General features: G+C 37.3%; 208 protein-coding genes and 2 riboswitches (1 of these 210 only partly in view). Of the genes, 161 read left to right on the top strand and 47 right to left on the bottom strand.

The window, feature by feature from the left end:
* The 31 genes from dcm to CKJ95_RS09230 all read left to right on the top strand — a co-directional run.
* Nucleotides 1–849: the 3' portion of a DNA (cytosine-5-)-methyltransferase gene (dcm, locus tag CKJ95_RS09380; RefSeq protein WP_099353147.1), read on the top strand. Its footprint begins 357 nt before the window's first position; the window shows 849 of its 1,206 coding nt (coding positions 358–1,206); its start codon lies off the left edge, out of view; it ends in the stop codon at nucleotides 847–849.
* Between the two features lie 245 nt (nucleotides 850–1,094).
* Nucleotides 1,095–2,765 (top strand): AAA family ATPase, encoded by a 1,671-nt coding sequence (locus CKJ95_RS09375; protein WP_180271459.1) that lies wholly within the window; start codon nucleotides 1,095–1,097, stop codon nucleotides 2,763–2,765.
* A complete protein-coding gene (locus CKJ95_RS09370; protein WP_099353145.1) occupies nucleotides 2,740–4,065 on the top strand; it encodes an LlaJI family restriction endonuclease in 1,326 nt (441 codons plus the stop codon). Before CKJ95_RS09375 ends, CKJ95_RS09370 begins: the two co-directional genes overlap by 26 nt.
* Nucleotides 4,066–4,630: 565 nt before the next feature.
* On the top strand, nucleotides 4,631–4,912 hold the full coding sequence (locus CKJ95_RS09365; RefSeq protein ID WP_142353934.1) for a hypothetical protein: 282 nt from the start codon (nucleotides 4,631–4,633) through the stop codon (nucleotides 4,910–4,912).
* Complete coding sequence (locus CKJ95_RS09360; protein WP_099353143.1) at nucleotides 4,909–6,192, top strand: pre-toxin TG domain-containing protein; 1,284 nt, start codon at nucleotides 4,909–4,911, stop codon at nucleotides 6,190–6,192. The genes CKJ95_RS09365 and CKJ95_RS09360 overlap by 4 nt, the downstream gene beginning before the upstream one ends.
* A 16-nt stretch (nucleotides 6,193–6,208) precedes the next feature.
* The gene (locus tag CKJ95_RS09355; protein WP_099353142.1) at nucleotides 6,209–6,667 is read left to right on the top strand and encodes a YrhA family protein; all 459 of its coding nucleotides are present in this window, start codon (nucleotides 6,209–6,211) and stop codon (nucleotides 6,665–6,667) included.
* A gap of 309 nt (nucleotides 6,668–6,976) precedes the next feature.
* The gene (locus CKJ95_RS09350) at nucleotides 6,977–8,212 is read left to right on the top strand and encodes an NAD(P)/FAD-dependent oxidoreductase (protein WP_099353141.1); all 1,236 of its coding nucleotides are present in this window, start codon (nucleotides 6,977–6,979) and stop codon (nucleotides 8,210–8,212) included.
* 733 nt (nucleotides 8,213–8,945) lie between these two features.
* Nucleotides 8,946–9,968 (top strand): TAXI family TRAP transporter solute-binding subunit, encoded by a 1,023-nt coding sequence (locus CKJ95_RS09345; RefSeq protein ID WP_099353140.1) that lies wholly within the window; start codon nucleotides 8,946–8,948, stop codon nucleotides 9,966–9,968.
* 82 nt (nucleotides 9,969–10,050) lie between these two features.
* Nucleotides 10,051–12,030, top strand: a complete 1,980-nt coding sequence (locus CKJ95_RS09340) for a TRAP transporter permease (RefSeq protein ID WP_257215752.1) — start codon at nucleotides 10,051–10,053, stop codon at nucleotides 12,028–12,030.
* Between the two features lie 224 nt (nucleotides 12,031–12,254).
* The gene (locus tag CKJ95_RS09335) at nucleotides 12,255–13,589 is read left to right on the top strand and encodes an acyclic terpene utilization AtuA family protein (protein ID WP_099353138.1); all 1,335 of its coding nucleotides are present in this window, start codon (nucleotides 12,255–12,257) and stop codon (nucleotides 13,587–13,589) included.
* An 11-nt stretch (nucleotides 13,590–13,600) separates the two neighbouring features.
* Nucleotides 13,601–13,912, top strand: a complete 312-nt coding sequence (locus CKJ95_RS09330; RefSeq protein WP_099353137.1) for a DUF4387 domain-containing protein — start codon at nucleotides 13,601–13,603, stop codon at nucleotides 13,910–13,912.
* Nucleotides 13,913–13,925: 13 nt separating this feature from the next.
* On the top strand, nucleotides 13,926–15,029 hold the full coding sequence (locus CKJ95_RS09325; protein WP_099353136.1) for an isocitrate/isopropylmalate dehydrogenase family protein: 1,104 nt from the start codon (nucleotides 13,926–13,928) through the stop codon (nucleotides 15,027–15,029).
* The gene (locus CKJ95_RS09320) at nucleotides 15,017–15,571 is read left to right on the top strand and encodes an HD domain-containing protein (RefSeq protein WP_099353135.1); all 555 of its coding nucleotides are present in this window, start codon (nucleotides 15,017–15,019) and stop codon (nucleotides 15,569–15,571) included. The genes CKJ95_RS09325 and CKJ95_RS09320 overlap by 13 nt, the downstream gene beginning before the upstream one ends.
* A gap of 75 nt (nucleotides 15,572–15,646) precedes the next feature.
* A complete protein-coding gene (gene larA, locus CKJ95_RS09315; protein WP_099353134.1) occupies nucleotides 15,647–16,906 on the top strand; it encodes a nickel-dependent lactate racemase in 1,260 nt (419 codons plus the stop codon).
* 72 nt (nucleotides 16,907–16,978) lie between these two features.
* Nucleotides 16,979–17,626: a GntR family transcriptional regulator gene (locus CKJ95_RS09310; protein ID WP_257215751.1), complete on the top strand. Its 648-nt coding sequence runs from the start codon at nucleotides 16,979–16,981 to the stop codon at nucleotides 17,624–17,626.
* A 186-nt stretch (nucleotides 17,627–17,812) separates the two neighbouring features.
* Nucleotides 17,813–18,814, top strand: a complete 1,002-nt coding sequence (locus tag CKJ95_RS09305; protein WP_257215743.1) for a bile acid:sodium symporter family protein — start codon at nucleotides 17,813–17,815, stop codon at nucleotides 18,812–18,814.
* 171 nt (nucleotides 18,815–18,985) lie between these two features.
* Nucleotides 18,986–19,381 (top strand): hypothetical protein, encoded by a 396-nt coding sequence (locus CKJ95_RS09300; RefSeq protein ID WP_099353132.1) that lies wholly within the window; start codon nucleotides 18,986–18,988, stop codon nucleotides 19,379–19,381.
* A gap of 119 nt (nucleotides 19,382–19,500) precedes the next feature.
* Nucleotides 19,501–20,007, top strand: a complete 507-nt coding sequence (locus CKJ95_RS09295) for a type 1 glutamine amidotransferase domain-containing protein (RefSeq protein ID WP_099353131.1) — start codon at nucleotides 19,501–19,503, stop codon at nucleotides 20,005–20,007.
* 131 nt (nucleotides 20,008–20,138) lie between these two features.
* Nucleotides 20,139–21,461 carry a short-chain fatty acid transporter gene (locus CKJ95_RS09290; RefSeq protein WP_099353130.1) on the top strand — a complete coding sequence of 441 codons (1,323 nt, stop codon included), beginning with the start codon at nucleotides 20,139–20,141 and terminating at the stop codon, nucleotides 21,459–21,461.
* A gap of 54 nt (nucleotides 21,462–21,515) precedes the next feature.
* Complete coding sequence (locus CKJ95_RS09285; protein WP_099353129.1) at nucleotides 21,516–21,926, top strand: hypothetical protein; 411 nt, start codon at nucleotides 21,516–21,518, stop codon at nucleotides 21,924–21,926.
* A 169-nt stretch (nucleotides 21,927–22,095) separates the two neighbouring features.
* Nucleotides 22,096–22,986, top strand: coding sequence for a hypothetical protein (locus CKJ95_RS09280; protein WP_099353128.1), 891 nt, complete (start codon nucleotides 22,096–22,098; stop codon nucleotides 22,984–22,986).
* A 170-nt stretch (nucleotides 22,987–23,156) separates the two neighbouring features.
* Nucleotides 23,157–23,642, top strand: a complete 486-nt coding sequence (locus CKJ95_RS09275) for a DinB family protein (RefSeq protein WP_099353127.1) — start codon at nucleotides 23,157–23,159, stop codon at nucleotides 23,640–23,642.
* 155 nt (nucleotides 23,643–23,797) lie between these two features.
* Complete coding sequence (locus CKJ95_RS09270; protein ID WP_099353126.1) at nucleotides 23,798–23,986, top strand: hypothetical protein; 189 nt, start codon at nucleotides 23,798–23,800, stop codon at nucleotides 23,984–23,986.
* Between the two features lie 267 nt (nucleotides 23,987–24,253).
* Nucleotides 24,254–25,264, top strand: coding sequence for a LacI family DNA-binding transcriptional regulator (locus tag CKJ95_RS09265; RefSeq protein ID WP_099353125.1), 1,011 nt, complete (start codon nucleotides 24,254–24,256; stop codon nucleotides 25,262–25,264).
* Nucleotides 25,265–25,283: 19 nt separating this feature from the next.
* Complete coding sequence (locus tag CKJ95_RS09260) at nucleotides 25,284–26,318, top strand: zinc-binding dehydrogenase (RefSeq protein ID WP_099353124.1); 1,035 nt, start codon at nucleotides 25,284–25,286, stop codon at nucleotides 26,316–26,318.
* Between the two features lie 21 nt (nucleotides 26,319–26,339).
* Complete coding sequence (locus CKJ95_RS09255) at nucleotides 26,340–27,248, top strand: sugar phosphate isomerase/epimerase family protein (protein WP_099353123.1); 909 nt, start codon at nucleotides 26,340–26,342, stop codon at nucleotides 27,246–27,248.
* 66 nt (nucleotides 27,249–27,314) lie between these two features.
* Nucleotides 27,315–28,625: an ABC transporter substrate-binding protein gene (locus CKJ95_RS09250; protein WP_099353122.1), complete on the top strand. Its 1,311-nt coding sequence runs from the start codon at nucleotides 27,315–27,317 to the stop codon at nucleotides 28,623–28,625.
* 78 nt (nucleotides 28,626–28,703) lie between these two features.
* Nucleotides 28,704–29,594: a carbohydrate ABC transporter permease gene (locus CKJ95_RS09245; RefSeq protein WP_180271458.1), complete on the top strand. Its 891-nt coding sequence runs from the start codon at nucleotides 28,704–28,706 to the stop codon at nucleotides 29,592–29,594.
* On the top strand, nucleotides 29,591–30,406 hold the full coding sequence (locus CKJ95_RS09240; protein WP_099353121.1) for a carbohydrate ABC transporter permease: 816 nt from the start codon (nucleotides 29,591–29,593) through the stop codon (nucleotides 30,404–30,406). Before CKJ95_RS09245 ends, CKJ95_RS09240 begins: the two co-directional genes overlap by 4 nt.
* Nucleotides 30,407–30,431: 25 nt before the next feature.
* Nucleotides 30,432–31,211, top strand: a complete 780-nt coding sequence (locus tag CKJ95_RS09235; RefSeq protein WP_099353120.1) for an SDR family NAD(P)-dependent oxidoreductase — start codon at nucleotides 30,432–30,434, stop codon at nucleotides 31,209–31,211.
* Nucleotides 31,212–31,265: 54 nt separating this feature from the next.
* Nucleotides 31,266–31,940 (top strand): orotidine 5'-phosphate decarboxylase / HUMPS family protein, encoded by a 675-nt coding sequence (locus tag CKJ95_RS09230; RefSeq protein WP_099353119.1) that lies wholly within the window; start codon nucleotides 31,266–31,268, stop codon nucleotides 31,938–31,940.
* 73 nt (nucleotides 31,941–32,013) lie between these two features.
* Here the strand turns inward: CKJ95_RS09230 and CKJ95_RS09225 are convergent, their stop codons facing one another.
* Nucleotides 32,014–32,247 carry a hypothetical protein gene (locus CKJ95_RS09225; RefSeq protein WP_099353221.1) on the bottom strand — a complete coding sequence of 78 codons (234 nt, stop codon included), beginning with the start codon at nucleotides 32,245–32,247 and terminating at the stop codon, nucleotides 32,014–32,016.
* 118 nt (nucleotides 32,248–32,365) lie between these two features.
* Here CKJ95_RS09225 and CKJ95_RS09220 point away from each other — a divergent pair, with 118 nt between their 5' ends.
* The 3 genes from CKJ95_RS09220 to CKJ95_RS09210 are packed head-to-tail and all read left to right on the top strand — an operon-like array spanning nucleotide 32,366 to nucleotide 36,323.
* Nucleotides 32,366–33,997: a spore germination protein gene (locus CKJ95_RS09220; protein WP_099353118.1), complete on the top strand. Its 1,632-nt coding sequence runs from the start codon at nucleotides 32,366–32,368 to the stop codon at nucleotides 33,995–33,997.
* Nucleotides 33,990–35,213, top strand: a complete 1,224-nt coding sequence (locus CKJ95_RS09215) for a Ger(x)C family spore germination protein (RefSeq protein ID WP_099353117.1) — start codon at nucleotides 33,990–33,992, stop codon at nucleotides 35,211–35,213. Before CKJ95_RS09220 ends, CKJ95_RS09215 begins: the two co-directional genes overlap by 8 nt.
* Nucleotides 35,214–35,231: 18 nt before the next feature.
* A complete protein-coding gene (locus CKJ95_RS09210; RefSeq protein WP_099353116.1) occupies nucleotides 35,232–36,323 on the top strand; it encodes a GerAB/ArcD/ProY family transporter in 1,092 nt (363 codons plus the stop codon).
* Nucleotides 36,324–36,377: 54 nt separating this feature from the next.
* On the opposite strand, the gene CKJ95_RS09205 is transcribed toward CKJ95_RS09210, so the two are convergent.
* Nucleotides 36,378–36,848 (bottom strand): tRNA (cytidine(34)-2'-O)-methyltransferase, encoded by a 471-nt coding sequence (locus CKJ95_RS09205; protein WP_099353115.1) that lies wholly within the window; start codon nucleotides 36,846–36,848, stop codon nucleotides 36,378–36,380.
* Nucleotides 36,849–37,032: 184 nt separating this feature from the next.
* Here CKJ95_RS09205 and CKJ95_RS09200 point away from each other — a divergent pair, with 184 nt between their 5' ends.
* Nucleotides 37,033–37,356 carry a hypothetical protein gene (locus tag CKJ95_RS09200; RefSeq protein ID WP_099353114.1) on the top strand — a complete coding sequence of 108 codons (324 nt, stop codon included), beginning with the start codon at nucleotides 37,033–37,035 and terminating at the stop codon, nucleotides 37,354–37,356.
* 45 nt (nucleotides 37,357–37,401) lie between these two features.
* Here the strand turns inward: CKJ95_RS09200 and CKJ95_RS09195 are convergent, their stop codons facing one another.
* The 5 genes from CKJ95_RS09195 to ade form a co-directional block, all read right to left on the bottom strand.
* A complete protein-coding gene (locus tag CKJ95_RS09195) occupies nucleotides 37,402–37,593 on the bottom strand; it encodes a hypothetical protein (RefSeq protein ID WP_099353113.1) in 192 nt (63 codons plus the stop codon).
* Nucleotides 37,594–37,675: 82 nt separating this feature from the next.
* A complete protein-coding gene (locus CKJ95_RS09190) occupies nucleotides 37,676–37,942 on the bottom strand; it encodes a DUF3006 domain-containing protein (RefSeq protein ID WP_099353112.1) in 267 nt (88 codons plus the stop codon).
* A gap of 1 nt (nucleotide 37,943) precedes the next feature.
* Entirely contained in the window at nucleotides 37,944–39,179 is a 1,236-nt protein-coding gene (locus CKJ95_RS09185) for an MBL fold metallo-hydrolase (RefSeq protein ID WP_099353111.1), read from the bottom strand.
* A gap of 163 nt (nucleotides 39,180–39,342) precedes the next feature.
* Complete coding sequence (locus CKJ95_RS09180) at nucleotides 39,343–40,194, bottom strand: 5'-methylthioadenosine/adenosylhomocysteine nucleosidase (RefSeq protein WP_099353110.1); 852 nt, start codon at nucleotides 40,192–40,194, stop codon at nucleotides 39,343–39,345.
* Between the two features lie 140 nt (nucleotides 40,195–40,334).
* Nucleotides 40,335–42,077, bottom strand: coding sequence for an adenine deaminase (gene ade / locus CKJ95_RS09175; RefSeq protein ID WP_373604847.1), 1,743 nt, complete (start codon nucleotides 42,075–42,077; stop codon nucleotides 40,335–40,337).
* Between the two features lie 85 nt (nucleotides 42,078–42,162).
* Nucleotides 42,163–42,264: riboswitch (purine riboswitch) on the bottom strand.
* A 295-nt stretch (nucleotides 42,265–42,559) separates the two neighbouring features.
* Here ade and CKJ95_RS09170 point away from each other — a divergent pair.
* A complete protein-coding gene (locus tag CKJ95_RS09170) occupies nucleotides 42,560–43,537 on the top strand; it encodes a S8 family peptidase (RefSeq protein WP_099353108.1) in 978 nt (325 codons plus the stop codon).
* A gap of 50 nt (nucleotides 43,538–43,587) precedes the next feature.
* Nucleotides 43,588–44,499 (top strand): endonuclease I family protein, encoded by a 912-nt coding sequence (locus CKJ95_RS09165; protein WP_099353107.1) that lies wholly within the window; start codon nucleotides 43,588–43,590, stop codon nucleotides 44,497–44,499.
* 169 nt (nucleotides 44,500–44,668) lie between these two features.
* Here CKJ95_RS09165 and CKJ95_RS09160 read toward each other — a convergent pair whose 3' ends face one another.
* From CKJ95_RS09160 to CKJ95_RS09150, 3 genes are all read right to left on the bottom strand, one after another.
* The gene (locus CKJ95_RS09160; protein ID WP_180271457.1) at nucleotides 44,669–44,923 is read right to left on the bottom strand and encodes a hypothetical protein; all 255 of its coding nucleotides are present in this window, start codon (nucleotides 44,921–44,923) and stop codon (nucleotides 44,669–44,671) included.
* 157 nt (nucleotides 44,924–45,080) lie between these two features.
* Entirely contained in the window at nucleotides 45,081–45,848 is a 768-nt protein-coding gene (locus CKJ95_RS09155; protein ID WP_099353106.1) for a TerC family protein, read from the bottom strand.
* A 500-nt stretch (nucleotides 45,849–46,348) separates the two neighbouring features.
* On the bottom strand, nucleotides 46,349–46,720 hold the full coding sequence (locus CKJ95_RS09150; RefSeq protein WP_099353105.1) for a winged helix-turn-helix transcriptional regulator: 372 nt from the start codon (nucleotides 46,718–46,720) through the stop codon (nucleotides 46,349–46,351).
* Between the two features lie 172 nt (nucleotides 46,721–46,892).
* On the opposite strand from CKJ95_RS09150, the gene CKJ95_RS09145 reads away from it, so the two are divergent.
* From CKJ95_RS09145 to CKJ95_RS09130, 4 genes are all read left to right on the top strand, one after another.
* On the top strand, nucleotides 46,893–48,107 hold the full coding sequence (locus CKJ95_RS09145; RefSeq protein WP_099353104.1) for an MFS transporter: 1,215 nt from the start codon (nucleotides 46,893–46,895) through the stop codon (nucleotides 48,105–48,107).
* 25 nt (nucleotides 48,108–48,132) lie between these two features.
* A complete protein-coding gene (locus tag CKJ95_RS09140; protein ID WP_099353103.1) occupies nucleotides 48,133–48,975 on the top strand; it encodes an aldo/keto reductase in 843 nt (280 codons plus the stop codon).
* A gap of 118 nt (nucleotides 48,976–49,093) precedes the next feature.
* Nucleotides 49,094–49,585, top strand: coding sequence for a hypothetical protein (locus tag CKJ95_RS09135; RefSeq protein WP_099353102.1), 492 nt, complete (start codon nucleotides 49,094–49,096; stop codon nucleotides 49,583–49,585).
* 153 nt (nucleotides 49,586–49,738) lie between these two features.
* The gene (locus CKJ95_RS09130) at nucleotides 49,739–53,524 is read left to right on the top strand and encodes an AAA domain-containing protein (protein ID WP_099353101.1); all 3,786 of its coding nucleotides are present in this window, start codon (nucleotides 49,739–49,741) and stop codon (nucleotides 53,522–53,524) included.
* Nucleotides 53,525–53,608: 84 nt separating this feature from the next.
* On the opposite strand, the gene katG is transcribed toward CKJ95_RS09130, so the two are convergent.
* The 3 genes from katG to CKJ95_RS09115 form a co-directional block, all read right to left on the bottom strand.
* Nucleotides 53,609–55,825: a catalase/peroxidase HPI gene (katG, locus tag CKJ95_RS09125; RefSeq protein WP_099353100.1), complete on the bottom strand. Its 2,217-nt coding sequence runs from the start codon at nucleotides 55,823–55,825 to the stop codon at nucleotides 53,609–53,611.
* A 937-nt stretch (nucleotides 55,826–56,762) separates the two neighbouring features.
* Nucleotides 56,763–59,183 carry a heavy metal translocating P-type ATPase gene (locus CKJ95_RS09120; protein WP_099353099.1) on the bottom strand — a complete coding sequence of 807 codons (2,421 nt, stop codon included), beginning with the start codon at nucleotides 59,181–59,183 and terminating at the stop codon, nucleotides 56,763–56,765.
* 13 nt (nucleotides 59,184–59,196) lie between these two features.
* Nucleotides 59,197–59,517 (bottom strand): ArsR/SmtB family transcription factor, encoded by a 321-nt coding sequence (locus tag CKJ95_RS09115; RefSeq protein WP_099353098.1) that lies wholly within the window; start codon nucleotides 59,515–59,517, stop codon nucleotides 59,197–59,199.
* Nucleotides 59,518–59,762: 245 nt separating this feature from the next.
* Here CKJ95_RS09115 and CKJ95_RS09110 point away from each other — a divergent pair, with 245 nt between their 5' ends.
* Both CKJ95_RS09110 and CKJ95_RS09105 read left to right on the top strand, forming a co-directional pair.
* Entirely contained in the window at nucleotides 59,763–59,972 is a 210-nt protein-coding gene (locus tag CKJ95_RS09110; protein ID WP_099353097.1) for a nucleic acid-binding protein, read from the top strand.
* 163 nt (nucleotides 59,973–60,135) lie between these two features.
* Nucleotides 60,136–60,591, top strand: coding sequence for an SRPBCC family protein (locus CKJ95_RS09105; protein ID WP_099353096.1), 456 nt, complete (start codon nucleotides 60,136–60,138; stop codon nucleotides 60,589–60,591).
* Nucleotides 60,592–60,653: 62 nt separating this feature from the next.
* Here CKJ95_RS09105 and CKJ95_RS09100 read toward each other — a convergent pair whose 3' ends face one another.
* A complete protein-coding gene (locus CKJ95_RS09100; RefSeq protein WP_099353095.1) occupies nucleotides 60,654–61,277 on the bottom strand; it encodes a LysE family translocator in 624 nt (207 codons plus the stop codon).
* Between the two features lie 246 nt (nucleotides 61,278–61,523).
* Between CKJ95_RS09100 and CKJ95_RS09095 the strand changes: the two genes are divergently transcribed.
* From CKJ95_RS09095 to CKJ95_RS09045, 11 genes are all read left to right on the top strand, one after another.
* Nucleotides 61,524–62,198, top strand: a complete 675-nt coding sequence (locus CKJ95_RS09095; RefSeq protein WP_099353094.1) for a response regulator transcription factor — start codon at nucleotides 61,524–61,526, stop codon at nucleotides 62,196–62,198.
* A complete protein-coding gene (locus tag CKJ95_RS09090; protein WP_099353093.1) occupies nucleotides 62,188–63,552 on the top strand; it encodes a sensor histidine kinase in 1,365 nt (454 codons plus the stop codon). The genes CKJ95_RS09095 and CKJ95_RS09090 overlap by 11 nt, the downstream gene beginning before the upstream one ends.
* A gap of 140 nt (nucleotides 63,553–63,692) precedes the next feature.
* Nucleotides 63,693–64,187, top strand: a complete 495-nt coding sequence (locus CKJ95_RS09085) for a hypothetical protein (protein WP_099353092.1) — start codon at nucleotides 63,693–63,695, stop codon at nucleotides 64,185–64,187.
* A gap of 3 nt (nucleotides 64,188–64,190) precedes the next feature.
* Nucleotides 64,191–64,841: a PspA/IM30 family protein gene (locus CKJ95_RS09080; RefSeq protein ID WP_099353091.1), complete on the top strand. Its 651-nt coding sequence runs from the start codon at nucleotides 64,191–64,193 to the stop codon at nucleotides 64,839–64,841.
* 90 nt (nucleotides 64,842–64,931) lie between these two features.
* Nucleotides 64,932–65,444 (top strand): hypothetical protein, encoded by a 513-nt coding sequence (locus CKJ95_RS09075; protein WP_099353090.1) that lies wholly within the window; start codon nucleotides 64,932–64,934, stop codon nucleotides 65,442–65,444.
* A gap of 165 nt (nucleotides 65,445–65,609) precedes the next feature.
* Entirely contained in the window at nucleotides 65,610–65,978 is a 369-nt protein-coding gene (locus tag CKJ95_RS09070; RefSeq protein ID WP_099353089.1) for a DUF4181 domain-containing protein, read from the top strand.
* Nucleotides 65,979–66,130: 152 nt separating this feature from the next.
* Nucleotides 66,131–66,334, top strand: coding sequence for a hypothetical protein (locus tag CKJ95_RS09065; RefSeq protein ID WP_099353088.1), 204 nt, complete (start codon nucleotides 66,131–66,133; stop codon nucleotides 66,332–66,334).
* Nucleotides 66,335–66,423: 89 nt separating this feature from the next.
* A complete protein-coding gene (locus CKJ95_RS09060; protein ID WP_099353087.1) occupies nucleotides 66,424–66,963 on the top strand; it encodes a DUF1572 domain-containing protein in 540 nt (179 codons plus the stop codon).
* 31 nt (nucleotides 66,964–66,994) lie between these two features.
* A complete protein-coding gene (locus tag CKJ95_RS09055; RefSeq protein ID WP_099353086.1) occupies nucleotides 66,995–67,270 on the top strand; it encodes a histidine kinase in 276 nt (91 codons plus the stop codon).
* Nucleotides 67,271–67,453: 183 nt separating this feature from the next.
* On the top strand, nucleotides 67,454–67,903 hold the full coding sequence (locus CKJ95_RS09050) for a hypothetical protein (RefSeq protein WP_099353085.1): 450 nt from the start codon (nucleotides 67,454–67,456) through the stop codon (nucleotides 67,901–67,903).
* A gap of 132 nt (nucleotides 67,904–68,035) precedes the next feature.
* Entirely contained in the window at nucleotides 68,036–68,479 is a 444-nt protein-coding gene (locus tag CKJ95_RS09045) for a hypothetical protein (protein ID WP_099353084.1), read from the top strand.
* Nucleotides 68,480–68,565: 86 nt separating this feature from the next.
* Here the strand turns inward: CKJ95_RS09045 and CKJ95_RS09040 are convergent, their stop codons facing one another.
* Genes CKJ95_RS09040 through CKJ95_RS09025 form a run of 4 tightly spaced genes read right to left on the bottom strand, consistent with a single transcriptional unit; the run spans nucleotide 68,566 to nucleotide 71,256 of the window.
* Nucleotides 68,566–69,333 carry a thiazole synthase gene (locus tag CKJ95_RS09040; RefSeq protein WP_099353083.1) on the bottom strand — a complete coding sequence of 256 codons (768 nt, stop codon included), beginning with the start codon at nucleotides 69,331–69,333 and terminating at the stop codon, nucleotides 68,566–68,568.
* Between the two features lie 2 nt (nucleotides 69,334–69,335).
* Nucleotides 69,336–69,539 (bottom strand): sulfur carrier protein ThiS, encoded by a 204-nt coding sequence (gene thiS, locus CKJ95_RS09035; protein WP_099353082.1) that lies wholly within the window; start codon nucleotides 69,537–69,539, stop codon nucleotides 69,336–69,338.
* Between the two features lie 12 nt (nucleotides 69,540–69,551).
* Entirely contained in the window at nucleotides 69,552–70,664 is a 1,113-nt protein-coding gene (gene thiO, locus CKJ95_RS09030) for a glycine oxidase ThiO (protein WP_099353081.1), read from the bottom strand.
* Nucleotides 70,654–71,256, bottom strand: a complete 603-nt coding sequence (locus tag CKJ95_RS09025; protein ID WP_099353080.1) for a thiamine phosphate synthase — start codon at nucleotides 71,254–71,256, stop codon at nucleotides 70,654–70,656. The genes thiO and CKJ95_RS09025 overlap by 11 nt, the downstream gene beginning before the upstream one ends.
* 119 nt (nucleotides 71,257–71,375) lie before the next feature.
* A riboswitch (TPP riboswitch) is annotated at nucleotides 71,376–71,486 on the bottom strand.
* A 300-nt stretch (nucleotides 71,487–71,786) separates the two neighbouring features.
* On the opposite strand from CKJ95_RS09025, the gene CKJ95_RS09020 reads away from it, so the two are divergent.
* From CKJ95_RS09020 to CKJ95_RS08970, 11 genes are all read left to right on the top strand, one after another.
* Nucleotides 71,787–72,893, top strand: a complete 1,107-nt coding sequence (locus CKJ95_RS09020) for a DUF4145 domain-containing protein (protein ID WP_099353079.1) — start codon at nucleotides 71,787–71,789, stop codon at nucleotides 72,891–72,893.
* Nucleotides 72,894–73,436: 543 nt separating this feature from the next.
* A complete protein-coding gene (locus CKJ95_RS09015; RefSeq protein WP_180271456.1) occupies nucleotides 73,437–74,699 on the top strand; it encodes an ATP-binding protein in 1,263 nt (420 codons plus the stop codon).
* 217 nt (nucleotides 74,700–74,916) lie between these two features.
* On the top strand, nucleotides 74,917–76,290 hold the full coding sequence (locus CKJ95_RS09010) for a hypothetical protein (RefSeq protein ID WP_099353077.1): 1,374 nt from the start codon (nucleotides 74,917–74,919) through the stop codon (nucleotides 76,288–76,290).
* Nucleotides 76,291–76,579: 289 nt separating this feature from the next.
* Nucleotides 76,580–77,770 (top strand): M20 family metallo-hydrolase, encoded by a 1,191-nt coding sequence (locus CKJ95_RS09005; protein ID WP_180271455.1) that lies wholly within the window; start codon nucleotides 76,580–76,582, stop codon nucleotides 77,768–77,770.
* A 1-nt stretch (nucleotide 77,771) separates the two neighbouring features.
* The gene (locus CKJ95_RS09000; protein WP_099353075.1) at nucleotides 77,772–79,412 is read left to right on the top strand and encodes a helix-turn-helix domain-containing protein; all 1,641 of its coding nucleotides are present in this window, start codon (nucleotides 77,772–77,774) and stop codon (nucleotides 79,410–79,412) included.
* Nucleotides 79,413–79,557: 145 nt separating this feature from the next.
* A complete protein-coding gene (locus CKJ95_RS08995) occupies nucleotides 79,558–81,009 on the top strand; it encodes an aldehyde dehydrogenase family protein (protein ID WP_099353074.1) in 1,452 nt (483 codons plus the stop codon).
* 29 nt (nucleotides 81,010–81,038) lie between these two features.
* Entirely contained in the window at nucleotides 81,039–81,920 is an 882-nt protein-coding gene (locus CKJ95_RS08990) for an NAD(P)-dependent oxidoreductase (protein WP_180271454.1), read from the top strand.
* 23 nt (nucleotides 81,921–81,943) lie between these two features.
* The gene (locus CKJ95_RS08985) at nucleotides 81,944–83,137 is read left to right on the top strand and encodes a M20 family metallopeptidase (RefSeq protein WP_099353072.1); all 1,194 of its coding nucleotides are present in this window, start codon (nucleotides 81,944–81,946) and stop codon (nucleotides 83,135–83,137) included.
* A 43-nt stretch (nucleotides 83,138–83,180) separates the two neighbouring features.
* A complete protein-coding gene (locus CKJ95_RS08980) occupies nucleotides 83,181–83,999 on the top strand; it encodes a DUF3100 domain-containing protein (protein WP_099353071.1) in 819 nt (272 codons plus the stop codon).
* Between the two features lie 6 nt (nucleotides 84,000–84,005).
* Complete coding sequence (locus CKJ95_RS08975; RefSeq protein ID WP_099353070.1) at nucleotides 84,006–84,461, top strand: hypothetical protein; 456 nt, start codon at nucleotides 84,006–84,008, stop codon at nucleotides 84,459–84,461.
* Nucleotides 84,462–84,804: 343 nt separating this feature from the next.
* Entirely contained in the window at nucleotides 84,805–88,197 is a 3,393-nt protein-coding gene (locus CKJ95_RS08970) for a phosphodiester glycosidase family protein (protein WP_099353069.1), read from the top strand.
* An 88-nt stretch (nucleotides 88,198–88,285) separates the two neighbouring features.
* On the opposite strand, the gene CKJ95_RS08965 is transcribed toward CKJ95_RS08970, so the two are convergent.
* Complete coding sequence (locus CKJ95_RS08965; RefSeq protein WP_099353068.1) at nucleotides 88,286–88,852, bottom strand: TetR/AcrR family transcriptional regulator; 567 nt, start codon at nucleotides 88,850–88,852, stop codon at nucleotides 88,286–88,288.
* 205 nt (nucleotides 88,853–89,057) lie between these two features.
* On the opposite strand from CKJ95_RS08965, the gene CKJ95_RS08960 reads away from it, so the two are divergent.
* The 9 genes from CKJ95_RS08960 (at nucleotide 89,058) to CKJ95_RS08920 (ending at nucleotide 98,060) form a co-directional block, all read left to right on the top strand.
* A complete protein-coding gene (locus tag CKJ95_RS08960) occupies nucleotides 89,058–91,058 on the top strand; it encodes an efflux RND transporter permease subunit (RefSeq protein ID WP_099353067.1) in 2,001 nt (666 codons plus the stop codon).
* 2 nt (nucleotides 91,059–91,060) lie between these two features.
* The gene (locus tag CKJ95_RS08955) at nucleotides 91,061–92,851 is read left to right on the top strand and encodes a hypothetical protein (RefSeq protein ID WP_099353066.1); all 1,791 of its coding nucleotides are present in this window, start codon (nucleotides 91,061–91,063) and stop codon (nucleotides 92,849–92,851) included.
* 97 nt (nucleotides 92,852–92,948) lie between these two features.
* Nucleotides 92,949–93,326, top strand: a complete 378-nt coding sequence (locus CKJ95_RS08950) for an SET domain-containing protein (RefSeq protein WP_099353065.1) — start codon at nucleotides 92,949–92,951, stop codon at nucleotides 93,324–93,326.
* Nucleotides 93,327–93,531: 205 nt separating this feature from the next.
* On the top strand, nucleotides 93,532–93,792 hold the full coding sequence (locus tag CKJ95_RS08945) for a DUF1292 domain-containing protein (RefSeq protein WP_099353064.1): 261 nt from the start codon (nucleotides 93,532–93,534) through the stop codon (nucleotides 93,790–93,792).
* Between the two features lie 9 nt (nucleotides 93,793–93,801).
* The gene (locus tag CKJ95_RS08940) at nucleotides 93,802–94,179 is read left to right on the top strand and encodes a hypothetical protein (protein WP_099353063.1); all 378 of its coding nucleotides are present in this window, start codon (nucleotides 93,802–93,804) and stop codon (nucleotides 94,177–94,179) included.
* A gap of 10 nt (nucleotides 94,180–94,189) precedes the next feature.
* Nucleotides 94,190–95,458 (top strand): erythromycin esterase family protein, encoded by a 1,269-nt coding sequence (locus CKJ95_RS08935; protein WP_099353062.1) that lies wholly within the window; start codon nucleotides 94,190–94,192, stop codon nucleotides 95,456–95,458.
* Nucleotides 95,459–95,742: 284 nt separating this feature from the next.
* Complete coding sequence (locus CKJ95_RS08930; RefSeq protein ID WP_099353220.1) at nucleotides 95,743–96,390, top strand: 2OG-Fe(II) oxygenase; 648 nt, start codon at nucleotides 95,743–95,745, stop codon at nucleotides 96,388–96,390.
* Nucleotides 96,391–96,483: 93 nt separating this feature from the next.
* Nucleotides 96,484–97,263 carry an alpha/beta hydrolase gene (locus CKJ95_RS08925; protein WP_099353061.1) on the top strand — a complete coding sequence of 260 codons (780 nt, stop codon included), beginning with the start codon at nucleotides 96,484–96,486 and terminating at the stop codon, nucleotides 97,261–97,263.
* Nucleotides 97,260–98,060 (top strand): alpha/beta hydrolase, encoded by an 801-nt coding sequence (locus CKJ95_RS08920; RefSeq protein WP_257215742.1) that lies wholly within the window; start codon nucleotides 97,260–97,262, stop codon nucleotides 98,058–98,060. Before CKJ95_RS08925 ends, CKJ95_RS08920 begins: the two co-directional genes overlap by 4 nt.
* A 53-nt stretch (nucleotides 98,061–98,113) precedes the next feature.
* On the opposite strand, the gene CKJ95_RS08915 is transcribed toward CKJ95_RS08920, so the two are convergent.
* On the bottom strand, nucleotides 98,114–99,604 hold the full coding sequence (locus CKJ95_RS08915) for an extracellular solute-binding protein (protein WP_099353060.1): 1,491 nt from the start codon (nucleotides 99,602–99,604) through the stop codon (nucleotides 98,114–98,116).
* 283 nt (nucleotides 99,605–99,887) lie between these two features.
* On the opposite strand from CKJ95_RS08915, the gene CKJ95_RS08910 reads away from it, so the two are divergent.
* The 6 genes from CKJ95_RS08910 to CKJ95_RS08885 all read left to right on the top strand — a co-directional run bounded on the left by CKJ95_RS08910 (nucleotide 99,888) and on the right by CKJ95_RS08885 (nucleotide 109,102).
* Entirely contained in the window at nucleotides 99,888–100,991 is a 1,104-nt protein-coding gene (locus CKJ95_RS08910; protein ID WP_099353059.1) for a glycoside hydrolase family 88/105 protein, read from the top strand.
* A gap of 106 nt (nucleotides 100,992–101,097) precedes the next feature.
* Nucleotides 101,098–101,766 carry a GntR family transcriptional regulator gene (locus CKJ95_RS08905; protein ID WP_099353058.1) on the top strand — a complete coding sequence of 223 codons (669 nt, stop codon included), beginning with the start codon at nucleotides 101,098–101,100 and terminating at the stop codon, nucleotides 101,764–101,766.
* A 28-nt stretch (nucleotides 101,767–101,794) separates the two neighbouring features.
* Complete coding sequence (locus CKJ95_RS08900; protein WP_099353057.1) at nucleotides 101,795–102,715, top strand: dihydrodipicolinate synthase family protein; 921 nt, start codon at nucleotides 101,795–101,797, stop codon at nucleotides 102,713–102,715.
* 13 nt (nucleotides 102,716–102,728) lie between these two features.
* Nucleotides 102,729–104,183 (top strand): alpha-ketoglutaric semialdehyde dehydrogenase GucD, encoded by a 1,455-nt coding sequence (gene gucD, locus CKJ95_RS08895; protein ID WP_099353056.1) that lies wholly within the window; start codon nucleotides 102,729–102,731, stop codon nucleotides 104,181–104,183.
* A 51-nt stretch (nucleotides 104,184–104,234) separates the two neighbouring features.
* On the top strand, nucleotides 104,235–105,407 hold the full coding sequence (locus CKJ95_RS08890) for a mandelate racemase/muconate lactonizing enzyme family protein (RefSeq protein ID WP_099353055.1): 1,173 nt from the start codon (nucleotides 104,235–104,237) through the stop codon (nucleotides 105,405–105,407).
* A gap of 335 nt (nucleotides 105,408–105,742) precedes the next feature.
* Nucleotides 105,743–109,102, top strand: coding sequence for a carbohydrate binding domain-containing protein (locus CKJ95_RS08885; protein ID WP_099353054.1), 3,360 nt, complete (start codon nucleotides 105,743–105,745; stop codon nucleotides 109,100–109,102).
* A 784-nt stretch (nucleotides 109,103–109,886) separates the two neighbouring features.
* On the opposite strand, the gene CKJ95_RS08880 is transcribed toward CKJ95_RS08885, so the two are convergent.
* Nucleotides 109,887–112,934, bottom strand: coding sequence for an FIMAH domain-containing protein (locus CKJ95_RS08880; protein WP_099353053.1), 3,048 nt, complete (start codon nucleotides 112,932–112,934; stop codon nucleotides 109,887–109,889).
* A 115-nt stretch (nucleotides 112,935–113,049) separates the two neighbouring features.
* Nucleotides 113,050–115,032: a WD40 repeat domain-containing protein gene (locus CKJ95_RS08875; RefSeq protein WP_099353052.1), complete on the bottom strand. Its 1,983-nt coding sequence runs from the start codon at nucleotides 115,030–115,032 to the stop codon at nucleotides 113,050–113,052.
* A gap of 407 nt (nucleotides 115,033–115,439) precedes the next feature.
* Here CKJ95_RS08875 and CKJ95_RS08870 point away from each other — a divergent pair, with 407 nt between their 5' ends.
* Nucleotides 115,440–119,801 carry a carbohydrate binding domain-containing protein gene (locus CKJ95_RS08870; RefSeq protein WP_142353931.1) on the top strand — a complete coding sequence of 1,454 codons (4,362 nt, stop codon included), beginning with the start codon at nucleotides 115,440–115,442 and terminating at the stop codon, nucleotides 119,799–119,801.
* A gap of 44 nt (nucleotides 119,802–119,845) precedes the next feature.
* Here CKJ95_RS08870 and CKJ95_RS08865 read toward each other — a convergent pair whose 3' ends face one another.
* Nucleotides 119,846–121,441 carry an FAD-dependent oxidoreductase gene (locus CKJ95_RS08865; protein WP_099353050.1) on the bottom strand — a complete coding sequence of 532 codons (1,596 nt, stop codon included), beginning with the start codon at nucleotides 121,439–121,441 and terminating at the stop codon, nucleotides 119,846–119,848.
* Nucleotides 121,442–121,617: 176 nt separating this feature from the next.
* Nucleotides 121,618–122,241: a YesL family protein gene (locus CKJ95_RS08860; protein ID WP_099353049.1), complete on the bottom strand. Its 624-nt coding sequence runs from the start codon at nucleotides 122,239–122,241 to the stop codon at nucleotides 121,618–121,620.
* Nucleotides 122,242–122,469: 228 nt separating this feature from the next.
* Here CKJ95_RS08860 and CKJ95_RS08855 point away from each other — a divergent pair, with 228 nt between their 5' ends.
* The 5 genes from CKJ95_RS08855 to CKJ95_RS08835 all read left to right on the top strand — a co-directional run bounded on the left by CKJ95_RS08855 (nucleotide 122,470) and on the right by CKJ95_RS08835 (nucleotide 127,930).
* Nucleotides 122,470–123,555 carry a GNAT family N-acetyltransferase gene (locus tag CKJ95_RS08855; RefSeq protein ID WP_099353048.1) on the top strand — a complete coding sequence of 362 codons (1,086 nt, stop codon included), beginning with the start codon at nucleotides 122,470–122,472 and terminating at the stop codon, nucleotides 123,553–123,555.
* Nucleotides 123,556–123,824: 269 nt separating this feature from the next.
* Nucleotides 123,825–125,087: a sugar ABC transporter substrate-binding protein gene (locus tag CKJ95_RS08850; protein ID WP_099353047.1), complete on the top strand. Its 1,263-nt coding sequence runs from the start codon at nucleotides 123,825–123,827 to the stop codon at nucleotides 125,085–125,087.
* Between the two features lie 208 nt (nucleotides 125,088–125,295).
* Nucleotides 125,296–126,162, top strand: a complete 867-nt coding sequence (locus CKJ95_RS08845; RefSeq protein WP_099353218.1) for a carbohydrate ABC transporter permease — start codon at nucleotides 125,296–125,298, stop codon at nucleotides 126,160–126,162.
* A 31-nt stretch (nucleotides 126,163–126,193) separates the two neighbouring features.
* A complete protein-coding gene (locus CKJ95_RS08840; protein ID WP_099353046.1) occupies nucleotides 126,194–127,000 on the top strand; it encodes a carbohydrate ABC transporter permease in 807 nt (268 codons plus the stop codon).
* A gap of 30 nt (nucleotides 127,001–127,030) precedes the next feature.
* A complete protein-coding gene (locus CKJ95_RS08835; RefSeq protein ID WP_099353045.1) occupies nucleotides 127,031–127,930 on the top strand; it encodes a Gfo/Idh/MocA family protein in 900 nt (299 codons plus the stop codon).
* 78 nt (nucleotides 127,931–128,008) lie between these two features.
* On the opposite strand, the gene CKJ95_RS08830 is transcribed toward CKJ95_RS08835, so the two are convergent.
* The gene (locus tag CKJ95_RS08830; RefSeq protein ID WP_099353044.1) at nucleotides 128,009–129,364 is read right to left on the bottom strand and encodes a hypothetical protein; all 1,356 of its coding nucleotides are present in this window, start codon (nucleotides 129,362–129,364) and stop codon (nucleotides 128,009–128,011) included.
* 226 nt (nucleotides 129,365–129,590) lie between these two features.
* Here CKJ95_RS08830 and CKJ95_RS08825 point away from each other — a divergent pair, with 226 nt between their 5' ends.
* The 13 genes from CKJ95_RS08825 to CKJ95_RS08765 all read left to right on the top strand — a co-directional run bounded on the left by CKJ95_RS08825 (nucleotide 129,591) and on the right by CKJ95_RS08765 (nucleotide 145,647).
* Complete coding sequence (locus CKJ95_RS08825) at nucleotides 129,591–130,607, top strand: NAD-dependent epimerase/dehydratase family protein (RefSeq protein ID WP_099353043.1); 1,017 nt, start codon at nucleotides 129,591–129,593, stop codon at nucleotides 130,605–130,607.
* Nucleotides 130,607–131,662, top strand: a complete 1,056-nt coding sequence (locus tag CKJ95_RS08820; RefSeq protein WP_099353042.1) for a dihydrodipicolinate synthase family protein — start codon at nucleotides 130,607–130,609, stop codon at nucleotides 131,660–131,662. Before CKJ95_RS08825 ends, CKJ95_RS08820 begins: the two co-directional genes overlap by 1 nt.
* 21 nt (nucleotides 131,663–131,683) lie before the next feature.
* A complete protein-coding gene (locus CKJ95_RS08815) occupies nucleotides 131,684–132,688 on the top strand; it encodes a zinc-dependent alcohol dehydrogenase (protein ID WP_099353217.1) in 1,005 nt (334 codons plus the stop codon).
* Between the two features lie 42 nt (nucleotides 132,689–132,730).
* Nucleotides 132,731–133,900 carry an N-acetylglucosamine-6-phosphate deacetylase gene (gene nagA / locus CKJ95_RS08810; RefSeq protein ID WP_099353041.1) on the top strand — a complete coding sequence of 390 codons (1,170 nt, stop codon included), beginning with the start codon at nucleotides 132,731–132,733 and terminating at the stop codon, nucleotides 133,898–133,900.
* Nucleotides 133,901–133,946: 46 nt separating this feature from the next.
* Nucleotides 133,947–135,830: a beta-N-acetylhexosaminidase gene (locus CKJ95_RS08805; protein ID WP_099353040.1), complete on the top strand. Its 1,884-nt coding sequence runs from the start codon at nucleotides 133,947–133,949 to the stop codon at nucleotides 135,828–135,830.
* Between the two features lie 23 nt (nucleotides 135,831–135,853).
* On the top strand, nucleotides 135,854–137,197 hold the full coding sequence (locus CKJ95_RS08800) for a GH1 family beta-glucosidase (RefSeq protein ID WP_099353039.1): 1,344 nt from the start codon (nucleotides 135,854–135,856) through the stop codon (nucleotides 137,195–137,197).
* Nucleotides 137,198–137,245: 48 nt separating this feature from the next.
* Entirely contained in the window at nucleotides 137,246–138,250 is a 1,005-nt protein-coding gene (locus CKJ95_RS08795; RefSeq protein WP_099353038.1) for a Gfo/Idh/MocA family protein, read from the top strand.
* Nucleotide 138,251: 1 nt separating this feature from the next.
* Nucleotides 138,252–139,232 (top strand): Gfo/Idh/MocA family protein, encoded by a 981-nt coding sequence (locus tag CKJ95_RS08790; RefSeq protein ID WP_099353037.1) that lies wholly within the window; start codon nucleotides 138,252–138,254, stop codon nucleotides 139,230–139,232.
* 62 nt (nucleotides 139,233–139,294) lie between these two features.
* A complete protein-coding gene (locus CKJ95_RS08785; protein ID WP_099353036.1) occupies nucleotides 139,295–140,872 on the top strand; it encodes an FAD-dependent oxidoreductase in 1,578 nt (525 codons plus the stop codon).
* A 29-nt stretch (nucleotides 140,873–140,901) separates the two neighbouring features.
* The gene (locus CKJ95_RS08780; RefSeq protein ID WP_099353035.1) at nucleotides 140,902–142,743 is read left to right on the top strand and encodes a hypothetical protein; all 1,842 of its coding nucleotides are present in this window, start codon (nucleotides 140,902–140,904) and stop codon (nucleotides 142,741–142,743) included.
* Between the two features lie 17 nt (nucleotides 142,744–142,760).
* Complete coding sequence (locus CKJ95_RS08775) at nucleotides 142,761–144,326, top strand: hypothetical protein (protein WP_099353034.1); 1,566 nt, start codon at nucleotides 142,761–142,763, stop codon at nucleotides 144,324–144,326.
* Nucleotides 144,323–144,940, top strand: coding sequence for an SGNH/GDSL hydrolase family protein (locus CKJ95_RS08770; RefSeq protein WP_257215741.1), 618 nt, complete (start codon nucleotides 144,323–144,325; stop codon nucleotides 144,938–144,940). Before CKJ95_RS08775 ends, CKJ95_RS08770 begins: the two co-directional genes overlap by 4 nt.
* Before the next feature lie 152 nt (nucleotides 144,941–145,092).
* Entirely contained in the window at nucleotides 145,093–145,647 is a 555-nt protein-coding gene (locus CKJ95_RS08765; protein WP_099353032.1) for a hypothetical protein, read from the top strand.
* Nucleotides 145,648–145,677: 30 nt separating this feature from the next.
* Here CKJ95_RS08765 and CKJ95_RS08760 read toward each other — a convergent pair whose 3' ends face one another.
* Nucleotides 145,678–147,009: an FAD-dependent oxidoreductase gene (locus CKJ95_RS08760; RefSeq protein ID WP_099353031.1), complete on the bottom strand. Its 1,332-nt coding sequence runs from the start codon at nucleotides 147,007–147,009 to the stop codon at nucleotides 145,678–145,680.
* A gap of 148 nt (nucleotides 147,010–147,157) precedes the next feature.
* On the opposite strand from CKJ95_RS08760, the gene CKJ95_RS08755 reads away from it, so the two are divergent.
* Nucleotides 147,158–147,889: an ABC transporter ATP-binding protein gene (locus CKJ95_RS08755; protein WP_099353030.1), complete on the top strand. Its 732-nt coding sequence runs from the start codon at nucleotides 147,158–147,160 to the stop codon at nucleotides 147,887–147,889.
* Nucleotides 147,886–148,638 (top strand): ABC transporter permease, encoded by a 753-nt coding sequence (locus tag CKJ95_RS08750; protein ID WP_099353029.1) that lies wholly within the window; start codon nucleotides 147,886–147,888, stop codon nucleotides 148,636–148,638. Before CKJ95_RS08755 ends, CKJ95_RS08750 begins: the two co-directional genes overlap by 4 nt.
* Before the next feature lie 112 nt (nucleotides 148,639–148,750).
* On the opposite strand, the gene CKJ95_RS08745 is transcribed toward CKJ95_RS08750, so the two are convergent.
* The 5 genes from CKJ95_RS08745 to CKJ95_RS08725 all read right to left on the bottom strand — a co-directional run bounded on the left by CKJ95_RS08745 (nucleotide 148,751) and on the right by CKJ95_RS08725 (nucleotide 154,323).
* Complete coding sequence (locus CKJ95_RS08745; RefSeq protein WP_099353028.1) at nucleotides 148,751–149,461, bottom strand: cell wall hydrolase; 711 nt, start codon at nucleotides 149,459–149,461, stop codon at nucleotides 148,751–148,753.
* A gap of 175 nt (nucleotides 149,462–149,636) precedes the next feature.
* Entirely contained in the window at nucleotides 149,637–150,332 is a 696-nt protein-coding gene (locus CKJ95_RS08740; protein WP_099353027.1) for a FadR/GntR family transcriptional regulator, read from the bottom strand.
* A gap of 107 nt (nucleotides 150,333–150,439) precedes the next feature.
* On the bottom strand, nucleotides 150,440–151,990 hold the full coding sequence (locus CKJ95_RS08735; RefSeq protein WP_099353026.1) for a Na+/H+ antiporter NhaC family protein: 1,551 nt from the start codon (nucleotides 151,988–151,990) through the stop codon (nucleotides 150,440–150,442).
* 139 nt (nucleotides 151,991–152,129) lie between these two features.
* Nucleotides 152,130–152,993, bottom strand: a complete 864-nt coding sequence (locus tag CKJ95_RS08730; RefSeq protein WP_099353025.1) for a fumarylacetoacetate hydrolase family protein — start codon at nucleotides 152,991–152,993, stop codon at nucleotides 152,130–152,132.
* Nucleotides 152,994–153,153: 160 nt separating this feature from the next.
* The gene (locus CKJ95_RS08725) at nucleotides 153,154–154,323 is read right to left on the bottom strand and encodes a M20 family metallopeptidase (protein ID WP_099353024.1); all 1,170 of its coding nucleotides are present in this window, start codon (nucleotides 154,321–154,323) and stop codon (nucleotides 153,154–153,156) included.
* 209 nt (nucleotides 154,324–154,532) lie between these two features.
* On the opposite strand from CKJ95_RS08725, the gene CKJ95_RS08720 reads away from it, so the two are divergent.
* The 12 genes from CKJ95_RS08720 to CKJ95_RS08665 all read left to right on the top strand — a co-directional run bounded on the left by CKJ95_RS08720 (nucleotide 154,533) and on the right by CKJ95_RS08665 (nucleotide 165,891).
* Nucleotides 154,533–154,664, top strand: a complete 132-nt coding sequence (locus tag CKJ95_RS08720; RefSeq protein ID WP_099353023.1) for a YjcZ family sporulation protein — start codon at nucleotides 154,533–154,535, stop codon at nucleotides 154,662–154,664.
* Between the two features lie 237 nt (nucleotides 154,665–154,901).
* Nucleotides 154,902–155,822 (top strand): NAD(P)/FAD-dependent oxidoreductase, encoded by a 921-nt coding sequence (locus CKJ95_RS08715; protein WP_099353022.1) that lies wholly within the window; start codon nucleotides 154,902–154,904, stop codon nucleotides 155,820–155,822.
* Nucleotides 155,823–156,435: 613 nt separating this feature from the next.
* A complete protein-coding gene (locus CKJ95_RS08710) occupies nucleotides 156,436–157,791 on the top strand; it encodes an aspartate aminotransferase family protein (protein WP_099353021.1) in 1,356 nt (451 codons plus the stop codon).
* Between the two features lie 21 nt (nucleotides 157,792–157,812).
* Nucleotides 157,813–158,505 (top strand): CoA transferase subunit A, encoded by a 693-nt coding sequence (locus CKJ95_RS08705; RefSeq protein WP_099353216.1) that lies wholly within the window; start codon nucleotides 157,813–157,815, stop codon nucleotides 158,503–158,505.
* On the top strand, nucleotides 158,490–159,152 hold the full coding sequence (locus CKJ95_RS08700) for a 3-oxoacid CoA-transferase subunit B (protein ID WP_099353020.1): 663 nt from the start codon (nucleotides 158,490–158,492) through the stop codon (nucleotides 159,150–159,152). Before CKJ95_RS08705 ends, CKJ95_RS08700 begins: the two co-directional genes overlap by 16 nt.
* Before the next feature lie 15 nt (nucleotides 159,153–159,167).
* Nucleotides 159,168–160,439, top strand: coding sequence for a peptidase (locus CKJ95_RS08695; RefSeq protein WP_099353019.1), 1,272 nt, complete (start codon nucleotides 159,168–159,170; stop codon nucleotides 160,437–160,439).
* 35 nt (nucleotides 160,440–160,474) lie between these two features.
* On the top strand, nucleotides 160,475–161,329 hold the full coding sequence (ablB, locus tag CKJ95_RS08690; protein ID WP_099353018.1) for a putative beta-lysine N-acetyltransferase: 855 nt from the start codon (nucleotides 160,475–160,477) through the stop codon (nucleotides 161,327–161,329).
* A 63-nt stretch (nucleotides 161,330–161,392) separates the two neighbouring features.
* Nucleotides 161,393–162,763, top strand: a complete 1,371-nt coding sequence (locus CKJ95_RS08685; RefSeq protein WP_099353017.1) for a sigma-54 interaction domain-containing protein — start codon at nucleotides 161,393–161,395, stop codon at nucleotides 162,761–162,763.
* Between the two features lie 81 nt (nucleotides 162,764–162,844).
* A complete protein-coding gene (ablA, locus tag CKJ95_RS08680; protein WP_099353016.1) occupies nucleotides 162,845–164,260 on the top strand; it encodes a lysine 2,3-aminomutase in 1,416 nt (471 codons plus the stop codon).
* A 21-nt stretch (nucleotides 164,261–164,281) separates the two neighbouring features.
* Nucleotides 164,282–164,554 (top strand): YokU family protein, encoded by a 273-nt coding sequence (locus CKJ95_RS08675; protein WP_099353015.1) that lies wholly within the window; start codon nucleotides 164,282–164,284, stop codon nucleotides 164,552–164,554.
* Nucleotides 164,555–164,627: 73 nt separating this feature from the next.
* On the top strand, nucleotides 164,628–164,846 hold the full coding sequence (locus CKJ95_RS08670) for a YozE family protein (protein ID WP_099353014.1): 219 nt from the start codon (nucleotides 164,628–164,630) through the stop codon (nucleotides 164,844–164,846).
* Nucleotides 164,847–165,198: 352 nt separating this feature from the next.
* Nucleotides 165,199–165,891 (top strand): hypothetical protein, encoded by a 693-nt coding sequence (locus CKJ95_RS08665; protein ID WP_099353013.1) that lies wholly within the window; start codon nucleotides 165,199–165,201, stop codon nucleotides 165,889–165,891.
* Here the strand turns inward: CKJ95_RS08665 and CKJ95_RS23200 are convergent.
* On the bottom strand, nucleotides 165,888–166,085 hold the full coding sequence (locus CKJ95_RS23200; protein WP_142353929.1) for a hypothetical protein: 198 nt from the start codon (nucleotides 166,083–166,085) through the stop codon (nucleotides 165,888–165,890). The two genes, CKJ95_RS08665 and CKJ95_RS23200, sit on opposite strands and share 4 nt — an antisense overlap.
* Before the next feature lie 145 nt (nucleotides 166,086–166,230).
* Here CKJ95_RS23200 and CKJ95_RS08655 point away from each other — a divergent pair, with 145 nt between their 5' ends.
* A complete protein-coding gene (locus CKJ95_RS08655) occupies nucleotides 166,231–166,401 on the top strand; it encodes a YozD family protein (protein ID WP_099353214.1) in 171 nt (56 codons plus the stop codon).
* Nucleotides 166,402–166,516: 115 nt separating this feature from the next.
* Nucleotides 166,517–167,287, top strand: coding sequence for a sporulation protein (locus CKJ95_RS08650; RefSeq protein WP_099353012.1), 771 nt, complete (start codon nucleotides 166,517–166,519; stop codon nucleotides 167,285–167,287).
* 40 nt (nucleotides 167,288–167,327) lie between these two features.
* Here CKJ95_RS08650 and CKJ95_RS23330 read toward each other — a convergent pair whose 3' ends face one another.
* Together CKJ95_RS23330 and CKJ95_RS23785 are read right to left on the bottom strand one after the other, a co-directional pair.
* Nucleotides 167,328–167,474, bottom strand: coding sequence for a hypothetical protein (locus tag CKJ95_RS23330; protein WP_010281467.1), 147 nt, complete (start codon nucleotides 167,472–167,474; stop codon nucleotides 167,328–167,330).
* A 14-nt stretch (nucleotides 167,475–167,488) separates the two neighbouring features.
* Complete coding sequence (locus CKJ95_RS23785; protein ID WP_257215740.1) at nucleotides 167,489–167,623, bottom strand: hypothetical protein; 135 nt, start codon at nucleotides 167,621–167,623, stop codon at nucleotides 167,489–167,491.
* Between the two features lie 135 nt (nucleotides 167,624–167,758).
* Between CKJ95_RS23785 and deoD the strand changes: the two genes are divergently transcribed.
* The 5 genes from deoD to CKJ95_RS08625 all read left to right on the top strand — a co-directional run bounded on the left by deoD (nucleotide 167,759) and on the right by CKJ95_RS08625 (nucleotide 172,274).
* Nucleotides 167,759–168,463, top strand: coding sequence for a purine-nucleoside phosphorylase (gene deoD / locus CKJ95_RS08645; protein ID WP_099353011.1), 705 nt, complete (start codon nucleotides 167,759–167,761; stop codon nucleotides 168,461–168,463).
* A gap of 60 nt (nucleotides 168,464–168,523) precedes the next feature.
* A complete protein-coding gene (locus tag CKJ95_RS08640; protein WP_099353010.1) occupies nucleotides 168,524–170,716 on the top strand; it encodes an amidohydrolase family protein in 2,193 nt (730 codons plus the stop codon).
* Nucleotides 170,717–170,783: 67 nt separating this feature from the next.
* On the top strand, nucleotides 170,784–171,023 hold the full coding sequence (locus CKJ95_RS08635; RefSeq protein ID WP_099353009.1) for a hypothetical protein: 240 nt from the start codon (nucleotides 170,784–170,786) through the stop codon (nucleotides 171,021–171,023).
* Nucleotides 171,024–171,124: 101 nt separating this feature from the next.
* Complete coding sequence (gene mutM, locus CKJ95_RS08630) at nucleotides 171,125–171,934, top strand: bifunctional DNA-formamidopyrimidine glycosylase/DNA-(apurinic or apyrimidinic site) lyase (RefSeq protein WP_099353008.1); 810 nt, start codon at nucleotides 171,125–171,127, stop codon at nucleotides 171,932–171,934.
* 73 nt (nucleotides 171,935–172,007) lie between these two features.
* Complete coding sequence (locus CKJ95_RS08625; RefSeq protein WP_099353007.1) at nucleotides 172,008–172,274, top strand: phosphocarrier protein HPr; 267 nt, start codon at nucleotides 172,008–172,010, stop codon at nucleotides 172,272–172,274.
* 42 nt (nucleotides 172,275–172,316) lie between these two features.
* Here CKJ95_RS08625 and CKJ95_RS08620 read toward each other — a convergent pair whose 3' ends face one another.
* Nucleotides 172,317–172,550, bottom strand: a complete 234-nt coding sequence (locus CKJ95_RS08620) for a hypothetical protein (protein WP_099353006.1) — start codon at nucleotides 172,548–172,550, stop codon at nucleotides 172,317–172,319.
* 176 nt (nucleotides 172,551–172,726) lie between these two features.
* On the opposite strand from CKJ95_RS08620, the gene CKJ95_RS08615 reads away from it, so the two are divergent.
* Genes CKJ95_RS08615 through CKJ95_RS08605 form a run of 3 tightly spaced genes read left to right on the top strand, consistent with a single transcriptional unit; the run spans nucleotide 172,727 to nucleotide 174,116 of the window.
* On the top strand, nucleotides 172,727–173,071 hold the full coding sequence (locus CKJ95_RS08615; protein WP_099353005.1) for a YojF family protein: 345 nt from the start codon (nucleotides 172,727–172,729) through the stop codon (nucleotides 173,069–173,071).
* Between the two features lie 45 nt (nucleotides 173,072–173,116).
* Entirely contained in the window at nucleotides 173,117–173,782 is a 666-nt protein-coding gene (gene bshB2 / locus CKJ95_RS08610) for a bacillithiol biosynthesis deacetylase BshB2 (protein WP_099353004.1), read from the top strand.
* A gap of 55 nt (nucleotides 173,783–173,837) precedes the next feature.
* Complete coding sequence (locus CKJ95_RS08605; protein WP_099353003.1) at nucleotides 173,838–174,116, top strand: hypothetical protein; 279 nt, start codon at nucleotides 173,838–173,840, stop codon at nucleotides 174,114–174,116.
* A 370-nt stretch (nucleotides 174,117–174,486) separates the two neighbouring features.
* Here the strand turns inward: CKJ95_RS08605 and CKJ95_RS23780 are convergent, their stop codons facing one another.
* Nucleotides 174,487–174,615: a hypothetical protein gene (locus tag CKJ95_RS23780; RefSeq protein ID WP_257215739.1), complete on the bottom strand. Its 129-nt coding sequence runs from the start codon at nucleotides 174,613–174,615 to the stop codon at nucleotides 174,487–174,489.
* A gap of 92 nt (nucleotides 174,616–174,707) precedes the next feature.
* Between CKJ95_RS23780 and CKJ95_RS08600 the strand changes: the two genes are divergently transcribed.
* Nucleotides 174,708–175,538 carry a deoxyribonuclease IV gene (locus tag CKJ95_RS08600; RefSeq protein WP_099353002.1) on the top strand — a complete coding sequence of 277 codons (831 nt, stop codon included), beginning with the start codon at nucleotides 174,708–174,710 and terminating at the stop codon, nucleotides 175,536–175,538.
* 109 nt (nucleotides 175,539–175,647) lie between these two features.
* On the opposite strand, the gene CKJ95_RS08595 is transcribed toward CKJ95_RS08600, so the two are convergent.
* Entirely contained in the window at nucleotides 175,648–177,012 is a 1,365-nt protein-coding gene (locus CKJ95_RS08595) for an MATE family efflux transporter (protein ID WP_099353001.1), read from the bottom strand.
* Between the two features lie 185 nt (nucleotides 177,013–177,197).
* On the opposite strand from CKJ95_RS08595, the gene CKJ95_RS08590 reads away from it, so the two are divergent.
* From CKJ95_RS08590 to CKJ95_RS08575, 5 genes are all read left to right on the top strand, one after another.
* Entirely contained in the window at nucleotides 177,198–178,436 is a 1,239-nt protein-coding gene (locus CKJ95_RS08590; RefSeq protein ID WP_099353000.1) for a DHH family phosphoesterase, read from the top strand.
* A gap of 84 nt (nucleotides 178,437–178,520) precedes the next feature.
* The gene (locus CKJ95_RS24065) at nucleotides 178,521–178,628 is read left to right on the top strand and encodes a putative holin-like toxin (RefSeq protein ID WP_373604844.1); all 108 of its coding nucleotides are present in this window, start codon (nucleotides 178,521–178,523) and stop codon (nucleotides 178,626–178,628) included.
* A gap of 284 nt (nucleotides 178,629–178,912) precedes the next feature.
* The gene (locus CKJ95_RS08585; protein WP_099352999.1) at nucleotides 178,913–179,797 is read left to right on the top strand and encodes an ATP-binding protein; all 885 of its coding nucleotides are present in this window, start codon (nucleotides 178,913–178,915) and stop codon (nucleotides 179,795–179,797) included.
* A 10-nt stretch (nucleotides 179,798–179,807) separates the two neighbouring features.
* On the top strand, nucleotides 179,808–181,724 hold the full coding sequence (locus CKJ95_RS08580; protein ID WP_099352998.1) for a vWA domain-containing protein: 1,917 nt from the start codon (nucleotides 179,808–179,810) through the stop codon (nucleotides 181,722–181,724).
* Between the two features lie 241 nt (nucleotides 181,725–181,965).
* Nucleotides 181,966–182,364 (top strand): hypothetical protein, encoded by a 399-nt coding sequence (locus CKJ95_RS08575; protein ID WP_099352997.1) that lies wholly within the window; start codon nucleotides 181,966–181,968, stop codon nucleotides 182,362–182,364.
* A gap of 31 nt (nucleotides 182,365–182,395) precedes the next feature.
* Here CKJ95_RS08575 and CKJ95_RS08570 read toward each other — a convergent pair whose 3' ends face one another.
* On the bottom strand, nucleotides 182,396–182,845 hold the full coding sequence (locus CKJ95_RS08570) for a cupredoxin domain-containing protein (RefSeq protein ID WP_099352996.1): 450 nt from the start codon (nucleotides 182,843–182,845) through the stop codon (nucleotides 182,396–182,398).
* Between the two features lie 179 nt (nucleotides 182,846–183,024).
* Between CKJ95_RS08570 and CKJ95_RS08565 the strand changes: the two genes are divergently transcribed.
* Both CKJ95_RS08565 and CKJ95_RS08560 read left to right on the top strand, forming a co-directional pair.
* Nucleotides 183,025–184,140 (top strand): histidine kinase N-terminal domain-containing protein, encoded by a 1,116-nt coding sequence (locus CKJ95_RS08565; RefSeq protein WP_099352995.1) that lies wholly within the window; start codon nucleotides 183,025–183,027, stop codon nucleotides 184,138–184,140.
* A 79-nt stretch (nucleotides 184,141–184,219) separates the two neighbouring features.
* Nucleotides 184,220–186,391 carry a DNA topoisomerase III gene (locus tag CKJ95_RS08560; RefSeq protein WP_099352994.1) on the top strand — a complete coding sequence of 724 codons (2,172 nt, stop codon included), beginning with the start codon at nucleotides 184,220–184,222 and terminating at the stop codon, nucleotides 186,389–186,391.
* A gap of 60 nt (nucleotides 186,392–186,451) precedes the next feature.
* On the opposite strand, the gene CKJ95_RS08555 is transcribed toward CKJ95_RS08560, so the two are convergent.
* Nucleotides 186,452–188,281: a M6 family metalloprotease domain-containing protein gene (locus CKJ95_RS08555; RefSeq protein ID WP_099352993.1), complete on the bottom strand. Its 1,830-nt coding sequence runs from the start codon at nucleotides 188,279–188,281 to the stop codon at nucleotides 186,452–186,454.
* A 267-nt stretch (nucleotides 188,282–188,548) separates the two neighbouring features.
* Between CKJ95_RS08555 and CKJ95_RS08550 the strand changes: the two genes are divergently transcribed.
* The 6 genes from CKJ95_RS08550 (at nucleotide 188,549) to CKJ95_RS08525 (ending at nucleotide 194,989) form a co-directional block, all read left to right on the top strand.
* On the top strand, nucleotides 188,549–189,430 hold the full coding sequence (locus CKJ95_RS08550) for an aminoglycoside 6-adenylyltransferase (protein ID WP_099352992.1): 882 nt from the start codon (nucleotides 188,549–188,551) through the stop codon (nucleotides 189,428–189,430).
* 23 nt (nucleotides 189,431–189,453) lie between these two features.
* The gene (locus CKJ95_RS08545) at nucleotides 189,454–190,158 is read left to right on the top strand and encodes a class I SAM-dependent methyltransferase (RefSeq protein ID WP_099352991.1); all 705 of its coding nucleotides are present in this window, start codon (nucleotides 189,454–189,456) and stop codon (nucleotides 190,156–190,158) included.
* Nucleotides 190,159–190,291: 133 nt separating this feature from the next.
* Nucleotides 190,292–192,664: a polyprenyl synthetase family protein gene (locus CKJ95_RS08540; RefSeq protein WP_099352990.1), complete on the top strand. Its 2,373-nt coding sequence runs from the start codon at nucleotides 190,292–190,294 to the stop codon at nucleotides 192,662–192,664.
* Between the two features lie 160 nt (nucleotides 192,665–192,824).
* Nucleotides 192,825–193,271 carry a hypothetical protein gene (locus tag CKJ95_RS08535; protein WP_099352989.1) on the top strand — a complete coding sequence of 149 codons (447 nt, stop codon included), beginning with the start codon at nucleotides 192,825–192,827 and terminating at the stop codon, nucleotides 193,269–193,271.
* A gap of 557 nt (nucleotides 193,272–193,828) precedes the next feature.
* Nucleotides 193,829–194,584 carry a class I SAM-dependent methyltransferase gene (locus CKJ95_RS08530; RefSeq protein WP_099352988.1) on the top strand — a complete coding sequence of 252 codons (756 nt, stop codon included), beginning with the start codon at nucleotides 193,829–193,831 and terminating at the stop codon, nucleotides 194,582–194,584.
* 15 nt (nucleotides 194,585–194,599) lie between these two features.
* The gene (locus CKJ95_RS08525; RefSeq protein ID WP_099352987.1) at nucleotides 194,600–194,989 is read left to right on the top strand and encodes a VOC family protein; all 390 of its coding nucleotides are present in this window, start codon (nucleotides 194,600–194,602) and stop codon (nucleotides 194,987–194,989) included.
* A 38-nt stretch (nucleotides 194,990–195,027) separates the two neighbouring features.
* On the opposite strand, the gene pepF is transcribed toward CKJ95_RS08525, so the two are convergent.
* The gene (gene pepF, locus CKJ95_RS08520; RefSeq protein WP_099352986.1) at nucleotides 195,028–196,842 is read right to left on the bottom strand and encodes an oligoendopeptidase F; all 1,815 of its coding nucleotides are present in this window, start codon (nucleotides 196,840–196,842) and stop codon (nucleotides 195,028–195,030) included.
* Nucleotides 196,843–197,317: 475 nt separating this feature from the next.
* Between pepF and CKJ95_RS08515 the strand changes: the two genes are divergently transcribed.
* On the top strand, nucleotides 197,318–199,537 hold the full coding sequence (locus CKJ95_RS08515; RefSeq protein WP_099352985.1) for a glycoside hydrolase family 3 protein: 2,220 nt from the start codon (nucleotides 197,318–197,320) through the stop codon (nucleotides 199,535–199,537).
* An 80-nt stretch (nucleotides 199,538–199,617) separates the two neighbouring features.
* On the opposite strand, the gene corA is transcribed toward CKJ95_RS08515, so the two are convergent.
* Nucleotides 199,618–200,568, bottom strand: coding sequence for a magnesium/cobalt transporter CorA (gene corA, locus CKJ95_RS08510; RefSeq protein WP_099352984.1), 951 nt, complete (start codon nucleotides 200,566–200,568; stop codon nucleotides 199,618–199,620).
* Nucleotides 200,569–200,693: 125 nt separating this feature from the next.
* Between corA and CKJ95_RS08505 the strand changes: the two genes are divergently transcribed.
* The 5 genes from CKJ95_RS08505 to CKJ95_RS08485 all read left to right on the top strand — a co-directional run bounded on the left by CKJ95_RS08505 (nucleotide 200,694) and on the right by CKJ95_RS08485 (nucleotide 208,344).
* Nucleotides 200,694–202,028 carry an MDR family MFS transporter gene (locus CKJ95_RS08505; protein WP_099352983.1) on the top strand — a complete coding sequence of 445 codons (1,335 nt, stop codon included), beginning with the start codon at nucleotides 200,694–200,696 and terminating at the stop codon, nucleotides 202,026–202,028.
* Nucleotides 202,029–202,145: 117 nt separating this feature from the next.
* Complete coding sequence (locus CKJ95_RS08500) at nucleotides 202,146–203,885, top strand: ABC transporter ATP-binding protein (protein WP_099352982.1); 1,740 nt, start codon at nucleotides 202,146–202,148, stop codon at nucleotides 203,883–203,885.
* On the top strand, nucleotides 203,869–205,665 hold the full coding sequence (locus CKJ95_RS08495; RefSeq protein ID WP_099352981.1) for an ABC transporter ATP-binding protein: 1,797 nt from the start codon (nucleotides 203,869–203,871) through the stop codon (nucleotides 205,663–205,665). Before CKJ95_RS08500 ends, CKJ95_RS08495 begins: the two co-directional genes overlap by 17 nt.
* A gap of 94 nt (nucleotides 205,666–205,759) precedes the next feature.
* On the top strand, nucleotides 205,760–206,206 hold the full coding sequence (locus CKJ95_RS08490; protein ID WP_099352980.1) for a YndM family protein: 447 nt from the start codon (nucleotides 205,760–205,762) through the stop codon (nucleotides 206,204–206,206).
* Nucleotides 206,207–206,325: 119 nt separating this feature from the next.
* The gene (locus CKJ95_RS08485) at nucleotides 206,326–208,344 is read left to right on the top strand and encodes a DUF4179 domain-containing protein (protein WP_099352979.1); all 2,019 of its coding nucleotides are present in this window, start codon (nucleotides 206,326–206,328) and stop codon (nucleotides 208,342–208,344) included.
* Nucleotides 208,345–208,369: 25 nt separating this feature from the next.
* Here CKJ95_RS08485 and mntR read toward each other — a convergent pair whose 3' ends face one another.
* Together mntR and CKJ95_RS08475 are read right to left on the bottom strand one after the other, a co-directional pair.
* Entirely contained in the window at nucleotides 208,370–208,786 is a 417-nt protein-coding gene (gene mntR / locus CKJ95_RS08480) for a transcriptional regulator MntR (RefSeq protein WP_099353213.1), read from the bottom strand.
* 66 nt (nucleotides 208,787–208,852) lie between these two features.
* A complete protein-coding gene (locus CKJ95_RS08475; protein ID WP_099352978.1) occupies nucleotides 208,853–209,815 on the bottom strand; it encodes a hypothetical protein in 963 nt (320 codons plus the stop codon).
* 135 nt (nucleotides 209,816–209,950) lie between these two features.
* Here CKJ95_RS08475 and CKJ95_RS08470 point away from each other — a divergent pair, with 135 nt between their 5' ends.
* The 5 genes from CKJ95_RS08470 (at nucleotide 209,951) to dacB (ending at nucleotide 214,706) form a co-directional block, all read left to right on the top strand.
* Nucleotides 209,951–210,685, top strand: a complete 735-nt coding sequence (locus CKJ95_RS08470; RefSeq protein ID WP_099352977.1) for a glucose 1-dehydrogenase — start codon at nucleotides 209,951–209,953, stop codon at nucleotides 210,683–210,685.
* 24 nt (nucleotides 210,686–210,709) lie between these two features.
* Entirely contained in the window at nucleotides 210,710–211,462 is a 753-nt protein-coding gene (locus CKJ95_RS08465; RefSeq protein WP_099352976.1) for an exodeoxyribonuclease III, read from the top strand.
* A gap of 100 nt (nucleotides 211,463–211,562) precedes the next feature.
* Nucleotides 211,563–212,177: a DedA family protein gene (locus CKJ95_RS08460; protein WP_099352975.1), complete on the top strand. Its 615-nt coding sequence runs from the start codon at nucleotides 211,563–211,565 to the stop codon at nucleotides 212,175–212,177.
* 72 nt (nucleotides 212,178–212,249) lie between these two features.
* On the top strand, nucleotides 212,250–213,080 hold the full coding sequence (locus CKJ95_RS08455) for an undecaprenyl-diphosphate phosphatase (RefSeq protein WP_099352974.1): 831 nt from the start codon (nucleotides 212,250–212,252) through the stop codon (nucleotides 213,078–213,080).
* Between the two features lie 159 nt (nucleotides 213,081–213,239).
* Nucleotides 213,240–214,706 (top strand): D-alanyl-D-alanine carboxypeptidase/D-alanyl-D-alanine endopeptidase, encoded by a 1,467-nt coding sequence (gene dacB, locus CKJ95_RS08450; protein WP_180271452.1) that lies wholly within the window; start codon nucleotides 213,240–213,242, stop codon nucleotides 214,704–214,706.
* A 33-nt stretch (nucleotides 214,707–214,739) separates the two neighbouring features.
* Here the strand turns inward: dacB and CKJ95_RS08445 are convergent, their stop codons facing one another.
* Complete coding sequence (locus CKJ95_RS08445; RefSeq protein WP_099352972.1) at nucleotides 214,740–215,273, bottom strand: YceI family protein; 534 nt, start codon at nucleotides 215,271–215,273, stop codon at nucleotides 214,740–214,742.
* Between the two features lie 232 nt (nucleotides 215,274–215,505).
* On the opposite strand from CKJ95_RS08445, the gene CKJ95_RS08440 reads away from it, so the two are divergent.
* A complete protein-coding gene (locus CKJ95_RS08440; protein ID WP_099352971.1) occupies nucleotides 215,506–216,849 on the top strand; it encodes a hemolysin family protein in 1,344 nt (447 codons plus the stop codon).
* A gap of 38 nt (nucleotides 216,850–216,887) precedes the next feature.
* On the opposite strand, the gene CKJ95_RS08435 is transcribed toward CKJ95_RS08440, so the two are convergent.
* Nucleotides 216,888–218,231 carry a sodium-dependent transporter gene (locus CKJ95_RS08435; RefSeq protein ID WP_099352970.1) on the bottom strand — a complete coding sequence of 448 codons (1,344 nt, stop codon included), beginning with the start codon at nucleotides 218,229–218,231 and terminating at the stop codon, nucleotides 216,888–216,890.
* Between the two features lie 311 nt (nucleotides 218,232–218,542).
* Here CKJ95_RS08435 and CKJ95_RS08430 point away from each other — a divergent pair, with 311 nt between their 5' ends.
* From CKJ95_RS08430 to CKJ95_RS08405, 6 genes are all read left to right on the top strand, one after another.
* Nucleotides 218,543–219,562 (top strand): ABC transporter substrate-binding protein, encoded by a 1,020-nt coding sequence (locus tag CKJ95_RS08430; protein ID WP_099352969.1) that lies wholly within the window; start codon nucleotides 218,543–218,545, stop codon nucleotides 219,560–219,562.
* An 18-nt stretch (nucleotides 219,563–219,580) separates the two neighbouring features.
* A complete protein-coding gene (locus tag CKJ95_RS08425; RefSeq protein ID WP_099352968.1) occupies nucleotides 219,581–220,609 on the top strand; it encodes an ABC transporter permease in 1,029 nt (342 codons plus the stop codon).
* On the top strand, nucleotides 220,584–221,378 hold the full coding sequence (locus CKJ95_RS08420; RefSeq protein ID WP_099352967.1) for an ABC transporter ATP-binding protein: 795 nt from the start codon (nucleotides 220,584–220,586) through the stop codon (nucleotides 221,376–221,378). The genes CKJ95_RS08425 and CKJ95_RS08420 overlap by 26 nt, the downstream gene beginning before the upstream one ends.
* Before the next feature lie 221 nt (nucleotides 221,379–221,599).
* Nucleotides 221,600–223,345 carry a carbon starvation CstA family protein gene (locus tag CKJ95_RS08415; RefSeq protein WP_099352966.1) on the top strand — a complete coding sequence of 582 codons (1,746 nt, stop codon included), beginning with the start codon at nucleotides 221,600–221,602 and terminating at the stop codon, nucleotides 223,343–223,345.
* Between the two features lie 70 nt (nucleotides 223,346–223,415).
* Nucleotides 223,416–223,679 (top strand): cory-CC-star protein, encoded by a 264-nt coding sequence (locus CKJ95_RS08410; protein WP_099352965.1) that lies wholly within the window; start codon nucleotides 223,416–223,418, stop codon nucleotides 223,677–223,679.
* Nucleotides 223,680–223,693: 14 nt separating this feature from the next.
* Nucleotides 223,694–224,638, top strand: coding sequence for an ArsA family ATPase (locus CKJ95_RS08405; protein WP_099352964.1), 945 nt, complete (start codon nucleotides 223,694–223,696; stop codon nucleotides 224,636–224,638).
* A 47-nt stretch (nucleotides 224,639–224,685) separates the two neighbouring features.
* On the opposite strand, the gene CKJ95_RS08400 is transcribed toward CKJ95_RS08405, so the two are convergent.
* Complete coding sequence (locus CKJ95_RS08400) at nucleotides 224,686–224,886, bottom strand: hypothetical protein (RefSeq protein WP_099352963.1); 201 nt, start codon at nucleotides 224,884–224,886, stop codon at nucleotides 224,686–224,688.
* A gap of 302 nt (nucleotides 224,887–225,188) precedes the next feature.
* On the opposite strand from CKJ95_RS08400, the gene CKJ95_RS08395 reads away from it, so the two are divergent.
* Together CKJ95_RS08395 and CKJ95_RS08390 are read left to right on the top strand one after the other, a co-directional pair.
* Nucleotides 225,189–225,482: a DUF6509 family protein gene (locus CKJ95_RS08395; protein ID WP_099352962.1), complete on the top strand. Its 294-nt coding sequence runs from the start codon at nucleotides 225,189–225,191 to the stop codon at nucleotides 225,480–225,482.
* 89 nt (nucleotides 225,483–225,571) lie between these two features.
* Nucleotides 225,572–226,504 carry a manganese-dependent inorganic pyrophosphatase gene (locus CKJ95_RS08390; protein ID WP_099352961.1) on the top strand — a complete coding sequence of 311 codons (933 nt, stop codon included), beginning with the start codon at nucleotides 225,572–225,574 and terminating at the stop codon, nucleotides 226,502–226,504.
* A 47-nt stretch (nucleotides 226,505–226,551) separates the two neighbouring features.
* On the opposite strand, the gene CKJ95_RS08385 is transcribed toward CKJ95_RS08390, so the two are convergent.
* Nucleotides 226,552–227,142, bottom strand: coding sequence for a guanylate kinase (locus tag CKJ95_RS08385; RefSeq protein WP_099352960.1), 591 nt, complete (start codon nucleotides 227,140–227,142; stop codon nucleotides 226,552–226,554).
* Between the two features lie 295 nt (nucleotides 227,143–227,437).
* On the opposite strand from CKJ95_RS08385, the gene CKJ95_RS08380 reads away from it, so the two are divergent.
* From CKJ95_RS08380 to CKJ95_RS08365, 4 genes are all read left to right on the top strand, one after another.
* The gene (locus CKJ95_RS08380) at nucleotides 227,438–228,475 is read left to right on the top strand and encodes a fatty acid desaturase (RefSeq protein WP_099352959.1); all 1,038 of its coding nucleotides are present in this window, start codon (nucleotides 227,438–227,440) and stop codon (nucleotides 228,473–228,475) included.
* 67 nt (nucleotides 228,476–228,542) lie between these two features.
* On the top strand, nucleotides 228,543–229,676 hold the full coding sequence (locus CKJ95_RS08375) for a sensor histidine kinase (protein ID WP_099352958.1): 1,134 nt from the start codon (nucleotides 228,543–228,545) through the stop codon (nucleotides 229,674–229,676).
* Nucleotides 229,673–230,272 carry a response regulator transcription factor gene (locus CKJ95_RS08370; RefSeq protein ID WP_099352957.1) on the top strand — a complete coding sequence of 200 codons (600 nt, stop codon included), beginning with the start codon at nucleotides 229,673–229,675 and terminating at the stop codon, nucleotides 230,270–230,272. Before CKJ95_RS08375 ends, CKJ95_RS08370 begins: the two co-directional genes overlap by 4 nt.
* 94 nt (nucleotides 230,273–230,366) lie before the next feature.
* On the top strand, nucleotides 230,367–230,552 hold the full coding sequence (locus CKJ95_RS08365; protein ID WP_180271451.1) for a twin-arginine translocase TatA/TatE family subunit: 186 nt from the start codon (nucleotides 230,367–230,369) through the stop codon (nucleotides 230,550–230,552).
* Nucleotides 230,553–230,686 lie beyond the last annotated feature (134 nt).

Genomic DNA, 230,686 nt, shown 5'->3' with positions numbered 1-230,686 from the left:
GATATTACAAAGATTGATGAAAAAGAAATACCTGATCATAATATCCTCTTAGCAGGATTTCCATGTCAAGCATTTTCGCAGGCTGGTTTGAAACAAGGATTTGAAGATACAAGGGGAACTTTATTTTTCGATGTAGCTAGGATAATTGCTGAAAAAAGACCAGATGCGTTCTTACTTGAAAATGTAAAGAATCTAAGAAGTCATGATAAAGGTAGAACTTTTGCAAAGATTAAGGAAACTTTGGAGAATTTAGACTACACGTTTGAAGCAGAGGTTTTACGAGCTGCCGATTTTGGTGTTCCCCAAAATCGCGAGAGAATATATATGGTTGGCTTTAATAAAAGAACCGGTGGAGAGCTCGTACCTTTTAAATTCCCAGTCCCACCTTGTGGTCCTACACGATTAGGTGATATACTTCTTGAAAATGTAGATGAGAAGTATACAATTTCCGACAAATTGTATGAAGGCCATTTAAGAAGAAAGAAAATGCACAAAGAAAAAGGGAATGGATTTGGATTTTCACTTTTTAATGAGGACAGTCCTTATACCAATACACTTAGTGCTAGATATTATAAGGATGGTAGTGAGATTCTTATAGATCAAGGAAAAGAGAAAAATCCAAGAAAACTCACACCAACTGAATGTAAAAGATTACAAGGATTCCCAGAAGAATTTGTTATACCAGTTTCGGATACTCAGGCATACAAACAATTTGGTAATTCAGTAGCAGTTCCTGTGGTTGAAGCCATAGCAAAAAATATGGTTGAAGCAATGGATACAGTAAATTTTTTAACAGATTATAGATCATCTCTTCTGAAAGTTGAAGATAAGATCTTGGTAAAACAATAATAGTTTTTCCAAAACTTTGTAAAGGTGGATTGAAATAAATTATTTCTATCCACCTTTTACTATTATTAAATAAGAGGGGAAAATATCTAATTTTACTGAAGTTAATTAATGGATAATTTGGTTTGTTGGAACAGAATAGAGGATAATATGATGGTTCGTTTGAACTAATGATTTGCAAAATATGTAACGGAGTGGGTTATAATGGGAATATAGTTAAAAAAGATATTTATATGGAGGATACATTTGTGTTAAGAGATTTAAACCAGTTAGCTATTACCTCTAGAGAACATTTCCGAAATACATTTAAAAACGAAGACTTTAAATTGACTAGAGATTTTAAAGATAGACTTTCACAGGTACTTGAGGCTAAAAATGCTTCTATTCAATTCTTTGATTACTCGGCTGAAATAACTCCAAGTTCGAATAATAAAATATTCTGCCCAAACCAATGGTTCTATATCGCTACATTTGTAGTAGAGTTTGTTTCTGAATTAATTAAATATAAAAAGATCGTGGAAGAGCTTGCTGATTCTGAGATTAATAGCATGAGCAGAAAGCAATTCCTCGCGAAAATTAAAAACTTAAAAGATGAGCAGATTGAGGAGTTTGCTCCTGAAATAAAAGAAGCAATTGAAGAATATTTTGGTGAGGATAAAAAAAGTGGTTCGTATCTTTGTAGACTTTTAACTGATTATAACTGGTGGTTTGGAAGTAAAACGATAGATAGGCATGACTACTATGTTTCTCCAACATTAAACTTGTTAGGACTTGTAAACGTTAGTCAAACCTATGTCGCAGAAATTGTTTATTATTTAGCTTCTGATAAACAATTAAAGGAAAAAGCGCTTAATATGCGGGAAGAAGTACAGGAATTTATTAAACTCACGGATGTCCCTGCTGAGAATTTGATAGTTTACGGAGCACCGGGCACAGGAAAGAGTAGATATCTTGAGAAAAACTTTTCGAATACCGTTAGAGTTGTCTTTCACTCAGAGTACTCTTATTTTGATTTCGTTGGGAGCTATAAGCCTACACCTCTATATAAGAGCACAGATTCTACTCTATATAGATTAAGCGGTGATAAATTTCAAAAAGGTGAACCAATTATTGATTACCAATTTTCTCCTGGTCCTTTTATTGATGTTTTAATTAAGGCTGTTCGAAATCCAACAATGAAATATACCTTGCTTATCGAAGAAATAAACAGGGCAAATGCACCAACGGTATTTGGGGATGTTTTCCAATTGTTAGATAGAGGAGTAGACGGTAGTAGTCAGTACAAAATAAATCCCAAAGAGGAATTAAAACACTATTTAATGTCGCTTGAGGATATAAAACATCATTTTATGGAAGGTTTGTATATCCCCCGTAACATGAATATCGTTGCAACGATGAATAGTGCCGATCAAGGTGTTTACGTACTTGATTCTGCATTTAAGCGTCGTTGGAAGTTTAAATATATGCCAATTAAAGAAAAGGGATTTGTACATGAGAATAGTCTAATCAGTTATGCAGGAGAAGAGTTTGAATGGAGATATATTCTTAATGCTATCAACGATAAGCTTAAGGACATGGGAATAAATGAAGACCGGTTAATAGGACCTTATTTTATTAGTCCTGACGAGATAAGTGATAATAACAGCTTTGCTTCAAAGTTACTAATTTATTTATGGGATGATGTTGTTAGGTATAAAAGACAAGATTTTTTTGATCGTGGAATTAGAACATACTCAGAACTAATAACAAATTTTACAAGAGGCTCAGATGTAATGAATATTAAGAATGGTATTTACGAGTTAAAAGAAGAAGAGCTCTCAATTAAAACGGAATTGGAACTAAATAGTACCGAATCTAGGGTTGCTGAAAATAAGCAAGTATATGGTGGGATAGATGAGCAGAACGAGTCTGAGCTATAATTTCCTTGAACATAATGAATACGAAATTGATGAGCTTCCAATAGGCATTGTAAATCATTTAGTAGATAGAGGGGTCTGTAACGTTAGGCAAAATAAAATTAAATTTATAGCAACTGGTATTGTGATATACAGGAACAATTTTATTATTATTTTCCCTAAAACATATCCACTCCCATCTCATGAAGAGAATTTAAGGAAACATGCTCAGGTGTTATTCGAGACCTTATTAAAATATCGAAGTGATGCAAATTTCAATGATGAAAAGATGGATCTTATGGGTGGGGACGAGGGACATCAAAATGAGAGTCTATTAACGGCTTATAACCTTATTAAAGATTTTACTCAAAATGGTTTCTTAGTAAAGGAAAATAGAGTAAATACTCTACAGTCTACAGGAAATATTGATTGGGGAGCAACAATAAATAAAAGGCAACCTATTTTTACTAGAAGATCTGTCATTTATGCTGATATAATTTCAAAAAGAATTACTATAAATCAACAAAATAAACTCTCTATTTTACATAGATATTGTGTAAGTATGAGTATAGAAAAGTATGGCTGGTTAATTGGAATATCCCCTGAGTTAAATATTGACAATATTGGAACACCTGAGCTAACTATTGACATCTCATATGCAATACAATTCTTAAAAAATGAACTAAACGGCACGTTTATTGAAAGAGAAATAAATGTAATAAAATTAATGATAGATTTTTTATCTGGTATAGAAGAGAAAAGCAAAGAAGATGATATTGACATTTTAGTTACACCATATTTTCAAAATGTATGGGAGTTAATTTGTAGTGAATTATTCAGAAATCAGTACAAAGCACTGAAAAAAATAATCCCAAAGCTCAACTGGGAGATTGAAAGTAATGCTATAGTTCAAAATCAGAGGCCAGACATAATATTCTTATTTGGACAAAAATTGTATATACTTGACGCAAAATATTACAATATAGATACTAATCTGCCAGGATGGCCAGATGTGGTGAAACAACTCTTCTATGCTTATACTATTTTTAATAACATTAAATCGGAACACTTTTGGTTTCCTAACAAGAAATTAGAAATGAAGTTAAAAAAAATTGTTGGCGTAGAAAATGTATTTCTTTTTCCTTCATGCGAAAAAGAAATTATCAAATATGTTGGGAAAGTAAATGTTGAAAATAATAGTGATTTTGACGATATTATCGCATATAAAATTAACACATATTTTGCAATGAAGTGTTATGTAGGTATAGAGGATTATAATTTTATCAAATGGTTAATAGTTGAAAGTAAGAAAAGAAATATATAAATAATACTTTCTGTCAGATAGTAACGATAAATAGAACTTTGATTATTTGGTTGGTATTGTAATAAAAACACATGGGGTCATTTACTCGGCCTTTTCTTCTTCTAGTCAAGATCAAGCTGTCTGTTCCTGTAACTTATCTGTGTGTACAAAGCGCAGTTTAACAAATTGAACTGCTACTGCCTAATAGACAGTGGAAATAATAAAAATGATCTTTGCGGCTTTAGCTCTATTTTATAGGGCTAAGGCCGTTTAGTCGTTTTGGTATCTAATATGATTATAGAAATATTATTCTAATCTATTGCTTTAGACAATTTTTTTATGTCATTTACTTATGTAAATTTTGTTCTTCAAACAAGAAAATGACAAACGGTGAAGACCAGCATCTTTTGTTTCAATTTTTTTAGGATAGCAGATACTGAAAAATAGCCCTTTCGCCCCCTATTTTGAGAAATATATTTGTGCCTTTTGAATCATAAAAAAAAAGCTCTTAACTGGTAAAATTTACAATATGACATTTACCTAAGAGGAGAGGAATATGGAGCTTATAGACGAAATCGAGAGGAAAGTGCAACGCCGGAAATATTTAATGATGGCTGATATATTAGAAGGCTATCGTTCGAATATTCATCAGGCATTAAGCAGAATGGGCAATAGTAAACAGATTTATCGGTCTGCACACGGTTGTTATGCGCATCAATGGAAGGGGCAGACAAGAGATGCGTATGAGGAAATTGCAGCAGAAATCAATAGTACGGGGAACAAAATCAATCATCAGGGTGAGCTGTTGATCAAAGAAATCAACAAAGAGATTCGAAGATTACTAGCTAAAGCGGAGGCCCTGCGATGAGCGATATTAAAGTTAAGGCCGAGGAGTTAGAGGATTTTGCTAGTCAAATTGGAAAAGCAGAGCGGGAATGTGACGATGCTTTAGATGCGATTAATTGGCATTTTTCTTCCATGCTTGCTAATTTCCCAGGAGTTGTTCCAGGCTCCATACATAATTTAGAAGCTGATTTAAAATACTCGATCAAAAAATACAAAAGCAAGCTTGATGATGCCCAACAATTAATTAAGCTGACCGCTGCGAATATGAAAAACGATGAACAAAAGATGTCTGGTAAAGTAGGGGAGTTTTTACTTGAACTCGTGGGCTGGTATGACATCCAGCGAGTATTTAGTGAGTACGATCCCATTACCGGTGAAAAGCTTTCAGCAGGAGACCGTGTACTGGCTGTAGGATTTCTAGCACTGACATTTGTCCCACCTGCAAAAGCAGTTGGTGTTGGAGGGAAAGCAGCAGTAAAAGGTGTAAAAGCGGGTCTCCCTTCCCTAGCAAAATCACCCGAAGCTTTTATGAAAATACGAAACGTTCTAGATCCGAAAAGGGTTCAACAAGCATTCCGCTCCGTGTATAATGAAGTGGTAAAAGGTCCAATCGCTGCAACAAAGGTTTGGTTTGATAAAGTGAAGAGAGGATTTGGAGACATTCCAATTCCACAAATCAGACAAGAGGCCCTTGCAGGTGTAGGAGTAGTTAATAAAACCGTTAAGGATGCATTTGGTGAGGCAAAGGATTTGATCAAGCGAATTAAGAGTTCGCAGGTGGATGAAGTGGATGTTAAGAGTGTTAATGGAGTTGAAGGTGTTGCTAAGGGGACCGGTAAAAATAACAATGAGGATTATTTTATTGGAACCTTAAAAGGAGAAAAAGTTCATTTAAAAGGTGTAAAGGTAGAAGAAATTATCTACACCAAAAGGCTGCCTGACGAAACAGCAAAACTTAGAAGGGAATTTAATAGTTCAGTAAGAAAAAATTTTCTTAAAGAATTTGCTAACGACCCTCAAAGAGTTGAATATTTAAGAACAGCAGGCTTAAGTGATGCAGATATTGCTAGAATGAAAGATGGTCTTAATCCGAAAGGATGGCAAGTTCATCACAATTTACCTTTAGATGATGGTGGTACAAATGATTTTACTAACCTGGTATTAATAAAGAATGACCCTTATCATAAGGCGATTACAAATGAACAAAACTCATTAACTAAAGGATTATTACCTAAGCAAAGTAAAACGATCAACTGGCCATTGTTCGAAGAAGATATTTATCCATCAAAACCGTTTAAATAGAAGGGAAGATTTTGCGATGTCTCAATGGATAGACTTATTGAAAGAACTAGCAAAAATTGAAGAAAAATATGGAGGTACCCTTAGAAATCCAGCAAGTGAGGAAGAAATTATAAAGATGAAAAATGAAGTTAATCAAAAATTTGAAAACGTTGTTTTACCTGATTCATATGTTAATTTTCTAAAAGAAATAAATGGACTAGATTTTAATGGATTAGTATTCTATGGTGTTGATGAGAGATTGCTTGAACAGGATGTAGAAGAAGTTCATGGGTTTATTGAGACGAATGAGCTTTGGTATGAAAATGATTGGCAAAGACAATATATCTTTTTTGGTGATTCTGATACAGCGTGGTATTGTTACAACTCGAAGGAAAATAATTACGTTGAATTGGATAAACCCTCTGGCACGTTAATCCAATCCTTTGAAAGTTTTGATTCAATGTTATATGATGCGTTGAAAACTGTACTTTTGTAAGAAAATTTTATCTAGATATCAAATTTTGAATAAATCTGTTAAGTAGACGATCATTGCTGGTCGTCTTTCTTATTGTATTCATACTGCGCAGACAACATTCTTAAATAACAAAATGTAATAAAAATATTCCGTGATAATAATATTAGTAGTCTTAAGCAACAGTTCCAGATTAACGCTAGTATTATGTAGTATGTTCTGCTCCGAGAAACGTCACTAATTCACATCGCCTCACAGTACAAAATGGAATAATTAAGTCCATTCAACAATATTTTTAAGAGGGGACTGATTAAAGAAACGAGGAGTGAGACGGTGGAGAAGAACTATGATGTGATTGTAACAGGAGCAAGATGTGCGGGTTCTGCGTTAACAATTTACTTGGCTAAGGCAGGGTTTAAGGTGTTATTGGTGGACAAGGCCACATTCCCAAGTGACACATTGTCGACGAATACGTTTTTTAACAATACAACAGCTTTACTGAGGGACCTTGGTGTGTTAGACGAAGTCTTAAAAACCAATGTGACACCGGTTAAGTCGATTAAATTCCAATTTGAAGATACCGTAATAGAAGGGCCCATTCCTGTTGTTGCCGGTGAGGACACAGCCTACTGCATCCGAAGAACGCACCTTGATGATATCTTAATTCGAAAGGCTGGGTCTATGGAAAATGTAACGGTAATGGAAGGGTTTAGGGTAAAGGATCTAATTTATGATGGAGACGTCATAGCTGCTGGGGTAAAAGGAGAAGATTCGTCAGGGATCTTGCGGGAATTCAGGGCATCACTTATAGTAGGAGCGGATGGAAGACACTCGATCGTTCGGAAGCTTGTGAGGAGCAAGCAGAAAATCATCAGTCCTTCAACTGTTGCAATTTACTTTGGTTACTTTTCCAACTTTCAGCACGATGGCGAAGCGAAATTCGAAGTTTACAAAAGAGGAAAGAATATGGCCATTCTTTTTCCGACTAATGAGAACAACTATGTTGTGACTGCAAACTTTCCACTTTCCGATAAAGGCTTACTAGAGAAATTCAAACAGAACAGTGAAGAGAGCCTTCGTCAGCTATTAACAGAACAATTCCCAAACACAACAATTGGAGCAAGGCTTACGACAGCAACCCTTATAGAACCAATTAGAGGATTGCATGAATATGAAAATTACTGGTACGAAGGAATGGGCAAAGGCTGGGCGCTCGTTGGGGATGCCATATGCTTCAAGGACCCCGCAATGGCGCAGGGAATTCATGATGCCATCCGGGGAGCTCAGTTACTGGCCGATATTCTTAAAAGGTACAATAATCAACTAAGCCAATGGGACCAAATCGGAGAAGAGTATCAACATTCAATTGAAGCTGAATTCATGGTCCGTTTTTACATGGGCTGCGAGCTCTCCAAAAATGAACCGATCTCTGAGCAACAGGATGCTGTTAACAAGTTAATCAGCGCCCATCCTGCAGTTATTGAGAAGTTTCTTGGAATATATAACTATGCCAATGAACCGAGTGACTTTGAAGCGGAGCTAGTTAAGGTTATGGATACTGTCTCATGAATACCACAAGCTGCCTAAAGTAGTCTAATATAAAATGTTCCATCCTTTTCAAGGACTGGGTGAGCCACTTCCACACCCAACATTTAAACCCAACGCCATGGAATAATTAAATATAGTAGAAGTTAATGTAGTAAAGGAAGGCATTGGTGTTCTACCAACGCCTTTTTGTGCTTTTATTTTAAGCTATTAAAATAACAGAGATTATGGAAGAATTACAGGATTACGATGATACAAATTATAAGGAGAAAAATGGAGGAGGGCATCTGAATTGGAACTGATTCTTAGTGATTTTATAATACATAAAGCAGTTGACAAAGAAATGATTTTAAAATATACGAATAAACTAACTGGTTCTATATCGACAAGTAAATAAGGGATGAATAAGATCCGTTCTTTAGCATTAGGTCCATTACATTAGCTAAATGGACCTTTTGTGATTAAATAATATTATAATTGTTAGTAATGATTAGACTTTTCAGAAAAAATTAAATACATTATTGACTTTATAATAATGTATACATTATTATTTATACATAGGTGAACTTCCCGAAAATTACATAAATTTTCAATCAGTTAAGACTTTATTAGGGGGAAGTGTTGTTGAAACAATCTTAAATTTGCAAAAAATAATTTATAAGCAAATTTATATTAAAACTTAAAATAAAGGAGGAATGTATTTTTATCATCTCTGAAAGCGTCTTCAAATAATCGGGAAAATAAGGGGGATTTAACTTTGAGAAAATGGATTTTCATAACTACAATTTTAGTTACAATGTTAGGTTTGGTAGCATGTGGTAATACCTCGAATAATTCAAGTGCGGGAGGCAAGCAAACTTCATCAGGAAAAACAGAGTTTCTCACTATAGGTGCTCCACCCGCTAGTTCAGCGTTATATGGTTATTGGGTAGCAGCCACAAAAGCAATTGAAAAGGTTTATCCAGAATTAAAGTTCACTGTAACAGAATCACAAGGTGCCGTAGATATTTCAAAGCGAGTACGTAATGGAATGGTTCCAGTTGGCAACTCTGTAAGTAGTACGGATTATGAAAGCTATAATGGGTTAGGAAGTTTTAAGGATGAACCATTTAAGGACTTAAGGTTAATTTGGTATTTTGATTCAACGCCAATACAGTGGATAGTTACGAAGGACTCTGGTGTCAAGGAGTTAATTGATTTAAACGGTAAAAAGTTTAATCCGGGTTCTACAAATTCATCAGCCGAAGCTATTACGAAAATCGTATTTGAAGAGCTTGGAATAGAACCTGACTATTTTCCAGCTGTTCAAGCGGACGCTGCAGATGCTGTAGTAAATAGACAAATAATAGGAACCAGCAAAGCAGGACCTGCACCGGATAGTTTTGTTCAACAAATTCAAGGTTCACTGGATATTGATTTGCTTAGTATCCCGGAGGAAGACATCAAAAAGATTACAGAGAAGTACAAATATTTAGTTCCTTACACAATTCCTGCGGGGACTTATGAAGGCATTGACTATGATGTTCATACTGTAACGGTATTAATGGGTGCACAAACAACTAGTAAACTGCCTAAAGATATAGGTTACAAAATGCTTAAGGCAATTTCCGAAGACGGAAAGAATGACATTGATACAGCATATCCAATAGGAGCAAAGAATGATATTACAGAACTAACATTAAACTCACAGGTTCCTTTACATGCTGGAGCTGTTCAATATTTAAAAGAGATTGGAATCGAAGTTCCTGAAGAATTAATACCACCTGAATATGAAGAGTAGTAATAATAACATCTCTCCTTCATAATCCTCAAAATCTGAATGAAGGAGAGATACAAATTGGAAGGGGGAACAAATTTTGTCAATGTCTTCAAAAGCTGATGTAACACAAATAAAGTTAACGGAAGCAGTGGAAGCTGTTGAATCTGAAACCAAATTAGATATAAAAAATCCAATTTGGAGAATTGTTATTATATCTCTTGCACTAGGTTTAGTCATTTTTCATCTATATACAACTATTTTTGGAATTTTCCCAGCCTTAATACAACGTAGTATACATGTTGGTTTTGCTTTAGCATTATGTTTTGCACTTGCCCCAGCAAAGAGGTCTTCAAGTAGATCTCATGTTCCTTGGTATGATGTAATATTTATCCTATTATCAATTTGTACAACAATATATATTTTATTGGTTTATGATCAGATTTTAGAAAACCCTTTATTGTGGGTAAGCTCAATAGACCAATTATTCTCCGTTATTTTACTTCTCTTAATAATTGAAGCTGGACGGAGAACGGTTGGTTGGACATTTCCAATAATGGTATTATTTTCAATTCTTTATGCCTATTTCGGTCCCTATTTTCCGGGAATTTGGGGCCACCAAGGTTTTAGTCTTTCAGTAATTCTTCAATCCCTATATCATAGTTCAAACGGTATATGGGGTATGATGGTTGGTATTTCTGCTACAATTCTATCAATATTCGCGATATTTGGTGCGACTTTAATTGCAATTGGTGCTGGAGAAAGTTTCTTTAAAATTTCACAAATGTTAACCGGAGGAAGTAGAGGAGGTTCTGCAAAGGTTTCTATAGCATCTAGTGCTTTATTTGGGATGATTTCAGGGAGTGCGGTATCTAATGTAGTGACAACTGGTAATTTTACTATTCCAACTATGAAAAAGACTGGTTTTTCTAGTCCGTTTGCTGGTGCTGTTGAAGCTGTAGCTTCTACTGGAGGACAATTAGTGCCACCTGTTTTAGGGGCAGCTGCATTTATTATGGCTCAAATTCTAGGTATTGAATATTCAACGATAGCAATTGCAACCATTATTCCTGCATTTTTATATTACTTCGGAGCATTTATCGGTGTTGATCTTGAAGCAAGAAAGCTGGGTTTAAAGTCTGATAAATCAAGTAGTTGGAAAGATGGTTTTTCAATACGGAGTCTTGCTCTATTCGTAGTTCCTATTGGCATTTTTAGTTACTTTCTATTTACCGGATATACTCCATCTTTAGGTGGGGTATGGGCAATTGTTGCCGGTCTCATAGTTTATATGATATTTCGTCCGAAGACTATTTCTGGGAAAAGTCAAAAAACTACTAGAAAAATAAGTGTTGGTATATCTATTGCATCAGCTAAAACAGTATTCCAAATTGCTGCATTATTAGCGTGTGCTCAAATTGTAGTTTCGCTGATCTCCATGACGGGAGTTGGTGTAAAATTATCAACTTTCATTATTGATTTTGCCCAGCAAAATTTATTTTTAGGTTTGGTTTTAACAGCATTGGTTTGTATTGTCTTAGGCATGGGGTTACCAACAACAGCTGCTTATGTAATTGCTGCTTCAGTTCTTGGACCTGCATTGATCCAATTAGGTTTGGAGCCCTTAGTTGCTCATTTGTTTATCTTTTATTTTGCGATAATGTCAACAATTACACCACCGGTTTGTGCTGCAGTTTTCTTAGCAGCTGGGTTAGCAGATGCTAATTGGTGGAAAACCGCAGTAAATGCTATGAAACTAGCGGTATCTGCTTTTGTTGTTCCTTTTGCTTTTGTTTATTCCAATTCATTACTTTGGATGGGGCCAATTGCGGATAGAATTATTGCTACTATAACAGCTATAGGTGGTGTGTTCTTCTTAACCGTAGCTTCTATTGGATTCTTATGGAAACATATACCTATTTGGATTCGATTACCATTAGCACTTGCAGGAATTCTAATGGTAGTTCCAAATTTATTATATTCTATTATTGGTTTAATTTTTGGCATATTACTGTTGTTTACACATAGAGTCATTTTGAAAAAAAAGAACTCAACACAGGACGAAGCATCGTTTAATGCAATTTAACCAAACGAGTTATTGATACTATGTTTCTCAAAAATAATTGAAGACTCGTACTCCGAGCTACTGCCAGGGTAGTAGCTTGGTGGAAATTTGGAAAGAACTATTCTATTGACGTTAACCAAAACAATAGTATTTTATTTTAGTAAAAGGATAGTCTTATTTAATAAAAGAGTAATAATTTTAGTGAATAAATTAAAAAAATAAATAGATTTTAAGGACGTGAGACAGTGAAAGAAGTACGAATCCTGGCAGCAACTGGAATGCTAGGGACCGGTTTTTCTGAAGAAAGTTTTAGAAAGGCAATAACTCTAAAACCTGATGTGATTGGTTGTGATGCAGGTTCAACGGATCCTGGACCATACTACTTAGGAGCGGGGGTACCAATGTCATCAAGAGAAGCAGTAAAAAGGGATCTCCGACTTATGCTCAAATTAGGGTTGGATTCTAATATACCAGTAATAGTAGGCTCAGCTGGTACAGCAGGTGGGAATCCCCATTTACAGTGGACTACTGATATTGTTAGAGAGATTGCTACAGAGGAAAAATTACACTTTAAAATGGCTATTATTGAATCAGAAATTTCAATAGAACAATTAAAATATTATAAAAATAAAGGGAAGATAAAGGCTCTATACCCAACATCTGAATTGGAAGAAGGTACTATTAATGAAACAGTACGAATTGTTGGAGTTATGGGGCCAGAACCTTATATTAAAGCTATCCAGGAAGGAGCGCAATTGGTTATAGCAGGTAGATCTAGCGATACAGCAATTTATGCAGCTGTACCTATTATAAAGGGGTTCAATAACGGACCAACCTGGCATGCCGCTAAAATATTAGAATGTGGAGCAGGTTGTGTTGAACAACGATTGTATCCTGATTGTATGATGGCTTGGATTAAAGAAGACTCGTTTCGCGTAGAACCACCAAATGAAGAAATGCGATGTACTCCAGTTAGTGTTGTTTCCCACTCATTATATGAAAATTCTGATCCTTATAAGCTTGCTGAGCCATCAGGGTTATTAGATACTACCTATTCTACTTATCATCAAGTAAGTAAAAGGGGGGTAGAAGTACGAAATAGCAAGTTTCATAGAAGTGCATCCTATACGATTAAAATTGAGGGTGTAAAGATTGCAGGGTATAGACAAATTGCAGTGGGGTGTATTAGGGATCCAATAGTTTTAAAACAGTTGGATTCATTCTTAGAAGTTGCAAAAGCAAGTATCCAAAAAAAAGTTCAGGATAGTACTGGAATAGATAATTCAAACTATAAAATTCAATTCCGCGTATTTGGTGGGAATATAAAGGATACAGAGGTTGGTTGCATAATTGAGATTCTGGGAGAAACGGAAGAAGATGCACAATCTATTATGGCAATTGCATGGCATACACTTCTACATCAACCAGTTAAAGAATGGTCAGGATTAGTTAGCCAAATTGCATTTCCTTATTCTCCACCGAACATCAATGCCGGTGCTGTTTATCAATTTTGTCTTAATCATGTAATAGAAGTTGATGATCCGCTTGAATTATTTTCAATCTCTTACTTAGAAATATGAGGAGTGTTTAGATGATACTTTATGAATTGACAAAATTGATACGTTCAAAAAATGCTGGGCCATTCATGCTAACAATTGATATATTATTTGAAACTGAAGATGCACTAAGAAAAGTAATATCTTCAAATATATTAAATCCATCGTTGATTGCAAATATATATTCAATACAGAAAGAACAAGTCCAATCGTTTCTTTGTTGGGAAGCTAGGGCAATTAAATTTTCATTTCCTCGTCAAGTTGTTGCTGGCGATTTTGAAGATAGCGACGTATTCGGTGGTCAATATCATGCTCCATTAGTAGATATAGAAATTCCCATAAATTGAAGGAGAGGATACTATGATTAATTATGATATAGCTGTAATGGAAGGCGACGGCATCGGTCCGGAAATTGTTAGAGAAACCGTCAAAGTCCTTAAAGCTGTAGAGAAAAGATTTCCTAGTTTGCAATTTAACTTTATATATTTACCAGTTGGGTTATCAGCATATAAAAAATGTGGGTCTACTTTACCTAACCAAACCATTGAAGAACTAAAGAACTGTGATGCTGGTATTCTCGGACCAGTAACAACTCATATTTATCAAGTACACGACCAAAATATGGTAAACCCAAGTGGAAAGTTACGCAAACAGCTAGATTTATACGCAAATATCAGGCCTGCTAGAAATTTTCCAGGTGTAAAAAGTCGCTTTGAAAACGTTGATATGGTAATAGTTCGTGAAAATACAGAAGGTATGTACTCTGACAGAAGTCTTTATCTAGGCGATGGTGAGATAATGCCTGATAGTAATACAGTCCTTTCATTTCGTGTAGTAACAAAAAAGGCTAGTGAAAGGATAGCGAAAATAGGATTTGAATTGGCAAATCTGAGAAAAAAATCTGTTTCTATTGTACATAAAAAGAACGTACTTCGCCGAGGGTGTGGTATGTTCGTTGATTGTTGTAGCCAGATTGCAAAAGATTATAGTACTGTAACCTTTAATGACTATCATATAGATGCTTTTGCGATGTACATGGTGCAAAATCCCGAAACATATGATGTTGTAGTAACAACTAACATGTTTGGGGATATTCTTTCAGACCTTGCTGCAGGTCTGGTAGGAGGACTAGGATTAGCACCGGGTTTAAACTTGGGGGATAATTTCATGCTTGCTCAGGCCACACATGGTTCTGCACCAGATATTGCTAAGAAAAATATTGCTAATCCAATTGCAGAAATTTTATCAGCTAAGATGATGCTGGAGTGGCTTGGAATTCGTAATAAAGATGATATTGCAATACAAGCAGCCTCAATGATAGAACTGTCAATTTCTAGAGTATTAGAAAAAGGGATAAAAACTAGGGATCTTGGTGGTATTGCAACGACTGAACAGTTTGGTAATGAAATTATATCTGAAATAAATACTATGTCTATAAAGGATGATGTTTTATGTCAAAGGTAGTAAATTTAAGAGAAAATATAATCGAATCTTTACCAGAACTTGAATTGATTAAAAATGAATCTTACAAAAAAGCTGTAATTGATATTTGGGAAGAAACACTTATAGCCAGCGACTGGAAGGAAATAGGTGACGTCCCAAAAAGCGGGGATGTAACGGCTTATAGTAATTTACAGCATACACGTAGTGTAACATTACAAGCAATAAGTTGTGCAGATATTATCGAGAAAATACATAATATATCAGTGGATCGTGATATTTTATTAACTTCTGCTCTATTACATGATGTTAGTAAATTTTTTGAATATGACCTTCAAAATAAGAAAACTAAATATGGGAAATTAATGCAACATGGTGTTTACTCCGTCCATAAAGCTATAGAGCATAACCTACCATTAGAGATACAGCACAATATAGTAACTCATACAGGCCTTTCAAAGGTAATGCCACAAACAGTAGAAGCATTAATACTACATTATACAGATTACCTTGATTCAGATGTTTTATTACATGTACTAGATAAACCATTATTTTTAAAAAAATAAGCTAATTTCTATTGGATATACATTTGTTCTTTATTAATTGAAAGTATAGGGTTAAAAAGTGGAGGAGTATAAAAAATGACATATAAAATTCCTTATGGGAAAGGATTTCTTAATTTTGAAATAAACAACCCAGTAGACGAGTTAACTGTAAAGCCACTGCCACCAGTTCCTGATGAAAGGGAGGCAGTTCGAAATTCAATACGTAATCCAATTGGAACTGAGCGGTTAATTAAGCTTGCTTCGGGTAAGAGTAGTGCTGTGATTGTTATAAACGATATTACAAGGCCAGCACCATCTAAATTATTTGTCGAAGAGTTAGCAGAAGAGTTAAATCTTGCAGGAATTCCTGATTCATCAATTAAATTACTTGTAGCAACAGGAAATCATCGTCCTAATACAGATGATGAACTAAAGCAGATGGTTGGGAAAGAAAGCTTCGAACGCTTTGAGATAATAAATCATAGTGCAAATGATCCATCTGAGTTAGTATATTTGGGTGTTACAGAAAATGGCTTGGATATTGAAGTTAACCGTCATGTAGTTGAGGCAGATTTAACAATTACAACAGGTATTATAACTCCGCATCAAACTGCTGGTTTTAGTGGTGGTAGAAAGAGTATTGTACCGGGTGTTGCTGGAATTAAAAGTCTAATGCAACATCATTCTTTTCCAATCCGTTCAGAAGAGCCAGTCATGGGTATCATGAAAAACAATCGATTTCATGAGGAAGCTGTTGAGGCAGCTCGTAAAGTTGGGGTAGATTTTATTGTTAATGTTGTAAAAAATAACAAAGGACAAATAGTATCTGTTGTTGCAGGTGATTTGGAAAAAGCACACGAGGAAGGCGTTAACATATGCAGAAATTCTTGGGAAATAGAGGTGAACAATTTATATGATATTACAATTGTCTCACCAGGCGGTTATCCAAAAGACTTTGATATGCATCAATCGCAAAAGGCACTTGCAACTGCTGAAATGATAACTAGACCAGGGGGGTCAATTATTTTAGTAGCAGAATGCCCAGATGGTATTGGTTCTTTCGGTAATTTCATGGCTGAATGCCGCGACCCTCAAGAAATAATAGACCGTTTTAAAAGGTCTGGATTTGACAGTGGAAACCATTCCTCGAAGGCGTATATGTATGCCCGGGCACTGCTAAAACATAATATATATTTTATTTCTGAACACTTAGATCCATTAGAACTAAAAAGCATGTTTTTTTATCCTTCAAGGACCATAGAGGAAGCATTTCATAACGCTAAAATGAAATGTGCTAATATGCCAACTGTTGCACTTGTGCCATATGCTATAGATTGTCTTGTAAATGTAAAGTAGTCTAATAAAGATCTATTGCTTCTTATATAATGTATACATTATACTTTATATGAGGTGATTTCGTTGGAAAAAGTGGAATCTTTACTTGCTAAAGATAAGATTGCATCAATATTAAGAAATGAAATTATAAAAGGTAATATAAAGCCTGGACAGAAACTCTTGGAAAAAGAACTATGCGAGCAATTAGGCGTTAGTAGAACACCACTTCGTGAAGCTATTCGTAATCTTGAAGTTGAGGGCTTAATAGAGAGTATACCGAATAAAGGCTCAAGGGTTAGGACTATGACAATACAAGATATTAAAAACGTATACGAACTTCGTATAGAACTTGAAGCACTAGCTACAAAAAAATCTGTTCCATACCTGATAAAAGAAGATTTAGATTCTCTTTTTTCAATCCAAGAAATGTTAAAAACAGCGACTAAGAAGGCTACTTGGGGAGAAGTTAGTGAATTGAATAAAAAGTTTCACAATATTCTTGTGTCTAAAGGAGATAATAATCTTTTACTATCAACAATTGACCAATTGCACAAAGTTAGTGTTGTGATTAGTGTTTCGAATTTTTCTATTCCCGGGAGATCATGGAACGTTATTGATGAACATTCAAAAGTTATTGAAGCAGTTAAGGAAAAAGATGCTGAACTCGCAAGCATTCTTATGAGAAACCATCTTGAAGCAGCTAGAGATTCTTTATTAAATTATATGAGTAACATGGAATAAGATAAATTTTAGTGTATCAAATCCAAGTTACTAATCGGCAAATTTATCCTTTCTTACTAACTATTTAAAGCATATTGAAATGAAAAACTTATAAGCTGTTTAACAACTAATTTTCTGTTAAACAGCTTTTTTTCATATTCTAATAGAAGTTTCTTATTTTTATGGGAAAGGGTGTTCTAAATCATCGTGAAAATAAATGCAGCTTTAGAGAAATTATTACCTATAGTAACCCCAATAAGTGTAATCATGGGTATTCTGTTGTCGCAATACTTGCAATCTCTCATTTTTTTGATGCCATGGATTCTTGCCTTGATGACCTTTTCAAGTTCCATCAATTCAACGATTTCATCAATGAAAAGGTCGTTTTCCCACCCTTTTCCAATCGTTGTGTCCATTATTTGTTTACATATCATTATGCCTTCTTGGGCGTGGTTTATTGGAAATCTGTCATTTGCAACAGATCAGTCCATGGTTACAGGAATAATAATAGCTGTAGTAATCCCTACAGGAGTTACAAGTGTGATATGGGTAGCTATGAGTAAAGGGAATGTTGAGCTTACACTTTCCATACTTTTAATAGACATGATACTATCTCCAATTATAGTACCTTTAAGTCTAGCACTATTTGTTGGTAGAAATATAGAAATAAATGTACAAAGTATTATGGTAGGTCTTTTTTTTATGATTGTCATCCCGTATATTCTTGGTATACTTGCTAATTATATTATAAAAGGACCATCCAAAGATAAGTTAAAGAAGTTTTTAACCCCGGTATCAAAAATAGGAATTCTAGTAGTCGTCATGATTAATGGAGCAGATATTGCTCCATATTTAAGAGAGATAAATTTAGAACTCATACGCATTGCGAGTGTAGTCTTGTTCATAGCTTGTAGTGGATATTTATTTGCATGGCTTATTGGTAAGGTATTGAAATTAAAATTTGAAGATCTGGCCGCACTTGTATTTTCAAGTGGGATGAGAAACATTGCCTCTGGGATCGTCATTGCCACTTCGTTTTTTTCACCAAAAGTTGCGGTTCCTGTAGTTTTTGTGATGATTTTTCAGCAATTGTTAGCTTCTATATTTGCAAGTTTGTTATCTAAAGTAGTAAGAAATAAGAATAATAAAGAAAATAGAACTATAGAAGAACAGTATATAACTCGTAACTTAGAACATAAAAATAACTAATTTCTTGATACTATCAAGCAAAAAGCGAATGATGAAGCATCGGATGAAGTCTATCGACTAATCGACACAAATTCTATCGGTTTAATTGGGCATTCCTTAGGTGGTGCAGCGGCTGCAAAGCTTGGTAGAGATCGAAATGATATTGCGGCTGTTATCAACTTAGATGCTGACTTGCTTGGAGAAGTGGTTGGATTTGAGGATGGTAAACCAGTCATTAATAAAGAGATTTATCCGGTACCATTACTAAGTGTTTATTCTGATACGATGAAGAACCTGATGGACGGTGTTACTGATCCAGAAGTTGTAATTCCGCAACAGTATATCTCGGATACTGCTCCTGATGCATTCGAGGTATATATTCAAGGAACAAATCACTTGAGTCTTACGGATTTACCGCTTGTATCCCCGTTTCTAGTTAAGGTAATTAATAGTTCTGTAGAAAAGGACACGGGCTCCGATAGTGCCGATAAATACAAAGTACTTGAAACAATGAATGAGATTGTACTGGAATTCTTTGATAGTTACGTGAAGGGTGATCGTCGTTTTGAATCAGCTGGAACATACTAGTGATTATATTGGTATGTCGAATACAAATTATGATGAAATTTACAGATCACTTTATTTGAAGTAACAACAAGAATCTATTAAAATAGAAATAAATACCAATACATAGGAGTGATTAACGAATGGCAAAAGTATGCTTTTTACTTGATAATGGCTATGAAGATTCAGAGATGAAGAATCCTTATGATGCAGTGAATGAAGCAGGTCATGAAACCGTTGTTGTTGGAATCGAAAAAGGTGCTGAACTTAAAGGGAAGAAAGGGACTGTATCATATACATCTGACCTTTCCATAAGTGAGGTAAAGGCTGACGATTATGATGCGGTTATTATTCCTGGTGGCTCTGCTCCAGAGGCACTGCGAGTAAATGATGAAGTCGTACAATTTGTAAAACAAGCCAATGAACAAGGGAAAGTGATTGCTGGTATTTGTCATGGACCACAAGTTATGATTAGTGCGGATATCTTAAAAGGGGTAAGCGCAACTTCGTACATTGGAATCCGTGATGATTTGAAAAACGCTGGATCTACCTTCTTAGACCAAGAGGTAGTGGTTGACGGAAATATCATCACGTCTCGTACACCAAAAGACGAGCCGGCATTTATTAAAGAAATCTTAAATAAATTATAAGAACGTTTAACTTAAAGGTCTCTTCTCTTATGGGAAGGGGCCTTTTTTGCATTCTCGCAAAACTAGGTATTTTCATATTCTAGTCCTAGTCCGAATACAATGTAGCAATTACTTATAAGGGGAGTGAGGAAATGAGAGCGATAACAAATTTCTTTGTTCGACTCGTTCAGCGGTTTCTTCCAGATGCCTTTATTTTTGCGATTATTCTTACATTCTTAGTGTTTATCATTGGCATCTTGTTTACAGACAGTGGACCCGTCGAAATGGTTACACATTGGGGAACAGGATTTTGGGATTTACTCGCCTTCACCATGCAAATGTCTCTGGTTGTGGTAACGGGGTATGTATTAGCGAATGCGCCTGTTATCAAGAATTTTTTAGCACGTTTGAGTAATTTGGCGAAAACACCAGCGCATGCCGTTATGCTTGTCACGTTTGTATCTGCCATTGCTTGTTTAATTAATTATGGTTTCGGATTAGTGGTTGGGGCCCTGTTTGCCATCCATGTGGCCAGGCAAGTCCCATCTGCAGATTTTCGTATTTTAGTAGCTGGGGCTTATAGTGGATTTTTGGTTTGGCATGGTGGGTTCTCAGCTTCGATTCCATTGACAGTAGCCACCTCTGGTCACTTTTTAGAAGAGAAAATGGGAGTCATTCCAGTGAGTGAAACTCTTTTTAGTCCAGCCAATCTCTTTATTGTAGCAGCACTGGTAATCACATTACCTATATTTAATCGATTCTTGATGAAAAGCTCAAATACACTGGCTCAAGATCGATCCAGCTGGAAGCTACCAGATGACACGTCATCAACAACTGAAACGATTAATCCATCTACACCAGCAGAGAAAATTGAAAACAGCGTGATTGTTTCGATGCTGATTGGTATCATGGGTTTAGGTTTTATCGTTTATCATTTTGTAACCAAGGGCTTTGATTTAAATATTAATATCGTAAACTTTATTTTCTTATTCTTAGGTATCATGTTGCATAAAACACCGAAACAGTTCTTAAACACAGTCACAAACGGAGTCAAAAATGCAGGGGGAATCATCATTCAATTCCCGTTCTATGCTGGAATCATGGGGATGGTTACGTTATCTGGCCTTTCTCAGGAAATGGCTTTATGGTTCGTCTCATTTGCAAATGCTCACACTCTACCATTCTTTTCGTTTCTCAGTGGCGGGCTAATCAACGTATTTGTACCTTCCGGTGGTGGTCAGTGGGCGGTACAAGGACCCATTATGATTGAAGCAGCGGCTGCTATTAATGCAGATCTTGCGAAAACGGCAGTAGGGGTTGCATGGGGAGATGCTTGGACCAATATGATTCAACCATTCTGGGCCTTGCCGGCTTTAGCAATTGCAGGATTGCATATTCGCGATATCATGGGATTCTGTGTCATGATTCTCTTCTATAGCTTCATTCCGATTTCAATTGGTCTATTATTGTTATAAAATAGAGGCAAACGGACATATCCGTTTGTCTTTCTGAATGATTGGGGGACTATTATGAGAAACAAAGCATTGGGAATGTTCGTTTTAGCAATTGTTTATACCTTGCTTTTAGTTGGATGTACCCCTAACAAAACCCCACTCTTAAAAGGTTCTTATCAAAGTGAACATGTGAATGGATATATTGTTCAAATGACATTTCAACCTGAAGATCATAGTTTTGTTGAATACATTGATAATAGAGAAGTAGATAAAGGAACTTATGAGGAATTAGAAGATGGTTTGTATAAAATAAACGGCGAACTTCAAGAATTTGAAATTACCCTAAATAACGACAACTCTTTTGATGTAGTGGTCAAGAAAATAAATGATGTTAAACCCATCACATTGAAAAATGTCGATGACACACCCGTATATATTGGTACAGAGTTTGATGACGTTGATGAATATAAATCATTATTAGAATGAAGGTGAATGCTTGGTCATACATGGTATGAACCAGGCATTTTTTATTGTTCACTTATCGAAAAGTGAAACTTTTCCAGCAAGTTAACGTAAATAAAACATCGGTATAAGCGGGGTGGACTAATAATGGACACCTGAAGCTTTAAATATCCTACTATAAAGGGGGAATTTGATGGAGTGGTTAGTCCTGCTTGCAATTGTTATTTGGGTTATTCTATTCTTACGTAAAAAACTCTCATTTACATATGGTTTATCTCCTAAATCTATAGAGACAAAACCACTAAAAGGGCTAAAAAAACTAAGTGAAAACTTGGAGCAATCCCTTAGTAAAAGTTACATGAAAAACGTAGAAGAGAGGGTAAAGAATGAAAAAAACCTAAAAGAAAATGAATACAACTGGCGTCTACTCGATTTAAAACGCTATTTTATTTTGACTTCTCTTTTGAAAGAATCGCCAATGTTTAGCGACAAAGTCGATGACCTGTGGCATGAAATGCTTATGTTTACCCGTGAGTATGATGATTTTTCAAAAAAATATGCGGGTAGTATCCTGCATCACAGTCCTAATGTAACTAAAATATCTGATCCCGACTTGCGAGGTTTCTTTGATTGGGTATATGCTGAGCTTTTTTTCATTAGAAAAGAGAACATCCATTTGTATAAGGGGTTTTTCAGACATCCCGTAAATCCAACTATCGTTGAGGAGTTTAAAACTTTATCAGAAAACGAACTGATAGATAAGTATTTTAAGAGTGATAGACACTATTTAAGTACCATACTCTCGCTGATCTCCTCTATGAAAAAAACAGCAAATAGCGTCAAAGATTATGAAAAACGTGTTGTACAAGAAAAGATGAGAAAAAGTAAAATTCAAAAAAACTTCAACGCCATGCTCGTTCCATTCTTATCTGTTTCTTATTTTCATTATGATGATTTTTTAAGTTACATGAAGATTGGTAGTGTGAGTTCATCAAGCTGTACAAGTTGCGGTTCAGGTAGCTCATGTAGTTCTGTCTCTTCTTGCAGCAGTTCATGCTCAAGCTGTGGTGGGGGTAGTGATTAAAACATTTACACACTCTATGAAATATACCATCCTTGATATACTATTACCAAATCCAACCTTTACGTGATAAAAGGTACGTGTCAGGTTTAGAAGAAGGTATTTAACCTAGTTCGGTTGAATAATTATAATAAAATCAATTTTGGTGTATTTTCTAAATTGGAGGGGTTTCATTGGAGACATTGTTTCGTTATAACTGGATGGTCAGGGAAGAATGGTATCGGTGGTGTGAAGAGTTAAGTGAAGAGGAACTTCTACGAACCAGAACTGGTGGTGTAGGTAGTATTTTGCAAACACTTTTTCATATAGTGGATGTGGAATGGAGTTGGATCCGCCTCTTACAAGGTAAACCAGATTTTCAAGAGAGTTTTGATGATTATAAAAGCTTAGAACAGGTTCGAATATTGGACTCCAAGTTTCGACCAGAAGTGCGGGATTTTGTAAATAATTGGGATAGTACGATGGAAAATCAACTATTATTCGATACCCTCCCAGACGGAAGAGTTGTAACAGACACTTGGGGTGAGGTAATACGACATGTCATTACACATGAAATTCACCATATAGGACAACTATCAGTCTGGTCACGAGAAGTAGGGAAAAAGCCTGTGTCTGCTAATTTCATTGGACGTGGACTTCTATCCCGACCGGATGAATAATATTTCTATTAAGATATAGTTTTAACAGATGAAAATTAAAATGGTAATAGAATACTGTCCATATAGGTTGTATTCAAACACTTTAGCCTTTTTTTCGAAACTAGTAATGGTATAATAGGGAAATAATGTTATATTACAATAGGAGTTGATTTAAAATGGTAAAGAATCTACCATTACTAATGGCGATGCTACTAATCGGTTGTAGTATCACCCTTATTTCTTTAACTACAAATTCTCCTCAGATAGTAAAATGGGTCCTACTAGTTGCGGGTATTCTTTTAAATATTTGGAGTATGATGGGTTTAATCTTACATATAGGTGTGAAAAAACTTAGCAACGAATGATCTTAAATCAAGAAAAAATGACGCCATCCCTTAAGAATGGTGTCATTTTTTTCTTATACGAATGTCGAAATCAGTCTATGAAAAAATTAATATCTCATTTTAAAAATATATGTTGTACCAAGCAAGCCTGAAATCAAAGGTATTATCTAATTAATTAGTGGTGGAAATCAATTTCTTTTATAATATTTAGTGAATTGACAATATTCAAATTCGTTGTTATGCTCTATTCGATGAAACGTTTCATTAATAAAAAATAGGAAGTATACCATGACTAAAAAGGTGACGATACGAGATGTTGCAGAGTTAGCTGGTGTGTCTATTGGTACTGCATCGAAAGTCATTAATCATACTGGTAACGTCCATATTGAACTGAAAAACAAAGTATACGCAGCCATAAAAGCCCTAAACTACTCCCCAAACATGATAGCAAGAAGTTTGAAGTCATCCGTCTCAAAAACAATTGCTGTTCTTCTATCCAACATTACAAACCCCTTCCAGATGACTTTGGCCAAAGGTATTGAAGAAGTTATCTTTGAGAAAGACTATCTATTCATCATCAGTTCTACAAATGAAAATCCAGAAATTGAACGAAAAAATTTACAACTGTTTTACGAGCAACGTGTTGACGGAATCATTCTTTGTTCTACTGGTCAAGTAAACGAAGATATTCTTTTGTTAGTCGAAAGAAACATTCCCATTGTCCTTGTTGATCGGCCCATACCCCATTTGCCCGTTAACATTGTGGCAGATGACAATTTTATCGGCATGGATAAATTAGTTACATACCTCTATGAATTAGGGCATAAAGAAATCGGTGTTGTTCATGGTGATTTGAACACTGTTCACGGAAGCCTCAGGTACGAAGCCGTTTTGCAGTCACTAACTAATTATCGTCTTACAACTGAACACCAGTTCTTTGGTGATTTTACCTATGAAGGGGGTCAACGAGCAGTAGAGTATTTTCTATCGAAAGCGACCGTGCCTACAGCTATCATTTCTTCAAACAATAATATGACGGCTGGTGTATTAAAGGCGTGTCAAAACTACAAGATTACTATTCCAGAACAACTTACGGTTGTGTCATTTGGAGAGCTAGAGTATGAGTGGGATATCATCATGCCCAAAGTGACAGCCATTGTCCAATCTCCACGTGAAATTGGGAGACGTGCTGCAAGTTTGCTATTAGAACAATTGAATAAAGAAGGTCAACATCAAATCGTTCAACTTTTCATCGAACCCGAAATCAGTGTAGGTAACTCTTCTTCTCCTAAAATTTAACGAAGAAAAGGTGATATACATGAAGGCGCTTGTAAACTACGATTCTGGTAAAAATAAGGTTGAAATTAGAGAAGTACCGATACCGAAAATAGGACCAAAAGACATTTTATTGAAGGTGGAAGCCGTAGGAGTCTGTGGAAGTGATTTGCATATGTACCACGATATCCAAGGCTTTGCTGTGAAACGACCTGTCATTTTAGGACATGAGTTTGCAGGAACCGTTGCGGAGGTAGGTTCTGAAGTAAGTCAATTTAAAAAGGGAGATCGCGTTGTAAGTGAGACCCCTTCATATGTTTGTGAGAACTGTATTTATTGCAAATCAGGATTATATAATTTATGTCCGGATAGAAAAGGTTTTGGTGTTTTAGCAGATGGAGCAATGGCTCAGTATGTGAAAACAAGAGAAGCCATCGTTCACCATATACCAGACGGAATACCATTTGAAAAAGCTGCCTTAACGGAGCCTTCATGTGTTGCTTATAATGCAGTTGCTCATCATTCGAGAATCAGACCTGGCGATCATGTTGTGGTTTTTGGACCAGGGCCGATTGGATTAATGTGTATTCAGATTGCTAGACTGTTTGCGCCAGGAAAATTGACTGTCGTTGGTTTGGAAAAAGATGCAAACCGGTTAGAAGTAGCGAAACAATTTGGTGCAGATGAGGTACTCATCGCAGAGAAGCAGGATGTTGTACGTGAAATAACCAATTATGGTGATGGTTTTGGCGCTGATTTAGTGCTTGATGCGGTTGGCGTAAGTCAAACGTTAAAACAGAGTATCGAGATTGTTCGACCCGCTGGGCAAATTACAAAGATTGGGTGGGGACCTGCACCAGTTGGCTTTAGTCTTGACCCACTAATTCAAAAAGCTGCTAGACTGCAAGGTTCGTTTAGTCATACGTACCCAACGTGGGAAAAAGTATTGCTGTTAATGCAAAAAGGAGAAATTGACCCACTTCCAATGGCGAAGGTCTATTCACTAGATGACTGGCAAAATGCCTTTGATGAAATGGATTCCTTAAAACACGCGAAATCTGTTATTATGCCAAACTAAAACATTGAAAAGGAGAAATCAATGAAAGAAAACAATGTCAGGATTTCAGTTTTCCCAAAAGGGTATATCGATGATTTATCTAATGGAAATATGGATGTGTTTGAGTGGATTGAGCAAGCGGGAACACTCGGTGCAGATGGCATGGAAATGTATCCTACATTTTTACAAACTACTGAAAAGTCTTATTTGGAGAAGGTAAAGGAGGCAGCTTCTTCAGTCAATCTAGTGATTCCAATGATGTGCGCATCACCTGATTTTACCCATCCCGATCCAGCTTTTCGGGAAAAGGAAATGAGAAAGATGAAAGAAATGATTGATGCGATGGCCATTCTTGGGCCAGATGATTTTAGAAGTTGCCGGGTGTTATCTGGGCAAAGAAGACCAGAGGTATCAAGGGAAGAAGGAATAAAATGGACCATTGATTGTATTAATGAGCTACTTCCCTATGCAGAAAGTAAGCGAGTCTATCTTGTGATGGAAAACCATTACAAAGATGGCTTCTGGATTTATCCGGAATTTGCCCAGAAGTCAGATATCTATTTGGAAATCGTAGAAGGGATTTCATCTAATTGGTTTGGCGTGAACTTTGATCCATCAAATGCGGTTTTTGCAGGCGATGACCCACTTACGTTATTGGAAAAAGTAAAGCACCGATTAATCACAATGCATGCCAGTGATCGCTATTTAAAAGAGGGTTATTCAATGAAAGATATTGAAAATCATTTGGTACAAGGATATTCAGAGGGATTAGCACATGGTGTCATTGGAAAAGGGATTATTGATTACGATGGCATTTTTCAGCTGTTAGCCAATATAAATTTTACTGGCTGGATTTCAATTGAAGATGGGGTTAATGGTTTAGGAGAAATGAAAGAATCTGTCGATTTCTTAAAGAGGAAAGTAGACGAATATTTTCAATCGGGTAATTGACGTAAGGACCACTAAATGTAAGCGCTTTACGTCTTAACCATATTAAGTATGAAAGGGGAAAAGCGAGTGAAAAAAATAAGGGGGCTAAGCTTTTTACTGGTATTTGGATTGTTCATTGGCTTAATGGCTGCTTGTAGTAGCAATACACCTGCTTCAGATGAACCATCATCAGATTCAAATGGTGATAAAAACAAAGACGTTGAATTAAGAATTATTGCTGCAAACCATCCATGGACAGAGGCAATCGAACCATTAATTCCTCAATTTGAACAGGAGTCAGGCATTAAAGTAAAGCTAGAAAAATATTTTGAAGACCAATTAACTCAAAAGCTTACAACCGAGTTTACTGCAGGTTCTGATAGTATCGATGTCTTTATGATACGTCCACTGCAAGAAGGGAAACTCTTTAATCTCAATGGCTGGGTTGCTGATTTAACGAGTTATACCGGTGATTCAGACTGGAATTTAAGTGATTTTACCGAGTCATCCGTGAATTCGTTAAAAGACGGTGAAAAGATTTTTGGTATTCCAACTGTTACGGAGCGTGAAATCCTATATTATCGAAAAGATATTTTTGAAGAAAATAATATTGAACCTCCTAAAACATTAGATGAACTCTATGAAATTGCAAAACAATTAAATGACCCTTCCAATGACTTTTACGGAATGGTATCACGCGGACAACGTGCTGCGGCGGTTACTCAATTCTCAAGCTATTTATATGGATTTGGTGGGGACTTTATCGTTGACGGAAAAGCGGCGATTGATACACCAGAAGCCATTAAAGCATTTGAGTTCTACGGTAATTTACTGAAGGATGCAGGACCTCCAGGAGTCTTAAATATGAGTTGGCCGCAAGCTGCTGGTTTATTTGCACAAGGCAAAGCGGCTATGTATACAGATGCTGATAGTATTTATCCAAACCTGCTAGATCCTGAAAAATCTGTTGTAGGAGAAAAAGTAGGGTTTGCCGTATTCCCAGAAGGACCAGAAGGACAAACGCCATACAACGTTACTTCATGGGGCGTGGCGATGAATGCGAAATCAGAAAACAAAGATGCAGGATGGGAATTTATCAAATGGGCAACGAGTAAAGAAGTTGTAGCTGAGTTACAAAAGAAGAGTGTCCCTGGACCACGACAATCTGTTTGGGACTCACCGGAAGGAACAGAAGCGTTTCCTGAGGAACTTGTTAAAGTCATTTCTGAATCGAATAAGATTGGAAAAGAATATGACCGTCCATTAGTCATAAAAGTAAATGAGGCAAGAGACATGATTGGGACGGCGATTGTGACGGGTATTGAAGGTGGGGATGTAGAAGCCGCTGCTAAAGAAGCCAACAAACAGTTCCAACAATTACTTGATGACGAAAATTAAAAAGTGAATGGATGGAGCGGGTATTCATAAATGTATGAATACCCCTCTATCCTCTTTATAGCGATACATAGAAGGGGGATGACTATCATTCAACTTTGGATTGAAAAACATCTTAAGTATATTTTTACATTGCCTTCCGTACTTTTTGTACTCATTATGATTGTTTTTCCAGTTGGGTATACAGCCTATTTAAGCTTTTTTGACTGGAGCATGTCTAGTGTGTCTCCACCAAAATGGGTCTTCTTAGACAATTTTAAGAAAATCTTTTTTGATGATCCACGGTTTTGGCCAGCATTTTTTCGAACGTTTTACTTTACAATTTTGGCAGTTGTTACTCAAACCGTATTGGGAGTAGCGATTGCACTTTTATTCTTTAGAAACTTTAAAGGTAGTAATCTCGTAAAGACCTTATTTTTACTTCCTATGGTATCAACACCTGTTGCAATCGGACTCGTATGGTTATTAATTTTCGAACCATCCATCGGTTTTGCGAATCAATTCCTAGGTTACTTTGGTATTGATCCACAGTTATGGATTGCGTCACCAAAACAGGCATTGCCGGCAATTGCGATGGTAGACACATGGCAATGGACACCCATGATTACGTTAATCACATTGGCCGGTCTTTCTCAATTACCAAATGAAAATTATGAAGCGGCAGCTGTTGATGGCGCCAATGCGTGGCAAATCTTTTGGAAAATCACATTACCTCTCATGGCTCCTACCATTTTCGCAGCCGTACTTCTACGGTCAATTGATGCGGTAAAGCATTTTGATTTAATTTATGCCATGACACAAGGCGGACCGGGATACGCAACGGAAACCTTAAATATTTACGGTTTTGCTAATGGATTTCAGTATTTCAAGTTAGGATATACGAGCGCCATTTTAATGGTATTCTTTATGATTGTGCTCATTATGAGCTGCTTAATCCTGATCTTCCGTAAGAAGACGGAGGTGACATTATGAAACATAAACGGAGAATGGAGCTTATCCGCTATGTTTTAATCGCTTTTGTGAGTTTAGTATTTTTATTCCCATTTGTGTGGATGATCATTGCTTCTCTTAAAAACCAGGCTCAAATCATGTCGACGGACTCCATTTTTATATTTACACCTAGCCTTAAAAACTACACGGAAGTTTTTGCGCAATATGATTTTATTAAGTTTATCGTAAATAGCTTTATTGTTGCTTTTGCTTCAACCGTTCTCGGATTAGTTTTGGGATTACCAGCCGCTTATGCGATTGCGAAATATAAACTTCATAAATTCGGCGTCATTATCTTAATTGCTAGAATCATTCCTGGTATTTCGTTTATGATTCCATGGTTTATCATTTTCTCAAAACTGGGTTTAGTCGACACATACACAGCATTAACATTAAGCCATATGTTAGTCGGGTTGCCATTTATTATTTGGATTATGATTTCATCCTTTGAAGCTCTTCCACAAGAACTGGAGGATTCGGCTCGAGTAGATGGCTGTACATTGCAAGGTGCATTCTTTAGGGTCTTACTTCCATTGGTTTCACCAGGAATTATTACAGCTTCTATGATGTCATTTATTTTATCTTGGAATAACTTTATGTTTGCTTTAGTCCTTGCTGGGGATGACACGAAGACATTACCAATTGCCGTATTTAACTTCATTTCTTATTCAGAAATAAATTGGGGAGCTCTTATGGCAGCTGCTGTTATCATAACGTTACCTATTTTGATTATTTCTTTGCTTTTACAACGATATATTGTAAGTGGAATTACTTCAGGAGCAGTAAAAGGATAAGCGTCATCAGGAAAGGATGGTCGATGTGCTGATTGATTTACATGGGATGGTAGGAATCGTTACGGGAGTAGGGAAAGGAATTGGGAAAGAAATCATTTTGACCCTAGCAAGAGAAGGGGTTAAAACAGTGGGGATTGATGTATACCAAGATGATCTTGACCAACTAGCACAAGAATTTAAAGAACAAGGATTAGAGGGTTTGTTTTTTGACTGTGATGTTAGTGATAGTGCCAGGATTTCTGAAGTTATTAGTGAGACGATGCAAAAGTTTGGCCGGATTGACCTTTTGGTTAACAATGCAGGCGTTGCTGGGAACGGAGAAGTTGAAACATTAGCAGAGGAGGTTTGGGATTACTGCCATGATGTCAATCTAAAAGGGATATACCTGATGTGCCAATCCGTCATTCCCATTATGAAAAAACAGCGATTCGGTCGGATTATCAATTCTGCGTCTTTTGCAGCGATTATTCCGAGTATTGGCAGCGCAGCATACGCCTCCTCAAAGGCCGGGGTTAAACAATTTTCTCGTGTTCTTGCTGGAGAGTTAGGGCCTTGGAATATTACGGTTAACAGTTATGCCGCTGGAATGATTCCAACAACTCTCAATCACTTTTCTGAGTTGCCACAAGAACAACAAGATCGGTTATTAGACAGCTTAACATTAAGAAGATGGGGTGAGAAAAAAGACATCGCACAACTTATCTGTTTCTTAGCATCAGATTTAGCAGGGTATATAACCGGTACGTTAATTGATGTGAGTGGAGGAAAATTTGCCACACAGTTTCCTAAGGCAGCTTATGAGTAAAACGTTTTTCTATAATTCTACGATTTATTAAGAAATTAGTAGAGGGGCTTGAACATGCAACCAATTGTGCAGATTTCGTTAGATTTAACGAATATTGATGAGGCATTGGAAATGGCGGAAATCGCTATAGAGGCAGGGGTTGATTGGATTGAAGCGGGAACCCCATTATTGCTTGCAGAAGGTTTACATGCAGTACGAAAACTACGGGAGAAATTCCCAGACAAACCGATTGTCGCTGATTTAAAAACGATGGATGGTGGCTATTTAGAAGTAGAAATGATGGCCAAGGCAGGAGCTACTCATGTAGTTGTCATGGGAGTTGCTCATCCAGCGACCATACGAGCAGCGGTTCGAGCTGCAAGAGATTATGGTATAGAAGTGATGGGGGATATTATGGCCTCATCAGACAAAGTTTCATGTGCTAAAATGCTTGAGGAGAACGGTGTTGATTACATTATTGTTCATACAGGCTTTGATGAAAGGGGAGAGGATCCAGAACGCTCACCATTTGATTGCTTAGAAGATGTTGTATCCGCAGTCTCCATCCCAGTTCAGGCTGTTGGTGGGCTATCAATTGAACAAGCTGCTCAAATGCCAAAGTATGGCGCCCCATTAGTGGTAATAGGAGCTCCGTTAGTCATTGATAATCAAGAATTTCGGCCAAGTACGGGTCAAGAACAGCTTAAAGAAACTTTAACTAAGTTTGTGAAAAGAGTGAAAGGCCAATAATATCACGTCCAATTTTTTTGACATCGAAATCATCAGTAGTCTAGTTTTCTAGGCTACTTTTTTGTGTAGTACCTTATCTTGTCTTTGCTTGTGCCTTTCTTTTTTTGTATGAATAAACGAATATCTCAATTAGAACGGTCAGTATAAAGGTTAAAAAAACAATCGTTTCAGCTGGATCCATGACTCGAAACGGACTTGTTGCATTTCGGAAAGCCGTTTGTAGTTCGAATCCTTGCAGATAATCAAGCCAAAATGAGAAGCTCATTAGACACACCATCATCAATAAGGTGATCCCGATAATCTTCATTTTTCTCACACCTTTTTTCAACCTAGTATTCCCCTTCTAAAACGCTTATATGACAACGTATAAATATTCATCTACTGGGCAGAACAGTTAGTAAATAGAATAGAAAGGTTTAACAAAAATGCCTGGTTTTTTCAAGAATAAACGTAAAAAAAGTAGCACAACTAACGAAAACCAACAGCAACCACCAACAAAGCAGGAATTTCCGGATTCCATTGATGTACTATTATCTAATAATCTCAATGTGATTCGTAACAAAACAGGCAATAGTTTTGATGTGATTGTCCGAAAAGTTAATATCGGGTTACAACCCAAGATTCAAACCGCAATCGTCTATATTGACGGGCTTGTCGATAGCCAGTCCATAAAAGACTTTTTAATCGAATCCATCATGAAAAGTCCCGATTTGCAGGAAAAGTTGATTCAACAAGATCCATTAGAGATGATTGAAGATGAGGCTTTGCCATTTGGGAGTATCAGAGAAGCAATTGATTGGGATCAACTCTTTTCCGCGTTAATGAATGGAGAAACAATCATTCTTGTAGATGGAAAAACAAGGGTACTCGTTGTTGATACAAGAGGCGGCGAAAGACGATCGATTGAGGAACCAAGTAGTCAGGTGACGGTGCGTGGTCCACGGGATGGATTTACAGAGTCGATTATTACGAATACCTCATTGGTGCGCCGGCGTATCAAGGATCCGAATTTATGGGTCGAATCAAGAAAGTTGGGCAGGGTGACAAATACAGACGTTGCCATTATGTATATAAATGGAATTGCAAACGAGAAAATTGTAGAAGAGGTCCGCAGACGGATTGATCAAATTGATATTGATAGTGTTCTTGAATCAGGTTATATTGAACAGTTTATTGAGGATCAAACATTTACTTCCTTTCCGACTCTTTATCATACTGAAAGACCGGATACGGTTTCGGGGAATCTTCTCGAGGGGAGAGTTGCCATCTTTGTAGATGGGACTCCTTTTGTATTAGTTGCACCAGCTGTCTTTATTCAATTTTTTCAGGCAGTTGAGGATTATTATGCGCGATTTGATATTGCAACGGCACTACGTTTTTTAAGGCTTTTGATATTTTCAATATCAATTATCGCACCTGCAGGCTATATTGCCGCAACAACTTTTCATCAGGAAATGATCCCGACTCAGTTATTAATTGCTGTAGCGGCACAGAGGGAAGCCGTACCTTTTCCGGCATTTGTAGAAGCTCTCATTATGGAAGTCACATTTGAAATTTTGCGTGAAGCTGGAATTCGAATGCCGCGGGCAGTGGGGTCAGCCATTTCCATTGTTGGAGCCCTTGTAATTGGACAAGCAGCCGTTCAGGCAGGAATTGTTTCACCAGCCATGACGATTGTAGTGGCGATGACTGCAATAGCTAGTTTTGCAACACCATCATTTGCGATGGCCATTGCGGCACGATTGGTTCGCTTTTTATTTATGATTGCTGCTGCCACATTCGGTTTTTATGGAATCATCCTTGGGATTATCATGCTTGCGGTCCATCTTAGTGGCCTGCGTTCATTTGGTGTTCCATATATGACACCAATGGCTCCATTTATTTTTAAGGAGAACGCGGATACGTTTTTCCGGTTACCGTTGTGGACCTTAAAGAAACGACCGAAATTGATCAGTGAAGATAATAGAGTTCGTGTAGGGAAAGACCAGAAACCTCAACCACCTGTAGGACGTGGCATGCTCAAGTCTTCTGAAGAAAAAGGTGACCAAGATGAATAAAGGTTTTATTCTTGTCGTTTTATTCCTTGGACTGATGCTCCTTTCGGGTTGTTGGAGCAAAAAGGAACTTACCGACATCGCGATTATTTCTGCTTTCGGTATCGATAAAAATGAAAAGGGCCAGTACGTAGGTACGATTCAGGTGATTAATCCAGGTAATGTTACAGGGGGCCAGCAAGATGGTGGCTCGGGTCATGGCCCACCTATTAATGTATATACTGAAACGGGAACGAACCTTACTGAAGTTAGTAGGAAGTTTTCCACTAGCATATCGCGAAGGCTTTATTATGCCCATACAAATTTAGTAGTTGTTGGAGAGCGATTAGCTAGAGAGGAAGGGATCCTCCGTCTTTTTGATGCGATGGATCGTGACCCTGAATTTCGAATCACATCGGAAGTAATCATTGCTCAAGATATGGAGGCAAGAGATATTGTAAGAACAATAACTCCAATCGATAAGATCCCTTCCAATAAGGTGATTAAAACACTAAAGTCAACAGAAAAAAACTGGGGAACACATCTGAGAGCGAATATGAAAGATGTACTTAATAGCCTAGTATCCGAAGGGAAAGAGCCTTTATTAACAGGGTTTCGTATAAAAGGAGAAATCGATCAGGCCATGAAATTGTCAAATATTGAAGAAACGACTCCTAAAGCGGTTCTTGAGGCTGATGGGATTGCTATTTTTAGAGATGGAAAGCTGGTCGATTGGCTACAAGGAAATACGGCAAGAGGAACTTTATGGATTTTGGATAAAATTGAAAAGACAGATGTGAATATTGATTGGAAAGGACAAGAAGATTCTGTTGCTTACGAAGTGATCCGCCAAAAAACCAGTACTCTTCCAATCATTCAAAACGAGAAACCCATGATTAACGTAGAAGTACGTGTTGAAGGTGATATAGGAGAAGTAGAAATACCAGTCGATTTAACAGACCCTCTTATATTGGTAAAAATCGAAAAAGAAGCTGAAAAGGAAATTAAGAAAGAAATACAAGAAGCCATCAAACAAGCCCAAAAAAATAAAACGGATGTTTTCGGTTTTGGTGAAGTGGTGCAACGCGCCGACCCTAAACTTTGGAAGAAACTAAAGTCTGATTGGAATTCTGTATACTTTCCAGAATTAATCGTGGATGTGAAGGTAGAAGCATTTGTGCGCCGGTCGGGATTACGTACGAAATCTTTCCTTACTGAAATGGAGGAAGACCGTAAATAGATATAAGGAGCATGTAACATGGAGAAGGCAAAAATCAGTTCGTATCAGCTATTTGTACTTATCTTGCTGTTTGAATTAGGAAGTGCATTACTTTTGCCACTTGCCATGGATGCAAAGCAAGATGCCTGGATTGCCGTTCTCTTTGGAATGATCGGTGGAATGATGCTTTTTATTATCTTTTTTCGACTCTATCTATACTACCCCGACAAATTACCAACAATGTATGCACAGATTATCGTTGGAAAACTAATTGGGAAAGTAATTGCTTTTTTGTATATCCTTTATTTTGCGTATCTCGCAGCAAGGATATTACGTGATTTTGGCGTGATGTTGGTGACATTCGCCTATCCTGAAACACCATTATTTATTGTCAATGCACTTTTAATCATCGTGGTAGTATACGCGGTTCGAAAAGGAATCGAAGTATTAGGGAGAACTGGGGAACTGCTTTTTAGTATCATGTATCTACTTGCGGTAACGGGATTTATCCTCATTGTGATCTCTGGTTTAATTGATGTAAACAACCTAAAGCCAATATTAGGTGAAGGGATTTTACCTGTTTTAAAAGCAACATTTATCCAGACTCTGTATTTTCCATTTGGAGAGACGATTGTATTTGCGATGATTTTTCCTTATTTAAATCATTCTCGTAAAGCACAGATTGCTGGTTTATGTGCGATCGGCTTAAGTGGGATCAACCTAGCGCTTGTCATGTTGATGAACATTAGTGTCCTTGGTGTTAACCTTACATCTCGGGCACCGTTCCCACTTCTTGCAACCATTCAAATGATCCAAGTAGCAGAGTTTATCGAACGTCTCGATATCTTCTTTATGTTAGCTTTAATTATTGGGGGATTCTTTAAAATTGGAATCTTTTTTTATGCGGTTGTTACAGGGGTTGCCAATTTGTTCTCAATTGATAGTCATACACGTTTATGTTTTCCAATGGCACTTGTTGTTTTACTATTATCTATAACGATGGCGAGTAGTTTTGCTGAACACGTACAGGAGGGTTACAAATTTGTACCTATGTTTCTTCACGTACCATTTCAAATCATCATTCCCGTAACACTCCTTGGGATTGCGATGATAAGAAGAAGGAGAGCTTAGGAGGGACCGTATCCGTCAGGACCATAAAAAAATCTTCCAAAACGGAAGATTTTTTTAGTTTAAATTCGGATATCCTTGCTGGCGTAATGCTTCGTATACTAGTATCGCTGCAGTACTCGAAAGATTGAGTGAACGAACGTGATCGTTCATAGGGATTCTCAAGAAGTGGTTTTTGTTTTTTTCTAGTAAATCTTTTGGTAAACCCGTTGTTTCTTTTCCAAACATAAAATAATGTTCCTTCGATTCGTCACTGAAATCAAAGCCTGTATGTGTTTTTTCTCCAAACGTCTCAATAAAATAAAATTCGCCTACATTTTTTGAAAAGAAGTCTTCCAATGAATCATAATACGTGATGTTTACATCATTCCAAAAATCGATGCCTGCTTTTTTTAACATCTCCGGATCTGTTGAAAAGCCAAGTGGTCGGATTAAATGCAAGGCAGAACCCGTTGCTACACAAGTAAGTGCAATATTCCCAGTATTAGCCGGAATATCTGGTTGATAAAGTACAACATGTATTCCCAAGAAAGGTCACCTCTAACTTCTATTTTACTCTTCGAATTATAGCATACAACAACAAAAAGAGAGGAGATTGTAGAACTCAGAATCGATGTTTTACTATCTTTGAATCATGCACTCAAGAGTTCTTAATAATTACCACATATATTGCTTGCTCTACTCCACACAATAAAATGAGGAGGGAAGAGTTATGAACTATATGCAACTACTGTCATCTGTACTTAGTAGCTTGAGTGCTAACAAATCACTGAGGGTATTCAAACGAAAACGAAACAATAGAATGTGGATATGGATTTCTCTATTAGGAGTTACCATTCTTGGTTTATTTGGAAGCAGAAATAGCCGTATCAATCAAGAAGTTCAAAAGAGATTTCAGCAAGCTCAAAATTCGTTTCAAAATTCATCTGAATTAAAAATGAATCCTTTTGAAGTAAACTACGATCTTGCAGCGGAAATTGCAAAAGAAATAAAACCTGATGTTAAACTTCCAACTCAACCACAAAAGAATGAGTAAATACATCAAAATGGCTGGATTCAATATACCCAGCCATTTTACCATCTAATTATGTATTTGTTGTTGTACCTGTTGGATAATTCGTTGCGCCTTTTCTAGTTCGCTTTGTGCAAAATGACATGCCTCTGATTCAGGACTATTCGAGTTCACTTGTTTTAAATGATGATGGGCCGTATGAATAATATCTTGAGCTTCTTGTAATTTGCTTTTAAAGTTCATCTCAGCTCTTCCTTTCATTGAATTGTTCTCTTTTAGCATGTGCATGTTTTCAGTTAAATACGCATCTCTTCGTCAATGGCATAAGCGACAGGCTCACTTGTCAATCTTTTTTCTTGAACTTGCTTCCAGAACTCTTCTTACGGAGCTTAGACATCATATCATCTACTTTGTGCTGTTGTGAGCTTGTTTCATCTTCGTTTAGTGTAATGGAAGTGATGGCTTCATTTTCAATCGTAAGGTTCAAATAGGAACCAGCTTTTGAACCATTTGGTAATTTACTGATTGGAATGATAAATTCTTTATTGATTTCTTCAACTAAAATAACTGCATGCTGATTTTCTTCGATTCGATCCAAATATCCTTTCATGTTATCCTCCTACACAAGCTAGATTTTGTTTTTTAATATCTTCCATTCTTGACGGACCGATTCCTTTTATTCGTGTTAACTCATCAATGGATGTAAACGGCCTTAAGTTAATCAGTTCCTTTGCACGCGCTGGCCCTAAATGAATAATTTCTTGTAGCTCTTCAACACTTGCCGTATTAATATTTATACATTTACCATTGGGTACTTGACTTTCTTTTTCCGGTTCAGGTCTTGTAGAAGTTCCACCACCTGTAGAAGGGGGTATAATCGTTCCGTCCTTTTTGGTTAACACTTCATAGTTTTTGCCATCTGTTTTGACAAGAATCGTGCCGTGTACATCCGTTCCATAAAGTCTAATATTGGAACCTTGAATTAAATCGAAGACTTCTTTGTGTGGATGTCCATAGCTGTTCTCTTTTCCAGCACTGTAGATTGCTATTTCTGGACTCACTTCCTTTAGAAAAGTAGGGTGAGTAGAAGTGCTTGAACCGTGATGACCTAGATGGAGGATATCAGCGTCTACATCAATACTACCATTTATCATCCTTAATTCATCATTTCGACTCGCATCACCCGTAAAAATGAAGGAAACCTCTCCGTACGTGAGCTTAAGCGAAATGGATTCTTCATTGTCATTTTCGGAAACAGAGATCGGATATAAAATTTCAATTTTGAGCGGGCCAACTTCAAATTCATCGCCGCGTCTTGGCTCATAATAATCGACATTATTTTGATCAATCGCTTGTAGTAACCTCTGAAACGTCTGTGATGTACTCGTATTGCCGGACAACCATACTTCTCCTACGTTAAACGTATTGATGACCTTATCAAGTTGACCAATATGATCTGCGTCAGGGTGTGTTCCAATTGCGATATCAATTTCTGAAATGTTTTGAGTTTGTAAGTAATGGATAACATCGTTTCTGTTCCAATTCCCTGCGTCAATCAAGATGGTAAATTCTTCACCCTTATCCGAATATTGAAGTAAGGTTGAATCAGCTTGACCAACATCCATATAATGAACGGTAAGTTCTGATAGTGAATTTGGCGCTTTTCCTTGTTCTTCAGTAGGGGGTGGGGTGTCTTCAACAGGTTTCGTTTCTATTTCTTCGGTGGTTTTTGTGATATTCTCGGCATCGTTATTCTTGGCTTGATTATCCTCCTGTGAACACCCACCGATTATCAAAAGTGCAGCGACCAAATAGATCGCAAAAATAGTTCGACTGAATGGATACATCGTTTTTCCCTCTTTTGGTGTTGTTTTAAACAAATGACTATATGTTATGATTTCATTTAATGCCGATTGTATCAAATAAAATAAGAAGTGCGCTACTTAACTCACATAAACATAAAAAATGCCAGGACCGTAATGGTACCTGACACTTAATAAATATTCGTTCTTATTCCATATTTTCAAGGATGCCTTCGATAATAGTAGATGAGTTTGTTACTGCCATTTGTTTGAAATCTTCCCATTTCATAACGGCTTCTTCACCTGCATCATCTGATGCTGAACGGATGACAAGGTATGGAATCTCATTGAGGTAGGCAACTTGTCCAACAGCTCCACCTTCCATTTCAACAACATAGGCATTAAATGTATCTAGAATCCATTTACTTTTTTCAGCACTTGCGATAAATTGATCACCTGTAGCCACTCTAGCTTTTACAACATTTACTTCTTCTGGCAGGTTCTTTGCTGCCTCTTCTGCTAAAGCAATCAGTTCTTTATCAGCTTCATAATAGCCAGTTTCCATTCCAGGAATCAAACCAGGTTCATAACCCTTTGCTGTTTCATCCATATCATGCTGAACTGTATCCGTAGAGATTACGATATCCCCAAGGTTAATATCAGGGTGGATGGCTCCAGCAATTCCTGAATTAATGAGAGCATCTACGTTAAATTGACTAACCAATAATTGAGCAGCCATCGTAGCATTTACTTTCCCAATTCCGGATTGAACGAGGACGATGTTTTGACCCTTTAAAGTTCCTTGATAGAAAGTCATACCAGCGATTTCTTCTTCTTTTTCTACTTCCATATGAGAATGTAAAATCTCAATTTCTTCTGCCATTGGGCCGATAATTCCAACCGCATTTTGATCATCTAGATTGGTCACTTCTTCACTTTTTACCTCAGCTTCTGTTGCCTCAGCCTTCGCACTTGATTCACTTTGTTGTGAGCAACCAATGAGTAAGCTACCCATCACTAAAAGTAAGAGTAAAAGCTTTGCGTTTTTGAGTACGTTCATGTTTTTGTTCCCCCTAAGATGATTTTAGTCTGAATAAAAATAAATAATGAATTAAAACACGAACATTAAAATAACTAATCAATCCAATGTTCGTATTTATAATACTACAAATACAATTAATTTCAAGGGGTACATTAAAATTAGTTCGTTTGTACTGGTATATGTGTAAATGTTTCTACATCAAATAATCCTAAATCTGTTAATTTCAATGATGGTATAACCGGTAATGTAAGAAAGGAGAGGGTTAAAAATGGATTAAAATCACCGGTAAACCCTAGTTGACTTAATGACCGTTTTATTTGGTCAAGCTCCAAATTCACAGTTTGTGAGTCTTTATTTGACATAAGTCCTGCTATTGGAAGGGATAAAGAGGCAATGATTTGTTTGTTTTTGACAATCACTAAGCCACCATTCATGTCTTTTAGACCCTGAATTGCCACCAAAATATCATCATCATTGGTACCTGTAGCAACAATATTATGAGAATCATGCGCAATCGTTGTTGCAATTGCTCCTTCTGTAAAACCGAATCCCTTAACGACACCTAATCCAATATTTCCAGTATTTTTATGACGCTCAACGACCACTAATTTTAGCTGATCATTCTCTATGGATGGGTGAAAATAACCGTTTGACACTGATACTTTTTCCACTAGTTTGTTCGTGATCAATTGATTTGGAATGATCTCAATGATATTTGCTTTATTTCCGTCACAGAAAGAGATTTGAAGGTCTTTTTCATGTAACTCAGACACATGAACAGTTGACAGTAAAAGTGTATTTGGAACAATTTTAGCAGGTAATTTTCCAACAAAACGACCATTCTGTGCAACAAGATTTCCAGATTTATAGACTTCTGTTATTTCAATCGTCTCTAGATGGTCTAGTAACAGGAAATCAGCTTCAAAGCCCGGAGCAATTGCACCTTTATTTGGTAGACGATAGCATTCAGCAGCATTTAATGTTGCCATCTGGATGGCTTGAAGAGGGGAAATCCCTTCTTCAATCGCTAACCGGATATTATGGTCAATACTACCTTCTTCGATCAAATCATCTAAATGCTTATCATCCGTACAGAAAAGGCAACGACGTGCATTAGTTGGAGTGACAACCTTTATCAGTGTTTTTAAATCTTTTGCAACAGAACCTTCACGAATCAATAAATACATTCCGCGTCTTAATCGCTCAATCGCTTCCTGAGCCGTATTACATTCATGGTCGGTTTTGATCCCAGCTGTTCTGTAGATATCAATTGCATTTGTATCCAAGCCAGCTAAGTGGCCATCGATTAATCCATTATGGTCGCTAGTCACAAGAATTTTATCTATAATAGAATCCTCCGCGTTTTTGAGAGAAGGGTAGTCCATCACCTCGGCTAACCCGAGAACTCGTGGGTGGCTGTAAAATGGCTCCAAGTCGTTTGCCTTAAGGTCTGCACCGTTATTTTCAAATGGAGTAGCAGGTACACTTGAAGGTAGCATGAGAAAAACATCAAGCGGGAGATTCTCAGAGTCCTCAATCATAAACGATAATCCGTCACTACCTGAGACATTGCCAATTTCATGTGGGTCCGTAATGACGGTTGTTACGCCATGAGGAAGGACCACTTTCGCAAATTCAGAAGGGGGGACCATCGCGGATTCAATATGCACATGCCCGTCAATAAATCCAGGACACACATAGCGATTCTTCGCATCTATGACTTTTTTACCCTCAAATTCTCCAATTCCAACAAACATACCATCTGAAATCGCGACGTCACCCTCAATGATTTCAAGGTTAAACACATCTATGATCTTCCCATTTTTAATGACAAGGTCCGCCGGGATTTGTTTACTGGAGACAGCTATACGTTTCTTTAACAGTTCTTTTTCCATTTTAATTCCTCCTCAATATAAAAATAAAAACCCCGGGCTTTTACCCAGGGTTTGACACAGAGAAGGAAATAGAGCTTTTTGCTACGTACACAAAAAGCCAAACTCTTCTCGTAGTCAAACCATTTACGGTAGTTTGGTAGAAACTTATGGACCATATTTCCAAGATTATACGAGTACATGTATGAAATTATTAGTTGATTTTATAGGTATGAATGATGAGTGTCAATGGAATATAGAAATGTTTAAAAATTAGCATTAGTCTGATGTACACATTTAGTTCAAGGAAAATTGAGTTTTATCTGGGACAAAATATTCATTTTCCTAATTTTCAGTATTTCATCTTGATAAAAGCATGTCCAATTAGTATAATGAAACAAACGTTCCCATGCAGCGAAGGTAAGCTAACTAGGAAACTAACAACCGAAGACTAGACAGAAGGGAATGAAGGTAATTGTTTTGAAAACTAGATTTGAAGGAGGAGATTCATCTTGAAAAATCAGGTCAAATTATTACCGTATACCATTCAGTCAGTTGTGGGTCAGGCAAATGAAACACCAGAGGGAGTTCAATTGGTACAGGCACCTTCTTTATGGGAAGATAGCAGTCAGGGTGAAGGTGTAGTCATTGCAGTGATTGATACTGGGATTGACACGTCTCATCCCGATCTAAAGGATCGAATTATTGCTGGACGGAATTTTACAAGTGATTATAATGGGGACCCTGAAGTGTTTGAAGACAACAATGGCCATGGGACACATGTGTCTGGTACGGTTGCGGCTAGTCTTAACAATGATGGGGTTGTAGGGGTTGCTCCAAAGGCTCAGATTTTAAGTTTAAAAGCTTTAACTGGAGAAGGGGCAGGTCAGTATGATTGGATCATCGATGCCATTCGCTATGCAATTGAGTGGCAAGGACCTAACAATGAAAGAGTACGTGTCATCTCGATGTCATTAGGTGGGCCTCAAGATGTACCTGAGATGCATAAGGTTATTCAAGATGCAGTCAATCAAAACATATCTGTCGTTGTGGCAGCGGGGAATGAAGGGGATTCATTGGAGGATACATTTGAGTATGCTTACCCTGGTGCGTATAACGAAGTCATATCCGTAGGGGCTGTCAGCATGGATTTGCAGCTTGCTCCATTTTCTAATACTCATACAGAAATCGACCTTGTGGCTCCTGGGGTAGATGTCGTTTCCACGTATCCTGATGATCAATATGCAAAACTAACAGGAACTTCCATGGCGGCTCCACATGTTGCAGGTGCAATTGCTTTACTTATCAATCTAAGTGAAAAAGAATTTGACCGAACACTGAGCGAAGCAGAAGTCTATGCCCAACTCATTAGACGAACCGTACCTCTCGGCAACAGAAAAAGCGCCGAAGGAAATGGTTTTCTCCTCCTTGACGTTGTTGAGAGGCTCCACGACATGATTCCTGCGTCAAACATGAATGTTACTCCTTAGGAATAGTGACTTTCTTAACGGTTTAAAAGAAACCAGGAAAGGAGAACTATATGAATCCCACAAAGGACAAAGGTAGAAATGAATTTCCTGATGTAAAGGCTGCCTTGTTAGAGTTAACGTTTAACAAAAGGAGATTTGAAAGCGAAAAAGAGTATTATGACGTAGAACAAGACAAGCAGTTCATCAAGGATTATTATTGTACGATTGATTTTAATCTTGAGGATAAAAAAGAGTTGTATAAACAACTCAGTCAGTTAATAACGAGAACACATGTAAATCAGTTAGCTTATAATGCTAAAACCCGGGACCTTCTTTATACACGGGTAGACCTACATGTGGACGGAACCTTAAAGAGCATCTATTCTGGAAAGGAAAAGAATCCTGAACAAGTCGTGAGAGAAGATTATGAATCTGACAGAAAAAGAAAAGAAGCTCATGACCTGTTGTTAGTAAGCAACTTGAATAATGATGACTTTCAGCAGGCAGTGACGTCTATTCATCAGGAAAATATGTTTAATTGCGAACATGTAGTGCCCCAGTCATGGTTTCACGAGGATAATCCGATGAGAGGGGATTTGCATCATCTTTTTACATGTGAAAAAGATTGTAATTCAGCCAGATCCAATTATCCTTATTTTGATTTTGTTGACTATCCACCAAAACTGGCGACTGAAGCAGTTAAAGACCATTGCGGGAAATATGAAGAGGGTAAGTTTGAGCCCGAAAGTGGGAAGGGTGAGGTTGCAAGAGCAACATTGTACTTTTTGCTACGATATCCGGGAGAAATTAGCCGATATCATAAGAAAGATATTGAAATGTTACTAAACTGGCATCGTGAAAATAAAGTATCTATATATGAAAAGCATCGTAACAAAGAGATTTTCCATATCCAAAAAAACAGAAATCCTATAATCGATTTTCCGCAACTTGCAGATAAAATTGATTTTATGTCTGGGTTTTAACACTAAAGGACATGCCCATTTTTAGACTGAATACTTACCCAATTTAAGGCACACTTATAAAAAGGTGTGTCTTTTTTTGTGCCAGAGGGTGCTACTAAACTTCTTTTATCTCAAAAAATAAGCAATATGGAAATGACCATAATGCTTAATAATCCCTATTATAGTTGGGTCATGTTTTATACATTTTTGTTTTTAGTAACCTAAAGGATTTTCGGACAATTCCCATTATATCCATATTACCTTTTACGGGCTCATATTCTGCTTCAAATTGATCTCTATCACAAGGGTATTGTTCTCCATCTTTATCTGTGATTAGATAATCCCCAGGGAGCCCCTTCATTGAACCATTCGATGTCTCAATTGTAATCGATCGTGTAAGCTTTACAGCTTCAACAACAATCGGCTTTTTCCTATACTTAGGCAACAGTATCAACCTCCTTTACCTTACATTACTAGCCTATGCAAAAACGGACAAATGTGTATAGGCGATGGGACGGTCCCTCTGTCCCCATGAAAAAGCCTCTCGATAAGCTAAATTAGCTTGTTCGAGAGGCTTTTATTGGATTACGTTATAGATGTTATCACTGTGATATATCTGTTTCCTCTTTTGGTTTTGAAAAGAACCATCCACCTGCTGCTATTAGAATCAGTACGGCATAGAACGTAATTTTCCATTCAGGAGATTTAGCAAATTCAGTTGGTAAAATGGCTAATTCAGGATGCGATAATGTGTAAACAGCAAGCTTTACTCCTACCCATCCAACAATCATGAATGCTGCAATTTCCAGCCCAGGTCTTTGTTGAAGAAGGGTAACAAAGAAGTTTGCTGCAAAGCGCATAATAATTAAGCCAATTAAGCCTCCAGTAAAGATTACAAGGAATTTACCTCCATCTAGTCCTCCAATGGTAGGCAAGTTCGTGTTAGGAAGTGTTACAGCTAATGCAACAGCAGCAAGAATAGAGTCTATGGCAAATGCTATGTCTGCGAGTTCTACTTTAAATACTGTCATCCAGAAGCCAGATTTTTTCTCTTCTTTTTTCTTTTTTTCTTTGTCCTTTTTAAAGACAATTTTTCTTGTTATATGGTTAATGGCAATGAAAAACAGATACAGGGCTCCAATTGCTTGAACTTGCCATACATCGACGAGGAATGATATTACAAAAAGGGATCCGAATCTAAAAACAAATGCACCTGCTAAACCATAAAACAATGCCCGCTTTCTTTCTTCTTCAGGAAGGTGCTTAACCATGATAGCAAGAACAAGGGCATTATCAGCTGCCAACAAGCCCTCAATTGCAATTAATAGTAAAAGTACCCAACCATACTCTAATAAAATCGAAAATTCCAAATTATATCCCTCCATTTTGTTTTTTCCAAATAAAAAGACCTCCACCAAGACGGTAAAGGTCAATTCAGAAAAAATAAAAGACCTTCACCAATAGGTAAAGGTCTTGCTAACAACATGAGTGTTGCCAACAAAGCCGAGGGGGTTACCCTGAAATGACGACTTCGCTGTAAAAGCTACTCCCCTTTAGGAGACAGTTATTTGATTACCTTAATTTTATCTGCATTGTATATAACTGTCAATAAAATTTGTAAAAAAACAGAAATCCATATTGTCTATAATTACGTTCAGTGTACAGTTCTAATTTTCTTGAATGAGGGTTGAAATCCAAAATCTAAAACGAAATTGATGTTCAGTCCACAAGGTGCACTGAATACAAAAACAGACAGTGGAGATATTACAGATTACAGCTACTAGTAAATAGTTTGTTCCTGTGGAAAATCAAAAGCCGGTAATACTAGTTTGAATTTAAGACTAGTATATATCGGCTTATTTGTTTACTCTTAAATTAAATTATTATTTAAAATGCTTTCCTCTAAAACCTCTGATTTATCACCATAAACTTTGACAATGTGAGTTTCTCCCCAAGCACATAATGAATCTAAAATGTGTTCTAAACTTTTTCCGTACTCACTTAACTGGTACTCCACTTTTGGTGGGACTTGATTATAAACAATCCGATCAATGACTCCATCTTCTTCAAGCTCTCTTAGTTGCTGTGTAAGCATTTTTTGAGTGATATTCGGCATGAGTCTTTTTAATTCGCTCGTCCGTTTTTTCCCATGTGTAAGATGGCAAAGTATGACACATTTCCATTTACCACCGATTACCTCTAATGTCGCTTCAACTGATATATTGTATTTCTTTTTTTCCATATCTTTTTCCTCCTGCCTATAGGCACTAAAAAGTACCTATAATACTTTTTAGTATCTATATTACAAAAAAGTACGTACTTTTCATTTTAAAACCTATCACACATAATAACATTTGTCGGCCGATCATACTAGTTATTCATTTATTTCATACGAACAAAGAGGAGGACACATCGTGGCTAAAGGAAACATCTCAAGTACACTTGCATTACTTGCCCTAGCAGTTAGTGCTTTTGCGATAGGCACAACTGAATTTATCAGCGTTGGTTTATTACCACTTATAGCTGCGGATTTAAATATTCCAGTAACCACAGCAGGGTTAACTGTATCGATATATGCTTTAGGAGTAACATTTGGAGCACCTATTTTAACGTCCCTAACGTCAAAAATGTCTCGTAAGACGCTCTTACTTTGGATCATGATTGTATTTATTATTGGCAATAGCCTTGCTGCTATCTCAAATACAATCGGATTATTATTAGTGGCACGAGTAATATCTGCTTTTTCTCATGGTGTTTTCATGTCAATCGGTTCTACAATTGCTGCTGATTTAGTTCCTGAAAATCGCAGAGCGAGTGCCATATCCATTATGTTTACCGGGCTTACAATCGCCACTGTTACCGGTGTTCCATTTGGGACGTTTATTGGACAACAACTTGGCTGGAGAGCAGCGTTTCTCGTAATTATTTTTACTGGGATCATTGCTTTCATTGCAAATAGCATTTTAATTCCTTCTAGTCTACGAAAAGGTGTAAAAACAACCTTTCGAGATCAGCTTAAACTCGTAAAAAATGGACGTTTATTACTTATCTTCACTATTACAGCTTTAGGGTATGGTGGAACATTTGTTGTTTTCACTTTCTTATCACCATTACTCCAAAATATAACGGGGTATAAAGAAGAATCTGTCGCACTTATATTACTCATTTATGGTGTTGCGATTGCAATTGGGAATATGATTGGTGGAAAACTATCAAATCAAAATCCAGTTCGCGCATTGTTTTATATGTTTATTGTACAAGCAGTCGTTTTATTTACTTTGTTGTTCACAGCTCCATTTAAAATTGCAGGGCTACTTACCATCCTTATCATGGGATTATTTGCCTTCATGAATGTGCCAGGGTTACAAGTTTATGTTGTAATGCTAGCGGAGCGTTTTGTGCCAAGTGCAGTTGACGTAGCTTCTGCAATAAATATTGCGGCATTTAATGCTGGGATTGCAATCGGCTCCTATATAGGTGGGCTAATTACTGATTCAATCGGACTGATTCACACATCGTGGATTGGCGCTCTAATGGTATTAATTGCTGCGGTCCTAGCAGGTTTTAGTACGATTTTAGAACGAAGAGATCAAATAAATATAACAAAAATGAAGAGTTTTAGTAAATAAAAATATTATTCGGAGGTCTTATAAAATGGCTAAACATTTACAAGATACAACAACTTTGCACAACGGTGTAAAAATGCCTTGGTTTGGTATTGGAGTTTTTAAAGTAGAAGAGGGGCCTGAACTGGTTAACGCAGTAAAAACGGCAATAAAAAATGGATATCGCAGTGTGGACACAGCGGCGATTTATGAGAACGAAGAAGGTGTAGGAATAGGAATTAAAGAAGGGCTCAAAGAAGTACAAATTTCTCGAGAGGAACTATTTGTGACTTCTAAAGTTTGGAATGCAGATTTAGGATACGAATCAACTCTAACTGCTTATGAAACAAGTATAAAGAAACTTGGATTAGAGTATTTAGATTTATACCTCATTCATTGGCCTGTTGAGGGTAAATTTAAAGATGCTTGGAGAGCTCTTGAAACTCTTTACAAAGAAGGGCGCGTAAAAGCAATAGGGGTAAGTAATTTTCAAATTCACCATCTAGAAGAACTCATGAAAGATGCTGAAATTAAACCTATGATCAATCAAGTAGAATACCATCCTCGATTATCTCAAAAAGATTTACATGAGTTTTCCAAGCGAAATGGGATCCAACTTGAAGCTTGGTCACCATTAATGCAAGGTCAATTACTAGATAATGATATTCTGCATGAAATAGCGCGTAAGCATAATAAATCAGTTGCACAAATTATCTTACGTTGGGACCTGCAAAACGGGGTTGTTACCATTCCAAAGTCTACAAAAGAACATCGAATTATTGAAAATGCAAATGTTTTTGATTTTGAATTAACGAATGAGGAAATGGAAGTTATTCATGGACTGAATCAAAATCTTCGTGTGGGGCCAGACCCAGACAATTTTGACTTTTGATTCATCATAACAAGGAAAATGGGAAATGTCTGTGACTGCCTAAATTAAGTGGATTTTATTTTCAAATCTGGACATTTTAATATAGTATAAATAATTCAGGTCGAGGTGAAATTCACTTATGGCATCAAGACGACATGTTGTATTTAATTTAGCTATGATCATCATTTCGTGGCTATCATTACTATTTGTAGGTAAGCATCCCATCAAACGCTATTCTTTGGCAAGTTTTATTATCTTTATTTTTGAAATCATAAATCATGTTATAGGATACAAACGGAAGTTTTGGATATTTTATGGTAAGCCAAAATCTTTTTTAAGGAATGAACTTCCTTTTGACCTTGGTCCTTACATACCTATGTCGATTTGGCTCCTTACATTATCGTTTGGAAACTTTAAAAAGTTTGTGCTACTAAATGCAATCGGTCATGGACTCTTTGCGTTTCTGTTCATGCCTTTTCTCAAAAAGATTAAAATCATGCGTTTACACAGGTTAACCTATTTTCAGTTCTTTCTATATATACATTACAAAGCGTATTTATTATATGGACTACAGTATTTGGTGGAGAAGGTACGTCGTCCAAAGATTGAATGGAGTAGGTTCCTTAACTAAAATTAGTAAAAAGCTCAGAGCATATGCCCTGGGCTATTTTTATACCAATTCTTCAAAACACCACAATTTCCCATCTTGATGAAATATTCTTGCAAAAAGAAGTATATAATGAAACTATGTATTTGAACGAACTGAAAAATAAGGTGATCTAAATTGAAGGAAAAATTAACGGTTTTGAAGGATCGGTTGAATGACATTAGTCGGCGAAATCGGTCCATACGCATGTTAAAGGTATATAACAAATGGAATTTTGACTTGAGCGAAGTAGGTAAAATCAACAAAAATCCTCAAGATATCTTGGATGCGCTCATTAAAAATATTCGTCACGTTGAACTAGTGAAGCAAAACGTAAATGAGGAAGAATCTCTGCTTTTGTCGGGGAAATTGACAACCCTTTATCGGAATTTGAAGTCAATTGAGGACGAAACGGGTTTATACGATTTATATATTGGTTATCCGTTCATAAGTGGTGCGATGCTTGATGGAACGTACATACGAGCACCTTTATTTCTCCATTCTGTAAAGTTAGAAAGGGTGAAAGAACATGGAACAAAGTGGGTTCTTCATCCGATGGAAGATTCCGAGCCGATGTTAAATCGTCCACTCTTTTTAGCGATGCAAAAAATGAGCAATTTCTATGTGCCTGATGAAATGTATGATGAGGCAGTTGAGCAATCTGCTCAAATGGATTTTCTAGGATGGTTAACTTGGCTAAAAAAATACAATATCAATATCAACTGGTCAAATGCTCAAGAACTTGAACCTTTTCAAAATCTAACGTCTGACCTCATCCCCTCCTTTAAAAAGGGTGAGTTTCAATTAGACAATTATGCGATTCTCGGTCATTTTCCTCAAGGAAACTCGGCTATTTTAAAGGACTATGAGGATTTCCTGCAACAAATGGAAGAGGGCGTTTCTGATTTTGGCTTAGCGGGAGAATTGATGAATGTAGGGGAAGGGCCTTCTTCTACCTTTACAACCGATAATCTCGGAGAGGGTCAACAGACATCGGCTGAAACTGCTCCAAAAATAGAAAAAGAAAAGTTCTTTGTCCTTGATACGGATGCATCCCAGGAAGAAATCATCAATTCGATTGAAGATATCGAAGGCATGGTCGTTCATGGGCCACCTGGAACTGGGAAATCTCAGGTCATTGTCAACATGATTGCGAATGCGATTGCCGATAAAAAGAAGGTATTATTAGTCTGTCAAAAGCGTGCGGCATTAGATGTCGTTTATCAAAGACTCGACAGCTTAGGGCTTTCATCGAGTGTAAGTCTATTACATGATGAAAAAACGGATCGAACTAGCCTTTACCGCAAGCTTCATAATCGGTTAGTGAAAGATGAATTTGTACAGGAATTAGAGGTTGAATATGAACAACTCTCACAGAAAGTCGAAAAATGTGAGCAAGAACTGGATGCAATTGCTAAAGGCTTGTATGAAGCACAACCTCATGGATATCGAGCCTATGACCTGTACGGTCTTGGAAAACCGGTTAATCAACAGGAAGTCATTCTGAACTTAACGGCTGTGATTAATGATGTAAATAAGAATAATTTAGAAGAGGTCTTAACAACCATCTTTTCATACGGGGATTATTTTAGTCGATTTGGACAGGAAAACTATCCTCTAAAAGACCGTAAATCCTTTGCAAAGCTTGAAATTAAGGATCGTTTGACGATTGTTGAGATTCTTAAGAAGGTCACTGAGCAGGCTGAGAAAAGCATTACCTACCTTGAGCATTTTGAAAAGGATGAGATTACCCCGGAGTACAGCTGGGAAGTTGGCGGTAAGCTCGAAAAGATTTATGAGGACTTAAATCCGCAGGAGAAAAAAACACTTCAGAAATTGAGACTTTGGTGGTGGACTTCTTTTACCGGAAAGACGATCGTTGAAGAATTAATCGAAGGCGACAAATTTAAAGGCTTATCATCGACGGAGTGGCCAAAACTTAGAGAAAGCTTACGAATCCTCTATGAACTTTCAAATGTGTCAACTGACATGGCGAACGAAATGAAACAATTATCCGTTTATTTTAAGGATGAAAAGCTGCAGAAATATAAGGAACAAATATCAAAAGGGGATATTCCGTTATCTGAATTTCAAAAACAGCAGGAATATGTGATTCAAGATTTTGATGACCTTCGTAATATGGATCGAATCTATGATGAGAGTATGCCCTTCGTCAAAACGCTCATTGATGAATTAAAGGATAAAAGTAAAGAACAGCTTCATCGTGAACTAGCGAAAGAATGGGTTGAACATACGAAGCAATCGGCATATATTTACTGGATTGATGAAATTGAACGAAAGCATCCGGTGCTTACGAAGATTGGAACAGAAGAGTTTCATCGATTACGTACAAGATTTAAAGATCTTTTAGAAGAAAAGAAAGAACTTTCAGCTAAAGTCTTGCAAAATCGCTTAATTAAATCCCTAGGTTCAGTGAAGGAACAGCATTCTAAAGCGATAAAGGACATCACATACCAAACAGGGAAGAAGCGACAAATCTGGCCAGTTCGAAAGCTTGTAAAAAAGTATGCTCAAGAAGGTTTATTAGATGTACTACCCGTTTGGCTTGTATCACCTGAGACATCGTCAGCGATTTTTCCGTTAGGCAAGGATTTGTTTGATCTGGTTATTTTTGATGAAGCCTCACAGTTAACGGTTGAAAATGGGATTCCATCTGTCTACAGGGCGTCTAAAGTCATTATTGCAGGCGATGAAAAGCAATTACCGCCGAGTAATCTGTTTAAGGGCGGTATCCAAATTGATGAAGATGATGTTGATGAGGACGATATGGTCGTTTCAGAAAGTCTTCTGAATTTAGCAAAACGTGTGTTTCCGAGTAAAATGCTGCAATGGCATTATCGTTCAAAGTCTGAGGAATTGATTAATTTTTCAAACCATGCCTATTACAATGGCAATATTCAAATCGCGCCAAACGTGGAACATCTGAAGAATCCAGCGGCAATTCAATGGCGGAAAGTCGATGGCAAGTGGATTAATCAGTGTAATGAGGTTGAAGCGAAAGAAGTGGTCCTTCTATTGAAAGAATTACTTCAAAAGGATGCGACGAGGTCGATTGGAATCATTACCTTTAACGCGAAACAACAGGATAAAATTCTTGATTATATCGATATGCTAGCCGAGGAAGATGAAGAATTTAATACCTTGTATCATCAGGTCATGGGTAAGGATTTGGATGAACAAATTTTTGTGAAAAATATCGAAAACGTACAGGGTGACGAGCGCGATATTATCATCTTTTCGGTTGGATATGCGAAAGCTGAAAATGGCAGAGTCTATAATCGTTTTGGCCCGCTTGGACAGCAGGGGGGAGAAAACCGCCTGAATGTGGCGGTTACTCGTTCAAAAGAAGCGATCTATGTTGTATCGAGTATTGAACCGAATGAACTGGACGTATCAAAAACGAAAAATGTCGGACCAAAGTATTTTAAAAGTTATTTAGAGTACGCGCAGGCTGTTTCGAATCTACAGAAGGAGAGAATCGGAGCTGTCCTTTCAGAACTGAATGAAGAGATGAACACACAACGACAAGAAAAGGCTCTTCATTTTGATTCACCATTTGAAACACAAGTGTATGAACAATTAACGGAAATGGGATATAAAGTGGATACACAAGTCGGCATGTCCAATTATCGAATTGACTTAGCCGTGGTGCATCCTGAAAATGAGTCGAGGTATATTCTCGGAATTGAATGTGATGGGGCGATGTATCATAGCTCACCATCTGCGAAAGAAAGAGATGTGTACCGACAAAAATTCCTCGAAAACAAAGGCTGGACCATCCACCGCATTTGGAGCCGAAACTGGTGGAAAAACCCAAGCGCTGAACTTGAGGAAGTCGACCAACTCGTCAAAAAAATTCTCGAGCAAGAAAAAAATCTCGAAAAAGTACAACAAATGATGTAGTGGGAGCCACTGTCCCAAAAGAAAAAAACCCTTCTGTGCGGTTTCACAGAAGGGTTTTTTAGGTTAACAGCCTTTATTCAACAATTAGTTGCTTGTAAGTTGAGCTTTCTTATTTTCAGTTGATTTCAGGTCAAAGCGATCTGCATTCATTACTTTTACCCATGCAGCAACAAAGTCTTTTACAAACTTCTCTTTGTTATCATCTTGTGCGTATACTTCAGCAATGGCACGTAAAACTGAATTTGAACCAAATACAAGGTCTACTCTTGTTGCTGTACGGACAACATCGCCTGTTTTGCGATCGCGGCCTTCATAGACGTTTTCTCCTACTGGCTTCCACGCCACTCCCATGTCGAGCAAGTTAATAAAGAAGTCATTTGTAAGTTGACCAACACGGTCAGTGAATACACCGTGCTGAGTGCCACCGTAGTTTGTACCTAGAACGCGCATACCACCGATTAGAGCTGTCATTTCTGGGGCAGTAAGACCAAGAAGTTGAGCCTTATCAATCAGAAGCTCTTCTGGGCTCACACTATACTGGTTCTTTTGATAATTACGGAAGCCATCAGCAACAGGCTCTAGTACGTCAAAGCTTTCAACATCCGTTTCCTCTAGTGTTGCATCGCCTCGACCAGGAGCAAATGGAACCGTTACATCAAAACCTGCATCACGTGCAGCCTTTTCGATTGCAACACTTCCTCCAAGAACAATCAAATCAGCTAGACTGATATCGATATCTAAATCTTCTTGAATGCCTTCTAATACCTGGAGCACTTGTGCAAGTTGTTCCGGTTGGTTTACTTCCCAATCCTTCTGTGGTGCTAGGCGGATGCGTGCGCCATTTGCACCTCCGCGATGATCGGAGCCACGGTACGTACTTGCAGAAGCCCAAGCCGTTGTCACAAGCTTACTTACTGTTAGTCCAGAGTCTAGAATTTTCGCCTTAATTTCTGCGATTTCGGCATCTGTTAATTCAGCGTTACCAGTTGGTACAGGATCTTGCCAGATGAAATCTTCTTCTGGAACCTCTGGACCAAGATATCTTGCTTTAGGACCCATGTCACGGTGGAGTAGCTTGAACCATGCACGAGCAAAGGCATCTGCAAACTCATCCGGATTCTGATGGAAACGACGAGAAATTTTCTCGTATTCTGGGTCATGACGCAATGCCATATCCGCAGTGGTCATCATTGTTGGGACCTTAATAGATGGGTCTTCAACATCTGGTGCAAGATGCTCCTCAGCAGGGTCTACAACAAGCCATTGCCATGCCCCCGCAGGACTCTTTGTTAGCCACCATTCATATCCAAACAAGAGATCAAAGTATCCATTGTCCCACTGTGTCGGATTCGCAGTCCAAGCACCTTCAATTCCGCTACCGATGGTGTCACGGCCATACCCTTTTCCATGAGAACTTTGCCAACCTAAGCCCATTGCTTCAATAGGAGCAGCCTCAGGCTCTGGACCAACTTTACTAGGGTCTCCAGCACCGTGTGCTTTACCAAACGTATGTCCTCCAGCTATAAGTGCAACTGTTTCTTCATCATTCATTCCCATTCGAGCAAAAGTTTCACGTATGTCTTTCGCACTTGCAATCGGGTCTGGTTTACCATTCGGACCTTCTGGATTTACATAAATAAGTCCCATTTGAACAGCAGCAAGCGGATTTTCAAGGTCACGTTCGCCAGAATAACGATTTTCACCTAGCCATTCTGTTTCAGTTCCCCAATAAACTTCTTCTTCAGGCTGCCAAATGTCTGCGCGTCCTGCGCCAAATCCAATTGTTGGGCCACCCATATCTTCAATAGCGACATTACCTGCTAAAACAAGCAAGTCTGCCCAGGAAATCTTATTCCCATACTTTTGCTTAATCGGCCACAGGAGGCGTCGTGCTCGATCAAGTAGAACGTTGTCTGGCCAGCTGTTTAAAGGTGCAAAACGTTGGTTACCCGTTCCACCGCCACCTCTGCCATCACCAATACGATATGTACCAGCAGCATGCCATGACATACGAATAAACATTGGACCGTAATGTCCATAGTCAGCAGGCCACCAATCTTGACTGTCTTTCATCAGATCACGAAGATCTTGCTTAAGCGCATCATAATCCAATTTTTTAAATTCCTCTGCGTAATCAAAGTCTGCTCCCATAGGATTCGATTTTGTATCATGTTGGTGGAGAATGTTCAAATTTAACGCATTTGGCCACCAGTCTCGATTCGTAGTACCACTCGTTTTGTTACTAGTAGTAGCCCCATGAAACGGGCATCCTCCGATGTTGCCATTGCCTTTAGTATCCATTACTTACATCTCTCCTTCGTGAAAAATTAGTAAATTTATTATTTCATCTAGTTTAAGAAACTAAGATGTTACTAATTACTTTAATGAGATTGTTACAATAGAAAATGGGCTAATTTGAAAGAAATATAGACTTTTAGAATTCTAGAACATCAGGACTATTATATTAAGATGTATAGCTAATTATGATAGATAGATTAATGCAAACGATGAAGTCTTATCATAGAGGAGGGTAAATTCTGTAACGAACATGAAGAAGTATAGAGCTAATATTTTGTATATTTCCATTATAATGAAAATGAATAGGGGAAGGCAAGTTATAAGCCTTAAGGGAGTTGGTTTTGTATATTTCCCTTAATTGAAAACTTGACATTAACTATTGTCTTTGTTCGAATAAGGGGATAATTTTAGCTGTTTTGAAAGTGGATATTCCTTTTTTTGGAACTTCCGAATGGTTTTATAATGCCAAACTATATAAAAGCATACGGAATTCATTTTTACGTATGCTTTTATCGCTTTTTTACTTAAAAATGATACGTAAATGGAAAATTTTTGAATTTGTTGTCACTATTAAAAGTATTTCTTCCTTTTCTTGGAATTTGCGAAAGGTTTTAGTTTGCCAAACTATATTAAAGCATACGCATTTCTATTTTTCGAATGTTTTTATCGCATTTTCAACCACAAATGATACACAAATGGATACTTTTTACAATTGTTGTCTTTTTTTAAGGAATTTTCGAATGACTTTATACTATTAAACTATATAAATGCATACGTGCTGAAAATACATTGGAAATCCAAAATGTAAAAGCTTGGGGTTCGAAAATTCCCTCAAGCTTTTTTGTAGTTTATTTACATTGTAATTGATTTTACTAATCTAAATATATAATTTAACCTGTTATGTTGAATTTTCTCCACGTTATCTGAATTATTTCAACAATTACTCCTTCACTTTTAAAAGTCTTAACGCATTTAAGATCACAATGATTGCAGCTCCGGTATCGCTTAATACCGCTAACCAAAGTGTTAACCAACCAGGGAAGATAAGAGCTAGAGCCACGAATTTGACGATTAATGAGAACCAAATGTTTTGCTTTATGATCGTCAACGCTTTTCTACTAAGTTTTACCGTATGTGGAAGTTTTTCAAGGTTGTCTGCCATTAAGACAATATCAGCAGTTTCCATCGCTGTGTCAGTTCCAGCACCACCCATAGCAATTCCCAGATCAGCCGTAGCGAGTGCAGGTGCATCATTTATTCCGTCTCCAACCATCGCTATCATTTTGCCTTCACTTTGTATTTGTTTGATGGCATTAACCTTGTCTTCTGGTAAAAGCTCTGCAAAATAGCGGCTGACATTCGCTTCCTTTGAAATCATTTTAGCTGTGCCTTCATTATCACCAGTTAACATGACAACTTCGTTTATACCAACTTGTTTTAATCCTTTTAATGCTTCTACAGTGGTCTGTCGAATCGTATCAGCAACAGCAATAATACCGATTATTTTAGTCATTGTACCGATCATTACGACCGTTTTACCTTGATTCTGAAGTTTAAGAACAGTTTCGGTTACATCCCCTAATGTAACGTTCTTCTCTTCGAATAATTTTGGATTCCCTGCGTAATAGATTTCTCCATCAAGAGTTGCTTGTACTCCTTTACCGACAATGTTCTTAAATAATTCACCATTTTTGGGTTGTATTCCATTAACCCGAGTATATTCAACAATGCTTTTTGCTATTGGATGTGTTGAGTATTCTTCTAATGTCAAAGCAATCGACAATAGCTGCTCGTCATCCGTATCTATGGCAATTATTTCAGTTACCTTTGGTTTACCTTCCGTTAATGTACCTGTTTTATCAAAGGCAATGGCACGAATAGCACTAGCTTTTTCTAAGAACGTACCACCTTTGATTAATATACCATTTTTTGCTGCGTTTCCGATTGCAGATACGATTGCAACAGGTGTTGAAATCACTAAAGCACACGGACAAGCAACAACTAATAATTCAAGTCCTCTGTAGAACCATTCACCATAGGTTCCCAAACCTAGTAGAGGGGGGAGTACCATGACAACTAATGCTAGAATAAACACAATCGGCGTATAGATACTTGCAAATCTATCAACAAATGCTTGTGTTGGGGCTTTTTGTTCTTGTGCTTCTTCCACTAAATGAATAATTTTAGCGATCGTTGTATCTTCCACCAACTTTGTCACTTTTATCTCAAGTGAACCACTTTCATTTATTGTTCCCGCATAAACAGTATCTCCGGTTGCTTTATCAACTGGAATCGATTCACCAGTTATCGGGGCTTGATTTACACTGGATTCACCGTGTACGATTTCACCGTCTAGCGGAATTTTATCTCCAGGTTTCACGATCAAGATATCACCGATCGAAACCTCTTCAACTGGTTTTTTAATTAACTCTGAACCTACTTTTACGAAGGCTTCAGATGGAGCCAAATCCATTAAATTTCGGATGGAGTTTCTTGTTTTTTCAATTGACATATTTTGAAGGGTGGTTCCAAGTGCGAATAACCAAACAACCGTTGCACCCTCTAACCATTCTCCAATCAAAGCAGCGCCAATCGCCGCAGCAGACATGAGGACATTCATATCTAATGAACGACTTTTAATTGAATAATAGGCACTTTTTACAGGTTTATATCCACTAATAACCATTGCAACTGCATACATGAGTGTTGTTAATAGGGTAGAAATGCCAGTAAAGGAACTAATAAACCCCACAGCAATCAATATTCCAGAGAAGATAATCCCACCATTGCCACTTAAGGATTTAGGTGATTCATTTGACTTTTTACTAGTAAATAAAGAAGCTTTATATCCTATTTTAGACACTTCAGAAATGATATCGGCAACATTGTTATCGTGTTCAATTTTCATTTTGCCAGTTGAAAAATTCACACTTACATTTTTTACTGCAGGGATGGTGTTCAAGTGGTTTTCAATACTTTTTGCGCAACTTCCACAATCCATTCCTTCAACGTTAAAGATTCTAACATTCTTGTTTTGGAGTAGTGGTTCAATGCCATATCCTAGTTTTTGTACTTCACTTTCCACCTGGTCAAAGGAGGCGCTGTTTTTACCGACTATTTGTAGTTTAGCAGTATTATAATTTACTTTAACGTCTTGAATGTCCTGCAAACCACTTAATCCTTTTTCGATCGTCAAGGCACATGAAGGACAATCCATTCCGTGAATGCGAAACTCTGCCTTTTCACCAATAGCGGCAAGTGTTTCTTGAGGTTTAACCTCTGAATGACTACCGCAACAAGACGTGCTCTCCGTAGCAGCATCTGCGGTTTTTCCATTTGAACCACAACATTTATCAGCCATTGAATCCACCTCCCTAATCTATGTGACGTTCACAACAAGCTACATCATTCTGAACGTCTTCAAAAACTGTATTAAACATCATTAATAAATCCCGTACTTGTTCATTACGTAAGCTGTAATAAACGTATTTTCCTTCTTGTCTCCCAACGATGAGTCCACAGCCTTTTAAACATGCTAAATGCTGTGAGATATTAGATTGATTGCCGTTAAGGTCATCCACAATTTGAGAGACAGCTTTTTCTTGATCTTTTATACTATCAAGAATTTGGATACGTGTTTTATCAGCAAATCCTCTAAGGAATTTTACTTTCGTATCTATTTCCGTTTGAAGCATGAGATTTCCCCCTTATCATATTAGTTTTAACTAATACGTTCTGTTTAGTATCATATTAGCAATCCCTAATATGTGTGTCAAACCTTTAAAAAATTGGATATATGTAAATATTGAACCATTCATATTACACCGATATATATGAAGTAATTAAGCAAATTTCATAATCAGAGACTACTATTAAAAGGACTTATTTAATCTTTATAGAAATAAGAGATAACAATCGTTTAAAAAAAGGGGCTTTTAAAGTGTTGAAAAGAATTTGTAATCAATGCCAAACTCAAATGATAGAGGGTTGTAAAGTGACTGTTGAGGGTGATTTGGCTGGAGTTAAAATTAGTCAAAAAAGGAAAGGTTTTTTCAATAATGTATCAGCAAAAACAAAAGCTTCAGTGTGTCCCAATTGTGGCTATGTAGCTCTATACATTGATGAATTTAAAGAATTCAAACAGCAATAAGTTTTAAAAGCTAAGATAGACATCGCTTCAAAAATTTATAATAGTATTGAAGTAACTGGTTCGACAGTCCAAGAAGGATTAACGCAAATTATTTTGAAATTATTTAGCTACGGGGCAGTAGAATTGGTAATTAAAAATATTGTTCCTACAAAGGAGATAGCAAATGCCTATTATTAAGCATAAGCAATTTATCCAAGCACCTGTGGACGTATGCTTTGACCTTGCAAGAAACGTTGATATACATATTGAAACTACTGCTAAAACAAAAGAAAAAGCTGTTGGTGGGATTACGCAAGGGCTATTAAAAATTGGCGATACTGTTACTTGGGAAGCTACTCACTTTGGTATTAAACAAAGGCTAACAGCAAAAGTAACTCAAATGGAAAAGCCTGTCGTGTTTGTTGATATTATGGTGAAAGGAGCTTTTAGGTCCTTTACACATACCCATCAATTCAAAGAAGAAAAAGGTGGGACTCTAATGATTGATACATTTGAGTATACGTCACCTTTTGGTCCACTTGGAGTTATTGCAGATAAGTTATTTTTGGAAAAGTATATGACTAACTTTATCATTTCTCGTACAAAAGAACTAAAAAGAATCGCAGAGAATGTAAATTAGTTTAATCAACTAATGGGTGCATTAATCTACGAAGGATTAATGCACTTTTCTGATAGTAATTATTATTTCTGGCTAAAAGCAATTTTCAATCCGATTAAGGTGAACAGTGAACCTTGAATAAAATTAATCTTTTTAGAGATTGTTGGGTTTTTACGTAAGAATGACCCTACTTTCCCAGCAAAGATACTGATTAACGAGAAAATAACTAAAGTCTGGATTAGAAAAAGCATGCCATAGACAAGCATTTGAATCGAAACATGACCATTTTCATAGTTAATAAACTGTGGGAAGAAGGCTAGGAAAAACAAAGAAATTTTAGGGTTTAATAGGTTCATAATAACCCCTTTTTTGTATAAAGACTTATAGTCTAAAGTATCCTCGTTTTTAAGGTTAAAATCCGAATCTTTTTCTTTGAAAGACTTATATGCTAAGAATAACAAATAGGCCGCTCCTGCATATTTAACTACCGTAAATGCAAAAGCTGATTGATAAATTAGAGTGGAAATTCCGATCGTTGCAGCTGTAATATGTACTAGTAATCCCGTGCAGAGCCCAAGCGTAGTAAATATACCTGCATTTTTCCCTTTTGCTAGACTCTGCGCCAACGTAAATAAATTATCTGGACCTGGCATTAAAGTAAGGATGATTGCCGCGCTTAAAAAAGATAGTACAGATAGATAATCCACGTATATCCCTCCGATTTTTTAAGGTTAATATTACCATAACTTAGCTTAGTTAGGTTAAAGAATTAAAAAACATTGCCGTATTTTTTTCTGAAAAGTATCGTTATCTAGGACGTATGCTGGCATATAACTCTTTGCACATTGGAGACATTCTACGGTTTATTAACCCTTTTCACTCTATTTTCACCAAACTTTGATATGCTCTTGGATAAAAGTTTATACTGTAAGAGGCTAAAAGAGGTGATAATTGTGAAAATTTTATTGGCAGAAGATGATGATTATTTAGGAGAGTTAATTGTACATTTATTAAAGAAAAAAGGAATCGAGACGGTTGATTGGGTAACAGAAGGTGAAGATGCTTATGAATATGCAATGGCATCTTACTATGATGTTCTTATTTTGGATTGGATGATGCCAAATGGTGATGGAGTCACAATTTGTCGACGACTACGAGAGAAAGGATACAGTGGAGCAATCCTCATGTTAACCGCAAGAGATGCTCTTTCTGATCGGGTAGAAGGACTAGAAGCGGGGGCAGATGATTACTTAATCAAACCATTCGAGATTGCCGAATTGCATGCGCGCCTAAAAGCGTTATCCCGTAGAATGCTTGCTCCTATTCATGAGGAAAAAGTGTTCATTAAGGATCTGGTTCTAGAACGGACAAGTCGCAAGGTGTTTCGAAACGGTGAAGAAATCTACTTAACACCACGTGAATTTCAATTATTAGATATGCTCGTAAAAAATAAGGGACAAGTCTTAACAAGGGATCTTATTTTGGATCGGATTTGGGGCATTGAAGCAGATATCTCTATGAAGACCATTGATGCCACGGTGAAACTTTTACGAAAAAAAATCGACCGAAATGTGAAAGACAGTCTAATCGAGACAATCCGTGGAGTGGGGTATAAAATTGAAACGTAATTTATGGATGAATAAATGGCTTAAACGGGATCAAAAAGACGTTTTTTCCCGAACACAGATGCGGTTAACTATCTATTACAGTGCAATCCTTTCCTTATTTTTAATTGTTTTTGTCGCAATCGTGCTTTTTATTTTATTTCGCGTCATTATAAGTGAAGAAGAACGGAAATTAAACGAGATTGCAGATGTGGGAATGCGTGAGCTTCAACAATCATATTCAAAACAACGCGATAATCGGTTTCGTGATGAGAATAGATCCTTATTTTTAAGTGAAAATCAATTGTTTTATTATGTAACGAATCCAAATGGAGAATTATTGACTTCGATCGAGTCGATTAGACCCATGCGCCCGTTGTTTTTAGATCTCATTACAGATTGGAACATTTCCAAGAATGAAATCAAACAGGTGCGGGTAGCTGTTCCTACTGACTTACCTGAATATCGGCAGTTTCGAGATTTAGAAATGAGAGTCTTAATGCTCGGACGTCCAATTATCAGTAATGGGGAGTTTTTGGGGATGATGTATATCGGCCTTGATATTACGTATTTTGATACCATCTTCAAATGGGTCCTTATTGTGTGTCTAAGCATCGCTTTGCTTTTTATTGGCGTGGCGATTTGGCTGAGTAACATAATGTCGAGAAAAGCACTGGTCCCATTAGAAACAGCCTATAACCAACAGCGAGAGTTTGTCGCGAATGCATCGCATGAGCTGCGTACACCGCTTAGTGTCATTTTTTCTTCCCTCGAGGCACTTGAGTTGGAAGAGAAGGAACGGGACGCTTTTTCTCAGAAAATGATGAGGGGAATGAAGGATGAGGTCAAACGAATGACAAAACTAATCAATGACCTTCTAACCCTTGCCCGATTAGATTCAGAAGAGGAGAAAAATGGAATAGTCAAGGAATGGTTTGATTTTTACCCGAATCAAGTGCTGGAGTCATTTATTAATCTTGCGACTGAAAAAGGTATAACTCTATCATTACATGCCACCGAACCTCTTCGTATATATGCAGACAAGGATAAACTGATTCAGTTATTATATATCCTCCTTGATAATGCGCTTAAGTATACGAGTAGTGGCGGTACGGTTACTGTTCACATCCAATTATCACAACAAAAGGATTTAATAATCACGGTTAAGGATACAGGCTTAGGAATATCAGAAGAAGATCAAATCCGGATTTATGACCGATTTTTTAGAGTGAATAAAGCAAGAACTAGGAAAGAAGGGGGTTATGGCCTAGGTTTATCAATTGCCAAAAGGATTGTAGATGCCCATCATGGTAGGATCAAGATCAAAAGTGAATTGGGAATGGGAACAGAATTTGAAGTAACCATCCCTTTAAAATAATGCATGCAAAGACGGTTAAAAAACTGTCTTTGCATTTTTTTATGATTTTTTTCATAATGACTTTTCATTTTCACCTAATTTTCTCTTTCAATCTTTATTATTCAAAATGTGAACAGGAAGTTGAAAAGGAGGTGATAGAGATGAAGAAAAGAACACTACTAATCGTGATTTTAAGTACTATCACATTGTTTTTCGTTTATCAGATTGGTCAATACATCATGACGATGACAATGTTTTCTCACCGAGGCATGGGCGGTGGCTTAAGACATCATGGCGGCCCAAGAAGTATTCATCATGATTTTGGTATAGGAGGTCATCCATTCATGTTTTCGGGATGGGGCCTCGCGTTGCTGACTCAGATTTTCCTAATCGTACTTGGGATCATCCTTTGGAAAACAGCAAAAAACAACCGTATGAAAAAATGGCTAGGGATCTCACTTTTAGCTATCGGGATGATTCTGCTTTTACCTAAAATCATTTTGATTCCATTGGCAATATTCGTGGGATATATGGCATACAGGAGCAATAAAGACAATAAGGAACTCAGTTTTTCTTACGATATGAATGGACAAACAGTAAGTTCACATTCTGATTACCTAGATCAATGGGAAAAGAGAACCAAAATGGAGGAATAGAAAATGGGTGTAATAAAACGAGTAAAGCGTGTATTTGTTGCTGATCTACATGATATGGTTGATAAAATGGAAAATCCAGTAAGTTTAATCAAACAATACTTACGTGAAGTAGAAGAACAAATCGAAAAAGGCAAAGAAGCTTTACGTCAACAATATGTCGTTGAAAAGAAATATGAACTGTTAATAACGGACGCGGAACAAACCATTTCCAAACGCGTAAGGCAGGCAAAGCTAGCACTTTCTAAAGGTGAAGAGGATATCGCAAAAATTGCCTTACAAGAAAAGGTTTTAACAGAGAAAAAGCTTGTAACCTATAAAGAGCAACTGGAACTAATTAATGGAAAAACGCAAGAGTTGGTTGAGCAACTACAAACGCTTCAACAAAAATATGAGGAATTAACTCTCAAGAAGAATGAATTGATCTCCAGAACGAATGTTGCTGTCGCACTAAAAAATATCAATGAGAATACTTCATCCTTCAATGCCGATCAAGCGATAAGTGGGTTTGCAAGAATGGAAGAGAAGGTTTGGGAATTGGAAGCAGCATCTAAGGCACAAAGGACCATCTCTGTAAATCAAAAGATTCCAGCCCTGAATCCGCTAGTTGCAAATGAAGTCGATGAAGAATTACAAAAACTAAAGGAAGATCAATAAAACATTTATAAAAGGATTATAGGGATTGTATTTTCTATAATCCTTCTTATCAAGTTGTTTCAATCATTAATTCGTACAGGAGGAAAATAGATGAACAGAAAAAGTGTCGCTGGATATACAATATCAGTTGTTTTAGCAATCGGATTAGCATTTGGAGTAGGGACCAATGTTCTCGCAGCGGAAGGTGATTCGAGTACAACTAAGGTTGTAGAGAAGGCTCGTCAAACATTAAGTACTTTAAGTGATGATACCCGTGAAAAAGCACAAGTCATAATGGATGAATTAAAAGCGAGTTTATCAGATATTGGTGTTGAGTTACCTGAAAAAGGAATACGCGGAGACATGTTTGCTGACATGGATGAAGTAACGCAAGAAAAAGCGCAAGCCATAATGGAACAAGAAAAAGCAGGCACTATCACACGAGAAGAAGCAGAAGCACAATTAACAGAGCTAGGAGTGGAGTTGCCTCGTAAAGGAGAACATAGGGATATGTTTGAAGACCTTGATGCTGAAACAAAGGAAAAGGCAGAAGCTTTACTAAATGACGCAAATGAACAGTTACAAGAACTGGGTATCGACCACTTTCCATTTAAAGGACAATAAGAAGGACACTAAAAATATAAGAAGAAAATGGTATATTTTTGTAATCGGGCACTTACCTTTAAGGAGGATAAGTGTCTTTTTTGTTGAAGTTATTGTAATAACCAACTAGGTTACCTACTAAACTATTTTTTAATATGAACGCTGTTTGGATGGAGGTGGGTCACAATGACCATTACTGGACGTATCGTAGGGTTATTACTTATATTCTTAATTTATATAATGTTGTCAGAGTTGTATCTAAAAAGGACGTTACATATTAAGGAAGTTAGAAAGAGTATATTAAGTGAAGGGAGAAAAAAACTCTTTATTATCATAGAAATCATTCTTATTTTTTTATTTGTTTATAGTACATTTTATTTTATGGATACACCTCTTTTTATACTTCCAACGTTTCTATTCTCTACTTGTCTATATTTCTTTAGAGGAATTGAGGAATGGCATGAGAGGAAAAGTGAAAAAGGCTATTATCAAGAGTGGCTGACTTCGTTAACATTTTTCGTTATGTTTTTATTTATGTTATTTGGAGAATTTTAACGATGTTCAAAAGTGGGAAGGATATCTAGGTATTTGCATCGTAAATTATTTGAATGTTAACTATATTATAGATATTTATGTTAAAATATGGATAGTATTGGAATGTTTCGGTCTCTGCAAAAAGTGAAGATAAATTATAAGGAGTGGATCATTTGCTAAAAAGAAACATCGGAATATCCCTTATATCCATTTCAGTCATTTTGATTGGAATTAAGTTGATTGTTGAATTCATCGGTGGCATACCGGTTGCGGGAACAATTATTAATATTAGCACATTTACATTTTTAGCAGGGTTATGCTTTTTAGCTTGGGGAGAATATGACAAGCATAAGGGTAATAAGAGGAAAACAGGGTAATACACTTAGGATATTTTATCTTTTTCTTGAAACCTGCTCAGAATTCTTGAGAATTACCTGTGAAAGGCATATTCTTGGAGGGAATCACTATGAATATTGGAAACGAATATTTAAGAATCGTCATTGAAAGATTTAAAAATGTAAAGAGCCTCGGGGATAAGACCATACAACAGTTAAATGAAGAGGAAATCCATTGGACTTATAATCATGAATCCAATAGCGTTGCGATCATCGTAAAGCATGTAAGCGGGAATATGGTTTCAAGATGGACTGATTTTTTGACTTCAGATGGGGAAAAAGAATATCGAAATCGAGATAATGAATTTATTGATGATCTCTCCTCTAAATCAGAGGTAATTAAGGTTTGGGAAAAAGGTTGGGAAGTACTATTTTCTACCATAACCGATTTGGGGGAGCAAGACTTATTAAAAAAGATTTACATTCGTGGAGAAAGTCATTTGGTGATAGATGCTATCGAAAGGCAAATGGCCCATTACGCCTATCATGTCGGACAAATAGTGTATATAGGAAAACTATTAAAGGACAGCAATTGGGAGAGTCTCAGCATTCCAAGAGGGAAATCCGAAGATTATTTAAAGAAAATGCTTGAAAAACACAAAGATAAATAATAACTGAAACAAAGTAAAGTGAAGTGGTGAGATGAAAAAATACTTGAGCTTGATTTCATTCGTGTTGATATTTACTTTTCTAATTTTAACTTTTATAATCCCTGAAGCATTGGATTCCTTACCTGAATCCTTAGACTTATTGTTATTATTATTCCTGTTACTTGGATCATTCATTACCGCATTATTTAGTGTAAAAGGGCGGTTAAAAACAATTGCATTATCTATTTCCTCCCTCGGTATGTTCGGTTTATTAGTCATCTTTATTTTCGTGATTAGTATGATGCTGTTCGGAAACTTTGGAACATAAGTGTATTTTAAAAAAATAATAAATTCGTTTTGCGTTTCTGTTATACACAGGAACGCTTTTTTTATTAGAAAGCGCAGTATAAAATTTTTTAATAATTATTATCTTCATAATAATGAATTATTTAGAATATTATGTTAATATTACATTAAAACCTATTTTGAAAGTGTGAAAGCGAGGTGGCGAATGACGGGGTATAAATTTGTTTCAAAAAAGAAATGGACTCGAGAAGGGATACATTCAATAGTATATGTACTTATCATTACCATTATAAGTATATACTCCTACATATCGTTTAATGCAGGAGATTTCACCCATCCCATTATAAGTATTATCTTAATCGCTTCAATTATGATTGCGATACTAAGAGCAATATACTATTTTAAATTAGATAAAAAAGACTATCTTATCCTTGAAAGCATTTCCTTATCAATTTACAGGGGATTTTTCTTACCTAGAAAATTGATTCTATTTAGCCAAGTGGAAGAAGTTGTTCAAGTTAGTGAGGTCGTTTTATTTATCATGAACAATGGGAAGGAAGAACAAATTTATACGGATTTCTTATCAAATGAGGACCAAGTAGAGCTGATAAAAACACTAAAAAACATATTTGATTCTAAGGCGGTAGGGTTTTAACGACATCCGATGAAATGGCTATCTTTATTTATATATTACCGTTATCTAACAGATGTAGATATCACCGTGTTAAGCCATCCTAAATAAGGGCGTTATTTTTTTAACGTTTCTATAAAAAAGGGGGATTAGCACATGAGGAAATCAGTAACATCGATCTTAGGTGCAGCTATATTAGTTGTCGGACTTGCAGGATGTCAAGGTAACGAAAATAACTTTGATACCCAAAATGATGGGGATGTAAAAATTTTGGATCAGAGAAACGATAATGGTCATGGTTTCAATCATAACGACAGACATAACAATACAAATGGTGATAGCAACATCATGAATGATGGTAACCAAGATTGTAATGATCTGTATTATGGCCAATCTGGTACCGGTACGACAGGAATTGGAACAGGAACAACTGGAACCGGCGGTGCTGGTGGAATGGGAACTGGAACAGCGGGTAGTGGAGCTGGTACAGGCGCTGGTGTTACTGGAGGTCCTGGTGCCGGTACGACAGATACTGGAAATAATGGTTGTGGAAATGGTGCTGGTACAAACGGCGCTGGATTAGGATCAAACAACCGCTAAACAAGTAGTTGTAACCATATATATTCCCAGTGGCCTGGCCCTTTAAGCATGCTTAAGTGGTCAGGCCCTTGGTATTAAAGTAATTGTTAAGACCCTACTAACCCTGTTAATGGGCTACTTGCTACAGCGTAATCTTTTTCTTCAATGCGTCCGGCCTCATAGCCTAGTCTTCCTGCTTCTAACGCAAGTTTGACAGCACGTGCCATTTTTACAGGATCCTTTGCACCTGACACAGCTGTATTTAAAAGAACACCGTCTGCGCCAAGTTCCATTGCATAAGCGACATCCTTAGGTGATCCAATTCCTGCATCAATAATGACCGGAACTTGGGACTGCTCGATAATAAATTTTAGATTTAATGGATTAATGATTCCTTTACCTGAACCAATTGGACTCGCCCCCGGCATTATCGCATGAACACCGAGATCCTCTAATCGCTTAGCTAGTACTACATCATCTGACGTATACGGTAACACAATGAAGCCTTCATTGAGGAGCATTTCCGATGCCTTCAACGTTTCGATTGGATCTGGTAAAAGGGATCTATCATCTCCAATGACCTCAACTTTAATCATGTCACACAAACCAGAAGCTTTAGCTAGTTTTGCGATTCGAACCGCTTCCTCAGCTGTTTTAGCTCCTGCTGTATTTGGAAGAAGTGTATATTTCGATAAGTCTAATTGCTCTAAAAAATTAGGCTGACTTTCTTCAAAAATGTTCATTCTTCTCACAGCAAACGTTAAAATTTCAGCATCCGAAACCTCAACCGCTTGTTTTTGAATCTCAAAAGATGGATATTTTCCTGTTCCTAATAAAAGTCTAGACTGGAATGTACGATTTGCTATTGTTAACATGATTAGCCTCCTCCTACAAATTGGACGATTTCAATGATATCGCCATTTTTAAGTTTCATCGCTTTATAGTCATCTTTTTGAATAATATCCTCATTAATCTCTACAATCGCGATCCGATTTTCCAGTTTATAATGAGTCAAAAGCTTATCCACTGAATTTACTTCTTCAGGGAGTTCTACTTGCTCTCCGTTAAGCCTAATCTTCATTTTCTCACCTCCCTAAATCAAGGCTTTTTGCCTACGATCAATACGAAAAGCATCAACCCATTCCTGTTTTACCTCTTTATTTAAAATTAGATCACGTATCATTTTCCCAGTTGCAGGTGCAAGGAGAATTCCATTTCGAAAATGGCCACACGCAATCATAATCCGTTCCTGCTCAGGATGTCTGCCGATAAATGGATGCCCATCAAAGGTGGTAGGTCTTAGTCCAGAAGTAAAACCTTCAATTTTCCAATTAGCAGAGGAGGGGAGCATCGTTTTTGCTTTTTTAATTAAACTCTCAACACTATCCAGGCTAATCGAATCACTCCAATCATCTGGAATCATCGTTGCCCCGATCACAAGCTTACCGTTATTTCTAGGAACGATATAGGATTTGTCATGAAACAACGTGTGTTGTAAAAGAGGCTTCTCGTGCTGAACAATGATACTTTCTCCTTTAACAGGTGACAGGTGTTCAGAGATTCCAAGAATCTGAAAAAGGTGATTGCTATAGACACCCGTAGCAATCACGATGTGCTTTGCTTGAACATTGCCTTTTGCTGTCTTCGCAATGTAGTTGCTTCCATTTTTCTCAAGTCCATATACGTGGCAGTTATCAAAAATAGAAGCACCAAGCACTAGGGCGCTTTTTGCAAAAGCCTCACAGGTACTGGTCGGAATCACGTTCACATCATCTGCGATATAGGCAGCTCCTAAAACGTTATCGCTAATTTCGGGTTCCATACATTGGACTTCATGCCGGCTCAACTCTTTTACAGTTGGTTGTTTTAAAAGTGAATGGAGGTCTTGCATTTCTTTTTCAGTGAATGCCAGCTTTAAAATGCCGCCATTTCGATATCCAATATCAATTCCACTTAAATCAAAGAGCTCATCTTTTAATTGTATGTACTCAAATTGACTCGACCTTGCAAAAGGGAAGAAGAGGGACAAATCACCATTGCTTTCTGAATGAGCACCTAGCATGCCAGCAGCAGCCTTTGTGGTTTTCGTACAAATTTGTCCCCCATCAAAGAGAGCAACATCCATGTGTGACCCGGCTAAATAATAAGCAATCGAGCAACCAATAATTCCGCCACCTATTACAACTACTTCATAACTACTTTTCATTGTGAATCGCCTCTCTGAATTTTTTTGTAATGGAATAAGGTTCATCTGCAGCGAAAATACTGGACATGACCGCCACACCGTCCGCCCCTACAGCTTGAATGGATGGTAATGTTTCTAACGTAATGCCACCAATTGCATAAACAGGGATGCTCAGTTCCTTTCTCATTTGTAAAAGAGGCTCAACCCCGTTGGGAGGTAGACCTTGTTTGCTGTTTGTTTCAAAGCAATGCCCATATTGGACGTAATCCGCTCCATTTGTTTCAGCTTGTTTTGCTTTTTCAAATGAATGAACACTGCAACCCACCCTTATGTGCGGGTATCGTTCTTTCACCATTTTTACAGGGAGGCCATGTTCAGGTAAGTGGACAGTAGGAATATCCATACATAGCGCAACATCAAGACGGTCATTCACGATGATTTTCTCTTTCTTCACACCGTTGTTTTGTAAATGTTCGATAAAGGACACAATTTCTCGAACAGATTTTGATTTCTCTCGAATCTGCACGTAATCAATTACATCTTTAATCGCAATAATTTTTTCAGTAAGAGTTTTTACGGATTGTCGATCATCTGTCACAGCAATTATTTTCATTGAATTACTCCTTTTTCTCTAACAACTTGCTCCGCAAAAAAAGGAATAGAACGGTTAAAGCACAACAAAAAACCACTCTCCAAAGTAGGAAAGTGGTTGTTATGTATACACATAAAGAACGATTGCCTTAACCACATCCCTACGCAGGTACAAGCCTGTTCAGGTAATGAGGGTTTCAAAGTACACTACTTTTTTCTCAGCTCTTATCAAGAGTTCCCCTAGTGAAAATACAAAATATTAACTTATAACCTAAAATTAACACAATTCCGTCCATTTGAAAAGGGATATGTTTCCAATGGGACACAGGGACAGGTCACTTGTCCCAGTTTTTCGTTTTCCTCATAGGGAATTCGGTGCTAATTCCTTTAAGTTTGACGGAATTTTACTAAACATTCGCAAATAGCCGAATTCTAATATCATCCTTGATTGTCATCTATTTTTCACCTAAAATGAAAGAATCTCCGGACGGCCTGAGTCTCTATAACCAGATTCAGGTCTTCATTTTGCATCTTAGAAAGGAACAACATGACATGAATACATCTGAGTATTTTTATAGATTTCTAGAACCCATCTCCAAAGAATTAGCATTTCTAGCGGGGGAACTGGAACATACCATCTTTACAAGTCCGCGTACGATGTTAACTCATTCAAGGGTACTCATTGAGAATATTCTACAGCAAGTGATGGAATATGAAAAAATGAAAGAAAACCCACGTATTACATTAAAGGAACGACTCACTCTTTTAGATAATGAGGGGATTCTGACAACAGAAATAAGAGATGCCCTTCATTTAGTTCGACAACTTGGAAATCAGGCTTCACATGACAAACGAAAGTTTCGTTATTCGGAAGCACTTTTATCATGGGAAGCGATTTACCAGATTGTCAGATGGTTTGTAGAAGTGTACACCTCATTATCGATTGAAGTCCCAGCCTATCAAGATCCAACAACTCCAAAGGAAGAACGTTATGATATAACCGAATTAGAGCTTCGGTTGAAATCTCTAGAGAATGTATTAGTTGCTTCTATGAAAAAGGGAACACCAGATAAAAAGGTTCAAGATGAGGTTGCAACTACAATAAAAGCTGCTCCAACAAAAATGGCAGAGCCAGGTTACACAACGATTCGTACGATTGAATATAAAGGGGATACGCTAGAAGTTCCATATTTTCTACGCGATGCCTTTTTGTTACCACAACGATTTGATAAATCTGAGACCTTTTTAATTAGACTAGGCGCAGAGCAGCAAGCACGTATTTTGAGCGAATTACCTAGTAATCTCGAAGACTTGCATAAGCATGTCAAACGTTTTAATGAAAACAACGATAAGCAATTTTTCGATGAGTTAAAAATCTTTATTGAGGAAGAAAAAGTTCGTAGAAAAGTAACACTCGAACGGCCAGGAGAACTCTTTTTATTTTATAAAGCAGATTACATGATCCTAACCGATACTCTTAAAAAGATCCAGCTAACTAAAGACGAGTTTATAGGCGTACCAAGCCTTATTAAACAATTAAACGAAGACGGAATCCATACTGTTGGACAACTTCCTAAAGAGCTCGTAATCCTCGGAAAATATAAGAATGTTGGAGTTGTGAACGTAGCGAGATTGTTTGAGCAGTTGAAGAGGAAGTAAACAGGTTTCTTGTAATATGTAAAAGTCACTTGGCACCCAGGCCTGGGTGTCTTTATTTTGTAGTGGCAGTATTTTTCAGATAGTGGCAGTAAATCTGAAATAGTGGCAGTATTTTCCGCTAGTAATAGTAAACTCGGCACATACTCAATAATTGAATTATAAATCCTGCTCACAAACTATAATTCCTCCAATATTTTCACCTCTTAAGTCATGAAAACCATCAAATTTCCGCAATCTACAACAAATAATTTTCGGCTTCGACAAGGATGTAAAATTGTTTACTAAAAACTTAATAAAAATACGAATATATGAGTAAAAAAAGAAGGAAATTATTCTTTTTTGACGAATTTATAGGAGCAATCCTTTAGAGTGGCGAATGATCCCCTCTTAAACGTTCCATCAGTTGTGGAATAAATTATTCGATGAAAACAAAAAAGGTGAGTGCATAAACATAATAAATTTTCACAGAACATTCGTTATTTGTTAATTTTTTGTCGGATAGTTCATAAGACGATTTTTCTATCTAGAATTAGGGGGATTACTGTGTTTAATTATGTAGAGACATTATTATTAAATTTGCTTTTTTTAGTCGTCTTTATCTTATTTATTCCACATATCTTTGAAACAAATGTAAAGAATTTATCTTGCCAATTAAAAGAGCGAATTCAATTAATTTCAGTAACAATAGCAATGATAAGTTGTATGTTATTTCCACTTCACATCGGCGATGAAATTATCTTGGATTTACGTTCGATTGCTATAATGATTGGTGGTTTATACCTTGGCAGAAAAGCGGGTGTAACATTAGTTGCCGTTTTTCTAATCATTCGACTTTATTTAGGAGGCCTAGGCAGCGGTTTTTATGCATCAGCCTTTTCAAGTATAGTTATTTTGATTCCTTTATTGATGGTCCACAAAACGTTTAAAAATGCGACGAAGCATAAGAGAGTCCTAATTGCATGTAGTTTTTCGTTGTTTTTCTGTACATTTTTATTTGTTTTGCGTGCTATCGTACTAGGACATTTTAATCTAACTTTCTATATGGAGATTATCATCTTTTTCTTGATTCATTTATTTAGTACATTTTTTATCGTGTATTTTTCCGAAATGCTACGAGAAAGTGTCTACATGAATATGCAAGTCATTAAAGCTGAGAAATTAGAGGTAGTTAGTCACCTTGCATCAAGTATTTCACATGAAGTCAGAAATCCTCTTACCGTAGTGAAAGGCATATTACAGATGTTATATAAAAATGAATGGGAAGAAGAGAAGAAAAATCAGTTCATAGAAATTTCCCTCCAAGAAATTGACCGTGCAAATGATATTATTGGTAACTATTTAACTTTTGCAAAATCCGTACAGGAAGAACATATAGTAGTAAATCTTGAGGAAGAACTCCATCGTTCGATTAATGTGATTACACCAATGGCAAATATGAACTGTGTTGATATTCATACCATGATTGAACCCATTCGTATGAAAGGGGACCCACAGCTCTTACAACAATGCTTCTTAAATATTACGAAAAATTGTATTGAGGCGATGCCAAATGGCGGAAATCTAATAATTCGCACGGAAGAAGTGAACGATGGTGTAATCATTAAAATCAAAGATACTGGAGAAGGAATGACGTCTGAACAGCTTAACCGTTTAGGAGAGCCGTTTTTTACAACGAAAGGCAGAGAAGGTACTGGTCTAGGTATGATGGCGGTCATAAAAATTATTAAACTGATGAATGGAAAACTAGATGTTACCAGCACAAAAAACGAAGGGACACAATTCCGCATCTACTTTCCTCACCCATAGTATGGACAAGGTCACTTGTCCGAAAACTAGCTTGAATACAGCTCGGCTACCAGTTCTGCAATTTCCATAATTGGTAGCAGAGCTGTATTTTTTTGGAGGTTAAGTGTAGACTATAATCCTTTTTATTTCCAAGGAATATCTGGAAATTACCTTGTAGTTTTTTCCTTCTATGCTATACTTTGATGTGTTTGATTTAACATCTAAGAAGGAGGAAGAAATGAAACAATATCCATTGTTCCGCTATCTTTATATTTTTTATTCATTCGTATTTTTACTCCATACAATTAATATTTTTATAGGTAGTGAGACAATCAATTACATACTTGGAGTACTTGCTATTCTTATGCTCATTTTGTCATTTCCTTTGGCATCAGGTCTTTTCAAGATTCTTGGGGGAGCATTTCTATTCATCGGAGGATATTTATTCTTTACAACAGGTCAGTCCTTTCATATTATTCCTAGTTTATTAACTTCGAATTTATCACTTTTAACATTGTTAGCCATGCTGCCTTGGATGAATAGCATCGTAAGAAGTGGAAGATTTGATCGGAATATGAATCTACTAATGAGAGTGAACGTCTCAGATTTAGGGAAACTATACCCAAGGAGCTCACTCATTACGCATATTCTTGCGGCCTTTTTAAATCTATCTGCTGCAACCATCTCTCAAGATGTACTTAAGAGCACATTATCATCTTTTAGTAAAGAAATTCGTAATTCGTTTATTACAACAGCTTCACTGAGAGGATATTCATTAGCCCTGTTGTGGAGTCCGTTGGAGATCATGGTCGCAGTTGCCATATTTACCACAGGTGTTGAATATGTAACCCTTTTGCCATGGCTTATTCTTATGGCAGTTATTGCGTTTATATTAGATTCTCTGTTTGGACGAATTTTTTATAAAAAATACAAGTTTGAAGAAGTGAGCAATAAGAGACAGCCGAAAATCAATATGAAACAATTAGTGAGAAAGATGATTCAGTTCATCATAGCACTCGTCTTGTTCCTGGTTCTAGTTATTCTAATAGGAAATCTATTTGATTTAAGCTTTACGTTAACTGTAACAATCGTTATTTTCCCATTCGCTTTTATTTGGTCTTTACTAATGAAAAGACGAAGAAGTTTCTGGACAATTGGCTGGAATAATTGGAAAACAAAGACAAATACCATGCAGAATTTTATCGTATTATTTATCTCTCTATCATTATTTTCTACTAGTATAGGAGATACATCGTTCTTGGAAGTGATTCAAAGACCACTTGCTTTTGTATCGGATTACCCAATGTTAATCTTGTTCCTTATCCAAGTCATCTTTGTTTTATTAAGTATGTTTGGTATTCATCCGATTGCGACTGTAGGTATTTTAACCGGAATTATCACACCTATGTTTGACGTGATCAATCCTGTAAGTATCGCCCTTGTTCTCATAACAGGTTCTGTTGCCACCTTCACAGTGGGAACGTACGGATTGCTTGTGACATTAACAGCCATGGGAACGGGTCAAAGCCCATTCCGCATTACCGTGCAGAACATGCCATTCGCCATCGGTATGTGGATTATCGGAACGCTTGTAGCGTATTTGTTATTGTAATATTAAAATGAAACCGCTTATTGGGACAGAGGGACAGGTCCATCGTCCCACCCAACACGTTTCAGACATTAAACGGAGGTTGCAAACGCAACCTCTTTTTTATTTAAAAGGCAAACAGCCTGATTCACCAAAATCTAGCGATGAAAGATATTGGATAATTAACAATTTTTCTTCTATAATGAAAACAAGTTCTAGAATGGGACGGAGGGACAGGTCCCTTGACCCATTACGATTTCTGGGACAAGGGACCTGTCCCCGTGACCCAAGGGTATCAAAAAAGGAGGAAATTATGAGTTTTGCAAAGGTGAACATAGAAAATATTAAAAAGAATCTATTAAATATAGGAACTATTAATTCCGGTAATCTAGGTTATAATCGATTAGCTTTTTCAAGTGAAGAAAAAAAGGCAAATGAATGGTTACAGGATCAGTTAAATAATTTAAACCTATCTGTGTATGAAGATTCCGTTGGGAATGTACATGGCAGATTAGGTAGCCTTGATAAACCTGCAATTGCTTTTGGTTCACATTTAGATACTGTGAAAAATGGCGGCCTTTATGATGGTGCTCTAGGAGTGATAGTTGGCTTGGAGTGTCTGAGAGTTCTTAAAGAAAATGGCTATAGCGGAGTTCCACTTGAACTTATTAGTTTTGTCGGTGAAGAAGCGAACCCGCTAGGCGGAACATTTGGAAGCAGAGCAACTGCTGGCTTAATTAAAGATAGTGATGTATCGGATGTTGATTTGGAGAAATTTGGGCTTAGCATGTCCCAAATTAAAGAGGCAAGAAAAAGTGATAATGACTATCTATCCTTTTTAGAATTACATATTGAACAAGGAAGTGTGTTAGAGACAACTAACAACCAGATCGGGATTGTGACTGCCATTGCTGGTATTTCAAGAATGCATGTTCATGTGTCTGGAAAAGCAAGCCATTCTGGCACAACTCCTATGAACGTAAGGAATGATGCTTTAGTATCTGCTGCTTCAATTATTCAACAAGTAAGTGAACGAGCTACTATGCAAAATAATGATATTGTCGCAACTGTTGGGAAATTAGAGGTCTTTCCAAATTCAGAAAATGTAGTACCTGGAGATGTTCAATTAACGATTGAGGTCAGAGGTAACGATTGGAAAGAAATGAAGGAATTTGAACAACAATTAATAAACTGGATGAACGAAAAGCACCAAGTAGAAATAGAAGTTGGTGTACAAAAAAATCCGAATACTTTATCTGAGAATGTCCAACAAGCAATAGAGAGTGCTTGTAAAGACTCAAAAGTGAATTTTCACTATATGGTTAGCGGTGCAAATCACGATGCGAACTCATTAACAGGACTAACAGACGCGGGGATGATCTTCATTCCAAGTAAGGATGGCCTTAGTCATCATCCTGATGAGTATAGTTCATGGGAAGATATTGAGGTTGGAGCCAATGTCATGCTTCAGACTATCTTGGAACTGTCGAAAAAGGTGAGTTAGCTTGAGCCTTCAGCATATCGAGACATCCTATCTGGATTTTCATAAAGCTAAGAAACTATTAGAAATCAACAAGTTGCTGACGCAGTCGTTACATTTACAGGATGTGTTGCAAAACTTAATTACAGCAGCAAGTGAATTGGTGAACATTACCGATACGTTTATCATTTATTTATTTGACGAAAAGACTGGAAAGCTTAAGTTTGAAGAGGGTAAAGGCGTGGATGTTGAGAGCTTAAAGAAACTTGCCCTTGATCCCGGAGAATCCATAACAGGCCAGGTATTCACCAAAAAGAAGGCCATCCTATTTAGTTCTGAGCAGGAAATTGATGATTCTATGAGTACGATGTCTCCGGAAAACTATCATTATTATTTTAAGGGTGTTTATGGTCGGAAAATTAAAAGTGCATTCTGTGTTCCGATCGTTTACAAAGATCATTGTTTTGGTGTCTTAATCGTCGACAATTTTAACCATGATGGTCTTTTTTCTATGGCTGATATGGAGGTTATAAAAATTATTGCCGACCAAAGCGCCATCGCAATTGAACACTCTCGGGTTTATAATAATTTGTTGAAGAAGAATCAACTATTAACCGATTCAATCTCAATTCATAAAAAATTCTATCAAGTGATTATAGAAGGCTATGGAATCAAGTCGATCATCCCGTTGTTAGAGGAATTGATTCAATCTCGGGTCATTTACCATGAGACCAACCTATTTCAGAGGAATGATCGCTACTTTCCAATCGTACGAGGTCAAGAAATTCTTGGGGTACTAGAACTGGAGAAACCTTTTGCTGCGTTTGTTGAAAGTGAACAAATCATTATCGAGCATGCAAGCTTAGCCATGGCACTTGAAATAACGAAGGATAGTGCACTTCTTGAACAAGAGCTGCATTTTCGAAATGAAGTGTTTAATCAGTTGTTAAATGAAGTCCAACATTATGATGTCGGGCGGATTATGCATTATTTAAAATGGGATCATACAAATGACATTCAATGTTTAATTGTTGAAAGTTCCGTTGATTCGCTCTGGAAAAATAACAAAGTAAAAGAAAAGCAATGGCTCGTTATATCTATCGAAAAAATGCTGAATAACATCTGTAATAAAAGTTTTGTCGTGACCCACACGTTTCAACTCATTATCCTGCTTCCTGGAGTGACAGATACGGTACTCAAAAAAATCATCCAAGAAGTCGAGTCGATTCTAGGAAAACAAAAAATCTTAGTTGGAATTGGACGAAAAACTTCCTTGCAGCAATTAGCCACATCATATCAGGAAGCACTGCGTTCCATCAGCTATGCAAAAACCTATAAAGCCTCAAACATTATTGAATATTCGAAGCTTGGTATGGAACGACTATTCCATGAAATGGAACAGCATACAATTGATATGTACATTCAGGATAAAATCGGAAAGCTCTTAGATTCAGATGCCAGTTTACTAGAAACGTTGCTTTGTTATATTAAAAAAAATAAAAATCACAAGGAAACGGCTTCTGAGCTCCATATCCATGGAAATACTTTATACTATCGACTAAAAAAGATAGAAGAAATTCTTCAATTTAGCTTAAACAATGAAAAAGAATGGGTCGACCTCATGATTGCCACTCAATTATTTGTTGTGAAACACAAAAATAAATAGCCATGGGACATGCCCTCTTGTCCTTTATATGTCTCTATATGTGGCAACTCACAAAAATGAATTCTAAATTTTGTGGGTTGCCACATTTGTCTTTATAATTTAGAATATTATAATTAGTAACAATAAAGAGGAGAGGTGATTCCGAATGGTTCAAACGTATTTTAACTACATAGATGGTGAATGGGTGTCAGCCCAATCTGGTGAAGTATATGCTAGTATCAACCCAGCAAACACAGAAGAGGTTTTAGGTTATTTTCAGAAATCTGATGAACAAGATGTTGAGGTAGCGATTCAAGTGGCGGAACAAGCATTTAAGACATGGTCACAGGTTGCAGTACCTGAGCGTGGGGATGTATTGTTCAAATTAATCTATTTACTTGAAGAGCAAAAAGAAGAACTAGCAACTATTATTACGAAAGAAGTCGGTAAAACCTATAAAAACTCGCTAGCGGAAGTAACTATTACGATTGATGCGATGAAGCAATTCAGTGGTGAAGCAACCCGTTTAAAAGGGGAAACAGTACCTTCAAAGAATGCGGAGATTTTTGGATATACCGTAAGGGAACCTCTTGGAGTTGTTGGAGTGATTGCTCCTTATAATTTTCCTCTTGGGATCGGAATTTGGAAGATTGCACCTGCTATTGTTGCTGGCAACACGGTAATTTTTAAGCCGGCTAGTAACACATCACTTATTAGCGTAAAGATTATCGAACTATTTGAAAAGGCTGGTGTACCAAAAGGGGTTATTAACATGGTAACAGGTCCTGGTGGTGTGATTGGACGTGCAATCGGTAATCACCAGAAAATAAAAGCTGTATCTTTTACAGGTTCAACTGACGTAGGATTGGCATTAGGAAGAGCTGTCACAACTCGTGGCGGAAAAATGCAGGCGGAAATGGGCGGAAAAAATGCCTCCATTATCCTTGAAGATGCTAATTTAGATGAAACAATACAAAATGTAGTTATCAGCGGATTTTTTGATAATGGACAACGTTGTACTGGAACAAGCCGATTAGTAGTTCCAAGAAGTATTTCGAAAGACGTTATTAGTAGATTAGTAGACGCAGCCAATGCGTTACAAATTACCGATGGCTTTGACGAAAAGGTAGACAATGGCCCAGTGATTGATGAAAGTCAGTTAAATCTTTACTTAAAACATGTTGATTTAGCGATTGAAGAAGGTGCAACTCTCGAATGTGGTGGAAAAAGATTGACAGACCAAGGTAGAGACAAAGGGTATTTTGTAGCACCAACCGTCATTAGTGGCGTTACTCCAGAAATGACTATTTTTAGAGAAGAAATCTTTGCACCCGTCATTGCGGTAATCGAAGTAGATTCCTATGAAGAAGCATTAGAGGTAGCAAACGACAGTGATTTTGGCTTATCATCAACGATTTATACGAAGGACCTAGAAAAGGCCATGCATTTCGTGAAACATATTCAAACGGGTGTTACACATGTCAACATTCCATCGAATTATTTTGAAAACCAGTACCCATTTGGTGGTAAAAAAGCATCCAGCTTAGGTCCGAGAGAACAAGGATCAACTGCCCTCGAATTTTGGACAGAGTACAAAACAGTGTATATCAAAGCATAAATACTAGTTTTTAAGACTGGAGGATTATGATGACAGCGGTCGGTATAATTGGATGCGGATTAATGGGAAGTGGAATTGCGAAAAATTTACTCAAAAATCACTACAAAGTCCACGTATTTGATATTAATGAAGCTGCGGTGAAGAATCTAGTTGACCATGGAGCAATTGCTGCTGGAACACCTAGTGAGATGGCAAGTGAAATTGATTTTTTAATCATGTCACTTACTTCACCTGATATTATTAAAGATACACTACTACACGAACAAAACGGTGTTCTTTTTAAAATGAAAAAAGGTTCGTTCATTTTGGATATGAGTACAAATGACGTACAGCTGACAAGGGAAATTCATAAAACCGCCGAAGAAAAGGGAATCCAGTTTTATGATTGTCCACTAAGTGGTGGCCCTGAAGGAGCAGCAAACGGGACGTTGACCATCATGGTTGGTGGGAGTGAGGATCACTATCCAACCATTCTCCCAGTCTTACAAGCTGTTGGTAAACATATCGAATATGTTGGGAAGAGTGGAGCAGGGCAAACCGTAAAGCTTTGTCACAATATGGTCGTAGCAGGCGTGATTACCCTATTAAGTGAAGCCTTTTTAACCGGAGAAAGAGCTGGGGTATCAAAGGAAAAACTTGCCGGGATCCTTCAAAAAGGGTCTGGTCAAACCCGAGCGATGGATGTTTTCGGGGTAAACATATTAGACGAGTCTTTTGACAATGTGAAATTTTCACTTGCCAATATGACAAAGGATATCCACTTGTACCGTGAATTAGCTGAAAACTCACAAGTTTCTACCTTTGTCAGTGACATGACCCATCAACTCTTTCACTTAGGAAAGAACAAAGGAAAGGGTCAACAAGATTCATCAGCGGTATACACCGTTTTAAAAGAAATGATGGAACAATAAAAAACCACTAGGAGGGCATTTAAATGGAAAATTTATTTGAAAAATTAGACGAAATTTATGATGAAATTGTCTCCATACGCCGATACTTACACGAATACCCAGAGTTATCATTTGAGGAAGTAAAAACAGCAGAATACATTGCTACCTACCATGAAAAATTAGGTCATGAAATCCGGACTGGTGTTGGCGGTAATGGAGTAGTAGCTTATCTAAAAGGAGATCGTCCTGGACCAACTGTTGCCTTACGTGCAGATTTCGATGCCCTCCCGATTTTAGAACAAACGGATGTACCGTTCAAGTCTAAAAATGACGGTGTGATGCATGCATGTGGTCATGACGGTCATACTGCAACCCTACTTGGTTTAGCAAAAGTGTTGAATGGGATGAAAGCAGAACTTGAGGGTACAGTTGTATTCATCCATCAGCATGCGGAGGAACTACCACCGGGTGGTGCCATTTCGATGATTGAAGATGGCTGCCTAGATGGTGTCGATGTCATTTTCGGCACACATTTACAAGCTCAAATGCCAGTTGGAGAAATTGGTTATCGAGTAGGTGCAATCCAAGCAGCTCCAGACCGTTTCGATATTAAAATTCAAGGTCGTGGCGGGCATGGTGCCTACCCACATCAAACAATTGATAGTATTGTCGTTGGAGGTCAACTCATTAACAACCTACAACAAATTGTTAGCCGTAAAGTAGATCCATTGGATTCAGCCGTTGTATCTGTAACCTCATTTGAGGCAAAAAATCCTTACAATGTAATTGCTGACTATGCAGAAATGATCGGTACAGTTCGTACCTTCAAAGAAGAGACTCGTAATTTTATCGAAAAAGAAATGGAACGAGTGGTTCGTGGAACATGTGATGTGAATGGTGCAGATTATGAATTTACCTATACACGCGGCTATCCGACTCTCATCAACCATAAGGAAGAAACCGAATTTGTTGCAAAATTGGCGGAAGACGTTCCAGGCGTAAACAAGGTTGCTGAAACCGAACCTGTTATGGGTGGAGAAGATTACGCGTATTATTTACAGCATGTCAAAGGTACCTTCTTCTTTACAGGTGCAGAGAATCCAGAATGGAAGGACTCTTACCCTCACCATCATCCGAAGTTTGATATCGACGAGCGTGCACTTTTAATCGCAGCAAAGATATTAGGAATAGCAACATTAGAATATATGAAAGTCCATGCAAAAGAGGCTGTAAAATAACTACCATATAAACAGCATCACTATTTAAAAAGGGGGAAGAGCAATGAGTGAAAATGCAACAAATCTTTGGAAAGATTGGAAATTACATCTTTTAGTATTTGCCATTGTGTTGGTGACTGAATTAATAGGCACACATCGTATTCCGATTGGAGCAGGGGTAATTCTATTACTACCCATGTTGTATGCAGTTATCGTTGGAATTGCGGTCTATTTTACACCACTTGTAACAGAAAAAATGTCTAAAAATGCGGAATCACTCGTATTTATCTCTGTAACATTGTTGATTGCAAAATTTGGTGTACAAGCAGGTCCAGCTTTACCGCAATTAATTGAAGCAGGTCCAGCCTTAATGCTACAAGAACTAGGAAACCTAGGTACCATTTTTATTGCGTTACCTATCGCGGTATTCTTAGGATTAAAACGAGAAGCAATTGGTATGACCCACTCCATCGGAAGAGAACCAAACTTAGCCCTTATTACGGATAAATATGGTCTTTCATCTCCAGAGGGTCGTGGTGTAATGGCGATCTATATTTTCGGTACAGTGTTTGGATCGATTTTCTTAGGTCTTATATCTGGATTCTTGGCAACAGCTACACCACTCCATCCATACTCGTTTGCAATGGCAACAGGGGTAGGAAGTGGAAGTATGGCTGCAGCATCACTTGGGCCACTTGTCGCGGCATATCCAGATATGGCAGATACAATAACTGCATTCTCAGGAGCAAGTAATCTATTAACTTCTGTAACAGGATTGTACGCTAGTATTTTCATCGGTTTGCCATTAACGGTGAAGCTATATAATGTTCTTTCAAGAGTAAGAGATAAAAAAGCTGCGAATTCGACTACAAAGGGGGCGTAATAACCAATGTTAAAAAGTATTCAAGAATGGGTCTTATTATTTATCATTTGTTCTATATCAGTTCTTGCAGGAAACTGGATTGGTTATGATGTTATGCCACTTGCAGCTGTTCCAGGAATACTTGTTCTAGCTGGAGTGAGTTTGGCTGGATTAATTATTCATAAAGCCATTCCATATAAAAAGGTTCCAAGTATTGCCTACATTGGGATTCTAGCATTCATTATCACAATTCCAGGCATGCCATTCCAAGAAAAATTTGTAGAATGGACAGCACAAGTGAATCTATTAGCTATCGCAACACCAATCTTAGCTTATGCTGGTATTTCCATCGGACGCTCATGGGCTGACTTCAAAAAATTAGGCTGGAGAACAATCGTTATTGGGATGTTCGTTCTACTCGGAACCTACCTCGGATCCGCAATCGTAGCCGAAATCATCCTACGATTCCAAGGAATCATCTAATGGGACACAGGGACAGGTCCCTTGTCCCAAACCATTTACTAAAGAAGGTCTGTATTTATGCAGGCCTTTTTTCCTGTTTTTTAAATAATTTCAAGTGTTTTGAACAAATCTACTCCCTAAAAATCCAAATCCAAAGACCTGCTTTTCTAAAGATTTCCTCTACAATTCTGCAATTATTGTAAACAAATCTCCTACTTTTCTACTGTAAAAACTTTACAGTCTATCAATAAGCCCTTAATATTCAGTAGTTATTCTGTAAAGAGATTCTTGGTATAATGAAAATATACTTCAAGAATATTCCGTATATTATAAAATTATATTTTAGTAGAGGGGAGAATTACGAATGAATGTAAAGTGGTGGAGAAATGTTGTATTAGCCTCAGCCATAACAGTACCACTAGCACCTACTGTTCATGCTGATAGTGAACCATCAGATGTAGCTCAAGCTCGATCAACTTCTTCGGACAGAACAGAACCTGTCATTTTTGTTGGCCCAGCTGGCAAGACGCTTGTTTCGAACGAAAGTACAACACCGATTGGTCCTGGTGTTAAGCTTGCTAGCTTTGAAAGGTTTGACGCTCGAGGCTGGCTAAACGGTGAAGTAATGACCATTAACTTAGGAAATGATAGCATTTCAACGGATATACTTTTTCCTGGTAGTGTTTCATCTGCTAAACCATTGTCGGAAATGGCTAAGGAAGCAGGTGCAATCGCTGGAGTCAATGGAGATTTCTTCGATATTAATAATACGAAAGCACCTCTAGGTACTGTAGTTAGTAAAGGGGAAATGGTAAAAGGGCCACAAGGTAGTCACACACTCACTGCAAGTGTTGATAAAAATGGTTTAGGGCATATATCTACCATTCTATTAGATGGGAAAGTTAAGCTACCTAGCGGAGAAATCACACTTGACGCACTCAATCAATATGGAATTTCAAAAGACGGTATTGGATTGTACACATCTGTCTGGGGAACAGCAGAAAGATCCCAGGCTGGAAACCAAGTGAAAGAGGTTATGGTCGTAGATGGAAAGGTTACAGCTGTAACAGAGGGTGCAGGGAGTGGCGCCATTCCTGAAAATGCTTTTATACTTGTTGGACGTGAAAAAGGTGCAGAGGCTTTAAGCGCTTTATCAGTTGGTGATGAAGTAAGTGTAGAATATGCGCCAAAGACTAACATCGATGTTTCCTTTGCTGTTGGAGGGAATATCAAGCTTATTGAAAATGGAGAGGTTATTTCGAATCTGGACGATACGACTTCTGCACCTCGAACTGCTGTTGGCTTTTCAGAGGATCGAAAAACAATGATTTTAGCAGCAGTTGATGGACGTCAAACAGATAGTCGTGGTATGACATTTAAAGAATTAGCTCAACTGATGAAAGAATATGGTGCACATTATGCTTTAAACCTTGATGGTGGAGGTTCCACAACAATGGTCGCACGAAAGCCTGGTACGAATGACGTGAAGGCTGTGAATCAGCCATCCGATGGATCTGAACGTTCAGTACCGAATGGAATTGGAATTTTTGCAAAAGCTGGAAGTGGTGAATTAAAGAGCTTTGCAGTTAACACAGTATTTGAATCTGATATGAGTAACCGTGTATTTCCTGGATTAACAAGAACATTTATTGGTTTAGGGCATGATGAAAATTACGCTCCCGTTTCAGTTGGTGAAGTGAAATGGAAGGCACTTCCGGCAGACGTTGGTAAGTTTGAGGAAAATGGCGTTTTCCATGCTAAAAAGTCAGGTAATGCCATTGCCCAGGCACAAGTAACATCTGCCAAGGGCTCGATGGAGATTACCGTCCTTGGTGAATTGAATCGAATCGAGGCTTCACAAGCGCGTCTTAGTTTAGAATTAGGACAGCAATCAAGTTTTTCTGTTTATGGTTATGACAAAGATGGGTACAGCGCACCGATTGAAGCTAGAGATGTGAGTTTAGACTATGATGAGTCAGTTATTTCTGTCATGGAAAATGTCGATGGTAGCTTTTCCGTCGTTCCTAAAGTTGACGGTGCGTCAGCGCTAATTACACTAAAAGTAAAAGACGAGGTTACGTATCTGCCAGTTACAATTGGTCTAGCTACAAAGAAAGTCGATGATTTTGAAGAGATAAGTGGATGGTCTTTTACAAAATATCCAAATGAAGTTGGAGCATCTATGAATCATGTTGCTGGCAGGGATGGAAAAGGAATTGAGTTAACATATGATTTTTCAACAACTACCGCAACACGTGCTGCATATTTACAAGCGTCTCCAACAATTGAATTACCAGGGGACGTACAGAAAATTGGTCTTTGGGTAAAAGGCGATGGAAATGGAGCTTGGCTTCGTACTGTCATTGAAGATGCAGGAGGCACAAGATACACATTATCACTAGCCGATGCAGTAGATTGGACAGGCTGGAAGTACGTTGAAACAACAGTACCTGAAGGCGTACGATACCCTGTAAAGCTTTGGAGAATCTATCCAGTTGAAACAAACAAAAACGATCAATATACAGGTCAATTGGTATTTGATGATGTGACTGTTAAAGTTCCAACTTCAATTGAGGTTCCAGAAGTAACAAAAGATCCGGACCCGCTCATTATTCAAAACGGTGAAATTGAAAAAGGACGTTGGACATTCGCAGTACTAGCTGACAGCCAGTTTGTTGCTAAGGATCCAAATAGTTCTCAAGTACAAATGGCAAGAGAATCACTTAGACAAATCGTAGCAGCAAATCCAGACTTCCTTGTCATTAACGGGGATTTGGTTGATACAGCATGGGATGAGGATTTTGAACTTGCTGAGCAAATTTTACAAGAAGAAGTCGGAGATAAACTCCCAATCTATTATATCCCTGGAAACCACGAAATTATGGGACCAGGTACGTTGGATAATTTCTTAGAAGTGTATGAAAATAACCGCTATACGTTTGATCACAAAGGGACAAGATTTATTTTACTTGATTCATCAACAGGAAGTTTCCGTACGAGTGATTTCCAACAGCTACTTGACCTCAAAAAGGCGTTAACCGAAGCTGCAAAGGATCCAAATGTGAAAAACGTAGTTGTGATGGCGCATCATCCAACGCGTGATCCACTACCAACGAAGAATAGTCAGCTTAGTGATCGAAAAGAATCTAATCTGCTCGAACAATTCTTAACGGATTTCCGTCAGACGTCAGGTGGAAAAGGAGCACTATTTGTCGGTGGTCATGCTCATACTGTAAGTGTTGAACGTGTCGAAGGTGTTCCATATATGGTTGTAGGACCTTCTGGAAAAGCACCATATGGATCCAGTGATGCAGGTGGTTTCTACGAATGGACGATGTTCGGTGTCGATCCAACTCCTGTACCTGACAAGGCAATGGGGCCTGAACAATCAAATGGTCAAAGTTCTGTGTCTGGTACTGACTGGATTCAAGCTGAGGTGAATCCGTTATTAGTAGATATTACCGTTCAAGCACCAGCAACAATAAAAGTAGGAGAAACAGTACAAGTTGAGGCAACTGGTCATCAAAAAGACAACCTAAACTTCCCACTTCATTATCCAGCCACAGTTCAATGGGAAGGCAGTGATAACGTCTTTATCGGTAGTGGAGAAGAACTGAAAAGTGCAGAAACTTCAGGTAAGTACGCTGCACTATTCGACCACACAACAGGGGAACTAACAGCTCTAAAAACAGGAAAAATAACCCTAAAAGTCGAAGCAAACCAAATGACAAAAGAACAAAATTTGACAATCGAATAATGGGACAGCGGGACAGGTTCACTGTCCCGTTTTTTATGCTTGGGACAAGGGACCTGTCCCCGCGACCCACCCGCACCGGTTAGTCCACTTACTTCACTGCTGTTACGCCCTTGTTTATGATGCTATTGACTAATTCGCCCAGTTCTTTTGGTGATTTGTCCATTCCATTTTTTAACCATCTTTTGATCACATAAATACTTCCACTGATAATAAAGGTACTAAAATATTCAGAATCATTTTTATCTAGATGGCTACTGGCCCAGTTTTTCATGAGATAGCGGTGGACAATATCCATGACTTTTTGCTGGAAGGTGGTATCTACATTTTCATTCAATAAGGTTTGGCAAACATCTTTCTTGGTGACGATGTACTCCAGCAGTTTTTCTGTCATTTGTAATGTTTCATCTTCTTTATCAAAATCATATTGGTTGAGATACGTGATCATATCCTCAATAATTTCTTCTTCTATCTTTTCGAGCAAATCAAATTGGTCAGAATAATGAGCATAAAAAGTAGACCGATTGATATCTGCTACTTCACAGATTTCCTTCACTGTAATTGTTGCAATTGGTTTTTCTTTTAATAGCTTCATAAGGCTATCCTTTAGTACCATGCGTGTGTATTGTTTACGTCTGTCAATTTTAGTTGAAGTCATATTTAATCCCTCTTTTGGAAGTTATCCAACATATTAGATAATCATGTTGTGAAACGTACTCAATTTAATAAACTGTTTGTTGATTAGGCAACACCGTGTCGTTATAATATTATAGTGGAATTGCCGGTTATGCAAGAGAGGGTGAATCATTATAGATATTGCAGCACGAATTATTAAACATAAAAAATCCGTCGTCATAACGTTTATGCTCCTCACACTTTTAGCCACCATTGTCCAATTTGGGGTGGTCGTTAACTATAATATGGTTGACTATTTGCCGGAGGATGCTCCTTCTGTGAAAGCCATGGAAATTATGGAAGAAGAATTTGAAGGGGCTGTGCCGAATACGAGGGTCATGATACATGACGTCACGATACAGGAAGCACTTGTTTATAAAGAGAAGCTCTCTGAAATTGATGGCGTATCGGATGTCACTTGGTTAGATGATGCCATTGATATCAAAACGCCGATTGAAATGGCAGATGAAGAGACTGTTGAATCTTACTACAAAGAAAATAACGCACTGTTTTCTTTAAGTATCGAAAAGGGAGACGAAGTTGCGGTAACGGATGCCATCTACGAGGTAATTGGTGAAGACAATGCGATGGCAGGTGAAGCACTAGATACAGCCACTTCACAGAAGATGGCTGGTCAAGAATCACTTTATGCCGCTCTCTTATTGGTACCCATCATTATTATTATCTTGGTATTATCAACGAACTCTTGGGTCGAGCCAATATTTTTCCTTACTGCAATTGGGGTTTCCGTGCTTATCAACCTTGGAACTAATATTTTTCTTGGGGAAGTATCGTTCGTAACCCAATCGGTTGCACCGATCCTACAACTAGCCGTGTCACTCGATTATGCGATCTTTTTACTTCATAGTTTTTCAGACTATCGAAAAACAGTTGCCGATCCGAAAGAAGCGATGCAACTTGCGATGAAAAAATCATTTCCAGCAATTACGGCAAGTGCGTCAACTACCTTTTTCGGGTTTATGGCATTATCATTAATGAATTTCCAAATTGGTTCAGACCTTGGAATCAACCTTGTAAAAGGGATTTTACTAAGCTTTATCAGTGTTATGGTGTTTTTACCGGCTCTAACTTTGTTATTTTATAAGTGGATTGATAAAACACAGCACAAACCGCTAATCCCAAGCTTTAACAAAGTCGGAAGCATTGTTGTGAAATTGCGAATCCCAAGTTTACTATTAGTTGCACTGTTAATTGTGCCAGCATTTATGGCCCAAAGTGAGACGAATTTCATCTATGGCCTTGGAGATCAACCAGAGTCAACGAGGGCTGGCAGTGATAAAATGAAAATCCAGGAAGAATTTGGAGCCTACACTCCTATGGTTTTACTTACACCAAAAGGGGATATGGCAAAAGAAGAAGCATTCGTTCAGGATATTGAGAAGATTGATCAGGTTTCGAGTGTTCTAGCGTACGTTAACACTGTGAGTAGCGCGATTCCTCCAGAGTATTTGGACGAATCGATCACTGACCTATTTTATTCCGACAACTACAGTCGTATTATTATAAATACAACTACGAAAAATGAAGGCGACGAGGCATTCTATTTAATAGAAGAAATTAAACAAACCGCAGAAGCGTATTTTGGAGACGAAGCACATTCACTTGGGGAAAGCGTGACCTTGTATGATATCAAAAATACGATTCAAAAGGATAACGCATTGGTGAATCTCTTAACGGTTCTTACGATTGCCCTTGTCCTTATTGTGACATTCAAGTCAATCTCGTATCCTATCGTGTTATTGCTTACGATTCAAACTGCAGTTTGGATCAATCTCTCCGTCCCATATTTTACAGATTCGTCATTGGTGTATGTTGGTTACTTGATCATCAGTACGGTACAGCTAGCCGCAACGGTAGACTATGCGATTCTTTTGACCGAAGACTACACAACGAATCGAAAGCAAATGTCTGCACGTAAAGCAATTAAGAAAACACTTGATGAGAAGATTTTTTCAATTGGTATTTCGGCAGCCATTTTATCGAGTGTAGGCTTTATTTTAGCCTTTACATCATCAAATCCAATCGTATCTTCAATTGGACTGTTGCTAGGAAGAGGAGCCTTGCTTGCGTTCATCATGGTCGTATTTTTCCTACCAGCTCTTGTATTGGTTTTTGATAAGGTCATTGAGAAAACTACATGGAAAGCAAATCATTATAAGGAGAAATGAGGATGAAGAGAATACACAAAGTACTATTAATCTTACTGACTATCACTCTCGTATTGCCGTCATTTCTTGTCACTGCTGCATCGACCGAAGGAATTATATCTACGAAAGATGAGGTCGTGTATGCAACACTGAGTGCCAATGGGAAACAGCAAGATTTATATGTGGTAAACACATTGGATATCGAAAAAGCAGGGAAGATTGTTGATTATGGATCATATTTAACATTAAAAAACTTAACAGACTTCTCTGAGATCATCCAAAAAGAGAATACAGTAGAATTGGAAGCACCAGAGGGGAAATTCTATTATCAAGGCTCAATCGATGAAAAAGCACTCCCTTGGAATATTGATGTTTCGTATATGCTAGACGGTAAAGAAATGGCACCTAAAGAACTAGTTGGTCAAGACGGAAAAATTGAAATACGGATTAAAATTTCTGCTAATGAAGAAGTGAATCCTGTCTTCTTTACAAATTATTTATTGCAAATTTCTTTAACACTTGATCCAGCTCTTTACACGAATATTGAAGCTGAAGAAGGAATGCTTGCAAATGCAGGGAAGAACAAACAAGTTACGTTTACTGTAATGCCTGAAAAAGAGGAAGAATTTGTACTCCAAGCAAATGTAATCGATTTTGAACTTGATGGTATCAACATCACAGCCGTTCCATCATCGATGTCGATAGATGCACCTGAAATCGACGAAATGACAGAAGACATGTCATCTTTAACAAACGGCATTAAACAGCTTCATGATGGAGTAGGAGAATTAAAGAATGGTGTTTCCGAGCTAAATAGTGGTGTGCAGGAGCTTCAAAACGGTTCTGGTCAATACAATAAAGGGATGGCCGATATTAACAAGGCTTCTTCTGGTCTTGTCAATGGTTCGAATGAAATTGGGAAAGCTCTTGAACAGATAAGCAAGTCTCTAAATGCTGGGTCTGAGGATGTGAATCTTGGCGATCTTGAAAAATTAACAGCTGGACTTCAGCAAATCTCAATGAGTTTACAAGGGACAGTAACAGAAATAGCCAAGTTTAAGGAAGGCTATGGGAGTGCTTACGGTGCATTAGAGAAAGCAATAGCGACTATCCCAGCAGCCACAATTACACAAGAACAAATACAAGAGCTGCAAAAGAGCGGAGCAAATCAGGAAGTTGTCAATCAACTTTTGAACACATATACGGCAGCGCAAACTGTTAAAGGAACCTATTCTCAGGTCAAAGATGGCCTTACCGCAGTAGACGGTGCTTTAGCTGGATTAATGAATGGACTCACTGAAGTGGCATCAAATCTCGATCATATGGCAACCGAGGTTTCAGCATCATTAGAAGCATCAGGTGCTGCAGAATCTCTTGCTCAATTACAGCAAGGACTTGCTGCATTATCCGCCAATTATCAAACATTTCATTCAGGATTGGTGCAATACACAGGTGGAGTCGGTCAGTTATCGAAATCTTATCAGAAAATGCATCAGGGAATTGTGAAACTGTCACGAGGTACAGGTGAGCTTGACAACGGTGTTAGTGAATTACACAATGGTACTCGAGAATTATATGAGTCTACGAGTGATTTACCAGAACAAATGAAGGAAGAAGTGGATCGCATGATGTCTGAGTATGATAAATCAGATTTCGAAGCTGTCTCTTTTGTATCGGATCAAAATAAAAATGTTAATCTTGTCCAATTCGTCATAAAAACGGAAAGCATAAAACAAGAAGAACCAAAAAAAACAGAAGTGGAAGAAAAAGAAACCAAAGGCTTCTGGGCGAAATTGCTCGATTTGTTTAAATAGGAAGTAATTAAGGGGTGTCAGTAAACTGGCACCTTTTTGTTTTCGCAAATTAATGTTAAAGTTAGAAGGAAGTCAAAAATGAGGTAGGGCAAACAACATGATCGAAATAAAAAAATCTTTATTAAGTGATGGGGAATTCAATAGAGGGGTATTTGCTACAATGGATATTAAAAAAGGACAACTAATCCATGAAGCACCCGTAATCTCTTATCCGAATGACCAGCACGAGCACATTGAAAAAACATTACTCGCTGATTACGCTTTTGAGTATGGAATTAATCATACGGCAATCCTCCTCGGATATGGAATGCTATTTAACCATTCCTATGAACCGAATGCCGTTTATGATATTAACTTTGATAATCACACATTTGATTTCTATGCGTACAAAGACATAAAAGCAGGCGAAGAAATCCTAATCAACTACAATGGCGAAGTCGACGACAAAACAAAACTGTGGTTCAATGAAGAATAATGGGACACAGGTCCCTCGTCCCAATCATTAAATTCCATTTTAATGGTTGTAGTGGACTAATCTAAGCAAAAATTAAATTAATATAACTCTGGAAGCAGTGTATTTCTCATCAGAAAATACACTGCTTTTTGCGTTTTCAAAAGTCCTTTAGTAATTTTGATGGTTTTGGAAAAGATAGTAATGCAAATTACAGGAGGTGTATGACATGAGCGATGTATATCGAGATAAGATCGTGGTGAAAGATGAAAACGGCGAAGAAAAGGAATTTTCGATTGAGGCCTTATTTGATATGAAGGAAAAAACATATGCATTGTTACACTCCGAACAGGACCAGAATAATACATTTGTCATGCAGGTAGAAAATACGGATGATGGTCAGTTTTTGACAGGAATCAAAGATCCAACTGAACGTGATATGGTGCTAGATGCATATGAGATTGCTGTCGATGCGAATCCAGCGGAGTAAGAATCAGCTATGGAAAACAAGATCTTTGATGTGATTGATCCACAAATAAGTAAACAAATAGAGGAAGAAATTAAAGGTTTAACATTCACAAAAAACTTTCGATCTCCTTCTGCAGAGGAATGGTATGTTTTTTTACCGAGCTATAAGGACCCGACTACTGGTGGTGCTGCTGGCAAGGTTATTATCCACTACAACTTATATGATACCAAGGAGATTTTCATCAATACTACGATTATATTTGACGATCCCGCCTTACATAAAGAGTCACTTCATCAGCTAGTTTATGCCATTTCTGATGAACTTGTAAATCGACTAGTTGGTTATGCTGATACACTGCTCTCTGTTCATTCAGGCGAGAATTCGTATCAGGCAGAATATAAAAACTAAGGGGGCTCATATGGTAGATAAAATGATACAAGCGATCCAACAACATTCAATTCCATTAACAAATTTTACACACGATCTCGACCCACTTGTTACTGCGATAACAAATCAGAAATACATTTTGTTGGGTGAGTCCTCACATGGTACATCTGAGTTTTATAAAATGCGCGCGGAACTCACCAAGAGATTAATCATTGAAAAAGAGTTTACTTTTATTGCAGTAGAAGGCGATTGGCCAGCATGCCAACAGGTGAATAACTATATTAAAGGCTACTCAAAAAAATATAAAAATGCCCGAGATGTGCTATCATCTTTTAAACGTTGGCCAACCTGGATGTGGGCAAATGAAGAAATAATCGGTTTAGTTGAATGGTTAAAAGAGTTTAACCAAGGAAAACCGAATGAAAAAAAGATTGGTTTTTATGGAATTGATATCTATAGTTTATGGGAATCAATGGATGAAATTCTAAAGTATCTAGAAAAAAGAAACTCACCTGATCTTGAGGTCGCGAGAAAAGCTTTCGCTTGTTTTGAACCATTTAATCGAGAAGCAGAAAAGTATGCTTTGTCTTCTTCTTTTTATAATGAAGGATGTCATGAAGAGGTTCTACAGCTTTTGACGGAAATAATGGCGAATAAACATGCCTATCAGGATTCACATGAAAGTAGTTTAAACGTAGAGGTAAACGCGCTTATTACGGCGAATGCTGAAAATTATTATACTACGATGATTACGAACGATAATGAATCATGGAATATTAGAGATCGTCACATGGTTGAGGTCATACGTAGAATTGATTCTTTCTATAACCATCATTCCAAAGGAATCATTTGGGAACATAATACACATATTGGGGATGCAAGAGCTACTGATATGGCAAATGAAGGACTTGTAAATGTAGGACAACTTATCAGGGAAGAAATAAGTAGTGAAAATGTGTTTATTGTTGGTTTCGGTACACATCATGGAACGGTGGTTGCAGCTAGCGAATGGGGTGTAGATTTCGAAAGAATGAATACCCCTCCAGCAGTTGTTGGCAGCTGGGAAGATCTTCTTTATAAAGCGGGAGCATACGATAAGATTCTTGTTTTTAATGAGAAAAATAGAAATATATTTAAAAAAGAACTTGGACACCGTGCAATTGGCGTTGTCTATAATCCGCAATACGAACAATATGGTAACTATGTGCCGTCAGTGATATCTGAGCGGTATGATGCGTTTGTCTTTATAAATAACACAAAAGCTTTAACACCATTAGAAGTAACTGGTGTGTTAATCTAATCTATTCAGCCGATGACTCCATGAAAAGGGTTAATCGGCTTTTCATTTGAAATGAACGAAATATAGTAATCTAGTAATTTATTTGTTATTTTTTTCAAAAAAATAGTAGAAAAATACATTTTCAAAGTGTAAAATAAAAAAGCAAAAATTAGTTTCGGTGAACTAATTCAACATTTACATCCATTTTGAAAACAGGAGGGAACCAAGAACAATTATTATTTCTGTTTAATATCAATCTATTATTTACAAATCTAAATTTCTGAAGAGGTTGATGAAAGTTGACAATGGATGCTACAGATTTACCAACTAAGGAGCCAACAATCTTTACTCATATTGGCAATAAAATTATAACAGAGGACCGAGAGATCAAGATTATTGCTAGGTTGGAAGAACCTTTAATCGTAATCTTAGGTAATGTATTAAGTGATGAAGAATGTGATGAGTTAATTAGCTTGTCTAAGGATAAAATAAATCGTTCAAAAATTAGCAATGCACGTGTAGATCATATGAGGACGAGTAGTAGTACTTTTTTAGAAGAAAGTGAAAATATTATTGTTAGTAGAATTGAAAAAAGAATCTCTCAGATTATGAATATACCAACTGAACATGGAGAAGGTCTTCAAATTCTTAATTATCAAATTGGGCAAGAATATAAAGCTCATTTTGACTTTTTCACATCTACTAATAAGGTGATAAATAACCCTAGAATCAGTACAATTGTCATGTATTTAAGCGATGTGGAACATGGCGGGGAAACGTATTTTCCAAAGTTGAATTTTTCAGTATCTCCACAAAAGGGGATGGCTGTGTACTTTGAATACTTTTATAATGACCAAGACTTAAATGAACAAACCTTACACGGTGGGGCACCGGTTATCGTTGGTGATAAGTGGGCAGCAACACAATGGATGAGAAGGAAAAGAGTTAAATAATGATACAATAGTAAAAAATAAATAAGCAAGGGCGATACTTCAAGTAGGAGATCGCCCTTTCTTATTATTATTTTATAAGAGGGAGTGATAATAATGGCCTTACTTAATGTAAAATATCATTCTGAAATACTGGGCATGCCCGTCGAAATGGCCGTTCTATTGCCACAGTCATTTGCTGAAAATCGTCAAACCTTTCCAACTCTTTATCTATTACATGAGATGGGGGATGGACACACCTCATGGTTACGAAAAACAAGTCTAGAAAGATATATTGATGATCTTTCACTTGCAGTTGTCATGCCAGCCGGACATACAAGTTACTACACGGATATGTATCATGGAAAGCCGTATTTTACTTTTATCACCGAGGAATTGTCTGCAATTTGCGAGCATATGTTTCCGCTTTCTCAATCAAAGGACGAACGCTTTATTGCAGGAAATGGTATTGGTGGCTACGGAGCATTGAAGGCAGGATTATCCGCTTCATATACGTTTAGTCTGGCTGCTTCCTTTTCAAGTCCTATAGACGTAATGGGGATTGCTAACCGATTAGATAAACAAAAAGCCATAGATATATTTGGTCAATTTGACGAGGTAAATAAAAGTACCGAAAATGTATATGTAGCAGCAGAAACTTTACTAACCTTGAACAAACCACTTCCAGAAATCTATCTAACTTGTAATGCAGAAAATGCCTTATTAGAAGAAAATGAATCCTTTAATACATACCTGTCAAATCTCGGAGTAAAGACAACCTTTGAAAAAACAATTGATGAACAGACTGATTGGAAGCATTGGGATCATTCGCTGGAAACATTTATCTCATGGTTAACCGTTACAAAACCTGGTCTTACGAAAGGAGGGGAACGATGATGGCGCTAATCGAAACCTATGTGTATTCTGAAGTTCTTGGGATGGATGTTACATTAAACGTCATTCTTCCTCAGGAAAGGCAACCCTATCAAGAAGAACAACAACTTAAGGTATTATGGCTTCTTCACGGTGGTTCTGGTGATGCATCTGCTTGGCTTCGAATGAGTAATATCGAAAAATATGCGATTAAGTATGGCATTGCAGTCATCATGCCTGGAGGATTGAACTCTTGCTTTACAGACATGGAACATGGTGGGAAATTTTTCACCTATATGACAGAGGAACTTCCGGGTCTTATCCATCATTTGTTTCCACGCCTGTCCACAGACCGTGATGATCATTACATATCGGGCTTTTCGAATGGTGGGTATGGCTGTTTGCGGATTGGTTTAGCACGACCAGATCTCTATGCTGCTATCGGTGCCTTTTCAGCTGGAAATAAGGCTGATGTTCCATTTCGTAATGATGGTTCAAAGAAAGCACAAGCGCGTGTCGAGATCTTCGGTGATGGTGATATAAAAAATACAGACCATGATCTTGAATATCTAGCGATTGAAGCTGCAAAGTCAGGTCAAGCTCTTCCAAAAGTCTATCATGCTTGCGGAAGTGAGGATCCTTGGTTAGATTTGAACGATAAGGTACGTGACTTTTTTCATAGACTGAGTGATTCTTACGACTACACCTACCATATAGCTGATGGTCACGGTCATACATGGGAATTCTGGGATATGGAAATTCAACGTTTTTTAGATACGCTTCCTCTTAAAAAAGATGACACTAGATATATTGGGATTTAACTTAACAAACACACAAAACAAAGCCTGCACATCAATGCAGGCTTTGTACGTTATTACTTCTTTTGATAAGCAGCTGTAAATTCTTCCATGATTTTGTCTCCGCCTTGCTTCACCCATTCATTGACCGCAGCTTCAAAACCATTTTTATCAAGCTGACCAATAATATATTGGTATGTCGCGTCATCAATAATTTTTTGCAACATCATACTTTTTTCATTGAAGGAAGGAGAGTGTAGCCCAACCGTTGGGTCAGGAATTAAGTATTGCTCATTATCAATAAATAGTTCTTCAGCTTTTGCCATCGGTTCATAATCATATTTTGCTTTTAAACGACCATTTGTTTCCTCTTCAGCAATTTTTAGTGTTTGTAATGGACGAACTTCTTTATCATAAATTTGCTGATCTTTTATTACTACTTCGCCATTTTCAACTGTGTAATGTTCGCCTTCAATACCCCAATAGGTTAAATTAGATCCTTCGGGAGTCATTAGGAAATCATAGAAACCTAGGATTCTTTTTAACTCTTCTTCTGTTTTAACAGACGATTTCGGGAATAAGATACCATTACCATATCCAGGTAAAGACCAAACAGTAAATTTCCCATCTGGGCCAGCAACCTGATTGTGTACATCGAACTCAGCATTAGGATTATTTGCCACTGCATCTAAATAAAGTGATTCAACATCACCCATTGAACCTACATATACGCCTGCTTTACCGCTTTTAAGTAAGCCTTGTTGATCCGCTTTACTTGTAACAGGGAAATCCTTGTTTATGTAACCTTTTTCATGTAGGTCTCTAAAGAAATCAAGTGTCTGCATATATTCTGGGAACATAAATTCTGGTTTGATTTCTCCGTTCTTCACACCGAAGTTGGTAGGTGTATGGAACCAAGATGCAACCGTTTTGAAAGCACCAAATATTAATTCATTACGATCTGTTAACCCAATAGTATCGTCTTTTCCGTTCCCATCAGGGTCTTCTTCCGTAAATGCTCGTAGCATTTCATAAAATTCATCGATATTTTTTGGCGCTGATAATCCAAGCTTTTCAGCCCAATCTTTCCTATATATCATTCCTTGTCGAGAAAGAGGCTTTCCTTCATAAACCATGTAAAGCTTTCCATCGACTTTTGTATTTTCAAGAATATCTTTTTTCATTTTACTCAAGTTTTCGAATTCATCTAAATATGGACCAATTTCCCAAAACTGACCATCTTGAATCGCTTCATGATATTGAGTAAGCATGTCTAAGTCTAAAACAACAGAGTCTGGGAATGAACCAGATCCAAATAGGGCATTTACTTTTTCCTTATAATTATTATAAGGGACAAATTGAAAATCTAGTTTCATATTGGTTTTTTCTTCGAGGATGTTAATAATCTTCTTGTTAGGGACTTCTGGTGAGTGGAGTTTTACCATAGCTGAGAGTGTAAATTCTTCGTCAGAACCTTTTGAAGCGCTTTCACCACTGCAGGCAGTAAGTGAACCAATACCTAGTGTAGCAGCACAAAGAAGAGAAAAAACTTTTCCGGGCTTTTTCATTACATCAACCTCCTACGTTTAAGTGATATTTGATATATCATGTTTTTTATCATAATGGATGATGGTTGATTAGTAAATACCTTTTTGAGAATTTTTTAACTTTTTAAAATTATCGATAGATTGTTCGTAGCTAAAATCCTTTAGTATCAAAGGTTGTACAAGCTTTTAAGTCTTTAAAATCAAGTTATCACCGTGTTGACAACGATTTCATAATCGATTTAAATTATAAGAAATATGATATATCTTATAGAGTAAGATTTACATAAAATTGGAGGGAAATGTATTGACTTATCAATTAGTAGAAAAACTTAAACAGGACTATATGAAGCAAGAGGGTAAATGGTTTACACATCGTTGGCATTACATCGAATCATGTATATTAAAAGCTTATCTTGATAGCTATGAGCTAACAGTTGATGAGAGGGAGTATCAATTTGTAAAGGATTTTATTGACAGACTTTATAATGATGAGGGAGAAATTGAACAGATTGATACTCAATACTACAACATCGATCAAATTCGGATGGCAAACGTTTTATTTACACTTTTTAATAGAGAAGGAGATTTAAAGTATAAAAAGGTTTTAGATATATTGTATACACAGTTGCAAACGTATCCTCGTACAAAAAGCGGGAACTTCTGGCACAAAACGAATTATGAAAATCAAATTTGGCTAGATGGGCTATATATGGGGCAACCATTTTATGTGAGATATATCAAGGAGTTCCAAGAGGAGAAAGATTTCACGGATACAATCGAGCAATTCAAAAACGTTCGCAAGTTTTTATTTGATGATCAAACAAAACTATACGTTCATGCCTATGATGAGAGTCGTAGTATGTTTTGGTGCGATAAGGAAACCGGTCACTCACCACATGTTTGGAGTAGGGCAGTTGGTTGGTATGCAATGGCTTTAGTGGATGTACTTGAATTATTAGAAGGAGAAGATGTTGATTCTCACGAGCTAAAAAGCCTTTTAAAAGAAACAATCGACGGAATGTTAAATTATCAGCAACCAAATGGAATGTGGTATCAAGTAGTGGAGCATCCAGGTGAGGAAGGAAATTACTTAGAGACAAGCGGAACAACCATGATGTCCTATGCTATTTTAAAAGCTGTACGCCTAGGGTATTTATCGAAAAGCTATGAAAAATACGGAGTATCTGCATTTGATGGAACAGTACAAACCTATATGCGTGAAGAAGATGAGGAAGTGTTCTTAGGTGGTATTTGCAGAAGTGCTGGTTTAGGAAAACACCCGGAATTAGGCAGGATACGTGATGGTAGTTATGACTATTATGTTCGTGGCGAGAATGTTGTAGACAACAACGGGCACGGTGTCGCACCCTTATTAATGGCTTATAATGAGATCGTCAAAATAAAATAATCTGAAATTTTATACTACTCATTATTTACAAAAAATAAAACAGGTGCTAATATATGATATATCAGATATCACAAACTAAAAAATATCCAAATTGGAGGTGGAAAAAATGAACGGTGAGTTATTCTCTTTGAAAACGGAGCAGGTGAAATCCTTACGTGATGTTGTTCTTGAATCCATTCGTGAAGCGATTATCTCAGGACAATTTAAGCCTGGTGATCATTTAAAAGAAAGGGAGCTCTCAGAAAAAATGGGAGTTAGTACTACTCCGATCAAAGAAGCGTTCCGAATGCTTAGCCAAGAGGGTCTTGTTGAAACCATTCCTAGAAAAGGAACATATGTATCAAGTTTAGCGGATGTTAATATTCAAGAAGTACAAATCTTAAGAGCTGGTGTTGAAGGAGTTTGTGCTAAGCTTGCTGCAATGAAACTTAATGAAGTTCAAAAAGCAGAATTACAGCAACAAATGGAGAAAATGGAGTACCTTTTGCAACAAAATGAAGTAGAGCGATTGGTAGAGGAAAACACCAAATTTCACGGAATGATCCGATCCATTGCTGACAATCCGATGGTTACCCAAATTCTAGATAACATCGGATCCTTTGATAAAGCTTTCCGAAAAAGAGCCCTGAAGGAAAAAGGGGAATTACTATCAGGATATACAGAGCATCGTAAAATTGGTGATGCCATTATTTCAAAAAACCCAGAACTAGCTGAACATCTTATGAAAGCACATATTTTACGAACTTTGTATGATGTGTTAAATGGAACTACGTAAAAATAATCAAGGATTAGAGGAGGATAAGATGAATTACGCTGACTGGAAAGAAAAATTTGAAACCATTTCTGGTATTACCATTACCCCATTTAAAAAAGATTCAAGAGAAATTGATTGGGACGGAGTAAAAGAGAATGTTGAGTTTCTCATCCAAAGAGGTGTGAAGGTCATTGTTCCTTGTGGCAACACAAGCGAATTCTATTCCCTTACCATTGAGGAAGCAAAGGAAGAGATTAAAAGAGTAGTAGAGTATGTAAATGGAAGAGCTATTGTGCTGGCTGGAATTGGATACTCCGTTGAAACCGCCATCGACATGGGAAATTACGCGAAATCCGTTGGTGCTGATAGTGTTATGATTCATATGCCAATCCACCCTTATATTACAAACGAAGGCGCATATGAATACTTCAAATCCATCATTGAATGTGTCGATTTACCATCTTGTATATATTTTAAAGATCCCAATTTAAGTGATGATGTACTTGTCAAATTAGCCCCATTAGAAAAACTTGTTGCAGTTAAATATGCTGTAAACGACCTCCCTAGATTTACTAACACTGTTCAAACTGTTTCACCCGAACATCATATTGCCTGGATTTGCGGAACGGCTGAGAAATGGGCGCCATTTTTCTTTAATGCCGGGGCAGTTGGTTTTACTTCAGGACTTGTTAATCTTTTTCCCGAAAAATCATTTGAAATGCTAAATGCACTTAAGTCAAAAAATGAAGATATTGTTTGGAAGGTATGGAAAGAGGTAGTACCTTTTGAAAATTTACGTGCGAAATACAATAGTGGAAACAATGTTGTTGTCATTAAAGAAGCAATGGAACATATCGGATTAAATGCTGGGATTACTAGACAACCCGTTTCCGCTCTTAATGAATCCGATCGTCAGGAATTAATTGATTTACTCGAATCATGGGGATTTGTACCCAATCTCGTAAAATAGAAAGGGGAAAAATATGAGTCAAATTTATAAAAATCTTATTGATGGCCAGTGGTGTCAATCAAGTAATGGTGAGTTTTTGGAGAGTAATAATCCTGCCAATTTTTCTGAGAATGTAGGAAAGTTCCCTAGTTCAACCAAGGATGATGTCGACAATGCTGTGGTTGCTGCAAAAGAGGCATTGTCAAACTGGAAGGATCTTTCTGCGCTAGAGAGAGGCCACTTTCTACATAAGACAGCTGATATTTTAGAAAAGAAAGTAGATGATATTGCGAGAACGGCAACACTTGAAATGGGAAAAACCTTAGCAGAAACAAAGGGTGAAGTGACAAGAGCCGTTCAGATCTTACGATACTATGCGCAAGAAGGTTATCGAAAAGTGGGAGATAACATCCCATCGGGCGGAAGTAAGAACCTATTATTTACAACACGTGTACCTGTTGGTGTTGTAGGGATCATTTCACCTTGGAATTTCCCAATAGCCATCCCAATTTGGAAAATCGCTCCGGCATTGGTGTATGGAAACACGGTCGTCTTAAAACCAGCTTCTGAAACATCGATTACAGCGATTAAGATTGTTGAAGCTTTTGCAGAAGCAGAGTTTCCAAAAGGTGTTATTAATATTGTAACGGGACGAGGTTCGGTTGTTGGTGACCATTTGATCAATCACCCTCATGTGAATGCCATCAGTTTTACAGGTTCTAATGAAGTCGGAAAAGTCGTTGCCTTGAGCTGTGTTGAACGAGGGGCAAAGTATCAGCTTGAAATGGGCGGAAAGAACCCAGCGATCATTCTTGATGATGCAGACCTAGAGCTAGCTGCTGAATTGACAGCTAGCGGAGCCATGAAACATACTGGACAAAAATGTACAGCGACAAGCCGAGCTTTTGTTCACGAAGCGGTGTATGAGGAATTTAAAACGAGAGTCCTTGAAAAAGTAGCTGCTATAAAAATAGGTTCTGGCTTAGAGGAATCCACCTATATGGGACCTTTGGCTTCAAAATCTCAACTTAATACCGTCCTTCATTACTTAGAAGAAGGTAAAAAATCTGGGGCAACGCTACTTACGGGTGGAAAAGTGCCAGAGGGTAATGACTATCAAAACGGGTATTATGTTGAGCCTACTGTGTTTGAGAATGTGGACCATAAAAGTGCCATTGCACAAGAAGAAATTTTCGGCCCTGTACTATGTTTATTTAAGGTTGATAGCTTGCAAGAAGCGCTTGAAAAGGCAAATGATTGTAAGTTCGGCTTATCAGCATCATTATTTACGAAAGATATTGGTAACGCCTTCACGTATATTAATGAAATTGATGCAGGCTTAATCAAAGTAAATGGTGAAAGTGCGGGTGTTGAATTACAGGCACCGTTTGGTGGCATGAAGCAATCTAGTTCCCATTCAAGAGAACAAGGTGAAGCGGCAAAAGAATTTTTCACTTCAATTAAAACAGTAACCATTACACCAGTATAAAAATCGTACATAACAAGGTCTATAAAAATAGTAAAGTAGGGATGATGGTAAATGAAAATAACAGATATTACTTTAACAGTTGTTGGTATTCCACGTCATACCGGTTTTGTGAATAAGCATATTATTGTTAAGATTTTTTCTGACGAAGGGATCGTGGGGATTGGTGAGATGTCCGACTTTTCGCATCTCCCACGCTACGCACCCGATGTTGAGGATTTAACGAATGTCTTAAAGTCTATTCTGATTGGGGAAAATCCATTTGATATTATGAAGCTTAACCAAGAGCTTTCTGGTAATTTCCCTGAAGCTATGTATTACTATGAAAAGGGGAGCTTCATCCGTAATGGAGTCGATGTTGCCCTCTATGACCTATGTGCGAAGTATCTAGGTATTTCAGTTGCTGATATGCTAGGTGGTAGAATAAGAGAAAAAATTAAAGTATGCTACCCGATTTTCCGAATGAGATTTATGGAAGAAGTGGAAGAGAACGTCGAGGTCGTACGTCAACGATTACACCAAGGATTTGATACATTCCGCTTATATGTTGGTAAAAATATTGACGCCGATGAAGCCTTTTTAGCAGCTGTTAAAAGCGAGTTTGGTAACGAAGTAAAAATCAAGTCACTTGATTTTAGTCACTTACTTGATTGGAAAGCAACATTACAAGCGGTCAAACGTTTAACAAAATATGATTTGGGTCTTGAGATGATTGAAAGCCCTGCTTTTGCCAATGACTATGAGGGCTTGCATCATATTCGGATGAGAACCGATTACCCAATCAGTGAACATGTTTGGTCTACAAAACATCAGTACGAAATGATCAAACATGATTCAGTAGATATCTTTAATATTTCTCCAATCTTTATTGGTGGATTAACAGCAGCAAAAAGAGCAGCGGCTGTTGCCGAAGTAGCTCGAAAAAGCGTCATCCTAGGTACCACACAAGAACTATCAATCGGTACTGCATCAATGGCCCATTTGGGAGCAAATCTAGTAAATCTGAATTATACGTCTGACCCAACAGGACCGGAACTCTATATCGGAGACGTCGTAAAAAATCGCATCCAATATCAAGACGGCTATCTCCATGTCCCAGATCGTAATGTACCAGGCCTAGGAATCGAACTAGACGAAAACCTAATCGAAACCTACCGCGTCAAAGACCTAAGCTGGGGCAACGTCTCAGTCCACCAACTCCAAGACCGCACCGCCCAAACCAAATAATTGGCATTGATCCAGGTCGGTCAGATGCAGTGGGTCAGAGGGACAGGTCCCTCGTCCCAGACATTAATTTCCATATTGCTAGAAGAGGCTGTAATTATGCAGCCTCTTTTTTATGATGTTTTGGTCTTAACTCTAATTAGGCTCCATTTTGATTTAAAGTCCTATTTACGACAGAGTATCGGAAGAAAGACCTATTTTTATGAGTAATATAGTTAAGTAGAATCAAAATAAGGAAGTTTTTACTAGCATTCAATAGCTTTGTAATCGTTTCCTTTAATATAGAAAGGAGGTTCAATAACGTTTTACTTTTACATAATTAAAGGGAGGTTTATTGTTTGAGAGTTAGAAACTTGAAGAATTCAATTATGCTCACATTTTGTTTTACTCTACTATTTGGTGTAATAGCTCCATTTGCTACTACTAGTACGCTACCAGTTTCTGCAGAAACGGTACAAGTCGAGGTGCCAAATGGTAGTTTTGAGGATGTTGATAATCCACGGTGGAGTCTTGTAACCAATAATCCATCGACAAGTATTAGTTTTAGTGATGAAAAAGCTCATACTGGAAACAGAAGCTTGCACTTTAAAGATGAAAATAGCAATAATCCAGGTGGTAATTTGCAGGTAACAAGCGAAAAAATCCCTGTTACAAAAGGTGTCTCTTATCTAGCGAAAGCATATGTGAATGTGGTTAGCCAATCCCATAGTATCGGATATGAGATTCATTTTTATAACGGTGAAGGACAAAAAGTTGGCACTGCTACTTTTAAAAATTTTACTGCTGCTGAGTTAGGTAAAGATAAGTGGACTGAAATGAAAGTTCCTTTTGAGGTGCCAGAGGGAGCAACACAAGTTGAACTTCGTTTCAACTCGGGGCATCCATCAATAACAGAGGCATATTTTGATGATGTAACAATCGAAGGTACTTCTATTGAAGAACCTCCAGTTGATGATATCCATACGGAAGTATTGAATCCTAGCTTTGAAGAAGCGGTAGTTGATGGAAGCATTCCTGGTTGGACATCCGAATTTGAGGGTCCAGGAATTGGAATAAGTACAGATCGTGCTCGTACTGGGGCTCAAAGCCTGCACTTACACGATACTACTGACCAAGCAGGTGTAAGTGTCTTAAGTGATAAAATTGCAGTTGAGGCTGGTGCTTCATATTTATTAACCGTTTATTCAAATGTTGTAAGTCAGACACATAACGTGGTAACGGAAATTCGTTATTTTGATGCGGACAATAATAGAATTACAGAACATCGAGAACTAAATGGGAACCTACCGAAAAATGAATGGAAGGATTTAAAAGTATTTAGTGTTGTTCCAGATAATGCTGCGTATGCAAGATTAGCTTTCTATTCGGGAGGAATTAGCTTTACAGAAGTCTATTTTGACGATGTTACCTTTGAAAAAGTGACGGATGATGGCAAATTTGATCGTGAATATACGGCTCCTACTAATCTAGGAGAGATGGTTCATGTCCAATTAGGACAAGCAGGAGCGATCCAGGAAAATAGCCTAGGTGAAAGTGAAGTATATTATCATTCAAATGGTGCTCCAGGTACATTTTCAGTTTTAGATGCTGAGACAGGGGAGCTTAAGTTTTCCAAAGTCATTCAGAATACCGAGGCAGTTTGGGCAATTACTATTGGTTCTGATAAAAATGTATACTTCGCTAGTACTTCTGACGGAAAGTTATACCGTTATGTCCCAGAATTAAAAGAAGTTCAAGACCTCGGGGCCAATCCTTCTGCCACATGGGTATGGGATTTAGAAGCAACAGATGATGGTAAAATTTATGGTGCCACATATCCTGGTTCTGGTGTTTTCGAGTATGACACCGCTACAGGCAAATTCAAAGATTTTGGTAGTGTTTCAGACCAAGATTACGCACGTGGACTCGCTGTAGATGGGGATTATATTTACGTTGGTACTGGAACAATAAAACATTTGTATAAGATTAATCGACATACAGGTGAAAAAGAGGAGCTTATTCTAGAAGGGCACTCAGGTGAGAATGGATTCATCCAAGATGTTTGGGTTGTAAATGGGAAGCTACTTGTAGCCGTTTCAACAATTAACATGATTGTTGTTAATCCAGAGACAATGGAAGTTGAGGGTTCTTTCTCATTTAGTAATATGATTTCCGAACCAGATCCTAGTCAACCGAACATGATTTATTATAAAAATGGAACACAATTATTCAAATATGACCTTAATACAAATGTTGAAACGCTAATCGAAGGTCTTCCTATTCTTCCGGATACTCCTCGAGTAAAGGACATGGCTTGGATTACATTAACTACCGGTGAGACAGTATTAGCAATGGTCACACAATACGGAGAATATATGTTATATAATCCGGAAACAAATGAACTGAATTTCGTCATTTTAGATCTTGCGGCAACAGCAGTAGCGATTCAGTCACTTGAAACAGGCCCGGATGGAAAACTATATATGGGCGGCTATCAACGTGGTATGAGTGTATATAATCCGTTCACAAATGATATCGAAGTCAATATTTCTTCCTTTGCTCAACCAGAGGGCATTGGATTCTTGAATGACAAAGTGTATTTCGGCACATATGTCGGTGCGATTATGTACAGTTATGATCCAACTCTGCCTGTAGACTTAAATAATAATCCACAACTAGAATATGATATTCAAGATGAACAAGATCGTCCATTCGCGATAACGTCAGGGGATAACAAACTTTTTGTTGGAACAATTCCTGATTATGGCGTACTAGGTGGAGCTCTAGCCATCTATGATGAGAATACGGGTGAATGGTTCCAACAACGAAATGTCGTTCAGGACCAAAGTATAATTAGCTTAGCTTATCATGATGGAAAATTATTTGGTGGTACTTCTGTATGGGGTGGTTTAGGAATCGACCCGAAAGCAACAGAAGCTAAAATTTTCGTCTGGGATGTTGAAAAAGGTGAGAAGATTGCAGAATTCACACCGGAGATTCCTGGAATTGATGTTACACCTCGCATGATTGGTGATTTATCAATCGGGCCAGATGGTTATTTGTGGGGTGCTGTTGAAGGAACTATATTTAAAATGGATCCAGAAACCTATGAAGTTGTTGATAGCAGAGTGATTCGACCAAGTTTATATAACAGTAGTAAATGGTTTCCATACCAACTCGTGTGGGGGCCAGATGGCATGCTTTATACAACTTTATCTCGTAAACTAATTGCGATTGACCCTGAAACATTAAATTATAAAGTACTTGCTGAGGATTTTGTAAACAGCATGACTCTAGGAAATGATGGAAGCATCTATTATGCAGTAGGTAGTGAGCTTCATAAAATTGCAGTACCTGAAACAGATGCAACGTTAAAATCGATTACTATTGATGGGGAAGCACTTGAAGGTTTTCAACCCGGTGCTACAAACTATACGTTGTATGCTAAGCAAACTGAAAATATCGTGGCCGAGGCTACTCAAGCAGGCAGCACTGTAGACATCGTAAATTCAAACGATAAGACGGAAATTAAAGTTACTGCAATAGATGGAAAATCATCCTTAACCTATACAATCGTTTGGACAGATGAACCGGGTAAGCCAGGAAAACCGGATAAACCAGGAAAACCTGATAAACCAGGTAAGCCTGATAAGCCGGGTAAACCAGATAAACCAGGCAAGCCGGATAAACCGGGGAAACCAAACAAACCTGGTAATTAAGGATAGTTCTAAGTTATGAATATAGCGTACTAACAAAAAAGCTTGAGGGAATGTTCCAACCCCCTCTAGCTTTTTGATTTTAATCTTGTATGTAACTACCTATATTAAAGTCCTAGCTCGCAATTACACATTCGATTATAAATTTTACAAGCAAAAAGAAATATTTATGCTTTTTAATAGTTTTTTTAGAATAAAGCCACTCGCGATACCGAAAAATTATAGAAGCAATACTAAAAAGTTAATAAAAGTAATAATTATCCATTTGTGTATTGTTTTTAGGTGAGAAAACGAAAAAGGCATACGCAAATAAGAAATGCGTATGTTTTTTTATAGACTTAGAGTATTGAACCATTCGCAAGTACCAAAAAAAGGTAGAAGCGATACTAAAAAGGCTAAAAAATTCAATAATTATCCATTTGTGTATTGTTTTTATGTAATAAAACAATAAAAGCATACGTAAAAAAGAAATGCGTATGCTTTTTTAATAAATAAGAGTATAGAACCATGCGCATAATCCAAGAAAAGGAAAAAGTGATACCAATAAAGCTAACTCGTTAGCAGATGTAGTTTCGTTTTTGTGGAGAAACATTGTAGTTAGCGAAAGAACTAGTATCTTTTTAATCGAGTAACAGCATCACTGTATTCGTTACTATAACAACGTATTTATTAAAATGGTCACAAAATATAAAGTAATGCACCCTTAATCGCAAACTTGACAATATCAATTGTCGTCGTTCGATTAAGGGTGCAATTTAATTGGGAGAGGACCTTTTTATTTCATTGATTATTTTCTAAATGCTTCTTCAATAGCCGTAACATTATTGAGTAATGTGATTTTGAGCGCGCGATCGATATTGCTATTGTCAAGGTGTTTACGGAAATCCTCAAGATGCTTTACTGCTTGTTCTTTCTTACCTTTATCGTAGTGCTGTTTTGCTTGGGCTAATCGGTTAGTTAATTGTTGAGCCACTGAATGTGGAATGCTTTCTACTTTTTCAAGCTCATTGATTTGCTCTGCTAACGTTTCGGTTGTAACTTCTACTGTAACGACCACTGTATTCGTTTTAACTTGTTCGCCGTTGTATGAAACTGTAGCGTATATCTCTGTAGTTCCGGCATTTTTCCCACGAATTTTTCCATCCTCAAGGCTAACTGCATCTGTATTTGAATTAATCCAATCTATCTGAGCTCCTGCTAAATCGATTTTATTTCCGTTAGCAAGTGTAACAGTTAAATCAATTTCTTGTTCGGAACCTTGTAACAGTGTCTCACTGTCGACTGTTAATGATCCACTTTCAAGGGGAACAGGAAGCTGATATAAGTTATGATCTGCTGAATAGTAAATATTTCCTTCCTTATCTACATCCATCAAATTGACATTACCTGTAACCAATTGCTTGCTCTTCATTGTCTCTGGATCAATAACCGTTAATGTACGACCAGCTGTTGTGTATAAATATCCCAGATTATCCCAACGAATGAAGAAAGGTCGCCATTGACTTCCACGATTAACTCCTTTGTATAGTTGAGTACTTTTTACGATTTCTCGATTATCAGGATTCATGGCAAAAATCACAGTGTTAAAGGAACCACCTTTATCTAATCCCCATGCTACACCCCAGATGTTACCATCGGGACCAGCTGACAATTCACCAATCATTTCTGGCTTTTCTAAACCATCTACTTGAAGGTCGAATGCTTCATGATTACCTGTTGCCACATCATATTCAAACATTTTCGCTTTTGGTTCAGTTGGGTCAATACCTAGGCCTCCAGAAATCGTAGAACCTCCAAAGACTTTTCCATCATGATAGGCTAACCCAATGATACTTTGATTTTTAATGATATTTCGGATTGTATTCCATTTATTCGTTTTAGCATCATAGATGGTAAGGGCACCACCTAATCTACCGTAATCAGAAATGGTTCCAACAAAGAGTTTGTTATCTCCTGATGTAAAAGTGAAAGGTCTGCTTTGATCATCGTCGATGTCTTGTACCAACTCAGGATTTTCACCGGCTTTACCACCCGAGAAGGTAAATGGTTGGTTTGGATCATATTTATATATTTTAGCGCCACCATATGTTCCTAAATAGACGTCGCCGTTTAAAAATCCTATTCCTTCAATTTGGTGAGGATCACGTTCTTGTAGGATGTATTGATCAATTGATGTATCAAAGACACCAAAAGAACCTTGATAACCACCCATATAGATTTTTTGGTCTTCATCAATTTCTAAACTTTGCATTAAAAGACCTTGCATGTCGACTTCAGGATAACTGACTTTTACAGTATTTGTAGAAGGGTCATAGATGGAATATTCGATTTGATGATGTAAAATAGCTAATACATCTTTACCACTTCTATCCTTAATCCAACGCATCGCTTTGGCAGGAGTAGCAGGAAGTTGTACCGTCGGTTCTACTTTTGCTGTTTTATGTGTTGTCATATCATAGGTCCATAACTGCTGTGTATTTTTATTAATGTAATAAAGAATATTTTCATCATATGGGGAAGGTGATGAGATAAGCCCGTCAAAGGTATGCTCATCTTGCCAATCCATTGTATTTTTTTCTTCACCTGTTGTTTTGTCAATTGTCACCAGTGAAGTTCCATAGGCAACAAAAATGTTATTTCCATATTCCCAAATATTCGAAATGGATGTGGATACACCTGTAATTGGTAATTTAATTTCACTTCTTTCACCGGATGCAAGGTCCATTTTCATTAAATAAGCTGTTGTACCCGTTCCGACATATAGATTTTCTTCCGTAATGCCAAGTCCGCGTGCATATTGCTGACCCTCGTAAAAGGTGCCCAAATCTTTAAATTGAGCAGATTCAATATCGTATTCGAACACTTTTGCATTTGGATAGGTTGCCCCATAGATTTTTCCATCGTGTGAAGCCTCTAGTTGCCAAACCCAATTATCTGATGGATTTTTCCCAAGCTGTTCTAAACGTTTTTCCTTCACGACATATCTGTATAAAATACCATTATAGGTACCTGCAAAGTAGACATTTCCATCCGGGCCTACGACCATTGCCCACACAACATCACTTCCAGGCAAGGCTTCAGAAAATATTTTTTCTCCTGTTTCAGCATCTGCAGCATAAAATGTTGCCGGTGAACCATTTGTTGCATAGTAGAGTTCACCATCTCCAATTGCTACCCCTTGAGATTTGGCTGCTAATGCAGCTGGCCCATGGTTAATAGGCTTTCCGAATTCAATAGGGAAGTCTAAAATATTCGATTCTTTTTCAAATAATTTAACATCATCATAGTAACCTTTCATAGTGGATGTGGTTGCTTGGTAGATAAATATTTTTACTTCTGTAGCACCCGCTGGGGCAGTTGCCTCAATCTCCACAGTTTGCCACTTATTAAGTTCTTGTATATCGAAATACTTTGCAGAGTTTTCGATAATTGTGCCATTTTCATCTATCCAGCGAAGCCAAATTCCTGGTTTCCCAGTTAAATCTTCGACATATACGTGAGCATTTAATTTATATTGATTACCTGCTTTTATATCAATACCTTGACTGAACAAGCCAACAACCCCGTTATTATTGACAGCAAGACTCTGACTTCCGGTTTTTACAACTTCATCTGAAATACTCATTCCCGTCTTATAACCACCGGTCCAATACACCCAAGATGGCAGTTCAGTATCGGATAAAGTTTTTGCCTCAAAATCACCATTCTCGACGTTTAATTCTTTCCATTGATCATCTGCAGCGAATACATTTGATTGCTTAAAATAGGGAAGAGTGGAGAAAACGAGAATTGTAGCTAATAGTACAATAGAAAATAGTTTCAATTTATCTTTCAATGCATGTTCCTCCTGAATTCGTAATTATTACTGACAGGCAAAACGAAATTGCCTGTCAGTTTTTTAAATCAATCGTAATAGGAAAGATAGCAGTATAAATGCTATGCCTACTAATCTATTTTTCGTATTGATATAGCTTAGTTCCTCGAGCAAAATATATATTTCCATCTGGATCCATTGCAAAAAGTTTTGTATCTTCTGCTAAGACTTCATGATCCAATGTATTAGGATTGATTCTAAAGATATCTCCGCGAGCTTGACCATATAAATAGCCATCATCAGCAAATTGTAGAAATCCTTCTCGCCATAAATGGCCAATAGAATTCCAATCCACTTGATACAATTCCTTCGTTTCAACGACCTGATTAGTTGTCGTGTCGTATTTAAATAAGATGCCTGATGTAAGCCCCCATAGGTTTCCGTCATTATCAAAAGTTAGAGCGGAAATGGCTTTCTCACCAGGAACGGGAATGGTTTCAAATTGTTTTTCACCTGTTTGCACATTATAGACAAACAATTTCGCTTCTTCCTCAGTTGGAGCAATCCCTAGACCACCCCAAACAGAAGTGCCGCCATAGAGAAGTCCATCCTGATAAGCCAATGAAATGACACTTTGATTTTCTACGATATTCCGGTGAAGAGTATAATCATTTGTTGCTGGATTAAATATCGTTAGAGCACCACCAAGTAGTCCATAATCCGGAACCGTTCCGATGGCTAATAAATCACCAGCTGATGCTAACGCAAAGGGACGATCCTGACCTTCAGATTTCAAGCCGAAATGTTCAACTGGATTTATACCCATTTCATAGTTTTCAGTTGGATCATACGAATATAAGAATCCACCTGGATAAATTCCCATATATAGACGATTTTGATGGGCAATCATTCCTTCGATTTGCCCAAGTCCTTTATTTTCAGTAACTTGACCGGTTTTATAATCGTATTGGGCAAGCCCACCAGATAAATAGCCACCAACAAAAATATTACCGTTTGGTCCTTGCGTTAGGGATTGGATACTAACAGGTTGACCACTCAATTGTCCTTGTAAAATACGATGATTCCCGGTGATTGGATTATAGTGACGAATCTTTCCATCCCAAGCAATTGACACTAATGTCTTTCCAGGGAATTCACTGGTTTCAAATTTCGCCCAACCGAAATCTCTTGCAGAAAATAGATTGTCGAATCCAGTAGGTGTTAGTTTCAAAGAGTTTAAATCATAAGAGTATAGTTGTTCGTTTTTGATAAAATAAACCAAATTCCCTGGACCCGGTTCAGAAACATCAAGTCCATTGGCACCATCAATTTCATCAACGATTTTCATGGTTTTTAAATCAAAAACGAGTATTGTATTACTAGAACCAGTTGCCCTTGCAAACATTTTATTCCCAATTACATCAATATCATATACATAGGTTCTTTCTGAATACTTTTCTGGTAGTGGAATTTCTACTTTTTCACCTGTATGTATATCAACTTCGATAAGATTTGCTCCTTGAGTTCCAAGTCCTACATAAATTTTGTCTTTATAAATATCAAGACCTCTGGCATATTGCTGTCCTTCCTTTACTTGACCGTAATCACGAAACTCTTTAGTTTCAGGATCATATTGAAATACTTTTCCACTTGGAAAGGTACCTCCATATATGCGACCGTCTTCATCTGATTTTAGACGCCATAAAAATGATTCACCTGGGATTGGATTACCTAGGTTTTCTACATGGTCTGCACCTGGAACATATTTAAACAAAGAAGCACTAGAGTTCGTTCCAATATAGACATTACCTATAGGGTCCACTGTGATACCCCACGCACCACTAGCTCCATCAAGTGGAAAACTCGCAACACGCTCTCCCGTTTTTGCATCTAGAACATTAAATACAGCAGGGGAGCCGTTTGCGACCGCGTATACCCAATCTTCACCATTTGGACCTTTACCATAATCAGCTGCGGGAACAGAAACAGAATTAAGAACAGTCCCAATCTCACGAATATTGCTCTCTTCAGCAAATGTTTGATTGTTACCAATTACACTCGAAAATAACGAGAAGACTAAAACTGTGATCAAAGAACACATGATTAATTTTGTTTTCATCGCTTTCATCCTTTCGTGTTTTGATAGGAGAGGGAGGCACGAATTTGAAATAAATCCGCAATTATTCCGCTCACCCTTAATGGAACCGCACAAAATATAATTCTGAAATACACCTCCATTCTTTCACTCCATTACTCCCTTTGTGCAAAAGAGGGTGATAAACTATTAGAAATTTTCTGACTACATTAAAAGAATAATGAAAGAATTTAGTCTTTAATATGACGATAAAGATTTTAGGTCTATAGTAGGAGGGTTGTTGAATTGGGTTATCATACCAAAGACGGATTTAAGTATATTCACACTTAAAGACTATTTTCAGACTTGTCCCACTTTAATGAAATCAATACAATGAAGTAGATTTATAGATATTAACATTTTTTATTTAAAAAGGGAGAGGGGTTATGTTTTTGGCGAGGAAAAGGAAGGTAACATTGTTAATGCTCTGTGTTTTGTTAACGCTTACAAGTTTATTTCAAGGAAAACCACTATTTTTAAAAACAGTAAGTGCTGCTTCTACATCAAGTACGATATCAGTAAAGAATGGTAGTTTTGAAGAGCCTGTAGCCGATGGCAAAATCACGGGCTGGACATCTTTGTTTCAGACAGGGGACGGATTTACGTTTGAAGTATCAAGAGATCAAAGTGCAGCAGGAGAGAATAGTCTTTATCTAACGGATAGTATTAGGGGACAATCGGTAGTGCTGCTAAGTGATCCGATTGCAGTTAAACCTGGTGATTCGTATACAGGAACAACTATGTTGTATTTAAAGGCTGATAGTACAGCAAGCTTCCGGATTCAATTTTATGATGAAAATAATAATCAAATTAAAACAGAAGAGTATGTAACACATACTGAAACCTCTAAGGGATTTCCGGTAGAGGAGTGGTCAAAGGTTGTAACGCCTACTGCTGTTGCACCTGAAGGAGCGAAATTTGCTAGAGTTGTAGTTTTTACTACAAGCTATGCAATCGCTCAAGCTTATTATGATGACATAAGGGTGGTGAATACACCGAATCAAGGAGACGGTGATAAACCACATACCCCAGACCCATTAAAGAATGGTAGCTTTGAAGAGCCTGTGGTCGACGGCACAATCCCGGGCTGGACATCTATGTTCAACTCTGGGGATGGACATAATTTTGCTGTAACAAATGAACAACATGCAACCGGAGATTACAGCCTTTATCTTTCAGATGAGTACAGAGATAAATCAGTTGGTTTATTAAGTGACTCAGTTGAAGTTAAACCAGGGGATTTATATACCGGCACCGCTATGTTGTTCATGAAAGCTGATAGTACAGCTAGCATTCGTTTAGAGTTTTACGATGAAAAGAATAGTAAGATTCAAACTACCGAATATGTAACACATAGTGAAACCTCAAAAGGCTTTCCAATCGAGCAATGGACAAAGGTCTCTACACCATCAGCTACTGCACCAAGTAATGCGAAATATGCAAAAGTAGTCGTTTATACAACAAGCTATGCGATTGCAAAGGCGTACTTTGATGATGTAGCGATTGAGGGAGAAAAAGTATTAGAACCAATCGGAACAGATGTGCGAAATTCGGATTTTGAGAAGCCTTTGTACAATGGGAAGATTCAGTATTGGGAATCATTATTTAATGTTGGGTCAGATTATTATTATGAATTGAATAACGAAATCAGTGCTTCAGGTGATTATAGTCTGAAGATCTATGACCAAGTAAGAAACGGGTCAGTCGCATTAATTAGTGATTATGTTTCTGTTACTCCCGGAGATACGTACACAGGTTCCAGCAAGTTGTATCTCAAAGATGGTGGTACAGCAAGTATTGATATTCGTTTCTATAATGAAGATGATGTTCGTATTGATGTAGGTGCAACTGAGATGCATTATGCGTCTGGAAAAGACGTTCCGGTAGAGGAATGGAGCGATATTTATACTAGAGAAGTAGTTGCTCCGGCTGATGCAGCGTATGCACGAATGGTTTTATATTCCACATCTTATCAAATTGCTGAGGCTTATTATGATGATGTAACGATACTACATGAGGCAGATCAATCACCAGCAAATCTCTCGATATCAGCTCCTACACAAATTGCTGAAGGTGAGACTTTTACAGTTACGTTAGATGCTTCAAAAGTAAAAGAGCTTCATCATATTGAAGGGTATGTCTACTATGACCGCGAAAATCTACAATTTTTAAGCTATGAACCACTTGGGGATTTTGCAACAGAATCTGCATCAGTAATTGTAGAGGAATCTAACGGAAGATTGAGTGTTATGGCTTCTACAAAACCGGAGCAACCTGTGAAATCGAACTCAAGTATTGTCCAGTTACAATTCAAAGCGGGATCTGAGTCTGGGCAAGCATGGACAGTTTTAAGTAAAGAAACAGTTATGAATAATGAATTTCAGCTAGAACGGGATCAAACGTCATTGATTACAATTGGCGAAATACATGAAAAACTAGGAAACTTGTCTTTTAGTCAGCCTGAAAACCTCCAACCGCCGATTGCTGATACAATTGGCTTGTTTGATGGACGAACTGGTGTAGAAGACGGTGTTAATGTCATGTATACAACCGTTAAAGGAATTCCACCTATATTCCATGTAATTAATATTGATGAGCATAAACTTATCCGTAGCTTACCTATGGAAGGTGCAGGAGATGTTTGGAGCCATACGGTTGTACCGAACGGAGACGTATATGTGGCTGCAGGTGGACAGTTGTGGGTGTATTCTCCTGTCACAAAGGATATTAAAAAGGTCTATACACACAGTACCGAGAATGTTTTTTGGGCACTTGAGCATGATGAAGAGGGTAATGTATATATTGCTACAGGTCCACTTGGGAAAATTATTAAGTATGATCCTTCTACTCAAACAGCACATGATTATGGACGATTAATGGGTCATATTAGCCAAGAATATGTCCGTTCGATTGATTATAGCAATGGATATGTGTATGGCGGAACATCACTTGGAGAGATTTATAAACTCGATGTGAAATCAGGCGAGAAGGTTGAAATTGCTTCTCCTTTAAACGAAGTAGGATATGTATATGATTTAGATATAGTTGATGACAGACTGTTAATTGCACGTTTTGAAACTTCACAAACAAGGTATGTATATAATTTAGAAACGCAAAAATGGGAAGATGTTAAAATTGAAAACAGTAATTCCGGTCTCCATCTACCGAAGACATCTCTTGATGGAAAAATTTATATGCCGGTTAACGGGAAAATAGCTTCCTTTGATGTTAATACATTTGAGTTAATTGAAATTGTAGATTTTGGAACAGGATTTAGAGGGGTAGATTGGGTAGAATCACCGGACCCTGAACTTCCAGGTGTAAGTTTGGTTACCATGAATTTTGCTGGGAGCTATATCTTTTTTAATCCAGCTACTGGGAAAATTAAAACCATTTCTAATTTCTTGCCACCATCTCCTTCAATCACTCACGTATTTAAGAAGGGTGCAAACGGAAAAGTTTATATTACAGGTATGCAGGCCTCAAAGGCAGCTGAATATGATGTGTTTACGAAAGAATTGAAGCTTTTCCCAATGGGTCAGGCTGGAGCAGTCATTCCGTTTCAAGACAAAGTCTACTTCGGAGTTTATCCGGGAGGCGCTTTTGAGGAATATATCCCAGCAAGCGGTGATAATCCTAGGAAACTATTTAATATTGGAGAAGCACAAGACCGTCCTATCAGCGGAATTGATGTCGAAGGAAAAATCTATTTGGGATCGATTCCTGACTATGGAGAACTCGGTGGGGCATTAATGGTCTATGACCCTGCTGGTCAAAATCCAAATGAATCCTATAAAGTGCACCGGAATATCGTTGAAAATCAAAGTATCATTTCTTTAGCACATAAAGACGGGAAAATTTATGGTTCTACTAGTATTAATGGGGGATTAAGTTCTGAAACAACGGCAACTGAAGCTAAAATCTTCGTATGGGATATCAAAAATGAAAAGAAACTCAAAGAAATTTCTTTAGATATTCCTGGACTTTATAGTCCTCCTGCAATTGGTGGACTTTCAATTGGTCCTGATGGGTTATTATGGGGAGCTGTAAATGGAATTGTGTTTGCGCTGGATCCTGAATCACTTGCTTTAATAAAATATAAAAATCTATTCCCATCTGATAGTTCTTGGGGCCAATGGGGCGCTTATAATGTCGAATGGCATCAAGATATTCTTTACATGCAGCTTGGTCGCCGATTAGTAGCAATTGATCCAATCACCCTTGATTTTCATTACTTTGAGGATTCTGAAGCATTCACGATGGGAGAAGATGGACATCTTTATTATTCACCGCGTTCTAATAGAACATTGATGTATAAGGTAAGCATTACTGATAAAACACACCCAGGACAATTACATCTCAATGGTCCATTAAGTGTTAAACAAGGTGATATGTTTGAGGTAGCTCTCTACGCCAACCAAGTAAATAATCTTGATAAGACGATTGCTGAACTAGGCTATAATGCAAAAGATCTAAAGTTCATACAAGCAAAAGGGGTTGGCCCATTTAGTGAGAAGGGTACAGAATTCGAAGTGGAAAAGGAATCTGGAAAGGTAAAGATTTCAGCTAAATTGCCTACAGGAAAGTCACTCGAAGAAGATGGAAAAATTGCTGTACTTCGATTCAAAGCAAACAAAAATATAGAAACAACAAGTATTTCTATTCTGGAAAAATCTAAGGTATCTTCTTTAAATAACACCGATTTCTTAACTATTGGCGAGAGCCAAACAATTACGGTAAGAGTTTTACCGTAACAAGTAAAAAGGACTACATTTTCCATTAAATGTAGTCCTTCTCTTTATTTCTTTCCAAACGTTTCTTTCATTCGTAATACAGGGTCATCTTCAATTGAATCATCCCATTGTAGTACTTGTCCGTATGAGAGTAATTCATTCTTTAATAGTTCATAAGAGATGCCTTGTACAGTTGTATTATTTTTATGGGCTAAAGCGGCTGCAGCTCCTGCCGATTGACCTAAAATCATAAACACGGGCTCCATCCGTATGGAACCATAGGCAATATGTGAACTTGATAAACACACAGGAACGAGTAAGTTTTCGCACTCTTCAGCTTTTGGGCGAATTGAACGATAGGAGATTGGATAAGGTGATATCGGCACTTCAACATCACCTTCATTGTAAACACGTCCATCAATAACTAATCTTCTAACATGATGAGAATCCATTTGATAGGAAGCTAGTCCAATTGAGTCTTCTACCTTACGATCTCCCAAACAATTGTGGTCTGTCATCACATAATCCGCTATCATTCTTCTTGCTTCACGAATATATAACTGATGAGGCCAATGCCCAGTTTCTTCAAACTCATCTCGAGCTAATCCCCATTGAGAGACCTCGTCCCGAATCGCCTTTGGAACTTGTTCATCATTGGCTAAGAAAAAGAGAATGCCGAGATTATATGTAAAGTGATCTTGAAAGATTCTTTCACGTGTGTCGAAATCTCCTTCAGGCCATTCATAATTCATCCCAATGTTATCCGTAGAGAATCCTCCGTAGTTATTTAAGTCCGATTTTCCATTAGGTAACAAGGTATGTAGATTCATTGCATCCCATACTCCCGCATTGATATAACGTAATAACAATGCATACCGCTCTCGGTTATAGGAGGGAGGTTTCGGAAATGGAAGACGATTATCATCACGGTTTGTTAAGCAAATTCGAAAATTATAGGCTTGAATTCGCGTGTCACCCTGACCTTGATAGCCAAGAGTTTCATGAGTAGTTTCTGTAATACCAGGCAATACTCCACTGGAAGGGTCACCTTCAACTACATATGGATCAATCCACTTTTCAAACTGATGGTGGGGGTGTCCAAATTGGATTCCATTATATCTCTCTTTGTAAGTGGCATTCGACTCTCTACCTACAAAGTACGTAACTCCTGCTTTGGCCATTACGTCACCCTCATAGCTAGTATCAATGAAAAAGTCGCCTATATATGTAGTTCCATCTTCCATAATTAATTCTGTTATCCTGTTATTCTCTTTTTTCACTTCAATTACATGCTGATTATAAACAACTTCAATATCGTTTTCCTTGAGCCATTTCTCAAATACATATTTGGCTGCCTTCGGTTCAAAGGTCCACTGTTCGTTTGTATTGTAATAACTTCCTAATTCCTGAAAAAATTCTCTCGATAAACCACCAATTGCCTCTTTTGCACCAATATCAGAGGCTCCTAAACCACTTGCTGTAATTCCGCCAACATGTCTACCAAATTCAGCAATGACAACAGAAAGTCCCATTCGTTTTGCTTGAATGGCCGCCGTAATTCCAGCGGGTGTTGCACCATAGATAATTAAATCTCGGGTGATTGTCTTTGGCTCACTAGCTTTCGGGGTAGGTACATAATAATATAACTGACTGAAATCCATTTTGTTATCCTCCTTAGGTGGAAACTTTCTACTAAACTTACTTAAAGTGTAAAAGAATAGTAGGAATAATCAAGACTTTTAACGGACTTTAAATCAGGATAAAAAATACACCGCCATACTTTGCCCAAGTAAAAAAGAGTGTCCATTGATAGACACTCTGAAACATACTGCTAATTTTACTGATGAATAAAACTCTTTTTCTTGCTTTTAATTTTAAATAGGGCTCTATTGCTACACCAAGTAATCGCAACGGCTAGTACACTTCCAGTAAACAATGGGATTATTCCAGGAATTAAGTTTATTATAATGCCAAGAAGCATACATGCTGTGAAAATGAGAATAGTTTCTAACACAGAGCTAGCTCCAATTAGGAATGATTGTTTTATATATTGAAAGTATTTCATTTTAAATTGTGTGTATATAGGAAAGAAATAGAGTAACGTGAGTAAATAACAGATCGCTAAAAACAGAAGTACTGGAAACAGCAACTGTAGCTTGTCCACATTCTTATATACAAACATAAAGTCATACACTAATACATAGCCAATCACGATAAAGAATAGTCCAAACTTGTTAAGTGAGATAAATTCTTTTCTAAAGGTTTTCCAAAATGAATGAAAGATACGATCAACTGGTTCGTTTTGCATCCATTTTTGAACTATTGCAAACATGGCACCCGTCGCAGGGAATAAACCAAATACGCCTAATCCAATAATCGTAAAGCCAATCCATAGTAAATTTACATATGCCACTTTTACCATCCATACCGCATAATTATTAAATTTTTCCCAACCACCCAATATATGCCACCTCATTATGATAAAAAATATGTACATGGATCAAATTAAAGACACTTAATAGACTTGTCACTTAATTAATTTCAAATAAAATAGAAAGTAAGTCAGAAAGTTTAGTTGTATTATAACATGATTCAATCTGTTAGCGATTACATTTTTTGCAGGAGGATAAGAGGTTGTCTCCTATAAAAGTTATTCGAAAATGAAATATAAAAAGATGAGGTGAATTAAATGGTTGAATACCGTTTGCTAGAAGAAGGCGATTTTCAACAGGCAATTGAGTTGGCTGATAAAGTGTTTCGTAAGGAAGGTCACGTATCTATGGGGGTTGCGTTTCCACAAGTTTTCTCACATGCCTTCCATCAATCCTATGGTGCATTTATGGATGGGACATTAGTTTCTTTTATTGGATTGGTACCATCTGTACTTCATATCGAAGGTGCAGAAGTTCAAGCCTATTCAATTGGTGCTGTTTGCACGGACCCAGAATATAGGAAAAGAGGGTTAGCCAACACACTTTTACAAATGATTTTTGATCATGTCAACAAGTCAGGTGCTTCCATTCTCTTTATTTCAGGAGATTTACCACTTTACATCAAACAAGGTTGTACATTTTATGGCAAGCTGAATCAATTTAAGCTTCATCAAAATGACCTAAAACCGGAGAAGGCTTATCATGTTCGTGAGCTTCAGCCAACTGACTGGTTTCAAATGAGAAAACTAAGTCATCGTCGACCAATCCGATATGAACAAAGTATATTTGAAATGGCTCAACTAAATGAGTCAGCGGGATTCGCTAGTATATTTAAAATGAAGCACAAGGTTCTTGTCGCAGAAGAGAACATGGAAGTAAAAGCGTTTTTAATTTTCGGAGTACCTTACCAGGAACAAGAGAACGTGGAATCTAGAATTATCGAGTGGGGAGGAGACCCCATAGCTATTGTGAGTTTGCTTAAAGAATCATTTACATACGGGATTGATTCCCTACTATTTAATATACCTACTTATGAAAAAGAGTTGATACAAAAGCTTGATGACCCATTACTGGAAAAAGTAGAACAACCATTTCCGGGAACAATCCGAATTATGAATCTGGAGTTACTCTTGCAGCAGCTTGCTCCATATTTTAAAAATAAGCTTCAGATTTCAAATGTAGATGATAACAATAAAAGCGTTACAAATACAAAGGATTCCGTTACTATAAGTAATCGTGATCTAGAAGAGCTGATCTTAAAAGGAGATAAAAATGTAAACTTATCTATACAGGAACTATTTCCGATTCCATTTCCATTTCCACAAGGATTGAACTATGTGTAATTACTATTTAATTGTTAGGGTACTAAATTAATTCCAATTTTTTATTAAAGACAATTTATAGACTTGTCACAATAATACAAACGAACTAGAATAAGATTAGTAAAAGTATTTGAAAATTGCAGAATTTTTTTAACATCAAATGTATAGGCTTTCAATTAAGTGTTTTTTCAGACAAAAGGTTTAGGTAAAGGGGGGATTTGTAAAAGAAATAATGGTAGGTTTATAGTCTTACAAATTTTATTTAGAACTTAATAGGGGGTAATTCGTAGATGAAAAAGAAACGTTTTTCGTTCATGGCACTTTTGCTTTCAGGTAGCTTGCTTTTTTCAGCTTGTAGTAATGATTCAAGTACAGAGCCTAAAAAAGAAGATGGAAAAGTTGATGGTGAAATCACAGTATGGGTACATCCATATACAGGTGATGCTACAAAAGAAGAGGAAATGTGGAAAGAAATCACTGCTAATTACAATAAAGAGTTTCCAGATGTAGAGGTAAATATTGAAACAATCCCATGGGCAAACCGAGACCAAAAAGTTCTAACGGCTTTAGCGGCTAACAATGGACCGGATGTATTCTATGCCATTCCTGACCAAATGCCACAATATGCAGATGTAGGAATGCTACTAGAATTAGACCCATACTTAGAAGAATCTGATCTTGAAGGGTTTGTTGATACTGCATTAGTATCTACTACTTGGAAAGACAAGAAGTATGGATTACCAATCCTGCAAGAAGCTTATACATTCATTTATAATCTAGATGTCGTTAAAGCGATTGGTGAAGATCCAGCAAACCTTCCAAAAACATGGGAAGAATTTGAAGCATGGGCAGCAAAAGCAAAAGAAAAAGGTTTCTATGGATTAAACTATTTAGGAGGAGGTTCCATGAACGGAACAATCTATCCTTGGGTTTGGCAAGCAGGTGGAGATGTTGTAACAGATGAGAATGAAGTGTTAATCAATAGCCCAGAGAGTGTGAAAGCATTTGAGATGGTTAATAATTTGTATCAAAAAGGATATATTCCAGAAGATTCTATTACAGCAACCACACAAGATGAATTATGGTTCGCCGGAAAAATAATGGCACAACTTGGATCTGGAATAAGTATTACGATGATGGAAAAAGAAGGAAAATTCGATTTCGCTATTGCTCCACCTTTAACAGGTGAAAAGCAATTAACTTATGGTACGACAGGAATGTTCGTTGTGCCTTCAAACACTGATAATCCTGATGCAGCAGCAGAATTTGTAAAGTCTGTTACGAATGCTGAAAACCAACGTATTTTTAATACAGTTACTCAGTATATTCCAACTCAAGAAGAGGCAAAAGATATCTTTGATTCTAACCAATATATGAGCCAACTGGCAACATATACAGAATTTGCATTACCTGGTGTTATTCATCCAAAAGGGCGTGCAATCATGCCATTTATTCAAGCTGAAATACAAACAATGATGGCAGGAGAAAAAACTCCTCAAGAAGCAGCAGATGCAGCAGCTGAAGCAATTGAAGCTGAATTAGCTAAGCCGTAAACAAATAGCTTCTTACGAAAAGAGAGTTTTATTCCTAGGTGAATAAGACTCTCTATTTATTAAAAGGTCCTTTGTTTACAAAAACTTTTGTTAATTAATAAAGAAATAAGGTGATAGCTTGGAAAAGGTCATAGAAACTCATAACAAGGTACCTCTAGAAACTCTAAAAAAGGTCAAGCCTCCTTTAAAAAACAGGATAAAAGATGAAATGCGAAAAAATGGAATTGTTTATATTGTACTGGCACCAGTCTTAATTCATTTTTTAATATTTCAAGTCATTCCATTTGTTTATAGCTTCGTATTAACGTTTCTTAATTATCGAATTATTGGTACTTCTGAGTTTGTTGGATTACGAAATTGGAAGCAATTATTTGATGATCCGATTGCTTTAAAATCAATTTGGAACACGGTTTTATTTTCCTTCTATTATATAGTCCCTACAATGGCACTAGGTTTGATTTTAGCGCTTGTCATAAAATCAGGAATTCGTTTTACGAAAATTTTTAAAGGGATATTTTTCCTGCCTGTTGTAACATCATTCGTTGTTGTTGCAGGGATATGGGAATGGTTGTTTTCAGGAACGGAATCAGGATTTATCAACTACCTTCTAAGCTTTATAGGTGTTGATGCCCAATTATTTTTATCTGATTCTTCACAAGCCCTAATTGTATTGGCAGGTTTGAGTATTTTCAAAGTATCTGGAAGTACAATGATTTATTATTTTGCAGGGCTACAGTCCATTCCAAAAGATATGTATGAAGCCGCAAAAATCGATGGTGCTTCACCTTTAAAATCCTTTTGGTTAATTACTTTCCCATTATTAAAACCGATTCATTTCTATGTGTTAATTATTACGACAATTGGTTCTTTCCAAATCTTTGATTCTGCATTCCTATTAACAAACGGAGGACCAAATTTCTCGACAAGTACCATAGTTTTTTATCTTTATCAAATAGGTTTCACGAATTTGAACTTTAGCTACGCAGCCGTTTTATCTTACGTATTATTCGCGATAATCTTAATCATATCGCTTATCCAGAGAAAATATTTTGGTAAAGATCAAGGGATCTATTAATAGTTGAGAGTTGTAAGGGAGATGAACGAACTTGTTTACTAAAATAATAAAATATTTTGTCACGATCTTCTTGGGGTTTTGCTTTCTCCTTCCATTTTTAATCATGGTGTTAAGTTCATTTAAAGAAACGACATTTGCAGCAATGGACCCATTATTTTGGATTCCTAATGATCCGTCGATCAATAACTTTACGTACCTCTTTCGGAATGATAACTTCTTACGATGGATTATGAACTCTGTTGTTATAACTGTTATTCCGGTATTTTCACAAATGTTTTTTGCGGGGTTATTAGGCTATATATTTGCAAGAAAGCAATTCTTTGGAAGGGAATTTATATTCTGGACATTCATGGCTGTCATCATGATTCCATCGCAATTGCTGATCATTCCGAAATTTATCATGTTTTCAAAATTTGGTTGGATTAATGAATATCAAGCGTTGATAGTTCCTGAGCTTTGGGCAATTATGGGTGTATTTTTAGTACGTCAATTTATGCAGGGCATTCCTATGGAATTAGATGAAGCAGCAAGGATGGATGGAGCAAACGATTTTCATGTGTTTCGAAAAATATATATGCCATTAGCATTTCCATCCATTGCTACTGTTGGAACGTTCGCATTTGTAAGTAACTGGAACGATTTATTCCAACCACTTATTTATATGACAAATGAAAAAATGTATCCAATCACGGTTGGTTTAGCTTCTACGTTAAATAAGGAAGGGAACTTTGGAATTGAGATGGCAGGTTCGACTATTTCATTTATCCCGACGTTTCTAATCTTCTTATTCTTCCAGAAGTATTTTACAGAAGGTATTCAGCTATCAGGACTTAAATAATCTGCTTTGTGTTTATAGGAGAGTTTCGATATGAGGGATATAAAAATTGGCATGATTGGGTTAGATACCTCACATGCATCTGCTTTTACTAAATTGTTAAATGATCCGACTAACCCCTTTTATATAGAGGCTGCTGAGGTCACTGTCGCCTGTCCGGTCGGATCATCTGATTTTGTGTTGAGTTATTCTCGAATAGAGGGGATAACAAAAGAAGTGGAACGATTTGGTGTTCAATTGGTTAAGACGATTGAGGAAGTAGCAGAGACATGTGATGCAATCCTTTTAGAGTCTGTCGATGGTCGAGTTCATCTAGAACAGGTGAAGAAACTTGTAGGCTATCAAAAGCCACTATTTGTTGACAAACCATTTTGTCTATCTTCTTCAGAGGCTATTGAAATGGTGAAGCTTTCTGAACAATATGGTACTCCAATTATGAGTTCATCTGCATTACGATTTGCAGAAGAGGTAAGAAAGGCCCTTGCAATCCAAGATAAAGGAAAAATCATCGGAGTCGACTGTTTCGGTCCTATGGAAATGGTCGAGACTCAACCGGGGTATTTTTGGTACGGGATTCATACGATAGAGATGCTTTATGCCATTTTAGGCTGTGGGGCGCAGCATGTTACTTCTGTATCTACTGTGGATTCTGATTTGATTGTTTCACAATGGGAGGATGGAAGGATTGGCACAGCCAGAGGGAGTAGAGGTGGAAATGGTGAATTCGGTGGGATCATACATTTTGAAAAAGGCACTCATTATGTATCGATTACTGCTTCCTCGAAACCCTTTTATGCTAGTTTATTAGAAGAGATTATTCTCTTTTTTAACAACGGTCAATCTAGCGTTCCCCTACATGAAACGGTAGAAATCATTCGCTTTATTGAAGCAGCAAATGAAAGTAAAGATACAGGAAAACGGGTGTATGTATAGTGACAGAAACGATTACTATTGCAAAATAAAACAGCGGGTAAACAATTTTACCCGCCATTTTATTTTAGGCATTGTTGTTTATTCGTTTTCATCAATGATAAAGCTAAGCCTATAAATCCGTCTTGGTCTTCCTTTGTAGGTGATTTTTTCTTCGCCTACTATATCTACCAAGTTAGCATCCATCCATTTTAGTAGGATTCGATGGGCACTTCTTGTTGTAATGTTCAATGTGTCAGCTAACTCTTGAGCCGTATAATCAAATTTCTTATGGCGTGCTACCCTTGCCATAAGCTTTGTCATATAGGCAGCAGACATTCCGGCCTTTTCTGCTTTTTGCAGCAGTTCTGCATCTGTTATAGATAGGTCATATTTTTCATATTGAGTATCGGTTATCATATCAACTGGCCCAATTACACTTTGGTCTTCACGAACGATGTAACAAACATTACCGCCTAATTCTTTTGATTGTCTGAGTGCGAGTCTTGCGTGGTTACCAGCTTCTGCGGCCGTGAGACCAAAGCCAACACCAATGCTGATGGATACACCTAGTTCAGTTTTAATCGCATTCAATAAGGGGATGAATTTATACCCGCGTGTTTCTCTTTCAAAAATACCACGTGTGGTGATAAACGAAAATTCTTCTCCACCGGAATTAATCAAATGACCATCAAGGAGCTTTGTGTAATTTAACATGATCTGTTGGAATTTCAGCTTAAATAATTGTACTTCATGTTCTGATGGATATTTTTCTGTAGCTTTATCAAACTTGTCAATATCAATGATCCCAAAAACGATTTGAGATTCTTTATGTTTACGAGCTTCTGTTGCAAGTAATGCACGTTCGAGGGAAACAATTAGATCCTGATAAGTGGGGGTAACCCATTCATACGGAATAGACAATTCCGAAAGCTTTTGTGCGATTTCCTGTACCCCAGTAATGGCAATGGAGCCATATTTCTGAAAGTTGTCTTGGTGAAACTGGACAATTTCCTCAGAACAATCAGGCTGACTAGAATTGGGGTAGGATGTACATACATAGTTCGTTTCGTCTAATTCATATAGGATCCGGCGAATATATTTTTCTTCAACCGTATCAATAGAGAAATGTTTAGTATCGTATTGATTATTAATCAAGAATAAAGACCGATAAAGTCCAGTTCCCATTATGGGAACGTAATGCGCTGGTATCGAAAAATTGTTAAGCTGTTTGGCTTTTAAATAAGTTGGAAATTCGGTAAATAATAGAACTTCCACTTTATTGATCAAGGTTGTCATAATCTCCGGTTCAATTGAAGAGGGGGTTGAATGTAAAAATATTGGCTGAAAATTAGGGAATGCTTCAAGCGCTTTCATTATTTCCTTTTCAAGTGCTTCAGGACTAACAATGCCAATAATAATTTCAGTACCATGGTCTGATAATTGGTTTGTTTTCATCATTTCATCTCCAGTTAAAAGACATATTAAAGAAATGTCTCTTAATAATCTTATTACTAGATTAAGAGGAATTTTTCGAAATGTCAATCAATAATGAGTGTTTATTAAAAGACCTTTAAGTGACTTGTCTTTTAATAGTGCCAAAGATAAAATAAAGGTAATTCAGAATTATCAAATGCTTTTATGCGTTAGAGCAGGCAAAAATTTAGTTACTAGGAGGATTTAAATGGAAACGATTGCAGAATTAGAGGAGTTTATGTCTACACCTAGCAGAGAATTAGTAAAGGATCTCCAACAACTGGACGGAGATATTATGATTCTAGGTGTTAGTGGAAAAATGGGCCCGACATTAGCGAAATTAGCAAAAAGAGCTGTTGAGCAGTCAGGTCAATCAAAAAAAGTGATTGGTGTTGCAAGATTCTCAGATGAGAGTTTAATAGATGAATTAGAAGCGTGTGGAATTGAAACAATTAAGGCTGACTTTTTGAAGGAAGAAGAACTTCAAAACCTACCAAATGTAAAGAACATTATCTTTATGGCAGGTACGAAATTCGGAACAGTTGGGAATGAACATCGGACATGGGCTATGAATGCTTATCTTCCAGGACGTGTCGCAGAGAAGTTTAAAAATTCACGAATTGTATCTTTTTCAACAGGTAATGTGTATCCACTCACATCTGTTTTAAGCAATGGTTGTACAGAGGATGTGACACCTAATCCTGTTGGTGAATATGCACAATCCTGTTTAGGTAGAGAACGAGTTTTAACTTATTTTTCTCATAAAAACCAAACACCAATCGTGCACTTTCGTTTAAACTATGCGATTGACCTACGATATGGAGTTTTGCTTGAAATTGCAAAATCAGTACACCAAGGGAAGCCAATCGATTTAACGATGGGAAATGTGAATGTGATCTGGCAGGGGGATGCAAATGAATATGCGATTCGCTCCTTATTACATACAAATTATCCACCAAAAATCATCAATGTAACAGGACCTGAAACATTGTCAGTGAGATGGCTTGCAAAGGAATTTGGTAAACGAATGGAAAAGGAACCGGTATATGTGAATAGTGAAAGCCCAACTGCATTATTAAATAATGCATCTCAAGCACATAAATTATTTGGTTATCCAAAAGTTACCGTACAACAAATGATTGATATGATTGCCGACTGGGTTGTTAGTGACGGCCATACGATCAATAAACCTACCCACTTCCAGGAAAGAGAAGGTGCATTTTAATGCTAAAAGAGGCTGTTAAGAAAAAGCTTCATGAAGGCACTGTGATTCCAGCTCATCCATTAGCGTTAACTGAAGATAGACAACTTGATGAAGCAGGGCAACGCGCCTTAACACGCTACTATATCGATGCAGGTGTAGGTGGTATCGCAGTAGGAGTCCATACAACACAGTTTGAAATTCGAGATCCTGAGTTTAATCTTTATGAACGAGTACTAACAATCGCAATTGAAGAAACAAAACGTGCCAATGTTCCTAATGATTTTATTAAAGTGGCAGGAATTTGTGGACCTACTGAGCAGGCACTTAAAGAGGCAGCTTTTAGTAAAGAGGTCGGCTATGACTTAGGGCTTTTGAGTATGGGTGGCTTGAACCATTTATCCGAAGATGAATTAATTGAGCGCGCTGAAAAAGTAGCAGAGGTTATTCCGGTATTCGGTTTTTATTTACAACCTGCAGTAGGAGGACGCATTTTCTCGTATGAATTTTGGGAACGCTTTGCTTCCATTCCAAATGTATATGCCATTAAAATTGCACCATTTGATCGATATTGTTCAATTGACGTTGTTCGCGCGGTTTGCCATTCGCCTCGCAATGAGGAAATCGCTCTTTACACGGGTAATGATGATAACATCATAAACGATTTGTTAACAGTCTATGAATTCACAGTTGGAGATCAGAAGGTAGAAAAAAGAATTGTCGGCGGACTGCTGGGACACTGGTCTGTTTGGACAAAACGTGTCGTAGAAACATTTGAGGAAATTAAAGTGGTAAGAGGTCAAAAGTCAGTTCCAAATGGGTTATTAACTCTTGGTCAACAAATTACAGATGCGAATGCCGCGATATTTGATTCACGTAATAGCTTTAAAGGCAGTATAGCTGGCATTAATGAAATCTTAGCTAGACAAGGATTACTTCAAGGAAATTGGTGTTTAGTTGATCGCGAAGTTTTAAGTCCTGGTCAGGCAGAAGAGTTAGACCGTATTTATACGAGCTACCCACACCTAAATGATGATGAGTTTGTAAAAGCGAATTTATCAAAGTGGCTGTCTAAATAATTGACGGAAGAAGGATTTCAAATGAAAAGAATTGTAGCCAACAACAAGAAAGTTGAAATCATTGAAGATGAATTACCAAGCATAGAAGGGAAGCCTTCCTATATATTAGTTAAAACATTATATTCGGTCATTTCACCAGGAACTGAACTGTCGTTGCTAGCCATGAGTGAAAATAGACAGGTTCATCTTGGATACAGTGCAATGGGGGTGGTCGTTGAATGTGGTAGTGACATCACCGATGTGAAAAAAGGAGATTTAGTTGCTTGTTACGGTGCACCATATGTTCATCATGATGAATATCTGTTAGTTCCTAAAACCTTGTATGCTAAAGTTCCCGATACTGTTGATCCGAAAGAAGCAGCTCTAGGTGGGCTTGGTGCGATTGCCATTCATGCCCTTCGGATTGCGAATCTTCAATTTGGTGAAACAGTCGTAATCGTAGGCTTAGGAGTTTTAGGGCAATTAATTGCCAAAATAGCCAATGCAGCTGCCTATAATGTAATTGCGTATGACCTTCACGAAAGTCGAGTAGAAATGCTGAAGGAAGACAATATTAAATCTTTTGCGACCGTTGAAGAGATGGAAGAAACCGTTCGGATTGATACGAAATCCCGTGGTGCAGATGCCGTACTACTATGTGCCGGAGGAAAGCGCTCTCCACTTACTCATGAATGTTTGAAATGGATTCGTACCAAAGGCAAAGCAGTTATCGTAGGTGATATTGAACCTGACTTTCCAAGAAACTTAATGTTCGGTAAAGAAGCGCAGTTACTCATATCTCGAGCCGGCGGTCCTGGTAGATACGACAGTATATACGAAAAGGAAGCAATTGATTATCCTTATGAATATGTTCGCTGGACAGAAGGAAGAAACCTTGAAGAGTATATTCGACTCGTTAAAGATAAACGCATTGATGTCAGACCGTTTATTTCGGAAGTTGTTGAATTTGTAGATTCACCTCAAGAATTTGAAAAACTGTTAAACAAAGAATCTACAACTCTTACAAAAATCATTCACTTTACGTAGTACTTAAAATTAGGCCATAAAGCGAAAGGATTTTGAATTCAAATGATGTATAACCACTTTTACTTACATGGAAATGTAGTTACGGATAAGAGAATTGATAAAAATATGATCATTGAAATCAAAGATGGAAAAATCATTTTCGTTGGCCAGAAAAACATTGAGGATCTGCCCTACTACCAAGTGGAAGGGTGGATCTGTCCTGGTTTTATCGATACACATATACACGGTCTGAATGGTCAAGATTTTATGGATCGTACAAAGGAAGGTTTTTATCGCATTCAAAATGGGCTCCCAACCTTTGGTGTGACAAGTTTCTTGTCAACATCAAGGGCAGCCACATTAGAAGATATTAAAACCTTCCTTTTATTAAGTAAACAAATAGTCTCCGAAAAGCGTAGTGGTGCTCAGCTTTTGGGTGTCCATCTGGAAGGACCTTGGATTAATCAAAAATATAAAGGTGCTCAAAAAACAGAATACATACTAGATCCTGTTATTGAAGAAGTACAATCGATCCTTCAAAAGGCAGGTGATACGATACGAATCGTAACATTGGCACCTGAGCTTCCAAACGCTACCGATGTCATTCAATTATTAAAGGGAAAGAATATTGCCATTTCAGCCGGACATACAGATGCCTCCTATGAGGAAATGGAAATGGCGATTAAATACGGCCTATCAAGAGTTACTCATTGTTTCAATGGAATGGGTCCGTTTACACATCGCAAATTAACAGCTGCGTTTGCAGCACTTGATTTACAAGAATTACACTGTGAACTTATCGCAGATGGCTTTCATGTGCATTCAAAAATAATTGAACTCCTTTATAAAATAAAAGGGGTGGATCAGATTACATTAATTTCGGATTGCACCGGAACTAACCAATTACCAGACGGGTGTCATCAAATCGGTGGGAAGACAGTCTATAAAAGTGGTGGAAAAGTATCATTAGCGAACGGAAGCCTTGCGGGAAGTTCTTTAACGCTAGACAAGGCAGTTCAATTTATCATTCAGAATTCTCGTATTCCCATTGAAGAAGCCGTGCAAATGGCTAGCTTTAATCCAGCTATTGTCTGCGGAGTTAGTGACCGTAAAGGTAGAATTGCCGTTGGATATGATGCTGATCTCGTTATTTTAACAAATGATTTAGAAGTAAAAGCCACAATGATAGATGGAAATTTTGTTTATCAACGTAATAAAAAGAATTCTTCCTGAGATAGATTAAGAACTGTAACGTAAAAATCGAAAAGAGGTATCAAATATGCAAATTCATTTATTGGGTGAAACAAATTCAATTATTAAGGGATTAGAGTTATTAACCGATGATCTGGGGATTGAATTAAATGAAAAGGGGTACCCAATTACCGTCATTCAAGGGGAAGGTCCGATCCATGTTAGCAATAAGGATGGAAAAGGTGAAATTTATTATCAAGAAAAAATTCATTTCTATCGTGCAATGGGGGTGTGGTTAGAGAATTATCAGAGGAGTGGTGAATTTGAGATAACTGAACAGCCCCATTTTCAAACAAGTGGTGTCATGTTGGATGTTTCTAGAAATGCCGTCTTAAAAGTAGATGAAGTTCAAGCATTTCTTAGAAAACTTTCCATTATGGGATTAAACGTTGTCATGCTCTATACAGAGGATACATATGAAGTACCAGATTATCCGTATTTCGGGTATATGCGTGGTCGATACACAGAAGATGAACTAAAGACTTGCGATCAATATGCAGATGCCCTAGGGATTGAGATGATACCTTGTATCCAAACTCTCGCTCATTTAACAATGGCCTTGAAATGGGGTTATGCGAAGGAAATAAGAGACACCGCAGACATTTTATTAGTAGGCGAGTCAAAAACTTACCAGTTTATTGAAAGTATGATTCAAGCTGCTTCGAAACCATTTAAATCCAATCGCATTCATATTGGAATGGATGAAGCGCATCAGCTTGGGCTTGGTCGCTATTTAGATTTAACCGGATATGAAAATCGTTTTGAGATTATGAATAAGCATTTAGAACAAGTTGTGTCAATTGCAGATCGACACGGGCTAAAACCAATGATTTGGAGTGATATGTATTTCCGCTTAGGTTCAAAACATGGCGAATATTACGATGAAGATGTACATATTCCAGAAGAAGCGATTACTTCCATACCAAAAAATGTGGAACTTGTGTATTGGGATTATTATCATGCAGATGAAGAGTTTTATCGGACGTATATTCAGAAGCATAAAGAGTTAGGAAGAGATACTCTTTTTGCTGGGGGAGCCTGGACATGGAATGGGATTTCTCCAAACTATGGGCGTGCATTTGCAACGACAGAAGCTGCTTTATCAGCTTGTAAAAAAGATGGATTACAAGAAGTTTTTACGACATTATGGGGCGATAATGGAGGGGAAACTCCACTTACAACTGCATTACCAGTAATTCAGCTATATGCGGAACATACCTATCATCAAACCGTAACAAAGGAGCATTTAGCCCAGCGTTTCCTTTTCTGCACGGGAAACCATTTAGAGGATTTCCTTACCCTCAATCAATTAGATGAAACACCTGGTGTAATGGAAAATAATCTGAACTCCTCAAATGCTTCTAAATTTTTATTATGGCAGGATCTTCTTATTGGTTTATTTGATGAAAATATCCGTGGACTTGAAATGAATGCACATTATCAAAAGATAATTCCTCAACTAAGTGCGGCCAAGGATAGAAATCCTAATGCATCGTTACTATTTGAGTTTTATGAACAGCTTGCAAGTGCACTTAGTATCAAGGCGGAAATGGGGATTCATTTAAAAACTGCTTATGACAATGGTGATAAAGAAACGATGAAACTTCATCTTACCGAGTTACAAGAATTGACGAGAGAAATAAGTCTTCTCCATAGCAAGCATCGAGAAGTTTGGTTTTCGCTATATAAACCTTTTGGCTGGGAAATAATTGAATTCCGCTACGGGGGATTACTTGCCAGAATGGAAACATCTAAACTTCGAATTTCACATTGGCTTGAAGGTTCAATCGAGAGAATTGAAGAATTAGAGGAAAAAAGATTAGTTCATGATGGTCCAAATGGGATCCCTGAGGGTTCGTTAGGTAATCATTTCTACCATCGAATTGCTACGGCGGGTAATTTTAATTGGTAAAGGTTGATTTGGAGGGAAGACATATGCCGATTATTCAGTTTCCAAAAGGGATGAAATGGGGAACTGCGACTGCTGCTTATCAGGTTGAAGGCGCTGCTTTTGAAGATGGGCGAGGGTTATCCATTTGGGATACCTTTTCTCATACGCCCGGAAAAGTAAAGAATAATGATAATGGTGATGTCGCATGTAATAGTTATCATCGCTATGAAGAAGATATCGAATTATTGGACGAATTAGGTGCAAACGTGTATCGCTTTTCTGTTTCATGGCCAAGGATTTATCCAAACGGTCACGGGGAGCTAAATCAGAAAGGGTTGGACTATTACCATAAACTAGTTAATTCTTTAGTGGATAAAGGAATTGAGCCAATGTTAACTCTTTATCATTGGGACCTCCCCCAAGCGCTACAGGATCAAGGCGGATGGGCATACCGGAATACCATTGATGCATTTAGCCATTACGCTGAAACCATTTTTAAGGAATTTAATGGGAAAGTGAAATACTGGCAGACGATAAATGAGCCGTTATGTGCTGCTTTTTTATCGAATTATCGAGGTGTTCATGCCCCAGGTTATCAAGATCTTCAGCTTGCGGTTGATGTTTCCCACCATTTGCTCCTAGCACATGGAAATGCAATTAAAATTTTTCGAGAACTAGGGACTGAAGGTCAGATTGGTACTGCAACAAATACCACGTGGAGAGAACCTTTTAGTAATCGGATGGAAGATATCGAAGCTTGTAGAAGAGAGATTGGTCATAATATCGATTGGTTTTTAGATCCTATTTTTAAGGGAGAGTATCCACACTATTTAGTGGATTGGTTTAAAAAGAAAGGTGCACATCTTCATATTGAAGACGGAGACATGGAAATCATTCAACAGCCTATTGATTTTATAGGAGTAAACTATTATTCCGGTAATGTGGCTCGTTATAAGGAAAATGAAGGATTACTAGATATCGAGAATATTGAAATTGATTATAAACACACTCATATTGGCTGGCCAATCTATGCAGACGGTTTTTATAAAGTGTTTCAATATCTTGCTGAGCGCTATGGTAATAATCCGCTTTTTATTACGGAAAATGGAGCTTGTTGTGTGGATGATCTTGTTAATGGAAAAGTGAATGATCAAGACCGGATTCTCTATTATAAACAACATTTAACGGCTGTTAGTCGAGCGATTGATTCAGGTATTCCGATCATCGGTTATCTAGCATGGTCGTTATTAGATAATTTTGAATGGGCTGATGGGTATGGAAAACGATTTGGTTTAGTGTATATAGACTTTCAATCACAAAATCGGATCAAGAAGGAAAGCTACCACTGGTACAAAGAAGTCATCGCAAATGGAAGCATGGAAATTTAAATAATCTTATTAAGCAACTTTCGGAAATTGAGAAAAGAGGTTGATTGTATGCAGAACGTATTATTGATAGGTGCCGGAACAATGGGTATGGTACATGCAAGTGCCTATTATGCGATGGAAAATGTCAAGGTCGTTGGAATTGTAGATATCAGAAAAGAGCAGGCAGAACAAATCATAGGTGAAAATGATACAAAGATTTTTCAAACGTTAGAAGAAGCTGTAGGTGACCTCGAACGTATAGATGTGATCGATATATGTGCTCCAACTTTTCTGCATAAACAATATGTGATAAAAGCGGCAGATCTAGGTATTGATGTGATTTGTGAAAAACCATTAGCATATTCCCTTCAGGACGCTCAGGAAATGATTGAGTACTGTAAGAAAAAAGATGTGAAACTATTTGTCGGGCATGTGGTTCGTTTCTTCCCACAGTATTCAAAAGCAAAAGAGCTTGTTAAACAAGGATCAATTGGGGATATTGGGATTGTTCGTACAAGAAGAGGCGGAAATTTCCCATTGGGATGGAGTGATTGGTATGCAGACCAATCCAAAAGTGGCGGTGTGATACTGGATTTAATCATTCACGATTTTGATTTTCTACGTTGGACTTTCGGTGAAGTGGATCGAGTATTTGCGAAAAGCATTTCTGATAAAGGACTGGACCATCTCGATTACGCGATTGTGACCTTAGTCTTTAAATCAGGTGTTATTGCCCATGTGGAAGGTACTTGGGCTCATCAAACTTTTTCTTCCCAATTTGAATTCGCCGGAAAAAGTGGAATCATCGAATATGATAGTTTAAAAGAAGAGCCTGTGTTACTTTCTATCAGACAATCGAACGAGGAACAAAACGGTGTTGAGGTACCACAAAGCCCTATGAAAAAGTCACCGTATCATATAGAACTAGAGCATTTCTTATCATGTTTGAAAACGAATGACACACCGATTGTTACAGCAGAAGATGCGTATAAAGCCATGGAAATATCAGCTGCTGCCCTCGAATCTTTAAAAACAGGTGTACCTGTATCTCTAGGTCAGAAGGGGGAGAACTGATATGAAGATTGGAATCATAAGCTTTGCTCATATGCATGCCCATAGTTATGCATCCGTCATTAAAAATATGGAAGGTGTCACATTAGCTGGTATATCCGATGAGAATGAAGAAAGAGGAATAAAGCACTCTCAGCTTTACGATACAGTCTATTATCCCACTTACCATGATTTATTGGAATCTGATATTGATGCTGTCATTGTAACATCTGAAAACAATCTTCATCATCAACACGTACTTGCTGCAGCTAAAGCAGGAAAGCATGTCTTATGTGAAAAGCCGTTAGCAACCAATTTAAAAGATATTGAAGAAATGATAAGCGTTTGTGAACAACATCAAGTTTTGTTAGGTACAGCTTTTCCTGTTCGATTTAACACTCCCATTCAACATGCTAAAAAAGTGATTGAAGAAGGTGCACTGGGAGAAATTTTAGCCATTAAGGGAACAAACAGGGGAACCAATCCTGGAGGCTGGTTTATTGATAAGGAGAAGTCTGGTGGTGGAGCCGTTCTTGATCATACAGTTCATGTAGTCGATATCATGAGATGGTTTACAGGAGCAGAAGTGAAAGAAGTTTACGCAGAAATCGGCAATGTATATATTGATCATCCGATTGATGATTGTGGTATTCTCACAATGGAATTTACAAATGGTATGTTTGCTACACTCGATTGCAGTTGGTCAAGAAACAGCTCTTATCCAACGTGGGGCGATGTAACAATGGAAATTATCGGAACAAATGGTACCTTAAAGATTGACGCGTTCTCGCAAAAAATGGATTATTATTCAAATCACGAAGGGGTCAAATGGATTGGCTGGGGCGATGATATGGACGCCGGTTTGATCGAGGATTTTGTTGCAAGTGTAAAAGTTGGTAGAGCCCCCCTAGCATCAGGCCATTCAGGGTTAAAAGCAGTAGAGGTAGCTCTAGCAGCCTATCAATCTTCTGAAAAGAGAGAACCTGTAAAACTAAATGGGATTTGAGGTAATTCTGAATCTAAGAGCTCGAATCATATCGAGCTTTTGAAAATGAAAGGGGGAATACGATGAAAGTCTTTGAACAATTGCAAACAGATATTGTCATTATAGGGGGTGGCCTCGGAGGATGTGCCGCTGCACTTTCCGCCTTACAATCTGGGAAAAACGTGGTCTTGACCGAGGAGACGAAATGGATTGGTGGTCAAATTACAAGTCAAGGTGTACCACCGGATGAGCATCCGTGGATTGAACGATTTGGAGCAACAAAAACCTATCAGACTTTCCGAAAAAAAATCAGAGAATACTATCTTTCCAATTATCCAGTTAAGACCAAAGAACGGATGAATGATCAATTCAATCCTGGTAATGCCATTGTTAGTAACATAAGTCATGAACCGCGAGTAGCTTTACGTGTTCTTTACGATATGTTATCGCCCTATATAAGCAGTGGAAGGCTGACGTTATTAACAGAATTTAAAATTAGTAAGGCAGAATCCGAAAATGATCAAGTTCAATCAGTAACCGTTCAGCATTCAAGAACGGGATATTCATACCAGTTAATAGGGAAGTATTTTTTGGATGCAACTGAAATGGGAGATGTTTTACCACTTGCCAATGTTGAATATGTAATTGGAGCTGAATCGCAAGAAGTAACTGGGGAAGAACATGCACCAAAAGAACATCAACCTTATAATATGCAGGCTTTTACGTATTGTTTTGCGATTGATCATTTTGAAGGAGAAAATCATACAATTGAAAAACCTGATCAATATGAATTTTGGAGGAACTATCAGGCAGAGTTTTGGCCAGCCAAACAATTAAGTTGGTGGGGTCTTGTACCTCACACATTAGAACCAATTGAGTATTCCTTTTTTTACGAACCAGAACGCTTTTCATTATGGAACTACCGGAGGATACTCGATAAAGATAATTTTGAACCAGGTATGTTTCAAAGTGACGTAACCATCGTCAATTGGCCACAAAACGATTATTGGTTAGGTCCCCTTATTGATGTAACCGATGAGGAGAAGGAAAAACATTTATATAATGCCAAACAGTTAAGTTTATCCCTACTTTACTGGATGCAAACGGAAGCGCCTCGTCCAGATGGAGGAAAAGGATATCCTGGAATACGGTTAAGGAAAGATATATTAGGAACCGAAGATGGCTTAGCCATGTACCCATATATCCGTGAATCAAGACGAATTAAAGCACAATATACCGTAAAAGAACAAGATATTAGCGGTGAAATCGATGGGAAAGAAAGTGCCACGTTCTTTCACGATAGTGTTGGGATTGGAAGTTATCGTTTAGATCTACATCCGAGTACAGGATTGGATACGTATATTGATATTTCGTCCCATCCATTCCAAATTCCTCTCGGGAGTTTATTACCTATACGGGTTCAAAATTTGTTACCCGCTTGCAAAAATATTGGCACCACTCATATTACAAATGGTTGTTATCGATTACATCCAGTGGAGTGGAATATCGGTGAAGTGGCTGGTCATTTAGCATCATATTGTATTGATCATGAAATCATCCCGCATGCGGTAAGAAATCAAGATGATAAACTAACGGATTTTCAATCGCGTTTAGCGAAAGCAGGAATAGAACTTGATTGGCCCAAAATCCACAAAATTTAAATGAAGACAAAGAGTGGAGTGGATAAACTTTGATCGCTTTAGTTGACAAAAGTACTCAAATGAAAAGCGTTGTAAGCTATACTCATTATTTTTCGAATATCAATCAACTCTTACAGGAGAACCTTCATCAATATTCAGTTATTTTTATCAATGGTTATGACAATGGAAATCCTATGAAACTATCGTACGACACACTTGAAAAACTCTGGGATTACGTTGAGCATGGTGGAATCCTATTTGGGGAACTGATCAACTGTGAGGATTTTCCTTCCTCTCGCCTTTTTGGTTTTAAGCAGGATTTCACAGTAACGAACCGTCGTCTAGAAAAACTAGTGATTTCTCATGATACCCAGTATTGTAAAAAAGGTCAGTTACTCGAATGGCAAGGTGCCTTTTTAACAGGCTTTACCTTTGACACGGAACGGCTTTTAGATATCGGTCATTTCAAAGAGACCCATCGAACTTTGGACGAAGGGCAATACCCTGGAATTGTTGTGAAAAAGCATGGGAAGGGGAAAACCATTTTTTCAACTTTTTCTTTTTTAGGTAATGAACAGAATTGGACGTTACGACCTAATTGGTTATGGAATGGGGTTGTAAAATGGCTTCAGAAGGAGTATCACTTACCACTACAATCTATCCAACCAATCATTGAAACATCAAAGAAATCTGATACTAAACAAACAATTGAAAAAGGGATGAACTGGTTTTTACATTCTGGAATCTTACCGAAGGAAGATGGTAGTCTTGGAGTTTATGAAAATGTCCATTCAATTCGAAGCGATATAAGTAAGGATTTCCGACCGGATTGTCATGCACATACAGCCCTCTTATTTTTCCTGTATGGGGAATATGCGAAGGACCCTGAATGGACCGAGAGATCACATCAGTTATTCAACTACTTATTTGAAGCCGGCTATCAGGACACCGATTCAAATTCAGCTACATATGGTTTTTGGAAATGGTTTCAAAGTCCGAAGAGGAAACCCGACCAAATCTTTTCTGATGATAATAGTTGGGTAGCACTGGTTCTCTTATATTTGTACCGTAAAACAGGTCAAACCATATATAAAGAAAGAGGCCTATTAACAGCATATGCTCTATTAAACACGCAAAATAAAAATGGACTTCGCCCTGAATGTATCCGTGAACTAGAGCTAATAGAGCAAGGAACCGCCTATTTCCAAAATTCGACGTTAGCTAGTATGAATCCTCATTTTGAATCAATTGTCCACGCTGCCTTTATACAAGCGTATTATGTGTCGAATGATGAAAAGTTTTTAGAAACCGCTTATCAAGGTACGTTAACTATGCTTGAGAATAAAAAGGATTTGAAATTCATGTATAGCAAAACGGCTGGATATAGCAGATTTCTATTATCATTGGCCCAACTATTTGCTGTTACAAAGAGCGATACCATTCAGGAAGGTTTATATGAAGTACTTGATTATCTAATTGAGAATCAACATAAACATGGTGGAATCGAAGAAAGTGATAATCCGGATCCAGAACGCTATGGTACAGAGGATACGGGTGTTTTCCGAATGAATGGTGAAGGAATTGCAGACCAATTGTACACCAATAATTTCTTACTGATGAATGCTTGGGAGGCATGGAAAGCAACAGAAGACTCTAAAATTAATAATTTTCATGAGAAACTCGCCCTCTTTTTATCAAATATTCAAATCACTTCTCCAAGAATGGAATTTGATGGCGGATGGATGCGTTCCTATCATTTAGACAGTGGAGAGTACTTTGGCAATAATGGTGACACGGGTTGGGGTGCATATGTAATAGAAAGTGGATGGACGAACGCCATTATCTTATCAGGCCTTATCTTAAAAGAATTAAATCAATCCTTATTAGACTAATGCGAGGAGGTGTCAAGATGTCAGTTAGATGTAAGACTCTTAATAGTGATCCAGCAATCATATTTGCTAAAGAAGAGTTACTCAAGTATACAAAACAGGTTCAAGAGCCTATAGCTAATTCGTTTGTTTTAGGGTTGGATCAAGATTTTATAGAAAAAGGCTTAACTGATCAGTCTTTATTGAAAAATGATCCTGCTGTTGATGCTTTTCATTTTATACAAATAGATCGAGAAATTTATATTATTGGAAGCAATCCTAGATCAGTCCTTTATGGAGTTTATCATCTTTGTAAAAAACTGTTTGGGTACAAATGGGTTCATTTTTTATCTAAAGAAAAAATAGAATACAAGGACGTTCGTTTTATACCTGCTGAAATCCATAGCGGAAATATGGTAAGAAGAGGGCTAGTAATTGAAAATTACGATGATATTTCTTTCCTAACACAACTTATCGATTGGGCTGCGAAACACTATATAAATGAACTGTTTTTTACTTTTATGTTATGGGATAAGGTAAAACATGTAATCGAAGAAGAGATTGAAAAAAGAGGACTATCGATTACAATTGGCGGACATAGCATGCACTATTTATTAATGGAACCCTCTGTTTCTGAAAAAAGGCAGATTGATTTTTCAGATGATAGCTGGAAGCATGAACTTATCGAGAAAATAAAAAGCTATAGTGAAGAAACAACATCCATTAAACGAGTATCCTTATGGCCAGCCGATATTGGGATAAATGATAGCGAAGACTTTTTAGCTCGTTACATAGAATTTACTGAACTCTTACAGAATGAAATTCCTAGCATTGAAGTAGAGCATATTGCCTACAATGCAGGCTTATCGTGGGATATGTTAGAACTTCAAGAAGGGTTAAGTGGTTCTAGTAAAGTAAATACGCTATTTGCTTATTGGGGAAGAAATTATCAGCAATCTTTTATGAAGGAAGAAAGAGCATTTGAGGCTTTACAAAAATGGGGCCAAATAGCTAAGGCCAATCAGCAGGAAATCACTATATTTGAATATTATAGTGATCATTATATGTTAGGCGATTTATTTCCTCCTTTATTTCACAGAATTCACGAGGACATCGAAGTGTATGCAAATCTAGGAGTCAATTCAATGGTTAATCTAATTGTGCCTTATATAGCTAAAGAAAATCAGAAAAAAGTGGATCTCTATTTTCCATGGGAAGCGTTACAATTACTGAACAGTTATTATTTTGCACGATTGACTTGGGGAGATGACTACCAGGAGATTGAAACAGATTTCTACTCAATCTTTGACGAACATCAAATGAAGGTTAAACAAGCGCTTGTGAAAATGGAAGCTGTGCTTTCGGAAGTATCGAAGTGGAACGTACCTCTGTTTCCATGCCGGGTGAACGATCCTGAAAAAATAGATAAGCACGAAGAAATAAGTGTGATTATCACTGACTTCTCAAATTGGAAAAGGGAAATCGAGCCTTTAAAAGTGGATTCCATCAAGGATGTAAATGATCCATACAGCCTGATAACTTTTTATATCTATTATGTGTGTGAAAAGCTAGAGGATTACTTACATACATGGAGGGGAAAAGTGTGAAACAACGAATTGTTTTTATTGGTGACAGCATTACATGGTGGGGGATTAACGAGAGTGATAGCATTGGAACGGGATATGTACGATTGCTTCATGATTATTTGAAGGTTTCGTATCCACAAAGGGATATTGAAATCATAAACAAAGGGATTAGCGGAAATCGGGTAACAGACCTAGCTGAACGGTGGGAGCAAGATGTTATTTCATTTCATCCTGATATCGTTTCGATTTCCATTGGGATCAACGATGTATGGAGACAAGTAGATTCTCCTGAGATGGAACAAGTGTTACCACAACGTTTTGAAGAAGTGTTAGAGAATCTTCTTATAAATACGAAGGAAAAAACCAATGCTTCAATTGTTTTAATGGAACCAACAGTAATTTCAGAAGATATTCTGGCAAAAGGTAATTCCATGCTAAAACCATATATTGATATCATCCACCAATTAGCAGAAAAATATAATGTAGTAATCGTTCCGACACACCAGTCCTTTATTTCATTTTTAAAGCATAAGAAGGACTTTCCTCTAACAATTGATGGTGTTCATATGAATACGCTCGGAAATATGCTAATGGCTAAAACATGGATAGAAGCAACGAAGGATCTGTTTGAATAATTTTATATAATAATGAATGTGAAAGAATAGGTTTATTAAGTGTATAAGCTTATTCTTTTTTATTGGAATAATAGATTCAACCACAATCTAACACTTTTCGACACCCCTTTGAAGGTATAATAAGGAAAACTATCAATAGGGAGGTTCGTTTCTTGCTAGATTCTAGTCATGAATTCTATTTAAGTAGCGCTGAACGACAATTAATAATCAAAGGGATTAAACGTGGATTAGAGCGTTTTTATAAGGATAGAGAGGGAAAGCCTGATCTCGTCACCGAAAGAAACTTCATCTCCAGACAACGCGCCTCTTATGTTTTCGACTCCATTTACACAATCGCGAATCAACATCCAGAATTGAATGTAACGCCTGAAATTCGAACAGCAGGCTTATCATACGAATATGTTTCACTCTTTTTTGAATCCCGAAAAATTGTCGTCACATTTAGCCAAGTAAAACGTCCAGAAGATTTACCTGAATATAGTGAATACAGAAATGAATATACAGAGGGAAATCGGCTGTACAATCCGCAGCTATCCTTCTTCCGAGAAGATGAAGAATTTAATCTCAAAAGCTACAAACATCTCGTCGTCACATTTAATGGTTCACATGGACCGGATCCGCTTTTTGTATGGATAGGTGCAACAACACCTGGACAAAATGCGTGGATCTATCATGAGGAACTAAACGAAAGAGTGGTTCTAGGCTGATTTTAATTGTTATGCGGAGACTGTGACCAATCACAGTCTCCGTTTTTGCGTTAACCCATTCCTCAAAACCGCAAAAGCAATGCTTGGTTTCATTAAAATGGTCATTGGACGTTTTAGGTTCATCACTTTTATAAAAGAATCATAGATGTTGGTGTCTTTCGCTGATAAAAGAAATACCTGCCGAGCATACCATTGGAGAATGGGGAGTCCAAATGGTTTTTTACCTGTTGTTTCTTGATACCGAAAATCCTCTGTAAGTACCATATTCCAAATCGGAGCAATGATCTTTGCTGCCTTTTTATGAAAATCACGAGCTAGATTTTCCACCGATTGATTTTGTAAAATGCTTTTTAAAGCAAGGGCTTCTAACACAGCTATGCTCATTCCTTGACCGAAAAAGGGATCAATTCTACAAATTGTATCGCCAATCATGATAAGACCAGCAGGAAAGTTGTTGATTTTCTCGAATTTTCTCCATGTTATATGTGGCACCCGAAAAACAGAAATACTAGTTAGATGCTTAGCAGTTTGTAATGTCTGATAAATATCATTCTTCTGTAACTGTTTTGCTAGGTGTAATAAATTATTTTCTTTAACAACCTCTTTGTCATTAATACAGTCATGGTACCCTATGAATGTAACCAAATAACGATTTCTCTCAACCTTTGAAATCGAACCTGCTAGCTTTTCGTGAGGTGGGTTAGGGTATAGAAGCTTGATTGTCCAGTCCTGGCTCACATTTTCAGGCAATTCCACAATTTGACTAACGTAAGTTAAATCAATTTTCACTTTTTCAATCGGGATATGTATGCCTTGTTCATTCAACCAACGATACGTGAAGCTACTAGCCCCACTCGCGTCCACAATCAGAACGGCATTGATCACGCTTCCGTCTTTCAAAACAACGCCAACCATTCGATTGTTTCCCTTGTCATATACATATTCTTTAACGGTTTGTTTGTATTGGATGGTTATGTTTTCAACCTCTTTTATGTACTGGTTTATATGCCATTCCAAATGTGGTCTAGTTTGAAGAGTGGTTGTGTAACCACCATCATAGCGCTGTTTCCAAACTCCATGATGGTGCCAAGCAAGGTCTTTTGTTGAATTTATTTTCACGGCTCCTGTTGAATAAAATTTTTCAGTGATGCCAGGAAAAAGTTCTTCAAGACCTTGTTCACCTGCATGAAGCAATGCATGAATATGATTACCTTGTGGCGCTCCTTTTCTTGGAATGGGAGAGGTAACTTCAGAATCTCGCTCCATGATGATCACTTCTCGAAAAGAATCAGAAAGAACGCGCGCGGCTAATTTTCCCGCAATTCCCCCGCCAAGTATGATGACTTTGTCCTTATGCTGCAATAAAAACACTCCTAATCAAAAACATATAGTATTATTTTAAATTGCCTTTGACAAAAAAGGTACATAATATACAAAAATGAATTAAAATTTATCAATTCATCATAATCGTATGTTATCTTATTGATATCGCATTAAAGGAAGTGAACAAATGCAAACATTAAAACCAGCCATTCATTTTAACAGGGTGAATTTTCATGCGAATGAAAAACATATCTTAAAAAATATTACGGGATCCTTTTATGAGGGGACGATTACATCACTGGTTGGCCCTTCTGGAGCGGGGAAGACAACTCTCTTAAAGCTTTGTAATGGACTTTTGTCACCAAATTCAGGTGAAATTTACATAAAAGAAAAAGACATCCAAACATATGAACCGGTTGAACTACGTCGGGCTGTCGGTATTGGCCTGCAGAATGCGCCAATGGTAAACGGGACTGTTTATCATAATCTTGCATTACCAATGACACTTCAAAATAAGGACTTAGAAGAAAAAACAGCCAAAGATTTATTAGAAGATGTTGGGTTAGAAGAGGAATACCTCAATCGAGATGTCCGTGATTTATCAGGTGGACAACGCCAAAAGGTTTCTATTGCACGTACGCTTGTAAATCGACCGCAGATTTTGCTGTTGGATGAAATAACATCCGCACTTGATCGAGTTTCGAAACACGAAATTGAAGAACTCATCGTAAAAATCAACCAGAAGTACAATGTAACCATCATCTGGATTACCCATAACCTCCAGCAAGCCATTGAAATCGGCAATTATGTATGGGTTATGATGGAAGGGGAAGTCATTGAAACAGGCGAAAGTGTATTGTTGAAATCTCCTACTCATGAAAAAGTAAAACAATTTGTGAAGGGGGAGATGATGGAGTGAGCACAATTGCATTAGCCATTGCCCTTATTTTTGTGCTAATCCCGATTTTTTTATCGAGAACGTTTAACCTGGGATTGGAAAAAGACACGACCATTGCAGTTGTCCGTTCAATAATTCAATTATTTGCAGTCGGCTATATTTTAAAATTTGTATTCGACACAGAGAGTCTCCTTTATATTTTTCTCATGGTCATTGTCATGATTGTGGCAGCTACACAAAATGCTAGGAAAAAAGGAAAGGCCATCAAAGGAATTACATGGAAAATCGCGACAACTTTAATTTTTATGGAGGTACTAACTCAAGCAATCTTACTCGGATTTCAGATTACACCAGCCACAGCCCAATACATCATTCCAATCAGCGGAATGGTTGTTGGAAACTCAATGGTTCTTGCAATTCTATTTTTAAATCGATTTACGTCGGAGGTTGACAGCCATCAGGAGCAAACCGAGCTTATTCTGTCCTTAGGAGGGACTCCAAAACAAGCAATCCATACACAACTGATTACGTCAATCAAGGCAAGTATGATCCCTACAATTGAAAGCCAAAAAACAATCGGACTCGTTCAACTGCCTGGTATGATGAGCGGCCAAATCATCGCAGGTGCCAGTCCAATTCAAGCGGTTCAATTTCAATTGCTCGTACTCTTTTTACTTCTAACAACAGCAGCCGTTACAAGTATTATGCTCGGATTTTTATCGTATCCAACATTATTTAACCAACGTATGCAGTTTTTGAAAATGAGGTAATAACCGAAAAAATCAAAAATGCCTGAACCCTCATCAGGGCTCAGGCATTTACTCTATTTTTAACAGGAACCATACAGGTTCCTTACATTATTTTCGAATTCAAAAAACGAATTTAATATTTAAACACATGGCGTCCAATTTTAACGGCTGTTGTTCTTGAATCTAACCAACGACTTGTAGCAATTGTTGGGTTATAGAAGAACAATGCATCCTTCGCAATATTTCTCATTTCAGTGAGTGCAGCACGCACTGCTTTTATTGACTCTTCATCTGCAGGTTTATTAATTTGACCATTTCGTACGGGTTGGAATTGGCCACGCTGATAAATAACATCTCGAATCGTATCAGGGAATTTCGGACTTTCTACACGATTTAACACAACTGCTGCAACTGCTACTTTTCCTTCAAAAGGTTCTGCTTGAGCCTCAGCTCGTACAATCCTTGCTAACAAATCTAGTTCTGCTGAAGAAAAATTATAATTTGTAGAAACGCTTTTAACTTCAGTAACGACTTTCTCTGCTTTTACTGTTTCTTGCATAGCTGCTTGTGTGGCTACTACAACTTCCTCTTGTTTCTCAACATGCATACCTTCAAATAATTTTGGTGTGTTCTCATTTACTTCGGCATTTATATGTTGACCTTCAATAATCAAGTCTAAATTTTCTACTTGAGGGTTCATTACTGCTAATTCTTCTAAAGTCATTCCATGTTTATGTGCGATTTCTGACATCGTGTCACCTTTTTGTACAGTATAAGCAAACGCTTGATCTGCAAAAAATAGAGATGCTATAAATATCGCTAGTCCTAATAGTATTTTTTTCATAGTGATAGTCCTCCTAGTTAATTTAAGTACTGGGTAACTCTCTATGACTCATTTCTATGAAAAAAATAAGTAGATTAGTATTACAGTTTCTTTACAGGTAGATTACAACCTGTCTATCTTCCAAAAACTAGTAAAAAAAGACGGTTCCCTTTTTAGAAAGAGGACCGTCATCAAATTACTTTTGGCTCTTTTGAAAATAGCCTTCAACGCTATTAATGTGTTGGACCATAAGGTCGCTAGCACGTTCTGCATTACGTTCCTTCATCGCTGTAAAAATTGCTTTATGGTAATTGAGTGACTCGTTCATTACTCCAAGTACAGTCACTCCACTTTCCTGAGAGTGCTTCACTAAATTATTAATGGATTCATATAGATTGAATAAGACAAGGTTTTTCGATGCTTTCGCAATTTTTTTATGAAATTCCAGGTTCGATCGAACATATTCTGTTTGATTGTTTTCAAGAACCGAAACTTCCATATCAACAATGGTTTGCTCGATTTCATCAAAGTCTTCAGAATTCGCCCTCGTTGTTGCTAGGTATGTTAATTCTTTTTCTAAAAATCTACGAGCTTCAAAAATGTCTTGCCATTGGGCAGAGGAAAAATAGAGCTGGAACATGAGGGAGTCAGAGAAAAACTTATCATGGTTACCTGTGATAATCGTACCCTTCTGTGTCTTTTCAATTAAACCTTGCGCCTCCAAAACCTTCAGTGCTTCCCTTAATGAAGGCCTACCAACCCCAAATAAATTCATTAGTTCCCGCTCTGGGGGAAGTTTGTCTCCTTCATTTAGTTTGCCTTGGAGAACAAGGTCCTTAATTTGGTTGACAATACTATCTGTAACATTTAAACGTTTCACTGGTTCAATCATTTTTCTATCACCTTTCATATCTATTACAATAATGGTAAAATTTTCCCTAGATTACTAGAAAACACCCCCCTTGTAAAAAAGAAGGGGGGAGGAGGAGAAGTATTCTCTTATTTGGCAATCTCCCCAGTTAAGGTTTGTGTCTTGTTGAGCCGCATTTTAAATAAATATGCACCCACAACCATAACTAGAATAGCTGTAATCAAACCGATCACAATATTTTGAGTGAAACCTAGGACGATGAATCCAAAGATTGAAGAAACACTGGAAAGCAATGCATATGGGAGCTGTGTCACCATATGATCAATTGGGTGAACCGAGCTTCCAATCGATGCAAGAATCGTTGTATCAGATAAAGGAGAAGTATGCTCTCCAAATACAGTTCCTGCTAAGACGGCACCAATTACAGGAATTAGGAAAGTAACATCGATTGTTGCCACGATTTCAGCACCAATCGGAATCATTAGACCAGCAGTACCGAGCGTACTTCCAATTGAATATGAAATAAAAGCTGCGAAAACAAAGAAGATAACAGGTAACCAAGCAAGCTGTAGATTTCCATCAATTAATGTTGCAAGATAATTCCCAACACCTAACGAAGAAATGACTTTCGCTGTAACTAATGCAAGGAAAAGAATGATAACGCTTGGTAGTGTTGTTTTAATACCAGCAAATGTAGAAATCTTTAAGTGTTCACCAGAAGTCTTTTTCATTAGCAATCTTGTTAAAATGACAAGATCGGCTGCGATTGCACCATATACCAAGGAAAGAATAATGTCTGTATTAATTAACACATCAAAAGCGGTGATTGGTCCTTCGGCACTTGAGCGTCCAATCCAGATAGCAGAAATCACTGTTACGATGATTAATGTTAAAACAGGGAAAAGTAAATCTGCCATTTTTCCATCATTTCTTGTTGGAAGTTTCGTATCTTCAGAGCCTGGCACTTTACCACGTTTTGTATCAAATAATATGTCTTCTGTAACTGCGCGTTCTTCATCGCGACGCATTTGGCCAACATTTATTCCAAAATATGCAACGATAAATACGAGGATAATAGTAGTAATTGTATAATAATTGGTAGGTATTGCTAATAAAAACGCTTCTAATGCCTGATAGGAGGTAATCTCAGTGTCAGTTAGGACACCTGCTATGATTGAAGTAATAAAAGCCGCAAGTCCTGAAATTGGTATAAGTAGAGCGATTGGTGCAGAGGTTGAGTGGATTAAGTAGGAAAGTTTAGAGTGCGATACTTGGTATTTATCCGTTACGGATCTCATTACGCTACCACGGAATAGACAACTAAATGCATCATCAAACCATGTGAAAAACCCGATTAACATTGTCGCCATTTGAGCTTGGACTCTCGTTTTGGCAACTTTTACTCCCCATTCGGAAAAGGCATAAATGCCACCTGATAGATAGAGAAGGGAGGAGAGTATTCCTATTAACACAACGAACAACAAGACTTTGCCATCACCTATTAGTACATCAGCCATGATATGGTAAACGTTTACAAAACTATCAATGATATTCCATTGATTATAGAGCAATGCTCCTATTGCAATTCCAATACCTAATGCTAAAAATAATCGCTTTGTAATTAGAATAATAGCAATCGTAACAATCGGTGGAATCAGTGAAAATATAGTACCTTCCATATAGTTGCCCCCTTTAAAATATTAAACATTTGTAATCGCTTACAATTATAATGAAAAATCATTCGTGACTGGCAATATTAATGGGGTTAACTCAAGTAGAAGCCCACAAGTCTAGTCACGAATGAATGTGCGAAAAAGGTTACTCCGCAATCCGGTTGACTAATTTACCTAGCCCTTCAACCTCACAGACCATTTCATCGCCAGGTTTCAACCAAATTTTTTCCTTCATGCCTAAAATAACGCCTTCTGGTGTTCCTGTAAAAATCACATCACCTGGTACAAGGGTCATTGTTTGAGACAAGTCACTGATCATTTCAGCAATTGAGAAAATCATGAGTTCTGTATTTGAGTTTTGGCGTAATTCCCCATTTACCCAACATTTCAATTCTAGATTTTGAGGATTTGGAACTTCTTCAGCTGTTACAAGATAAGGCCCAATTGGAGCAAACTGGTCAATCGCTTTACCATACGTCCACTGGTTTGTCCTTGTTTGAAGATCCCGTGCCGAGATATCATTTCCAGTCGCATATCCAAAAACATAATCAAGCGCTTCTTCTTGGGAAATATTCTTAGCTTGTTTACCCATCACCACGACCAACTCAACCTCGTAATCTACTTGCTTCGTTGCGGAAGGCGGTACAATCTCTTCGTTATGCGCTGCAAGACTATTTTGATACTTAGAGAAATAAATTGGGTAATCCGGTACGGTAAAGTTTGCTTCCTCAACATGTGCACGATAATTTGCACCTGAACAAATGATTTTATTTGGCGTTTGTACAGCTGGCGCATATGTAATACTAGATTCGTCTAGGAATGAATCTGCTGCAGATAGCACCTGCTGAAGTTTTTCTTGTCCAGATTTTCCACTTGAAATCACTTCTTCGATTGAAGCAGGGGCAATCAAACCAACTTTTTCTGCAGTAGCTCGCACATCAACTATGCCGCTATCTGTTTTAATACCTAAACGAACACCATCTGTAGCTTGAAACGAAAGTAATTTCATACACGTCACCATCCTGATTAAATTTAAAACACATGCTGCACCTAGATGCATGGTCTTACCATAGAATATTGTGTAAATTTTATTTTTAGAACATTTTAAAAATTATTTATTCAAAAAAAAGACGGCTCCCTAATAACAAGGAACCGACTATCTTTTCACTTTATCTTTTATTTTTTTCAAATTCTGCTTTTATTGTTTGGAGTAATTCAGGGTTTGTTAAGATTTTATATCCTGTTACAGCCATTGTTTTCGCACCAAGTATCATAGCATCTTTGCCCTGGTTACTTAAAGCGGCTTCACGAAAACCGTGGGTGTGGCAAGCAAATGGCTCATCACAAATTTTTACATACGGATGAATAGAAGGGGCAACTTGACTGACATTCCCCATATCTAGTGACCCAGTGCCTTCTGAACGTTCGTTAATTTCTTCAGGATTAACCCCTAATTCAATTAACGTATCATTAAAGACATTTGAAAGTTCTTCATTTGTAATCATGTCATCATATGAGAACTCATAGTTTGACCATTCCATTGTAGCTCCTGTTTGAAGGGCAGCACCTTCTGCACATTTTTTCACCTTTTCTACCAATTCATTCAAATAAGAACGCGAAGCAGCACGGACATAAAATTGTGCAACAGCATAATCCGGAACGATGTTTGCTGCTTTTCCACCTTCTGGAATGACTCCATGGATACGTGCGTCTGGTGTAATATGCTGTCTTAACGCATTAATGCTGCTGAACGTTTGAAGCACGGCATCAAGCGCATTTATCCCTTCATGAGGGCTTGCTGCAGCATGTGCTGCTTTTCCGAAAAATTCGAATTGGATTGCGTCCATCGCAAGGGAAGCACCACTTTTTTCGTATTGGCTAAGTGGGTGAACCATCATTGCGACATCAAGGTGGTCAAATATACCTTGTTCCGCCATGGTTACTTTTCCGCCTTTTGTTTCTTCAGCTGGAGTACCGTATACAACTACTTTTCCACCAGTTTCAGAAAGGACCTTTGATAATCCAATTCCAGCTGCTATCCCCATCGTTCCGATTAAATTATGACCGCATGCATGTCCCAATTCAGGGAGAGCGTCATATTCAGACATAATTCCAATCGTAGCACCAGGTTTACAACTATCAAATGTAGCTTCAAACGCAGTAGGGAGGCCAGCTGTTCCTATTTCTACATTAAAATCATGTTTCTTTAGTTCATCCGTTAAAATTTTACAAGCTTTGAATTCTTCATGACCAAGCTCTGGATTGGCACCAATATATGCACTAATTTCATAAAAACGATCTTTGTTTTCTTCAATAGCGTTAAGTATTTCTGCTTTCATATTGACCCTGCTTTCTGATTATAGGTTTCTATTGGGTAATTATAAATCATTATGTATAAAAATTCAATTAAACTCTTTGTCTACTATACTATTTTTATATAACAAATAAAGAAATAATAAAAAGTCCCAAAAAATAGGCAATCGCACATACAGTACAACCCATAGGCTCATATCTTAACAGTGTAAGAAAAAGAAAGGGAGATGACACTATGCATTACGGATATCATGATCATTGCGGACATGGATATGGATATGGCGGATTTGGATATAACAACAGCTTTGTATTAATCGTTGTACTATTTATTTTGTTGATAATTGTCGGAGCTTCTTACGTACGATAAAAATATACAGAGCTATAGAAAAGGTTCCTTTCACAACTCGTGAAGGGAGCTTTTTTTGTTACTGAGCTGAAAAAGGAAGGTTAGGAAGTGGTTTATCATCAAAATATTATGTAAAGTTTTTATGGTTTCATACTCATGTTTATTATAATTTAATTATGTAAACTTGCTGTGTTTTTGTATAGAATCTTCTATTTGAAACAAAAGATAAAAAGTATATGTCTTAAACGAGGTGAAAGTATGTCAGTACAATATGATGTCACAATAATCGGCGGGGGTATTGCTGGTCTACAAGCAGCAATCCAACTTGGACGATATAAACATAAAATAGCAGTGATTGACTCAAATGACGGCCGTTCCACCATTTGCAGGTCCTACCATAACATTTTAGGTTGGCCAGACGGTGTGAGTGGACAAACGTTAAGGAACCTAGGGAAAATGCAGGCTGAAAAACTTGGGGTTTCTTTTATACAAAACGAAGTTACTATGGTTGAAAAAGCGGATGGATTATTTAAGCTATATTGCCGCGGTGGAGATACCTATTTTGCTAAGCGCTTGTTACTGGCAACAGGCGTAAAGGACAACATCCCTCCCATCAAAAACATTTACAAATGCCTCGGTTTAACGATATATGTATGTCCTGATTGTGACGGGTATGAGGTAGTAGACAAGCATGTAATTGTGATTGGTTCTGGAAAGTCTGGCGCAAACATGGCACTCACTCTAACCTATTTTACAAAGGAAATCACATTTATTAATCATGATTGGAAAAAACTTGATAGCGATTTGCTGGCAAAGTTAGAACAAAGCGGAATTACTCATATTCAGGATGATACAGAGGAGGTATTACTTGAAGAGGGGACCGAAAATTTTGTCGGTGTTCGCTTGAAAAGTGGGGAAGTCATAAAGGGCGACCGAGGATTCTTAGGATTTCCAGGAAACGAGGTCCGTTCAGAATTAGCTACGCAGCTTGGCATTGAACGAACAGAAAATAAGCATATCATCGTTGACCCAAGGACAAAAAAGACAAACATCGAGTATGTATGGGCAGCTGGGGATATAGCCGTACACTCTGAACAAACAACAATCGCCATGGGAGACGGCATGCAAGCAGCCATTTGGATACACAAAAGCCTTTTAGATGAAAAAACCTGTGATTAACGAAATTATCAATCCTTACATACATATGATGTAATAATAGGCTTTTACCTATTGTATCCGCTTACACAACTTGCGTTGGTTTAAGGATATAGAGGAAGTTGATGAAGGGGATTTGGGAGTTGTTTTCTAATGGTATTCCTCTTCATCGTGGGGATGAAGGGGATTGGCGTGGATATTTCGTGTGGTTTTCCTCTTCATCGAGGTTATGAAGAGGATTGGGGTAAAGATTTCTTGTGCTTTTCCTCTTCATCAGAGTTATGAAGGACTTTACGGCCGAGATCACACATGCTAAAGTCCTTCATCAGGGCTATGAAGGACTCTACGGCGAAGATCGCACATGCTACGGTCCTTCATCAGGGCTATGAAGGCCTCTACGGCCTAGATCACACGTGCAAAAGTCCTTCATCGATCGTATGAAGTACTTTCCAGCAGAGATCCCGAATGCTAAAGTCCTTCATCAACCGTAAAAACATAAAGAACCTAGACCGCCACCAACAACCGAATTAAATCAACACCCAAACCCAAACATATATCATAATCACAAAACTACTCGCAGCATACCAATTAACCGAAATAGAACTGTAATACCATTTTTCGCGAGGAGGGGTTCGCGATGGACGCAACCCGCTTAATTAAACCTTTATTGGATAAGGATTATCCGATGATCAGCCATGGGGATGGAATCTACTTATACGACACAAATGGAAAGAGATATATCGATGGTTCATCAGGGGCCATTACGGCGAGCATCGGCCATGGCGTGAAAGAAATCATTGAAGAAATTGAAAACCAGGCTCACAAAATATCATTTGTCTACAGGTCACAATTCACAAGTGAACCCGCAGAAAAATTGGCTCAGAAATTAAGTGAGCTAGCAAAAGGCGGTGAATACTGGTCTTTTTTTGTGAACAGCGGCTCGGAGGCGACGGAAACGGCAATGAAGATTGCCATTCAACATTGGCAGGAAAAAGGAATTAAAGGAAAAAACAAAATTTTGTCTCGCTGGATGAGCTACCATGGGATCACGATTGGTGCACTCTCAATGTCTGGTCACACCGGAAGGAGAGCTCGCTTTGTCCAATTATTAGCAGACTATCCAACCATTCAACCGCCGTATTGCTTTCGATGTCCTTTCAACGCCACATATCCGGATTGCAATCATATGTGTGCAACCGAGCTCGAACAGGCGATTAACCGAATCGGAGCTGAGCATATTGCTGCTTTTATTGCGGAACCAATCATTGGAGCTGCAGGTGGTGCAATTGTTCCGCCTCCTGGTTATTATCAAGTGATCAAAAAAATCTGTGAAAAACACAATATCTTATTTATCGCGGATGAGGTCATGACCGGAATGGGCCGGACCGGAAAGATGTTTGCCCTTGAACATTGGGACACACATGCTGACATCATTGCTCTAGGAAAAGGTATGAGTGCGGGTTACACACCGATTGCCGCGACCCTCGTTAGTGAAAAGGTAATGGATCCCATTCAAAAAGGATCAAAGCTAATTATGAGTGGACACACTTATAGTGCAAACCCACAATCAACAGCTGTTGCATTAGCGGTTGTCAACTATATTGAAACTCATAATCTAGTTGAAAAATCTGCGAAAAACGGAAAATACCTGATTACTAAACTACAAGAATTGCAAAAAATGCACCCGATTATCGGCGATGTTCGTGGAAAAGGCCTGATGTGTGGAATCGAATTCGTATCCGATATGATCACAAAGTTCCCTTTTAATAAGGAAATTGACTTAACTTCACTGGTTGTTAGTCAAGGTCAGAACAATGGCCTATTACTCTATCCGGCTGCAGCTGGAATTGAAGGTGTTGGTGGTGACGCCATTCTTGTTGCACCACCACTAACGATTACGACTGAACAAATTGATGAGCTAATCGAGCTCCTTGATCAAACTTTAAAAGATGTTGAGACAGCCCTGCAGAAAAAAGGGATCATATCAACATAATCTGGAGGTGGCCATAAATTGATTGAAAATCGATACAATAAAATCTCAACTCTAGAAGAGGCACTCACACATATCAATGATGGAAAAACGGTAATGTTTGGGGGATTTGGTGGAATTGGAAGTCCCCCAGCGTTGATAGACGGATTGCTAGAAAAAAATGTAAAAAATTTGACGTTGATTGGGAATGACACAGGTTTTCCAAACATCGGAATTGGGAAACTTGTCAGTCGAGGACATGCGAAAAAATGCATTGTTTCCCATATTGGTTCAAATCCTGTTGCAGGACAACTAATGACAGATGGAAAAATGGAAATCGAATTTTCACCTCAAGGCACACTTGCTGAACGAATCCGTGCAGGTGGGGTCGGACTTGGTGGTATTTTAGTTGATGTTGGAATTGACAACGAAATTGTTTCTAACGGAAAACAAATCATTGCAGTTGATGGCACAAACTATCTATTAGAAAAGCCATTAACAGCGGAAGTGTCAATTCTTTTCGCTAAAAAAGCCGATCCATTTGGAAATCTTGTCTATGATAAAAGTGCCAGAAACATGAATCCGCTTGTTGCCATGGCAGGGAAATTCACGATTGCCGAGGTTGAGGAAATTGTTCCATTAGGAGAACTAGATCCAGAAGAAATTGTAACACCAGGAATCTATGTAGACATGATTATCAAGAGCAGAGGGGTGAATTGGAAATGGGTATGGGAGTAGATATTCGCAATCGGATTGCTAAACGGGCAGCACAGGAAGTCAAGGATGGTATGATTGTGAACTTAGGAATTGGTATTCCTTCCCTCGTTCCAAATCACCTCCCTGAAGGGATCAATGTCATGATTCATGCTGAAAACGGCATTTTAGGAATCGGGCCAAGCCCAGAAAAAGGGAATGAAGATGAGAATATTTGTAACGCCGCGGGCTATCCAGTGACAACTGTTACAGGTTCGTCCTATTTTGATAGTTCAATTGCCTTTGGTATGATTCGCCGAGGTTATATTGATATAACAATTCTTGGATCACTTCAGGTTAGTGAAAAAGGCGACCTCGCGAACTGGATTGTTCCAGGCAAACGTGTCCCAGGGATGGGTGGGGCGATGGAGTTAGCACAAAAAGCAAAAAAAGTGATTGTTTTAATGAACCACATCGACAAACATGGAAACTCAAAAATTGTAAAAGAGTGTAGTCTGCCTCTCACCTCTAAGAACTGTGTCGATCTTATCATTACCGATATGGCCGTGATTGAGGTGAAGGAGGATGGCCTCCATCTATTAGAGGTGATGACTCCTTTTACAGTTGAAGATGTGATAAAAAATACGAGTGCCGAATTGAAGTGGGATGAAACGATTTCACAACTAACCTAAAGGGAGGGGAAGTGCTTGAGTGATACTAACGATAAAGTGAAAAAGTGGATCCAAGAAAATAAGGGGAAAGGAATCCGTCTATTAAAGAAGCTTGTTCAAGAACCGAGTCTCCAAGGGAATGAAAGGTCTTCGCAAGCAATTGTCATTGAAAAATGCCGTCAACTTGGGATGGAAATTGACATCTGGGAACCGAATGGGACGGAACTTTTAAAACATCCATATTTTGTTTCGCCAAGAACAAACTTTCTCGATAGTCCTAACGTAGTCGGTGTTCTAAAAGGGACAGGTGGGGGAAAATCACTTCTCTTAAATGGCCACATCGATGTTGTTCCAGAAGGTGATATCACCCAATGGGATATGGATCCGTATTCCGCTGAAGTGAAAGATGGAAAATTATATGGGCGAGGTTCCACTGATATGAAGGGTGGAAATGTCGCAATGCTATTAGCAATCCAAGCCATTAAAGAATCTGGTATTCAACTAAAAGGCGATGTCATTTTTCAAAGTGTTATCGAAGAGGAAAGTGGTGGTGCTGGAACACTTGCAACAATTATCAAAGGCTATAAAGCAGATGGAGCCATTATCCCAGAACCTACGAATATGAAGATTTTCCCGAAACAACAGGGTTCAATGTGGTTTAAAATTGATATTTACGGACGAATTGCACATGGTGGAACGAGATATGAAGGCGTGAGTGCCATCGAAAAAGCAATGACGGTTATTAACCATCTTTTAAAGCTTGAAATGATTCGCAATGCGGCGATAAATGATCCTCTGTATAAAAATACACCAATCCCAGTGCCTATCAATATCGGAAAAATAAACGGGGGAACCTGGCCGTCTTCTGTTCCAGATGTTGTCACCATCGAAGGTCGGATGGGTGTCGCCCCTGAAGAAACGATTGAGCACGCAAAAGCTGAAATGCAACAATGGCTTGAAAAATTACCCGAAATAGATCCATGGTTCCAAGACCATCCAGTAGGACTTGAGTGGTTTGGTGCACGTTGGGTGCCTGGAACAATTGATCCTGACCATGAACTTATGAATCTTTTAATCAATACTTATAAAGAGGTTATGGGGAAAGAACCAGTCATTGAGGCATCACCTTGGGGAACAGATGGCGGGCTCTTAACAGCGGTCGGCAATATTCCAACCATTGTGTTCGGTCCAGGAACAACAGAAGTTGCTCATTACCCAAATGAGTATATTGAGCTTGAACGCATGTTTGAAACGGCAGAAATCATTGCCCAAACGATATTAGGATGGTGTGAAGTTTCTGAAAAATGATATGATAGATTAAAAGGGTTTGAGGAGGTTTGATGTTGTCAGGTCAAAAATACAGTGAACAAAAACGAATACATGCAGCTTCATATCAAGCAGACATCGTCGTAGACTATTTCAACCGGAGACTACGCGTTTTAGAATATCGAGGTAATCTAATGTCCTTATTAGATGATGTTAACGAGCTTGCAGCAATGCATTCATTTGAAAAAATTATTTGCATGGCTAAACGTGAGGACTTATTTGAATTTATGTCATGTGGCTTTATGATTGAAGCAAAGATTCAAAAATATTTTAATGGCAGTGATGCCTATTTTGTTACGAAGTATTTTACAAATGAAAGACGAAATAGTGATAAATGGATGGAAGAAGAAAAAATAATGACCGACATCCTACGAAATCCACGAGAAAATAAACCAACAGATACTCAATTTTTATTCCGCAAAGCAACACCAGAAGATGCAGGGCAACTTGCTAAATTGTATGATACTGTGTTTCAGATTTATCCAACTCCATTAAACAACCCAGACTATATTCAGAAAGTGATGAAGGATTCCACGGTTTTTTATGTCGCACTCGACAATGGTGTGATCATAAGTAGCGCCTCAGCCGAAGTGAATCATACATTTTATAATGCGGAGCTAACCGATTGTGCAACCTTGGATGCGTATCGGAAACACGGCTTAATGAAAAAGCTCTTGATTCAACTTGAAAAGGAGCTTATTAATAACGGAATATATTGTGCCTACTCGATTGCGAGGGCACTTTCATATGGAATGAACAAAAGCTTTTACCAGTTAGGATACTCATATACTGGCAGACTCACAAACAATTGTTATATTTTTGATAAGATTGAAGACATGAATGTGTGGGTGAAGGATTTATCAATTGACTGACCCTGCCAATTTTTCGGCATCAAGCGCCGGAATTTCATCATGTGATGAGGGAGGTGGAGATGCATGCAAATCGGGGAAGAACTAGTCATTGCCATATTAGATAGTATTGATGAAGCCATACATGTTGTAAATGAGGAAGGAATAACCATCTTCTATAATCAGGTAGCATCCGAACATGATGGGCTTAGTCGGGAGGAAGTACTTGGTAAGCATCTTCTCGAGGTCTTTCCTTCTTTAAATGAGGATTCTAGTACTCTTTTAAAGGTCATTCGCACAAAACAGCCGATTTATCATCTTCCCCAAACCTATAAAAACAAATGGGGAAAGCTGATTGATACGGTGAATACTACCTTACCCATCCATATAAATGGGAAATTCATAGGTGCTGTTGAAATTGGAAAAGATTACTCGAAGATCAAAGATTTATCCAATAAATTAATGGACCTGCAATCAAAGGTTCGCAGTCCTTCAAAAAAGCCTCAAGAATTATATGGAGCAAAATACACATTTCATGACATCCTGACGAAAAATGAGCGCTTCAATGCTGTGAAAAAACAAGCAATGAAGGTTGCGAACTCTTCATCTACTGTTTTAGTATATGGGGAAACAGGAACAGGTAAGGAACTTCTTGTGCAAGCGATTCATAATGCCTCACCTCGAAGGCAGGCTCCTTTTATAGCACAAAACTGTGCGGCGTTACCAGAAAGTTTATTAGAAAGCATTTTATTTGGAACGGTTAAAGGGAGCTATACGGGTGCCGTGGACCGTGCTGGGTTGTTTGAAATTGCACATGGCGGGACGCTTTTTTTAGACGAAATCAATTCGATGCCACTAGAGCTCCAATCCCGATTGCTCCGTGTACTTGAGGATGGGATGGTCCGAAGAATTGGAAGCCCGAAAGCTCTTCAAGTCGATGTTCGTGTGATTGTTGCGCTAAACAAATATCCAACAGATTGTGTGAAAGATCATGAGCTAAGACCTGATTTGTATTATCGTTTGAATGTTTTCTCATTGGAGATTCCACCCTTAAAGAAGCGACTCGAGGACATACCGTATTTAGTCGATCATTTTGTCGGCCTCTATAATCATAGCTTTCAAAAAAGTGTCTCAAAGGTCGATGATGAGGTCCTTCAATTATTCGCTAGCTATCTTTGGCCAGGGAATGTAAGAGAATTAAAACATATCATTGAACATGCGATGATTATGGCTGAAGGATCATCACTTACAACTGATTTATTACCTAGTCATCTTATTGATACGCAAGCAACGTCTACAGTAACATTAAGACCGCTTCGCGAAGTCATACAAGAAACCGAAAACTCTTTGATCGATGCAGCCATGAAGAAGTCAGGTGGGAACATCAACAAAGCGGCAAAACTCCTAGAAATTCCACGTCAAACCCTGCAATACAAATTGCAAAAGCAGAATAATTAGCCCATTTTCATTTAGATCTCTTCTCTACTTATCAGTTGGCATGCTACTTGCATGTTAAAAAGAGTAGGGAGGAGATTTTTTATGCAGATGAACTTATATAAACCTGATCGTCATTGGAAGGACATTGAATTATGGAAAGATGTAACAGAAGAGCAGTGGAACGATTGGATTTGGCAATTGACGAATACAATCCGCACAATTGATGATTTACGTAAGGTCATTAATCTAACTCCAGAGGAAGAAGAAGGAGTCTTAATCTCCACAAAGACGATTCCTTTAAATATAACGCCTTATTACGCATCCTTAATGAATCCTGATGATCCACGTTGCCCAATTCGGATGCAATCTGTGCCAATTGGGAAAGAAATTTATAAAACAAAATATGATTTAGAAGATCCTCTTGAAGAAGATGAGGATTCACCAGTACCCGGTTTAACACATCGTTACCCAGACCGTGTCCTCTTTTTAGTAACAAACCAATGCTCGATGTATTGCCGCTATTGTACGAGACGACGATTTTCCGGCCAAATTGGCATGGGGGTGCCGAAAAAACAACTAGATGCCGCAATAGGCTATATCGCCAACTCACCTGAAGTACGTGACGTCCTTATTTCCGGTGGTGACGGCCTTCTAATTAATGACAATATTCTTGAGTACATTTTGAAAAATTTACGCGCGATTCCGCATGTGGAAATCATTCGTATCGGTACTAGAGCACCCGTTGTATTTCCGCAACGTATAACAGAAAATCTGTGCAATATTTTAAAGAAATACCATCCTGTTTGGTTAAACACACACTTCAATACGTCCATTGAAATAACGGAGGAAGCAAAAAAGGCGTGTGAAATGTTGGTTAACAGTGGTGTTCCAGTCGGAAATCAATCGGTTATTTTAGCTGGTATTAACGACAGCGTCGAAATCATGAAAAAACTGATGCATGATTTGGTCAAAATCAGAGTTCGTCCTTATTATATTTATCAATGTGATTTATCGGAAGGGATTGGCCACTTTAGAGCACCGGTTTCAAAAGGGCTAGAAATTATCGAGGGCTTACGTGGCCACACTTCAGGCTATGCGGTGCCAACCTTCGTCGTCGATGCACCTGGTGGAGGCGGGAAAATTGCGGTTCAGCCGAATTATCTACTTTCACAAAGTCCGGAAAAAGTAGTATTACGTAATTTTGAAGGCGTAATCACCACCTATCCAGAGCCAGAAAACTATGTACCAGGCCGTGCAGACGCTTATTTTACAGAGCATGTAGGCTCGCTCGAAGATAAAAAATCAACTGCAGGAATAGCGGGACTTCTTGGTGATGGCTTTAACCTTGTCCCTGAAGGCATAAACCGAATTTCAAGAAGAAAGAAATACAATGAAGACCCAAGTCATAGTACATTAAAAGATAAACGTGATAAACGGGATGAATTAAAGGAGAAAAAATACCAATCTACTTTACAAAAAATGAAGGGCTCTAGTAAGGAAGATGAAAAGTCTAGTTAAATGTGATTGGAGGTCATATTCTTGAATTGTATGTGGTGTGATTCGGAAAAGGCGAAAGAAGCAACAAACAGTGTATTTTGGGAACTCCCAGATGGAACAAGAGCAATTGAAATTACCGATACACCTAGCGTAAAGTGTGATGAATGCGGAATGGAATATCAAGAGGAAACCATTATCAATGAAATCGAAGACCAACTCATGTTAATCGATACAAAAAAACTTTTGAAGACAATTAGCTATAAAGAACTTATGGAGATTCCGAGATTTCTAAAGCATAACTACTTCCGTTTTTAAACTATTTTCAGTTGACTTGATACCATAACGTGATAAAATGACAAAACGAACGCTTATGTAGGATGTGGTTTTTATGGGAAAGTCATTTTATCACTATATTGTAAAATTCCGTACGGCAAAAGCGAAAGATGATATTAGTCAATTTGCAAATGACATCTATTTGGATCATAGCTTTCCAATTTATTCGAAGGATTACAATGAATTGAGCTCTTATTTGGAGCTAAACGGCCAATATTTAAAAAGTATGTCTATTTTCGATAAAGCCTGGGATCTTTATGAAAACGAGGATTGAGTAATAACCACCGAGATGCGGAATCTCGGTGGTTTTTTACGTTTTAAGAACTGATTTGCCGATGCAATTAGCGATCAATCTCTATTTATGGCTGAAAAATTTATTTTATGGCTGATAAATTAAATTTATAGCTGTTAATTTAAATTACCGGCTATTATTTATAACTTATGGCTGTTAGCGAAATTCTTCCAAAATAAACCTCTATAACGAACACCTCATCCCCACAAATTTTAGGCTCGCCACCCCTTAATATTTCTTGATTCACAAGCCCTATTATAATGCCGTTTTGTAAAAGACTTGCATATACTATTTCACACCCTTTAAATCGACACCAAAGCAGAGGGATGAGGATATGGATGGTAAAAGCAAAAAGCCAAAATACAAAATCGGGGATATCGTCGTTGTTAAGTTATATGGAACAGTTGGATCTGTGACCGATATCCGTAAGCTAGATGGAAACTTTCTATATAAGGTCAATAAAGGCGAGGCATTTTACACAGAATCGGCGCTAACCTTGCTTTCCCAATACAAAGCAAAGTCGATGGAAATTGAAAAAATCGATATTGAATACAAATATTATTTTGGTGACCTTGTCTTTGTTCAAGGATATGACAATGATGTATTTAAAATTGTCGGGATACACACTGAAATTTGGAGATACAAAGAGGGTGCATGGGAGGATGTGATTTACGAACTAGCGCGAGTGACAGACGGTGAGTGGCTCGAAGCAGGAGAGGATGAGCTGACACTACTTGCAGATTTTGATCAAGCCGAAACATTCCTTCAAAAATATTCGTTGAAGTATTTTGTGAAAAAGAAAAACAATAATGCGGGGATGTATGAAAATATGGATATCTATCGTAAATCCGAAAAAGATCATATGCGTATTAAAAAAGAGAAACAAGAAATCATTGATGGTTTATTAGATGTGTACAACGACTACAAGATCCTGTACGACATGTTCCAGGATCAGAAATATAAAGATGTTATGGATTTAGCTATGAAAAATCTACAAAAATTTGAGTCCGGGAAAGGTAACGATTAACCCATGAGCAACGCTTGTACTAACACATAAAAGAAATAAGGGATCCCTAAAAATAAAATAACAGAAAACAATCCTTTTGTTACTTTTCCTAACACTTTATCAAATCCGTCTCCGTCAATAAATGCTAGGAATTTATTGGTGTGATTCACTTCTTCTTGTACTGGAAATTTTACAATAACGGCTTGCTTTGTCATGAGAACCCCTCCATTAGGCTTGTCCAATTCTTATATTCCATCCTATGTATGAACTTTTGATTTCATGACTAAAAAATAATATACATATGAAATGACATAGGTGACGTTTTTACATCATACATCTTTAGTAAAGGGGGCGATCATGCTGAAGGAGATTGAGGTTGTTATTGATACGGAGGAAATTGCAGAGTTTTTCTATAACGAGCTTGTCCAAAGGGGATTTGCCCCAAGTGAGGAAGAGCTAGAGGAGCTAGCGGATATTACATTTGAATACTTACTCTTTAAATGTGTAATTGACGAAGAAGATGAAGACTAGGTACATAAGACGGCGGGGCAACCCGTCGTTTTTCTTTTGAAAAAAAATTCTTTTTTTAGAAACTTTTTTCATGCCCAGTCGTATAGTTTTATATCAAGAATTAGGAGGAATGGCCATGTCTTTATTCAATAAACTTTTTTCAAGTATTGGAATTGGAAGTGCAAGAGTTGATACAAAGCTAACAACTGACCAACTAAGAGCCGGTGAAAAGGTTTCTGGCGTTGTTGAAATTGTTGGGGGAAAAACAGAACAGCAAATCGATGAGATTTATCTTTCCTTAATGACAACCTACATTAAAGAATCGAATGATAAAAAGTTTAATCAACAAGCAACAATTGAAAAAGTGAAAATTGTTGAGCGTTTTACAATTGGAAGTGATGAAAGACGTGAGATTCCATTTTCTTTTGTCCTCCCACTTGATACACCTGCAACGCTCGGGAAAACAAGAGTGTGGATTCATACAGGCTTAGATATTAAAAATGCGATAGACCCATCAGATAAAGATTATATTTCAGTTTCACCATCTCATCTTGCAGCAGGTGTGTTGAATGCGGTATATGATTTAGGCTTTAGCTTACGTAAGGTTGATTGTGAAGCGGCACCTTACCGTCTAAGAAGACGACTTCCATTTGTACAGGAATTTGAGTTTGTCCCAACAAGTGGACAATATCGTGGAAGATTAGATGAAGTAGAAGTGATGTTCTTCCCACAATCAGAAGATCGGGTGGAAGTGATGATGCAAGTGGATCGACGTGCACGTGGGTTAAGTAGCTTCCTAGCTGAGGCGATGGATATGGATGAATCTTTCGTAAATTTCACTGTAACGACTGACGATCTACCAAACCTCAAGTCAAAAATTAACCAAATTATTAGCCGTTATAGCTAATTGAAAAAGGGCGCCCTGCAAAGGGACGCCCTTATTTCATTTATTCATTATGCCCTGGTCCGTTTTTACGACCACCAGCAGCAGAGAATTCTTTACCATGAGCGATTTGTTCCGCCTCAATTGCTTCAGGTGGAGTATGGTTGTTTTTCTTAGGCGCATTAATACGATTGCGATTTTTCTTACCCATTTTATTCCCTCCAATTATTTAGGCTGCATAAAGCCGTCTTTTGCTTTTTTCGATGTATTTGGTGGATTACCAACACCTTTTGTGGTGTTAGTTGCATTTGCATAGTCAACAGCTTGTCTTAATTTTTTGCTCATTTTTTCGTTAGCCATGTACGAATACCCCCTTTTTGAAGATGATACAATCTTATCTTTCCCCATATTTTTGCGTTAATCAAACTTTTTAAGTAGAATGGAATTGTGGTAACATAGATAAAGTGCAATTTTTACTACATAGGAGGATCATGAATGAGTACACATATTGGAGCAAAGCAAGGGGATATCGCTGAAACAATTTTGCTTCCAGGAGACCCATTGCGTGCAAAGTATATTGCTGAAAACTTTCTTGAAAATGTTCAATGCTACAATGAAGTTCGTGGAATGCTCGGTTTTACCGGTACATATAAAGGAAAGCGTGTGTCTGTCCAAGGAACAGGAATGGGGGTTCCATCCATTTCAATATACATACATGAATTAATGAATGAATATGGAGTCCAAAACTTAATCCGAGTCGGAACTTGCGGTGCGATTCAAAAGGATGTAAAAGTGCGAGATGTCATTTTAGCGATGACTTCCTCAACAAACTCACAAATGAACCGCATCAACTTTGGGAGTGTCGACTATGCTCCAACGGCATCATTTGATCTATTGAAAAAAGCATATGAGGCAGGTACTGAAAAAGGCCTTAATCTTAAAGTAGGAAATGTCTTCACAAGTGACGTTTTCTATAATGAAAATGCCGAACTAGAAAAATGGGCACAGTATGGGATTCTTGCGATTGAAATGGAAACAACTGCACTCTACACATTAGCAGCGAAGTTTGGTCGAAATGCATTATCAGTTTTAACAGTTAGTGATCATATTTTAACCGGAGAAGAAACAACAGCTGAAGAACGTCAAACAACATTTAATGATATGATCGAGGTTGCTCTAGAAGCAGCGTTGAAAGAGTAAACGGGAGGGGAAAAGATTTCGGGATTCGAGATTTTTTCCTCTTTTATTAGGGTGATAATTATGAAAAATCGATTTATTAGATATGGTGTGACGTTAGCAGTTGTCTTGTTTGTCGCCTTTTTTGGGTCAAAAATCATTTCACCATCTGAGTCTTTTACGGATACCGATGAAGAGGTAAAAAGCCAACTAGTTGTAAATGGCTTTAAGATAGAAGGGATTACCTTTTATGGGAATCAAGTTCTCGCCTTGTTAGAGGAAAACGGTCAAAAGAAACTTTATATCGGGGACCGACAACAGTCTGTGATTGAGAATGTGACACCGTGGGTGGATTACCAAGTTCCAAACAGTCCTGATAAAACCTATAGAGGGGTGGAAGTGAATCCGGACGCCCATTTGTTGTATTTGTACGGAAAGAAAGATGATGGCAGCAATTTTATCGAGATGATTAATATTGGCACAAAAGAAACGATTACCGAAATTCCGTTTGAGGGTACCGCTAAAATCAGTAATATTAAGTTTAAGAATGGCTACGAGGAAGGAATGCTCTATGCCAAGACTAATCATGAACAAAAAAAAGCCGAGATTATTTTTAATACACCAGAATTTGATTCCCATATGGACTTATTCGTAGTTGACCTTCCATCGAAAAAGGCGACAGTTGATTGGGTCGATGCTAATCCTGAGCTAGAGCATATTGTCTACACAATCAAAGACAAAGGGAAGATTTCTGCTTTTGTTCATGAATTAGCCACCAATAAGACAACCCAACTTGAAAAAATTAGTGGAGATAAGTTTCTATTCGATGGGGAACAGCTCATCGGCTTTAAATCAAAAAAGAACAAGCTAGACATTAAAGAGTTCAAATACAAACAAACGACTTCTGAAGAAGAACCACAGAATGAAACTTTTGATATCGTGATTAAGAATGGAATTGTGATCGATCCAGACAAGGAAACCATGAAAATTGGATATCATGTTGGAATTAAGGACGACAAAGTGGCTGCGGTTACAAAAACACCTATTCGTGGAGAGACAGAAATTGATGCGTATCAAAAAATCGTAAGTCCAGGCTTTATTGATATGCTGTCGTTCAATCCAAATCCTATGGCAGCGAAATTCAAGATTGGGGATGGGGTTACAACAAATCTATCCATGCACGGATGTACTGTTGATTTTAACGGATTTTTTAATCAATATGAAAACTATCCAACATCGGTAAACTATGGGGGTGCTTTGTTTGCGGTTCGCTTACGATATGAAGCTGGACTTGGCAACCATGGCACACCAACTCAGGAGCAAATTGACTATATGGTTAAACGAGCAGATGAGGAAATTAAAAAAGGTGCGCTCGCAGTAGCATTTAGCCCTGAGTATTATCCAGGAACGACACCTTATGAGATTAAAGCAATCATGAAAGTTGCAAAGAAATATGGCATTGTCACACATTTCCATGGAAGGCATTCTAGTCTAACAGGTGAACATACAAGTATTGATTCAGTTAAAGAAGTTCTTGGTTATGCAAGGGAGCTTGATGCTCCGGTTCATTTTATGCATCTTCACAGTACAGGTGGGACAGGTGCAATGGATGAAGCATTAGCTCTGATTGAAGAGGCTCGTGCTGATGGTTACCAAATCACATATGATGTATACCCATACGATTCTTGGGCGACAGATATTTCATTTGAACGTCTCAGTGGAGATTGGCAAACAAGGTTTGGCATATCCTATTCCGACATTCAAGTAGCCGGTACAACTGAGCGACTAACCAAGGAAACTTTTCCGATTTATCGTAAGAAAGGTGGACAAGTCATCGTTTATGCGATGGATGAGGACGAGCTTATTCAGGCATTACAAGTTGACCATAGTATGATTGGCAGTGATGCAACGATGGATAGTGAGTTTAATCACCCAAGAGGAGCGGGAACATTTTCAAGGTTTATCGGGCATTACATTCGTGACCTTGATATCTTACCACTGATGGAAGGGATGAAGAAAATTACCATTCATTCCGCGAGGCAGTTAGAAGAAATTGCACCAGCAATGGGAACAAGAGGAAGGCTCCATGTTGGAGCAACTGCAGATATTACGGTTTTCGACTACCATGAGATCATTGACACTTCAACAGCCGAAAAACCAGCATCCTTATCCAATGGGATTGATTATGTCATCGTATCGGGAAGAATTGCAAAAAACGAAAATGGTGTACAAACTCAGGTTAAAAATGGACAACCGATAATGGGGGTATTCGAATAAATTTTTTCCTTACCTTTATCATCATATTCCTTTAAAAAAAGCAGATACTTTTATAGAGGTGATTTTGATGAATCATGAAAAAGATTTTGATCGGGATCATGATCGTGAAGATGCGCTAACAGAGAATGCTTTAAAGGAAGTCCTAGAAGCAGCCTATACTGCAGAGTCTGAACTAATGCGACGCTATTTAATTACCTCAGAAAGGGTTCATTATGATCATGAACTGAAAGAAAGACTTGCGAACTTCGCAGAAGGAAATGCAAAGCGCACAAAACAGCTCCAAAATGAAATTTCTAAACTTCACTAATTAAAAGCCACGAGGGACTCACACCTTCGTGGCTTTTTTAGATACATGAAATATTCATTTATTGTTTAAGCTAAATGAAAACAATCATCGGAGGTGGAATAATGCCCGAGTTGCCAGAAATGGAAACATACAAGAACCTCCTTCAACTGAAAGTAGCAGGTCATGTCATTCAAGATGTAGAAGTAAACCGTGAAAAATCAATTAACACCTCGGTTTCTGATTTTACAAAAGAACTTGTCGGAAATAAAATTAGCCAAATCCATCGTAGAGGGAAGCATCTCATTTTTGACCTTGAAAGCGGAAATAAATTACTGCTTCATCTTATGCTTGGTGGTTTGATGTATATTGAAACGGATAACGATACAATTTCAAGGACAAAACAAGTGATTTTTCGTTTTGCATCACATCAACTTTGTTTTATTGGATTGAGATTAGGTTATTTACATCTACTTACGCCTGACCAAGTCAAAACCGAATTAGCAGATTTAGGACCAGAGCCTCTTCAACCTGGTTTTACACTTCAGTCTTTTGAAAAATTAGTTGAAAACAAAAGGGGAATGATTAAAACAACGCTTGTCGATCAAAATTTTATCGCAGGAATCGGAAATTGTTACTCTGATGAAATTTGCTTTGCTGCAGGACTTCAACCGACCAGAACGTTTGACACGCTTGATGGGGCACAAGTTCAAAAATTGTATCAATCGATCCATTCTGTATTTCAAGATGCCATTCGGTTTGGTGGATATATCGAGCAGCCACTTTTTAAGGGAGATCAATTAACTGGCGGTTATGATGAGAAATGTAAGGTATATGACCGAGAAGGTGAAGCGTGTGTTCGTTGTGGTTCCGTTATTAAGAAGAAAGAAGTGTCTTCAAGGAAAACATTTTTCTGTGCAAATTGCCAAATCTAAAAATTACACTTGATTATCCTATAGGTTAATGGCTATTCTATATATGAGTCAATAATAGAAAGAGGGATTTTTTATGGCAGAAAAAACATTTACAATTACTAGTGACGCTGGCTTACATGCAAGACCAGCTACAAAGCTCGTACATAAAGCAAGTCAATTTCAATCAGAAATTACACTTACTTTCAACGGAAAGTCTGTAAACCTTAAATCAATTATGGGTGTAATGTCTTTAGGTGTACCAAAAGGTTCACAAATCGAGATTCAAGCAGAAGGTAATGATGCAGATGCAGCAATAGAAGGAATTGAGTCTGTACTAAAAGAAGAAAACTTAGGCGAATAACACCGAATAAAAACAACCATCATTTTAGATGGTTGTTTTCTGTTATGCTGTTTCTTCGTCCTCATCCTTTGATAGAACTAATGCCCCATGTCGAATTAGGTATTGAAAATGGGAAAGTGGGAAGACCCCTTTTTGCTTTGATTCGAGCTCAATTCGAACTGAGGAATGATTTATCTCAACAACTTTTAACGTTTTTGCTTCACATAAGTTCGGCACGAATTTCGAAGTGATACCAAATTCCATATTATTTACAAGTTCAAGGTTTTCTCTTGCCAATTTTGTTCACCACCTTCTTCATATACGTAATATGTCCAATACGTAGAAAATCATACCATCTTTTCAAGGGATTGCTATTAATTTGATTTTCAGTTCGCATTATTGGAATTTTATTGATAAAATCGTTAATATTTATATATGATTACATATTTATAAAGAGTTTGGAGGATTCACATTTGAAACCCATTAATAAAGAAGACGTACAGGATTTAATTAACCGTTTTGCTAATCAAAACGTTTATATTCACCTTGAAACCACAAATGGCGCATATGCTGTACATTCTGGCGCTAAAAAAACATCAGCTGGTGCATTTATTCGAAATGCCCTTGTTACGTTTACAGAAGGAAAAATCGTTGGAAATGACCCGTACCGTGTAGGCCTTAAGATGGATATCGGTTGGATTTATGCAGAAGGGTTAACAGATTGGGAGCTAGACGAGAAGGACCGTTTATTACTAGCAGGTCATGATGAGGAAGGGAAACTTGCAGTTGCACTTCAAATTAGCACAACCCCATTCTAGAGTTTTGGAACTTCAACGGCATATTTTAATAAAAGGAGTAGTAAAATGGAGCGACATATTTTAATTGTATTACCACATCCAGATGATGAAGCATTTGGTGTATCAGGTTTAATTAGTTTAAATACACAGAAAGGGGTTCCTGTTACATATGCCTGTCTAACCCTTGGGGAAATGGGCAGAAATTTAGGGAATCCATTTTTTGCAACGAGAGAAACCTTACCCGAGATTCGAAAAAAAGAGCTGAGAGAAGCTTGTAAAGCATGTGGTATAACCGATCTCCGCATGTTAGGATATCGTGATAAAACACTGGAATTCTTAGATCCAGAAAGAATCGCAGACACGATTGAGGAAATTATAAAGGAAGTAAATCCATCCCTGGTTATCACCTTCTATCCTGGACATGGTGTCCATCCTGACCATGATGCGACAGGAGAAGCAACCATTCGTGCGGTTAAACGTATTCCGAAAGAAAATAGACCGACCGTATACTGCAAAGCAATCACTCATGACCGTGTTGAAAAAATTGGTGAACATGACGTTGAGTTTGATGTAAGTGAAGTATTAGACAAGAAGATTGAGACACTAAAAGCACATCGTTCCCAAACAGAAGGATTGATGGGAAATCTGCTCCAGAAGATTGATGACAGTGACAATGAAATTATTGAGTGGCTACGAACAGAAGTATATTGGACATATAAGTTTGACGATTAAGGACTTAGAGCCCAACTTTTGATGGGCTCTTGGGTGTAAAAGGAGCTATATGAAAATGGATCCTGTTAATTTTGATCAACTTCTAAAAGCATATCAGTCCCTTTGGATGAATCGTCGACTTTGGCAAAAGGACGTGAGCAGCGAAGACATTCTGCGTTCCACAATCCAAAGGGATTTACTAGATGAATTGACCCATCCAAGACTTCGTAAAACTCCGTATGAAAAATTTTTCATGGCTAGTAGACGAATTTTCGACTCCAGTCTAACGATTGAAGAAAAGCTTAGCCTGCAGCATGTTTATCTTGAGGAAATGGAAAATGTGAAGAAATTGTAAACAAAACAAGAAAATATTTACAATTAGTACTAATTTCCGTTGTACAACTCCTGAGTTTCCTTTATAATCTGATGATAATAAGAGAGACTCGTCAAAATATCTCAGCATATCTAGATTTGAAAGGGGTATTTTTATGGAGATGAATATGTATATGGAGATTTCAGTCATTTTATTTTTGATTTTTGCATTTACCTTCGCACATTCCATTTATAAAGGATCACATAAAAGAGTAGCCAAAATACTTAGTGCAACATGTATAAGTTTATGTTCGTTTACGATTGTCTGGAGAGCAACAAGTCTTTGGTCGTATTTTTACTAAATAAATAGATAATGAACAAACAAAAAGAGCGAGTTGAATTCCGCTCTTTTTTCATTGCTCTTCGTCTTCAAATATAGAATTAATTTTTTCAGGTGATACAATGTATAAACCCATTTCCTCTTCTAATTCTTCGATTGACTTATTTTGTACCGTCTCGTCTTTTGATGTAAAGTCTTCCATTTTTCTCACCTCAAAACTAGTATGTCCATTAATTGAATAGTTCCTACTCTGATAGAAAAACTAACTGTATATGTAGGATAGGAGACGAAATCATGAGATTTGGTAGTCATATTAGTATTAGGGAAGGGTATTTAGGTGCTGCTCAACATGCTAAAAAAATCGGAGCAAGAGCTTTTCAATACTTCCCAAAAAATCCACGAAGCCTGTCTGTTAAAGAATATAATATTCATGATGCACAGGAATGTGCGAAGTTTTGTAAAGAGCATAATATCCTAACAATTGCCCATACACCGTACCCAACCAATTTAGTTGCGGATGAAGGGCAAATTGAGCTTGTTAAGGACTCGTTATTAAATGATTTGGAGATTGCAAATGAATGCGGGTCGATTGGTGTGGTTGTTCATTTTGGTGTGTTAAAAAATGCTACAGATCCTCTCGAAGGCTATCAGCGGATGATTGGAACTTTCAATGACGTTCTGTCGAAGTGGGATGGAGAAACATTGCTGCTGTTAGAAAATAATGCTGGTAAAAGTGGGTCAACTGGAACAATGCTTGAAGAGCTTGTCCAAGTAAGGCAGCTTACAGAGTTTCCAGAGAAAATCGGTTTTTGTTTAGATACTTGCCATGTATTTGCAAGTGGTGTTTGGGATGGAGACAATTGGGCTGATATTGAAGCAAAAGGGATTGAGCTCGGTTATTTCGAACATCTAAAAGCGGTTCATTTAAATAATTCAGCATACCCCACCAGATCTATGAAAGACCGTCATGCCAATATTCCCTATGGAGAGATAAGAGTAGAGCAAATCAAAGAATTATTATCGAGTTCCGTATTCGGTGATATTCCGTTTGTACTCGAAACCCCACACGAGAATCATTTTTCACATGAGGATGAAATTAAGTTTTTGAATGAGATGACGGAGTAATTGGCTATCAGCCATAAATGAAAAATACAAAATCAATATAATGTCCATAAAGTTTAATTTAGAGACAACTTTACAAACAAAAAACCAGCCCGTAAAAGGCTGGTTTACATCATTTTTCACTTAACTTAATCCGTGCTGCTCTTTTCTGTACGATAACCAATCGACCAGATAATGTTACTGCACCGGCAGCTAATCCAACTATCAAGCCGATCCAATAGCCGAACGCATTAAGCGTTGTAAATTTTGCCAAGGCATATCCTACAGGCAAACCAATCACCCAATAAGAGATAAGTGTCATCACAAAAGTTGTATTTACGTCTTTATAGCCACGAAGTGCACCTTGGATGGGTGCTGCAATGGCATCTGAAAGCTGAAAGAAAATCGCATATAGTAAAAATTGAGTTGTTAATCCGATAACTGCAGCATTTGTTGAGTACATTTTTGCAATTGGCTCTTGTAACACAAGAATAATCAATGCACAAACTAGCGCCATGATGACAGCGATACAAATGCCAAGTATACTATATTGTCTGGCATCCTTAAATCGTTTCGCACCGACCTCAAAGCCGACTACGATTGTAAGTGCCATCGAAATACTTAAAGGAATCATGTAAAGCAAACTCGCAAAGTTAATCGCGACCTGGTGGGCAGCAATAGTAGTGGTATTAAATTCACTCATTAACAATGTTACCGCTGAGAAAATACTTGTTTCAAAAAAGATTGCAAAACCAATTGGCAACCCGAGCTTTAGGATTTCGCCCCAGCTTGAAAAAGATACTGAATAAAGTTTTCGTAAAACACGATATTCAGTGAATGGTGGCCGGCTTAAAATAATCCAAACGGCTAAAAACACAATCAACCAATAGGTAATGGCTGTGGCATAACCTGCACCGGCACCACCTAATTCAGGAAAACCGAACTTTCCAAAAATCAACAGATAATTAAACAATACATTAATCGGTAACGAAGAAAGAGTAATAATCATCGTCACCCGTGTATGACCCAGTGCGTCAATAAATGATCTCAATACTGAATAAACAAAAAGAGGAACTATTCCAAACGAAAGTCCGATCAAATATTCCTTAGCTATTTCCCGAACTTCGGTCTCAAGGTTCATAAATCCTAAAATTGGGTCAAGGACAAATCCACCAATTACAGCAACGACTATTGCTATGACAATGGATATATATACACCTTGCATTACGGAATATGGAACCTTATTTCTTTGTTTTGCTCCAACATATTGGGCGATAATGGGTGTCATCGCTACTAATATCCCCGACAAGCCTGTGTACACCGGTACCCAAAGACTTGAACCAATCGCAACTCCTGCAAGATCGTTTGCTCCAGAACGACCAGACATCATCGTGTCCACAAAATTTATGAGATTAAGACCAATCTGTGTTGCCAGAATTGGAAAGAGGATATGAAAAAATAATTTATTTTTTTCTTTTAAATTATGTGTTTGATTCATAAAAATATTTCCTTTTGCCTTCCTTGATGATTAATGGATTATATCACAAAAATGACAGAATGGTAGGTGAAAATTCTTCGATTGACAACCAATACTCGTCCTTTTTTCTTTTTTAGTGTAAAGTAGTAAATGGGTATGAAAATAGCAAATCTAATCGAAACTAGGAGTAAAAGGGGGAATCCGACTTGATAAAGTTATTTTCAGATAGTGATTTAGACGGAGTAGGATGTGGACTTGTTGCCAAACTGGCATTTGGTGATGAGGTTGATGTCTCCTATTGCTCTTACCGAAACTTAAACGAGCGCGTGGAAAAATATATTGAAAACCCAGAACACCATCAAGCAAAAGTATACATAACGGATCTTGCAGTGAATGATAAAAATGAAAAAGCATTGGAGAAACGTCATAAGAAGGGTCACTACATACAGATGGTTGACCATCATAAAACAGCCATGCATTTTAATAAGTATGACTGGGGATTTGTACAGGCTGAATATGAGTCAGGCAAGAAAACGTGTGCAACTTCACTCTACTATGAATTTCTTCTTGAAAAAAATCTCATCCAAAAACATAATGGCTTAGAGGCATTTATTGAGCTTGTAAGACTATATGATACGTGGGAATGGGAAACTGAGAATCGCGTAGAAGCGAAACGCTTAAATGATTTATTTTTTATTATTGGAATTGAAGAGTTTGAAACGAAGATGCTAGAACGACTTCAAAACAATCAAGACAATTTCCAGTTAACGGAAGCGGAAGAATTTCTATTAGATACGGAAGATAAGAAAATCGAGCGATATATTAACTCGAAAAATAGACAAATGGTACAAACATTTATTGAAGATTATTGTGTGGGTGTTGTTCATGGGGAACAATACATTTCTGAACTTGGAAATGCACTCGGAAAGCTAAATCCACATCTTGACTTAATTGCGATATTAAATGTTGGCACGAAAAAGATTGGACTTCGTACCATATATGATGAGGTCGATGTATCTGAATTTGCAAAACGATTTGGTGGTGGGGGGCACCCGAAAGCATCAGGATGTTCACTTGGTGATACTGCATTTGAACTTTTTGTCAAAAATACATTCCCATTATATGCAATCCGCCATGATGCACCTGAAAACCAACTTAATCTCAAAGAGAATGATAATGGAACTCTGTTTGTGAATCGAAAAGGAGAAAAGTCCTTTATCTTTAAAAAAGACGTTCGTTGGGTTATTCACCACGACAAGAAAACACTCGATGCAAAGTTTTCAACATTTGAAGAAGCGGAGCGCTTTGTCAAACGTCAATTTGCTAGTGGCTTAGCCTTCGATAATGAACTTCTTGCCTATATTGGTGAGCATCTTAATAAGAAAGAGGATGCGATTAAAGCAAACCTCGACGGGGCACTCGTAAGTCTAAAGAACCAATTTTAAATGAAACGTGTGTTCGTATGGTAAAATGTGCTATAATGAATAAGCAATAGTTTGTCCGATAAGGGTGGTCGGCTAAGCTCCCAAATGAAAGGGGGTGATGCCTATATGACGATATATGAGAGCCTTGTATTAATGCTTTCGTTCGCGTCTCTTGTTGTTGCGATTTTATCTTTTGACAACAATAAAAAATAGACCTCCCTTTTTCCGCTAAAAATCGGGTGAGGTCTATTTCATCTTAGGCTGATCCTCTTAGTGGGACCATTCTATTGCTAGGCCGTAGATGCTCGCAACATCTGCGGTCTATTTGTATTTTACGAGTATTTATTATTATAATACCATATCTTCATAAAAAATGTCACAAATACTTGAATTTCAAGGTGTATTCATTGCTTCAATGTACAAACTTCGGTAAAATACGTGGGGACATAAGAGGTTATTCACATAATAAACATATGTATGAGAGGATTTGATACTTCATGACGATTCAACTAGAAGATTTGAAGTTACCGATAAATTTAAAAACTGAGATTTCAAATAGAATAAATCAAGTTTCCGGTGATGAACTATTAATCGGAAAAGGTGGTTACACTCCTTCAGATATCAATATTATTCGAGATGCGATTATTGCACTTAGCATTGGTAAAAATGTGCTATTAAAAGGCCCAACTGGTTCAGGAAAAACAAAGCTTGCTGAAACCATTTCACAGTTATTCCAACAACCAATGTACAGTATAAACTGTTCAGTCGACCTAGATGCAGAAGCCTTGCTTGGCTACAAAACCATTCAAGAGCATGATGGAAAAATGAAAATCGAATTTGTTTCTGGACCTGTAATCAATGCGATGAAAAAAGGTTATTTACTATATATCGATGAAATCAATATGGCAAAACCTGAAACATTGCCAATTTTAAATGGTGTACTTGATTATCGTAAAATGATCACAAATCCGTTTACTGCTGAAGTAGTCCGTGCAGAGAATGGCTTCGGGGTCATTGCTGCAATTAACGAGGGCTACGTTGGAACTGTACCTCTAAATGAAGCATTGAAAAACCGCTTTGTCGTAATTGAGGTACCATATATTCAAGGAGAAACACTGAAACAAGTTCTTCAATCACAAACAGCATTGAAAGACGAAAATGTAATCAATAAATTTGTTTCCTTGTCTGCTGATTTAATTACACAGGTCCGAGGTGGCATGCTTTCTGAGGAAGCGGCATCGATTCGGGCATTGATTGATACTTGTGATTTAGCCATGTATATGCCACCATTGCGCGCCATTGAACGTGGTATCATTGAAAAATTAGAAGATGATCGTGAGAAAGCAGCCGTTAAAAATATAGCAGAAACTCTGTTCGAGTGAGGTTTTTACAATGAGATTTATTCAATTTAATGATAAAAAGGTTGACTCCTTTCTATTCATGGAATTATCGGACCTTGCCAAAACTATCTCTAAAAATCCTGAGCTCGAAATAGAGTTAGGCTATAAATCCTATCTTGATCCGATCCAGCAAAAGGTTATCATTAGTCATTTTTGGGATAATCGCACAACTAGCGACAAACGAAATGGACTATTAAGTGATGTTTTTTTACGGACGATTGGTAGCATGAAATATACGGATTTTAAAGAAATTGATCGCTATTTATCATTCTGTAGAAAAAGTGATCTTCCGAGTTTCGCGAAACAATTATTTATGTTGTTCGAAGATAGTCGTTTGGAAGAACAATGTAAAAAGGAACGGCCAGGAACACGAAAAGCATTTACTGAAAGACGACGTATTTATCGCAAGTATTATGAGGATCAGCTCCATGTCAACATTGTTAAAAGTGTACCAACTGATGCCTTGTTTAACAGCATCTTTGTTCTACTAACGGCTGAATCTCCACTTGAAGAAATTCCGTCGATTCAACAAAAAATTGATCTCTTGATTCCGTTTTTACGAGGTCAAATTGAGAAAGTCTTTGATGCAAAAAGGACAAAGGACATCATCAAAATATGCATGGAAATCATCGATGTACTAGAGGATGTTCTTGATGAAGATATGTTAAATACGTATTTTCATTTACCAGAACTCGATTATGAAATACTTGAAGATGGCTTAACAATTGACGACTTGAAACGGAAGGATAAATTGAAAAATAATGATGTACTTGATGATGTCAAAAAAGGGGATGAAGATATCCATGAAGAGAAGTTCGAAACCTGGCATCGAGAAACAAGTACACCAACAAAAAGCTTTTTACAATTTGATCTAGAACAAGGTTCACGAACGAATCTGATGGGTGAAGGGGCCAGAGAAGGCGAAGAGGGTGACCAAGCGTTAGGAATTGCCCAAGGCTCGTCTAAACAAAGTAAAAATAAAGATTATTCCAAGATGGAAGCAATGGAAATGGTGCATTCTGAAAAGGAAGGTTCCTCTGAAGCTGAATTTGGAAAAGAAAATCGTTTTGCTTTCCCTGTATTTAAGAGTGCACGAAAACCAATTGACGAAGAAGTCATCCAATACGAAAAAAACAAAACGATCATTGCTCCTTATCAGAAAAAGCTCAAGCAAATGATCCTTAAAACATTGGAACATAAAAAGAATCTCCCAAGAGGGGATTTGCATTTTGGAAGATTAAATAAGAAGCTAATTCGTATCTTTACAGACGACAATCCTAGATTATTTTATAAAAAAGAACAGCCATCCCATCAAATTGATGCGGTATTCTCATTGTTAGTAGATTGTTCAGCATCGATGTACGATAAAATGGACCAAACAAAGCTAGGAATTGCACTCTTCCACGAAGCATTAAAATCTGTCCAGGTTCCTCATGATGTGACAGGTTTTTGGGAGGACACCAATGATGCAGATAGTACAAAACAACCGAACTACCTGCAAACGGTGATCGATTTTGACTCAAGCTTAAAGCGCAGCTACGGTGCGGAAATCATGCAGCTCGAGCCAGAAGAAGACAATCGCGACGGTTTTTCCATTCGTTTGCAAACGAAGAAACTCTTACAACGAACCGAGAAACAAAAATTCCTACTTGTCTTTTCCGACGGAGAGCCCGCAGCATTTGATTATGAGCAAAATGGGATAATTGATACACACGAAGCCGTATTAAAAGCACGAAAGCATGGTATCGAAGTCATCAACGTTTTCTTATCAAATGGAGAAATTGATGAAGGCCAACAAACAACAATTCAAAACATATATGGTAAATACAGTATTTTGGTGCCAAACATTGAGCAATTACCAGATGTCCTGTTCCCATTACTGAAAAAACTACTATATAAAAGTATTTAAAACGGTTATTTCGTCTTTTTTAAAAAATACGGCTAATAATAAAGTTTTACGGCCGATATTTTAGATTTATGGCCGATAAAACAATTATACGGCCAATAACCAAACTTTATGGCTGATAGCACTCCGACTCTAGAATACATTATGAAAAATCCAGCTGCTTTTAGCTGGATTTTTTCTGTACTAGAATGTTATCCCTTCACCCATCATATGATGAATTATCAAGCATTTAGGGGTGATGGAAGTGCAGGATTCCAAGCGGTTTACACAAATTCCGGAAGAACTCATTTCAAAGTATTTTACATTAAGTGAAAAAGCAAAGGAAATTGAGAAGGAATTAAAGGAAATGAAGAAGGTTATTAATGTGTATTTTGATGAGACGGTAGGGAAGCAGGAAAAAGGGGAGTCAATCGTTGGAGATTATAAGATTCAACGACAAATACGTACCTCTGAAAGCTACCATGATGAAAAAATGGTGAAGAAATTAGAGGAACTCAATCTTGTGGATTGCATCCAAATTATAAAGCAACCTGACCAACAGAAAATTGATGCCGCTATTACACTAGGTCTTCTTGGACAAGCAGACATAGAGGATTGTATTGTGAAAAAGACAACAAATGCAATCACTGTGCGTAAACAATAAAAACAGGAGAGCCAGCTCTCCTGTTTTACTTTTAATCTACAACAATATAACCAATCATCGGACCGTTATTATTAATATCCGAGTGATTCAGACAAATGATGCGATACATGCCTTCTTCCTCGAAGTTTGCTTTAATCGTGATTTCTTCTCCTTTTTTCACTGTTCCTTTGATGTCTGTACCTTCGATATAGAACGAGTGCTCCTTGCCATTTACCCCATAAATATTAAAGGTCACTTCCTTACCTTGAGGAACATAGACCGTCCCTGGATTCCAGAAATAGGATTCAATTTCTTTGCCATCATCTGTTTTTGATGTTAATTCTCCAGTTGTAATATGTATTACAACATCATCTTTGGCAGTTGTTTGTGGGGCTATCGTTGGAATGATCTCAGGCTGCAACCAAACCCAACCTCCAATCATTACCACTGCAGCGACAAAAGCGGCAACAATCCAACTCCTTTTAATCACAACAAATTTCATAATCAACCCTCCTATAGTTTGTCTCCCTATAATGTATGCTTGACCCACTCGAAAACTTGTCTACTATTTAAGTTTTTTTAAAATTCTAAAAAGGAGTTTTGCGAAATATGTAGAATATTATATAATATATAACTTTGAGATTATGAGCTGATTGAAGTGAAAGAAAGGACTTGAACGGAATGAATCCTGTAGTAGGAGAACTGATTTATTATCTCGAAAGCAATTTATCGTTTTTTTTAACATCTTGGAAAGATAAAGCCGTAATGTCTGAAACTGACATTCATAAGGAAAAATTAGTGTTAAATGGATTAACGATGTTTGAACTGATTAGAAACTCATTAATTAATCCAATCGATGAAGAAGAACTAAAATCGTTTGCTCATAAACTAGCCAAAGAACGAGTGGAAGCAAATATTAATATTGGGGAATTTATCTATAATGTAAACCTAGGTCGAACAGAAATATTAAAATACATATACCGCTCAAAACTGGATCATGATCAATTAGACCCTATTTTTGAAGAAGTGAATCGGATTTTCGATTTGTTCTCCTACTATGCTGTTTCCAAATATACAGAAATGAAAGAGAATCAGCTCCAGGAAAAAATACAATACATAGACCAAAGTCATCAAGAGCGTCTTACCATTTTGGGACAAATGGCATCTACCTTTGTTCATGAATTCCGAAATCCACTTACGGCAGTCATTGGTTTTGTTAAATTAATCGGAAATGATAACCCTAACATTAAATATTTGGATATCATCAGTCATGAACTCAATCAGTTGAATTACAAAATTTCGCAATTTCTTCACGTGTCTAAGAAGGAATTAATTGAGAAAAGTGAAAATGAAGTTTCATTACTTGATTTATTTACTGAAATTACCGAATTTATTTACGCGAGTATTTTAGATGGTGATGTGAAAGTACATACAAATATTGGCTCGAACATTTATATTACTGTTAATGAGGATGAGATTAGACAAGTATTACTGAATATTCTCATGAACTCCATTGACGCATTAAAACAAAGAGAAACCGACCGCAACATTATCATTAAGGGGTATAATCTCGATAATCAGATTATTGTGTCTATTTCTAACAATGGCCCAGCCATACCTAAGGAATCCTTGGATACAATATTTGAACCATTTTATACAACAAAGGAATTTGGGACTGGGATTGGACTTTTTGTTTGTAAAAAAATTATTGAAAAACACGGTGGATCTATATCATGTTCATCAGATTCAAATTTAACAGAATTTAAAATAGTTCTACCATACAGTGATGCTAGTTAAACTCGGGAAAAGACCGAGTTTTTTTATGTCTAAAAATAGGAATCGTGTATAATAGGAAGAGTGAATTGGAGGAGTTAATATGAAATCACTAGTTCTTGCAGAAAAACCTTCTGTTGGAAGAGACATTGCGCGTGTCCTTAATTGCCATAAGAAAGGGAATGGCTTTTTCGAAGGAGATAAATATATTGTGACATGGGCACTTGGCCATCTTGTTACATTAGCAGACCCTGAAAAATACGGAGACCAATATAAATCATGGAAATTAGAGGATTTACCGATTATACCGAATCCGCTTAGCCTCGTTGTCATTAAGCAAACAGGCAAACAATATAGTGCCGTTAAAACACAAATGCATCGTAAAGATGTCAACGAGATTATTATCGCAACGGATGCCGGTCGTGAAGGTGAGCTTGTTGCTAGATGGATCATTGAAAAATCAAATACACGTAAGCCGATCAAACGGTTATGGATTTCATCTGTGACGGATAAAGCGATTAAGCAAGGTTTTGCAAACTTAAAAAACGGAAAGGAATATGAGAATCTCTATTCCTCAGCCGTTGCCCGTGCTGAAGCTGACTGGCTAGTCGGAATCAATGCAACAAGAGCATTAACAACAAAGTTCAATGCACAGCTCTCTTGTGGGCGAGTGCAAACTCCAACATTAGCGATTATTGCAAAGCGTGGAGAAGAAATTCGGAACTTTAAACCAATACCTTATGTTGAAATAAATGCATTAACGGACGGATTAACCTTGAAGTGGCAGCATGAGAAAACAAAGGAACAACGTATTTTTAAAAAGGAAGTTTCAACTTCCATTGTACGTTCTCTTCAAGGACAGGAAGCAAAAATCATCGACGTGCAAACTGCACAAAAGAAAAGCTATGCACCGCAGCTCTATGATTTAACAGAGCTACAACGTGACGCAAATAAACGGTTTGGATTTTCAGCAAAGGAGACCTTAAATGTCCTCCAAAAGCTTTACGAACAACACAAGCTTGTTACGTATCCAAGAACCGATTCAAAATTTCTATCAACTGATATTGTAGATACTCTGAAGGATCGAATTGAAGCATGTATGGTGCAACCATATGCGAAGCTTGGTGCCAAGATCCTGAAAAGCGGGATTAAAACGAACAAATCGTTTGTTGATAATAGTAAGGTCACAGACCACCATGCGATTATTCCAACTGAGGATCGCCCGAATTTACAGGCCTTATCTGCCAAGGAAGAAAAAATTTATGATTTAATTGTAAAACGCTTCTTAGCTGTCTTTCTTCCACCTTATACGTATGAACAAAAAACCGTTCAGGCACGCATTGGCAAGGAACTTTTCGTGGCAAAAGGGATTACAGTTTCATCTTTAGGTTGGAAAGAAGTGATTACTTCAACTGACGAGAACGATGATGAGGGTCAAATACCAGCTTCCGTTCAACCAGGGTCAACCCTGAAGGTTCTATCTGTAAAAGAAGTACAAAAAGAAACGCAGCCACCCAAGCCATTCAATGAAGGAACCTTACTTTCCGCAATGGAGAATCCAGCAAAATATATGGCTGGAGAAAGCAAGGATTTAATTGAAACCATTGGCAAAACAGGTGGATTAGGTACGGTTGCGACACGTGCGGATATCATTGAAAAGCTTTTTAATACATTTTTAATTGAAAAAAAAGGCCAAGACATCCACATTACTAATAAAGGAAAACAACTATTAGAGCTAGTACCAGATGATTTGAAATCTCCTGTGCTATCAGCTGAGTGGGAGCAGAAGCTTGAACAAATCGCAAAAGGGCAATTGAAAAAGAATAATTTCATCTCGGATATAAAGCAATACACAAAAGAAGTTGTTAAAGACATAAAAATGAGTGATTCAAGGTTCAAGCACGACAACATTACAGGCACAAAATGTCCTGATTGTGGGAAATTGATGCTTGAAGTCAATGGGAAAAAGGGAAAAATGCTCGTTTGTCAGGACCGTGAATGTGGTCATCGTAAAAACATTGCAAAATTAACAAATGCAAGATGCCCGAACTGTCATAAGAAATTGGAACTACGCGGGGAAGGGGAAGGTCAATTATTCGTATGTAAATGTGGACACCGAGAAAAATTGTCAACCTTCAATGAGCGACGCAAAAAGAACCAATCAGGAAAACTATCTAAACGAGAAGTGTCCAATTTCATGAAAAAACAGCAAAAAGAAGAACCAATCAATACCGCATTAGCAGATGCTTTAGCAAAACTTAAGCTTGATAAGTAGGTTTGCTTGGTTCCACAAATTAGAAACCTGAGTCTAAAGTAGACTCAGGTTTCTTCATGGTTATTTTTTCTTACCTTCGTTTGTGCTGTAATAGAATTTAGCCGTAATCGAACTGTCTTCGTTTTCTACAATATCCGTCACATGGATTCCGGAATCAGCAGGTGTTGCACCATTTCCTTTCCAGAAGTAGTATGAACCCGTGTGAACATTGCCAGAAACCGGAGTGATTTTATTGCCCGTTTTGAAGAAGTCACCAGCATCTCCACGATTTACATATTTCTCAAGATCATATTTTCCATCTGCTTGCAGCACCGACAGTCCATAATGGGTTACAACTGTACCATCGCTTGCAGTCTGAGACTGGTTGTATTGGAATCTTTTATTCATCCAATTCGCGACGTTATTTGGACGGAAGCCGGCAGTTTGGTATAAATTGATGATATTTTCATCCACATGCCAAGCAACTAATCCATGTGCATCTTCGCCTTGACGGATTAAGCCTTGGTTAAAACCGCTTTGTTGAAAATTTTCGAATAAGAAATATTCTGTTCCGTTAGAACCTGGAACCTCCATTTTAACAATACCATTGCTATCCGTTGCTTGATCAATAGAAGGTAAAGTAATTTCTTGAACACCATCTTCTGGTTTAACGTCAATCGGATTCACCCAGCCTAAGAAAATCTTAGAGAATGGATCGAAATGGGTAGGAGAGTTACCGTTATATTCAAGTGCATCAGGGTAACGCATCCAAGAACCACCCGCCATCATTGAGTAGTTACCAACACCTTCTGAATTATATGCTGTATCATAGAAATCTGGTAATCCTAACGCGTGACCAAATTCATGTGCGTAAACACCAACCTGTGCAGGGTACGGGCCTGTAACAGATTCATCATCATATCCACCAGTTGCCGCATTAAACCCAGCTACGTTTCCACCAATAGCTGGTTGGATGTTGTAGTTGTTAACAGTTACACCATCATAGGTCATAGCTTCTTCTTCCGTTTTCGCAATCCATTCAGCTTGGCTCATGCCTTCATAGACATCAGCTGGTTTACCAGTTTCATAGTATTTGCCATAGTAAAGAGCACTTAATAGATTCCATTTATGGGACCAGAATTGAGCAGGGTCGCGGCTCCATTCCGCTCCAGTACCCTCGTGAACAATAAAAATATTTGGAACTTCTCCATTTTCGGCATATTTAGAAAAATCAATTTGATCATCAGCTGCCTTCAGAAGGTCCCGAACAAACTCACCTGTATGTGCATCACCATTTACGTTTCCAAGAACATACTTCCCATTTTCAGCATATGTTCCTTCTTGATCCAAGTAATAGGAGGCTCCTTTAGGTAGCTCCACCCATGCAAACTCAGTATTTTCATGTCTCATTATATTCGTTTTTCCATAACTTGATTCTTTATAGGCGTTTTGCATGGTGCGATCCTTAGGTACATTTGGACCATCGTACTGTTTAAAATAATCGAGTTCATACGGATTGTATTCGCTTCCAAAAATAAGATCCTCATAATACTCGGCTGGAACCTGGCCTTCAAGATCACCAATCGGTTCATCACCATCTTTGTACTTCGCAAGAATAACTAGGACTGGAATATCTCCTGTGGCTTCTTTGTAAGCTACATGATTATCACCTGGTTGTTGAAACTTCTTGCCGTGATTCGCGATTTTTTCAGCCGGGTTCACTTTTGACACATCAAATCCTAGCTCTTTTGCCTTGTCAGCTAGTTCTGGAGTCGCAGCAACATATTTCGCAAGACTTAAGTCATACTTGCTAGTTTCAACTGAAGGAGACTCATTTAGTTGATAACCTGTAAGCACCACACTTCCAGCTAAAGCAAGAGTTAGACCTGCTTTTGATAAGACTTTTAACAATAACATCACTCCTTTATGTATGATAGGGAAAATATAACAGAATATTCCGAAACTAGTAAGTATCAATCGTCCTATCTGACTACGTGACCTAATTCTCATTATTTTACAAATCGATCAATAGTCATGGTTCTCTGGGTATAAAGACTTGTGCTTTTTGAATTAGCAAACGTTTAACTACTATTCAAATTTTTATTGGATATATGCAGGTGATATTAAGGTGAAAATAGAAATAAGTATTACTGAAAGTCTATTTTCAAGGAGTTTTTTATGAGAAACGGACAAGTGATGATGGACCTAATCCTGAATATCGCAAAAGTAGACGAAAGAATTCGAGCTGTCTACATGAATGGTTCACGGACTAATCCGAATGTACCTAAAGATATTTTTCAAGATTACGATATTGTATATGTAGTTACGAATACTCAATCTTTTATAAAAGATGATAACTGGATTAACATGTTTGGTGAATTACTCATGTTACAGGAACCAGATAAAAATGACCAATTATGCGGCGCTAATCTAGATTTTAGTCGCTCTTATGGTTATTTAATGCTTTTTAAAGATGGAAATCGAATCGATCTTCACATCGAAACAAAAGAAAAAATGCTCGAAAATTATGGTAGTGATAAACTGACAGTACCTTTATTGGATAAAGACAATATCTTACCATCCATTCCTGCTCCAACAGATATTGATTATCAAGTCAAACAACCCACTGAAGCAATGTTTTTTAGTAGTTGTAATGATTTTTGGTGGTGTTTACAAAATGTTGCCAAAGGAATTTGGCGAGACGAGTTACCCTATGCTAAACAAATGTTTGAAGTAGTTATAAGGCAACGCTTGGATGAAATGGTCGAATGGTGGATTGGGTGCGATACTGATTTTCAGGTTTCTGTTGGGAAAATGGGGAAGTACTTTAAAAAATTTCTTCCTGAATCCTATTGGCTGCAGTACGAAAAAACATATTCAGACCATAACTATGAACACTTTTGGGATTCTATATTTATCACTTGTCATTTATTTAGAACGTTAGCAGTAGACGTTGCAGAAGAGCTATCGTTTACATATCCAATTGAAGATGATGAGAAAATGAGTGAGTATCTGATGCATGTGAGACATTTACCGTCGGGTGCCAAAGAAGTTTATTAAAATTGGAAAGGGGGTAATACCTTTTGTCAGAAACAATTTATGATTTTGAAGACGTATTGAAAATGTTAGATTCGTTACTGCGTGAGCCAACCCATTTTTGGGATACTTTTTATACTGACAGGGAAAAAAGCATACCCTTCTTTGTGAACTCTCCTGACGAAAACTTAGTTTCATACTTTGATAGAAAATTCTTCACTGGAGGCAGAGTTTTGGAATTAGGATGTGGGCCAGGTCGAAACGCAATGTACTTTGCAGCAAAGGGGTGTACCGTTGATGCTGTCGATTTATCAGAAGAATCTCTTAAGTGGGCCGAAGAACGTGCTGCTGAAAGTGAGTTACAAATAAACTACATTCATCAGAATATCTTTGATTTAGAGGTTGAGGAAGGTAGTTACGATATTGTATATGATTCAGGTTGCTTTCACCATATTGCTCCTCATCGAAGGATATCATATATAAATTTAGTGAAAAAGGCATTAAAACCAAATGGATTTTTTGGAATTACTTGCTTTGCCGAGGGCGGAGAATTTGGAGGGTCCGATATCTCCGACTGGGAGGTTTATCGACTACGGAGTCTAAAGGGGGGTTTAGGCTACACCGATCAAAGATTAAAGTCTATTTTTAGAGAGTTTAAAGATATTGAAATAAGAGAAATGAAGGTGGTTGAACAGCCAAATGAAGTCTTTGGTGTACCTGGATTATTAACCGCATTATTTCAAAAACAGTAAGGTTTCGGGGTTGAAAGATAAACCATTTGTGACGGTTAAAAAATATAATGATTAGAATAAATGAAATATTTTATGAATCCACCTAACGATCATACATATAAGGTAATGAACAAAAGTTGAGGTATCTATAAAAATGAATGTTGGATTAAGAGACAATGCCGAAAGATGTTATCAACTGGCTGAGAAGAAAGCCGCTCAATATTTTCAAGTACTATATAAAGATATCAATGACAAAAGTTATATTCCAACACTAACAAAAGACTTCAAAACTTGGAAGAATCATCATATTCATCCTTCGCCATTTTCTTTTCTGAAAGGGGCGAAAAGGCCATCCGATACAAAGGATTATTATAGTTATATAAGGTGGCTAAATTATACCGGAAAATTAAATCATTACCTAGACAGAAGTATTTCATATATATTTATGAGAGATATGGGAAAAGATCTTAAAGCGTCTAATACCCAATCAAGGATTGAGAACGTTGTTACTAGTTTGAAAGAACATTTGCTCATAACAGTATCCAAAGACAAAAATGAAGGAAAGGATATTTTTAGTACGACAGGGTTATACAGATGGGGACAAAAGGAAGGTATTGAATCGACTATTATTTGGTTATTAGAAAAATTAAAGAATGTGTCTATGAATATACCAGAAGGAATGGATGGAACCCATGCTCAGAGGAAATTACTCAAAATCATTGCGGGCGTCATCATTAATGAGATTGAGGAAATGAGGGAGGACCTCTCGCCAGAAGTTCGTTCTAATAAACTAGATACTGCCCTTCGACTAGGCTTTGCCTATGGTCTTACCTATCCATTTATCGATGACCTTTTGGATGCAAAGATATTGACTGACAAAGAACAACGGCAATATTCCGATATGATACGTACAACACTACTTACTGAAACTGTACCTGAGTCAGGGAAGTGGACAGGGAAAAATAAGAATTTACTAGAATTTGTACAATCGGAACTTTCAGAAGCCTTCCAGTACATTAAGAATCAGCAACCTGAAGAGAAGTTGCACTCATTTTTTGAACAATCCTATGTCTTTTTTAAATCACAAGAAATAGACCGTGACAAAGTTCTTTCAAATGCAACGTATACGAATGAAGATTTATATGTACCAATAATTATTAAATCATCCTCTTCACGTTTGATTGTTCGTTCTTTAATAAATGCGCCCGAAGATGATGGCCATGAAAAGCGGATTTTCTGTTATGGGATTTATAATCAACTTGCAGATGATTTTTCGGATATGTTTTCTGACCTGGAAGACAGAGCTGTAACCCCATATACGTATTATTTAACACATCACAAGAAGCGAACCGACTTAGTAAACCCATATGAATTATATTGGGCTGTCATTTCTTATCTGATCCATAACATATATAAATCTGATCCAAAAGCCTGTGAAATCATTTTAAATCGTGCAATTAATGGATTGAAACGATTTAAAAAGCGGGTAGGAAACAATGTCTATGAAGAAATAATGGAAACATTCACTTCGGGTAGTCCGGCCTTTAATCATGTAGTACAGAAAATGGTTCGAAAGGCAGAAGATGTCGATTTCTTTGATAAACTATTACGAGATCACATGGTTACGAACTTAAAAAATGAACAGAAAGAAAAAGAAGAATTTACTGAACTAGTTGAAGAGGTTCGCACAAAGATAAATAACCTTTTACACATCACTCACCATAACAATGATGTTTCAGCAGTAATAAACGCTGCAAATTATAGTCTAGACGGAGGCGGAAAAAGGCTGAGACCGATCGTAACTTGGATGATGGGTGTAAAAGAATATGGTTTAAAAGAAAGCACGATTGCTCCATTGCTGAAGTCATTAGAGTATATGCATACGGCATCTTTAATCTATGATGATCTTCCATCACAGGATAATGCATCCTTTCGACGTGGACAGGAAACGGTACATCAAGTATATAATACCGCCATTGCGGAATTAACTGGTCTCTTTCTGACTCAAAGGGCGACTTTCGAGCAAGCATCCCTGACTCAGTTTGATGCAGATGTGGTACTTAAGTTGATTCAATACTCAACCCAAAGTACAGAAGATATGTGCAAAGGGCAAGCGATGGATTTAAATTCTAAGGGCAAACAATTATCACTTGAAGAATTAAATCTTATGTGCCATTTAAAAACAGGTAAAGGCTTTGAGGCTGCTCTCATCATGCCTTCCATACTCTCAAAAGTGAACGAAAGAGAAATCGAGGCTTTAAAAAAGTTTGCTTATCACTCTGGTATTGCCTTTCAAATTAAAGATGATTTACTAGATGTTGAAGGTGCACCCGTATTACTTGGAAAAATGGTTGGAAAGGACGCCATTAACAATCAATCAACATTTGTCACCATCCTAGGTTTAGAGGGCGCTAAAAAAGAAATGTGGGAACATTACTGTAAGGCGATGGAAGTTTTGCAAGATCTTCAACTAAAAACTAGTTTCTTAAAACAAATATTAAATTATTTTGTACATAGAGACCACTAACATGTAAGCCTGCCTTTGGATACTATATGCGTATCAAAGACAGGTGTTTTTTAATTTTCCAAAGGTTCTAGGTAAAAGCACATTTTAGAGGTACAAGTTGAAAGGCGTAAGCCTATGGAATAGGATGCTAGTAGCCTATGAATAAGGAGTGTATAAAAAGATGTATTATTACGACCCAAACGGTCTACCACCATACCACACTGATTTAGAAAATTATTACGAATATGAAAGACAGATGGGATCATTCTTCCCGCCATTTGGCGGAGGTTCGATGGGACCACCATTCGGACCACCAAGCCAAGGACCTGGAGGTGGGCCACCATTCGGTACACCTGGCCAGGGACAGGGAGGAGGACCACCAACTGCACCACCACCATCGTTTGTTCCTTCGCAATCACAACAAGCTCAAGCATTTGCAGTCGATCCAGGAAGTATCAGAGGATGTCTGTTTAGATATACCTATGTATGGCTACGAGGCCCTGGACAATTCTGGTTCTACCCAACTTTTGTTGGCAGAAGATCCGTTTCAGGGTATAGATGGAATGGCTTTAGATGGTTGTACTTTGGTATCAGCTTAAGACAAATCCAATCGTTTACGTGTTTTTAAAGGGGCTCGAGTTCTTAGTAGTACAGTTACGGAGGAGAAGTATAATACAGAAAAAAGCTGTGTAATAAATCATGTATTTAAGAAACAAAAATAGTTTAATAGTTAGTACCCTTACTAGCAACTTGATGTTAGCTATTTACGTCCTGCAAGTAAGGGTGCTTTTGTTTTACTTAATATTTCTTAACAAACATTTTATACGATTTCGAAATATTTTTTACATTATTTGGAGTTTTCAAATGATTTTATACTGCCATTCTAAATATAAACATTCGTATTTCTGTTTTACGTATGTTTTTTTTGCTTTTTTACTTATAAATGATACGCAAATGGATTTTTATTACATATTTGATCCCTTTTGAAATCATTTCTACCTTTTTTTGGATTTTACGCATGGCTTCATACTACCAAATACAAAAAATGCATTCGCATTTCTTCTTTACGAATGTTTTTCATTGTATTTTTAATAATAAATGATGTACAAATGGATTTTTATTACATTTATAGAAAAGGATATTTCCATTTTTTATAGAATGTATGTTTTAGAGGAGGTAAAGGTTATGACAAATGACATTTTGATAAACAATAAAAAGAGCTGGGACATTGTAGCGCATCATTTTAATGGAAAGGATGCTCTTCCTAGTTATGGTCCGTTTACACAAACAGAGGATGAATTGGGACTGCTTGAGAATATATCACTTAGGAGAGTGCTTGATATTGGTTGCGGAAGTGGGCATTCATTAAAATACATGTCAGATAAAGGAGCAAGTGAAATTTGGGGAGTAGATTTGTCAGTATCTCAAATAGCAACTGCAAATGAAACACTAACAGGTTTGGATCCTCACTTATATTGTGCTCCAATGGAGAAGGATGTTGGCATACCGAAAGAATATTTTGATCTAGTTTATTCTGTTTATGCAATCGGTTGGTCTACAGATTTATCAGCAACTTTTAAATTAATCTATGACTATTTGCTATTTGGTGGTTATTTCCTATTTAGTTGGGATCATCCATTATATCCTCATTTAAAAAGTGAAAATGGCCGTATCTATCTAGAAGGATCATATCAAAGCGAAGGAACAGTTACATACAGTAACTTTAAAGGTGAAAATGCACCGATGGTCATTCCAACAAGAAAAATGAGCACGTATATAAATGAATTAATAAAAGCAGGTTTTACGATAGATCAGGTTATAGAAAGTGATATTTCATCGTCACTAACTTCAATTGAGGATGAGGTATCAGATCGCTATTATTCGTTATACAAAGCACGAAAATTTCCTACAACGATGATTATAAAAGCTCGTAAACTATAAAAGGATGTGGTAAAAATGAACAAAACGAACCAATCTCCAATCACAAACACAATGGGAGGGGTTTTCATTCACGTTACAGATTTAACAAAATCAGTTGAATGGTACAGTAAGATTTTAGGATTTGAACCAGATTTAAAAAGTGTTCAATCACCGGTTTATAACATTCCAATCAATGGAAGCACGGGTTTAACCTTAGATGACCATGCCTTTGACCCTGCTTTCATCCACAGTCCGTCGCCAAACCCGATCTTTAACTTTCTAGTTGACGACATTGATGTTGCCTATGATTTTATTAAATCAAATGATATCGAAATCGTTAGGGAAATTGAACGAGTGGGGGAGAACTTTGCCTGGTTTAATTTCAAAGACCCAGATGGAAACGTCATCATGGCTTGTATGTGTTAATACAAAAAATGCCCAGATAAGTTCTGGGCATTTCACTATTATTCGTAAAGTCCTTCTAATTCATCAATTAATTCGCCGACATAGGCAACTGCTTTGCGGATTGCATCTGGTTTAGACATATCGACACCAGCATTTTTCATTAGTTCTAGTGGCTTCATTGTACCACCAGCTTTTAATACTTCAATCCAACGATCAACTACAGGTTGACCTTCTTCTTTGATTAACTGTGCTACAGCAGTAGAAGCAGTTAATCCAGCAGAGTATGTATATGGATATAGTCCCATATAATAATGTGGCTGACGCATCCATGTTAAGCTTGCTGCATCATCAATTTCAACCGCATCTCCCCAGAAAGATTTTAAAACTTCACCTTTAATTGCACTTAAAGCAGGGGCTGTGATTGGCTTACCACTTTCAGCTAGTGCATAAACTCGACGTTGATATTCACCCTCAAGTAAATGAGTCACAAAGTTATGATAGTAAGTTCCAAGCAATTGAAGAATCACCCAACGCTTCATTCTCTTATCTTCTGTTTTCGATAATAGATGTTCAGCTAAAAGCAACTCATTCATAGTTGATGGTGCTTCGATAAAGTAAGTGGATGGGCGAGTATTGCCAACTCGTTGATGTCCATTTGCATAATAAAAATGACCGGCATGCCCAAGTTCATGAGCTAAAATAAATGCACCACGCATTGTATCCGTCCATGTGATTAAAATGTAAGGATGTGCACCATATGGACTTGAACAGAAGGCACCTGTTGATTTCCCAACGTTAGCAGGGAGGTCAACCCAACGCTCAGTAAGACCTTTTTCCATGATTGCACTATATTCAGGACCCATTACCTGCAAAGCTTCAAGAATGGTTTTTGAAGCTTCTTCATAGGTTGTTTTTGGATTGAAATCAGGATCCATTGGTGCTTTTAAATCACTAAAATGCATGTTGTCTAGGCCGAGAACGCGTTGTTTCAGTTTCGCAAATTTTCTCATATGTGGAGCAAGTTCAGTTTGAATAATATCTAATTGATTATTGTACATTTCAAGAGTAACCTGTTGTGGATGCAGGAGCATATGAGTAACAGATTCATAGTTACGTAATTTTGATAATGCCACTTGTTTTTTTACTTCTGTACCGTAGGCAGCCGCAAACGTATTTTGATATTTTTTCAATGTATCAGAAAAAGTATCAAATGCATTTCGTCTAATTGCCTGATTTTCAGAAAGCTCGTAGCGATCTTCGAATAAAGCAAAGGAAAGTGGCAGTTCATTGCCTTCCTCATCACTAAATGAAGGAAATGTCATATCAGTCGCTTTGCTTCGTTGATAAATCATATATGGTGCATCATGAACCTCACCAAGAGCAGCGAGCGCTTCTTCCGTTTCAGGTGAAAGGGTATGTGGCTTTTTATCCAAAATGACGCTTAAGTTATTCTGAAATACTTCTAATTCTTTTTCTTCTTGTATGTATTGTTCAATTGTTCCATCTGGTAATGCAAGTGTTTCAGACTCAATAAATGATAGTGCTGCACCAATTGCTGAAAAAATGGACGAAACTCTCGCTGCATTTCCTTGATTCTCAGGGTTGGTCGCATCCTCATTAAATCGTAGACTCGCATATGTACCTAGTAAAACCATACGCTTTTGAAGTTCTTCTTTTGCAAGTAAACAATCTAAGAATGTTTTTGCATCATTTCCTAATTGCCCTTTAAATTTTGTGACAGTTGATACATCAGCCTCAATAGAAGCTAATTCTTGTTCCCATGTTTCAACCGATTGAAACAAATCTTCTAGTTTCCAGGTTTGCTCAACAGGGACCTCAGCACGAGTTAATAATTTTTCTTTAACCTTTGTCATAAATTTACCCCCTAAAAATTATTTCGTTACTCTAAGTATTATTATATCTGAAAGGAGGGGGGATTAAATAGTATTTTCATAAAGTTTTTATGAAAAATTTAAATACATCTAATTATTTAGTCAAATCTATTACATTTTTACTATACCTACTAGAAATTATTACCACCGAAAGTCCCCCTATAAATAAGTAACTAAGACTCATGACGATTCACTTATTGGAATGGTAATATATTAGTAATTAATTTGTTTAGTAGTCTAATTAATTATTTATTTTCACAAAAATGGAAGCGTATTCTGAAAGCGTTAACTATATGTACATTCCAAAATTATTCCTTCTATATAACAATTCGATCAAGCAGGAAATGAACTAGAGAATAAATACAAAACCCACAAAAAACGATTTGGGTGGGTAGTATTTTTCTATAAATCACACTATTTTTATGTGAAAACTTACATTTATTAGGGAGGAAGAAAAATGGCATCAGTATCGAGGCAAATCAGAAAGTCTTCAAAATTAAGGAAGAAACTTTTAGCAAGTACACTTGCACTCTCACTTGTAGCGCCAACAATTGGTTTTGCAGATGAGCAGGGGTACACAGGCAATGAGGGAGAAGCTACTCCGTATGACGGCAGAGGTGCAATTACAACCTATAAAGTTGAAAAAGCTGAAGGTCAACCAGAAATTGAAGTAGCAACTCAAGATAGAATTTTAAAAATTAGCGACAAGTATTTTAGAGATGCAAATGGAGATCAAAGCTTAGATGTCTACGAAGACTGGAGAAAGCCAGTTTCGGAACGTGTAGCTGATTTAATTAGTCAAATGAGTCTTGAGCAAAAGGCTGGATTGATGTATATCGCTACACACACTCCAGAAGCAGATCCAGCAGATGGAACTTTTGTAACACCTGAAAACAGTAAAATTGTTACTGATAAAAAATTGCGCCATGTTATTTATCGTTTGTCTCAAAACTTAGGAGATATTGCAAATTATAATAACCAAATGCAAAAATTAGCAGAAGATCTTGAGTTAGGGATTCCAGTTGTTATCACTTCAAATCCTAGAAACTCTGCATCAACGGATTATACAAATATCACCAATGCTCAAGATCAACACACATTCTGGCCTGGAACCTTAGGTTTAGCTGCAGCGAGAGATGTAGAAGCTGTTGGTGAATTCGCCGATATTGCCCGTCAAGAATGGCGAGCAGCAGGTATTCGCAAAGTGTATGGATATATGGCCGATGTTGCCACTGATCCACTATGGGCAAGAATTGAAGAAACATTCGGGGAAGATCCAAAAGTTGTTGGAGATATGAACTATGAAATTATTAGAGGATTCCAAGGTGAAGAACTAGGAAAAGACAGTGTAGCGATAACAGTAAAACATTTCCCTGGTGGCGGAGCTCGTGATGATGGACAAGATCCTCACTTCGAAAACGGTAGCTTTAACATTTATCCGACAGAGGGAAGTATGGAAAAGTATCACATTCCTCCGTTCCAAAGAGCGATTGAAGCAGGAGTTTCATCTGTAATGCCTTATTATGCATATCCAAGTAATGATAGTGCTGACCAGGGGTTACCACCATATGTAAATCAAGAGGATCAGCAATTTGAAGAAGTGGGTATGACATTAAATGAAGGGATAATCCGTTACTTACGTGAAGGACTTGGTTTCAAAGGTTATGTTAACTCTGACTCAGGTGCAGTAGCAGGTAGTGCATGGGGATACAATGATAAAACAGCAGCCGAAAAAGTTGCAAAAGCTGTAAATGCTGGTACAAACATTATCTCAGGGAGTGCAACACCAGAGTACTTAATCGAGGCAGTTAACAAAGGCCTTCTAGACATTGAAAAAGTAGACGAATCATTAACTTATACTCTTTCTGAAATGATGACATTAGGACTGTTTGAAGATCCTTATGTAAATCCTGAAGATGCGGTTGCTTTGGCAAACGATGAAGAACATAGAGCATTAGCTTATGAAGCACATCAAAAATCAGTTGTTCTAATGCGTAATGATAAGGTGAAAGGTGAAAAACTATTACCGTTAACAGAAGAGAAATTAGAAAATGTTAAGCTTTATGTTGAAGGATTTGTTGGAGTTGCAGCACCTAGAAGTAATGATGATCCTGAACAGTATGTGATTGAGGAATCTAAAAAGCAATCTGAAGGGTTTACTGCAGATTTAAAACATACACTTAACGAAAAATTCCCTAATATTGAAATAGTTGATAGTGTTGAGGAAGCAACACATGCATATGTATATGTGAAACCAACTCAATCGAACTGGGATAATAACCCACGAATTACGGTTGGTCCAGAAACTGGAATATCTGATGTAGACCGAATTGTTGAGATCCAAAAAGCGGTTCCAACGATTACTGCTGTAAACTTTACGAACCAATGGCTAATAAATAAGCTTGAACCAAAAGCAGCTGCATTTATTGGTACTTTCGGTACACAACAAGAAGCAGTATTTGATGTAATCACAGGAGAATTCAATCCGGTTGGTAAACTACCATTCGCTATACCAGCTAACGCGAAAGCCTTAGAGCGAGAAGTAGGAGACGTTCCAAGCTTTGCACCTGAAGAATATAAGCACTTCACTTATAAGACAAAAGCGGGTGTCAAATACGAATACGGATTTGGACTATCTTACGAACAAGAGAAATCTAATAATGGTAAAAAGAAATAATTAAAAGAAAGCCGACCGAAATTTATGTTTGGTCGGCTCTAACGCATTCTTCCTTATCCGAAAGCGTCCGTACCAAAACCTCACCGAAACCAACCTTTTTTCTTAAACCACAAAAACATACCAATTCCAATTACAATCATAATTGCTTGAATTACGAAATACCCATATCTATATGTAAGTTCAGGCATATGATTAAAATTCATACCATAGATGCCGGCAATAAACGTTAGTGGCATGAAGATTGTCGTTATAACAGTTAAGATTCGCATCACTTTATTGGTTTGATGCGAATTTAGCGACAAATAGCTATCACGAATATCCGCAGTAAGCTCCCGGCTCGCATCAATTTTTTCAGTTAGACGTAAAAGGTGATCATGGATATCATGAAAATACTCAATTCGATGCTGCAATAGGTCAAGGCGATGTGAATTAATAATTCGATATACCAAATCCCGCATCGGTATCACCGTATGCCTTAAGGTAAGTAAATTATGACGCGTATCAAAAAGTTCATCAAGTAGCTCTTCCATCGATTTTTCATTAGAATTGTCTTCAATTTCATTTAAGGTATCTTCCAGTTGATACACAACTGGAAAATAATTATCAACTAGCTTATCAATGATATGATACAACACAAGGGAAGGATCCCAGTTCTCAATCGTTTCAGTAACCATTAAGCGATTCCACACATCATTTATTTCACCTAATTCTGATAAATGAAAGGTCACTATATATCCTTCACCTAGAAACATATTGATTTCTTCTTTTTCCAGTGTAAATCGATGAAGACTGTGTGAAACAAAGAACGTATTTTTTTCATAAAAATCTAATTTAGGTCGTTGCAACACATGAATGCAGTCTTCAATAGCTAGTGGGTGAAATTGAAGTGTTTTTGATAATTCTTCAATTTCCATTTCAGTCGGTCGGTTAAAATCTATCCAATACCATTTACAATCTGTATTTTTTATTTCTGTAATCGGGATATCTGTCAGACGTTCATTTTGATGACTAATTGCAAGAATGCGAATCATTAAATAACCTCATTTTTATTGATAAAATCAAGTCCATAAAGTATTTTTTTGAAAAAACATATATCTTATTTTTTCCAATATCTGTAGTATAATGGAGTAATTCAAGGCAAAAAGGGGAAGACATTATGAAATCAAAACCATTTGTGTTAGTAAGTATTGTACTTGCGATGCTTATCAGTGCTATGGATACGACAATCCTCCAAACAACTGCCCCTACGATTGCAGAAACGCTAGGTGGATATAAGTTTTATGGGTGGATGTTTGCCATATATGTTTTATTTTCTACTGTTTCCTTACCAATATTCGGGAAACTTGCCGATATTTATGGAAGGAAAAAAATATTTAGTATTTCTATCATTCTATTTACAATCGGATCATTACTTTGTGGATTAGCAGACTCAATGATAGAACTAATTGTGTATCGTGGAATTCAGGGCTTAGGCGCTGGTGGAGTAGCACCTTTAACCATGATCATTGCCGGTGACCTTTATTCGATCGAAAAACGCGGAAAAATTCAGGGATTCTTCTCAGCCATGTGGGGAGTTGCTGCTGTCATTGCACCGCTTATCGGGGGCTATTTCGTCGAGACACTTTCATGGCGGTGGATATTTTTTATTAATATACCAATTGGAATCATTGTTCTTTTATGTTTAATTCCATACAAAGAAAGCATTACTAAGGATAAAAATCCACTTAATTATCTTAGTGCACTTCTTTTTACAGGAAGTATGCTTGCGTTTTTAATGAACACCATTACAACTAAAAATCTTATAATCTACAATATAATTGGGATCCTCTTTTTAATTGCATTTATTTACGCCGAGAAAAAATCAGATAAACGATTCATCCCAATTGAAATATTGAAGAATAAGAATATTTCATGGTTGAATATTAATGGTTTTTTAATCTTTTTAAGTATTTTTGCGTTTTCCAACTATGTTCCGTTGTATATGCAGGAAGTTCAAGGGATTTCAATAACAGTAAGTGGACTCGTTCTATTCGGTATGAGTGTTGCCTGGATGCTTGCATCTATTCCTTCAGGAAACCTAATCTTAAAATATGGATATCGAAAAACAATCTTTTTAGGAAACGGACTGCTCATCCTATCAGCAATTCTTGCATTTTTCATGAATAAAGACACAAGTTTCTGGTATATCTTTACGATTTTAACGATCCAAGGCTTTGCATTCGGTATAGTCGTTACAATTGGGACAATTGGGTCACAGGAATTGGCAGAAGCTCATCAAAAGGGAACGTCAACAAGTCTTCAATTCTTTGCAAGAAACATTGGAACTACATTTGGGGCAAGTATCATGGGAATGCTTATTACAAGTCAGGTTGATGTAGGAAAGGGAATGCATCATTTAATTCTGTATATGTTAATAATGGTCATACTTGCAACTGCTATAAGTTTCTTCGTCAGCCTAAAATTATATTCTCACAAACTACAAAACCCATAAAACATCAAAAGCGGATGCTTTTGGTGTTTTTTTTCTATAATAATAATGGATTATATTGTATGATTAAAATAATTCGGAATTTGAAATAATTGTTTGGTACATATTTTGGAGGCCCTTATGTTTAGAATACTTTCTTATTTGAAACCCTATCGACTAGCCATTTCAGTTGCTCTAGTTTTGACTTTTGTTGAACTCACGGTGGAACTCTTGCAACCGCTTTTAATCGCAAAAGTGATCGATGATGGTATATTACAAAATGATCTTTCTGTTGTGATGAAGTGGGGAGGAATTATGGTTGGAATCTCACTACTTGCTTTTATATCAGGTATTACAAATTCCTTTTTTGCATCACATGCCAGTCAAAGTTTTGCTTTTGACATTCGGAAAGAATTGTTTGGGAAAATTCAATCCTTCTCCTTCGCAAATCTTCAAAAATTTGATACAGCGACATTAATCACGAGAATGACCAATGATGTCACCCAGTTACAAAATACTGTATTTATGAGTCTGCGTATCGCCATACGGGCACCAATGCTCATCATTTTTGGAATGGTTATGGCTTTCCTCGTTAACGCCAAGCTTGCGATGATGCTCATTATTACGACTCCTTTTTTAATTTTATTTCTTATTTTTGTCATGACAAAAGCGAGAAGGCTTTTTCAATCTGTTCAACAGAAACTAGATACCGTCAATGGAGTGATGAGGGAAAATCTATCGGGGATGCGACTTATCAAAGCTTTTGTACGATGGAAACATGAAACCTCCCGTTTCTTACATGCCAATGAAGACTTAAAGGAACGTACGATAAAATCGCTTCGCCTTATCGAATTGACAATGCCGGTACTTTTACTTTTGATGAACGCTAGCATCATTGTGATTCTATGGTTTGGGAGTATTGATGTGAGTAATGGAAATGTTCAAGTAGGTGAAGTTGTTGCGGTAATCAATTATACGACAAGGATTACGGGTGCACTTGGTGTTTTTTCATGGATTATCATGCATTTTTCACGGGCAAAAGCTTCATCAGAACGTGTCATTGATGTATTAGATACTGAGGTTGACTTAATAGAATCAACAATGAATGTCAAAAGTATTAAAAACCCGGAAGGCAGCATTGAATTTTCTCATGTTGATTTCAAGTATCCTGGAACAAACGTGAAGGTTTTACATGATATTTCTTTCTTAATAAAGCCAGGTGAAACGGTCTCAATCCTTGGTGCAACCGGTTCAGGGAAGACATCCTTATTTCAATTAATTCCACGATTATATGATGTTATTCATGGAAGTGTTGTGATTGACGGGATGGATGTGAAAAATCGAAAACTTGATGAATTGAGAAAACAAATTGGCTATGTTCCACAAGAGGCATTGTTGTTCACTGGAACAATCAAGGAGAACATACTCTGGGGTAAACAGGATGCGACGATGGAAGAAATCATAGATGCTGCAAAGGCAGCCCAAATTCATGAAACCATTGAAAAACTTCCATTACAATACGATACCATCATTGGTCAAAAAGGGGTTAACCTATCAGGTGGCCAAAAACAGCGAATTTCCATAGCGAGAGCACTTGTTCGCAACCCTAAAATTCTACTATTAGACGATAGTACAAGTGCATTAGATTTAAGAACAGAAGCCCAATTATTAACGGCATTGAAAGAATACACCTGTACAACATTGATCATTACTTCCAAGATTTACACAGCCATGGCAACTGATACGATTTTACTGATGGAAGATGGAAAATTACTTGCCACTGGACACCATGAAGAGCTTTTACAAACCTCATCTTTTTATCAAAAGGTCTATGAAACACAGTTCGGAAAGGGGGGACAAGCTCATGTCAACGCGAATTAATCGCCCTAAACAAAAAGATGGGAGTAAGCCACAACAGGCTAAGGACAAAATTGGTACCGTCAAAAGAATTTGGTCCTATTTGGCGGTCAATCACAAATTATTACTCGCTGTCCTAGCTATGGTAGTAGCGAGTTCAGGGCTTGGTCTCCTAGGGCCGTACTTGTTAGGAAGAGGTATTGATGAATATATCGTAACAAAAGACAATTATGGAATCCTCATTTTACTACTTAGTTTAGGAATTGTGTATATTCTGCATTCCATTTCGTTGTGGTATCAAAACTATTGGATGGTAGGGATTGCTCAAAATACCGTCTTTTCTATGAGAACTGAACTTTTCGAACAGTTACATCGGTTACCGATTCACTATTTTGATAAACGCCAACATGGGGAACTTATGAGCCGAATTACAAATGACATTGAAAATGTAAGCTCGACGTTGAATACGTCTGTCATTCAAATCTTTTCTAGTTTACTTACATTAGTTGGTACTGTAGCGATAATGGTCTGGCTTAGCCCCCTGTTAACTTTGATTACGATGATGATCATCCCTATCATGTTTATCGGGATTAAATGGATCACAAAACGAACAGGGAAGCTATTTAAGGAACAGCAACGTTATTTAGGAGAACTGAACGGTTATATCGAGGAAACGATTTCTGGTCAAAGAATTGTAAAGACCTTTTCACAAGAAGAAAAAGTGATCAATGAATTCTTAGAAAAAGGTGAAAAACTAAAGAAAGCAGGCTATTATGCCCAAGCTTATTCAGGTTTTATCCCTAAACTTATGAACGTCTTAAATAACCTAAGCTTTGCAATCATTGCAGGAATTGGTGGGATACTTGCTTTAAATGGACATATCACCATCGGAACGATTGTCATTTTTGCAGAGTATTCGAGACAATTTACCCGCCCACTGAATGACTTAGCCAATCAATTCAATACATTGCTATCCGCAATTGCAGGTGCTGAACGTGTATTTGATATTTTAGATGAGGAAGTAGAGGCTAAGGACGAAACAAATGCGAAAAAAATGAATGAAATTCATGGCAATGTCGAATTCAACCATGTCTCTTTCGCCTATAACAAGAGTGGCAATACAATTAAAGATGTATCATTTGAAGTAAAGGCAGGAGAATCGGTTGCTTTTGTCGGCCCAACGGGTGCTGGGAAAACAACGATCATAAATTTATTGTCTAGATTTTACGAACCGGACGAAGGTTCAATAAGAATTGATGGTGTTAAAGCCTCCTCCATTACAAGGGAAAGCCTTCGTCAAAATATGGGCTTTGTACTTCAGGATGTTTATCTGTTCCAAGCCTCTATCATGGAAAATATTCGTTATGGGAAACTAGATGCAACAGACGAAGAGGTGATAGAAGCTGCAAAATTGGCAAATGCACACTCGTTTATCATGAAACTTCCAAAACAATTTAACACGATTCTAAACCAAGATGGTAGTGGCATTAGTCAAGGACAGAAGCAGCTACTTTCGATCGCAAGAGCCATTCTTGCAAGTCCGTCTATTCTTATCCTTGATGAAGCAACAAGTAGCATTGATACTGTCACAGAAATGAAAATTCAAGAAGCACTACAACGGTTAATGAAGGGAAAGACGAGCTTTATCATTGCCCACCGCTTAAATACGATCGAAAAAGCAGACCAAATTATTGTTTTGAAAGACGGAGAAATTATCGAAAAAGGAGATCAACTCTCTCTTTTACAGCAAAAAGGGTATTATCACAACCTCTATCATAGTCAATTAGAGAACCAAGTTATCTAACTCCACATGTTCACTGACCAAAAATTACCTTTTATATTCTACAGGGCATCATCAAAAGATAAACCTAAATAAGAATTAAGGGTGATGTAAAAACATGAGGCACTTTAAGGCTTTAGGAATCAAGTTTATCGTGATATCAATTGTACTCTTGTCCCTTTTTGGAATTTTTAGAGGCGCTTCCTTTGGAGAGATTCTACTCATGAGTATACTTGTTACGGGTCTTGCATACGTTGTTGGAGATTTATTTACGTTACCGAGGGCTGGGAATACCGTTGCTACGATCGCAGATTTCGGCTTATCTTTTTTTACCATTTGGATATTAAGTTACATGTTAATGGACAATAATTCAGGCTTAATCACAGCTTCTCTAGTCGCAGCCGGTGCAATTGCTCTCAGTGAAGTCCTGTTCCATGCTTATATGCAGAATAAGGTACTTGAAGGAGAGCCACAAGTAGAAAATAGACCGCAATATAGACCAACTTTTCAAACTGAGTTTGCTGAAGAATATGATGAAGAAACAAAGGATCTAAAAAAGAAATAAACGTATTTCATGACTAAATCAAAACTGATTTAGTCTTTTTTTATTGTTCTAGAAAGGAGGATTCGCACGATTTATGTTGAAATAGTGAGAGAAGGAAAGGTAAGGGAGCGACATACATTGTGATCAAAACGAAAACAGACCCTATTTTAATAAAGAAGTTGCAGCAAAAAAACATGGATTCAATCATCGCTTGGTTTGAACAAAGAAAAAGAAGCTTGTACAAGCTTGCCTCTGTCTATACAAGAAAAACGGAAGACATCCAAGAGATTTTTTACAATGTGATGCTAAAGGTGCAGGCGGAAATACATAAGAAAAAAAAGCAGACTTCCTTTGAAAATTGGGTTATTTCCCTTTTTATAAAAGAATGTAAGCACATAAATATGCTAGTATCGGTTGAAGGTATACTAGAGGAGCTTGGTGAAATTAACAAAGATGCTCTCGCTTTAACATATGTTCTTGGCCTTACTCGTGATCAGGTAGCAGATATTTTAGAAATCCATGTCGAAACAGTAAAAGCACATATACATAAAGGTATCAAGATTTTGAGTGGAGTAGAAGAAGGTCATTATCAAGAAAAATACATCGATTATTTAAGCCGAACATTAGACCGTCCTTCTAAAATAGAATTTGAGATTCATTTACACAGTTGTGAAAGCTGTCAAAGCGGTCTAGCTGTGTTCCAAACAACAATTTATTCACTAATTGATGAAGCTGATGCAATTGAAGTTCCTGCACAGTTTTTTGATGATGTGAAGACAAGATTAATTGAAATCGAAGAATTTAAAAAGAAGAAGAAACAGAAACGAACCAAAATAAGTATTGGAATTGCATCTTCACTGGTTTTACTGCTCTTAATAGGTTATGTGACCAATGGATTTGCTTATATGTATTACTCTTGGCAAGACTTGCGTGATCAAGAGGATGAGCAACTATTAGCTTATTTAAAAAGTGGCTTAGGGGAGCCACTTAATCTTGCTAAAGAGAGCAATGGAATTAAGGTTACGATAAAAAGTGCCATCGCCGATGATTATCAGACGTTAATTTATTATGAAGTTGAAAATCTTGAAAATAGTGAACAATATGGAATAAATATTTGGAATGGTGTATTTGTAGAAGAGGAAATGAATACCTTTGATCAGCAGGCCACTCCCATCAACCCTTTACCGGTTCAAGCCCTCGAAAGTGAAGGAGATGTTTTTAAGGGGATACTTAGTTTATTACCCGTTTCATCCGAAACAAAAACCATAAAACTGAATCTATCAAAACTGCAAAAGATGGAAAAGGATGCTGAAAACTTTGAATGGATGGATTTCTATGGAGAAGGTTCGTTTTTCCCTGGTGAATGGAATTTTGAGATACCTGTTAAAAAGCAAGAATCGTTCGAACATGTAGTCCACAAAAAATTCACAGTGGATGGGTTTCCAATTGAGATAGAAAAGGTGATTATAGCTCCAACGATAACGCTTCTTCAATATCGGTTTGAGCAAGCTACAGGTGATAAACATATTAATGAACTGTTTTTTGAAGGAATCCAAACAAAGAAAAAGAAGGCAAAACCAGCGATGTTTGGTTGGAGTGTTCCAATTCAAGGTGGGGATGGGCAATACAACACTTTTCAATCCCCTTTTGATTCGCTTTATTTTGAGAAGCCAAAGGAAGTTAGTCTTCAATTAAGCTCATTGTACTTTACGCAGAATGATTATTATAAAGTAGAAATTGATATGAACAAACCATTTCCGCAAACCTTTAATTATCAAGGAAGTAATATTTCAATTGATAAAGTTGAACTTGGTAAGCCTACAAAAATTGAAATAACTGCTGAAATGAAGGTAGGACGGAAATTTGAATCGCTTCATTTTGATGTACTAGGACGAAATAACACTTCGGCTATGTCAATCGGTATGATGGATAGTGATGGTGTATTTGTTGACCGAAATGGGAAAATATACAAACGTGATGAGTATGTCCAAAATGGGTATATGTATGGGGGAGAGCAACCTCGTCATTTTCAAACGAAAGTGTTACTTGAAGTCCATGGAGAAGGTACTACTGAAGAAATCATTCCTGGATGGTTGCAAATTCACGGTTATTGGGGAAGTACCTATCTAGATGAAGAGGTCAATATTAAATTGAAATAAGAAAGCTCAGGTTATCCTGAGCTTTTTACATCTTATCTTTTCGATATTGCAGGTATTCTTTTTTAGCAGAAGGATTTTCTTCAAAAAAATCAATTAGGGTTGATAAGCATAGAGAAGTTTCCTTGCTTATATAATGCTCAAGTTTTTCAACTTCCTCATATATATTGTGGTCTTGGACGCCGATCATTTTCAAAAAGTCTTCAAGCATCTCATGTTTTTCGACTAGTTTTTTTGCGACTGTAGATCCTTTTTCGGTAAGCACAAAGCCTCTGTATCTCTCGTAAATCCCATAGCCTTCCTCGTCCAATTTTTGCATCATCTTTGTAACGGAGGAAGGGAGAACATTTAATGAAGAAGCAATATCCACGCTTCGAGCGTAGCCTTTTTGCTGAATCGATAAATAAATTTTTTCTAAATAATCTTCCATACTCGGTGTTGGAATCGTCATTACCGCCTTTCAAAAAACTCTCTGTTTATATTATATAATGAAATGCGGATAATTTTCTATCTAATCTTCCAAATGAAGTCGGATATCATCAGTAAGAAAGCCGATTGACGTTTCTAAATCAAGAACATCTATAGATATAACTTCATTTTCAGGCAAATCGATATGATCAATTGAAAAAGTAACAGAACCACTCTTGTCATCTGTAATTTCATAATATTCATAGTCTGATAGATTTAACCGATATGCAACATTCTCCTTTTTTTCAATTTCAAAAGTCAAACTGTCATCCGTAACTAAAGACAACTTAGGAGTTTTCAATTTTCGGTCATCATCGATCTTTATTCCTGTTTCTCGCTCTATAAATTGTTGCAATTCTTGATTCCCCAAGACATTCGTAAGTTTCTGATTTTCATGCTCTGTTCGCATATAAAACGCTTCATTCGAATAGACTTCATCTCGATTAGCTTCATCAGTTGCACCATATAATAGGACATAATCATCTGCAAAAATTTCCTGCGGATACCATTCATGTGCTGATACGGAGTAATTAAAAAATGAATTCCAATGAATAGGTATATCATTTAACCCTCTTAACTTCGCCCATTTTGAAAATGGAAAATGGTGCGAAGGAAAATAATAATAAGCAAAATGATGACCATACTCATGTGATAGCGTATCTCGATATTCTCGAGCATTTGTATGTTCATTTCCTTTATATAGGGTAATGCTGCTTAGAAATGGATGATAGATTCCTGTAATCCTATTATTTGAAGGTGATGGACCATCCATGACCCGAACTTCTTGTAACAGGTTCATTTCCTCACCATGTTTATTTTTTATTAGTTCCTGATAAAGTTCCTCTAATTGTTGCTCATTCCAGTTTTCTGAATAGCTTAGAAAAAGAATTCCATTTGGTGATTCGTATTTAGCAAAATATGAAGAATTATACGTGATAGGATCTAAGCTTAGTAAAATTGGAAGGCAACATAATATGAATAGGAATGCTATAATATTTTTCCTCAAAAAACTCACTCCCCAAAACCTATTTTATCATTCTTGTAACACCTGAATCTCTGTTTTATTTTGCCAGATTGGCATCGTCGTTTATAATGGATAAGGAAAGTTTTTGAAACTATGAAAAATAGGCTGGTGAAATAAATGAATCGTGTTGTGATTGTTACAGGTGCAGCAAATGGAATTGGCAGAGGAATAGCGAATAGTTACGCACATCATGGAGATAAAGTGATCTTAGCAGATATTGATGTAGAAGCAGGAACAAAACAAACCCTTGAACTTCAAGAACAAGGTATGGAAGCTATTTTTATTAAAACAGATGTAAGGATGGAACAGGATATCAAAAATTTGATAAACCAAACCTATCAAACCTATGGTAAAATTGATATTTTAATAAACAATGCCGGTAAAGGCTTATTCAAATCACCATTTGATGTCACGGTTAAAGAATGGGATGACGTGATTCATACGAATTTACGAAGTGTATTCTTATGTTCGAGAGAAGCTGCAAGAAATATGAAGCACTCCGGTGGCTCAATCGTTAATATTGCGTCAACAAGGGCCATAATGTCTGAACCCCATTCAGAAGGATATGCAGCAACAAAGGGTGGAATCGTTGCGATTACTCACGCACTTGCTGCTTCATTTTCGGAGTATCAAATAACAGTAAATGCAATCTCACCAGGTTGGATTGAAACGGGTAACTATGAGGAACTTCGTAAAGAAGACCATGACCAACACTTTTCTAAGCGGGTCGGTACTCCAACTGACATTGCAAATGCATGCCTGTATCTAACCGATTCGAAAAATAATTTTGTTACTGGGATTAATCTCGTTGTTGATGGAGGAATGACGAGAAAAATGATATATGAGGAGTAACAAAGAGAGGAAGCTTTATAGATTATGAAACTTGTATCTTGGAATGTGAATGGATTACGTGCTTGTGTAAAAAAAGGGTTTTTGGATTATTTTAAAGAAATGGACGCTGATATTTTTTGTGTGCAGGAAACAAAGCTTCAGGAAGGTCAAATTGAACTAGACCTAGAAGGCTACCATCAATATTGGAACTATGCGCTTAAGAAGGGCTATTCAGGAACAGCTGTTTTCTCAAAAGTAAAGCCACTTTCCGTTTCATATGGCGTTGGAGATGAAAACGAAGAATCAGAAGGGCGAATTCTTACATTAGAATTTGAAGATTTTTATTTAATCAATGTCTATACACCAAATTCGCAAAGGGATCTAGCAAGACTTAACTTCCGGCTTGATTGGGAAGACCGAATGCGTGATTATCTCACTCGATTAAATGAGAGCAAACCGATTATTCTTTGTGGCGATTTGAATGTCGCTCATTCAGAATCAGATTTAAAGAATGCAAAATCAAATCGAGGAAATTCTGGATTCACTGAAGAAGAGCGCGGAAAAATGACCAATCTACTCAATTCCGGATTCATTGATTCCTTCCGATATTTTTATCCAGACATGACCGATCAATATACATGGTGGAGTTACATGCGGAATGTGCGTGAAAAGAATATTGGATGGAGAATTGACTATTTTATCGTTTCTGAGCAATTTAAAGATCGACTAAAAGATTCTCAGATTCACTCACACATCATGGGGAGTGACCACTGTCCAGTTGTTCTGGAAATTCATTGATTGGAAAAATTTTAAGGAATACTTTAAAGAAGGACAAACATAGATTACAATAAGAATGCTATCGAATTTGGACGTAGTAGCATCTTATTTGGAGGTTAAAATGGAAAACTGGATAACAGACATAATGGAGCAATTCGGGTATGTTGGGATTTTTCTATTAATTGCACTAGAAAATATCTTCCCACCTATTCCATCTGAAGTTATTTTAACGGCAGGTGGGTTTATGACGACACGAACATCTTTAACAGTAACAGGCGTTATTATTGCAGCAACACTCGGTTCGGTGTTAGGTGCCATTATCCTTTACGGAATTGGTCTATTACTTGATGTCGAGCGATTAGAGAAAATAGTTGACCGATATGGTCGCATTTTACGTGTAACAAAAGAGGATATTCATAAAGCAGATGCTTGGTTTGATAAGTATGGATACTGGACTGTATTTTTCTGCAGAATGGTACCATTAATCAGAAGTTTAATTTCCATTCCAGCAGGAATGTCCAATATGAAATTCTGGATGTTTATTATCTTTACCACGCTTGGAACGTTAATTTGGAATGTGATACTCGTTATGCTTGGTGCTGCTTTTGGTGAATCATGGGATACAATTGTACACTACATGGACATCTACTCCAATATCACCTATGCATTAATTGCATTAGCGGGCATTGGGTTTCTTGTTATATTTTTCACTAAAAGAAAGTCCAAAACAAGATAATTAGAAATGCTTCGGGCGCACGTCAATCGGCGCCTGAAACTAGACATTAAAAAAAGGAGTACTTTACGTCTAATGGATATAATTGAACTAATTAAAGCGATTATTTTAGGACTGGTTGAAGGGTTAACTGAATTTGCGCCAGTTTCCTCAACAGGTCACATGATTATCGTCGATGATATGTGGCTAAAAACAGAGGAGTTTCTTGGAAAGTATCCAGCAAACACATTTAAAGTTGTGATCCAACTCGGCTCTATACTAGCTGTTGTTGTCGTATTTAAAGACAGATTTATTGATTTACTTGGACTTAACCGAAAAAATAAAATTGTTCCAGTCGGAGCAAAACACTTACGTTTAACACATATTATCGTAGGATTAATTCCTGCAGGTATCCTTGGAGTATTATTTGAAGATACAATTGATGAATATTTATTCACAACTGAAACTGTCTTAATTGGACTAGTAATTGGTGCAATCCTAATGATTGTCGCTGATCGATATAGTGCTAAACATCCAAATACGCAAACTGTGGATCAAATTACGTATAAGCAAGCATTAACAGTTGGTCTAATTCAATGTTTATCACTATGGCCAGGATTCTCACGTTCAGGTGCAACCATTTCCGGTGGTGTACTTGTAGGACTTAGCCATAGAGCAGCTGCCGATTTTACATTCATCATGGCTGTTCCAATCATGGCAGGAGCAAGTGGTATTTCACTTCTAAAAAACATAGAGTATTTTTCAGTGGACGCACTTCCAGTATTTATTGCAGGGTTTATTAGTGCATTCGTGTTTGCTCTCATTTCAATCCGCTTCTTCCTGCGCCTTATCGATAAAATCAAGCTATTACCATTCGCGATTTACCGCATTGTACTAGCAGCTGTTATTTATTTTGTATTCTTATAAGTTGTATAGCATCTCAAGAGTGAGATGCTTTTTTTATGCAAATAAATAACATTTCGTTCTTCATATTACCTGCATTTTTGTATAAAATATGGTAAAGATTCCATAATTATACAATAGAAAAAAGAAAAAGGGAGGAAAACCATTATTCGAACTAAAAAAATGTTACTATTTGCTGTACTTTTACTTGCCATAATCATTATGCCTTCCATTCAGCCTCAACAAGAAAAAGCAATTGCTAACGCAAACCAAAACCAAGTCCTTGGACAACTTAATCAACTAGTTCTAAATGAGCCTAACCTCCAAGGTGCAATTGCTGGAATTAGTATTAGGTCAGCAAAAAGTGGAGAAATCTTATATCAACATGCTGGAGATGTTCGACTTCGACCTGCATCCAATTTAAAACTAATTACAGCAGCAACGGCGTTATCTGCTCTAGGTGAAGATTACCAGTTTACAACTGAAGTGCTCACAGATGGGAAACTTGCCGGCAACAAATTATCAGGAAATCTCTACTTGAAAGGAAAAGGAGATCCAACCTTACTACAGCAAGATTTAGATTTACTTGCAAAGAAAATCAAGAAATCTGGAGTTGATGTGATTTTTGGAAATATAATCGCGGATGATTCTTGGTATGATGACGAGCGTTATTCAATCGATTTAACTTGGAGCGATGAGACTTATTATTATGGTTCAGCCGTTTCAGGGTTAACTGCCTCTCCGAATAAAGATTATGATTCAGGAACTTTAATTGTCGAGGTGGCACCTGGAAAGAAACCGGGAAACAAAGCTGAAATTTCAGTACAACCTACGAACAATTATGTCAAAATCATCAACAACACAAAAACGGTTCAAAAAGAAGAGAAAAAAGACATCGATATCATTCGCGAACATGGCGAGAATGTGATTACGATTGAAGGGACAATACCTGTTAATTCGAAACCGGTTCAAGAATGGATGACGGTCTGGGAACCTACAGGCTATACATTAGATTTGTTTAAGAATGCATTAGCAAAGAACGGGATCCATGTGATTGGAACAGATGGTATTGCAAAAACTCCCCAAAATGCAGAACTACTTGCAACTGATCAATCGATTCCATTAAAAGAACTCCTCATTCCTTTTATGAAGTTAAGTAATAATGGACACGGTGAAACACTTGTAAAGGAAATGGGCCGTATTCGTAATGGAGAAGGGAGTTGGGATAAAGGGATTGCTGTTGTAAAAGATGAGCTTCGAAAAATCGGAGTGGACCCAAGTAGTATGGTCATTAGAGACGGTTCAGGAATTTCACATGTTAACCTAGTGTCTGCCAACGACATCTCAGAGCTGCTTTTTACCGCTCAAAAACAAACCTGGTTTCCTGTATTCTTACAATCATTACCTGTAGCAGGTAATAGTGAACGATTAGTGGGTGGTTCATTACGTTATCGAATGAAAAATCCTGAGATGGCAGGAAAGGTAAAAGCGAAGACTGGAACAATTCGGACAGTGAGTTCATTATCTGGATATATTAAGACGAAGAGTGAGGAAGACCTTATCTTTTCGATTCTTTTAAACAACTTAATGAACGATGCCCACGGAAAACCAATTGAGGATAAAATCGTTACATTATTATATAACTATTAAAGCAGGCCACTGTGGCCTGCTTTTCGTGTTAGTTTATTCAGCTTTTCCAGCTTCGATTTCGATAGAAATCTTAATTTGGTCCCCAACTAGAACGCCACCCGTTTCAAGTGCAGCATTCCATACTAAACCATAATCGCTACGATTGATGTTTCCTGTTGCACTGAAACCTACTTTTTCATTGCCCCATGGATCTTTACCCGCACCTTCAAATACAACCTTGAACGTTTCAGATTTAGTAGTACCACGAATTGTTAAATCACCAGTTACATTGTATTCATCATCATCAGTTTTAACGATAGAAGTTGATTTGAAAGTCATTGCTGAATGGTTTTCTACATCAAAGAAATCAGCAGAACGAAGGTGGTTGTCACGATCTCCATTCTTTGTATTTACACTCGCAAGATCAACTTTGAATTCAATATTTGCAGAAGTTAAATCAGCAGGATCTGCTTCAATAGTAGCTTCAAAGCTCTCAAAAGAACCTTTTACCTTTGCAATCATCATATGTTTTACTGAAAAATCAATACTACTGTGTGATGCGTCCACTGCCCATTTTGTATTTGCCATTTTAATATCCCCCAAAAAGTTATTTTAGAATCATTTATCTTTAATTCAAGATAAATCACTTTAAGATAAATTATAAAGCCGACAATACCTATTGTCAATATAAATAAAATAAAGTTGAAGCTCTAAAAATGATTGAAATCGCAACTCATAGTAAAATAAGCATAATGAATGTAAGAGAAGGGGAATTTAAAAAAAATGATATGTTTCTTTTCTATCCTTGGAGGTATTCAATATGCTTGTTGAAATTTTAATCCTTGTCGTTTTGATTTTATTAAATTCATTTTTTGCAGCTTCTGAAATGGCATTGGTTTCATTGAATGATAATAAGGTAAAAATGATGGCTGACAGTGGAGACAAAAAGGCGATTTTAGTACATAGGCTTCTTTCAAACCCAAGTGGATTTTTAGCAACAATCCAAATTGGTATTACATTAGCAGGTTTCTTAGCGAGTGCCTTCGCGGCTGGAAGTTTTGCTACATATTTAACAAATTGGTTAATTGAACTTGAGGTTCCCATTGCACCAGCTCTTCTTGATACAATTTCAGTTGTTGTAATCACACTCATACTATCCTACTTTACATTAGTAATAGGAGAACTGGTTCCAAAAAGGCTGGCGTTACAAAAAGCAGAAGAAATCTCGTTAATTGCCGCTCGCCCTCTAACGCTATTATCCAAGGTTACACTTCCTTTTGTTAAGTTATTAACCTTATCAACGAATGGAATTGTACGGTTATTCGGTGTCGATCCCAATGCGGAGGATGAAAATGTAACAGAAGAAGAAATTCGAATGATGGTTGATGTTGGTAAAGAAAGAGGGACTATACAAGAATCAGAAAAAATTATGATCAACAATATTTTTGAGTTTGATAATAAAACGGTTTCGGACATAATGACACACCGGACGAATATTGTTGGAATTCCCCTCGATTACACACTAAAGGAAATTATTCATCTTGTTACTACAGAAAAATACACACGTTTTCCTGTTTATGATGAGAGTATTGATCAGATTGTTGGGATACTACATTCCAAAGAATTAATAAAGTTTGTAGATGACTGTGATGATGTCACATTTAACTTAATAGATCTGCTAAGGGATCCTTATTTTGTATTGGAATCCAAGCACACGAATGAATTATTTAAGGAATTACAAAAAAATAATATCCATATGGCCATTGTGATCGATGAATATGGTGGAACAGATGGAATTGTTACAATTGAGGATTTAATTGAAGAAATCGTTGGTAATATATTTGATGAATATGATGAATATACAATTGAGGATGAAGAATATATTCAGTTAGATAATAGTACATACTCTATGGTTGGAACGATTAATCTATATGAAGTGGAAGATATTCTAAAGATTAACCTTCCAATAGATGAATACGATACATTAAGCGGTTTTGTAATAGGACAATTGGGATATATCCCTTCAGGAGATGCATTTCCAGAGATTGAGTACGAAAATCATACTTTTAAGGTTGTTGAAATGGATGAGAAACGCATCATGAGAATAAAGGTGATTAACAATCTAGCTCCAGCACTAGAAAATGAGGACAAAGAAAAAGAGTAAGCAAAAGGTGTTCCAATTAAAATCGGAACACCTTTTTCTTAAATGATACCTAAACTATCTAAAAATACAATGATAATTACAATTGGAACAACGTAGCGAATTAAATAGAACCATACCTGTACTATGATAATTGGAAATTTGCTGCCCATTTGCATTTCTTTATAAAGTGCTTCTCGTGGAAAAATAAATGATACGAAAATCGATATAAAGAAAGCCCCAATAGGTAAAAGAATATTACTCACGAGAAAATCCGCAAGATCAAAAATGGATCTTCCAAATAAACTAACATCACTTAATACTCCGAAAGAAAGAGCAGAAGGGACACCAAGTAAAAAAATTACTAATCCTGCAATCCACGCAATATTTTTTCTGTTTTGTTCGTTCTTCTTTGATAAGATCGCTACAATTAATTCAAGCATCGAAAAAGCGGACGTAAGAGTAGCAAATAAAAATAAAAGCAGGAACGCTAATAGAAATATGATTCCAAAAGGCATTTTTCCAAAAACGGTTGGTAACACATTAAATAAGAGGACAGGCCCAGCATCAGGCTCTAAGCCAAAGGCAAATACGGCTGGAAAAATGGCTAACCCAGCCAAGAGTGTAACAAGAATATTTAACGTCACAATTGAGAACGCCGACTGTACTAAGTTTTCCTTCTTCGAAAGATAAGAGCTGTAAGTTAACATTGTACAAGCGCCAACACTAAGAGCAAAAAAGGATTGACCTAGTGCAAAAAGAATGGTCTCAGAAGTTAGTGATGACAGAGAAGGTTTTAAAATAAACAAAATTCCTTCAAGGGAACCTTCAAGCGTGATTGAACGAAAAATAATAACAATGAAGAGAATAAAAAGTGCAGGCATCATCCATTTACTCGCCTTCTCAATACCAGCCTGAACTCCTTTTGCAACTACTATAATGGTAATTAACATAAATAATAGTTGTGCGAGAACAACGAGGATTGGATTTGCAATGGTTTCTCCAAAATATGCTCCGTACTCTGATTCCGTTAAGCCATTTAATTTTCCTATACTTCCACTGACCAAATAAATTAAAATCCAGCCACCAACTACACTATAAAAGGAAAGCAATACCGCATTTGTAAAAAAACCTAATCGACCAACGAGATGCCAATTCGTTCGTGGTGCTAATTCTTTAAAAGATTGAATCGCGTTTTTTTGTGTTGTTCTCCCGATTACGAATTCAGCTAATAAGAGTGGTAAACCAATTAACAAAGTGAATAAAAGAAAAATAATGAAAAAAATTCCGCCACCGCTAGTACCTGCCACATAAGGGAATTTCCAAATCGCCCCTAATCCGATAGCAGACCCTGCTGCCGCTAAAATAAAGCTTAATTTTGATGACCATTGTGCAGATTGCTTCAAATAAATACCTCCATCGCAACTCATATTACTCTATTTTTTGTTAAGTGAAATAAAATAAAACGTATTATCATACGAAAACAAAAAATCTTTTTACGCTGTTCGAGAAAAATTATAAGCTGAAAGTGTAAAATCTTCAGAAAATAATTGACGGAAAGCGTCTAGAATGATAATATTACGATTAACAAATGACGTGCATTAACGCTTTTTCGCTTTTACGCAATAAAGCAAAAGTGCATGAATATTATTATTCTAGTAAAGTAATAGATTACTAGAAAATCAAAAAAGAGTAAAGAGATTTTGGGGGGATATGCATGAAAGGATCAACAAAAATGCTAGGAGTGGTATTAGCGGGCTTCCTTGCTTTAGCAGGATGTGGAAGTGATGCTACTGATAACACTTCAAAGGATGCTAGTGGCAGCAGTGAAAAAGAACAAGTAGTAGTTGGTATTACACAATATGCACCACATACTTCTTTAGATGCTGCAACAGAAGGTTTCAAAAAAGCGTTAGAAGATGAAGGGTTTAAGGAAGGCGATAATTTAAAGTTTGATTTCCAAAATGCGCAAGGTGAGCAAAGTAACACAGCAACAATTGCACAAAACCTTGTTGGTAGCAAAGTGGACTTAATTTTTGCAAACGCAACGCCTAGTGCAATGGCTGCACTTAATGCAACAAGTGAAATACCTATTATTTTCACATCCGTAACAGACCCAATTGGTGCTGGATTGGTAGAAGCATTTGATAAGCCTGGCGATAATATTACAGGTACAACTGATAACCACCCAGATGCTACTAAAACAACAATTAACTTCATCACTGGTGAAATGGGAGCGAAGAAGATCGGAGTCATTTACAACTCTGGTGAACAAAACTCTGTTGTACAGGTTGAACAAGTTAAGGAATATGCTGAACAAGATGGTGCGGAATTAGTAGAAGTTTCTGTGTCTACAACTGCTGAGGTTAATCAAGCTGCTCAAAGCTTAGTTGACCGTGTTGATGCAATTTATATTCCAACTGATAACACTGCTGTTCAAGCTTTAGATTCAATCATTGCAGTAGCAAATGAAAAGGATATTCCATTGTTCGTTGGTGAGCTCGATTCAATGAAAGCCGGTGGATTTGCAGCAAGTGGATTTGAATACTACGATATTGGATACCAATCTGGACTTATGGCTGCAAAGATTCTAAAAGGTGAAAAGAAAGCTTCTGAAATTCCAGTTGAACTTCCAAATAGCCTTCAGCTTATCATTAATAAACAAGCAGCGGAAGAGCAAGGAATCGAAATTAAACCTGAATGGGAAGAGATGGCTGACATCTACGAAGGTGAATAAAAGAAAGGATGATTCAACATGTTTACAGCATTATTTGGGGCATTTGAATCAGGAATCATCTATGCAATCATGGCAATTGGTGTTTACCTGTCCTTCCGTATATTAGATTTTCCAGACTTGACGGTTGACGGCAGCTTCGTAACAGGAGCTGCTGTTTCCGCCATTTTCATAACAAATGGGGTAAATCCTTTTATCGCAACACTATTAGCACTTGTTGCCGGATTTATTGCAGGGAGTATAACCGGATTACTACACACGGTAGGAAAAATTAATGCATTACTAGCTGGTATTTTAATGATGATCGCCCTTTATTCAATCAATCTCCGAATTATGGGTAAATCAAATGTTTCGTTATTAAATATTGATACAACTTTTACAAACGTATCTGATATATCTGCTTCATTAGGAATCGATTCATTGTTTAATTCTATTTTAACAGCAATCGGTTTAGGAGATAGCCTACCAAAAACATGGGGTATCTTATTGTTTATGATTGTTGTTACATTCTTAATTAAGTTTTTAATTGATCTTTTCCTGCGAACAGAAATCGGTCTTGCAGTGAGAGCAACAGGGGATAATAAAAAGATGATATCCAGCTTTTCTGCTAATACAAACTTAATGACGATTCTTGGATTAGGTCTATCAAATGCGCTTGTAGCATTCTCAGGGTCACTAATTGCACAACAAGGCGGATTTGCTGATGTTGGGATGGGTATTGGGATGATCGTTATTGGTTTAGCTTCCGTTATTATCGGTGAAGCCCTTTTTGGTGCCAAAACGATTGCACGAGCAACACTTGCAGTAATTGGTGGTGCGATTATTTATCGTATCGTTGTATCTCTAGCATTACGTGTTGAGTTCCTACAGCCTGGAGATATGAAATTGATTACAGCCATCATCGTAATCATTGCACTTGTCCTACCAAAGATACTTGAAGGAACAAAAGAGAAGAGCAGACGAGCAAAACGACAACAACTTGTACGAATGAAGAACGTACCTTCAGAAAGCGAGGGTGAGGCAAGTGCTACACTTAAATCAAATTCATAAAATCTTTAATGAAGGTACACCAGACGAAAAGATTGCTCTTGATTGGACGAATCTACAGTTAAAAGAAGGCGATTTTGTAACTGTAATTGGTAGTAATGGTGCCGGTAAATCGACGTTAATGAATGTAATATCAGGAGTGCTCATTCCGGATGCAGGCTCTGTTGATATTGCTGATAAGGATGTTACATTCTTACCAGAACATAAACGGGCTAAGCTCATTGGACGTGTATTCCAGGATCCAATGGCAGGTACAGCGCCAAATATGACCATTGAAGAAAATCTCGCAATGGCGTATTCACGAAATAAAACTCGTACCTTACGTAAAGGAGTAACAAAAAAACGCAAGGACTACTTTAAAGAAGTGCTCCAATCCCTTAACCTAGGATTGGAAAATCGCTTATCTGCAAAAGTGGGATTGTTATCAGGTGGGGAACGACAGGCATTATCGCTATTAATGGCTACCTTCACTGAACCGAAAATATTGTTACTCGATGAACATACTGCAGCACTTGATCCAGCTCGTGCTGAGTTAATCACAAACTTAACCAAAGAAATCGTCGAAAAATACAATTTAACAACATTAATGGTTACCCATAATATGCAGCAAGCTCTAGATTTAGGGAATCGTTTGATCATGATGGATAAAGGACAAATCATATTAGAAGTTAATGAACAGGAAAAAGCGAATTTAACTATCGAGCAATTACTAAATGAGTTCCAACGAATCAGAGGCGCGAAAATGACAAATGACCGTGCATTGCTTTCATAACGAACAAAAAAGCCGCGAAGGAGCATAAATCCTCCGCGTTTTTTTATGACCATAAATAGATCGAGAGTATTCTTCACAAAATATGACTGTTTCTTTTGTCGATAATTGAAAATATAGATTTTTTAAATAATAGTATTGACAGCGCTTACAAATACGTTTTAACATGAAAAGTGCATTAAGTTTTATAATCTATTTAAAAAATTTGTATTGGAGGGAAAAGCTTGAGCGCAATTTGGATAGCTATATTTGGCACTGTTGTCTTTATCTTAGGCTACCGGTATTATTCAAAATTTGTTGCTGAAAAGATTTATCGCCTTGATCCAAATTTTGTTACACCTGCTCATGAGTTTAATGATGGGGTCGACTTTGTACCAACTAAGAAACATGTTTTATGGGGGCATCATTTCACTTCCGTTGCAGGTGCAGCACCAATAGTAGGACCTGCCATAGCTGTTTATTGGGGCTGGGGACCTGCATTGTTATGGGTAGTATTAGGTACTGTTTTTGCTGCAGGCGTACATGATTTTGGTACACTTGTCCTCTCCGTCAGAAACAAAGGGCAATCTGTAGGTACACTTGCAGATAAATTAATCGGTAAAAAAGCAAAGCTCTTATTTTTATTTATCATTTTGATTTTGGTGTTGATGGTTAACGCTGTTTTTGCATGGGTTATTTCAAATCTATTTATTAAATTTCCAGCAAGTGTCATTCCTGTATTTATTGAAATACCGCTAGCAATTTGGATAGGATACGCTGTCTATAGAAAAAAAGGAAGCATGTTACTTCCATCGATTGTTTCACTCATTATCATGTATGGTTCGGCCGTTCTAACAAGCAAGATACCCGCATTACAAATTGATCTTGTAAGCTATTTTGGTGGAGCAGAAGCTACGACCTTGTTTGGTCTAAGCGGAGTTTCAATGGCTTTCTTTGTTTGGATTGTCATCCTAATGGTATATTGCTATTTTGCCTCCACACTACCTGTATGGAAATTACTTCAGCCGAGAGACTATATCAACTCTCACCAACTCGTAATCGGATTAGGAATCATGTATTTGGGTCTTGTATTTTTAAATCCAGAAGTAACAGCACCTATGTTGAATTCAGAGGCCACAGATAAATCATGGTTACCGCTCATGTTTATTACCATAGCCTGTGGTGCAATCTCTGGTTTCCACGGACTTGTGTCGTCAGGTACATCATCAAAACAATTAAATAAAGAGACTGACGCTCGCTTTGTAGGATATTTTGGGGCAGTAGGGGAAGGATTCCTAGCCTTAATTTCAATTATTGCCTGTGTCACTTTGTTTGCAAATGCTGGAGACTTTAAAGCAGCATACAGTAGTTTTGCGGCAGCGAATTCTGGCGGACTAGGAAACTTTATTTCCGGTGGCGCACAATTATCTACCGGTATTGGCATACCTACTGATATTGCGGCCACCATTATTGCCATAATTGTTGTTAGCTTTGCTGCAACTACGTTAGATTCATCAGTTCGACTAATGAGATATATTATTGCAGAGTTAGGTTCTGAATATAAAGTTCCAGCTCTTCAAAAAGCCCATGTAGCTACAACAGTTGCCGTTGTAACAAGTGCAGCATTAGTCCTTTTACCAAAGGGACCAAACGGTTTTGGTTCAGGTGGGTATGTATTATGGCCATTATTCGGTACTTCAAACCAACTTTTAGCTGCAATTAGTTTACTTTTAATCTCGGTGTGGCTAAAACGGTTGGGACGTAATTATTTAGTTACCCTCATTCCAATGTTATTCCTGCTCGTCATGACTGTGTGGGCAATGGTCCAACAGGTTATCTTTGACTGGGCAGGTGTAGGGGGTACAGATGCAAATTTACTGTTATTTATTCTCGGAAGCATCATTTTAATTTTTGCCGTTTGGATCGTACTAACTGCCTTTAAAGAATTAAGTAAAAAGGATACACCACAAAATTTTGATTCAAACATGTAAATACCCTTTGGAAAAGGAACCCTTCATGTAGAGGGCTTCCTTTTTCACTTTATGTAAAGAAGGTGAAAGAATGAAAGGAATAGAAGCATTAAAGAGGATGCTCCAATTATATGATGAGATACTCTCTGTAAACCATCGGACAGAAATTGCAAGGGAGCTAAGAGATGAAGATGACCTTTTCTTACTTCTATGTTTATCTGAAACTCTTGGACTCCCAAACCCTGCTTTTTACTATACTTTAGAGCTGTATCCTTATATGCTCGAAAAATTTCATGACTGGCACTTGCGAATGGGGATGGAAAAATCTCCACTTACAGGAATTCGCTGTTGTTAATTGGAGGGAACAAAATGATTGGGGATAGAAAGATTGTATTTGTTGGCGGAAAAGGAGGGGTAGGAAAGTCGACGAGTGCTGCAGCATTAGCGATTTTACATGCCCAACAGGGCCTTAAAACGTTACTTGTATCAACCGATCCTGCACATAATGTAGGAGATATTTTTCATAAACCATTGAAAAACCAAGCAATTGAGGTATACCCAGGCATGGAGGCTATTGAAATTGATCCAGAAATTGAATCAAGAAAGTATATTCAAACTGTAAAAGAAAACATCCAAGGTGTCGTTAGTTCACATATGCAGGATGAGGTTAATCGGCAAATTGATGCTGCTAGTTCCTCTCCAGGTGCAGAAGAGGCGGCTCTATTTGATCGTATCGTTTCTATCATTCTCGATGAAGGAAGACACTATGATACTATAATTTTTGATACGGCGCCTACCGGACACACAATTCGATTACTTACACTTCCTGAATTAATGAGTGTTTGGATTGATGGAATGCTTGAAAGAAGAAAGAAGAGAAATGATACCTATACACAGTTGTTAAATGACGGGGAACCAATAGATGATCCTATTTATAAAGTATTGCATAGAAGGAAAGAACGCTTCAGTGCTGTAAGGAAAATCATTTTAAATAAAGACATGACAAGTTTTATTTTCGTCCTTAACCCAGAAAGACTGCCAATCATTGAAACAGCAAATGCTTTAAGATTACTTGATAGGCATGATATCGGAGTCGATACGCTGTTTATTAATAAATTCTTAGCAGAAAATATTGATGGAGAGTTTCTGAAAAAGCGCAAAAGTAATGAACAAGAATATATATCAAAGATTGAAAAAGAATTTCCAACTCAACAAAAAGTTTATATCCCGTTATTTGAAACAGATATAAACTCAGTTAAGTTGTTAGAGGATTTTGCAGAACATATCAAAACAAAAATCGTGGAAAAAATCTAGTTATGAATAAAAAAAAACGGCCGCTTAGATAACGAAGCGGTCGTTTTTTATGCTGTAGATTGACTTCCACGAAGTTGATTTTTCTCTTTTTCCAATTCCATTGCAGACACGATATAAGCAAAACCATTTAACATAAAGATGACAACATTCGATTGTACTCGTTCTGTTTCCCCTAAATACGTATTCATCAAGATAATACCGGAGTATAATATGACAAAGAATAATGCGATTTTATTTAGTAGTGTCATTCAACAACAACTCCTTTTCCAATGTCTAGCTCCAGGTGCCATCGGCTCGAGGTCACAAGCCATTCGCTTCTGAAGGCAAAAGAAGCCTTCAGAAGCGCTTTTCTTGTGCTTGTCGCCGATAGACGGTCACCTTGCGCTTTTTGGGATGTATTATTATTCTATTTGTTTACAGGAAGTCCTATGTGTCAAAATGTGTACGGTTCGTAAAAATACAATGAATAGTTGGCAAATTTTTCACCATTAAGGAAAGAATGTGTATAATAGGTACGGACTTAATTCATTTTGAAGGGTGGCAAATTTATATGAATATTACTGGATATACAGTTGAAAAATTAAAGGATCCTACTGGGATACTAGAGGGCGATCGTTACGAGTTCTTTTTGGACATTGAAGTACCAGAGGATGACGATTTATATTCTGAAAATGGAATTGAATTAAAAGTGATTTATGCGGTTGATACAAATAGTGAGCGAATTGCCCAATATTATTTTTATGAAAAAAGCACTCAAAAAGTTCTTGATTTTGAACTTGAAGAAGAGGAAGAAACAATTGTAAAAGAATTTTGTAAAACACATTTAGAGGAAGAAAATGAATAAAAATGTCCAAAATTGTTTAATCTCAACGAATCTTTGTGTAAAATGAGAGAGTACATCATACATATTAAGCATTAAGGAGTAATGTATAAATGGAAAAAGTACTTGTATTTGGTCATAAGAACCCAGACACTGATACAATTTGTTCAGCGATCGCATATGCAGAATTAAAAAAGAAACTTGGTTTAGATGCTGAGCCAGTTCGCTTAGGAGAAATAAACAGTGAGACTCAATACGCATTGGATTATTTTAAAGCAGAAGCACCACGTTTAGTCGAAAATGTAGCAAATGAAGTTCAATCCGTTATTTTAGTAGACCACAATGAACGTCAACAAAGTGCCGACGGACTTGAAAATGTAAAAATAAAAGAAGTAATCGACCATCACCGTGTTGCAAATTTTGAAACAAGTGATCCATTATATTTCCGCGTTGAGCCTGTTGGTTGTACAGCTACAATCCTTAATAAGCTATACAAGGAAAATAATGTTGAGATTACAAAAGAAGTTGCTGGTTTAATGCTCTCTGCAATCATCTCGGATTCACTCCTATTTAAATCACCAACTTGTACTGACGAGGATGTAAAAGCTGCTCGTGAATTAGTTGAGATTGCAGGTGTTGATGCTGATAGCTACGGTCTTGAAATGTTAAAGGCTGGTGCTAATGTGAGTGACAAAACAGCCGAGCAATTAGTTTCTCTAGATTCTAAAGAGTTCTCAATGAATGGTAACAAAGTACAGATTGCACAAGTAAATGTTGTGGATCCTCAAGACGTTCTTTCAAGACAGAGTGAGCTGGAAGAAGTTATGAATCAACAAATTAGTGATAACGGACTTGATTTATTCTTACTCGTGATTACAGACATTCTTAACAATGATTCTGTAGGGCTTGCAGTAGGTGCAAAAACAGCAGCAGTTGAAAAAGCATTTAATGTTACACTTGATAACAAAACAGCAGAATTAAAAGGTGTTGTATCTCGTAAGAAACAAGTTGTTCCAGTTCTTACAGAGAGCTTCAATAGCCTATAAAATCTAAAAGCCCTATAGAGGTTAGTGCCTCTTTAGGGCTTTATTTTTTAATAATCATCCGCAATTAATTGTCTATCTAAATATGTTTCAATCATTTCACTTATCTGATATGAGACCTGAGGTAGATCATAGTTTTCATACACATGCTCGCAAGCAGACTTATAGTCCATTGTTTCATTGTAATGTTTCATGTGGCGCTCAATGTCCTCAGGACTATCCCCACGTTTTATCTGGCGTTCTAGTACAGTATCTCGATCAGCATACACAAAGATTCGAACTGCTTTATCTCCATACATTTGCTTCAGAAGATCTGCACCTTCAGGGTTTAACGTTAAATAAACTACCTTATGCTTCTTAAAAATATTTACAATATCAATTTCACGTATTCCATAAAAGTGTCCATCAATTTCGACACTCTCAAGAAATTCTTTTTGCTGCATCATTTGTCGAAAGGTTTCTTTACTTACAAAGTGGTAATCTTCTCCGTTGTTTTCAAAAGGGCGGGGGCTTCGAGTTGTGAATGAGGGAACGGTCTGCATATCAAATGCTGTTGCAACCATTTTTCCTAATGTCTTTCTACCAGAACCATCTGGGCCAGTATAAATGAATATCCTCTCTTTGTCTTTTAATCTGTACATAGGTTTCCTCCTTTTAAGAAAAAATATTAGTTTAAATATTCTGTTTTTTAAGTATAGCATAAAAAATGTATTTTAGCCCGTAATTAAATGTTAATTTTTTGTGTATTTTAAATTTTTGTACATGGTATATGACATTTATCATGTATTTCACATGACACCTATGTCTAGTGCAAACCTTTTTTCTTTTGTAACATTGGAAATGTAGAAAACTGTTGGCGATTTGTCAGCAATTTCCTCATTAAATTTAAAAATCTGATTAAAATATGAAATGAGAATTTAGAAAGGAAAGGATTAAATGAACAAATTAGATCAAAGAAGCTTACGTAAACAAGTGGCACCTTTTGAAAAATCAAACCTTAAGGCAAGTGTATTACAGCTTTGCAATACCTTAATCCCTTATCTTGGGTTATGGGTACTTGCCTATTATTCATTAAACATTTCTTATCTATTGACACTTGTGATTGGTGTAGTGGCAGCGGGGTTTCTTGTCCGATTATTTATCATTTTCCATGACTGTTGTCATCACTCCTTCTTTAAAAATCGAACGGCAAATAAAATCGTTGGTACCATTACTGGGATATTAACATTATTTCCTTACAGCAAATGGGGCCATGATCATTCTGTCCACCATGCAACAAGCTCAAATCTTGATAAGCGTGGAACCGGAGACATTTGGGTTATGACGGTTGAAGAGTATTTGGAAGCATCTGCTTGGATGCGTCTGTGCTACAGAGTTTACCGAAATCCATTTGTAATGTTTATTTTAGGACCTATCTTTGTATTCCTAATTCAAAATCGTTTTAACAGAAGAAAAGCGAAAAAGAAGGAACGTTGGAACACGTATATTACAAATTTAGGAATCGTCACACTCGCCGTAATATTAAGTCTGACTATTGGTTGGCAGGCATTTTTAATCGTTCAGGGAACCATTTTTATGGTTTCAGGGATTGCTGGTGTTTGGTTGTTTTATGTACAGCATACATTTGAGGATTCCTATTTTGAAGAAGATGAGAATTGGGAATATGTAAAAGCTGCGGTTGAAGGAAGCTCATTTTATAAGCTACCAAAGCCATTACAGTGGATAACAGGAAATATCGGGTATCACCATGTGCATCATTTAAGCCCACGAGTACCGAATTACAAACTAGAAGAGGTTCACAATCAAACTGAACCACTTCAAAAGGTCCCAACCATCACATTAAAAACTAGTCTAAAATCACTTAAATTCCGTTTGTGGGATGAAGAAGAAAAAGTGTTTGTTGGCTATGGAAAAATTAAAGAAATGGTTGCCGAACAAAAAGAGCTTAAAAAAATCCCCAGCTTAGAAAAATAAGCTGGGTTTCCTTATGTATGATATGATAAGATACAAAATAATCTTGAACTAAATGAGGGTAGGTTCTATGAAGAAATACTCACTTTTTCAAAAATGGTCAGGAGTCTCACCATATATTTGGGCAGTAATAAGTATCCTGCCGTTTTATTTTATCTTTCAATCGTCATCGACACCGGAAATAATCACTGGCATCATTCTAACGGTCATCTTTTTCATTTCACTAAGATTTGCCTTTATTTCGAGAAAATGGCCTGTTTATCTATGGACGTCAATCCTAATCGGTATTTCATTAACCATGTCTATTCTCTTTGCATTTATTTATTTTGCTTTTTATATTGCATATTATAATGGACACATCAAGAACCGCGTCGCCTTTTTAACGTTGTACATCATACATCTTGTGGCTACGACATTTTCAATAAACTACAATCTCGTATTACAAGAAGAAGTATTTCTAACCCAAATCCCATTCGTCATCATCATTTGGATAAGCGTAATTCTATTACCATTTAATATCTTTAACAAAAAGAAACAAGAGAAGCTCGAGGAACAGCTTGAGGATGCGAATAAACGAATTGCGGAACTAGTAAAACAAGAAGAACGTCAACGTATCGCAAGGGACCTTCATGATACATTAGGTCAGAAACTTTCGATGATTGGCTTAAAAAGTGATTTAGCTAGGAAGCTTATACATAAAGACCCAGAAAAAGCACGTCACGAATTAAAAGATGTGCAACAAACAGCACGAACAGCTTTGAATGAAGTTCGAAAAATGGTCTCGCAAATGCGTGGTATCCGAATTAAGGAAGAAATTGTCCGAGTTCAGCAAATATTAGGGGTCGCGGGAATAGAATTTGAATATATCCAGGACAACTCTCTTAAAGATGTTTCACTATTTTACGAGAATATCATCAGCATGTTAATCAAAGAGGGCATCAACAATATTGTGAAACATAGCAAAGCAAGCCACTGTAAAATTGAAATAATCCAGATTGAAGATGAAATCACTGTCATGATCGAAGACAATGGGATTGGTACGAATCCTACTAAAGATATAGTTGGTGGTCATGGACTTCAAGGGATGAGAGAACGTTTAGAGTTTGTAAATGGCAGCCTAGAAATACAGTCAAATGATGGCACAAGATTAATTATTAAAATTCCAAATGTACGAAAACAGGTCGAAGTGGAGGGACTTTTATGATACGAATCATAATTGCTGAAGATCAACGAATGGTCCTTGGGGCGCTTGGTTCACTTTTAAACTTAGAGGACGATATGGAAGTTGTTGGAATGGCCAGTAATGGACAAGAAGCGATTACACTTGTGAAGGAACTCAAGCCGGATATATGCATGATGGATATTGAAATGCCACTAAAAACTGGTCTTGAAGCTGCAGAAGAATTAAAAGAAACAGACTGTAAGGTAATTATTTTAACAACCTTTGCTCGTACAGGGTATTTTCAACGTGCTTTAAGGGCTGGTGTGAAAGGATACCTCCTTAAAGATAGTCCTAGTGATGAATTGGCAGATTCGATTCGTAGTGTGATGAGCGGAAAACGTGTGTATGCTCCTGAATTAATGGATGATTTATATGCAGACGAAAATCCATTAACAGAGCGTGAACGAGAAGTACTTGAGCTTGTGGCGGACGGTAAAAACACAAAAGAGATTGCGGATGAACTTAGAATTAAAACAGGTACTGTCCGAAATTATATTTCTACTATCTTGGATAAACTCGAAGTCAAAAATCGCATTGAAGCCATCACCCAATCGAAAGAAAAAGGTTGGTTTAAATAAAATTAAAATGTCTCTTGAAAAACTCTAATTGAAAAATGTGTGGAGTAGGACTAAAATAAGGATGCAATACATTTCGTTTTAGGGTGGAATGAATATGGGAAACCTCGGTTTCGGAGAATTAATATTAATTATCTTTTTTGCTTTACTTGTATTCGGACCTAAAAAGCTTCCTGAGCTAGGAAAAGCGGCAGGAACAACACTTCGCGAGTTTAAAAAAGCAACAAAGGGAATCCTTGATGATGACGATGTTGAAACAAAATCAAAAATAAGTAACGAATGAGAGAGGGGTGCACCTCTCTTTTTTTGTTTTTAGAGAATTTGAATTTTTATGCGGTATAGCATTGTGCTGTAAAACGATAAATGCTATACAGCATACGTACTAATCGGTATAGCAGCAGGACGTAAAACGATAAA

It is taken from the genome of Fredinandcohnia onubensis (assembly GCF_002734285.1).
Lineage (GTDB): Bacteria > Bacillota > Bacilli > Bacillales > Bacillaceae_L > Ferdinandcohnia > Ferdinandcohnia onubensis_A.
Note: the sequence above shows the minus strand (reverse complement) of the source record. Positions and strands in the feature narration are given on the sequence as shown.

Bases quoted from the DNA above. Each gene is read 5' to 3' on its own strand.
- CKJ95_RS09370 (WP_099353145.1), top strand. From the start codon at position 2,740: ATGAGCAGAACGAGTCTGAGCTATAATTTCCTTGAACATAATGAATAC.
- CKJ95_RS09360 (WP_099353143.1), top strand. From the start codon at position 4,909: ATGAGCGATATTAAAGTTAAGGCCGAGGAGTTAGAGGATTTTGCTAGT.
- CKJ95_RS09355 (WP_099353142.1), top strand. From the start codon at position 6,209: ATGTCTCAATGGATAGACTTATTGAAAGAACTAGCAAAAATTGAAGAA.
- CKJ95_RS09340 (WP_257215752.1), top strand. From the start codon at position 10,051: ATGTCTTCAAAAGCTGATGTAACACAAATAAAGTTAACGGAAGCAGTG.
- CKJ95_RS09330 (WP_099353137.1), top strand. From the start codon at position 13,601: ATGATACTTTATGAATTGACAAAATTGATACGTTCAAAAAATGCTGGG.
- CKJ95_RS09325 (WP_099353136.1), top strand. From the start codon at position 13,926: ATGATTAATTATGATATAGCTGTAATGGAAGGCGACGGCATCGGTCCG.
- CKJ95_RS09320 (WP_099353135.1), top strand. From the start codon at position 15,017: ATGTCAAAGGTAGTAAATTTAAGAGAAAATATAATCGAATCTTTACCA.
- larA (WP_099353134.1), top strand. From the start codon at position 15,647: ATGACATATAAAATTCCTTATGGGAAAGGATTTCTTAATTTTGAAATA.
- CKJ95_RS09295 (WP_099353131.1), top strand. From the start codon at position 19,501: ATGGCAAAAGTATGCTTTTTACTTGATAATGGCTATGAAGATTCAGAG.
- CKJ95_RS09290 (WP_099353130.1), top strand. From the start codon at position 20,139: ATGAGAGCGATAACAAATTTCTTTGTTCGACTCGTTCAGCGGTTTCTT.
- CKJ95_RS09285 (WP_099353129.1), top strand. From the start codon at position 21,516: ATGAGAAACAAAGCATTGGGAATGTTCGTTTTAGCAATTGTTTATACC.
- CKJ95_RS09280 (WP_099353128.1), top strand. From the start codon at position 22,096: ATGGAGTGGTTAGTCCTGCTTGCAATTGTTATTTGGGTTATTCTATTC.
- CKJ95_RS09270 (WP_099353126.1), top strand. From the start codon at position 23,798: ATGGTAAAGAATCTACCATTACTAATGGCGATGCTACTAATCGGTTGT.
- CKJ95_RS09265 (WP_099353125.1), top strand. From the start codon at position 24,254: ATGACTAAAAAGGTGACGATACGAGATGTTGCAGAGTTAGCTGGTGTG.
- CKJ95_RS09260 (WP_099353124.1), top strand. From the start codon at position 25,284: ATGAAGGCGCTTGTAAACTACGATTCTGGTAAAAATAAGGTTGAAATT.
- CKJ95_RS09255 (WP_099353123.1), top strand. From the start codon at position 26,340: ATGAAAGAAAACAATGTCAGGATTTCAGTTTTCCCAAAAGGGTATATC.
- CKJ95_RS09245 (WP_180271458.1), top strand. From the start codon at position 28,704: ATGACTATCATTCAACTTTGGATTGAAAAACATCTTAAGTATATTTTT.
- CKJ95_RS09240 (WP_099353121.1), top strand. From the start codon at position 29,591: ATGAAACATAAACGGAGAATGGAGCTTATCCGCTATGTTTTAATCGCT.
- CKJ95_RS09230 (WP_099353119.1), top strand. From the start codon at position 31,266: ATGCAACCAATTGTGCAGATTTCGTTAGATTTAACGAATATTGATGAG.
- CKJ95_RS09225 (WP_099353221.1), bottom strand. From the start codon at position 32,247: ATGAAGATTATCGGGATCACCTTATTGATGATGGTGTGTCTAATGAGC.
- CKJ95_RS09220 (WP_099353118.1), top strand. From the start codon at position 32,366: ATGCCTGGTTTTTTCAAGAATAAACGTAAAAAAAGTAGCACAACTAAC.
- CKJ95_RS09215 (WP_099353117.1), top strand. From the start codon at position 33,990: ATGAATAAAGGTTTTATTCTTGTCGTTTTATTCCTTGGACTGATGCTC.
- CKJ95_RS09210 (WP_099353116.1), top strand. From the start codon at position 35,232: ATGGAGAAGGCAAAAATCAGTTCGTATCAGCTATTTGTACTTATCTTG.
- CKJ95_RS09200 (WP_099353114.1), top strand. From the start codon at position 37,033: ATGAACTATATGCAACTACTGTCATCTGTACTTAGTAGCTTGAGTGCT.
- CKJ95_RS09195 (WP_099353113.1), bottom strand. From the start codon at position 37,593: ATGAAAGGAAGAGCTGAGATGAACTTTAAAAGCAAATTACAAGAAGCT.
- CKJ95_RS09190 (WP_099353112.1), bottom strand. From the start codon at position 37,942: ATGAAAGGATATTTGGATCGAATCGAAGAAAATCAGCATGCAGTTATT.
- CKJ95_RS09185 (WP_099353111.1), bottom strand. From the start codon at position 39,179: ATGTATCCATTCAGTCGAACTATTTTTGCGATCTATTTGGTCGCTGCA.
- CKJ95_RS09180 (WP_099353110.1), bottom strand. From the start codon at position 40,194: ATGAACGTACTCAAAAACGCAAAGCTTTTACTCTTACTTTTAGTGATG.
- CKJ95_RS09165 (WP_099353107.1), top strand. From the start codon at position 43,588: ATGAATCCCACAAAGGACAAAGGTAGAAATGAATTTCCTGATGTAAAG.
- CKJ95_RS09150 (WP_099353105.1), bottom strand. From the start codon at position 46,720: ATGGAAAAAAAGAAATACAATATATCAGTTGAAGCGACATTAGAGGTA.
- CKJ95_RS09140 (WP_099353103.1), top strand. From the start codon at position 48,133: ATGGCTAAACATTTACAAGATACAACAACTTTGCACAACGGTGTAAAA.
- CKJ95_RS09135 (WP_099353102.1), top strand. From the start codon at position 49,094: ATGGCATCAAGACGACATGTTGTATTTAATTTAGCTATGATCATCATT.
- katG (WP_099353100.1), bottom strand. From the start codon at position 55,825: ATGGATACTAAAGGCAATGGCAACATCGGAGGATGCCCGTTTCATGGG.
- CKJ95_RS09120 (WP_099353099.1), bottom strand. From the start codon at position 59,183: ATGGCTGATAAATGTTGTGGTTCAAATGGAAAAACCGCAGATGCTGCT.
- CKJ95_RS09115 (WP_099353098.1), bottom strand. From the start codon at position 59,517: ATGCTTCAAACGGAAATAGATACGAAAGTAAAATTCCTTAGAGGATTT.
- CKJ95_RS09105 (WP_099353096.1), top strand. From the start codon at position 60,136: ATGCCTATTATTAAGCATAAGCAATTTATCCAAGCACCTGTGGACGTA.
- CKJ95_RS09085 (WP_099353092.1), top strand. From the start codon at position 63,693: ATGAAGAAAAGAACACTACTAATCGTGATTTTAAGTACTATCACATTG.
- CKJ95_RS09080 (WP_099353091.1), top strand. From the start codon at position 64,191: ATGGGTGTAATAAAACGAGTAAAGCGTGTATTTGTTGCTGATCTACAT.
- CKJ95_RS09075 (WP_099353090.1), top strand. From the start codon at position 64,932: ATGAACAGAAAAAGTGTCGCTGGATATACAATATCAGTTGTTTTAGCA.
- CKJ95_RS09070 (WP_099353089.1), top strand. From the start codon at position 65,610: ATGACCATTACTGGACGTATCGTAGGGTTATTACTTATATTCTTAATT.
- CKJ95_RS09060 (WP_099353087.1), top strand. From the start codon at position 66,424: ATGAATATTGGAAACGAATATTTAAGAATCGTCATTGAAAGATTTAAA.
- CKJ95_RS09055 (WP_099353086.1), top strand. From the start codon at position 66,995: ATGAAAAAATACTTGAGCTTGATTTCATTCGTGTTGATATTTACTTTT.
- CKJ95_RS09050 (WP_099353085.1), top strand. From the start codon at position 67,454: ATGACGGGGTATAAATTTGTTTCAAAAAAGAAATGGACTCGAGAAGGG.
- CKJ95_RS09045 (WP_099353084.1), top strand. From the start codon at position 68,036: ATGAGGAAATCAGTAACATCGATCTTAGGTGCAGCTATATTAGTTGTC.
- CKJ95_RS09040 (WP_099353083.1), bottom strand. From the start codon at position 69,333: ATGTTAACAATAGCAAATCGTACATTCCAGTCTAGACTTTTATTAGGA.
- thiS (WP_099353082.1), bottom strand. From the start codon at position 69,539: ATGAAGATTAGGCTTAACGGAGAGCAAGTAGAACTCCCTGAAGAAGTA.
- thiO (WP_099353081.1), bottom strand. From the start codon at position 70,664: ATGAAAAGTAGTTATGAAGTAGTTGTAATAGGTGGCGGAATTATTGGT.
- CKJ95_RS09025 (WP_099353080.1), bottom strand. From the start codon at position 71,256: ATGAAAATAATTGCTGTGACAGATGATCGACAATCCGTAAAAACTCTT.
- CKJ95_RS09020 (WP_099353079.1), top strand. From the start codon at position 71,787: ATGAATACATCTGAGTATTTTTATAGATTTCTAGAACCCATCTCCAAA.
- CKJ95_RS09010 (WP_099353077.1), top strand. From the start codon at position 74,917: ATGAAACAATATCCATTGTTCCGCTATCTTTATATTTTTTATTCATTC.
- CKJ95_RS09005 (WP_180271455.1), top strand. From the start codon at position 76,580: ATGAGTTTTGCAAAGGTGAACATAGAAAATATTAAAAAGAATCTATTA.
- CKJ95_RS08995 (WP_099353074.1), top strand. From the start codon at position 79,558: ATGGTTCAAACGTATTTTAACTACATAGATGGTGAATGGGTGTCAGCC.
- CKJ95_RS08990 (WP_180271454.1), top strand. From the start codon at position 81,039: ATGACAGCGGTCGGTATAATTGGATGCGGATTAATGGGAAGTGGAATT.
- CKJ95_RS08985 (WP_099353072.1), top strand. From the start codon at position 81,944: ATGGAAAATTTATTTGAAAAATTAGACGAAATTTATGATGAAATTGTC.
- CKJ95_RS08980 (WP_099353071.1), top strand. From the start codon at position 83,181: ATGAGTGAAAATGCAACAAATCTTTGGAAAGATTGGAAATTACATCTT.
- CKJ95_RS08975 (WP_099353070.1), top strand. From the start codon at position 84,006: ATGTTAAAAAGTATTCAAGAATGGGTCTTATTATTTATCATTTGTTCT.
- CKJ95_RS08970 (WP_099353069.1), top strand. From the start codon at position 84,805: ATGAATGTAAAGTGGTGGAGAAATGTTGTATTAGCCTCAGCCATAACA.
- CKJ95_RS08965 (WP_099353068.1), bottom strand. From the start codon at position 88,852: ATGACTTCAACTAAAATTGACAGACGTAAACAATACACACGCATGGTA.
- CKJ95_RS08960 (WP_099353067.1), top strand. From the start codon at position 89,058: ATGCTCCTCACACTTTTAGCCACCATTGTCCAATTTGGGGTGGTCGTT.
- CKJ95_RS08955 (WP_099353066.1), top strand. From the start codon at position 91,061: ATGAAGAGAATACACAAAGTACTATTAATCTTACTGACTATCACTCTC.
- CKJ95_RS08950 (WP_099353065.1), top strand. From the start codon at position 92,949: ATGATCGAAATAAAAAAATCTTTATTAAGTGATGGGGAATTCAATAGA.
- CKJ95_RS08945 (WP_099353064.1), top strand. From the start codon at position 93,532: ATGAGCGATGTATATCGAGATAAGATCGTGGTGAAAGATGAAAACGGC.
- CKJ95_RS08940 (WP_099353063.1), top strand. From the start codon at position 93,802: ATGGAAAACAAGATCTTTGATGTGATTGATCCACAAATAAGTAAACAA.
- CKJ95_RS08935 (WP_099353062.1), top strand. From the start codon at position 94,190: ATGGTAGATAAAATGATACAAGCGATCCAACAACATTCAATTCCATTA.
- CKJ95_RS08930 (WP_099353220.1), top strand. From the start codon at position 95,743: ATGGATGCTACAGATTTACCAACTAAGGAGCCAACAATCTTTACTCAT.
- CKJ95_RS08925 (WP_099353061.1), top strand. From the start codon at position 96,484: ATGGCCTTACTTAATGTAAAATATCATTCTGAAATACTGGGCATGCCC.
- CKJ95_RS08920 (WP_257215742.1), top strand. From the start codon at position 97,260: ATGATGGCGCTAATCGAAACCTATGTGTATTCTGAAGTTCTTGGGATG.
- CKJ95_RS08915 (WP_099353060.1), bottom strand. From the start codon at position 99,604: ATGAAAAAGCCCGGAAAAGTTTTTTCTCTTCTTTGTGCTGCTACACTA.
- CKJ95_RS08905 (WP_099353058.1), top strand. From the start codon at position 101,098: ATGAACGGTGAGTTATTCTCTTTGAAAACGGAGCAGGTGAAATCCTTA.
- CKJ95_RS08900 (WP_099353057.1), top strand. From the start codon at position 101,795: ATGAATTACGCTGACTGGAAAGAAAAATTTGAAACCATTTCTGGTATT.
- gucD (WP_099353056.1), top strand. From the start codon at position 102,729: ATGAGTCAAATTTATAAAAATCTTATTGATGGCCAGTGGTGTCAATCA.
- CKJ95_RS08890 (WP_099353055.1), top strand. From the start codon at position 104,235: ATGAAAATAACAGATATTACTTTAACAGTTGTTGGTATTCCACGTCAT.
- CKJ95_RS08875 (WP_099353052.1), bottom strand. From the start codon at position 115,032: ATGAAAACAAAATTAATCATGTGTTCTTTGATCACAGTTTTAGTCTTC.
- CKJ95_RS08865 (WP_099353050.1), bottom strand. From the start codon at position 121,441: ATGGATTTCAGTCAGTTATATTATTATGTACCTACCCCGAAAGCTAGT.
- CKJ95_RS08855 (WP_099353048.1), top strand. From the start codon at position 122,470: ATGGTTGAATACCGTTTGCTAGAAGAAGGCGATTTTCAACAGGCAATT.
- CKJ95_RS08850 (WP_099353047.1), top strand. From the start codon at position 123,825: ATGAAAAAGAAACGTTTTTCGTTCATGGCACTTTTGCTTTCAGGTAGC.
- CKJ95_RS08845 (WP_099353218.1), top strand. From the start codon at position 125,296: ATGCGAAAAAATGGAATTGTTTATATTGTACTGGCACCAGTCTTAATT.
- CKJ95_RS08835 (WP_099353045.1), top strand. From the start codon at position 127,031: ATGAGGGATATAAAAATTGGCATGATTGGGTTAGATACCTCACATGCA.
- CKJ95_RS08830 (WP_099353044.1), bottom strand. From the start codon at position 129,364: ATGAAAACAAACCAATTATCAGACCATGGTACTGAAATTATTATTGGC.
- CKJ95_RS08825 (WP_099353043.1), top strand. From the start codon at position 129,591: ATGGAAACGATTGCAGAATTAGAGGAGTTTATGTCTACACCTAGCAGA.
- CKJ95_RS08820 (WP_099353042.1), top strand. From the start codon at position 130,607: ATGCTAAAAGAGGCTGTTAAGAAAAAGCTTCATGAAGGCACTGTGATT.
- CKJ95_RS08815 (WP_099353217.1), top strand. From the start codon at position 131,684: ATGAAAAGAATTGTAGCCAACAACAAGAAAGTTGAAATCATTGAAGAT.
- nagA (WP_099353041.1), top strand. From the start codon at position 132,731: ATGATGTATAACCACTTTTACTTACATGGAAATGTAGTTACGGATAAG.
- CKJ95_RS08805 (WP_099353040.1), top strand. From the start codon at position 133,947: ATGCAAATTCATTTATTGGGTGAAACAAATTCAATTATTAAGGGATTA.
- CKJ95_RS08800 (WP_099353039.1), top strand. From the start codon at position 135,854: ATGCCGATTATTCAGTTTCCAAAAGGGATGAAATGGGGAACTGCGACT.
- CKJ95_RS08795 (WP_099353038.1), top strand. From the start codon at position 137,246: ATGCAGAACGTATTATTGATAGGTGCCGGAACAATGGGTATGGTACAT.
- CKJ95_RS08790 (WP_099353037.1), top strand. From the start codon at position 138,252: ATGAAGATTGGAATCATAAGCTTTGCTCATATGCATGCCCATAGTTAT.
- CKJ95_RS08785 (WP_099353036.1), top strand. From the start codon at position 139,295: ATGAAAGTCTTTGAACAATTGCAAACAGATATTGTCATTATAGGGGGT.
- CKJ95_RS08775 (WP_099353034.1), top strand. From the start codon at position 142,761: ATGTCAGTTAGATGTAAGACTCTTAATAGTGATCCAGCAATCATATTT.
- CKJ95_RS08755 (WP_099353030.1), top strand. From the start codon at position 147,158: ATGCAAACATTAAAACCAGCCATTCATTTTAACAGGGTGAATTTTCAT.
- CKJ95_RS08745 (WP_099353028.1), bottom strand. From the start codon at position 149,461: ATGAAAAAAATACTATTAGGACTAGCGATATTTATAGCATCTCTATTT.
- CKJ95_RS08740 (WP_099353027.1), bottom strand. From the start codon at position 150,332: ATGATTGAACCAGTGAAACGTTTAAATGTTACAGATAGTATTGTCAAC.
- CKJ95_RS08735 (WP_099353026.1), bottom strand. From the start codon at position 151,990: ATGGAAGGTACTATATTTTCACTGATTCCACCGATTGTTACGATTGCT.
- CKJ95_RS08730 (WP_099353025.1), bottom strand. From the start codon at position 152,993: ATGAAATTACTTTCGTTTCAAGCTACAGATGGTGTTCGTTTAGGTATT.
- CKJ95_RS08725 (WP_099353024.1), bottom strand. From the start codon at position 154,323: ATGAAAGCAGAAATACTTAACGCTATTGAAGAAAACAAAGATCGTTTT.
- CKJ95_RS08720 (WP_099353023.1), top strand. From the start codon at position 154,533: ATGCATTACGGATATCATGATCATTGCGGACATGGATATGGATATGGC.
- CKJ95_RS08715 (WP_099353022.1), top strand. From the start codon at position 154,902: ATGTCAGTACAATATGATGTCACAATAATCGGCGGGGGTATTGCTGGT.
- CKJ95_RS08710 (WP_099353021.1), top strand. From the start codon at position 156,436: ATGGACGCAACCCGCTTAATTAAACCTTTATTGGATAAGGATTATCCG.
- CKJ95_RS08700 (WP_099353020.1), top strand. From the start codon at position 158,490: ATGGGTATGGGAGTAGATATTCGCAATCGGATTGCTAAACGGGCAGCA.
- CKJ95_RS08685 (WP_099353017.1), top strand. From the start codon at position 161,393: ATGCAAATCGGGGAAGAACTAGTCATTGCCATATTAGATAGTATTGAT.
- ablA (WP_099353016.1), top strand. From the start codon at position 162,845: ATGCAGATGAACTTATATAAACCTGATCGTCATTGGAAGGACATTGAA.
- CKJ95_RS08670 (WP_099353014.1), top strand. From the start codon at position 164,628: ATGGGAAAGTCATTTTATCACTATATTGTAAAATTCCGTACGGCAAAA.
- CKJ95_RS08665 (WP_099353013.1), top strand. From the start codon at position 165,199: ATGGATGGTAAAAGCAAAAAGCCAAAATACAAAATCGGGGATATCGTC.
- CKJ95_RS23200 (WP_142353929.1), bottom strand. From the start codon at position 166,085: ATGACAAAGCAAGCCGTTATTGTAAAATTTCCAGTACAAGAAGAAGTG.
- CKJ95_RS08650 (WP_099353012.1), top strand. From the start codon at position 166,517: ATGTCTTTATTCAATAAACTTTTTTCAAGTATTGGAATTGGAAGTGCA.
- CKJ95_RS23330 (WP_010281467.1), bottom strand. From the start codon at position 167,474: ATGGGTAAGAAAAATCGCAATCGTATTAATGCGCCTAAGAAAAACAAC.
- CKJ95_RS23785 (WP_257215740.1), bottom strand. From the start codon at position 167,623: ATGGCTAACGAAAAAATGAGCAAAAAATTAAGACAAGCTGTTGACTAT.
- deoD (WP_099353011.1), top strand. From the start codon at position 167,759: ATGAGTACACATATTGGAGCAAAGCAAGGGGATATCGCTGAAACAATT.
- CKJ95_RS08640 (WP_099353010.1), top strand. From the start codon at position 168,524: ATGAAAAATCGATTTATTAGATATGGTGTGACGTTAGCAGTTGTCTTG.
- CKJ95_RS08635 (WP_099353009.1), top strand. From the start codon at position 170,784: ATGAATCATGAAAAAGATTTTGATCGGGATCATGATCGTGAAGATGCG.
- mutM (WP_099353008.1), top strand. From the start codon at position 171,125: ATGCCCGAGTTGCCAGAAATGGAAACATACAAGAACCTCCTTCAACTG.
- CKJ95_RS08625 (WP_099353007.1), top strand. From the start codon at position 172,008: ATGGCAGAAAAAACATTTACAATTACTAGTGACGCTGGCTTACATGCA.
- bshB2 (WP_099353004.1), top strand. From the start codon at position 173,117: ATGGAGCGACATATTTTAATTGTATTACCACATCCAGATGATGAAGCA.
- CKJ95_RS08605 (WP_099353003.1), top strand. From the start codon at position 173,838: ATGGATCCTGTTAATTTTGATCAACTTCTAAAAGCATATCAGTCCCTT.
- CKJ95_RS23780 (WP_257215739.1), bottom strand. From the start codon at position 174,615: ATGGAAGACTTTACATCAAAAGACGAGACGGTACAAAATAAGTCAATC.
- CKJ95_RS08600 (WP_099353002.1), top strand. From the start codon at position 174,708: ATGAGATTTGGTAGTCATATTAGTATTAGGGAAGGGTATTTAGGTGCT.
- CKJ95_RS08595 (WP_099353001.1), bottom strand. From the start codon at position 177,012: ATGAATCAAACACATAATTTAAAAGAAAAAAATAAATTATTTTTTCAT.
- CKJ95_RS24065 (WP_373604844.1), top strand. From the start codon at position 178,521: ATGAAAGGGGGTGATGCCTATATGACGATATATGAGAGCCTTGTATTA.
- CKJ95_RS08585 (WP_099352999.1), top strand. From the start codon at position 178,913: ATGACGATTCAACTAGAAGATTTGAAGTTACCGATAAATTTAAAAACT.
- CKJ95_RS08580 (WP_099352998.1), top strand. From the start codon at position 179,808: ATGAGATTTATTCAATTTAATGATAAAAAGGTTGACTCCTTTCTATTC.
- CKJ95_RS08570 (WP_099352996.1), bottom strand. From the start codon at position 182,845: ATGAAATTTGTTGTGATTAAAAGGAGTTGGATTGTTGCCGCTTTTGTC.
- CKJ95_RS08565 (WP_099352995.1), top strand. From the start codon at position 183,025: ATGAATCCTGTAGTAGGAGAACTGATTTATTATCTCGAAAGCAATTTA.
- CKJ95_RS08560 (WP_099352994.1), top strand. From the start codon at position 184,220: ATGAAATCACTAGTTCTTGCAGAAAAACCTTCTGTTGGAAGAGACATT.
- CKJ95_RS08550 (WP_099352992.1), top strand. From the start codon at position 188,549: ATGAGAAACGGACAAGTGATGATGGACCTAATCCTGAATATCGCAAAA.
- CKJ95_RS08540 (WP_099352990.1), top strand. From the start codon at position 190,292: ATGAATGTTGGATTAAGAGACAATGCCGAAAGATGTTATCAACTGGCT.
- CKJ95_RS08535 (WP_099352989.1), top strand. From the start codon at position 192,825: ATGTATTATTACGACCCAAACGGTCTACCACCATACCACACTGATTTA.
- CKJ95_RS08530 (WP_099352988.1), top strand. From the start codon at position 193,829: ATGACAAATGACATTTTGATAAACAATAAAAAGAGCTGGGACATTGTA.
- CKJ95_RS08525 (WP_099352987.1), top strand. From the start codon at position 194,600: ATGAACAAAACGAACCAATCTCCAATCACAAACACAATGGGAGGGGTT.
- pepF (WP_099352986.1), bottom strand. From the start codon at position 196,842: ATGACAAAGGTTAAAGAAAAATTATTAACTCGTGCTGAGGTCCCTGTT.
- CKJ95_RS08515 (WP_099352985.1), top strand. From the start codon at position 197,318: ATGGCATCAGTATCGAGGCAAATCAGAAAGTCTTCAAAATTAAGGAAG.
- corA (WP_099352984.1), bottom strand. From the start codon at position 200,568: ATGATTCGCATTCTTGCAATTAGTCATCAAAATGAACGTCTGACAGAT.
- CKJ95_RS08505 (WP_099352983.1), top strand. From the start codon at position 200,694: ATGAAATCAAAACCATTTGTGTTAGTAAGTATTGTACTTGCGATGCTT.
- CKJ95_RS08500 (WP_099352982.1), top strand. From the start codon at position 202,146: ATGTTTAGAATACTTTCTTATTTGAAACCCTATCGACTAGCCATTTCA.
- CKJ95_RS08495 (WP_099352981.1), top strand. From the start codon at position 203,869: ATGTCAACGCGAATTAATCGCCCTAAACAAAAAGATGGGAGTAAGCCA.
- CKJ95_RS08490 (WP_099352980.1), top strand. From the start codon at position 205,760: ATGAGGCACTTTAAGGCTTTAGGAATCAAGTTTATCGTGATATCAATT.
- CKJ95_RS08470 (WP_099352977.1), top strand. From the start codon at position 209,951: ATGAATCGTGTTGTGATTGTTACAGGTGCAGCAAATGGAATTGGCAGA.
- CKJ95_RS08465 (WP_099352976.1), top strand. From the start codon at position 210,710: ATGAAACTTGTATCTTGGAATGTGAATGGATTACGTGCTTGTGTAAAA.
- CKJ95_RS08460 (WP_099352975.1), top strand. From the start codon at position 211,563: ATGGAAAACTGGATAACAGACATAATGGAGCAATTCGGGTATGTTGGG.
- CKJ95_RS08455 (WP_099352974.1), top strand. From the start codon at position 212,250: ATGGATATAATTGAACTAATTAAAGCGATTATTTTAGGACTGGTTGAA.
- dacB (WP_180271452.1), top strand. From the start codon at position 213,240: ATGTTACTATTTGCTGTACTTTTACTTGCCATAATCATTATGCCTTCC.
- CKJ95_RS08445 (WP_099352972.1), bottom strand. From the start codon at position 215,273: ATGGCAAATACAAAATGGGCAGTGGACGCATCACACAGTAGTATTGAT.
- CKJ95_RS08440 (WP_099352971.1), top strand. From the start codon at position 215,506: ATGCTTGTTGAAATTTTAATCCTTGTCGTTTTGATTTTATTAAATTCA.
- CKJ95_RS08430 (WP_099352969.1), top strand. From the start codon at position 218,543: ATGAAAGGATCAACAAAAATGCTAGGAGTGGTATTAGCGGGCTTCCTT.
- CKJ95_RS08425 (WP_099352968.1), top strand. From the start codon at position 219,581: ATGTTTACAGCATTATTTGGGGCATTTGAATCAGGAATCATCTATGCA.
- CKJ95_RS08410 (WP_099352965.1), top strand. From the start codon at position 223,416: ATGAAAGGAATAGAAGCATTAAAGAGGATGCTCCAATTATATGATGAG.
- CKJ95_RS08405 (WP_099352964.1), top strand. From the start codon at position 223,694: ATGATTGGGGATAGAAAGATTGTATTTGTTGGCGGAAAAGGAGGGGTA.
- CKJ95_RS08400 (WP_099352963.1), bottom strand. From the start codon at position 224,886: ATGACACTACTAAATAAAATCGCATTATTCTTTGTCATATTATACTCC.
- CKJ95_RS08395 (WP_099352962.1), top strand. From the start codon at position 225,189: ATGAATATTACTGGATATACAGTTGAAAAATTAAAGGATCCTACTGGG.
- CKJ95_RS08390 (WP_099352961.1), top strand. From the start codon at position 225,572: ATGGAAAAAGTACTTGTATTTGGTCATAAGAACCCAGACACTGATACA.
- CKJ95_RS08385 (WP_099352960.1), bottom strand. From the start codon at position 227,142: ATGTACAGATTAAAAGACAAAGAGAGGATATTCATTTATACTGGCCCA.
- CKJ95_RS08380 (WP_099352959.1), top strand. From the start codon at position 227,438: ATGAACAAATTAGATCAAAGAAGCTTACGTAAACAAGTGGCACCTTTT.
- CKJ95_RS08375 (WP_099352958.1), top strand. From the start codon at position 228,543: ATGAAGAAATACTCACTTTTTCAAAAATGGTCAGGAGTCTCACCATAT.
- CKJ95_RS08370 (WP_099352957.1), top strand. From the start codon at position 229,673: ATGATACGAATCATAATTGCTGAAGATCAACGAATGGTCCTTGGGGCG.
- CKJ95_RS08365 (WP_180271451.1), top strand. From the start codon at position 230,367: ATGGGAAACCTCGGTTTCGGAGAATTAATATTAATTATCTTTTTTGCT.